The organism is Methanomassiliicoccales archaeon, from assembly GCA_013415865.1.
Taxonomy (GTDB): Archaea; Thermoplasmatota; Thermoplasmata; order Methanomassiliicoccales; family UBA472; genus MVRC01.
Map to the genome: position 1 here is coordinate 1,315,456 of CP058896.1, position 228,757 is coordinate 1,544,212.

The 228,757-nt window shown below is 53.0% G+C and carries 240 protein-coding genes, 10 tRNA genes, 2 pseudogenes and 1 CRISPR repeat array (2 of these 253 running past the window's edge); of the genes and pseudogenes, 110 read left to right on the forward strand and 142 right to left on the reverse strand.

What is annotated here, in order from left to right; genetic code table 11:
* Positions 1–209: the 5' end (the start) of a biosynthetic-type acetolactate synthase large subunit gene (ilvB, locus tag HPY73_06615; GenBank protein ID QLH75141.1), read on the reverse strand. Its footprint begins 1,519 nt before the window's first position; only the first 209 of its 1,728 coding nucleotides appear in the window; its start codon is at positions 207–209; the stop codon falls past the left edge of the window.
* A 60-nt stretch (positions 210–269) separates the two neighbouring features.
* Positions 270–1,991: a biosynthetic-type acetolactate synthase large subunit gene (ilvB, locus tag HPY73_06620; GenBank protein QLH75142.1), complete on the reverse strand. Its 1,722-nt coding sequence runs from the start codon at positions 1,989–1,991 to the stop codon at positions 270–272.
* A 635-nt stretch (positions 1,992–2,626) separates the two neighbouring features.
* On the opposite strand from ilvB (HPY73_06620), the gene HPY73_06625 reads away from it, so the two are divergent.
* Genes HPY73_06625 through HPY73_06640 form a run of 4 tightly spaced genes read left to right on the forward strand, consistent with a single transcriptional unit; the run spans position 2,627 to position 7,390 of the window.
* Positions 2,627–3,901: a hypothetical protein gene (locus tag HPY73_06625; protein QLH75143.1), complete on the forward strand. Its 1,275-nt coding sequence runs from the start codon at positions 2,627–2,629 to the stop codon at positions 3,899–3,901.
* Positions 3,835–5,358 carry a hypothetical protein gene (locus tag HPY73_06630; protein ID QLH75144.1) on the forward strand — a complete coding sequence of 508 codons (1,524 nt, stop codon included), beginning with the start codon at positions 3,835–3,837 and terminating at the stop codon, positions 5,356–5,358. Before HPY73_06625 ends, HPY73_06630 begins: the two co-directional genes overlap by 67 nt.
* On the forward strand, positions 5,355–6,344 hold the full coding sequence (locus tag HPY73_06635; protein QLH75145.1) for an NAD-dependent epimerase/dehydratase family protein: 990 nt from the start codon (positions 5,355–5,357) through the stop codon (positions 6,342–6,344). The genes HPY73_06630 and HPY73_06635 overlap by 4 nt, the downstream gene beginning before the upstream one ends.
* 53 nt (positions 6,345–6,397) lie before the next feature.
* Entirely contained in the window at positions 6,398–7,390 is a 993-nt protein-coding gene (locus HPY73_06640) for a prenyltransferase (GenBank protein QLH75146.1), read from the forward strand.
* Positions 7,391–7,392: 2 nt separating this feature from the next.
* Here the strand turns inward: HPY73_06640 and HPY73_06645 are convergent, their stop codons facing one another.
* Positions 7,393–8,322, reverse strand: a complete 930-nt coding sequence (locus HPY73_06645) for a radical SAM protein (protein ID QLH75147.1) — start codon at positions 8,320–8,322, stop codon at positions 7,393–7,395.
* Between the two features lie 193 nt (positions 8,323–8,515).
* On the opposite strand from HPY73_06645, the gene HPY73_06650 reads away from it, so the two are divergent.
* The 3 genes from HPY73_06650 to HPY73_06660 all read left to right on the forward strand — a co-directional run bounded on the left by HPY73_06650 (position 8,516) and on the right by HPY73_06660 (position 10,230).
* Positions 8,516–8,749 carry a hypothetical protein gene (locus HPY73_06650; protein QLH75148.1) on the forward strand — a complete coding sequence of 78 codons (234 nt, stop codon included), beginning with the start codon at positions 8,516–8,518 and terminating at the stop codon, positions 8,747–8,749.
* A 73-nt stretch (positions 8,750–8,822) separates the two neighbouring features.
* On the forward strand, positions 8,823–9,134 hold the full coding sequence (locus tag HPY73_06655) for a hypothetical protein (GenBank protein QLH75149.1): 312 nt from the start codon (positions 8,823–8,825) through the stop codon (positions 9,132–9,134).
* An 82-nt stretch (positions 9,135–9,216) separates the two neighbouring features.
* Positions 9,217–10,230 (forward strand): type II glyceraldehyde-3-phosphate dehydrogenase, encoded by a 1,014-nt coding sequence (locus HPY73_06660; protein QLH75150.1) that lies wholly within the window; start codon positions 9,217–9,219, stop codon positions 10,228–10,230.
* A gap of 16 nt (positions 10,231–10,246) precedes the next feature.
* Here HPY73_06660 and HPY73_06665 read toward each other — a convergent pair whose 3' ends face one another.
* Positions 10,247–11,281 carry a PAS domain-containing sensor histidine kinase gene (locus tag HPY73_06665; protein ID QLH75151.1) on the reverse strand — a complete coding sequence of 345 codons (1,035 nt, stop codon included), beginning with the start codon at positions 11,279–11,281 and terminating at the stop codon, positions 10,247–10,249.
* Positions 11,282–11,427: 146 nt separating this feature from the next.
* Here HPY73_06665 and HPY73_06670 point away from each other — a divergent pair, with 146 nt between their 5' ends.
* Positions 11,428–12,657: a phosphoglycerate kinase gene (locus HPY73_06670; protein QLH75152.1), complete on the forward strand. Its 1,230-nt coding sequence runs from the start codon at positions 11,428–11,430 to the stop codon at positions 12,655–12,657.
* A 40-nt stretch (positions 12,658–12,697) separates the two neighbouring features.
* On the opposite strand, the gene HPY73_06675 is transcribed toward HPY73_06670, so the two are convergent.
* From HPY73_06675 to HPY73_06735, 13 genes are all read right to left on the reverse strand, one after another.
* Positions 12,698–13,855, reverse strand: coding sequence for an aminotransferase class I/II-fold pyridoxal phosphate-dependent enzyme (locus tag HPY73_06675; protein QLH75153.1), 1,158 nt, complete (start codon positions 13,853–13,855; stop codon positions 12,698–12,700).
* A gap of 13 nt (positions 13,856–13,868) precedes the next feature.
* Positions 13,869–14,696, reverse strand: coding sequence for a diaminopimelate epimerase (locus HPY73_06680; protein ID QLH75154.1), 828 nt, complete (start codon positions 14,694–14,696; stop codon positions 13,869–13,871).
* Entirely contained in the window at positions 14,693–15,952 is a 1,260-nt protein-coding gene (gene lysA, locus HPY73_06685; GenBank protein ID QLH75155.1) for a diaminopimelate decarboxylase, read from the reverse strand. The genes HPY73_06680 and lysA overlap by 4 nt, the downstream gene beginning before the upstream one ends.
* Position 15,953: 1 nt before the next feature.
* Positions 15,954–17,309 (reverse strand): aspartate kinase, encoded by a 1,356-nt coding sequence (locus tag HPY73_06690; protein QLH75156.1) that lies wholly within the window; start codon positions 17,307–17,309, stop codon positions 15,954–15,956.
* The gene (locus tag HPY73_06695; GenBank protein QLH75157.1) at positions 17,306–18,085 is read right to left on the reverse strand and encodes a 4-hydroxy-tetrahydrodipicolinate reductase; all 780 of its coding nucleotides are present in this window, start codon (positions 18,083–18,085) and stop codon (positions 17,306–17,308) included. Before HPY73_06695 ends, HPY73_06690 begins: the two co-directional genes overlap by 4 nt.
* An 11-nt stretch (positions 18,086–18,096) precedes the next feature.
* Positions 18,097–18,969: a 4-hydroxy-tetrahydrodipicolinate synthase gene (locus tag HPY73_06700; protein QLH75158.1), complete on the reverse strand. Its 873-nt coding sequence runs from the start codon at positions 18,967–18,969 to the stop codon at positions 18,097–18,099.
* Positions 18,970–19,392 carry an Lrp/AsnC family transcriptional regulator gene (locus HPY73_06705; protein ID QLH75159.1) on the reverse strand — a complete coding sequence of 141 codons (423 nt, stop codon included), beginning with the start codon at positions 19,390–19,392 and terminating at the stop codon, positions 18,970–18,972. It lies immediately after the preceding gene.
* 138 nt (positions 19,393–19,530) lie between these two features.
* Positions 19,531–20,007, reverse strand: coding sequence for a hypothetical protein (locus HPY73_06710; GenBank protein QLH75160.1), 477 nt, complete (start codon positions 20,005–20,007; stop codon positions 19,531–19,533).
* Positions 20,008–20,011: 4 nt separating this feature from the next.
* Positions 20,012–20,908, reverse strand: coding sequence for a 2-dehydropantoate 2-reductase (locus HPY73_06715; protein QLH75161.1), 897 nt, complete (start codon positions 20,906–20,908; stop codon positions 20,012–20,014).
* The gene (locus HPY73_06720; protein ID QLH75162.1) at positions 20,905–21,855 is read right to left on the reverse strand and encodes an endonuclease V; all 951 of its coding nucleotides are present in this window, start codon (positions 21,853–21,855) and stop codon (positions 20,905–20,907) included. The genes HPY73_06715 and HPY73_06720 overlap by 4 nt, the downstream gene beginning before the upstream one ends.
* 37 nt (positions 21,856–21,892) lie before the next feature.
* Entirely contained in the window at positions 21,893–23,299 is a 1,407-nt protein-coding gene (locus tag HPY73_06725) for an MFS transporter (protein ID QLH75163.1), read from the reverse strand.
* 105 nt (positions 23,300–23,404) lie between these two features.
* Entirely contained in the window at positions 23,405–23,902 is a 498-nt protein-coding gene (locus HPY73_06730; protein ID QLH75164.1) for a nitroreductase family protein, read from the reverse strand.
* A gap of 84 nt (positions 23,903–23,986) precedes the next feature.
* On the reverse strand, positions 23,987–25,522 hold the full coding sequence (locus HPY73_06735) for a mechanosensitive ion channel family protein (GenBank protein QLH75165.1): 1,536 nt from the start codon (positions 25,520–25,522) through the stop codon (positions 23,987–23,989).
* 139 nt (positions 25,523–25,661) lie between these two features.
* Here HPY73_06735 and HPY73_06740 point away from each other — a divergent pair, with 139 nt between their 5' ends.
* Entirely contained in the window at positions 25,662–26,534 is an 873-nt protein-coding gene (locus HPY73_06740; protein ID QLH75166.1) for a prepilin peptidase, read from the forward strand.
* Here the strand turns inward: HPY73_06740 and HPY73_06745 are convergent.
* Genes HPY73_06745 through thiL form a run of 3 tightly spaced genes read right to left on the reverse strand, consistent with a single transcriptional unit; the run spans position 26,527 to position 29,137 of the window.
* On the reverse strand, positions 26,527–27,168 hold the full coding sequence (locus HPY73_06745) for an endonuclease (GenBank protein ID QLH75167.1): 642 nt from the start codon (positions 27,166–27,168) through the stop codon (positions 26,527–26,529). The two genes, HPY73_06740 and HPY73_06745, sit on opposite strands and share 8 nt — an antisense overlap.
* Positions 27,169–27,177: 9 nt before the next feature.
* Positions 27,178–28,173, reverse strand: coding sequence for an AmmeMemoRadiSam system radical SAM enzyme (gene amrS / locus HPY73_06750; protein ID QLH75710.1), 996 nt, complete (start codon positions 28,171–28,173; stop codon positions 27,178–27,180).
* A 4-nt stretch (positions 28,174–28,177) separates the two neighbouring features.
* Complete coding sequence (gene thiL, locus HPY73_06755; protein QLH75168.1) at positions 28,178–29,137, reverse strand: thiamine-phosphate kinase; 960 nt, start codon at positions 29,135–29,137, stop codon at positions 28,178–28,180.
* A gap of 98 nt (positions 29,138–29,235) precedes the next feature.
* Here thiL and larA point away from each other — a divergent pair, with 98 nt between their 5' ends.
* From larA to folP, 3 genes are all read left to right on the forward strand, one after another.
* Entirely contained in the window at positions 29,236–30,480 is a 1,245-nt protein-coding gene (larA, locus tag HPY73_06760) for a nickel-dependent lactate racemase (GenBank protein ID QLH75169.1), read from the forward strand.
* A gap of 36 nt (positions 30,481–30,516) precedes the next feature.
* Positions 30,517–31,584 (forward strand): (Fe-S)-binding protein, encoded by a 1,068-nt coding sequence (locus tag HPY73_06765; GenBank protein ID QLH75711.1) that lies wholly within the window; start codon positions 30,517–30,519, stop codon positions 31,582–31,584.
* A 261-nt stretch (positions 31,585–31,845) separates the two neighbouring features.
* A complete protein-coding gene (gene folP, locus HPY73_06770) occupies positions 31,846–32,763 on the forward strand; it encodes a dihydropteroate synthase (protein ID QLH75712.1) in 918 nt (305 codons plus the stop codon).
* Here folP and HPY73_06775 read toward each other — a convergent pair.
* Together HPY73_06775 and HPY73_06780 are read right to left on the reverse strand one after the other, a co-directional pair.
* The gene (locus tag HPY73_06775; GenBank protein QLH75170.1) at positions 32,757–32,960 is read right to left on the reverse strand and encodes a DUF2116 family Zn-ribbon domain-containing protein; all 204 of its coding nucleotides are present in this window, start codon (positions 32,958–32,960) and stop codon (positions 32,757–32,759) included. The two genes, folP and HPY73_06775, sit on opposite strands and share 7 nt — an antisense overlap.
* Positions 32,961–32,964: 4 nt before the next feature.
* Positions 32,965–33,555, reverse strand: coding sequence for a biotin transporter BioY (locus tag HPY73_06780; GenBank protein ID QLH75171.1), 591 nt, complete (start codon positions 33,553–33,555; stop codon positions 32,965–32,967).
* A 102-nt stretch (positions 33,556–33,657) separates the two neighbouring features.
* On the opposite strand from HPY73_06780, the gene HPY73_06785 reads away from it, so the two are divergent.
* Positions 33,658–34,029, forward strand: a complete 372-nt coding sequence (locus HPY73_06785) for a hypothetical protein (protein QLH75172.1) — start codon at positions 33,658–33,660, stop codon at positions 34,027–34,029.
* A gap of 21 nt (positions 34,030–34,050) precedes the next feature.
* On the opposite strand, the gene trpD is transcribed toward HPY73_06785, so the two are convergent.
* The 4 genes from trpD to HPY73_06805 all read right to left on the reverse strand — a co-directional run bounded on the left by trpD (position 34,051) and on the right by HPY73_06805 (position 37,543).
* Complete coding sequence (trpD, locus tag HPY73_06790; GenBank protein QLH75173.1) at positions 34,051–35,166, reverse strand: anthranilate phosphoribosyltransferase; 1,116 nt, start codon at positions 35,164–35,166, stop codon at positions 34,051–34,053.
* A 9-nt stretch (positions 35,167–35,175) separates the two neighbouring features.
* Positions 35,176–36,210, reverse strand: coding sequence for an alcohol dehydrogenase catalytic domain-containing protein (locus HPY73_06795; GenBank protein QLH75174.1), 1,035 nt, complete (start codon positions 36,208–36,210; stop codon positions 35,176–35,178).
* Between the two features lie 95 nt (positions 36,211–36,305).
* Positions 36,306–36,971: a hypothetical protein gene (locus HPY73_06800; protein ID QLH75175.1), complete on the reverse strand. Its 666-nt coding sequence runs from the start codon at positions 36,969–36,971 to the stop codon at positions 36,306–36,308.
* The gene (locus HPY73_06805) at positions 36,968–37,543 is read right to left on the reverse strand and encodes a flavodoxin family protein (GenBank protein QLH75176.1); all 576 of its coding nucleotides are present in this window, start codon (positions 37,541–37,543) and stop codon (positions 36,968–36,970) included. The genes HPY73_06800 and HPY73_06805 overlap by 4 nt, the downstream gene beginning before the upstream one ends.
* A 149-nt stretch (positions 37,544–37,692) precedes the next feature.
* On the opposite strand from HPY73_06805, the gene HPY73_06810 reads away from it, so the two are divergent.
* A complete protein-coding gene (locus HPY73_06810) occupies positions 37,693–39,516 on the forward strand; it encodes a hypothetical protein (GenBank protein ID QLH75177.1) in 1,824 nt (607 codons plus the stop codon).
* Positions 39,517–39,570: 54 nt separating this feature from the next.
* Positions 39,571–40,023 carry a pyridoxamine 5'-phosphate oxidase family protein gene (locus HPY73_06815; GenBank protein ID QLH75178.1) on the forward strand — a complete coding sequence of 151 codons (453 nt, stop codon included), beginning with the start codon at positions 39,571–39,573 and terminating at the stop codon, positions 40,021–40,023.
* Here the strand turns inward: HPY73_06815 and HPY73_06820 are convergent, their stop codons facing one another.
* A complete protein-coding gene (locus tag HPY73_06820; GenBank protein ID QLH75179.1) occupies positions 40,024–40,734 on the reverse strand; it encodes a 4Fe-4S binding protein in 711 nt (236 codons plus the stop codon).
* 95 nt (positions 40,735–40,829) lie between these two features.
* On the opposite strand from HPY73_06820, the gene HPY73_06825 reads away from it, so the two are divergent.
* The 9 genes from HPY73_06825 (at position 40,830) to cas2e (ending at position 50,699) form a co-directional block, all read left to right on the forward strand.
* A complete protein-coding gene (locus HPY73_06825) occupies positions 40,830–41,921 on the forward strand; it encodes a glycosyltransferase family 4 protein (GenBank protein ID QLH75180.1) in 1,092 nt (363 codons plus the stop codon).
* A 384-nt stretch (positions 41,922–42,305) separates the two neighbouring features.
* Entirely contained in the window at positions 42,306–44,972 is a 2,667-nt protein-coding gene (gene cas3, locus HPY73_06830) for a CRISPR-associated helicase Cas3' (GenBank protein ID QLH75181.1), read from the forward strand.
* An 11-nt stretch (positions 44,973–44,983) separates the two neighbouring features.
* Positions 44,984–46,540, forward strand: a complete 1,557-nt coding sequence (gene casA / locus HPY73_06835) for a type I-E CRISPR-associated protein Cse1/CasA (GenBank protein QLH75182.1) — start codon at positions 44,984–44,986, stop codon at positions 46,538–46,540.
* An 11-nt stretch (positions 46,541–46,551) separates the two neighbouring features.
* Entirely contained in the window at positions 46,552–47,055 is a 504-nt protein-coding gene (gene casB, locus HPY73_06840; protein ID QLH75183.1) for a type I-E CRISPR-associated protein Cse2/CasB, read from the forward strand.
* Positions 47,056–47,094: 39 nt separating this feature from the next.
* Positions 47,095–48,240: a type I-E CRISPR-associated protein Cas7/Cse4/CasC gene (cas7e, locus tag HPY73_06845; GenBank protein QLH75184.1), complete on the forward strand. Its 1,146-nt coding sequence runs from the start codon at positions 47,095–47,097 to the stop codon at positions 48,238–48,240.
* Positions 48,231–48,881, forward strand: coding sequence for a type I-E CRISPR-associated protein Cas5/CasD (cas5e, locus tag HPY73_06850; protein ID QLH75185.1), 651 nt, complete (start codon positions 48,231–48,233; stop codon positions 48,879–48,881). The genes cas7e and cas5e overlap by 10 nt, the downstream gene beginning before the upstream one ends.
* Positions 48,878–49,507, forward strand: coding sequence for a type I-E CRISPR-associated protein Cas6/Cse3/CasE (gene cas6e / locus HPY73_06855; protein QLH75186.1), 630 nt, complete (start codon positions 48,878–48,880; stop codon positions 49,505–49,507). Before cas5e ends, cas6e begins: the two co-directional genes overlap by 4 nt.
* On the forward strand, positions 49,504–50,427 hold the full coding sequence (gene cas1e / locus HPY73_06860) for a type I-E CRISPR-associated endonuclease Cas1 (protein QLH75187.1): 924 nt from the start codon (positions 49,504–49,506) through the stop codon (positions 50,425–50,427). The genes cas6e and cas1e overlap by 4 nt, the downstream gene beginning before the upstream one ends.
* Positions 50,421–50,699 carry a type I-E CRISPR-associated endoribonuclease Cas2 gene (gene cas2e / locus HPY73_06865; protein ID QLH75188.1) on the forward strand — a complete coding sequence of 93 codons (279 nt, stop codon included), beginning with the start codon at positions 50,421–50,423 and terminating at the stop codon, positions 50,697–50,699. Before cas1e ends, cas2e begins: the two co-directional genes overlap by 7 nt.
* Before the next feature lie 31 nt (positions 50,700–50,730).
* A CRISPR array of direct repeats spans positions 50,731–53,148; the repeat unit is 29 nt; unit sequence GTATTCCCCACATGCGTGGGGGTGAACCG.
* A gap of 95 nt (positions 53,149–53,243) precedes the next feature.
* Here the strand turns inward: cas2e and HPY73_06870 are convergent.
* The 6 genes from HPY73_06870 to HPY73_06895 all read right to left on the reverse strand — a co-directional run bounded on the left by HPY73_06870 (position 53,244) and on the right by HPY73_06895 (position 58,875).
* Positions 53,244–53,316, reverse strand: a tRNA-Pro gene (locus tag HPY73_06870).
* A 27-nt stretch (positions 53,317–53,343) separates the two neighbouring features.
* Complete coding sequence (locus HPY73_06875) at positions 53,344–53,535, reverse strand: DNA-directed RNA polymerase subunit N (GenBank protein QLH75189.1); 192 nt, start codon at positions 53,533–53,535, stop codon at positions 53,344–53,346.
* A 6-nt stretch (positions 53,536–53,541) separates the two neighbouring features.
* Positions 53,542–53,943, reverse strand: a complete 402-nt coding sequence (locus tag HPY73_06880; protein QLH75190.1) for a 30S ribosomal protein S9 — start codon at positions 53,941–53,943, stop codon at positions 53,542–53,544.
* A gap of 4 nt (positions 53,944–53,947) precedes the next feature.
* On the reverse strand, positions 53,948–54,364 hold the full coding sequence (locus tag HPY73_06885) for a 50S ribosomal protein L13 (GenBank protein QLH75191.1): 417 nt from the start codon (positions 54,362–54,364) through the stop codon (positions 53,948–53,950).
* A gap of 5 nt (positions 54,365–54,369) precedes the next feature.
* Entirely contained in the window at positions 54,370–54,729 is a 360-nt protein-coding gene (locus HPY73_06890) for a 50S ribosomal protein L18e (GenBank protein QLH75192.1), read from the reverse strand.
* A 99-nt stretch (positions 54,730–54,828) separates the two neighbouring features.
* Positions 54,829–58,875 (reverse strand): DUF4011 domain-containing protein, encoded by a 4,047-nt coding sequence (locus HPY73_06895; protein ID QLH75193.1) that lies wholly within the window; start codon positions 58,873–58,875, stop codon positions 54,829–54,831.
* A gap of 220 nt (positions 58,876–59,095) precedes the next feature.
* Here HPY73_06895 and HPY73_06900 point away from each other — a divergent pair, with 220 nt between their 5' ends.
* Positions 59,096–60,187, forward strand: a complete 1,092-nt coding sequence (locus HPY73_06900) for a TIM barrel protein (protein QLH75194.1) — start codon at positions 59,096–59,098, stop codon at positions 60,185–60,187.
* Positions 60,184–60,723 carry an SIS domain-containing protein gene (locus HPY73_06905; GenBank protein ID QLH75195.1) on the forward strand — a complete coding sequence of 180 codons (540 nt, stop codon included), beginning with the start codon at positions 60,184–60,186 and terminating at the stop codon, positions 60,721–60,723. Before HPY73_06900 ends, HPY73_06905 begins: the two co-directional genes overlap by 4 nt.
* Here HPY73_06905 and HPY73_06910 read toward each other — a convergent pair whose 3' ends face one another.
* The 5 genes from HPY73_06910 to HPY73_06930 form a co-directional block, all read right to left on the reverse strand.
* Positions 60,724–61,365: a hypothetical protein gene (locus HPY73_06910; protein QLH75196.1), complete on the reverse strand. Its 642-nt coding sequence runs from the start codon at positions 61,363–61,365 to the stop codon at positions 60,724–60,726.
* Positions 61,362–61,868, reverse strand: coding sequence for a hypothetical protein (locus HPY73_06915; protein ID QLH75197.1), 507 nt, complete (start codon positions 61,866–61,868; stop codon positions 61,362–61,364). Before HPY73_06915 ends, HPY73_06910 begins: the two co-directional genes overlap by 4 nt.
* The gene (locus HPY73_06920; GenBank protein ID QLH75198.1) at positions 61,865–62,101 is read right to left on the reverse strand and encodes a hypothetical protein; all 237 of its coding nucleotides are present in this window, start codon (positions 62,099–62,101) and stop codon (positions 61,865–61,867) included. Before HPY73_06920 ends, HPY73_06915 begins: the two co-directional genes overlap by 4 nt.
* A gap of 72 nt (positions 62,102–62,173) precedes the next feature.
* On the reverse strand, positions 62,174–62,956 hold the full coding sequence (locus HPY73_06925) for a ThiF family adenylyltransferase (protein ID QLH75199.1): 783 nt from the start codon (positions 62,954–62,956) through the stop codon (positions 62,174–62,176).
* A gap of 97 nt (positions 62,957–63,053) precedes the next feature.
* The gene (locus HPY73_06930) at positions 63,054–63,605 is read right to left on the reverse strand and encodes a manganese efflux pump (protein QLH75200.1); all 552 of its coding nucleotides are present in this window, start codon (positions 63,603–63,605) and stop codon (positions 63,054–63,056) included.
* 196 nt (positions 63,606–63,801) lie between these two features.
* On the opposite strand from HPY73_06930, the gene HPY73_06935 reads away from it, so the two are divergent.
* The 3 genes from HPY73_06935 to HPY73_06945 are packed head-to-tail and all read left to right on the forward strand — an operon-like array spanning position 63,802 to position 66,852.
* Positions 63,802–64,920, forward strand: coding sequence for a tryptophan--tRNA ligase (locus HPY73_06935; protein ID QLH75201.1), 1,119 nt, complete (start codon positions 63,802–63,804; stop codon positions 64,918–64,920).
* Positions 64,914–65,303 (forward strand): tRNA (N6-threonylcarbamoyladenosine(37)-N6)-methyltransferase TrmO, encoded by a 390-nt coding sequence (gene tsaA, locus HPY73_06940; GenBank protein QLH75202.1) that lies wholly within the window; start codon positions 64,914–64,916, stop codon positions 65,301–65,303. The genes HPY73_06935 and tsaA overlap by 7 nt, the downstream gene beginning before the upstream one ends.
* Positions 65,304–65,331: 28 nt before the next feature.
* Entirely contained in the window at positions 65,332–66,852 is a 1,521-nt protein-coding gene (locus HPY73_06945; GenBank protein ID QLH75203.1) for a phenylalanine--tRNA ligase subunit alpha, read from the forward strand.
* Here HPY73_06945 and HPY73_06950 read toward each other — a convergent pair.
* On the reverse strand, positions 66,830–68,113 hold the full coding sequence (locus HPY73_06950) for a hypothetical protein (GenBank protein QLH75204.1): 1,284 nt from the start codon (positions 68,111–68,113) through the stop codon (positions 66,830–66,832). The two genes, HPY73_06945 and HPY73_06950, sit on opposite strands and share 23 nt — an antisense overlap.
* Positions 68,114–68,235: 122 nt before the next feature.
* Between HPY73_06950 and HPY73_06955 the strand changes: the two genes are divergently transcribed.
* A complete protein-coding gene (locus tag HPY73_06955; GenBank protein QLH75205.1) occupies positions 68,236–69,072 on the forward strand; it encodes a hypothetical protein in 837 nt (278 codons plus the stop codon).
* Here HPY73_06955 and HPY73_06960 read toward each other — a convergent pair.
* Together HPY73_06960 and pyrH are read right to left on the reverse strand one after the other, a co-directional pair.
* The gene (locus HPY73_06960) at positions 69,065–69,760 is read right to left on the reverse strand and encodes a zinc ribbon domain-containing protein (GenBank protein QLH75206.1); all 696 of its coding nucleotides are present in this window, start codon (positions 69,758–69,760) and stop codon (positions 69,065–69,067) included. The two genes, HPY73_06955 and HPY73_06960, sit on opposite strands and share 8 nt — an antisense overlap.
* A gap of 41 nt (positions 69,761–69,801) precedes the next feature.
* A complete protein-coding gene (gene pyrH, locus HPY73_06965) occupies positions 69,802–70,485 on the reverse strand; it encodes a UMP kinase (GenBank protein ID QLH75207.1) in 684 nt (227 codons plus the stop codon).
* A gap of 65 nt (positions 70,486–70,550) precedes the next feature.
* On the opposite strand from pyrH, the gene prf1 reads away from it, so the two are divergent.
* From prf1 to HPY73_06980, 3 genes are read left to right on the forward strand one after another with little or no spacing between them, the layout of a single operon-like run.
* The gene (gene prf1, locus HPY73_06970) at positions 70,551–71,795 is read left to right on the forward strand and encodes a peptide chain release factor 1 (protein QLH75208.1); all 1,245 of its coding nucleotides are present in this window, start codon (positions 70,551–70,553) and stop codon (positions 71,793–71,795) included.
* A complete protein-coding gene (locus tag HPY73_06975) occupies positions 71,795–73,516 on the forward strand; it encodes an arginine--tRNA ligase (protein QLH75713.1) in 1,722 nt (573 codons plus the stop codon). The genes prf1 and HPY73_06975 overlap by 1 nt, the downstream gene beginning before the upstream one ends.
* Complete coding sequence (locus HPY73_06980; GenBank protein QLH75209.1) at positions 73,516–74,007, forward strand: GNAT family N-acetyltransferase; 492 nt, start codon at positions 73,516–73,518, stop codon at positions 74,005–74,007. Before HPY73_06975 ends, HPY73_06980 begins: the two co-directional genes overlap by 1 nt.
* Before the next feature lie 4 nt (positions 74,008–74,011).
* Here the strand turns inward: HPY73_06980 and HPY73_06985 are convergent, their stop codons facing one another.
* From HPY73_06985 to HPY73_06995, 3 genes are read right to left on the reverse strand one after another with little or no spacing between them, the layout of a single operon-like run.
* Positions 74,012–74,737, reverse strand: a complete 726-nt coding sequence (locus HPY73_06985; GenBank protein QLH75210.1) for a lipoate--protein ligase family protein — start codon at positions 74,735–74,737, stop codon at positions 74,012–74,014.
* 28 nt (positions 74,738–74,765) lie between these two features.
* Positions 74,766–75,923: a formate--phosphoribosylaminoimidazolecarboxamide ligase family protein gene (locus HPY73_06990; GenBank protein QLH75714.1), complete on the reverse strand. Its 1,158-nt coding sequence runs from the start codon at positions 75,921–75,923 to the stop codon at positions 74,766–74,768.
* Between the two features lie 56 nt (positions 75,924–75,979).
* Entirely contained in the window at positions 75,980–77,212 is a 1,233-nt protein-coding gene (locus HPY73_06995; GenBank protein ID QLH75211.1) for a magnesium transporter, read from the reverse strand.
* A 162-nt stretch (positions 77,213–77,374) separates the two neighbouring features.
* Here HPY73_06995 and HPY73_07000 point away from each other — a divergent pair, with 162 nt between their 5' ends.
* Together HPY73_07000 and HPY73_07005 are read left to right on the forward strand one after the other, a co-directional pair.
* Entirely contained in the window at positions 77,375–77,980 is a 606-nt protein-coding gene (locus HPY73_07000) for a potassium transporter TrkA (protein ID QLH75212.1), read from the forward strand.
* Positions 77,981–77,997: 17 nt separating this feature from the next.
* Entirely contained in the window at positions 77,998–78,549 is a 552-nt protein-coding gene (locus tag HPY73_07005; GenBank protein QLH75715.1) for a PhoU family transcriptional regulator, read from the forward strand.
* A 40-nt stretch (positions 78,550–78,589) separates the two neighbouring features.
* On the opposite strand, the gene HPY73_07010 is transcribed toward HPY73_07005, so the two are convergent.
* Together HPY73_07010 and HPY73_07015 are read right to left on the reverse strand one after the other, a co-directional pair.
* A tRNA-Gln gene (locus HPY73_07010) sits at positions 78,590–78,665 on the reverse strand.
* Positions 78,666–78,749: 84 nt separating this feature from the next.
* On the reverse strand, positions 78,750–79,382 hold the full coding sequence (locus HPY73_07015; protein ID QLH75213.1) for an adenylate kinase: 633 nt from the start codon (positions 79,380–79,382) through the stop codon (positions 78,750–78,752).
* Between the two features lie 89 nt (positions 79,383–79,471).
* Here HPY73_07015 and HPY73_07020 point away from each other — a divergent pair, with 89 nt between their 5' ends.
* Positions 79,472–80,932 (forward strand): FAD-binding protein, encoded by a 1,461-nt coding sequence (locus HPY73_07020; GenBank protein ID QLH75716.1) that lies wholly within the window; start codon positions 79,472–79,474, stop codon positions 80,930–80,932.
* On the opposite strand, the gene HPY73_07025 is transcribed toward HPY73_07020, so the two are convergent.
* Entirely contained in the window at positions 80,933–81,595 is a 663-nt protein-coding gene (locus HPY73_07025; GenBank protein ID QLH75214.1) for a site-2 protease family protein, read from the reverse strand.
* A gap of 169 nt (positions 81,596–81,764) precedes the next feature.
* Between HPY73_07025 and HPY73_07030 the strand changes: the two genes are divergently transcribed.
* A complete protein-coding gene (locus HPY73_07030; protein ID QLH75215.1) occupies positions 81,765–83,675 on the forward strand; it encodes a phosphoadenosine phosphosulfate reductase family protein in 1,911 nt (636 codons plus the stop codon).
* Between the two features lie 29 nt (positions 83,676–83,704).
* Positions 83,705–84,427 carry a hypothetical protein gene (locus HPY73_07035; GenBank protein ID QLH75216.1) on the forward strand — a complete coding sequence of 241 codons (723 nt, stop codon included), beginning with the start codon at positions 83,705–83,707 and terminating at the stop codon, positions 84,425–84,427.
* Between the two features lie 40 nt (positions 84,428–84,467).
* Here the strand turns inward: HPY73_07035 and HPY73_07040 are convergent, their stop codons facing one another.
* From HPY73_07040 to HPY73_07055, 4 genes are all read right to left on the reverse strand, one after another.
* Complete coding sequence (locus HPY73_07040; GenBank protein ID QLH75217.1) at positions 84,468–84,938, reverse strand: pyruvoyl-dependent arginine decarboxylase; 471 nt, start codon at positions 84,936–84,938, stop codon at positions 84,468–84,470.
* A gap of 56 nt (positions 84,939–84,994) precedes the next feature.
* Positions 84,995–85,930 (reverse strand): DUF835 domain-containing protein, encoded by a 936-nt coding sequence (locus HPY73_07045; protein QLH75218.1) that lies wholly within the window; start codon positions 85,928–85,930, stop codon positions 84,995–84,997.
* A complete protein-coding gene (locus HPY73_07050) occupies positions 85,930–86,439 on the reverse strand; it encodes a GTP-binding protein (protein QLH75219.1) in 510 nt (169 codons plus the stop codon). The genes HPY73_07045 and HPY73_07050 overlap by 1 nt, the downstream gene beginning before the upstream one ends.
* A gap of 88 nt (positions 86,440–86,527) precedes the next feature.
* Positions 86,528–87,304 (reverse strand): proteasome assembly chaperone family protein, encoded by a 777-nt coding sequence (locus HPY73_07055; GenBank protein ID QLH75220.1) that lies wholly within the window; start codon positions 87,302–87,304, stop codon positions 86,528–86,530.
* A 114-nt stretch (positions 87,305–87,418) separates the two neighbouring features.
* Between HPY73_07055 and HPY73_07060 the strand changes: the two genes are divergently transcribed.
* Entirely contained in the window at positions 87,419–88,690 is a 1,272-nt protein-coding gene (locus HPY73_07060; GenBank protein ID QLH75221.1) for an insulinase family protein, read from the forward strand.
* 3 nt (positions 88,691–88,693) lie between these two features.
* Here HPY73_07060 and HPY73_07065 read toward each other — a convergent pair whose 3' ends face one another.
* Positions 88,694–89,164, reverse strand: coding sequence for a hydrogenase maturation protease (locus tag HPY73_07065; GenBank protein QLH75222.1), 471 nt, complete (start codon positions 89,162–89,164; stop codon positions 88,694–88,696).
* Between the two features lie 118 nt (positions 89,165–89,282).
* Here HPY73_07065 and HPY73_07070 point away from each other — a divergent pair, with 118 nt between their 5' ends.
* The 8 genes from HPY73_07070 to HPY73_07105 all read left to right on the forward strand — a co-directional run bounded on the left by HPY73_07070 (position 89,283) and on the right by HPY73_07105 (position 94,552).
* The gene (locus HPY73_07070; GenBank protein ID QLH75223.1) at positions 89,283–90,092 is read left to right on the forward strand and encodes a LysR family transcriptional regulator; all 810 of its coding nucleotides are present in this window, start codon (positions 89,283–89,285) and stop codon (positions 90,090–90,092) included.
* Positions 90,093–90,265: 173 nt separating this feature from the next.
* Positions 90,266–90,775, forward strand: coding sequence for a CoB--CoM heterodisulfide reductase subunit C (hdrC, locus tag HPY73_07075; protein ID QLH75224.1), 510 nt, complete (start codon positions 90,266–90,268; stop codon positions 90,773–90,775).
* Position 90,776: 1 nt separating this feature from the next.
* Positions 90,777–91,628 carry a CoB--CoM heterodisulfide reductase subunit B gene (hdrB, locus tag HPY73_07080; GenBank protein ID QLH75225.1) on the forward strand — a complete coding sequence of 284 codons (852 nt, stop codon included), beginning with the start codon at positions 90,777–90,779 and terminating at the stop codon, positions 91,626–91,628.
* Between the two features lie 11 nt (positions 91,629–91,639).
* Complete coding sequence (locus HPY73_07085; protein QLH75226.1) at positions 91,640–91,921, forward strand: DUF749 family protein; 282 nt, start codon at positions 91,640–91,642, stop codon at positions 91,919–91,921.
* Between the two features lie 156 nt (positions 91,922–92,077).
* Positions 92,078–92,821, forward strand: a complete 744-nt coding sequence (locus HPY73_07090; protein QLH75227.1) for a 30S ribosomal protein S3ae — start codon at positions 92,078–92,080, stop codon at positions 92,819–92,821.
* A gap of 12 nt (positions 92,822–92,833) precedes the next feature.
* Positions 92,834–92,943, forward strand: a tRNA-Met gene (locus HPY73_07095).
* A 105-nt stretch (positions 92,944–93,048) separates the two neighbouring features.
* On the forward strand, positions 93,049–94,245 hold the full coding sequence (locus HPY73_07100) for an ArsA family ATPase (GenBank protein ID QLH75228.1): 1,197 nt from the start codon (positions 93,049–93,051) through the stop codon (positions 94,243–94,245).
* Complete coding sequence (locus HPY73_07105) at positions 94,220–94,552, forward strand: hypothetical protein (GenBank protein QLH75229.1); 333 nt, start codon at positions 94,220–94,222, stop codon at positions 94,550–94,552. Before HPY73_07100 ends, HPY73_07105 begins: the two co-directional genes overlap by 26 nt.
* Before the next feature lie 25 nt (positions 94,553–94,577).
* Here HPY73_07105 and HPY73_07110 read toward each other — a convergent pair whose 3' ends face one another.
* Complete coding sequence (locus HPY73_07110) at positions 94,578–95,141, reverse strand: CBS domain-containing protein (GenBank protein ID QLH75230.1); 564 nt, start codon at positions 95,139–95,141, stop codon at positions 94,578–94,580.
* Between the two features lie 124 nt (positions 95,142–95,265).
* Between HPY73_07110 and HPY73_07115 the strand changes: the two genes are divergently transcribed.
* The 6 genes from HPY73_07115 (at position 95,266) to purF (ending at position 100,134) form a co-directional block, all read left to right on the forward strand.
* Positions 95,266–95,859 (forward strand): TIGR00296 family protein, encoded by a 594-nt coding sequence (locus HPY73_07115; protein QLH75231.1) that lies wholly within the window; start codon positions 95,266–95,268, stop codon positions 95,857–95,859.
* A complete protein-coding gene (pyrC, locus tag HPY73_07120; GenBank protein ID QLH75232.1) occupies positions 95,859–97,139 on the forward strand; it encodes a dihydroorotase in 1,281 nt (426 codons plus the stop codon). Before HPY73_07115 ends, pyrC begins: the two co-directional genes overlap by 1 nt.
* On the forward strand, positions 97,066–98,232 hold the full coding sequence (locus HPY73_07125) for a YkgJ family cysteine cluster protein (protein QLH75233.1): 1,167 nt from the start codon (positions 97,066–97,068) through the stop codon (positions 98,230–98,232). The genes pyrC and HPY73_07125 overlap by 74 nt, the downstream gene beginning before the upstream one ends.
* 76 nt (positions 98,233–98,308) lie before the next feature.
* Positions 98,309–98,530, forward strand: coding sequence for a small nuclear ribonucleoprotein (locus tag HPY73_07130; GenBank protein QLH75234.1), 222 nt, complete (start codon positions 98,309–98,311; stop codon positions 98,528–98,530).
* Positions 98,531–98,543: 13 nt separating this feature from the next.
* Entirely contained in the window at positions 98,544–98,711 is a 168-nt protein-coding gene (locus HPY73_07135) for a 50S ribosomal protein L37e (GenBank protein ID QLH75235.1), read from the forward strand.
* Positions 98,712–98,727: 16 nt separating this feature from the next.
* Positions 98,728–100,134, forward strand: coding sequence for an amidophosphoribosyltransferase (purF, locus tag HPY73_07140; GenBank protein ID QLH75236.1), 1,407 nt, complete (start codon positions 98,728–98,730; stop codon positions 100,132–100,134).
* Positions 100,135–100,140: 6 nt separating this feature from the next.
* Here the strand turns inward: purF and HPY73_07145 are convergent, their stop codons facing one another.
* On the reverse strand, positions 100,141–100,848 hold the full coding sequence (locus tag HPY73_07145) for an epoxyqueuosine reductase (protein QLH75237.1): 708 nt from the start codon (positions 100,846–100,848) through the stop codon (positions 100,141–100,143).
* A gap of 119 nt (positions 100,849–100,967) precedes the next feature.
* Between HPY73_07145 and HPY73_07150 the strand changes: the two genes are divergently transcribed.
* Positions 100,968–101,040, forward strand: a tRNA-Ala gene (locus tag HPY73_07150).
* Between the two features lie 17 nt (positions 101,041–101,057).
* On the opposite strand, the gene cysK is transcribed toward HPY73_07150, so the two are convergent.
* Complete coding sequence (cysK, locus tag HPY73_07155; protein QLH75238.1) at positions 101,058–101,972, reverse strand: cysteine synthase A; 915 nt, start codon at positions 101,970–101,972, stop codon at positions 101,058–101,060.
* A 183-nt stretch (positions 101,973–102,155) separates the two neighbouring features.
* Entirely contained in the window at positions 102,156–102,623 is a 468-nt protein-coding gene (locus HPY73_07160; protein ID QLH75239.1) for a hypothetical protein, read from the reverse strand.
* 111 nt (positions 102,624–102,734) lie between these two features.
* Here HPY73_07160 and arcC point away from each other — a divergent pair, with 111 nt between their 5' ends.
* The gene (gene arcC / locus HPY73_07165) at positions 102,735–103,718 is read left to right on the forward strand and encodes a carbamate kinase (GenBank protein QLH75717.1); all 984 of its coding nucleotides are present in this window, start codon (positions 102,735–102,737) and stop codon (positions 103,716–103,718) included.
* Here arcC and HPY73_07170 read toward each other — a convergent pair.
* Entirely contained in the window at positions 103,711–104,745 is a 1,035-nt protein-coding gene (locus HPY73_07170; GenBank protein ID QLH75240.1) for a radical SAM protein, read from the reverse strand. The two genes, arcC and HPY73_07170, sit on opposite strands and share 8 nt — an antisense overlap.
* A 684-nt stretch (positions 104,746–105,429) precedes the next feature.
* Between HPY73_07170 and HPY73_07175 the strand changes: the two genes are divergently transcribed.
* Positions 105,430–105,600, forward strand: coding sequence for a hypothetical protein (locus tag HPY73_07175; GenBank protein QLH75241.1), 171 nt, complete (start codon positions 105,430–105,432; stop codon positions 105,598–105,600).
* Between the two features lie 66 nt (positions 105,601–105,666).
* Here the strand turns inward: HPY73_07175 and HPY73_07180 are convergent, their stop codons facing one another.
* Positions 105,667–106,389, reverse strand: a complete 723-nt coding sequence (locus HPY73_07180; protein QLH75242.1) for a VIT1/CCC1 transporter family protein — start codon at positions 106,387–106,389, stop codon at positions 105,667–105,669.
* A 58-nt stretch (positions 106,390–106,447) separates the two neighbouring features.
* On the opposite strand from HPY73_07180, the gene HPY73_07185 reads away from it, so the two are divergent.
* Positions 106,448–107,023, forward strand: a complete 576-nt coding sequence (locus tag HPY73_07185; GenBank protein QLH75243.1) for a DUF998 domain-containing protein — start codon at positions 106,448–106,450, stop codon at positions 107,021–107,023.
* A 27-nt stretch (positions 107,024–107,050) separates the two neighbouring features.
* On the opposite strand, the gene HPY73_07190 is transcribed toward HPY73_07185, so the two are convergent.
* Positions 107,051–108,073, reverse strand: coding sequence for a deoxyhypusine synthase (locus HPY73_07190; GenBank protein ID QLH75244.1), 1,023 nt, complete (start codon positions 108,071–108,073; stop codon positions 107,051–107,053).
* A 193-nt stretch (positions 108,074–108,266) separates the two neighbouring features.
* Here HPY73_07190 and HPY73_07195 point away from each other — a divergent pair, with 193 nt between their 5' ends.
* The gene (locus HPY73_07195; protein QLH75245.1) at positions 108,267–109,169 is read left to right on the forward strand and encodes an amidohydrolase; all 903 of its coding nucleotides are present in this window, start codon (positions 108,267–108,269) and stop codon (positions 109,167–109,169) included.
* Here HPY73_07195 and HPY73_07200 read toward each other — a convergent pair whose 3' ends face one another.
* Positions 109,170–109,736 carry a nitroreductase family protein gene (locus HPY73_07200; GenBank protein QLH75246.1) on the reverse strand — a complete coding sequence of 189 codons (567 nt, stop codon included), beginning with the start codon at positions 109,734–109,736 and terminating at the stop codon, positions 109,170–109,172.
* Between the two features lie 153 nt (positions 109,737–109,889).
* Here HPY73_07200 and HPY73_07205 point away from each other — a divergent pair.
* The 3 genes from HPY73_07205 (at position 109,890) to HPY73_07215 (ending at position 114,435) form a co-directional block, all read left to right on the forward strand.
* A tRNA-Arg gene (locus HPY73_07205) sits at positions 109,890–110,017 on the forward strand.
* 174 nt (positions 110,018–110,191) lie between these two features.
* Positions 110,192–110,363: transfer RNA gene (locus HPY73_07210), tRNA-Trp, on the forward strand.
* A 484-nt stretch (positions 110,364–110,847) separates the two neighbouring features.
* The gene (locus tag HPY73_07215) at positions 110,848–114,435 is read left to right on the forward strand and encodes a hypothetical protein (protein QLH75247.1); all 3,588 of its coding nucleotides are present in this window, start codon (positions 110,848–110,850) and stop codon (positions 114,433–114,435) included.
* A 632-nt stretch (positions 114,436–115,067) separates the two neighbouring features.
* Here the strand turns inward: HPY73_07215 and HPY73_07220 are convergent.
* The 8 genes from HPY73_07220 to HPY73_07255 form a co-directional block, all read right to left on the reverse strand.
* Entirely contained in the window at positions 115,068–116,015 is a 948-nt protein-coding gene (locus HPY73_07220) for a hypothetical protein (protein ID QLH75248.1), read from the reverse strand.
* A 27-nt stretch (positions 116,016–116,042) separates the two neighbouring features.
* Positions 116,043–117,611, reverse strand: coding sequence for a citramalate synthase (locus HPY73_07225; protein QLH75249.1), 1,569 nt, complete (start codon positions 117,609–117,611; stop codon positions 116,043–116,045).
* A gap of 88 nt (positions 117,612–117,699) precedes the next feature.
* Positions 117,700–118,716: a homoserine dehydrogenase gene (locus HPY73_07230; protein ID QLH75718.1), complete on the reverse strand. Its 1,017-nt coding sequence runs from the start codon at positions 118,714–118,716 to the stop codon at positions 117,700–117,702.
* Between the two features lies 1 nt (position 118,717).
* Positions 118,718–119,212, reverse strand: a complete 495-nt coding sequence (locus HPY73_07235) for a hypothetical protein (protein QLH75250.1) — start codon at positions 119,210–119,212, stop codon at positions 118,718–118,720.
* A 64-nt stretch (positions 119,213–119,276) separates the two neighbouring features.
* Positions 119,277–119,378, reverse strand: a tRNA-Ser gene (locus HPY73_07240).
* Positions 119,379–119,638: 260 nt separating this feature from the next.
* Entirely contained in the window at positions 119,639–120,427 is a 789-nt protein-coding gene (locus HPY73_07245) for a carbon-nitrogen hydrolase family protein (GenBank protein ID QLH75251.1), read from the reverse strand.
* Between the two features lie 65 nt (positions 120,428–120,492).
* On the reverse strand, positions 120,493–120,762 hold the full coding sequence (locus tag HPY73_07250) for a hypothetical protein (protein ID QLH75252.1): 270 nt from the start codon (positions 120,760–120,762) through the stop codon (positions 120,493–120,495).
* 1 nt (position 120,763) lies between these two features.
* Positions 120,764–121,471 carry a TIGR00266 family protein gene (locus HPY73_07255; protein ID QLH75253.1) on the reverse strand — a complete coding sequence of 236 codons (708 nt, stop codon included), beginning with the start codon at positions 121,469–121,471 and terminating at the stop codon, positions 120,764–120,766.
* 174 nt (positions 121,472–121,645) lie between these two features.
* Here HPY73_07255 and HPY73_07260 point away from each other — a divergent pair, with 174 nt between their 5' ends.
* A complete protein-coding gene (locus HPY73_07260) occupies positions 121,646–126,280 on the forward strand; it encodes an AAA family ATPase (protein ID QLH75254.1) in 4,635 nt (1,544 codons plus the stop codon).
* A gap of 46 nt (positions 126,281–126,326) precedes the next feature.
* Entirely contained in the window at positions 126,327–127,127 is an 801-nt protein-coding gene (locus HPY73_07265) for an NAD+ synthase (GenBank protein QLH75255.1), read from the forward strand.
* On the opposite strand, the gene HPY73_07270 is transcribed toward HPY73_07265, so the two are convergent.
* A complete protein-coding gene (locus HPY73_07270; GenBank protein QLH75256.1) occupies positions 127,078–127,608 on the reverse strand; it encodes a hypothetical protein in 531 nt (176 codons plus the stop codon). The genes HPY73_07265 and HPY73_07270 overlap by 50 nt on opposite strands.
* A gap of 108 nt (positions 127,609–127,716) precedes the next feature.
* Between HPY73_07270 and HPY73_07275 the strand changes: the two genes are divergently transcribed.
* Both HPY73_07275 and HPY73_07280 read left to right on the forward strand, forming a co-directional pair.
* A tRNA-Glu gene (locus tag HPY73_07275) sits at positions 127,717–127,792 on the forward strand.
* Between the two features lie 171 nt (positions 127,793–127,963).
* Positions 127,964–128,494 carry a hypothetical protein gene (locus HPY73_07280; protein ID QLH75257.1) on the forward strand — a complete coding sequence of 177 codons (531 nt, stop codon included), beginning with the start codon at positions 127,964–127,966 and terminating at the stop codon, positions 128,492–128,494.
* A gap of 4 nt (positions 128,495–128,498) precedes the next feature.
* On the opposite strand, the gene HPY73_07285 is transcribed toward HPY73_07280, so the two are convergent.
* The 5 genes from HPY73_07285 to HPY73_07305 are packed head-to-tail and all read right to left on the reverse strand — an operon-like array spanning position 128,499 to position 133,951.
* Positions 128,499–129,197: an ECF transporter S component gene (locus tag HPY73_07285; protein ID QLH75258.1), complete on the reverse strand. Its 699-nt coding sequence runs from the start codon at positions 129,195–129,197 to the stop codon at positions 128,499–128,501.
* A gap of 29 nt (positions 129,198–129,226) precedes the next feature.
* On the reverse strand, positions 129,227–130,687 hold the full coding sequence (locus HPY73_07290; GenBank protein QLH75259.1) for an ABC transporter ATP-binding protein: 1,461 nt from the start codon (positions 130,685–130,687) through the stop codon (positions 129,227–129,229).
* Positions 130,684–131,553 carry an energy-coupling factor transporter transmembrane protein EcfT gene (locus HPY73_07295; GenBank protein QLH75260.1) on the reverse strand — a complete coding sequence of 290 codons (870 nt, stop codon included), beginning with the start codon at positions 131,551–131,553 and terminating at the stop codon, positions 130,684–130,686. The genes HPY73_07290 and HPY73_07295 overlap by 4 nt, the downstream gene beginning before the upstream one ends.
* Before the next feature lie 4 nt (positions 131,554–131,557).
* Positions 131,558–132,055 (reverse strand): DUF4430 domain-containing protein, encoded by a 498-nt coding sequence (locus HPY73_07300; GenBank protein ID QLH75261.1) that lies wholly within the window; start codon positions 132,053–132,055, stop codon positions 131,558–131,560.
* A gap of 6 nt (positions 132,056–132,061) precedes the next feature.
* Positions 132,062–133,951 carry a PQQ-binding-like beta-propeller repeat protein gene (locus HPY73_07305; GenBank protein ID QLH75262.1) on the reverse strand — a complete coding sequence of 630 codons (1,890 nt, stop codon included), beginning with the start codon at positions 133,949–133,951 and terminating at the stop codon, positions 132,062–132,064.
* A 116-nt stretch (positions 133,952–134,067) separates the two neighbouring features.
* On the opposite strand from HPY73_07305, the gene HPY73_07310 reads away from it, so the two are divergent.
* The 4 genes from HPY73_07310 to HPY73_07325 all read left to right on the forward strand — a co-directional run bounded on the left by HPY73_07310 (position 134,068) and on the right by HPY73_07325 (position 136,949).
* Positions 134,068–134,985 carry an Lrp/AsnC family transcriptional regulator gene (locus tag HPY73_07310; GenBank protein ID QLH75263.1) on the forward strand — a complete coding sequence of 306 codons (918 nt, stop codon included), beginning with the start codon at positions 134,068–134,070 and terminating at the stop codon, positions 134,983–134,985.
* Positions 134,986–135,130: 145 nt separating this feature from the next.
* On the forward strand, positions 135,131–135,553 hold the full coding sequence (locus tag HPY73_07315; protein ID QLH75264.1) for a hypothetical protein: 423 nt from the start codon (positions 135,131–135,133) through the stop codon (positions 135,551–135,553).
* Complete coding sequence (locus HPY73_07320; GenBank protein ID QLH75265.1) at positions 135,525–136,067, forward strand: flavodoxin domain-containing protein; 543 nt, start codon at positions 135,525–135,527, stop codon at positions 136,065–136,067. Before HPY73_07315 ends, HPY73_07320 begins: the two co-directional genes overlap by 29 nt.
* Positions 136,068–136,949 (forward strand): hypothetical protein, encoded by an 882-nt coding sequence (locus HPY73_07325; GenBank protein ID QLH75266.1) that lies wholly within the window; start codon positions 136,068–136,070, stop codon positions 136,947–136,949.
* An 87-nt stretch (positions 136,950–137,036) separates the two neighbouring features.
* Here HPY73_07325 and ftsZ read toward each other — a convergent pair whose 3' ends face one another.
* Entirely contained in the window at positions 137,037–138,077 is a 1,041-nt protein-coding gene (gene ftsZ, locus HPY73_07330) for a cell division protein FtsZ (protein QLH75719.1), read from the reverse strand.
* A gap of 513 nt (positions 138,078–138,590) precedes the next feature.
* Here ftsZ and HPY73_07335 point away from each other — a divergent pair.
* The 3 genes from HPY73_07335 to proB all read left to right on the forward strand — a co-directional run bounded on the left by HPY73_07335 (position 138,591) and on the right by proB (position 141,530).
* The gene (locus tag HPY73_07335) at positions 138,591–139,052 is read left to right on the forward strand and encodes a GyrI-like domain-containing protein (GenBank protein ID QLH75267.1); all 462 of its coding nucleotides are present in this window, start codon (positions 138,591–138,593) and stop codon (positions 139,050–139,052) included.
* 97 nt (positions 139,053–139,149) lie between these two features.
* Positions 139,150–140,439 (forward strand): glutamate-5-semialdehyde dehydrogenase, encoded by a 1,290-nt coding sequence (locus HPY73_07340; GenBank protein QLH75268.1) that lies wholly within the window; start codon positions 139,150–139,152, stop codon positions 140,437–140,439.
* Complete coding sequence (gene proB / locus HPY73_07345; GenBank protein ID QLH75269.1) at positions 140,436–141,530, forward strand: glutamate 5-kinase; 1,095 nt, start codon at positions 140,436–140,438, stop codon at positions 141,528–141,530. Before HPY73_07340 ends, proB begins: the two co-directional genes overlap by 4 nt.
* Before the next feature lie 26 nt (positions 141,531–141,556).
* On the opposite strand, the gene HPY73_07350 is transcribed toward proB, so the two are convergent.
* Positions 141,557–142,084, reverse strand: a complete 528-nt coding sequence (locus HPY73_07350) for a flavodoxin domain-containing protein (protein QLH75270.1) — start codon at positions 142,082–142,084, stop codon at positions 141,557–141,559.
* Positions 142,085–142,181: 97 nt separating this feature from the next.
* Here HPY73_07350 and HPY73_07355 point away from each other — a divergent pair, with 97 nt between their 5' ends.
* From HPY73_07355 to HPY73_07370, 4 genes are all read left to right on the forward strand, one after another.
* A complete protein-coding gene (locus HPY73_07355; GenBank protein ID QLH75271.1) occupies positions 142,182–142,853 on the forward strand; it encodes a hypothetical protein in 672 nt (223 codons plus the stop codon).
* A gap of 67 nt (positions 142,854–142,920) precedes the next feature.
* A complete protein-coding gene (locus tag HPY73_07360; protein QLH75272.1) occupies positions 142,921–143,904 on the forward strand; it encodes an ATP-binding cassette domain-containing protein in 984 nt (327 codons plus the stop codon).
* Positions 143,897–144,685 carry an ABC transporter permease gene (locus HPY73_07365; GenBank protein ID QLH75273.1) on the forward strand — a complete coding sequence of 263 codons (789 nt, stop codon included), beginning with the start codon at positions 143,897–143,899 and terminating at the stop codon, positions 144,683–144,685. The genes HPY73_07360 and HPY73_07365 overlap by 8 nt, the downstream gene beginning before the upstream one ends.
* 1 nt (position 144,686) lies before the next feature.
* A complete protein-coding gene (locus tag HPY73_07370; protein QLH75274.1) occupies positions 144,687–145,496 on the forward strand; it encodes an ABC transporter permease in 810 nt (269 codons plus the stop codon).
* Positions 145,497–145,533: 37 nt separating this feature from the next.
* Here HPY73_07370 and HPY73_07375 read toward each other — a convergent pair whose 3' ends face one another.
* Positions 145,534–146,070 (reverse strand): inorganic diphosphatase, encoded by a 537-nt coding sequence (locus tag HPY73_07375; protein QLH75275.1) that lies wholly within the window; start codon positions 146,068–146,070, stop codon positions 145,534–145,536.
* Positions 146,071–146,254: 184 nt separating this feature from the next.
* On the opposite strand from HPY73_07375, the gene HPY73_07380 reads away from it, so the two are divergent.
* Positions 146,255–147,517, forward strand: a complete 1,263-nt coding sequence (locus HPY73_07380; protein ID QLH75276.1) for a cation:proton antiporter — start codon at positions 146,255–146,257, stop codon at positions 147,515–147,517.
* Positions 147,518–147,533: 16 nt separating this feature from the next.
* Here the strand turns inward: HPY73_07380 and HPY73_07385 are convergent, their stop codons facing one another.
* Positions 147,534–147,701 (reverse strand): preprotein translocase subunit Sec61beta, encoded by a 168-nt coding sequence (locus tag HPY73_07385; protein QLH75277.1) that lies wholly within the window; start codon positions 147,699–147,701, stop codon positions 147,534–147,536.
* Between the two features lie 122 nt (positions 147,702–147,823).
* Between HPY73_07385 and HPY73_07390 the strand changes: the two genes are divergently transcribed.
* Positions 147,824–149,365, forward strand: a complete 1,542-nt coding sequence (locus tag HPY73_07390; GenBank protein ID QLH75278.1) for a lysine--tRNA ligase — start codon at positions 147,824–147,826, stop codon at positions 149,363–149,365.
* On the opposite strand, the gene HPY73_07395 is transcribed toward HPY73_07390, so the two are convergent.
* The 4 genes from HPY73_07395 to HPY73_07410 form a co-directional block, all read right to left on the reverse strand.
* A complete protein-coding gene (locus HPY73_07395) occupies positions 149,359–149,727 on the reverse strand; it encodes a hypothetical protein (GenBank protein QLH75279.1) in 369 nt (122 codons plus the stop codon). The genes HPY73_07390 and HPY73_07395 overlap by 7 nt on opposite strands.
* A gap of 38 nt (positions 149,728–149,765) precedes the next feature.
* Complete coding sequence (locus HPY73_07400) at positions 149,766–150,866, reverse strand: DNA topoisomerase IV subunit A (GenBank protein ID QLH75280.1); 1,101 nt, start codon at positions 150,864–150,866, stop codon at positions 149,766–149,768.
* Positions 150,859–152,838: a DNA topoisomerase VI subunit B gene (locus HPY73_07405; GenBank protein ID QLH75281.1), complete on the reverse strand. Its 1,980-nt coding sequence runs from the start codon at positions 152,836–152,838 to the stop codon at positions 150,859–150,861. The genes HPY73_07400 and HPY73_07405 overlap by 8 nt, the downstream gene beginning before the upstream one ends.
* Positions 152,839–152,931: 93 nt before the next feature.
* Entirely contained in the window at positions 152,932–153,930 is a 999-nt protein-coding gene (locus HPY73_07410; GenBank protein QLH75282.1) for a zinc ribbon domain-containing protein, read from the reverse strand.
* A 208-nt stretch (positions 153,931–154,138) separates the two neighbouring features.
* Between HPY73_07410 and HPY73_07415 the strand changes: the two genes are divergently transcribed.
* From HPY73_07415 to HPY73_07435, 5 genes are all read left to right on the forward strand, one after another.
* Positions 154,139–155,251, forward strand: coding sequence for a GTP-binding protein (locus tag HPY73_07415; GenBank protein QLH75720.1), 1,113 nt, complete (start codon positions 154,139–154,141; stop codon positions 155,249–155,251).
* Positions 155,252–155,309: 58 nt separating this feature from the next.
* Complete coding sequence (locus tag HPY73_07420; protein QLH75721.1) at positions 155,310–156,473, forward strand: aminotransferase class I/II-fold pyridoxal phosphate-dependent enzyme; 1,164 nt, start codon at positions 155,310–155,312, stop codon at positions 156,471–156,473.
* Between the two features lie 66 nt (positions 156,474–156,539).
* Entirely contained in the window at positions 156,540–157,085 is a 546-nt protein-coding gene (locus tag HPY73_07425) for a MarR family transcriptional regulator (GenBank protein QLH75283.1), read from the forward strand.
* A 130-nt stretch (positions 157,086–157,215) separates the two neighbouring features.
* Positions 157,216–157,635 (forward strand): hypothetical protein, encoded by a 420-nt coding sequence (locus HPY73_07430; protein QLH75284.1) that lies wholly within the window; start codon positions 157,216–157,218, stop codon positions 157,633–157,635.
* A gap of 92 nt (positions 157,636–157,727) precedes the next feature.
* Entirely contained in the window at positions 157,728–158,972 is a 1,245-nt protein-coding gene (locus HPY73_07435) for a histidine--tRNA ligase (protein ID QLH75285.1), read from the forward strand.
* On the opposite strand, the gene HPY73_07440 is transcribed toward HPY73_07435, so the two are convergent.
* From HPY73_07440 to HPY73_07465, 6 genes and pseudogenes are all read right to left on the reverse strand, one after another.
* Positions 158,960–159,730 carry a hypothetical protein gene (locus HPY73_07440; GenBank protein ID QLH75286.1) on the reverse strand — a complete coding sequence of 257 codons (771 nt, stop codon included), beginning with the start codon at positions 159,728–159,730 and terminating at the stop codon, positions 158,960–158,962. The two genes, HPY73_07435 and HPY73_07440, sit on opposite strands and share 13 nt — an antisense overlap.
* Before the next feature lie 226 nt (positions 159,731–159,956).
* Positions 159,957–160,520 carry a ribonuclease HI family protein gene (locus HPY73_07445; protein ID QLH75722.1) on the reverse strand — a complete coding sequence of 188 codons (564 nt, stop codon included), beginning with the start codon at positions 160,518–160,520 and terminating at the stop codon, positions 159,957–159,959.
* Positions 160,431–160,778, reverse strand: a pseudogene (locus HPY73_07450) (aspartate 1-decarboxylase). The gene HPY73_07445 and the pseudogene HPY73_07450 overlap by 90 nt, the downstream one beginning before the upstream one ends.
* A 62-nt stretch (positions 160,779–160,840) precedes the next feature.
* Complete coding sequence (locus HPY73_07455; protein QLH75287.1) at positions 160,841–161,629, reverse strand: ABC transporter ATP-binding protein; 789 nt, start codon at positions 161,627–161,629, stop codon at positions 160,841–160,843.
* Positions 161,629–162,654, reverse strand: coding sequence for an iron chelate uptake ABC transporter family permease subunit (locus HPY73_07460; protein ID QLH75288.1), 1,026 nt, complete (start codon positions 162,652–162,654; stop codon positions 161,629–161,631). Before HPY73_07460 ends, HPY73_07455 begins: the two co-directional genes overlap by 1 nt.
* 54 nt (positions 162,655–162,708) lie before the next feature.
* Positions 162,709–163,779: an ABC transporter substrate-binding protein gene (locus tag HPY73_07465; GenBank protein QLH75289.1), complete on the reverse strand. Its 1,071-nt coding sequence runs from the start codon at positions 163,777–163,779 to the stop codon at positions 162,709–162,711.
* A gap of 132 nt (positions 163,780–163,911) precedes the next feature.
* Here HPY73_07465 and HPY73_07470 point away from each other — a divergent pair, with 132 nt between their 5' ends.
* The 3 genes from HPY73_07470 to HPY73_07480 all read left to right on the forward strand — a co-directional run bounded on the left by HPY73_07470 (position 163,912) and on the right by HPY73_07480 (position 166,001).
* Positions 163,912–164,466, forward strand: coding sequence for an HD domain-containing protein (locus tag HPY73_07470; protein ID QLH75290.1), 555 nt, complete (start codon positions 163,912–163,914; stop codon positions 164,464–164,466).
* A gap of 52 nt (positions 164,467–164,518) precedes the next feature.
* Complete coding sequence (locus HPY73_07475) at positions 164,519–164,845, forward strand: hypothetical protein (protein QLH75291.1); 327 nt, start codon at positions 164,519–164,521, stop codon at positions 164,843–164,845.
* Positions 164,846–164,921: 76 nt separating this feature from the next.
* Positions 164,922–166,001, forward strand: coding sequence for an acetoin utilization protein AcuC (locus HPY73_07480; GenBank protein ID QLH75292.1), 1,080 nt, complete (start codon positions 164,922–164,924; stop codon positions 165,999–166,001).
* Here HPY73_07480 and HPY73_07485 read toward each other — a convergent pair whose 3' ends face one another.
* The 3 genes from HPY73_07485 to HPY73_07495 form a co-directional block, all read right to left on the reverse strand.
* Positions 166,002–166,622, reverse strand: a complete 621-nt coding sequence (locus tag HPY73_07485) for a hypothetical protein (GenBank protein ID QLH75293.1) — start codon at positions 166,620–166,622, stop codon at positions 166,002–166,004.
* A gap of 1 nt (position 166,623) precedes the next feature.
* Positions 166,624–167,265 carry a MarR family transcriptional regulator gene (locus HPY73_07490; protein ID QLH75294.1) on the reverse strand — a complete coding sequence of 214 codons (642 nt, stop codon included), beginning with the start codon at positions 167,263–167,265 and terminating at the stop codon, positions 166,624–166,626.
* A 118-nt stretch (positions 167,266–167,383) separates the two neighbouring features.
* Positions 167,384–167,459, reverse strand: a tRNA-Asp gene (locus HPY73_07495).
* Positions 167,460–167,619: 160 nt separating this feature from the next.
* Here HPY73_07495 and HPY73_07500 point away from each other — a divergent pair.
* Entirely contained in the window at positions 167,620–168,450 is an 831-nt protein-coding gene (locus HPY73_07500; GenBank protein QLH75723.1) for a CBS domain-containing protein, read from the forward strand.
* Between the two features lie 76 nt (positions 168,451–168,526).
* Here the strand turns inward: HPY73_07500 and ppsA are convergent, their stop codons facing one another.
* Positions 168,527–170,839, reverse strand: a complete 2,313-nt coding sequence (gene ppsA / locus HPY73_07505) for a phosphoenolpyruvate synthase (protein QLH75295.1) — start codon at positions 170,837–170,839, stop codon at positions 168,527–168,529.
* A 342-nt stretch (positions 170,840–171,181) separates the two neighbouring features.
* Here ppsA and HPY73_07510 point away from each other — a divergent pair, with 342 nt between their 5' ends.
* From HPY73_07510 to HPY73_07525, 4 genes are read left to right on the forward strand one after another with little or no spacing between them, the layout of a single operon-like run.
* The gene (locus HPY73_07510; GenBank protein QLH75724.1) at positions 171,182–171,778 is read left to right on the forward strand and encodes a 2-oxoacid:acceptor oxidoreductase family protein; all 597 of its coding nucleotides are present in this window, start codon (positions 171,182–171,184) and stop codon (positions 171,776–171,778) included.
* A complete protein-coding gene (locus tag HPY73_07515; GenBank protein ID QLH75296.1) occupies positions 171,778–172,059 on the forward strand; it encodes a 4Fe-4S binding protein in 282 nt (93 codons plus the stop codon). Before HPY73_07510 ends, HPY73_07515 begins: the two co-directional genes overlap by 1 nt.
* Positions 172,059–173,222, forward strand: coding sequence for a pyruvate ferredoxin oxidoreductase (porA, locus tag HPY73_07520; protein QLH75297.1), 1,164 nt, complete (start codon positions 172,059–172,061; stop codon positions 173,220–173,222). The genes HPY73_07515 and porA overlap by 1 nt, the downstream gene beginning before the upstream one ends.
* Positions 173,219–174,163, forward strand: a complete 945-nt coding sequence (locus HPY73_07525) for a pyruvate ferredoxin oxidoreductase (GenBank protein QLH75298.1) — start codon at positions 173,219–173,221, stop codon at positions 174,161–174,163. Before porA ends, HPY73_07525 begins: the two co-directional genes overlap by 4 nt.
* Positions 174,164–174,199: 36 nt before the next feature.
* Here HPY73_07525 and HPY73_07530 read toward each other — a convergent pair whose 3' ends face one another.
* The 5 genes from HPY73_07530 to HPY73_07550 form a co-directional block, all read right to left on the reverse strand.
* Positions 174,200–174,910: a radical SAM protein gene (locus HPY73_07530; protein QLH75299.1), complete on the reverse strand. Its 711-nt coding sequence runs from the start codon at positions 174,908–174,910 to the stop codon at positions 174,200–174,202.
* A 186-nt stretch (positions 174,911–175,096) separates the two neighbouring features.
* Positions 175,097–175,327 carry a HypC/HybG/HupF family hydrogenase formation chaperone gene (locus HPY73_07535; GenBank protein QLH75300.1) on the reverse strand — a complete coding sequence of 77 codons (231 nt, stop codon included), beginning with the start codon at positions 175,325–175,327 and terminating at the stop codon, positions 175,097–175,099.
* Between the two features lie 11 nt (positions 175,328–175,338).
* Positions 175,339–175,713: a nascent polypeptide-associated complex protein gene (locus tag HPY73_07540; protein ID QLH75725.1), complete on the reverse strand. Its 375-nt coding sequence runs from the start codon at positions 175,711–175,713 to the stop codon at positions 175,339–175,341.
* A gap of 108 nt (positions 175,714–175,821) precedes the next feature.
* Positions 175,822–177,165 carry a type I glutamate--ammonia ligase gene (gene glnA, locus HPY73_07545; GenBank protein QLH75301.1) on the reverse strand — a complete coding sequence of 448 codons (1,344 nt, stop codon included), beginning with the start codon at positions 177,163–177,165 and terminating at the stop codon, positions 175,822–175,824.
* A gap of 144 nt (positions 177,166–177,309) precedes the next feature.
* Positions 177,310–178,503, reverse strand: coding sequence for an alanyl-tRNA editing protein (locus HPY73_07550; GenBank protein QLH75302.1), 1,194 nt, complete (start codon positions 178,501–178,503; stop codon positions 177,310–177,312).
* Between the two features lie 160 nt (positions 178,504–178,663).
* On the opposite strand from HPY73_07550, the gene HPY73_07555 reads away from it, so the two are divergent.
* Positions 178,664–179,137, forward strand: coding sequence for an Lrp/AsnC family transcriptional regulator (locus HPY73_07555; protein QLH75303.1), 474 nt, complete (start codon positions 178,664–178,666; stop codon positions 179,135–179,137).
* Between the two features lie 213 nt (positions 179,138–179,350).
* On the forward strand, positions 179,351–181,177 hold the full coding sequence (gene aspS, locus HPY73_07560) for an aspartate--tRNA ligase (protein ID QLH75304.1): 1,827 nt from the start codon (positions 179,351–179,353) through the stop codon (positions 181,175–181,177).
* Between the two features lie 14 nt (positions 181,178–181,191).
* On the opposite strand, the gene gatB is transcribed toward aspS, so the two are convergent.
* The 3 genes from gatB to HPY73_07575 are packed head-to-tail and all read right to left on the reverse strand — an operon-like array spanning position 181,192 to position 184,126.
* Positions 181,192–182,541 carry an Asp-tRNA(Asn)/Glu-tRNA(Gln) amidotransferase subunit GatB gene (gene gatB, locus HPY73_07565; GenBank protein QLH75305.1) on the reverse strand — a complete coding sequence of 450 codons (1,350 nt, stop codon included), beginning with the start codon at positions 182,539–182,541 and terminating at the stop codon, positions 181,192–181,194.
* On the reverse strand, positions 182,538–183,842 hold the full coding sequence (gene gatA, locus HPY73_07570; GenBank protein QLH75726.1) for an Asp-tRNA(Asn)/Glu-tRNA(Gln) amidotransferase subunit GatA: 1,305 nt from the start codon (positions 183,840–183,842) through the stop codon (positions 182,538–182,540). The genes gatB and gatA overlap by 4 nt, the downstream gene beginning before the upstream one ends.
* Before the next feature lie 11 nt (positions 183,843–183,853).
* Positions 183,854–184,126, reverse strand: coding sequence for an Asp-tRNA(Asn)/Glu-tRNA(Gln) amidotransferase GatCAB subunit C (locus tag HPY73_07575; GenBank protein QLH75306.1), 273 nt, complete (start codon positions 184,124–184,126; stop codon positions 183,854–183,856).
* A gap of 137 nt (positions 184,127–184,263) precedes the next feature.
* Here HPY73_07575 and HPY73_07580 point away from each other — a divergent pair, with 137 nt between their 5' ends.
* Complete coding sequence (locus HPY73_07580; GenBank protein ID QLH75307.1) at positions 184,264–184,758, forward strand: tetratricopeptide repeat protein; 495 nt, start codon at positions 184,264–184,266, stop codon at positions 184,756–184,758.
* A gap of 3 nt (positions 184,759–184,761) precedes the next feature.
* Here the strand turns inward: HPY73_07580 and HPY73_07585 are convergent, their stop codons facing one another.
* The 4 genes from HPY73_07585 to HPY73_07600 all read right to left on the reverse strand — a co-directional run bounded on the left by HPY73_07585 (position 184,762) and on the right by HPY73_07600 (position 187,747).
* Positions 184,762–184,914 carry a hypothetical protein gene (locus tag HPY73_07585; protein ID QLH75308.1) on the reverse strand — a complete coding sequence of 51 codons (153 nt, stop codon included), beginning with the start codon at positions 184,912–184,914 and terminating at the stop codon, positions 184,762–184,764.
* 36 nt (positions 184,915–184,950) lie between these two features.
* Entirely contained in the window at positions 184,951–185,667 is a 717-nt protein-coding gene (locus HPY73_07590) for a phosphoglycolate phosphatase (GenBank protein QLH75309.1), read from the reverse strand.
* A complete protein-coding gene (locus tag HPY73_07595) occupies positions 185,668–186,504 on the reverse strand; it encodes a GTP cyclohydrolase I FolE2 (protein ID QLH75727.1) in 837 nt (278 codons plus the stop codon). It lies immediately after the preceding gene.
* A gap of 130 nt (positions 186,505–186,634) precedes the next feature.
* On the reverse strand, positions 186,635–187,747 hold the full coding sequence (locus HPY73_07600; GenBank protein ID QLH75728.1) for a DUF362 domain-containing protein: 1,113 nt from the start codon (positions 187,745–187,747) through the stop codon (positions 186,635–186,637).
* Positions 187,748–187,833: 86 nt separating this feature from the next.
* On the opposite strand from HPY73_07600, the gene HPY73_07605 reads away from it, so the two are divergent.
* The 7 genes from HPY73_07605 to HPY73_07635 all read left to right on the forward strand — a co-directional run bounded on the left by HPY73_07605 (position 187,834) and on the right by HPY73_07635 (position 193,415).
* Positions 187,834–188,478, forward strand: coding sequence for a ribonuclease HII (locus HPY73_07605; GenBank protein QLH75310.1), 645 nt, complete (start codon positions 187,834–187,836; stop codon positions 188,476–188,478).
* A 7-nt stretch (positions 188,479–188,485) separates the two neighbouring features.
* Complete coding sequence (locus HPY73_07610) at positions 188,486–188,821, forward strand: SCP2 sterol-binding domain-containing protein (protein ID QLH75311.1); 336 nt, start codon at positions 188,486–188,488, stop codon at positions 188,819–188,821.
* A gap of 480 nt (positions 188,822–189,301) precedes the next feature.
* A tRNA-Met gene (locus HPY73_07615) sits at positions 189,302–189,379 on the forward strand.
* A gap of 68 nt (positions 189,380–189,447) precedes the next feature.
* Positions 189,448–191,007: an FAD-dependent oxidoreductase gene (locus tag HPY73_07620; protein QLH75312.1), complete on the forward strand. Its 1,560-nt coding sequence runs from the start codon at positions 189,448–189,450 to the stop codon at positions 191,005–191,007.
* Complete coding sequence (locus HPY73_07625; GenBank protein ID QLH75313.1) at positions 191,004–192,131, forward strand: FAD-binding protein; 1,128 nt, start codon at positions 191,004–191,006, stop codon at positions 192,129–192,131. The genes HPY73_07620 and HPY73_07625 overlap by 4 nt, the downstream gene beginning before the upstream one ends.
* Positions 192,128–193,156: a 4Fe-4S dicluster domain-containing protein gene (locus tag HPY73_07630; GenBank protein QLH75314.1), complete on the forward strand. Its 1,029-nt coding sequence runs from the start codon at positions 192,128–192,130 to the stop codon at positions 193,154–193,156. Before HPY73_07625 ends, HPY73_07630 begins: the two co-directional genes overlap by 4 nt.
* A 46-nt stretch (positions 193,157–193,202) precedes the next feature.
* A complete protein-coding gene (locus HPY73_07635) occupies positions 193,203–193,415 on the forward strand; it encodes a hypothetical protein (GenBank protein ID QLH75315.1) in 213 nt (70 codons plus the stop codon).
* A 1-nt stretch (position 193,416) separates the two neighbouring features.
* Here HPY73_07635 and HPY73_07640 read toward each other — a convergent pair whose 3' ends face one another.
* Positions 193,417–194,103, reverse strand: a complete 687-nt coding sequence (locus tag HPY73_07640; GenBank protein QLH75316.1) for a hypothetical protein — start codon at positions 194,101–194,103, stop codon at positions 193,417–193,419.
* 6 nt (positions 194,104–194,109) lie between these two features.
* Entirely contained in the window at positions 194,110–195,570 is a 1,461-nt protein-coding gene (locus tag HPY73_07645) for a hypothetical protein (GenBank protein QLH75317.1), read from the reverse strand.
* Positions 195,571–195,736: 166 nt separating this feature from the next.
* On the opposite strand from HPY73_07645, the gene HPY73_07650 reads away from it, so the two are divergent.
* Positions 195,737–196,927, forward strand: coding sequence for an NTP transferase domain-containing protein (locus HPY73_07650; GenBank protein QLH75318.1), 1,191 nt, complete (start codon positions 195,737–195,739; stop codon positions 196,925–196,927).
* Position 196,928: 1 nt separating this feature from the next.
* On the forward strand, positions 196,929–198,722 hold the full coding sequence (gene glmS / locus HPY73_07655) for a glutamine--fructose-6-phosphate transaminase (isomerizing) (protein ID QLH75319.1): 1,794 nt from the start codon (positions 196,929–196,931) through the stop codon (positions 198,720–198,722).
* Between the two features lie 5 nt (positions 198,723–198,727).
* On the opposite strand, the gene cas4 is transcribed toward glmS, so the two are convergent.
* Together cas4 and HPY73_07665 are read right to left on the reverse strand one after the other, a co-directional pair.
* On the reverse strand, positions 198,728–199,705 hold the full coding sequence (gene cas4, locus HPY73_07660) for a CRISPR-associated protein Cas4 (GenBank protein QLH75320.1): 978 nt from the start codon (positions 199,703–199,705) through the stop codon (positions 198,728–198,730).
* Positions 199,706–199,755: 50 nt separating this feature from the next.
* Positions 199,756–200,541, reverse strand: coding sequence for a TPD domain-containing protein (locus tag HPY73_07665; protein ID QLH75321.1), 786 nt, complete (start codon positions 200,539–200,541; stop codon positions 199,756–199,758).
* 190 nt (positions 200,542–200,731) lie between these two features.
* Between HPY73_07665 and HPY73_07670 the strand changes: the two genes are divergently transcribed.
* Positions 200,732–201,343 (forward strand): hypothetical protein, encoded by a 612-nt coding sequence (locus HPY73_07670; protein QLH75322.1) that lies wholly within the window; start codon positions 200,732–200,734, stop codon positions 201,341–201,343.
* 18 nt (positions 201,344–201,361) lie between these two features.
* Here HPY73_07670 and HPY73_07675 read toward each other — a convergent pair whose 3' ends face one another.
* Positions 201,362–201,595, reverse strand: a complete 234-nt coding sequence (locus HPY73_07675) for a DUF504 domain-containing protein (GenBank protein QLH75323.1) — start codon at positions 201,593–201,595, stop codon at positions 201,362–201,364.
* Between the two features lie 63 nt (positions 201,596–201,658).
* On the opposite strand from HPY73_07675, the gene ade reads away from it, so the two are divergent.
* From ade to HPY73_07690, 3 genes are all read left to right on the forward strand, one after another.
* Entirely contained in the window at positions 201,659–203,293 is a 1,635-nt protein-coding gene (gene ade / locus HPY73_07680) for an adenine deaminase (protein ID QLH75324.1), read from the forward strand.
* Positions 203,294–203,344: 51 nt separating this feature from the next.
* The gene (locus HPY73_07685) at positions 203,345–204,013 is read left to right on the forward strand and encodes a phosphoribosyltransferase (GenBank protein QLH75729.1); all 669 of its coding nucleotides are present in this window, start codon (positions 203,345–203,347) and stop codon (positions 204,011–204,013) included.
* 66 nt (positions 204,014–204,079) lie between these two features.
* Positions 204,080–204,634, forward strand: coding sequence for a purine phosphoribosyltransferase family protein (locus HPY73_07690; GenBank protein QLH75325.1), 555 nt, complete (start codon positions 204,080–204,082; stop codon positions 204,632–204,634).
* Here HPY73_07690 and HPY73_07695 read toward each other — a convergent pair.
* Both HPY73_07695 and HPY73_07700 read right to left on the reverse strand, forming a co-directional pair.
* Positions 204,627–205,406, reverse strand: coding sequence for an ABC transporter permease (locus HPY73_07695; protein ID QLH75730.1), 780 nt, complete (start codon positions 205,404–205,406; stop codon positions 204,627–204,629). The genes HPY73_07690 and HPY73_07695 overlap by 8 nt on opposite strands.
* Positions 205,407–205,411: 5 nt before the next feature.
* Positions 205,412–206,323, reverse strand: coding sequence for an ATP-binding cassette domain-containing protein (locus HPY73_07700; GenBank protein QLH75326.1), 912 nt, complete (start codon positions 206,321–206,323; stop codon positions 205,412–205,414).
* A 113-nt stretch (positions 206,324–206,436) separates the two neighbouring features.
* On the opposite strand from HPY73_07700, the gene HPY73_07705 reads away from it, so the two are divergent.
* Together HPY73_07705 and HPY73_07710 are read left to right on the forward strand one after the other, a co-directional pair.
* Entirely contained in the window at positions 206,437–207,993 is a 1,557-nt protein-coding gene (locus HPY73_07705) for a tripartite tricarboxylate transporter permease (GenBank protein ID QLH75327.1), read from the forward strand.
* Position 207,994: 1 nt separating this feature from the next.
* A complete protein-coding gene (locus HPY73_07710; protein ID QLH75328.1) occupies positions 207,995–208,414 on the forward strand; it encodes a hypothetical protein in 420 nt (139 codons plus the stop codon).
* Here HPY73_07710 and HPY73_07715 read toward each other — a convergent pair.
* From HPY73_07715 to HPY73_07725, 3 genes are read right to left on the reverse strand one after another with little or no spacing between them, the layout of a single operon-like run.
* A complete protein-coding gene (locus tag HPY73_07715; GenBank protein ID QLH75329.1) occupies positions 208,411–210,564 on the reverse strand; it encodes a hypothetical protein in 2,154 nt (717 codons plus the stop codon). The genes HPY73_07710 and HPY73_07715 overlap by 4 nt on opposite strands.
* The gene (locus tag HPY73_07720; protein QLH75330.1) at positions 210,545–210,805 is read right to left on the reverse strand and encodes a hypothetical protein; all 261 of its coding nucleotides are present in this window, start codon (positions 210,803–210,805) and stop codon (positions 210,545–210,547) included. The genes HPY73_07715 and HPY73_07720 overlap by 20 nt, the downstream gene beginning before the upstream one ends.
* Positions 210,798–211,541, reverse strand: coding sequence for a hypothetical protein (locus tag HPY73_07725; protein ID QLH75331.1), 744 nt, complete (start codon positions 211,539–211,541; stop codon positions 210,798–210,800). The genes HPY73_07720 and HPY73_07725 overlap by 8 nt, the downstream gene beginning before the upstream one ends.
* A 136-nt stretch (positions 211,542–211,677) precedes the next feature.
* Here HPY73_07725 and HPY73_07730 point away from each other — a divergent pair, with 136 nt between their 5' ends.
* Complete coding sequence (locus HPY73_07730; protein ID QLH75332.1) at positions 211,678–212,709, forward strand: hypothetical protein; 1,032 nt, start codon at positions 211,678–211,680, stop codon at positions 212,707–212,709.
* Here the strand turns inward: HPY73_07730 and HPY73_07735 are convergent.
* The 28 genes and pseudogenes from HPY73_07735 to HPY73_07870 all read right to left on the reverse strand — a co-directional run.
* Positions 212,703–214,205 (reverse strand): annotated as a pseudogene (locus HPY73_07735) (RNA-guided pseudouridylation complex pseudouridine synthase subunit Cbf5). The gene HPY73_07730 and the pseudogene HPY73_07735 sit on opposite strands and share 7 nt — an antisense overlap.
* Entirely contained in the window at positions 214,202–214,876 is a 675-nt protein-coding gene (locus HPY73_07740) for a DUF106 domain-containing protein (protein QLH75333.1), read from the reverse strand. Before HPY73_07740 ends, HPY73_07735 begins: the two are co-directional and overlap by 4 nt.
* 3 nt (positions 214,877–214,879) lie before the next feature.
* The gene (gene secY, locus HPY73_07745; GenBank protein QLH75334.1) at positions 214,880–216,460 is read right to left on the reverse strand and encodes a preprotein translocase subunit SecY; all 1,581 of its coding nucleotides are present in this window, start codon (positions 216,458–216,460) and stop codon (positions 214,880–214,882) included.
* 12 nt (positions 216,461–216,472) lie between these two features.
* Positions 216,473–216,901, reverse strand: a complete 429-nt coding sequence (locus HPY73_07750; GenBank protein QLH75335.1) for a 50S ribosomal protein L15 — start codon at positions 216,899–216,901, stop codon at positions 216,473–216,475.
* Positions 216,902–216,923: 22 nt separating this feature from the next.
* Positions 216,924–217,388, reverse strand: a complete 465-nt coding sequence (locus HPY73_07755) for a 50S ribosomal protein L30 (protein ID QLH75336.1) — start codon at positions 217,386–217,388, stop codon at positions 216,924–216,926.
* Between the two features lie 4 nt (positions 217,389–217,392).
* Positions 217,393–218,076: a 30S ribosomal protein S5 gene (locus tag HPY73_07760; GenBank protein ID QLH75337.1), complete on the reverse strand. Its 684-nt coding sequence runs from the start codon at positions 218,074–218,076 to the stop codon at positions 217,393–217,395.
* Position 218,077: 1 nt separating this feature from the next.
* A complete protein-coding gene (locus HPY73_07765) occupies positions 218,078–218,578 on the reverse strand; it encodes a 50S ribosomal protein L18 (GenBank protein ID QLH75338.1) in 501 nt (166 codons plus the stop codon).
* The gene (locus HPY73_07770) at positions 218,578–219,033 is read right to left on the reverse strand and encodes a 50S ribosomal protein L19e (protein ID QLH75339.1); all 456 of its coding nucleotides are present in this window, start codon (positions 219,031–219,033) and stop codon (positions 218,578–218,580) included. Before HPY73_07770 ends, HPY73_07765 begins: the two co-directional genes overlap by 1 nt.
* A gap of 12 nt (positions 219,034–219,045) precedes the next feature.
* The gene (locus tag HPY73_07775; GenBank protein ID QLH75731.1) at positions 219,046–219,579 is read right to left on the reverse strand and encodes a 50S ribosomal protein L32e; all 534 of its coding nucleotides are present in this window, start codon (positions 219,577–219,579) and stop codon (positions 219,046–219,048) included.
* Between the two features lie 128 nt (positions 219,580–219,707).
* Positions 219,708–220,256, reverse strand: coding sequence for a 50S ribosomal protein L6 (locus HPY73_07780; protein QLH75340.1), 549 nt, complete (start codon positions 220,254–220,256; stop codon positions 219,708–219,710).
* Between the two features lie 10 nt (positions 220,257–220,266).
* Positions 220,267–220,656 (reverse strand): 30S ribosomal protein S8, encoded by a 390-nt coding sequence (locus HPY73_07785; GenBank protein QLH75341.1) that lies wholly within the window; start codon positions 220,654–220,656, stop codon positions 220,267–220,269.
* 9 nt (positions 220,657–220,665) lie between these two features.
* Positions 220,666–220,812, reverse strand: coding sequence for a 30S ribosomal protein S14 (locus HPY73_07790; protein ID QLH75342.1), 147 nt, complete (start codon positions 220,810–220,812; stop codon positions 220,666–220,668).
* The gene (locus tag HPY73_07795; protein QLH75732.1) at positions 220,809–221,309 is read right to left on the reverse strand and encodes a 50S ribosomal protein L5; all 501 of its coding nucleotides are present in this window, start codon (positions 221,307–221,309) and stop codon (positions 220,809–220,811) included. The genes HPY73_07790 and HPY73_07795 overlap by 4 nt, the downstream gene beginning before the upstream one ends.
* Positions 221,310–221,317: 8 nt before the next feature.
* Complete coding sequence (locus HPY73_07800) at positions 221,318–222,028, reverse strand: 30S ribosomal protein S4e (protein ID QLH75343.1); 711 nt, start codon at positions 222,026–222,028, stop codon at positions 221,318–221,320.
* Positions 222,025–222,399 (reverse strand): 50S ribosomal protein L24, encoded by a 375-nt coding sequence (locus HPY73_07805; protein ID QLH75344.1) that lies wholly within the window; start codon positions 222,397–222,399, stop codon positions 222,025–222,027. Before HPY73_07805 ends, HPY73_07800 begins: the two co-directional genes overlap by 4 nt.
* A 9-nt stretch (positions 222,400–222,408) precedes the next feature.
* Complete coding sequence (locus tag HPY73_07810; GenBank protein ID QLH75345.1) at positions 222,409–222,807, reverse strand: 50S ribosomal protein L14; 399 nt, start codon at positions 222,805–222,807, stop codon at positions 222,409–222,411.
* A gap of 5 nt (positions 222,808–222,812) precedes the next feature.
* Positions 222,813–223,142, reverse strand: coding sequence for a 30S ribosomal protein S17 (locus tag HPY73_07815; GenBank protein QLH75346.1), 330 nt, complete (start codon positions 223,140–223,142; stop codon positions 222,813–222,815).
* Between the two features lie 4 nt (positions 223,143–223,146).
* On the reverse strand, positions 223,147–223,407 hold the full coding sequence (locus HPY73_07820; protein ID QLH75347.1) for a ribonuclease P protein subunit: 261 nt from the start codon (positions 223,405–223,407) through the stop codon (positions 223,147–223,149).
* Positions 223,408–223,413: 6 nt separating this feature from the next.
* A complete protein-coding gene (yciH, locus tag HPY73_07825) occupies positions 223,414–223,713 on the reverse strand; it encodes a stress response translation initiation inhibitor YciH (protein QLH75348.1) in 300 nt (99 codons plus the stop codon).
* The gene (gene rpmC / locus HPY73_07830; protein QLH75349.1) at positions 223,713–223,913 is read right to left on the reverse strand and encodes a 50S ribosomal protein L29; all 201 of its coding nucleotides are present in this window, start codon (positions 223,911–223,913) and stop codon (positions 223,713–223,715) included. Before rpmC ends, yciH begins: the two co-directional genes overlap by 1 nt.
* The gene (locus HPY73_07835) at positions 223,913–224,644 is read right to left on the reverse strand and encodes a 30S ribosomal protein S3 (protein ID QLH75350.1); all 732 of its coding nucleotides are present in this window, start codon (positions 224,642–224,644) and stop codon (positions 223,913–223,915) included. The genes rpmC and HPY73_07835 overlap by 1 nt, the downstream gene beginning before the upstream one ends.
* Position 224,645: 1 nt before the next feature.
* The gene (locus tag HPY73_07840) at positions 224,646–225,092 is read right to left on the reverse strand and encodes a 50S ribosomal protein L22 (GenBank protein ID QLH75351.1); all 447 of its coding nucleotides are present in this window, start codon (positions 225,090–225,092) and stop codon (positions 224,646–224,648) included.
* A gap of 14 nt (positions 225,093–225,106) precedes the next feature.
* Positions 225,107–225,568 carry a 30S ribosomal protein S19 gene (locus HPY73_07845; protein ID QLH75352.1) on the reverse strand — a complete coding sequence of 154 codons (462 nt, stop codon included), beginning with the start codon at positions 225,566–225,568 and terminating at the stop codon, positions 225,107–225,109.
* Between the two features lie 6 nt (positions 225,569–225,574).
* Entirely contained in the window at positions 225,575–226,279 is a 705-nt protein-coding gene (locus tag HPY73_07850) for a 50S ribosomal protein L2 (protein ID QLH75353.1), read from the reverse strand.
* A gap of 10 nt (positions 226,280–226,289) precedes the next feature.
* Positions 226,290–226,568 (reverse strand): 50S ribosomal protein L23, encoded by a 279-nt coding sequence (locus tag HPY73_07855; GenBank protein ID QLH75354.1) that lies wholly within the window; start codon positions 226,566–226,568, stop codon positions 226,290–226,292.
* A gap of 2 nt (positions 226,569–226,570) precedes the next feature.
* Positions 226,571–227,347 (reverse strand): 50S ribosomal protein L4, encoded by a 777-nt coding sequence (locus HPY73_07860; protein QLH75355.1) that lies wholly within the window; start codon positions 227,345–227,347, stop codon positions 226,571–226,573.
* Between the two features lie 3 nt (positions 227,348–227,350).
* Entirely contained in the window at positions 227,351–228,352 is a 1,002-nt protein-coding gene (locus tag HPY73_07865) for a 50S ribosomal protein L3 (protein ID QLH75356.1), read from the reverse strand.
* A gap of 291 nt (positions 228,353–228,643) precedes the next feature.
* On the reverse strand, positions 228,644–228,757 hold the end of the coding sequence (locus tag HPY73_07870; GenBank protein ID QLH75357.1) for a DUF5611 family protein. 207 nt of this gene lie beyond the right edge of the window; 114 of the gene's 321 nt are visible here — the last part of the coding sequence; its start codon lies off the right edge, out of view; it ends in the stop codon at positions 228,644–228,646.

Sequence of the window (228,757 nt, forward strand, 5' to 3'; positions counted from 1 at the left end):
GTTGACATGCATATCCCAGGCCTGCCAGTGGAACGAGCGTACCCATCGGCCATGTGGGCGGCCCCCTGCTCATGGCGGACAAGGACATGGTGGATCGAAGAGTCCAAAAGGTCATCATATATCGGTAGCGTGTTTGCGCCTGGGTAACCGAATATCACATCTGCTCCCTGACCTTCCAGCAATTTTAGGACTGCCTTCGATCCTCTCATATCATTACCATCCTGGTATCTCCTTCAGTACTCATTTCCATAGTAGTTGACAAGCTATGTTCACGCGCCTGATATGTTGGGGGTCCAATCGAACTTATCGATATCGCCGTTCTGCGCCCATCTGCACCTTCCACGGATGACGGCCTTTGAGGACTGCCCTCCTGGCTGCATCGGAAGTATGTCCTCTTCCGGGTCTGTATGGATATCGATCAAGAACGGGACGTCCGACGAGAACGCCCTCTTGAATGCCTCAGCCAGCTCCGATGGCCTCTCGACCTTCACCGCCGCCGCGCCATAGGCCTCGGCCAGTTTGACGAAGTCCGGGTTCCTCTGGAGGTTCGTTCCAGAGTATCTCTTGTCGGCGAACAGTTTCTGCCATTGCTTCACCATGCCTAGCCAGTTATTGTTAAGGAGGCACACCACCACCGGGAGGTCTTCATTGACCGCGGTCGCGAACTCCTGCACGACCATCTGCAGAGAGCCATCCCCTGCTATATCGACCACCTGTTTGTCCCTGTGCGCGTACTTGACCCCTATCGATGCTGGGAACCCGAAGCCCATCGTCCCGAGCCCACCCGATGTTATGAAATGGCGGGGCGTCCTCATGCGGAGGAGATGTGCCGCCCACATCTGGTTCTGCCCCACCTCCGTGCAGACATACGCGTCGTCCGCAAGGGCCTTTCGCAGCTCGCATATGACCTTCTGCGGTTTGATGGGAGGCTCGCTGATGTCCATGTCGCAGTCGCACATCTCCCGAAGGCGTTTCATGCGCATGGACCACTCGCTGTCACCCTTAGATTTTCCAAGACCTTTGATGATCTGCTGGAGCGCCCGCTTCGCATCGCCCACGATCCTGACCCTTGTCCTGCTGTTCTTGCCTGCCTCCATGGGGTCTATGTCTATGTGTATGATCTTGATTGATTCGGGAAGCTCGGACGGCAGCCCTGAAGACCTGTCGCTGAACCTGGCTCCCACCGCGACCATGACGTCGCACTCGAGGAAGGCCTTTCTAGCGATCTCCCTTCCATGCATGCCGAGCATGCCCATGGCCAATGGGTGGTCCTCTGGAATGATGCCTTTTCCCATAAGGGTCGTAGACACTGGTGCCATGAGCATCTCCGCCAACTTGAGCACCTCAGGGGCTGCATTCGCCCACATGGCCCCCCCTCCGACCAGCATCATAGGCCTCTCGGCCTCCTTTAGTATCTTAACGGCCTCGAGCACACCTGAGAGGTCCTCATACGGTGCGGGCACAGGGAACTCCTCATCGAGAAGATCGTCGTCCAGGTCTGATTTTAAAATATCAACAGGCAGGTCCACATGTACCGGCCCCATCCTGCCGTTCAGAGCGATGTTCCATCCTCGCTTTATGGCCTCTGGAAGGTGCTTGGGGTCCAGCACCCTGAAGTTATGTTTTGTGATGGGCATCATCAGGGAGAAGATGTCAGCCTCCTGGAAGGCGTTGTTGCCGATCATCGAGGATGATACCTGTCCTGTCAGCACCATCATCGGCGAGGAGTCGGCGTATGCGGTCGCCACACCTGTGACAAGATTCGTAGCCCCTGGCCCAGATGTCGCGATACAGACCCCAGGGCGACCTGTGGCCCGGGCATATCCATCTGCCATATGCGCTGCGCATTGCTCATGCCTTACCAGCACATGGTGGATATCAGAGCTGAGGAGGTCATCATAGATCGGAAGGGTGACCCCTCCTGGATAACCAAACATCACATCGACGCCTTGTCTTTCGAGCAGATCCAGAACAGCCTTGGAGCCTTTCATCTCTAATTCCCCATTTTCAACGATGCTCGAGGCACCCCCACTCAGAAGAGTGCCTCATCTCAAATAACGACGACCACGCCCAAACGAAGAACCACGATAGCGTTCGTGCTGTTATTTGACACGGTTATGTGGGATGACCGGCATTATATAAATAAATTCCTTGATGTCAAACATGAGCGGGGCTATCGACAAAGGGACTTTTTATGCCGATATGGAGCGATTAACGATCTTCTGGTATCGCCCTGTCATCAAGCCTCACGGTCAATAAATGAGCATATGATCCACTGGGCTTGCCATCTCATGCAATAGGACAGATTTTGACCTGCGTTGTAATAGGTGTCCGGCCTGGGTGTGATTATGGAGGCATATTCATGTTTGGACCACCGAGAGGTCCACACAACCGGACCTTCTGAACAGGGACCTTCAACATCCATCTATTAAAACGATCTCGAGGTATGACCGATTTGAATCAGAGATTATAAAAACGGTGGATCGTCACGTGCCTTATTGGGCCGCCCGGGAGAAATGCGCAGTAGGCCATGGCATAGAGGACGGGACCCCAGTCTCAAAAAGCCGAACCCAAAATGATTTATCGCAAATACCCGCTTCTAATCAAAGACCCGTGAGGCTGGGAAATGGACACCAAGACCATCTTGGAAATGGGAGCGAACAGTGCCCTGATGGACGACCCTCATGTCAAGAAGGTGTGGAGGCTCGTCAATGAGGGACCGAACCTCTTTAAGAAAGGACCGGATGAACTGGCTTCGATAAGATTGGATATCATCAGAAGCTCGTTGAGCTTTTTTTCTGAGAGGAGCAGGTTCTACTCCGAACTATATGAAAGATTGGAGATAGACCCGTCCAGAGCCAGGGTTGCCGACATCGCAAAACTTGCCATACCTTCCGACCTTCTTCGCGGTGAGGGACAGCGGCCGATGCTCATAGATGGTGTGGAACAAGGAGGCGAGACATTCCAGTCGTCCGGGACGACCGGTAAGGACCCCGTGAGGATATACAGAAGCCCGCTGGACCTGGCCTTGATGTTAAAGGCGAACACCGACCTCTTCGAATATGTGTATGGCAGCACGCTAAAGGATGGTGAGGGGATCGCACTGTTCATGGCCGCACCTGAGCTGAGGTACAAATTGAGCTTCGTTGCCTTCGTCCATATGACATTAGAGAATAAGGGCATCGAGCTCCTCTATGGAATGGACCTGGAGAACAAGGACCAGGCCGGAACCCCCTGGCAGAAGCTCACCCCTAACAAGGACAACCTGCTCAAGTTCTTGAAGAGCAAAAAAGAACCGAAGCTCTTCTTCACCGCCCCCGCGGGCGTACATCTGCTTGGCAACAGGTTCGATGAAATGGGAATATTGAAGAGGATGATGTTCAAAATGGTCTCTGGGGCCCCTCCCATAAGGCTTGGAAAAGGCGGTGTCATCGTCACGGGGGGAGGATCCAAGGGCTTCGTGGACCTGCCTCCGTATGAAAGGATAGTATCGAGATCGAGGGAACATTTCAAGGCCCGAGGCTTTGACGACATGGCGGTCGATGTGCCATTCATGGATGTGTTGGGCATGACAGAGACGTTGACGGCCCTCATCGATCGGTATGGCGTGATCGATAAGGTGCCCCACCCCCTGTCCGAGGCATTCTTGCTGGACCCGGTCACTTTCGACCCTATAAACGAGGAGGGAAAAGATGGGATACTCGCGATCTTCAATCCGTTCGTCACCTCGTGGATGGAGTGCTTCTATCCTGGGGATCTGATGTCCTTCAAAAAGTCCGGCTGTTATTATGGTAAAGAGTTCGTCTACAAAAGACGGCTCACCGTTGAGGAGGGATGGGAGATGCAGAGGGCGTGCGGGGGGACACTCGAGGAGATGATGGCCAAGGGGGGAAAGGGCTGATAAGGCCATATCATTCAGGACAAAGGTTGCCGACCGTGGTCAGAACGTCCGGGGAGACCGAGGTCGAGGAGCTCACTGCTGAGGCGATCGACCATCTGTGTGAGAATGCAGGGACCGTACAGAACCGTGTTTCCTCGATCCCTTTATCAAAACGGCTGGAGGTCATTGGGTCGATAGGCATGGTCTGGAAACGGAAGCTCGAGGAGGGAAAGGTCGTCAACATCCGCGACAAGATGGTGTCAAGGACAGGGTACTCAAAGGCCCTGGTCGACCTAGAGATGCAGTTCGTCCTGTCCGTTCTCGACCCCGAGAGCATAAGGAGGAACCTGGAAGCATCCCTCCCTGGGGGTTCCGCCTCCCTCGACGGTTTTAAATTGATGGCCGACGAGGAAGGATATATGAGCGTGCCGGCGGGACCCGTGTTAATAATATCTTCTGGCAATTCTATCGTCCCTACCCTCATCCCGACTGTGCTATCCCTGGTCACAGGGAACCTGACCTTCCTAAAGCCGTCGATATCGAACTACGAGGGGGTGCTCGAGGTCCTAAGATGCATCGAGGAGGTCCCCCCCTCCGAGGCGAGGGACGCCATCAGGGACGCCCTTGTCATATCCTATTTTTCGCACGATAGCAGAGCGCTCGATCACGCTCTTTCAGAGGCCAAGATGGGCGTCATCAATTTTTGGGGAGGAGAGCCGGCAAGAACAACGGTCGCCTCAAAGGTCGTTCTGAACCCCAATCGTCCGAGGTTCTTTGCGAACGGACCGATGACCGGCGTGGCCATAATATCAGCGTCCATGGCCGGTCCAGATACGGCCGATGGTCTGGCAAAGAACATCGTCCTGTACGACCAGCAGCTCTGTTCCTCGCCTACCTCTGCGGTTTTCATAGGCGATCACGGTTCGGCAGTGGCGTTCTCGAAACTATTGAGCTCGAGACTGGACGAGATCGGCAGCAGGCATCCGATGACGCTCCGTGAAGGAAGCATGTTCGTCCTGCAGAACGCCAGGAGGATGCTCCAGCTAAAAGGGGCGATTGTGAGCGGAGGAAGGTCAGAACAGAACCAGTGGACCGTCGTCGTGTCAAAAGGCAGGAGCATGCTCGAGGATATGGTCTCTCAATTCCCGGGCATGAACATTTATGGCCGGAGAAGGTTCATCGAGATCGTGTCGATGCCATCCTATGACGAGGCCATCGAGTGGATCATAGGTTTGCCATCCACAAAGGCATACTCAGGCATAGACAAGGTACAAACAGTAGGACTGGCCGTCCCAAGGGAGGATGTGATAAAGGTGTCGACGATGGCCGCGAGGGCGGGTGTCTACAGGATCATACCGATCTCGGACATGTTCATGAGATCGGCCCTGGAACCGTATGATGGGATATCCCTCGCATCTCTTTTCCTGCAGACCAGCTATCGTCGTGGTAAAGACCTATGGAAGGGGTCGATCGATTGAAGGTCTTGGTCACAGGAGCTTCCGGATTCCTTGGAAGGTATGTGGTGGACGAGCTATTGAGGGAAGGCCATGACGTATTTGGAGGGGTCAGGGCGACCAGCAATATATCGCACCTCAAGGAGAAAGGGGTAGGGCTGGTACCCTTCGACCTGGTGGACAAAGACATCATGTCCTCGGCGGTCAAAGGTATGGATGCCGTCATCCATCTGGCGGCATATTACACCTTCAGCGGGAAGAAGGAGCTTTACCAGCGGCTGAACGTCGACGCGACAAAAGAGCTCGCGCGACTATGCCTTGAGAACGGCATCTCGAGGCTCGTCTATTGCAGCTCGACCGAGGCCATGGGACCTGTTGACGGGATCGCGGACGAGACCGCGCCTTTGAGGCCAGTATATGAATATGGAAGATCGAAGGCCATGGCGGAGGCAGCCCTGTCCGAGCTCGCATCCAAAGGTCTGGACCATGTGGTCCTCAGACCCTCTGGAATATATGGGCCTCACAATGTCGACGACGTCTCATATTGGTTCATAACCTCATACGGTCGAAGACTTGCGACCAAATTCATCATTGGGACAGGGAAGAACAGGATACAGTTCGTACATGTCGCTGACGTTGCCAGGGCCTTCTCCCAGGCGCTATCGAGCAAGGCCGCCAAAGGGAGAACTTACATAATCAGCGAGGGAAGGTCATATACATATGAGGAGGTCTATGCCATACTTGGAGAGATAACTGGCATTCCTCCCCCGAGGCTGCATCTGCCGCCGTTGTTGGCCAAGGTCATGATAGCTCCCATTCAATCTTTCAATTCAATTATCGGCAGGAAGGATTTTATGTACAGGATATCCACGGTCGACTCCGTGACCTGTGACCGGGCCTATTCTATAGACAGGGCCAGAAAGGAGCTTGGATATGAGCCAAGGTATGATCTGAGAAAAGGGCTTCGGGAAACCTATGAATGGTATGTGGAGAACGGTCTTATCCAATGATCTGATAGGCCGCTCTAAAAAAAGTTAAATCGACCTCGGTGCTTGCGGGCTCCATGGAGAACAGCTCACTTCAATACGGTCAGGCAAAGGGCGTATGGGAGAAGGCGAGGAACATCTTCCGCATCAGTTATACATTGGTGTTCGTCTTTGCGGCATTGGCCGGGGTGGCCTTTGCATGGACCGAGGTCCAAGAATGGACGATCGGCGTTCTGATAATCGTTGATGTATTCTTCCTAGCACTGTTCGTCAACATTTCCAATGATTATTTCGATCATAAGAGCGGGGCCGATAAGAACCGATGGACGAAATATGATGCAAAGCTCGAGAAAGAGCTCAAGGAGATGTTCAATGAGAAGTTCTACTGGTCTGGTAACGCCTTCGACAGAGGGATCGTCACGGACCGGACAGGGCAGATAATAATCGCCACATTGGGCGTCATAGCGGTACTTATTGCAATACCCATCGTCATATATGGTGGTTGGATAGTCGTCCTCATGGGCGGGATAGCGTTCTTCCTGAGCTACTACTACACCGCACCGCCTCTCAACCTGGGAGCCCGCGGCTTTGGTGAGCTGGATGTCTTCCTTTCGTTCACTTTCTTGGCCTTGTTCCCCTACATTGTATTGGTTGGGGATGTATCCCTAGAGGCCGTGGTCCTTGCTGTAACGGTCGGCATCGTCGTGATGCTCTTACGGGTCGTGGACCAGATGTTCGGGTATGAGGCACATAAGGAAGCAGGTGAAAAGGATTTCAGCGTCAGGTTCGGCCTGGAAGGGGCCTCAAAGGTCGTTCTATATTGCCTCACGGTCATGTATGCACTGGACCTTGCGCTGGTGCTCTTCTTCGGGGTCGGATATGCGATATTGTTCTTGACGATACCATTGGCCATAGGGATGTCAAAGATCTTCGCTAACAGAGAGGACAGGTTCAGGTGGCTGAGGCCTATCCCCTTGATGTTGAAGACCGCGATGGGACAGATGCTGCTCCTGACATTCTCTCAGCTATTGATGTCGTGGATCAACGAACTGTCTTGGCACCCTCTATGAGGTCACTCCTTTGAGAACGCGAAGCGCTTGGACATCTGCAATATCGCGCTCACGTTCCCTCTGGTGATGAGGGAATACTCCCTTACGGCGTTGAAACCGCATTCCTTGCAGGAAGCCGTACCTCTCATGGGGCAGCCGTAATGGTGCGAGCGGTCAGGAAGGACGAACATCGATACCCAGTCCCTGCATTTCCTCTCATAGTCCTCAATAAGCAGCTCCTTCAGGGCCCTGTCCGAGTTCAGGATAGGGAGACCTTCCCTCTTCAAAGCGATGGCCTCGGCCACCAATCGCCTCTTTTCTTCAAGGGTGAGCTTTTGTCCATTGGGAGGAGGGGTGAGGAAGTTCAACATGATACCATTTATCTTCTTGCTCTTGGCCACGACCTCCACCGTCTCTCTGAGATGGTCCTTGTTCTCCCTCATCAAGACCATGTTGGCGAATATGTTTGGATGGTCGACCTTTTCCAAATTCGCCATCAGCTTGTCGAAGACACCTTCACATCTTATCCTGTCATGGACCTCTTTCGGCCCGTCCAGGGAGACCGAGATCACATCGCTGTTGGTGTAGATCGCATTGGTGCCATTGGTCGTGTAGCCCGTCACGAAATATCCTATGGACCTCCCAGCCTCGATCAGGTCCTCCAGGGTCTTCCCACCGTCCTTCCACATGGTCGGCTCTCCGCCTTCGAAGAAAAGGATGCGGGCCCCTTTCTCGAATCCTGACCTCATCTCTTCGACCGCTTCTTCATAGTTGAGCCTCATACCCCCAGGAAGGGCATCCTGGTTCCCTCGAATGCTGCAATGTTTGCATCTGAGGTTGCACTCGAAATTGATGATCATGGTATTTACCAGAGGTCTTTTCCTCCCAAAAAGGCTTGAGACGAACCATCTGGCATAATACATGTACTGGCTGAGCGAGATCAGGTTGGCCATCGGAAAAGAGGATGGAGATCGTCATATTAATAACTGAGATTGCACAATGTTGACAGATCGGCATCGGGTGAATCCACGGTCAATCATTCATACGCCCAATCTTCGCCCAGGAAAAGCCTCGAAATGCAAGGATTAAATATCTACCATCTCGTATTATTGACAAAGGGGGGATCATATAGCAAGTCTAAGGACAATGATAATCGAACAGATAGCTACGTTGATGACCGCAGCATTCGCGTTCGTGGCAGCCCTGTCATGGAACACTGCTATAAAAGCGATCATTGACGAGTACGTTCCATCAGGCGAAGGTTGGATATGGCTTGTCATCGTTGCGGTAATTGTGACGATAATTGCCGTATTGGCTACTTTGGCGATAGCAAAGGCTGCGGCCAAGGCCAAGGAAGCGGATGCAAAGCTCGGCAAGTGATAGCTATCGGAGGGACCGGAATGAGCCGGCGCAAAACCCTTTTATCATCATTTATTTCAGGTGATGAGCGGGCATGTTGATACTTTCCTACCTTTTGGTCCTGATCGCGGTGGCCCTGATGGGATATGGTCTATTCGTAAGGGGGGCGGGGATCAAGGCAGTCCCTGGGTATAAGCCCGATCCAAATGTAGAGGTCAGGGAAGATGAGCTTGTGCGGTTCGCGAGCAAGAACCTCGTCCTCATCGGGTTCGTGGACCTCATCATCGCCATAGCCATGATAATGATAGGGGAGGACAACGTTCTGGTCTTCATCGCGACCATCCTGTTCACATTGTTCATCTTCTATGCGATAAGATACGCGCCAAAGGTCCTACGCGTTCAATAATGGGACCTATCCAACGGCACGACCAGTCGAACCGCAAGTCAAATATTGAAAGAGATTATAATGGTCAGATCGAGGAAGGGAAATGAAGATCAAGGTAGGGATCAATGGTTTTGGCACCATTGGAAAGAGGGCAGCATGGGCCGTCACCAAGCAGGATGATATGGAGCTCATCGGGGTGACGAAGACCAAGCCAAGCTTCGAGGCCAGGATCGCCATTGAGAACGGTTATCCATTATACGCCGCCTGCGAGGAGGACCTCGCGGAGTTCGATAAGGCCGGGATCAGGACAGCTGGGACCTTGGATGAACTATTGAAGAAGGTGGATATCATCATCGATACCACGCCCGGTGGGGTCGGCGAGAGCTACAAGCCGAAATATGAGGCGGCAGGGGTCAAGGCCATTTTTCAAGGGGGCGAGGACCACGGTGTCGCGGGTATATCCTTCAATGCGATGGCCAATTACCATGAGTCCTGGGGGGCTAGGTTCGTCAGGGTGGTCTCATGCAACACGACCGGCCTATGCAGGACGCTCTATCCGCTTGACAAGGAGATCGGCATTGAAAGGGTCATAGCCTCGTTGATAAGGAGGGGCGCTGACCCGGGGGACAGGAAAGGCTCGATGTTGAACGCCATTGAACCATCCTTGAAGCTTCCCACCCATCATGGCCCAGATGTGCAGACGATCATGCCATGGCTCAAGATCCAGACGATGGCCGTGGTGACCCCCACCACGCTTATGCATGTCCATTGCATCGCCGTCGACCTCAAGAGGAGGTCGAAGGAGGAAGAGATATTGGAGATTTGGAGGAAGACCCCACGTGTCCGTTTCGTAAGTGGGAAGGAGGGGATCAAGTCCACAGGTCAGGTCATGGAACTTGCAAGGGACATGGGGCGACCGAGGGGGGATATGATGGACATAGCGGTCTGGAAGGACGGCATCAAGGTCGTCGACGACCATCTGTATTACTATCAGGCCATCCACCAGGAGAGCGATGTCGTGCCAGAGATAGTGGACTGCATCAGGTCTATGACCAAGCTCGAGAAGGACCCGATGGCCTCTATCGCTAAGACAGACAAGGCACTTGGATTGACATAATGAGGTGAAACCCCGGTCACTTTACCTCATATTTTCCCTTTGGAACGGTGATCACGAACCTGGCCCCTTTTCCAGGCTCACCATTTTCTTTTATTGAGATCCCCGTGATGTCGAGCACCTCTCGGACCAGATAAAGCCCAAGGCCGCTGTTCCTACCATAACCTCTTGTGAATATCAGGTCCTTCTCTTCGGCGGGTATCCCTTTCCCATCGTCCTCAAAGAGCAGGACGCCTTCTTGTCCTTTGTCCTCGAACCTCACCTTGATGATATTGGCCCCAGAATGTCTATGTACGTTGTCGATGAGGTTGAAGAATACCTTTTCGATCATCGGGTCCGCGAAGACCCTAAGCCCAGAAACATCAGCGTCGATCTTGATCCTCGGCTCACTGATGGACGCATAGGCGGACCTTATGCTCTCGCCAACATCTATCCAAGATGGTCTTTTAGAACCAAGCTCCTGGTAATCCCTCGTGAACTCGAACTGTTTTTTTATGGTCTCTGCAGAAATTTTTGCCTTCTGGATATATTTCTTGATCTGGTCTTCCTTTGATTTGCATTCTGCCAGCTCAAGATACCCGAAAAGGCCCGTCAAAGAGTTGAGCACATCATGCCTGGTCGCCGTGCCGAGGATCGACAGCTTCTTGTTCATCAGCTCTACGGACCGGTGCAGGTCCACGTAGCGGGTGATGTCCTGCCCCCTCAAGCCAAAATGCACCTCACCGCCAGGACCGAAAAGGGTGAACACCAACGTCTGGAAGATCTTTGTTTGTCCGTCCTTGATGATAATACCGAGGTCCATATAATGTGCAGACTTCAAGTCAGACTCGGCCTTATGTATTTTCTCAATGAGCTCCTCAAGGTTTTCACTGGCCACATATCGATCGAATATCTCCCCCTCTATCTCTTCAGCAGAATACCCCAAGGAGGCACTGGTACCTGGTCCGAACACCAGGACCTTTCTTTCCCGGTCGAGAATGACGAGTAAACCGGCTGCCCGGTTGCATAACTGGATCGCGTAATCGTCAATCTTTGGAGCGTCCGAGGTGCTCATGAAAGAACAGATGGAAATCCCATCACAGATTAAAAAAGGATTGGCATGATTATCATTTGCATCATCGGGCCACCGAAACAGTAATTTAACCCAATGGCTTAGGGATTGCAGTCACCATCGACCTTTCATGGGCCTAAGGTGGAACAATGAAGGAGTTCAACACGCTGGATGATTTCGACCTGAACGGAAAGACCGTCATTCTAAGAGTGGACATCAATTGCCCTCTGAAGCAAGGTTCCCTCGAGATCGAGGACGATAACAGGATCAAACAGATCATGCCCACGCTCCGCGAGCTCGCGGAAAAAGGTTCAAAGGTCGTGATCATCGCTCATCAAGGACGTCCAGGTGAATGGGACTTCTGTCCGCTGGACAGGCATGCGGAGCTGCTCGGCAAACACCTTGGCAGAAAGGTAGGCTATATCGATGACCTTTATGGGGAGAGGGCCATCTCTGCCATAAGGTCTATGAGGCCTGGTGACGTGATCGTCCTGAAGAATGTCAGGGAGCTTTCTTGTGAGCAGGAAAAGCGCTCAATGGAAGAACACGCGAGAGAGGAGATGGTGCAGAAGCTCGCCGCAGAGGCAGACCTGTATGTTTCCGACGCGTTCGGTGCAGCCCACCGCGCGCAGTGCTCCCTCATCGGTTTCCAGGCAGTGCTACCATCGGCCGCAGGGCGTCTGATGGAAAAAGAACTGACAGCCCTAGGCAATGTTTTCAATGATCCGCGAAGGCCCTGCCTCTTCGTACTTGGGGGGTCGAAATTCTCAGACTCGATCAAGGTCATCGACCGCGTGCTGACCAAGCGCATCGCCGACCAGGTCATCCTTGTCGGCCTGAGCGCCAACGCGTTCCTGAAGGCCAGGGGGGTCGACCTGGGGAAGGTCAGCGAAGAGGTCCTGATGAGGGAGTTCACGGCCGAGAACCTTGAGGCGGCCAAAAGACTTCTAAGGGAGAAGGGGGAAAGAATCCTCTTACCATTGGACGTAGGCGTGGATGATGACGGAAAAAGGAGGGACCTGATGGTGGGGGACCTTCCAAGTGACCGACAGATACTCGACATAGGGCCGCTTTCGGTGGAGAAGTTCAAAAAGGTGATATCCAACGCAGGAACAGTGTTCATGTCAGGGCCTGCAGGGGTCTTCGAGAGGGAGGAATTCTCACTTGGAACAAGAGAGCTTATGATGGCGGCGGTCACCTCATCGGCGTTCACCGTCATAGGAGGAGGGCATACGGTCGCCGCCTCTGAGAAGTTCGGCCTTTATGACAGGTTCTCCTATGTGAGCACTGGCGGAGGGGCTTTGGAGACGTATCTTCTTGGTAAGGCCCTTCCTGTCGTCGAGGCCTTGAAGTACGCGTACAACAGGAATAAAAAATGATGGAGCGGCATGGAATGTCCTCTGCCATCGCATCTCGTCCTCAAAGGACTTTTCGCATCCTCTCTATGGCCTCGACGATCCTTTCGGTGGGCTGGGTGGTCGCGAACCTTACATAGCCCTCCCCGAATCCACCGAAACCTATCCCAGGAGTACAGACCACCCCTACATTCAGCAATTTATCTGCAAACTTCATCGACGGCCCATCGACCTTGAGCCACAGGTAAAAGGTCCCTTTCGGAGGGTCGACCTTGAACCCCAGGCTCCTCAGACCTTTGACCAGCACATTGCGCCGGTCCTCATATACCCTTATGTTCTCTTTGACGATATCCGGCTTCTCCGCACCCTTATACATCTCCAGTGCCCTGACCATTGCCTTCTGTATGAACATCGGCGCCCCGGAATCGATCTGGGATTTCACCTTTCGAAGTCCAGAGATGAGGTTGGCGTCGCCCACCGCATAACCTATGCGGAATCCCGTCATGTTGAAGGTCTTCGACAAAGAGCCAAACTCGATCGCTCCATTCCCCTGGCAGCACTCAAGGATGCTAGGGGCAACATAATCATCGAAGGTCATCTCCGAATAGGCGTTGTCATATGCCAATATGGTATCGGTCTCGATACACCAGGTGGACGCCTTCCAAAGGAAGTCCTTGGGGGCGACCGCGCCGGTGGGGTTGTTAGGATAGTTGAGGTAGAGCATCCTCGCGTCCGAGGGAAGGGCATCCAGATCGGGAAGGAAACCCTTGTCCGGTATAAGGGGCACCTTGACCGGCACGGCGTCGCAGAGAAGAGTGCCTCCCTGGGAATAGACCGGATAGCCAGGGTCCGGGCACAGCACCTTCTCTCCTGGGTTCACGAAGGCCCTGCAGATGTTGGCAATGCCCTCCTTGCTGCCGATCAATATCGCCACCTCGCCGTCCGGGTCCACATCCACATTGAAGCGCCTTTTGTACCAGGCCGAGACAGCTCTCCGCACCTCAGGTTCGCCGCTGCTCGAGGGATATCTATGGTTCGTAGGGTCGTCGAGCTGTCTCTTGACCTCTTCGACTATAGGAGAAGGCGTCGGGATGTCCGGGTCCCCTATACCAAAATCGATGATGTCAAGCCCCTCCTGGCGCTTTCTCTTCACCTTCTCCTCGATCTCGACGAACAGGTATGGCGGTATCTTTTTCAGACGAGTCGCATAGTCGAACGGCATTGATGTTCACCTCTCAGATGGTCTCACCATGATAGACGAGCGTGGCAGGCCCTCTCATCAGCACACCCCCGAGGTCCGACCTCACGGTTATCCATAGGCTGCCTCCAGGAAGTGCGACCTCCACCTCTTTGTCGAACGGCGCCTTCCCTAGGACCGCCGCGGCGGTCACGACCGCGCACGCCCCCGTGCCGCATGCCATGGTCCAAGCCGCCCCCCGCTCATAGACCTTGACCTTCAGTATCCCATTCTCTGATTTAACGAATTCTACGTTCGTCCTTCGGGGGAACATCGGATGCTTTTCGATCTTGGGGCCCAAAGTAGCGACGACCTCATCGGACAGGTCTTGAAATATGACGAAGTGCGGGTTGCCCATCGATACCGCGGTCCCTCGGACGTTGAGACCTTCGACGTCGATCGCGCAATCGATATACCGGCCATCGCACGCCATCGGGATGTCCTTGCATTCAAACCTCGGCGCCCCCATATCCACTTTGACGGTGCTGACCCTCCCGTCCTTCAGGTCGCATTCGACCTTTTTGAGGCCTGCCAGCGTTGCTATCACCATCTTTTTGCTCTTCACGGTCCCACTATCGTAAAGATGCTTGGCAACACATCTTATCCCATTGCCGCACATCTCCGCCTCGCTGCCATCCGAGTTCATCACCACCATGCGGGCGTCCGCCCTCGGGTCCTTCTCGATGTATAGAACGCCATCGGCCCCTATGCCGAATCTGCGGTCACAGGTGGCCCTGACGAAAGCAGGGTCCTTTGAGACCTTGCCGTCAAAGTTCTCCACCAGAACGAAGTCATTGCCCAGGCCATGGTACTTCCAGAACCTCAAATCATCAACCTCGACGGTATCCTCTGATGGGCGACAAGGTCATCGACGGTCTCAGCCTCTCGGATGAGATGCATCTGGCCATCATGGACCAGCACTTCAGCGGGCTTGCCCCTCGCATTATAGTTCGAGCACATCGAGAAGCCATATGCGCCGGTGTCGTAAACGACGATGATGTCTCCCTCGGAGACCTTGGGGAGCCGCCTGTCCTTTGCGATGAAATCCCCTGTCTCACAGATCGGCCCTACGACATCGTAGACCAGCTCTGCAGGGGAATCGAATTTGTTTGCGACGGCGACGTGATGATAGGAACCGTAGAACGCGGGCCTGATCAAAGTGTTGAAACCCGCATCTACGCTGGCGAACCTTTTCTCAGGGGTCTCTTTCACATCGTTGACGGTGGTGAGTAGCACGGTAGAATCGCACACGATGTATCTCCCAGGCTCTAGTGCCAGGGTCTTGATCTCTGTGGCATCCTTTACCCGCGATACGATGGCATCTGCAAGCGCCTCGACATCCATCTCATGTTCCTCGGGCCTATAAGGGATCCCGATCCCGCCACCGAGGTCGAGCATCTCGAGCTGTAGACCTAGCACGTCCTTTATCTCATTGACGAGCTCGACCATGACCTCGGTGACCTGAACGAAAGGATCTACATCCATCACGCCTGCCCCTATATGACAATGGATCCCGAAAGGTCTCAGGCCCAGCGCAAGCGCCTCCGCATAGGCGTTCACGATAGCGCTCTTCGGCACACCGAACTTTGTTGTCTTGGCCCCGGTGACCACGTGGGCATGATGGCCGGCCCCTACCCCAGGGTTGACCCTGAAGGATACAGGGTAGTCAGGCGCTATCGCCGCCAGCCTTCTCATCTCTGAAAGGGAATCGATGTTTATGGGGACCTTCCTTTTGACCAGTCCCTTCAGCTCTGCTGTGCTGACCCCGGTACCGGTGTATAGTATCCTGTCAGGGGTGAAACCTGCCTTGATGCAAAGGTCCACCTCACCGATGGAGACAGCATCTATGCAGCTCCCTTCTTGCTCCAATATCCTCAAGATCGTCAGATTATTGTTCGCCTTAAGGGCATAGTGGATCCTTGTAGGCATCCTGTCGTTGAACGCCTTGTCTATCTTCCTGAAGTTCTCTCTGAGGCGCTCTTCGTCCGTCACATAGACGGGCGTCCCGAACCGCTTGGCTATCTCCGATGCCCTGACACCTCCGATGATCATTGTTCCATCAATGCTCTGGAAATCTCTCATGTCAACCACCGATGTATTTATCATGCAACGTTCTGACGACCTTCACCGCCAGGTCATTGCTGACGACGAAGTTCAAGGCCACGTCCGAGGCCCCTTCGGATATCATCTCGACGTTCGCCCCGGCCTCTGTGACCGCTGCGAACACTTTGGCCGATACCCCGCAAGTCTCTAGCATGCCATCCCCTACCGCACATATCAACGATACGCCATCCTTTACATGGACCTTTTCTATGTCGTCCTTGAGGGCCTTCACCCTTTCACAGATCTCAGGCACCTGTTCTGAAGGGACCAGGACCGCCAATGTGGACAAGGATGTTGATATCGCATATGAGGTGACACCGTGGTCGCAGACCGCCTCCAGTATCTTGTTCACGAGACCGGGCTGGTACACTATCTCTCCTGAGTAGATCTTGACGATCGAGAGGTCCTTCTTCATCGCGACGCTCCTCAGCATCGTGTTCCCTGGCTGCCTCATCTTGAATATCCTTGTTCCCTTCCCGTCAGGATTGAAAGAGTTCTTGACCCATACCTCCAGGTCCTTTTTCCTTGCCGGTTCTATTGTCCTTGGGTGGAGGACCTTTGCCCCGAAGTATGCGAGCTCGGCCGCCTCGTTATAGTCCATCATCTCGAGGGTCTTCGCGCCCGGGACTATCCTTGGGTCTGCGGTCATGAAACCGTCCACATCGGTCCAGATCTCCACCACATCAGCGTCCAGACCGTTCCCGACAACAGATCCAGAATAATCGGACCCACCTCTCCCGAACGTAAGAGGACGACCTTCCGGGTCTATACCATAATACCCCGTGATGACCGGCGTCCTGCCCTTCTCGATGAGAGGGAGCACATTCTTTTTTAAATTGACGCTCGTGGTGAAGAGGTCCGCTGAGCCGTTCCCTGGTGAGCCCTCGGCCGCGATCCCGGCCTCTTCGCTCGTCATCGCCACCGCATCGTAGCCCTTCGACCTAAGGACATATGCTACAGTCAGAGAAGATAGGCGCTCTCCCCAGCTGGATATTGTATCATGTATGACAGACCTCTCGCGTCTGTTCTTCGATGAATGATATGCTCTGAGCGCCCTCCGCAGCCCGTCCAACCTTTCCTCTAATAAAGGGCGGTACTCCTCGAGAAGCTCGGGCCTGATATGGTCCACCGCCACGGTGATATGCCTCTCCCTGATCTTCTCGATGGCCCTCGTCTCAGGCTCCTTCATCAATGAGATCAAAGCGTTGGTGACACCAGACATCGCCGACACCACGACCGCCTTTGGGGCAGGGTCGCGGATGATGATCCCAGCAGTACGTCCGATGGCCTCGCTGGAGCCAACGCTCGTACCGCCGAACTTCATCACTTTGATCAAAGACCAAGCACCTCCGCCATGGTGTGGACCTTTCCGTCCTTCTTTCCATGGACCCATCGCACCGCAGTGATGCAGCCCTCGGCGAACGCCTCCCTTGAGTGAGCTTTATGGGTAAGTTCCAATCTCTCTTTGTTCCCACCGAATATCACAGTATGCTCCCCCACTACATCTCCGATCCTCACGGCATGTATGCCTATCTCTCTCCCCCGCGCTCCGACAACCCCTTCCCGTCCGCAGAGCAACTTCTCCACGCCCGTCGATTCTGAGATGATCCTCGCTGCCTTCAAGGCAGTGCCTGACGGCGCATCCTTCTTCTTGTCATGATGGACCTCGATGATCTCGACCTCATAGTCGGGCAACATCCTCGCCATCTGCTCGCACAATTTCCAGAAGACATTGACGCCTATGCTGAAGTTCGCCGTGAGAACGGCAGAGGAACCCTTTCCCGCTATCAGCCTCTCGACCTCCTTTATGGCCCCCTCATTGATGCCAGTGCTTCCTATGACACAATTTATCCCTGAAGGTAGGGCCCTCATCAGATTGACCTCGGCCGCCGATGCTGGAGTGACATCCACGAAGACATCCGCTTCCTTGACCAGGGCCCCGATATCATCCGGTCCAACGGCATGGACCCCCGGGGCTATCTCCTTGCCGACATGACCTCCGTTGGCAGATACCACCGCCCCTGCCAAGCACATGTCATCCTGAGCCTCGATGAGACGACATACCAGGGACCCTAGTTTGCCTGTGGCGCCTGCCACCACGACCCTTATCATCGAAAATCACCTCAGATCAATCTGAGCTCGGACAGCGCAGTTCGAACGATCTCCGCGTTGGAAGGCTCCATGTCGCACAGCGGCAGACGGAAGACACCGGATGGGCGTTTCATCATCCTCATCGCCGTCTTTACCGGTATAGGGTTCGTCTCTACGAACAGGCTCTTGAACAACGGGAGCAGTCTGAAGTGCAGGTCCCTCGCCTTTTCGAGCTCTCCATTTTGCATGTAATGCACCATGTCCGATACCATTCTTGGGGCAACGTTCGATGCCACTGATATGACCCCCTTGGCCCCGGCCGCCATCAATGGGAAAGTAAGATTATCATCGCCAGAAAGGACATCGAAGCTCGGGGGAAGGTCCCTGAGTATCTGCATGATCTGGTCCAGGTTCCCTGAGGCTTCCTTGATGCCGACGATGTTAGGTATCTCCGACATCTTCTTGATGGTGCCTGGAAGTATGTTGCTGCCCGTCCTTCCAGGAACATTGTATACGATTATCGGTATGTCAACGGCCTTGGCTATGGCCTCATAGTGCTTGAATATCCCCTTCTGCGTGGGTTTGTTATAATAAGGAGATATAGATAGAACGGCATCGACACCCAGGTCCTTCGCACCCTTCGTCAGATGTATGGCCTCGTGCGTGGCGTTGCTTCCGGCCCCGGCTATCACCTTGACCTTTTTCTTTGTCTCCATGACGATCTGGATCACCCTAAGGTGTTCTTTGTGGGACAGCGTCGCCGACTCACCTGTCGTTCCACAGGGGACTACCGCATCGACCCCCTCCCTCTCTTGTATCCTCACTAGCTCGCGTATCCCCTCCTCATCGAGCTCTCCATTGTCCTTGAACGGTGTTATCAATGCCGTCGCGCATCCTGCGAACATTCATTTCCCTCCAAAGTGCTCTTTAAGAATCAACCGGGTCCTGGTGGACTGTACATTATCGAATCTTCTGATCCTCTCGATGATCTCATTCAGCTGAGGCGATGAGGTGACATCGATGATAGCGACTATGTCCTCTTCACCGGTGACCTCATAGACCTCGGCGACCCCCTCGAACTTGGATATGTTGGCCGCGACCTCAGAGGTGTTGACGTTGACATCGATCTTGACCTCGATTATCGCCTTGACGTTCTTGCTGCTGGTCTTGATGGTGAAGCTCTGGATCACCCCGTCCTCAAAGAGCTTCTTAACCCTGCTCCTTATTGTGCCTTCAGAAACGTTGAGCTCGTTCGCTATCTCCACAAAGGGCTTCCTTGAGTCCTTCTTAAGGATGTCGATGATCCTGTCATCAAGATGGTCTATCATCTTAGATCACTCTCCGTTAAAAAACGGCAAGTTTTCATTTTTCGTATATTTTTTTACTTAAATCGAATGATGTTATTTAATATTTCCGAAAAATCCGGTTAATACTGTTCAAACGCATAATTTTTCAACGAAAACCGCTCATCGGTTGAACTGTTGGACGAAGCGTAGCCAACGCTTCTCATCATCGACCTTCTCCATCAACGCCCTCTTTTTAAGGTCCCCTCTTTCCTTGTCCAGCCCCCTGAGCTCGTCCACTGCCCGCAACAGTCCCAGCACCTCGTCGAGGACCACATGAGCGTCCCTCCTCGAGAGCGAATCATCATTCTTGAGCTCCTTCTCGAGTCTCCTGGCCTCGCGTTCAAGCATCTCCGCCAGCTCTCGTGCATTCCTGACATCCTCCTCGCTCACATCCTCATCGGAAATGAACCTGAATATCGTATCGCGGAGAGGAACATCCTTTCCATCGATGACATAGCGGTCGGGTATGAGCTCCCCCACCCAAAAGAGCGCGCTGTGTATCCTCGCCATTATTCTCTCTCTATCCTTTGAGGTCAGACAATGCCTCCCCTCCTCGATGGAGGAATCATCACATGGAATCCTCTTTTCGCCTTCCATATTTTTATTCCCAGGTCTCGAGCGCCTTCACTATCTTGACCATGCGAGAGTTGATCCTGACCATCTCTGGGCGAGGTGCAAGGTCGCAGATCGCCCCATTGATAGCATCTATCTCGGTCCTCCGCTTATTTTCAAGGTCCTGGAGCATGCTCGACCTGTTCCTTGCCGTCGATCTTATCACGTCGATAACATCCTCGAATGAAACCATTTTCTTTGTCAGCACATTCAAGCACACGGCGACGTCAAGCCCCTCATTGAACAACGCCTTTGAAAGTGCAAGATGGTCAGGGTTCTCGAGGATAGAGCCGTTGGGCTCCATCAATAGCGCGGTCACGGGGTTTATGGCCGCATTGATGAGGGCCTTTCGCCAGACCGAGGCCACAATATCATCGGTCACCTTCACCTCGAACCCCGCAGACCTGAGCAGCTGGGCGGCCAACGTCGCCCTCGATAGCCTTCCCTCTAACGACCCGACCTCGAACCATCCTTTTCCTGTCAGACGTACCCGTCCAGGGCCGAGCAGAGTGGCCCCCAGGGAGGCCACGGCGATGACCGGCCTGGCAAAGCTGGCCCTCAAAGGTCCTTTGAGGACCCATAGACCGTTCTGTACGATCACAACGGTGGTGCTTGGGCCTATGAGCCTCAGCGAGTCCTTGACCGCCTGCTCCAGGTCATAGGCTTTCACGGTGATGATGACGGCATCCTGAACAGGTAGCTTCTTGGTCGAAGTGGTGGCAACTGGCCAATAAGTACCAGCATTCTCCCCTTCGATGATCAGCCCGTTCTTCGTCACCTCATGGACATGCTCCTTTCTCCCGACCAAAGTGACCAGGTAGTCCCCTGAAAGGAGACCGCCGATGACGCTTCCGACCGCTCCCGCCCCGATTATCGCGACCTTCATTCCCCTGATGCCCTCCTTGCCTGTGTCGCCGCCCTGTGCGCCATAGCCAGCACATCGGTCGACGGGTCGGACAGAAATCTTTGGACCTGTTCCGATGCGAAGCCAAGGGAGACATTGTTCCCGACCGAGACATAGTATCTTCTCCCCCTTGCCAGCACAACACGGCCCACGACCTCCCCCTCCAATGATATGTCGCCTTCATTCGAGACTTGTCCAGATAGAAGTGACTTCGCCACCCCCACCGTCCGAAGACCTGTCCTCACCCCCAGATGGGAAGCGATCCCGAACCTCCGAGGGTGAAGCCTTCCCTGTCCGTCCACAAGGACCAAGGCGCGCTCCACCCCATCCAAGAGCCTGAGATAGGCGGGCATCTCCCTGAAGCTGAGATATCCAGGGATGTAAGGGAACCGGACCTTCGTCTTGACGGTCCTTATCGTCGTCCTACCGCTTTCCACATCCAATATCACGCACGACGCATAGGCATCGTTGCCATCATATGAGATGTCCAGCCCTACCAACTTATCTAACGTCTCGTCCGGACCATCTGTGACGACAAGAGAGGCGCATCTTGTCTGCATCTCCCTCAATCTTCTCAATATCGGGTCGATGTCAAAGTCCTTGAATCGCACTTTTTCAAGGTCTTTGACCATACCATCCGTCACATTCACGCCCTCGTCGGTTAGCAATCCTGCCTTAATATCCGTCCCCTTACCGTGGCCATTGTACCAACCGACCCTTCCATCGCCATATACGACCCTATGGCATGGCACGGTCATCGGCATCGGGTTATGTGATAGAGTGGCCCCTACCGCCCTTGAGGCTGAGACATCGCCCAACGCCCTGGCGATGTCGCCATATGTGGTGACCATGCCTTTAGGGACCTGGGACGTCGCCTTGAATATCAGATGCTCAAGGTCGACCTCATCAAGGTCTTCACGATGGATCATGTCCCTTGGATTGACCGATAGGGATAATTAATTGTTGTCATCTCGGTCCGCCCTCGTCCACAAGAAAGACGATCGCCGCGCTGACCACCAGCAATATTGATACGACGATCGTGGGTACGAACCAGCTCCCGGTCCAATCCCGCAAAGCTCCAGAGAGCACGGGGGATAACAGGGCCCCGAACTCGGCCACGAGGTTCCACATCCCAAAGGTCTGCGCCATCATGCCCTTCGGGGCAAGGTCAGAGGTCATGGTCATGTGCGCCGTCTGCAGGGCAGAGAAAAGCACTCCGATGATGAAAAGGAGGGATGCGATGCCCTTCAGGCCCACAGACCCTTCTGAGACCCCTATGGCCAATACAAACACCAGCGCCCCCACGGCCAGACATATGCTCACATACACCCGACCCCTCCCTTTACCACGTGCCATAGAAATGTCGCAGATCTTTCCACCCAGAGGATATCCTATAATGCTGGCGACCCCGAAGAGACCGGCGTACATCGCTGAACCCGCTATCCCTATGCTGGAGGACTCTGAGACGACAAGGATGGACCAGAAGCCAAAGAACCATAACGTATAGAGTATCGGTATGGCCGAGATGTACATCATCAACAATCTCCTGTCCTTTAGCACTGGCGCACTGACCCTTCCTAACCTAAGATAGATCAGATAGACCAAAGTGGATGCAAGGAGGACGATAGCAATGGTCTGTTCGACGCCTCCCCATCCGAGCAACAATGTCGTCTGGAACACCACCATGATCGCACCAAGCAAGACCGAGGAGATCAATATCAGGGAGGCCAAAGGTCGCCATAACTTGGTACCCCTCTCCTTCTCTGGAGATAGGACCTTCTTTAGCCCCAATGAGACAACCATGGTGATCGGGGCGAAGACAAGGAAAGGGGCGGTCCAGGCGACATCTTTGCCCCAGATCTCTGAAAAAATATCGATCATCCATGGCGTGAGCACGGTCGCCGCTGTCAGACCTAAGGCAAGGCCTACAAAGACCACTCCCATGGCAAGACCCTTTTTCTCCTTAGGCGTGACCTCATCGATGACCGCCCTATCGTTGGAGTAGTAAGCGCCCTCTCCCAGGCCTGTAAGCACCCTCATAGCGACAAAACCCGTCAAGGACCTTGTGAACGCACTGGCCAAGGTCGTGACCCCTGCCCAAGCGGTGCTGATGACCAGCATCCATCTCCTTCCATACCGGTCGCCGAGAAAGCCGGCAGGGTATTGTGTGAGCATGTAGCCGGCAAAGAACATGGAACCTATCATCCCGCCGATCGCATGTTCCATCGGTACCTCGGCCAAGAACCCCACATCGTTGATCATCATCCAGGAGACCACTGGTCCTGTGATGCTCCTGTCGATATAGCAGACCATCCACGCCAGGAACAACCAGGCCCAGACACCATGATATGGTTCAAATTTGAACGGCCTCATGAGCCAACCTCCTCGGCCGTTTCCTGGTTGGCTGAGGCTGGAAACGGAAAAACAATGCCTAGGTCTCGCGAGCATCTAGGCAATACTTAAAAATTAAGGGTCAGCTCACGCTCCTCTATATTTCTGATAGAAGAACAGGTCATCATGTTCTTTCCTGCTCCTCGGCTCCGGGTTCTCGGCCGGGTATCCGATCGCCATACATACAGTGATGACCTTAGTCTTTGGGACATTGAGGAATTCTGCCAGCCTCTCCTGGTCGAAGGCACCTATCCAGCAGGTCCCTAGTCCCATGTCCGTGGCAGCAAGAGATACATGGTCCAGAGCTATGGTCACGTCCACCTTGGCCCACTTCTGTTGCGGGTCATCGATCCCCACAAGAAATGCGCTGCAGTCCTCGATGAACTTCTGGTTCTTGCACAAGGGCACGAGCTCAGTTATCCTCTTCCTGTCGGTGACCACCACCATCTCCCAAGGCTGTCGATTCGCCCCAGAGGGGGCCAGGCGCGCCATCTCGAGCAGCTCCTCGAGATCGTCTGTAGGGATATCTTTCCTGATGAACTTCCTGATGCTCCTTCTCGCCCTGATGGCCTGCCTTACATCCATATGATCTCACCTGTTAACATTATGTATTGTAGATGATATTTAAATTATGAAAAGGAAAAGGTTTAGGGCAACGATTGGGCCTCATCACTTGCCTTCGGTCTTGAGATAGACAACGCGCTGTGGGAAGGGGATCTCGACCTTGTTCTCTTTGAACTTACGGTACAATATCTCCCTGAACTCAGATGCCGCCCTCCACTTGTTCGGGGCCGCGTCGATCGGTATGAAGATCTTCATGTTGATCGATGAGTCAGCGAAGTCGCTCAGCCTTATAGCTGGGACCTTCTCCTTGTTCGAGTTGGCCATCTCAGAGAACGCTTCCAGCATTAGCTTCTTAACAAGCTCGATGTCAGACCCATAGGCGACGCCGATCGAGACTGCTATGGTAAGCCCCCTGTCGGGCATGACCGCGTTGACGATCTTGTTGTTCGCCATCTGGTCGTTCGGAATGACGATGAGCTGGTTGTTCGTGGTGTCCAACAGTTCAGTTGCCCTGAGGCCGATGTGCTTGACCTCTGCAAAATCACCGCTCTCCAGCATAAGGAGGTCTCCGATCTTGAAGGGGCGGTCGATCAAGAGCTGTATGCCAGCGAAGAAGTTGGCCAAGGTGGACTGTGCCGCCAGACCAACGACCAGACCTAGGAACCCCGCCCCGGCCAGGAGCACGGTCAGGTCATATCCAAGTATCTGGAATATCAGCATTAGCGCCAAGAACGGGAATACGATCATCCCTATCTTCTCCAATACCGGTATCAGTACGTCATCAAGCTCCGTCTCCGTCTTCTTCGCGAATTTTTTTGCGTAGTACAGGACGATCTCATCGTAAATCTTATAGGCGAGCCAAGCGCCGATCAGGACAAGGGCTATCGCGTAGAGCATCTCGATGTCCGCCACCATTTTCTGCGATATGTCCAAGATCTCGATGGAGCTCACAGACCCGATAAGGACTATCAACAGGAACAAAGGCATCCTGAGGATGTGAAGGATGATGTCGTCCAGTTCAGTCTCGGTCTTTCTTGTTAGAAGATGCACGGTAGGATCTACGATGAAGTAGAAGGCGAACCCTATGCCCAACCATATCAATACACTGACCAGGAATGCCCCTGTGTTGGTGTTCAAAGGTTCTGGCAGGTTATTGTCCCAGATATGGAGGATCTTGTTCGCACCTGCATCGACGCCGAATATGGATACCACATCAAGTTCGACCTCGACCGTATTGACCGTGACATTCGAGGGCGAGCTCATGTCGGTCGCGGTGAAGTTCACGAGGAAGGTCTTTTTAAAATCTGAGACCTCCCTTCCCGCGGTGAACGTCACGACCATGGATGCTGATTCCATCGGGCCGAGCGTGATGAAATCGTCCTCGAACTCCGCCGTCACCCCGTTGTAAGAGACGGGATCGACCGTGCCCTTGACAACGACGGGCTCGCTGCCATTATTATAAATGACCCATTCAAAGACCTGACTGGTATCTGCATCAAGCTCTCTATATGGACCGGACTGTGGAAGGATATTGATCTCTCCTGCAGATGACGCTGGGGAGATTACCATCAGCACCAGCAGCACCAGCATCAACGACGCTATCAACATGGGCGCCCTGCGTACCTTGAAATCGGAGTTCATTTGCTCCTAACCTCCATTTTTCCGAGGGCGCATAACTTATCCCATATTTTAATAGAATTGCCGATGCAAAGTTACCTTTTTTGATATCCGCCGAGAAATGTATATATCGTGTCCATGGGTTATTGGCCGTATGGACTGGATGCCCATTTTGCGCCTCGCTGTCGCGCTCTCCGCCCTGGCATATGGTTCTTACACGGATTGGAGGACCAGGACGGCACCGGACTCCTGTTGGCTTGCAATGGGCGCTGCAGGATTGATCATATTGGCCACAGAGATGGTCGAAGAGGATTGGGACCCCGCCCTTCTGCTCATGCTCATCCCGATCGGTTGGTTCTTTTTCGACCTATTGATCGAGAGAAGGGGGATCTTCGAGGGAGGTGTGAACGTACCCCCTCTTGCATTATATGTCGTCAGTATGGCGATCATCGCATGGTTTTTCCTCGACCATTACCATGAGGAGAGGTTCTGGGCGCTGCTGTCGGTCCCGCTCATGTTCCTGTTGTATTTTGTCCTCTACATAATCGATGTGATAAAGGGAGGCGCGGACGCAAAGGCGTTGATAGCCCTCTCCCTTTTGATACCGTGGTACCCTGTAATGGACGGACTTCCGTTGTTGCCGCTGCCAAGTGATGTTGCCCAATACATCATGCCTTTCTCTTTGCTCACGTTGTTCTATGGAGCGATATTGACGATGGTGGTCCCGGTCTATTATTTCATATTGAACATGGTCAGGGGGGACCGTCGATTCCCTTCCATGTTCTTCGGTGTTCGAATGGACATATCTGAGGCAAAAAAGAGGTTCGTATGGCCGATGGATTATATCGACGGCGATGAGGTGAGGACATCATCTTTGCCGAAAGGGCCTGAATCATTGGAAGAGCATTTCGCATCCCTCGAGAGCAAGGGGCTCACAAGGATATGGGTCACACCAAAGATCCCCATGTTGATCCCCCTCACCCTTGGGCTGGTCATCGCCGCGGTCGTGGGCAACGTAATATTCTTCTTCATTTAGAGCTGGAAGGACACCCTCCAGAAAGAGCACAGGCCTCGCATCTAGGCCTGGACAAGCACACCGTCTTGCAATGCTGTACGCAGAGCGCATAGAACTCCCGATAATCCTGTACGGTACATGGGAGCCTGCTCTCGACGAACCTTTTAACCTCTCCGTAGCTAGTCTGTTCGAGCGCCCCTGTCCTGGTAAGAACCCTTGCCACGTAGGATGCGGCGACAAAGGAAGGCTTTCCCGCCGCGAACAGGATTATGGTGTCCGCCGTCTCCTCACCGATGCCCTTGATGGAGAGCAGGTCTTTTCGCAGTATGGCCAAATCCCGATCGAGGAAACTTCGCACATCCCCATCGTGGTTCTCTATCAAGTATCTCGCTATGGACCTGAGACGGTTCGCCTTCTGATTGTAAAAACCTGTTGGTCGCACCGTGCTCTCGAGCTCCCCATCTGAGGTCGCCAATGTCCTGAGGTCCAAAAGTCCCTTCCTCCTCATGCTGTCAAGGACCTTTGTCACCGTTTCCCACGTCGTCTGCTGGGTCAATATCGCCCCCACTATGACCTCGAACGGGGACTCAGAGGGCCACCAATCCTTCACATCGTATAATGCGGACATCTTTTTTCTCATCTCATCGATGTCCATATGCACACCTCAAAGGACGAGGCCTAAAGAGGCCCCGCATTTGGAACATTTACCGTCTCTCACCCCTACCATGCGTATGGAAAATCCAGACCGCTTTATCGCCAAAGAACCACAGTCAGGGCAATAGGTGCTCTCGTGGTCCGAAGGCATGTTCCCCACGTAAACGAACTTGAGCCCCCTCCCTTTGGCGATATCATACGCCCTCTCCATGGTCGCCGATGGCGTCGGTGGTACGTCCATCATCCTGTAATCGGGGTGGAACCTGGAGAAATGTATGGGCATGCCCGGGTCGATCGACATCGCCCATTCGCAGAACCGTCCAACCTCGTCCGCACCGTCGTTCTTATTAGTAATGACCAGATAGGTCAGCTCCACATGCATTCCCAGCTCCTTTGCCGTTCTGACCGTGTCCAATACTGGCTGTAGCTTTGCCTTGCATATTTTCTTATAAAACTCCTCGTTGAAGCCCTTGACATCGATGTTGATGGCATCAACGATGCCTTTGAGCTCCCTGAGCGGGCCCTCATTGATGTACCCGTTCGTCACGAAGCCCGTAAAGAACCCATGGTCTTTACAGAGCCTGCCCGAATCGATGACGAACTCTGTCCACATCGTCGGTTCATTATACGTCCAGGCAACTCCTTGGCCGTCATAGTTCCTCACAAGTTCTGGGACCTTCTCTGGTGGAACATCCCTTAGAAAAAATGATGAGGGGCCGGCCTGAGAGATGGCATAGTTCTGGCAATGAAGACATCCAAGGTTGCATCCGACGCTCCCGAACGATAACATGGTCTTTCCTGGCTTGAAGTGGAAGAAAGGCTTCTTTTCGACCGGGTCCAGTCCTATGGAGGAAACTTTGCCGTATGTCAGGGCGATCAGCCTACCTCCGACATTCGTCCTGACCTTACAGGTCCCAGCCCTTCCTTCAGCGATCAGGCAAAGGTGGGGACAGAGTCTACAACGGACCTTGTCCCCCTCTTTCTCCCAGAACAACGCCTCGTGCATATGATCATCCTTTGAAGTGCTCATACCCCTTCCTTGGTAAATGATCATAAGGGCCATCCACCAACACTATGGCCTCCGGTTCCACGGCCCTACCTATCACTTTGAACCCATCCCCAAGCATAGACCTCAACTTCCCCAGCTCCGACGGGTCAACCGTGAACAAAAGCTGATAATCCCCACCGCTGAACAAGGCCACCTCCTCTGTCGGTACGCCCATCCTCCTGCAGACCCTCGCCGCCGAGGGGTCGATAGGAATATCTTTCATAAAGACCTCGAACCCGACACGGCTCGCCCCAGCAAGCTCGTGTACCGACATGGCCAGACCATCGGACGTGTCCATGCATGATGTGACAGCACCGGACGATGACATTATCGTCCCCTCCTTGATGCGGGGCCGAGGCTCTAGAGCAGCGGACCTGGCCTTTTCATCGAACTCATCAAGGTCCATCTCTAGGAACCCAGCTCCCGCCAGCCCGACCGTCCCTGTGACAGCAAGGAGGTCCCCTGGTCTTGCGCCGGACCTTCTCAACAGCCCATCGGACCTTACGATCCCAAATGAGGTGCCCGCGATCGTTATCTCTGGCGTCTCCTTCGTGTCCCCTCCAAGATAGCTGGCGCTCGCCCATCCGCAGCACTCCATGATGCCATCGACGATCTCCATCATCGACGTGTTGTCGAGCTCGCGGGGAAGGCCCATGGCCATGACGACCCCGATCGGAGTGGCCCCCATGGCCGCAAGATCGCTCAGGTTCACCGCCGTCGCCATCCAACCGATCTGCCTGAAGGTCATGCGGTCAGGGATATGCGTCCTCTTTGAGATGAGGTCGGTGCTGACAACCAGGTATCTGGAGCCAAGCCTGATGCATGCCGCGTCGTCGCCCACCCCCATCACACCTTGTGATGCCAGCCTGGATATGACCTCCCCTACCACCGCTTTTTCTCCCAGGTCGCTAAGCCTAGACATCGTTTTAACATATGTCCGCTCCCCGATTAAACCTTTATCTGGCACCATGCTCGTTGTTAAAAACGGTTTAATAGACGGGCCTCGATTGTCTCGCTCAGATGGAAGAGATAGTCGTCCCGTATGGAAAGGAAGGAAGGCTATTCGCCGACGTTCCAGAGAGGAACTTCATTGGGACCCTTGCTCCGAAGGATGTCGTGACCGGTGATGTGAGAAGCACGATCGAACGGTCGCTGGCCGAACCCATAGGCTCATGCCATATCGATGAATTCCTTGCTGGCGGTGAGGACGTGGTCTTCATCGTCAATGATGGGACAAGGCCTACCCCCACGGCCGCTGTCCTTCAGGTCCTCTCTCATAGGACCGACCTTTCAAAGTATAGGTATCTTATCGCCACGGGCGCGCACCGACCTCCAGATGAAGAGGAGCTCCGTCTCATATTCGGTGAAATGCTGGAGGTGGTCAGGGATAAGATCCATCCTCACGATGCCAGGAATGACCACTGCATCTATCTTGGCCGCTCGAAGAACGGCACCGAGATGGAGGTCAACGAGATCGCCGTCAACGCCGACCGTCTGGTCATAATAACGAGCGTCGAACCCCATTATTTCGCTGGCTATACAGGCGGAAGGAAGTCGTTCCTTCCTGGGGTCGCATCCTTCAAATGCATCGAGCAGAACCACCGTCTGGCGATGAGGAAGGAGGCCAGCGTCCTAAGGCTTGATGGGAACCCTGTCCATGAGGACATGATCGATGCGCTTTCCGTCGTGAAGGACAAAAAGATCTTCTCGGTGCAGGTCGTGATGGACCGGCATCAGGGCGTCTATAAGGTCGCCAGCGGGGACCTGTTCAGGGCGTTTGACAAGGCCGTTGCCTGGGCGAACGAGGTCTTTTCGGTCGAAGTAAAAGAGAAGGCGGACATGGTGATCACAGTGGCGCCATATCCGATGGATGTGGACCTGTATCAGTCCCAGAAGGCCATTGATAATGCCAAGCATGCGCTGAAGGAGGGAGGGGTGGTCCTGTTGGTGTCTAAGTGCAGGCAGGGGATGGGCGACGACACTTTCTGCAGACAGCTCTCCTCATCGAAGGACCCATCGGAGATACTGCGGAACCTTGAATGCGAGTACAGGCTCGGATTCCATAAGGCGGCAAAGCTTGCGGAGATCATGCTGACCTCCAGGATATGGGCGGTGACCGACCTTGAGGATGAGAAACTGAGGTCTATCAACATCACCCCGTTCCATGACCTGCAGATGGCGGTCGATTCGTTCCTTCATGAAAGGCCCGAAGGAAAGATATTAGTTCTCATGGACGGTAGCGTCACCGTCCCGAGGGTAGTTTAAATGCCTGAATATATAGATGCCAAGAACCTCCGTGAGATGCGCAAGGAGCTCATGACCTGCACTTACTGCGGGTTCTGCAAGAGCGTCTGTCCGGCATTCGAAGGGATAGGTTGGGACCCGAGCGTGGCGAGGGGCAGGATGGTGCTCTCATACGGCCTGCTCCAAAAAGACATCCCAGCAGACCAGTCCGTCGTAGATGCCCTTTACCAGTGTACGACATGCAAGGATTGTGAAAGGCGCTGCCCATCAAAGGTAAAGGTGGTCGAGGTGGTCGAGAGGGCCAGGAAGGACCTTGTCACTTCGGGTCACATGCTCCCAAAGCACAGGGCGGTCGTAGAGAGCGTCCTCAGGTACGGCAATCCATATGGAGAGAGAAGGAGCGTTAGGGAGGCCCTGAGCAACGAGGCCAAGAAGGCCGAGGTCGGCTACTTCGCAGGTTGCACGGCCGCCTATCGTAACCCAGGGATCGGAAGGGCGACCACATCCATCCTTACAAAGCTCGGCATCGAACACTCAGTGGTGGACGAGGTCTGTTGCGGTTCGGTGCTGCAGCGCATCGGTTGGAACGAGGAGGACGTGACCTCGGTCATGAGAAGGAACATAGGCTCCATTAAAAAGCATGGCGTGAAGGAGGTGCTTTTCTCCTGCGCAGGGTGCTACAGGATGTTCAAGGAGGAATACCCAAGGTATGTTGATGTCCCATTCGAAGTGAGGCACATATCCGAGTTCTTGGCGGAGAAGGAACTTGACCTTAAGGGCCTGAGCAAGGTCATAACCTATCATGACCCCTGCCATCTTGGCAGGCATTCTCGGGTATATGATGCGCCGAGGAAATTGATCTCAAGGATACCAGGTGCATCTTTTAAGGAGATGCCGAGGTCCAAGGAAACATCGAGATGCTGTGGTGGAGGGGGAGGGGTGAGGTCCGCCTATCCGGAGCTCTCCTCGAAGATAGCGGCCAAAAGGGTTGACGAGGCGGCCTTCGCGGACCTGCTCGTGACGACATGTCCTTTCTGCGTGAACAACCTGAACGTTGGCAAGGAGACCTCCAACTCCAAGGCAAGGGTGGTCGACCTTGTCGAGCTGATCGACGAGCTTATGTGAGGGGACCATATGGCCAGGATGAGGCGGTACTTCACATGGGACGAGGCCCTGGCGGAATGGCGCCGATTCGGTCTGCCTGAGACATTCATTGACAGGAAGAGGATGTCTGGAACGATCACGGTCATTGAGGACGACATCAGCAAGGAGGAGGCGGAGTCGCTTGTCTCGTTGGTGAGATCGATGGGCGGCGAGGCGCACATATGCAGAAAGGCCCGCTCCCCCAAGGTGCTGATCAACGCACAACCATCGTTCTTCGAGAGGATGTCGCTGTCGGCGGAACAGTCCCGCCACGTCTCGGAGATCACCGATGCGATCAGGAATACCAACGCCGAGCACACTCCACCTGTCCCATATGGGAGAAGGGAGCTAAGGTTCGAGAGGCCCTTGGTGATGGGCATACTCAACGTCACCCCTGACTCGTTCTCGGACGGCGGAGAATGCTTGACCAAGGAAGCCGCGGTGAGAAAATTCCAGGAGATGGTCTCGGAAGGGGCCGACATCATCGACATCGGTGCTGAATCGACAAGGCCCGGAGCGGTGCCGATATCGGAGGACGAAGAGCTCTCAAGGCTATTGCCAGTACTTAGAGAGGTGGTCAGTTCCAAGGTGCCGGTCTCAGTTGACACAAGGCACGCATCGGTGGCGGAGGAGGCGGTGCGGGCGGGGGCGAGCATCGTCAACGACATCTCCGGGCTGAGGGACCCTGAGATGACCGAGGTCGTGGCAAGGAGCGGCTGTCCGGTTGTGGCCATGCATATGAGAGGGGACCCCCAGAACATGCAGTCCCTGACCGTCTATGAGGACCTGTTGGGGGACATCCATACTGAGCTCGCGAGGATCTTGCAGAGGGCAGAGGCCGGCGGCATCCAAAGAGAGAAGGTGATCCTGGACCCCGGTATCGGGTTTGCCAAGACCACCGAGCAGAACCTGGAGATAATCAGAAGACTGGGAGAGCTGAGGTCGTTGGGCAGACCTCTTCTCATCGGTGCATCTAGGAAGCGCTTCATCGGAGAGATATCCGGTGGAGGGCCGAAGGAAAGATTGGCAGGTTCCATCGCCGCCGCGGTGATGGCCGTGACGAACGGTGCAAACATCGTCAGGGTCCATGATGTCGCTCCCACCGTGCAGGCCTTGAAGGTGGCGCACGCGGTGATATCGCCAACGGCCAGACCTTATTGACCGAAGAAGACGAAGATGAGCGCCAGGGCGATCATGAGACCGACGACCCCTATGAGGAAATAGATGTTCCTGTCCCGCTCCTTCCTAAGCATGGCCTCATGTTCTGATCTGCATCTGTCGGAGCAGAACCTTTCCCCGACCTCGATAGGGTCGTCGCACATGACGCAATGGTCATGAGGAGGTAGGTTCTCAGCCAACCCCTCACCCCTTGGGAGGGACCAATAGCGAGCTTATCGCGACCGCCATCGATACCTTAAGCCCATCGACGGCCAGGAAAGGAAGCACGCCGACCAATAACGCCTCGCTCAGGCCCATTCCCAGCATGGTCATCATATGGAACACGCCGCATGCGTAGATGATGCCCACCGCCCCGGTCATGGCCATGGTCAGCCTCATAATGTCCAAATTTGTGCTTCTCTCTATGATGGTCCCTAGGAACCATGAGGCAAGGACGAACCCTATCAGATAGCCCCCGGTCACGCCCATAAGCGCGGACAGACCGACCATCCCGCTGAACCATCCCAACGATGCACCTAGCCCAAGGTACATGCCCTGGGCCACTGCCCCATATCGTCCTAGGCATACCGCGCCGACCAGGACCACCAGGACCTGACCGGTGAAGGGAACCGGTGTGAAAGGAACATTGAAACGGATCTGTGCTGCCAGAGCGGTCAGGAAAGCAAAGAACAGCGCCCCCATTAGCTTCTCCATCAGGCCCGCCTCGCTCCTCCAATGGAACAGACCCTCTGACGCCCTGCATCTCAATCGTTCATAGCCGTATGCGATGTTCATCGTGTCTGTGAACCCAAAGGCGCTTGATATAGTTTATCACGGCCGCTTGAATGATGAGGGTCCGGCGCAACCCTTATTTTTGTCATATGCGATGCGAGGGGCATGTTGGACTGGAAAGTGCTTGGTAAGAAGACGCTGCCCGTTGGTATACAGGATACCTGGGAATCGAGGATAAAGGAGCTGGCAGCAAAGAAGGAGGACGGAGAAAAGTTCCTTGCGCTGTTCCATAAGGCCGACATCACCTATAAGTTCGATACGATACGGGAGCTCCACATATTCCATCTTCAAATGCCACCGACGACGAGCATGGACGAGCTCAACTACATGAAAGATTATATCCAGGCGTTAAGGAGGGCGGCCAGGTCGCCGATGGTCTCCCTCGAGGGAAAGGAACAGAAGAGCACGGTGGTTATCTCAGGGGATGAGATCGTCAACGAGTATGCCCTGCGTCATCCTGAGTATATGAAAAAATAAGGCATGGGCGCGACCGCGGTCTCACGCCGATACCTCAGAAATGATCTTTTGGAGCCTTTCGATCTTCTCGCTGGCATCACCGCTCTGCTGGTGCGAGACCCAGCTCATAAGCTTCTTCAACGCCCTTCCGGAATCGATGAGGTCACAGGCCTTGTGATACCCTTCGACCAGGTCCGCCGCATGTCCGGTTATGTAGAGGACAGGTGCAGCGTTCAGGCACACTATGTCCCTCCTGGACCCCTTGGCCTCTCCTGACAGGACACGGACCTGTTCGACCGCCTCGGCCTCCCTATTGAGCTTGCATAGAATGACGTTCTCTTCTGCCTGCTTTATCCCAAGGTCCTTGTATGAGACGGTAAAGGTATTCACCTCGCCATCGGAGCTCAGTTCCGCCACATATGTGGGCCCCAACGTCGAAAGCTCGTCCAGCCCCCGCCTCCCTTCAGCATCCGTTCCATGTACCACATAGGCGCGCTTGTATCCTATCTCCTTCATGGTCCTGACGACCGGCAGTAGCATATCTTTTGAGTAGACGCCCCTGACGCCATAGGTAGGCATGGCGGGGTTGGCCAATGAACCGGCCATGTTCAGGACCGTACCGAACCTTATCTGCGACAGGATCCTTCCGAGCGCCTGGGGATGCACTTTGCTGCTCATCCCATTGAACATGCCTATACCTGCGGACTCTATGCTCCTCTTAACCACCTGCACATCACACTCGACATCGACCCCAAGGGCCTCGACGACATCGACGGTCCCGCACCTCGAGGTGATCGCCCTAGCCCCATGCTTCGCCATGTAGATCCCGTCCGCGGCCGCTATGATGGATGCGGCGGTGGAGATGTTGAACGTCTTTATCGTGTCCATTCCGGTCCCGCAATTGTCCACAAGCGGTCCTGAGACCTCGGGCCTCACCTTCATGGTATCTATCTCATATATCGCCTCCCAGCTACCAGCCAGCTCCTCTGGTGTGGCGCCTTTTGCGGTCATCGCGGCCAAGAAGGCCCCTTGTTGGAGGTCTGGCTGAGAGTTGAGCAATACCTCTCTGAAGAGGTCCCTGGCCTCGGCCCTAGTAAGGTTCTTTCCTCTGATCAGCGCATCGACCTTGCTTCCAAAATACTTCAAGCTCTCTTCCATCTGAACACCTTAAAATCTTGTCACCACTGTCTTCATCCCGATCCTTGCCTCTGACCTTACGAATGCCCTCGGCAGCTCCTCCAGAGAGATCTTCTCTGTGATGAGCCAATCCAGGTCCACCTCACCATCCATCACCATCCGCACGGCCTCCCGGTCCTGCCTTGATGAGCAGCCATAGGCCCCCACCAGGGCGATTTCTTTGTAATGCAGACCTCTCACATCGAACGGGACCTCGTAGTTCCCTTTTTTCGGCCCAGAGAAGACCGATATCCTTCCCTGAGGGGCCATGAGCCTGAGCAACCAATTATCGACACGGACCTCGGGGGTCGCCATGAGGGCCACGTCCACCCCATCGCCTCCGGTCTCATCGATGACCGCCTCTACTATGTCCTCCTTGCCGGGGTCGATCATCCGGTCCACCAACATCCTAGGGATGATGCTTCTCCTGCTCTCAAGGTGCTCGGTCATGATCACCTTTCCAACCCCTTTCGCCCTTGCCAATATTGCATGAAGGCACCCGATCGGCCCCCCTCCGAATATCAGCACCGTGTCACCGTTGCCAACTCTGGCAAGCTCTTGTCCGTTGATACAGCAGGCCAAAGGCTCCGCAAGGGAGACGGCAGCGGCATCGCTCCCTTCTGGCAAAGGGACGACCCCCCTTGCCATTATGGACTCTTTAGGGAGGGAGACCTTCTGTGCGAATCCCCCGTCCCTGTTGAACCCTAAGATCCCGATGTGGAGGCATTGATTGTCTATCCCCCTTCTACAAGGCCTGCATTCCGAGCAAACTATCCCGGGCCATACCTGGACGAGCTGACCCTCCTTTAACTTTTCAGAATCAGAGATGGAGACCCTTCCGACGATCTCATGGCCGAGGATCCTGGGATAGATAAGGTCCTTATGACCGTTCGCGAGCATCTTGACATCGGTACCACAGATCGCGCTGGCAACCACATCGATGACGATCCCGCCCTCAGGGAGGACAGGGTCGTCCATCTCCTCGACCCGGAGATCGTTCGGCCCATGCATGACCGCAGCCCGCATCTGAGTTGGATATAACATCCAATTATATAAATTGGATGAATCATCCAATCCATGAGACCATACTGCCTGACTTCTTGTGAGGGTCCTGGGCCATCTCACCTTGATAAAGGCCTATCATAGATATTCAGTTTCTTGCCATTCGCCATGGCCTTTCTCTTCCATTTCCTATTGTGGGACATAAGGTAGATCAGCTCGGACATAGGTCTACTTGCCATGAGGTCCGCCGCCTCGTCAGGTACGTCCTGACCATCGGCCAAGGCGTCAGTGGCGAGCTCGAGGGCCTGGGCGGCCGACCTCCCTTTGCTTCCCACCTCAGCCAAGGTCTTCCCATCAAGCGACATCCCCATCGGGAATCTAAGGCCGCCAAGATATCGGATTCCCACCGATGAACAAAAATTTTTGATGATGGCCAGAGACACGTCCAGGTCCCGTGGGTCAGGAGAGTCGCAGTTCCCGATGGCAATGAGCGATGGTCTTTGCCATCCCACCGGTCGTTCGTCCCTTAAGAGCTCCATCCACCTGATGACGTCCGATGGGAGGGAGTCCATCAAAAGCGGATAACTGAGCACCAAAATATCAGATGTGGCCACATCTTCCATCATCCCATCATAGCTCTCTTTGGACCAGATGTCATCCACCAGGTAATGGATGCTGACCGAAAATCCCTTATTCTTCAGGAGGTCCAGCATGTACGCTCCCAATGTCGATGATACAGACCCCTCAGTCCTCGGACATCCGACCAGCAAAGTGGCCTTGGTCATCTGGCCACCTTCATGTTCATGATAGTGGATTCGACAAGCTCGCGCACGTTCTTTTCAGGTTCCCCTTTCCAGAGGACAAGGCTTTTTGAATGTCCGCTCCTAAGGGTCCTTCCATTCTGCCTGATGAGCATCCTGTACGTCTCCGTCTCCTCACGGTCGATCTCATCGCATACGGCTATCCCAAGCATACTTGGATAGCGATGATATCTGGCCATCCGTTCGACGCCATCCGCCTCCGCGATGAGATACGGCATCAATATACCGGCCAGACGGTCCAAAGCCCTTTTGATGAGCGATGAATGACCACCGAACGTCATTCTAGATATCAATACCACGATATCCGAGGACATCCAGGCCCGCATGATCTCCATGCCATCATCGTTGATACCACAGATGCCAGGTGACAAGGTCCAACAATCTCTGCAGCCGGTACAGGGCATCAACTTTCTATCGCCCAATCTGATCATCTCATGGTGGACCTTCCTTTCTGTGAGGATCTCCTCAAGTACTGAAGCAACCCGCTTGGATGCATCATCAGGTCCTATGGAACCATCAAGGATCAAAACCTTCATCCTGACCGGTCGGAAATAGAACGCTCAAGGACATAACCGTTGGCATCATGGCACGATGGGTAAAGCATCTCGGTGCCACGAAAGATTGATAATGCCAAGGCACGGTGGGCATGGCATTGAGACGCTGTCGTATGATGTCAGGGGCGTTGTTGACCGTAGCGGTGGTCTTTCTGATAATGGTCGCCCCAATCACGGTCCATATGCCCTTCTCAGGACATTCGTTCAAGGGGGGACAGGCGACCGACGACGATGGATTGTCTTTTATCGCTGACGACACCGAGGACGGACCAAGCTCATCGGACACTGTGGACGTAAATATTCCACCTCCCCGGTCAAACAGTCTCACGGGTCTGACCATGACGATAGATTTCAGCTATATCGATCGAAACGGCCTTTGCACGATCCCATGCGCCGGTGCCCTTGTTATGCTGACCATGATCGGCATAGAAGGGAAGGAGGATGTGGCCATCTCCTATACAGACTATGAGGGAAGGGCGGTCTTCCACGGCCTTACAAATGGGACATATGTGGCCAACATCTTTACAAAGGACGAAGGGTACGTCCAGGTGGTGGGCCCCGAGGGCCAATTATATTCCTGGTCGACCGAGCCCGTCCGTGCAAGCTCTGATGTCATCGTCACATTATCAATAGATGACGATTCCAGAGCGGCCTGGTCGTCTTTTACCTCGGTCCGATCAGGTGCGGCCTGGCTTAAGGACAATGTAGACTGGGAGAGAAAGATGGTGACAATTGTATGGCCTACGGAGGGATTGGCCCATTGTCATGGCGATGAGATCCACTTGCCAGGACCGATGGACTTCTCATCAGATGCCTGGGTCCCAAAGGTCGTGCTCCATGAGTATGGTCATGCGGTACATTATGCTCTAAGGGGTGACAGCTTCCCCGATTATGAAGGTCCAGAAAAACATTACATCGACAGCGAGACCAATGCAAGGTTCGCCTTTCTCGAGGGATGGGCCGAGTTCTTCTCGGCCGCGGCGATGGGAGACCCGACATTCGGTGGGTCCTGCATCGAAATGACCATGTTCGCCGACAGCCTTAGCTCAAATGGTGATTATGGCGATTGGGATGGGAACGAGGTCGAGGGGGCGGTAGCGAACGTCCTATGGGATATTTTTGACGGCATCTCGGAGGACGACCACCCTCTCTATCTTCCGTCGGCAAAGGGAGATCAAGTGGACCGTCGATTGCAGGACCTATGGGAAATAATGGTCTCTGAAAGACCAGAGGAGATGATGGATATCTGGAGGGCATGGGATAATAAGACATCCTCTTTGGTGGATATCTTCAGGTATGCCAGGTTCGACGTGGACCTTGTAAGGCCGTCGAACCCGACCGGTTTCGTCTCAAGCCATAAGGTAATGGCCTCATCAAAGGACTCAACGATCAGCATCGCGCTGATTGGTGCAGAGGACGACAGCTCGATGCCCATATGGTATTCCATCATCTGGGATGACCGCCCTGATACTGAGCCTGACGACATCGTCGACATATGTTCGGACAGTTTGACCAGCCCGTCCTTGCCTCCAGGTATCTGGTACCTCCATGTCAGGTCGATAGACTATTCTGGGAACGTGGCCAATGGCACCTTGCACCTTGGACCTTTTCTTATCGAAGAAGGGGCCACTGATATATCGGACAGCGATGGCCATAGCGGTCTCAACGGCACGCTTCTGATGGACATCCTTATTTTGATCGGGACCATCATGATGGCGGTCATCCTAATCATCATCGTGATGAAGATGGTAAGAAGACCCCAGGAGGGCGATGTAGGCATGACCGATTGCCAAAGATCCAGCATCAATATCCATCCCTATACGCATCGTTACGGACCTCGTGATATCTATTCCATTGACCATCAGATCGGATGCGATGAGAACTTCTGTCCCTATTGTGGGAAAAAGGACCTTCATGGTCTGTTCTGCGCGTACTGTGGAAAAAGGCTGCGATGATCTGTCCTGGCTCGACCTGACAACTTATTATTGATAAAAAGTGTTCCTGGGCACATGCGCAGAAAGGATAGGGAAGTGACCGACAGGGCGGTCATCGACGATGTGATATCCAGTGCAAGGGTCTGCAGGATCGGGCTTGTGGATGGAGAAGAGGCATACATCGTCCCTATGAACTTTGGTTATGGGGAGGGGTGCCTTTGGTTCCATTCCGCCTTGGAGGGAAGGAAGGTCGAACTCATCAAGAGAAATGGGAAGGCCACCTTCGAGATCGACATCGACCATGGGCTGGTCATGGACAAGGTCGCGGACAAATGTACCAATCATTATGTCTGCGTCATGGGAAAAGGCCCCATCACCATAGTCGAAGGAGAAGAAAAGATGAAGGGCATACGCTACCTGATGGCCCATTACACATCAGACAACTACAAGATGACGGACAGGTGCGCGCCCAAGGCCCACATCTTTAAGCTCATCATTGAGTCTATGACGTGCAAGAGGAATCCTTGATCAATGATCCATGTTGACCGTCTTTCCTCCCTCGGTCATGACCATGTATGTACGAAGTGGTATCTCCTTTGCTGCGAGCTCCATTGCCTTTTTAACCAATTTCTTCGAGACACGGCAGCACGGCACCTCCATGTGGAGCAGCGTGACGTCCTTTATGTCATTGGCCTTGAGGATGGCCGCCAGTTTGTCGACGAACTCGTCATTGTCATCAAGCTTCGGGCATCCGATAAGGACTACTCGGTCCCTGATGAAGTCGCGTTGGATATTCCCACATGCGAAGGCGGTGCAGTCGGCCGCGATCAGCAACCTCGCCCCCTTAAGGTAGGGAGCGTTTATCGGAACAAGGCGCATCTGGATGGGCCAAGTGCTCAGCTGCGAGGCATTTTCTCCTGGTGAGGAAGGAGGGATGGACCTGAACTTTCTCGGCCCAGACCCTGGACATGCCTGTATCGGGATGTCGTCGCAGCTCTTCTTCGCCAAGTGTTCCTTCACGGCCTCCTCATCGAACCCGTCGGCATCCCTTTCGACTATCTCAAGGGCGTTTGTCGGACATTCACCAATGCATGCGCCTAGACCATCGCAGAACCTGTCGTTGATGACCTTCGCCTTACCGTCGACGATCTCTATCGCCCCCTCAGCGCATGCCGTCACGCAGTTGCCGCAGCCATTGCAGAGCGACTCATCGATCTGAACTATCTTCCTCTTCACCATGGTCCTTTCCACGAATCTGCCGATATTAAATACTTTTAACATTTTCGACAGATAGATATGTCAATATCTTCATCAGCGCCTGACCAGGTGTCCCCATGGGAGAGAGCCTCAGGATCGTCCAGGTGAACCCTTTCTATTATCCGTTCCGAGGTGGGATAGAGCATCGGATACATAACATCAGTAAAAGGCTTGCAACGAAGCACGAGGTTCACGTGCTCACGGCACAGCTCCCAGATACGACACCGAGGGAGATCATTGATGGTTATGAGGTCGTCAGGCTCCCTTCGAGATTCTATGGGAATTACAATCCTCCTTATGTGTCCACGCCTGGCCTGATGGAGGCATTGGAGGAGCTCAGACCAGATATCGTTGATCTTCATTACAGGTGGGCGCCCAGCTATACCAGGCTGGCGAGGAAGTATCAAGGGAGGAAGGTGTTCACATTCCATAACACCTTCGGCGAGGGGGCCGGGCTGACCAGGCTCCCTTCCCTGGTCAACGATCATTTATGGCTAAAGCATCTGGGCAAATTCGAGAAGGTGGTCTGCATCAGCGAATTCATCAGGAACGACCTTATCAGAAGGGGGCTCTGCCAGGAAAGATTGATCACAATACCAAATGGCGTGGACCTGCCAGACGGTGATATTAAAATTGAAGAGAAGGACTTCATCTTATTCGTCGGCAGGCTTGTTGGGACCAAGGGCCTTCCATACCTGGTCAGGGCGATGAAGCACATTGATTCGAGATTGGTCATCGTCGGGGGAGGGCCAGAGGAGAAAAGATTAAAAGCGCTGATCTCAAGGACCGGGCTGGGATCGAAGATCGAGATGACAGGAAAGGTCTCAGAAGATCGTAAGAAAGAGCTGCTGGCTTCCTGTAAGCTTTTTGTCATGCCCTCCCTTTTTGAATCTTACGGGATAGCCGTGGCAGAGGCAATGTCCTATGGTAAGGCGATAGTCGCCACGGACGTTGGCGGCCTACCGGAAGTGGTAGGCCAGGGAGGGCTCTTGTGCCGACCGAGAGATGCAACGGACCTGGCAGATAAGGTAAATCAGCTTTTGTCGGACGAAAGGGAGAGGATGATTAAAGGAATGGATGCGCGAGAGCATGTTAATAAATTTTCTTGGGACTTTATTGCCAATAAATATGAAGGATTGATAAATCAAATGGAACACTTGATATATTGATGCCGAACCTAATTAAAGTAGATTCAAATGGGCAAAATTTTTTATAAAGATTTAATGGATTTTGATATAATGGATAAAATAGAAATAATAAAATATAGTATTCATGTTTAAGGTCAAACATGATATTTTATATTTAAATTTATTAATAAAACAAACAATTAGTTAAATCTCATATAAATTTAATTCATATTAGCATCAAAATCTGCAATATATATAAAAAATATATAATATTATATTATTAATATATATAAAATATGTAAAATTGAACATAAAATAGTAAAATATTTTAAATGTTACAATCAAATGATATTTTGCTATAAATATGGTTTTACTGTATTAGGAAATTATTAAATCAATCGCATTTTATTCTAATATCAATTTTCCATGAGAAATGAATATTTATTATGGGCAAAGGCGGAGAAAAATAATCCTAACAATTACCATCCTCTTCTTTATCATTTAATAGATTCCTCATCTGTAGCCTTTGAAATGTGGGAGAGGTGTATATGCAGGTCCACTCGAACTAAAATTTCAAAATTTTTAAATCTAAATGAAAATGAAGCGAGGGCATGGGTAGCTTTTCTAACAGGTTGCCATGATATAGGTAAAGCAACGCCAGCATTTCAAAAAAAAATTGAAACACTAAAAAGGGAATTAGAAGACAATGGTTTAATTTTTTTTAATGGAAATCGTCATCATAGCTTACTATCACAGCATATTGTTCAATCACATTTTTCAGGAATAATCGAAAATAATCTTTTAGATATATTTTCAGCTGCGATAGGAGCTCACCACGGCATTTATCTTTCGATCGGAGACCTTCAATATATTGATTATAATGATTTAGGAGACAATTCCTGGAGAGAGATAAGATCTTCATTTTTGCAAAATCTCTCTGATTTATATTTAGGTGATTGCATCTCGAAACCACATATTCTTGAGCAAGATTTCACAAACCCCTTTTTGATTATTATCAGCGGTATAATTTCGGTAGCTGATTGGATAGCATCATCTGAAGAATTCTTTCCATACAAACAAGAAATACTATCTCCGAAAGATTATGCTGAAAAATCCAAAATCCAAGCCAAGAATGCCTTGACTGCACTAAATTGGCCTGAAATCCAAGAATTTCATGTACCAAATACTTTTCGTGAGTTGTTCCCTAAAATTGAGACGCCTTTCCCTTTGCAGGTCGAGGTGGAAAACATATCAAATATGCTGAGTAGACCAGGCATGGTTATTATCGAAGCCCCGATGGGGGAGGGAAAGACTGAAGCAGCATTATATTTAATGGAGAACTGGAATTACAGAACAGGAAATTCTGGTCTATATCTTGCTTTACCAACGATGGCCACTGCAAATCAAATGTTCCAAAGACTCCAAGATTATTTTTTAAGTATACCGATCACCATAAAACGAAATATTGCATTGGTCCACGGTCACGCCGTCATATCAAATCGCCACCTAACCCTATCAGTGACAAATATTCTCGATGAAATTGAAGATTCTCTTTCCATATCAGAGTGGTTTACATATCGGAAGCGGGGTTTATTATCTCCATTTGGAGCAGGTACTATTGATCAGACATTTTTAGGTGTGATGCCAACCAAGCACTTTTTTGTTCGATTATTTGGGATGGCTGGAAAGACCGTAATTTTTGATGAGGTCCACGCCTACGATGTTTACATGTCTCAAATTTTGGAAAGGGAGTTGGAATGGTTATCCGCTTTAGGATCAAATGTAATAATTTTATCCGCGACTCTCCCTAAGGAACGTTTAAGCAATCTTATAGCTGCGTATGGGGGTGAAACACACGACTTTTTATATGAAAAATATCCCAGATTAACTATAGTATTGGAAAGTCACACGCAGATGCATCATTTCCCTTCTGCTTCTGAGTTAGGAATTAGAAATACATTAAACATCAGTCTTCAATGGTTACCAGATGATATAGAGAAAATAGTTGAAAAAGCTCTACAGCAAATATCATCCGGTGGATTCATAGCGGTATTATGCAACACTGTGAAGTATGCCCAATCAGTTTATCAGGCCTTTAAATTAGTGATTGAGAAAGATATTGAAATTTACTTGTTGCATTCGCGTTTTCCTTATGAAGATCGTGCCAACCGTGAAAAAATCTGTTTATCTTTGTATGGTAAAAATGAGAGAGATGCTAATCGAAAATGTATATTAGTCACTACTCAAATCGTTGAACAAAGCCTTGACTTAGATTTCGATGTGATAATTACACAGCTGGCACCAATTGATTTATTATTACAAAGATTTGGGAGATTGCATCGCCATGAAAGAAAAAACCGTCCTAAAATCCTTAGAGAGCCGAGAGCATTCATCATCAAACCGCTCGTTAATTACAAAGGGAAAATTGATTTTGGGGACACTTCGAAAATATATTCTAATTATGTACTCATGCGTACCATGGCCGTGCTCAATAGCCTATCTAAAATAATTATTCCAAACGATATTGACAATCTTGTAGAGGCTGTGTACGGTAAAATAGCACCAAAAATGCCTTTGGAATGGTGTGAAGATTTTGAAGTTGCCGAGAAGGAATATTTAAAGGTAAGGGAAGAGTATAAAGCATTGGCCGAGAAAAATATTATTTTTCCTCCAGACTATCGCGATTTAATATCATTCCCATTGGAATATTTAGAGGAGGACAACCAAAATATACATCAATCCCTACAGGCTTTGACAAGAATTAGTTCACCATCAATCAACTTAATTTGTCTGTTTAAAATCGGAACTAATGTGTACGTAGATCGTTTCGGTGAAATTTTAGCAGATATTAATGACACCAGCGACAACAATGTCGCTCGATTGCTGTTGCGAGCCGTTTCAATAAATAATCCATATGTGATATGCCATTTTAACAAGAATGTAGAAACTCCTGATTCATGGAAAAAAAATGTAATTTTAAAAAATCATAAGCCCCTCATTTTTTCTGAAAACGAAATGAAAGGCAGATTTACTTATAGGTGCGAAGGCGCGTTCATTATACTCGATGAGGATTTAGGAATACTAATAGAATAGAAGGAGGACCATTGTTGCAGGCCAGTTATAATCTCGTTCATGAAAGTTGGATACCTTGTGAGTTATTAGACGGTAAAATAAAATGTGTTAGTTTAGAAGAAATTTTTAACTTTCATGAACAGATATTCGATATAAGGCACCATTCCCCATTGGTCAGAATGGCCGTTTATCGTCTGTTGATTACAATCGTAGAAAGATGTGAGGAACCTAGAGATACATTAATGTTGTCTAAAATCTGGAAAAACGGTCTTGATATTAAAAAGATTATTGACTATCTTAACACTTGGAAACATCGCTTCGACATCTTCGATGAAGAGCGTCCATTTTATCAAGTTCCTCAATTCAGAGTAGGTTCACCTACTACAATACGGAAGTTAATGCATGAGAAGGCAAGCCATAATAACGCAACTTTATTCGATCACAGTTTTGATGAAGATATTTTTTCAATAAGTCCCGCCGAGTCTGCCTTATTACTATTAGCAAACCAATCTTATGCGGTAGGAGGGGGAAAAAGCTCTACAGCCGATAATTTCAGGGACGCACCTTTGGTTGGAAAGGTACCCTTGGTATTAAAAGGGAAAAATCTTGGAGAAACTATCAGACTGAATTTAATCAATTACGACTCTAAGCAACCAAAGGTATTATTGACAGGGGCCTCGGGGTTTAGTGATTTTGATCTTCCCGCATGGGAGGCAGATCAACCCTCGGCAGCCAGTACGAAGAGAGAAGTTAGAGGGTTGCTGGATTATTATACCTGGCAGTCGAGAGCTATACGATTACTGCCGGAATTAGGTAATGGTAATATCTCAGTAAGTAGAATGTATTTTTCCCAGGGGGTTGAACTAGGTGACTTGTCAAAACAAATTATTAGAGACCCTATGGTACCATATGTTTACAACAAGAAGTCAGGCATAAGGCCGGAAAAATTAGATATCTCAAAATCCCAATGGCGTTCTCTGCCAGCTTTATTGCACTCTGTGCCCGGTCAAATTATAATGCCGAAGACAATCGATACTGTTAGTCTATTAATAAATAGAGGGATATTAAAAAAAGATGCTAGATTAGGTCTTGAAATTCTAGGTCTTTATAACAATGAGGCAAAAATTAATCAATGGTCCCAATCGATTATACCTTTACCTTCGAAATTTATTGTGGATAATTCGCTCTTATCTGAAATGGACCTTGCAATAAAAAATTGTGAGGCTGCAGGCAATATATTGAGGAAAGCAATAGACAATTTAACTATTAATAATGGTTCGGATGCTAATCATAAACAAATTAAATCATCGAGGGATAGCTTGAATGTGGAAAGGGTTTATTGGTCTAGATTGGAGAGTCAATTCTATGAATTGATGGATCAATTAGCCAGTGAAGAATTGCCAAAGGGAGCCCATCAACGGAATGAGATGCTAAAAAAATGGTTTGTTGAAACAGTCCATAAAAATGCAAAAGAATGTTTTGAAGAATATTCAAGGAGTTTGGAAGTCAATCCAAAGAATCTCAAGGCTTTGGTGACAACAAGATTGAAGTTTTATAAAAATTTAAAATTGGAAATAAAAAATATTTGAGGTGAGTCGCTTTGGAAAAAAAATTCAAAGATGAAAGGTTGTTGTTTGTAGATTTTTTAATATCATTGAAGGAACAAGAAAAACGTAGCCATTTAGCAACTTTACGGAAAGGTACAAAAGGGAATCCAGAAAATATGCCTCAACTTTATCCAATAATATTACCTCAATTGCCACCTGGGATGTCTAAATGGAGAGAGAAAGTATATTTTGAGATAGCAGCGTTATTCAGCATGCATCCAGAAATCTCAGACCACGGAAATTTGGGAAATACGTTTCGCGAATTACAACAAAAGAAAGAAAGCATGAATATAGAAAAAAGATTTGTAGCAATTTTGCGTGCTCACAAGGATGATTTATATGGCCGTCTTAGGCAGGCCATATCTTTGGCCAAATCTGAAGATATCGGAATAAATTGGTTACAATTATTGGAGGATCTAGAAAATTGGAATGATCGGGACAGTTATGTGCAAAAAAATTGGGCAAAATCATTTTGGGGGAATGCCAGTTCTTATTGATGATTTGAAATTGAGGAGAATGATGCGATGTTTATAGAAATGCACATTGTACAGAATTTTGGGCCAAGCTGTCTGAACAGAGATGATACCAACTCCCCTAAAGATTGTGAGTTTGGTGGATATCGTAGGGCTCGTATATCAAGTCAATGTTTTAAGAGAGCAATTCGTATGAATGATGTATTTAAGAACACCTTGAAAAACAATCTTGCAGTCAGAACTAAATTGTTACCAAAAAAATTGACGGAGAAGTTAATTGAAAATGGAAGAGACCCAAGTTCCGCTTCAAAATTGGCGCAAGAAATAGTCAAAAACATATTTGGTGAACTTGATAAGGGAAAGAGTAAAACACTTCTGTTTATAAGTAATGAAGAGATAGATTTATTATTAAATATGATAAATGAAAATTGGGACGAACTCGTAAAATTGATGAATGAAAATTCATTAAAAGAAAATAAGAATGAGAAGAATAATGAAAAAAATTCTTTTGATAAGAAATGCTCCGATCTGATTAAAAAAAGTGAAATCGTCAAAGTATCTCCTGATATTGCGTTGTTTGGTAGAATGGTCGCAGAAGGAGCGTCTTGGAATGTTGATGCCGCCTGCCAGATTGCTCATGCCATATCTACAAACATCATGAATATGGAAATGGATTTCTATGCAGCGGTGGACGATTTACAATCAAAAGAAGATAATGGCGCAGGCATGATGGGAACAATCGATTTCACCAGCGCCTGTTATTATCGTTACAGTGCCATCAACATCCCTCAACTAAAAGAGAATTTAAGAGGAGATATTGAACTTTGTAAAGCAACATTGGAGGCCTTTATTAAAGCATCTGTGATAGCTGTCCCATCTGGGAAACAAACATCCATGGCCGCTCATGACCCACCCAGTCTCGTTTTGATAATTGTTAGAGAGGAAGGGCAACCCACGTCCCTAACAAACGCATTTGTGAACCCTGTCCATCCAAGTGAAGAAAAATCATTGATCGATCTCAGTATTGATCAATTAGATAAATATGCTGGAAATATTTATGATGTTTATGGCAAAGATGGGATTAGATTTATTGGTGCATTGGCACTGGGAGACCCCCTACTATACAATCTAATAAGGCACGGAGCAATTAAAGAACCAAATATTGACAGTTTGTTGAGAAAAGTGGTTGGGGCAATCAAATGGGCGTAATTATCTTAAGGCTTGAAGGTCCGATGCAATCTTGGGGGACCTATAGCCACTTTACCGAGAGAGATACTGGCATCGAACCTTCAAAAAGCGGGGTCATTGGCATATTATGTGCTGCCCTTGGACGTCCTAGAAATGCCAATCTTGAAGATTTATGTTCTTTACGAATGACTGTATTGACGGTTAGGGAAGGGAAGATTGCCAGGGATTTTCATACAACATTAAATGTACCTAAGGCAAATAATCCAAATAGAAAAGATACTGTCATTTCCAATCGTTATTATCTAGCCGATGCCTGTTTCTTAGTTTTCTTAGAAGGGGATGATGCCTTAGTAAATGAATTGCTTAGAGCGTTAAAGAATCCCAAATGGGGGATTTATTTGGGAAGAAAATCATTCATACCAAGTGCCCCCGTTCTTTTTGAAGATAAAATTTGGTCAGGCGGAGTTGAACCCGTCGTAGAATTCGCGTTAGAGAAATTAAATTTAAAAGATAAAAAAAAGGTAAGAATAATAATTGAATCATCATCTGGAGATGGAGAGCCGCGTTGGGATGTCCCGCTATCTTTTGCTAAACGCCAATTTAAAGTCAGATATGTGCGTAATGAATGGAGATATCTCTGTGAAGGCAAGGTGAATAAATGAAGTTATTTTTCTCTCAGCTTTGTTTAAATCCTCGCTGTATGCAGGTGCTTAAGGAAATGGATAATCGATATGAATTACATCGGACCCTAATGAAAGCATTCCCCGAGGCAGAAAAAGGCGGGCCGGGCAGAGTACTCTTCAGGGTGGAAGGCACTGGAAAATTTGGTGAATGTTCAATTTTGATTCAATCTGAAAAGTGCCCGAACTGGAACAAGATTACAGTTCCAGATGATTATTTTTCAATCCCACCTAGGTTTAAAGAAGTAGAATTGTACTTCAACAAGGGAGAGAAATATCGTTATAGAATTTTAGCAAATCCAACCATAAAAAGAAATGGAACTCGTCTCGGAATCATTGACGATTCTGAGCAGAGCAATTGGTTAAAACGCAAAGCTGAAAATGGCGGTTTTGAGGTAATTAGTGAATTGCATACACCCATGGGCTTTATACGAGGCCAAAAAGGGGAAAAACCGATTACTTTAAGCTTCTACGGTGTTCAATTTGATGGTATATTGAGGGTCCGAGAACCCCAAACATTTATGGCAACTTTAAAATCTGGTGTGGGAACTGCGAAAGGGTTAGGGTTTGGTTTATTGTCTTTAGCCAGGGTGAATGGTAAAGTATGAGGATTCGAGATCTGCACGAGTTGCCCAAATTTCGTGATGGTCTTAGTTATTTATATCTGGAACATTGCCGTATAGACCAATCAGAGAATGCCATAGCTTGCAGAGATTTGGAAGGTTTGGTTAAGATTCCCTGCGCATCATTAAGCCTAATAATGCTTGGGCCAGGAACAAGCATAACCCATGAGGCGATTAAGACAATTGCAGATAATGGTTGTTTGGTCATTTGGTGTGGGGAAGAGGGGGTTCGATTCTATGCTCATGGTTCAGGAGAGACACGCTCCTCAAGAAGGTTACTATTCCAAGCGGAGATGTGTATCGATCCAATAAAAAGGCTTGAGGTCGTCAAACGCATGTATCAGATAAGATTCAAAGGGGAGGAAATCGATGGTCTGACAGTGGATGAATTAAGGGGAAAAGAGGGCATCAGGGTAAGAGGTGCATATTATAGAGCAAGTAAAAAATATGGTGTTGAATGGTATGGTAGAAATTATGAAAGGAAGAACTGGAGCAATGCAGATCCAGTAAATAGGGCTCTTTCAGCAGCTAATTCATGCCTGTACGGTCTATGTCATGCAGCTATAGTTTCCTTGGGATACTCACCGGGATTAGGATTCATCCACACAGGGAAACAATTATCGTTTGTATATGATGTGGCAGATTTATACAAGACTGATTTGTGCATCCCAATTGCATTTGAAAAAGCTGTAAATCCAGGTCCAACCTTGGAGAGGGATGTAAGAATACGTATGAGAGATTTAATTCGTGAGAATCATTTATTATCCAGAATAGTAGATGATATTGAAACCATTCTTGATATCGGAGACGATGAAGAATTATCAGAAAACGATTATGATTCAGATGCAGCTCTCCCTGGGCCTCTATGGAATTATGAATCAGTAAAGACGGGCAAACCATGTTGATAATGATTTTAGAATCTGTACCTCAGTCTTTGAGAGGAGAATTATCTAGATGGATGATTGAGCCACGTACAGGGGTTTTTATTGGTAAAGTATCTGGAGAGGTCAGAGACAAACTATGGGACAAATGTTTGGAATCAAAAAAATTTGGGAGCGTCATTCAGATATGGAATTCTAATAACGAACAGGGATTCTCAGCGAGAGCTTATGGTTTAAAATCAAAAAAATTTGTCGATTTGGATGGATTAATATTAGTTAAAGACATCGAATCATAAATATTCTAATTTACATAATGTTTATAAATGAGTATTCCCCACATGCGTGGGGGTGAACCGACCGGCCATTCCTATAAATACGTAGGATACGGGTATTCCCCACATGCGTGGGGGTGAACCGGAGATGGTGTGGGACCAGATACATAAGATCAACGTATTCCCCACATGCGTGGGGGTGAACCGGATAGATGAGATCGACGCTGAAGCAAAACGCAGTATTCCCCACATGCGTGGGGGTGAACCGATAGGTGTTATAATTGTCTAGGTCGCCGAGATGTATTCCCCACATGCGTGGGGGTGAACCGGTTCGAGATTGTACGATTGGTTTGACGACATAGTATTCCCCACATGCGTGGGGGTGAACCGATGACAGTCAAGTGACACAGCTCAGTTGTCACGTATTCCCCACATGCGTGGGGGTGAACCGTAACAGTCAGCACACATAACACTAGTCAATATCGTATTCCCCACATGCGTGGGGGTGAACCGGCACAATTATGGAGAGCGTCCCATCCAGACTAGTATTCCCCACATGCGTGGGGGTGAACCGCATTGTCCGATGTTAGAAAAAGATATCCAACAGTATTCCCCACATGCGTGGGGGTGAACCGAGGACCGCATTGCTTCAACGATACGGCATAATGTATTCCCCACATGCGTGGGGGTGAACCGTGGTCATCTCCTGAGAAGGCGTGGAATATGTCGTATTCCCCACATGCGTGGGGGTGAACCCGAAGTAGTCCTTCAGACACTGGATAGGATTAACGTATTCCCCACATGCGTGGGGGTGAACCGCGGACCATTCACATCCCCCTTGCTCAGACAGTCGTATTCCCCACATGCGTGGGGGTGAACCGGTCTACACGACACCTTGGGCGACAAATGGATTTGTATTCCCCACATGCGTGGGGGTGAACCGAGGATCGGTCATCATCCAGCATATCATCATCCGTATTCCCCACATGCGTGGGGGTGAACCCGCATCGATAACCGTCAATTATACCTGGGAGTTGTATTCCCCACATGCGTGGGGGTGAACCGACCCGCAAGGCGGTGAAGCGATGAGCGAGGAGGTATTCCCCACATGCGTGGGGGTGAACCGGATGCATATGAGGATAAAACTCATTCGACATTGTATTCCCCACATGCGTGGGGGTGAACCAAGTCCTAGTGGTATCTGGGTATGGAACGGAAAGTATTCCCCACATGCGTGGGGGTGAACCGAATTGTTCGGATGTCAAGCTGGGCATCAAGCCGTATTCCCCACATGCGTGGGGGTGAACCGATATCTATCATACTTATATCATCTACATTACCGTATTCCCCACATGCGTGGGGGTGAACCGTGGATGGAACGAGCCACCGAGCAAGGCATCAAGTATTCCCCACATGCGTGGGGGTGAACCGAGTTTATACGCTCCACTTTGAGCTTTCATAAAAGTATTCCCCACATGCGTGGGGGTGAACCGAGGAATGATAGGGGACTCCATCCGAGAAGGGAGTATTCCCCACATGCGTGGGGGTGAACCATGAAGTTCGGAGGCGCCACCAGCGAGGACTTCCGTATTCCCCACATGCGTGGGGGTGAACCGGGTACTTTCCATCTCAAAGACGTCCGACTCCAGTATTCCCCACATGCGTGGGGGTGAACCGGAAAATCTCGTCCTTTGTATAGTATTTGACCATGTATTCCCCACATGCGTGGGGGTGAACCGTGTATATCATCGAGTCCGAGCGTTGGAACGCGTGTATTCCCCACATGCGTGGGGGTGAACCGGAGCTGCGGCGGGACCTGCATGGCTCCAACGTGTATTCCCCACATGCGTGGGGGTGAACCGAAATGAACGTATGGATATCGATTACCACGGTAGTATTCCCCACATGCGTGGGGGTGAACCGACAGAACTCCAAATCGAAGGAACCGGCCCACGGTATTCCCCACATGCGTGGGGGTGAACCGAATATCAGCTGCCTGAACAGCGAGGAGTAGAAGTATTCCCCACATGCGTGGGGGTGAACCGGCAATAGAACGGGAGCTCGAGCTGCATAAGAAGTATTCCCCACATGCGTGGGGGTGAACCGAAATCGACCCCCCCTTTTTGGCGCGGCGCTGCGTATTCCCCACATGCGTGGGGGTGAACCGGTGCAGCCACTCGTTGTCCGGCCTGACCAAGGCGTATTCCCCACATGCGTGGGGGTGAACCGAACCATTATCCCTCGGGGAGCGAGGCGCAGTTGTATTCCCCACATGCGTGGGGGTGAACCGATGCCGAGAGAATGTTCGGGACTTTCATGATAGTATTCCCCACATGCGTGGGGGTGAACCGAGTAGTATCAATGGTATCGATATGAGGAATATGTATTCCCCACATGCGTGGGGGTGAACCGCCAGCCTGTCCTCGTACACCTTGAGGAACAATGTATTCCCCACATGCGTGGGGGTGAACCACTTAAAGGTGGGGGGTGTAAGATGATATTTAATGTGCGAATAGGATAGTGACCTGCCGCTGAAAATTTACGACACCAAATTAATCGATGTTCAAGTGGGTCTGTCCGGATTTGAACCGGAGTCACCAGCACCCCAAGCTGGAAGGATACCAAGCTACCCCACAGACCCTTGAAAAAATCGGGGTTGATAAAGCGTTTAGCCCAGAGGGATAAGCTCCTCGAGCAGGTCCGAGTGCGAGATGATCATGCGCCTGCAGCAATAGCGCTTCAGGCCCAGGTCGTCCAGCACTTCCTTCGGGTCCTCCCCCATCTGCACCCTCTTGACGAAGGTCTGGTATGAGCTTCCGATGACCTTGCCGCACGTGAAACATCTCACCGGTATTATCATGCCTGCTCACCTGTAGGACTTCTGCCTCTTCTTTCTGGCACCACGGCCCAGTGGCTTCTTCGGCAGCTTTCTCCTGATATCGGAGATGAGCATGGACCTGTCGAACTGCTTGACCGCCTTCTCCAGCTCCTCATCGCCGTAGTACTCCACTATCGCCTTTGCGATCGCGGTCCTTGAGGCCTCTGCCTGGCCCATCACGCCGCCACCGGAAACGTTGACGTCGATGTCCAACTTCGCCGCCTTCTCGCCCAGAAGGACCATAGGCTCCATTATCTTAAGCCGGGCGAGCTCAGGCTGCCATGCCTCGATCGGGACCGAGTTGATGCGCAGCTTGCCTGTGCCCTCGACGCACACGGCGCGAGCAACGGCCGTCTTCCTCTTTCCGCTCGTGTTGATGACCTTTGCCATGTTCTCACCTCACCTTGGAGCCCAGGAACTCCGCTACCTCGCCGACGAAGATGTATTTCTCTGTGTTGATCTTGGTAGCGCTCGGGACCTTCTCGAACTTCATATCCGCGAACTCGGGCGGTACACCGACATAGATCTTGAGCCTCTTATAGGCGGCCCTTCCATTCGGGCGGTCATAGGGGAGCATCCCTCTGACCATGCGCTTCAGGATGAGGTCAGCACGCCTCGGGTAGAAGGGACCGGAGTGGTCATAACCCCTGTCCCGCTTCTGCTTATACTTCTCAAAGATCTTATCACGGTCCCCCGTGATGATGGCCTTCTCGGCGTTCACTATGACGACCGACTCACCCTTTACAAGCTGATGCGCCACGGTGGTCGCAAGCCTTCCTGCCACATGTCTCTCTGCGTCTATATAGATCATCCAGGTCACCTCAGCATCTTGACGCCTGCGCCGTTCGGCCTCATCTTCACAAGGTCCATCAGGCTGATGCCCTTGCCGCCGGCGGCCGCGATCTTCTTCCTCGCGGACTCAGAGAAATCATATGCAGCCACAGTCACCTTCTTGTTGATGCTGCCAGCCCCCAACACCTTTCCGGCCACGACGATGACATCGCCGTCGGTGGTGTATCGCTCCAACTTGCTCAGGTTGACCTCTGCCCAATTCGCCTTGGGCTTCTCGAGTCTCAGAGCAATGTCTCGCCAGATCTCCGCCCCGTTCTCCCTCGAGGACCTCTTCAGATCATCGATAAGGGCAACCAGGTTCGGATCAGTCTTCTTTGGTGTCATTTGTCTGACTCTCCCGACATTGGTAAGCGGCACTAATAGAGAGGGGGTTAAAATACCTTTCCTAGTCAGCAGCTTGTCAGGGGACGTAGAGCCAGCGCGTCATAGCAGATCGCTTCTCGTTTCGTGCTGAGCCGCCCTTATCGCCTCCTCCAATCGCTCCAAGGTCCGCTCCCTCTCCAGCGCCCAGTCCCTTGACCAGACCCGTACCGTCCGCCAACCAAGGTTATTGAGGACCGCCTCCCTTACTATCTCTCGGTCGCGCACGCTGCGCCCGGCCTTGTATGATGCCCCATCGCATAATATCCCTAGCAGGAACCTCCCTTCCTTTGAAGGGTCCTTTACCCCCAGGTCCACCTTCATCGATGATGTCCCAATGCTCCTTACAACGTGATATCCTCTGGCCTCCAGCGCCTCCGCGATGGACTCCTCGAGCTTGGACTGTGGCAACGCGGACCCCTTCGGTGGCATCGTCTTCGCTCCTCTTGACTCCGCATGGTCGAGGTACTCTTTCAGGAGCACCACACCAGCTGGACCATCCCTTCCGACCTGGATGTCCGACGAGCGGATCGAGGACACGACCTTGACGCTCCTCCTCGCCCTCGTGATGGCCACGTTCAACCTCCGAGCCCCGCCTTCCTGGTTCAAAGGCCCGAAGTTCATGGTCATCACGCCCTTATCGTCCTTTCCATATCCTACAGAGAAGATCATCACGTCCCGCTCGTCCCCCTGTACGTTCTCAAGGTTCTTCACGAAGAAAGGTTCTGGGACGTCCTCGTCGAACAGTCGTCCAAGATCTGGGTTCTCCTTGATCATCGTCTTGACCTTGTACTCCAATCTGTCCTCAATGGCCTCCTGCTGTGCCTGGCTGAACGCCACGACCCCTAGCGACAGGTCAGGATGCGAAAGGAATTGCTCTATGACCATGTCCGCCACCACTCCAGCCTCTATCCCATTATCCCTCCTTCCGCCTCTGTCGTACACACCATCCTTCACATAGATCAGCTCGATCCCCTCTCCATGTTTGCCAGGGTCTGCCGACGGCATGGTGAACAGCTTACCATCATAAAGGGTCCTGTTCGAGAACGAGATGAGCGGCTCCTGTCTCGACCGGTAATGCCAAAGCAACATCTTCTGCCTCAGGCCGATGGTCCCACAAGCATCGAGGATGCTCTCCAAATCCTCTAGCTCCCCTTCCCCGTTCATCTCCACAAGCCTGTCAAAGAACCTTGTCGGGGGTAACTGCCTGTTGTCACCCACAATGACGATCTGCCTCCCTCTCGCTATGCAGCAGACAGCATCCTCTGGGACCACCTGCGAGGCCTCATCGAATATCACGACATCGAACTGAGGTCCATTCACCGGCGGGGCCAAGAACTGGCTGACCGTTATGGGGCTCATCATCAGACAAGGCTTGGCGACCCTTATCACGGTGGGGCATCTTGCCAGCATCTCTCTCACCGTAGGTCGTCTCTTCATGCCTCTGAGCCCGTTGAGGTAACCTTCCTCAGAGCGCCATTTATCATCCGAGCTCATCCTCATCTCCCTCAGCCTGGAGTAAAGGATGGAGCGGACCCTCGCCCTGGCGACCGAGATCGACTCCTTGTCCAACTGCTTGTACCTGGATACCTTCTCCATATGCTCTGATGAGCTGAACCTGCCCAGCACCGCGTCCTTCGAATGCAGTTCCTGCAGCCAAAGCTGGAACAACCTCCTCCTGAACATCGCCTTCAGGTCGGACATCTCTGGCCGTCTTTTAACGACCTCGTCGAAGAGTGCACCGAGACCCTCGTTCCTCAACGTCCTCTCGGCTCTCCTTAGCTCCACCCATTCGCTGAGCTTCGAACTTGCTGCCACATGCTCCGTCGCGAACCTCATGACCTTATCGATGTCCGTCGACCCATCGAGCCCCCTCAGCCCGTCCGCGAACATGTTACGAGCAGAGCCCAGAGCAAGGTCCAGCTCTCTCATCGCCTTCAATGCCGCAGGCCCATCTCGGACCACGTCCTCCCTCAGTTCCGCCCCCTCTGCCACCGATGAGGTCCACCGGTCATCGTACCCGGGCATCTCTATGAAAGCCTTCGTCCACCGGAGCGCCGAGATCATCGGCCCGCTGTCCATCCATAGGTCCTTGTTATATCTGCCGAACCATTCTTCCCCATGTACATCCACATCGTCCAAGAGGGCCTTGGCACGCTGATATTTCCTGAGCGTTAGGACATCGTTCTTGGCCTCACGGTACCCGATCTTTCCTACAATGGACAGAGACCTGAGGGCCTGCATGTCCTTGCGATAAGAGCGGTTGAACATCCTCAGGAAGCTCCTATATCGGCCCTCGAACCTTTCCGCATAGGCCGCCCCATCGAAGTCAAGGAATTCCCTCTTGTAACGTGAGAGGAGCTGCGACTCGGTCGATGAGACCTCATCTTTGGCGGTCAGCAATCTCATCGCGATGTCCAGAAGGCGTGAGGCCTCTCCTTTCAAGAACCAGTTCTTTGGTGGTAAAGGCGATGCGCCGGCGGCGGACATCAATGACGCGAACTTGCGATATGCGTCAAGAGATGTCGGGACAGGCAGTCCAGCTTTAGGGCAGAAGCTCTCAGCGATACCGCGGAGCCTCGCGATCTCTTCTGCGACGTCCTGGAGACGTACGAGCAGGTCGCTCTGCTCGGCGGGGCCGAGGTCCTTAAGATCGCAGTCCCTCCAGGGATGCGAATCCTGCTGGGTGACGACCGTCTTCAAAGATATCAATCTGGTTATCGCGCCTTCGGCACGGTCCAGGCGCTCCTGCGTCATATCTAGAGGCTCACGGACATCAAAGAGGAGCTGTGGATGGCCATAGAGCGAGGCAAGCTCGCTGTAAACCGAGAACGGCGTCATGGCCAACCCCCCTTGAGGGGTATGCAGCGCATTGAAATATGACCTCAGATCCTCCATCACATTCCTAAGCTGGTTGAGCTTGAACTCGTCCTGCCCGTCGACGACAGGAGGCTGCATCTCGAGCGGTCTCATCATGCTCTCCAGGACATCCTGCTTTCCTGGATTCCCTGAGTGAAGCTCAAGGCAGAAATCGCCGAGACCACACGCGTCCAATCGTCTTTTTACAACCTCCAGTGCTGCCATCTTCTCTGCCACGAACAGAACGGTCTTACCTGACGCCAAGGAGTTCGATATGATATTGGCTATGGTCTGGCTCTTTCCTGTTCCTGGGGGTCCGATGAGCACCATGCTCTCTCCCCTCATTACCGCATCAACCGCTTCCTGCTGGCTTGAATCTGCTTCGAGCACATTGAAAGATCTAAGGGGGTCTGGATCGAGGTTGGTCTGCCCATCATCCAACCGAGGGACCTTGGAAAGGTCACCCGCCAAGGCCCTCAACAAAGGATGCTCTTTTATCTGCTGGTTGCAGACCTTCATATCATTGTAGATAACGATCTTGGCGAACATGAAGAGGCCGATCATCGGGGCCCCTATCTGCACGTTCCACCCGGTCCTCCTCATCAGGGCCGACGCCAAGGAATCAAGGTATTTCAAGAGGTCAAAACCTGTCAGATCCTCAGGGGCGGGCGGAAGTTCTACCCCCATCTCCCTCCTGACCTTCAACACCAGCGCCGGATTGAGGACAAGATCTCCATCAGACATTTGTATGGAATAAGGCGCGACGAGACCCTTCTTCGATATTTTTATTGGTGCCAACAGAAGGGGGGCCAGATGAACATCGTCCTTATCATCCTTCCATATCAGCGACCCGAATGTGATATATAGGGCATTAATGCCCCGTTCCCTTTGAAATAGGGCAGACCTCGACCGGAGGTTCTTAAGCACCCTTTCTGTGTTCGGGTTCAAGGTCGAGGGGAGCAACCTATCATCGGTGAGACCAAGATCGTTATGCAGATCGCACTCCCTTCCACCAGACTGGTCCTCCAAGAAATCGTCCCGCATCTTTTCACATTGAAGGTACATGACCTTTTTCTCGAGGACGATATCCTCGAATATACGTCTCATCTCTGGATGCTTCAGGACGATCGTCCCGGATTTGGTCAACTTATAGTTGAGAAGCCTGTTCTTCAGGCTCATGTCGATTAGCTTTGACTCCCAGTCAGCGATCTTCCGATCAATGGTCGCTCCTTGTTCCGCCATTTCTCCCATTCCTCTCTGAGGATTCATCGAAGGGGTAATAATTGATTTGTTCCCGAACATCGGATCAAGAATAGGACATCCATGATATCGGATCCTCATCTTATTTCAGAATAAAAACTGGAGAAGCCCGTTTGAATTTTATATAAAAAAAAGATTAATAAAATATATAAGCATGGATGTGTTAAATAATACATTCGTCATAGGGTAAAGCCCACCCCGGGGTAGTCTGATGATACGTTTTGGTCCAGCAGGGATACCTCTTTCTTGTAAAGGAAGGACGTTGAAGGATGGAATCGAGGACGTTCACAACCTAGGCCTCAATGCCATGGAGGTCCAGATGGTCCGCGTCAATGTCATCGAGAGGATGCCTGATGATGAGGAGGTCGGGATGACCCCTTTGGAGGTCGAGAGCGACCTCATAATCGAGATCATGCGGACCGTCAAGAAGAAGGAAACGGTCATCACGAACATCAATGAGAAGATCAAGGCCGACGACAGCCTGATCACTCTTGCGTCAGGCCTGGTACAGAACTTCAAGGAGCTGAAGATCCTCGGAAAAATGGGCAAGGAGCTGGACGTCGAGCTCACGATGCATACCCCATATTATATGGACCTGACCTCAGGCAACGAGCTCACGCAGAAGAGCATCGACTCGATCAGGTGGGCGGGCCTATTGACCAACCAGATGGAAGGGACGATGGTCGTATCCCATATCGGTCTTTATGGCGACCCTGAAAAAATGAGCAAGCGGCAGGCCTACAAGGTCATCAAAGAGAACATAGAGGACATAATGGACTTTTGGAGCAGGAACAAGCTGAAACCTAAGCTTGGCTTTGAGACCTCAGGAAGACAGGAGGTATTTGGCAGCCTTGAGGAGCTCTTGGAGCTGGCCGATGATGTAGAAGGCATTGTCCCGGTGCTCAACTTCGCCCATCTCCATGCCAGACAGAACGGTACCCTGAGAGAGCCGCAGGATTTCGGTGAGCTTTTTGATAAGGTCGAGTCCTACGTTGGAGGTCACTTCTACACCCACTTCGCTGGGGTGGAGCATGAGGGTGGAAATGAAAAAAGGGTCACACCTATCAAAAAAGGTGACCTGAGATTCGAGCCATTGGCCGAGTATCTAGCAGAGGAGAATCCGGACTGTACCATAATATCGAGCTCCCCTCTTTTGGAGCATGATGCGATGTACATGAAGGTGATCTATGAACGAATCCTGACCAAGAAGGTCTCAAAAGATTCCAAGGTCGGGAAGAAGGAAAAGCCGAAGGCCAAGGACAACGATTATGATTATGAAGAAAAGGAAGATGATGAGGATTGAAGGAGACTTCTGCGTTCATCCTTAAAGAGGTCCAATCGGCGATAGAGAAGGTAGATGATTCCAAGATCGATGAGATCGTAGATGCTATCGTTTCCGTGAAGAAGATCTTCATCTACGGGGTCGGAAGGTCTGGCCTGGTAGGGAAATCGTTCGCGGTCAGGCTTGTGCAGATGGGTTTGGACGTTCACTTCGTCGGTGACATGACCACGCCAATAGTCGAAAAGGAGGACCTCGTCATCATTATCTCCAACACAGGGGAGACAATGTCCGCCGTCCAGACCGCCAACATCGTCAGGAGGATAGGCGCCACAGTCGTGAGCGTCACATCTTCATATCATTCAAAGCTCGCCATCGCATCGAGCATCGTCCTAGAGATCCCGCCCTGCAGGGATGAGAGGAGGAAACAGCTGGCCCCTTTAGGGACGCTGTTCGAGGTGGCCACGGCGATCCTGCTGGACTCTCTTGTACCGGTACTTATGCAGAGATTGAACCTCACAGAGGCGTCCTTGCGAAAAAGGCATGCCATATGGGTGTGATCAGGAGTTCTTCCTCCTCCTTTCCCTTACGGTCTCACCAAAATAAGGGTTCTGGAACTCCTCCCAATATATCGCAAAGGGCCTTTCTTCCACCGCTCCATCACGGAGATGGAATGCCGCTATCTCAGAGTTGACAGGGTCTATGACCAGGGCAGAATGGTATGGACAATTGAACATCTTTGCCTGGGTTTCCACATCGGTCGGCGAAAGGAAGCAACCATGACCTGGATGGGAGTGGTACCATCCTACTATGACATAATTGAAGCATGAGTCGTCCATCGACTCGAAGAGCTTCTCAAGACCGTCGCGCTCGAACCGTACGCTGACCGAGGTCGCATCGAGGCTTGTAGTTGCGACATCTCTAACGAGGGTGTATGTTCCTGACAGGTCCTTGTACACCGACCCCAGCATGAATCCCATGACCTCCACCCTCTCCTCCCGCCTCGACAGTGCATGGTTCCGGATCTTTTCCTCGGCCAACCTGGAAATGTAGAGCTCAAGTCCGTCCTTCAAGGCATCTTTGAAGATCTGCGTGGACCCTTCATTCAGCCATTTATGCGGTCTGCACCTCTCTGGTGGTGGCCTTGGCCTCGATTCGACCTCTAACATAGTGGATGAAGTGATCGATGGTTTCATCCTCATTTCCTTATCACCCTTGGTTGAACGGTCTTTGCCAATGGCATCGTTTTGAGGTCGGACCTATTGAAGAATTCTGCCGCCAATGTACAGGATTCTGTCCCAAAAGGGCTTGACCCGTTGGGTGCAAGGAGGAGCGACTCGATCCCTTTTAGGAAAGTCAAAAGGGTAGAGTTGAAGTTCCAATCATTAAGCAACCTGGTGCAGACATGGCCCCCATCCTCAGGTTGCATTATGTTCGGATGAAATATGGGCGTTTTCCAGATGACCAGGGGCTTCTCAAAGGGATATTCCCTTCCGATAATAATCCTGAAACTATGGGAGTAACGATAGGATATCCTACCACCTTCAAGCACAGGTCCAGGAAGCTGATTGATCGTCACATCGATCTTCAAGGGGAAATCCGTCAGTTCGGGGTCGGATACATCGATCACTGCCTTGGTGGCTAATTTGCATGAGGAGATCTCGTTCTTCAACCTGGACCTGAGGATCTCCTCTGGGAGGGTCATGCACCGCCCTCGGGGTCTGGTATGAGCTCAAGCTCGTCTTTGTCAACTATGCCCGCCTCTGCAACGGTCTGTTGCCCTCTAAGGAGCTTCTTGCCTTTTCGTATGACGTAGGCCCCCTCTTCCTTGTTCCAAAATGAAGCCGCACCCTCTATGATCTCTTGTACGGTGTTATCCATCTCTAGCTCCATGTCCACCGTGCCGCCGGTCTCGGCGTTCCTTATCTTCAATTTCATAAAAATTCACCGTCGGCAAAGGAAAGGTAGGGATTTTTAAGGCACTTTCGATTAGATTCAACATAATGATAATCATGGATGGTTCGGGCAATTTGGATCGATGCTGGTCTCGTATTCATCCATCGTGCCTAAAAGACCGTTGTAATACATCACGTTCCTGATGCAGCTGTCCTCCCTTCCAGAGAGGATCTTCAAACCCTCTCTCACCTGTATCGCCGCTATGACGCTGGTGGTCGTGATCTCTGCGGCCACCCTCCTTTCATGGAAGACAATGTCGGTCCCTGTACAGCTGTAACGTCTTTCCAGCACCTTGAAATGGCTTCGGTTCATCGCACACTGCAGGCAAGGGGTCTTTGGGGGGATGACCACCTGGACCTTTCCTGAGGAACCGTCGGTGCCTCCATCGATATAGGGCGACCCAGCATAGTACGAGTGTGAATTCACATGAAGTCTTGCGGCGACATTGTCCAGGCATCCAAAGATCAGGTCATAGTCCTTGAAAATCTTCCAATCCAGCTCCTCCACACGCCCTTTATGGACCTTGAATCGGACCTCAGGGTTCATCTCGGTAGCCCTCTTCGCCACAACATCAACCTTCATGGCCTTGGTCTCGGCATCAATGTCACGGAACATGACACATCGATTGAGATTCGACCTCACCACATGGTCCATATCTATGAGCAAAATATCTTTGATGCCAGAGAGGACAAGGTCCTTCACCACCTCATTTCCGAGGGCTCCCGCACCGACGACCGCGCATTTCGACCTTTCGATCTTGTCAACATCGAGCCAATCGATCCTTCTTGACCTATCGAGACGGTCCTTATCTTGGTCCCCTGGTCTTATGCTTCCCATCTTAGCTCAATTTCATGTGAGGACCGTCGGAGGGATGAAACTTTCGAGCAGAATATCAAAGGGCGATTCCTAGCAGATCATACACCCAGGATGGATATCACCATATGTGCTCTATCAGGATCCTGATGCCGATCAAGATCAGGATAAGCCCGCCTATCATCTTGACCCCTCTACCGACCATCACCCCTAGCTTACCTCCAAAAACGAACCCCGCCGCACAAAAACCGAAGGTCACCGTCCCAATTATGATCGCAGGCAATAAGATCGAGGTCTCAAGAAATGCGAAGCTGAGGCCCACCATGAGCGAGTCTATGCTCGTGGCAATGGCCAAAAGGATGGCCATGGTCAAAGTGACATCCCCATCCCCATCCTCATCCCCGTCCCATGAGTCATAGATCATCTTTATCCCTATGAAACCAAGGAGAAGGAACGCCACCCAATGGTCGATGCCCATTATGAACTCCTTGAATCCTTGACCGGCGGTCCATCCTAGTATAGGCATCATGGCCTGGAAACCACCGAAAAGCGAGGCCAGCACCATGCCGGTCCTCATTCTTCTGTTCCTCACTGTCATTCCTTTGACTATGGACACAGCGAACGCATCCATGGCCAGGCCAGTTGCGATGAGGAGAACGGTCAAAATGTCCATCTGTACACCGGTATGTTCAACCAGACCGATGATGATTGTATTTGGATATTTTCATCATCAGGCTCACCGGCCGAGGAGAGCGATAAGCCCACAGGTATATTATCATCGGAGACCGGTTCTTGGTTGTTGTGAGGTCTTGACCCCTGTAAAAAGCTTTTATTAAAGCCATTGCGTTCCAGAACCCACCGGTAAGAGCATGAACGATTTCAAGGTCACTCCTTGGGAGGTCACGGGCGACATCGATTATGACGAGCTGATCGTAAGGTTTGGAACGAAGCGAGTGGACGATGAGCTCCTGGCCCGTTTTGAGAAGTATGGACCTTTACATCCACTTCTAAGGCGCGGGATAGTATACTCCCAGAGGGATATGGAATGGATATTGGACCAGTACGACAGGGGGAACAAGTTCTTCCTATATACAGGCAGAGGGCCTTCGGGCCATATCCATCTGGGCCATCTCATGCCCTGGATATTCACTAAGTACCTGCAGGACACCTTTGGCGCCAATCTCTATTTCCAGATGACCGATGATGAGAAGTTCTTGTTCAACGACAGGCTCACATTGAAGGAGACCAAGGCCATGGCGTATGAGAACGCCCTCGACGTCATAGCGTTGGGCTTCGATCCAAAAAAGACCAAAATAATCGTCGATACAGAATGCATCAAGACCCTCTACCCCATGGCCCTGGAGGTCGCGAAGAGGGTGACATTCTCCACCGCCCGTGCGGTGTTCGGGTTCGAGAACGACAACAATCTTGGGGAAATATTCTATACCAGTGTCCAAGCGGCCCCTTGCTTCATGGAGAAGATATTATATGACAGGGACACACCGTGCGTCATCCCATGCGGGATAGACCAGGATGCGCACTTCCGCGTGACGAGGGACGTCGCCCCGCTGCTCGGCCTTCCAAAGCCAGCACTGCTCCATACAAAGATGTTCCCTGGACTTACCGGAGGGGACAAGATGTCATCATCAGTGCCCGGTAGCACGATCTACACCCTTGACACACCTAAGGAAATAAAGAAAAAGATAGGGAACGCATTCACCGGTGGGGCCGTGACCGTCGAAGAACAGAGAAGGAACGGTGGAAGGCCAGAGGTCTGCTCGGTCTTCAAGTACAATTTCTATCTCTTTGAGGAGGATGACAGGGCGGTAGACGACCTAGCGGACAGGTGCCGGAAGGGGGAGATACTGTGCGGGGAGTGCAAGAAGACCCTGACCGAGCGGATCATCAAGTTCTTGGATGCGCATCAGGAACGCAGGGAGGCCGCGAAGGACCGTCTAGATGACTTCATGCTGAGGGAGCGATGCTGACCATCAGACCGATCGGTCATGTGAAAAACGGAATCAATGGTCCGGCAGACTTCAAGGACCAGGTCTCAGAGATAGTGATAGATGAAGCGTTGCAGGACGGTCTGTTCCGCTTGGAACGCTCGGACCGGATCATCGTGATATTTGTCTTTGACAGGAACATAGGGAATGATTTCAAGCTCAGGCTCCATCCAAGGGGTGACCGTTCCATCCCCGAGGTCGGGGTCTTCGCATCGAGGTCGCCCTTCAGACCGAACCCTATTGGTGTCACTGAGGTGGAACTTTTATCAGTGAAGGGCAACGTGCTTACCGTGAAAGGTCTTGACGCATTCGATGGGACCCCGGTCCTGGACATAAAGCCAGCCGAAGCTTGGGACGGCAGATAGAAATATCGAGGAGCTTTTTCCCCCACATATGAACGCCTCGCAGCTCTTGGAAGGCCTTAGTTTCACCGAGCGGAAGGTCCTGTTGACGCTGAACCAGCTGAACGGCTCCGCCACGCCGGAGAGGATCTACGAGGTGGGGGCGTTCCAGCACACAGCAGAGGTCATGAACGCCTCCTCTTGGCTCCAGTCCAAAGGATTGATCGAGGTAATGGAAAGCGCGAAAAAGTGGTACTCCCTCAGATCGAAGGAGGTGCTAGAGAAGGGCCTCCCTGAGAGAAGGGCACTGCAATTGATAGCTAAGAACGGTGGAAGGGCGACTGTCCCGCAGCTGGAGGAGGGCCTAGGGAAGCCCGACGCATCGCTGGCGATCGGTTGGTTGAAGAGAAAGAACCTTGTCACATTCGAGAAAGGAAGCGGACCGGCCACGATTTTGCTAAATGAGCTGGGCATGAAAGCCCTGACATCGGATATGCCAGACGAGGCGGTGCTCAAAATGCTCGCTGAGAAGGACGTATGCGAGACCGAGCTCGATATGAACATAATCGCTCAGCTGAAGACGCGCCAGGACCTGATCGTCGAAAAGCTGGTCATCTCCCGCTCCTTTTCCATAAGCGACCTCGGCAAACAGATAATATCAATGGGCATCGAGCTGAAGGAAGAGGTCGCACAGCTCACCCCAGAGCTCATCCAGACAGGCAAATGGAAAGATGTAGCGTTGAGAAAATACGACATCAGGACCTTTGCTCCCGCGCTTTACGCCGCAAAGAAGCATCCGATCACGCGCATCGGTGATGAGATCAGGAGGATATTCATCCAGATGGGGTTCACGGAGATAGAAGACGAATTCGTCCAAGCAGCGTTCTGGAACATGGACGCGCTCTTCACACCTCAGGACCATCCGGCAAGGGATATGCAGGACACTTTCTATGTGAAGGACCCTGCGAAGTTGGACCTTGAGGACGAGGCTGTCGTCGAGAAGGTCAAGGCCGCGCACGAGAACGGCGGGGACACAGGGTCCCTCGGTTGGCGCTACAGATGGTCCAGGGAAGAGGCAGAAAAGGCTCTTTTAAGGACCCACACGACGGTCAACACAATAAGATATCTTGCGAAGAACCCAGACCCCCCGATCAAGGTCTTCAGCATCGGGAGGATATTCAGGAACGAGGCGATAGATGCCACGCATCTCCCTGAGTTCATGCAGATCGAAGGGATCATAATGGAGGAGGGCGCGAGCTTTGACATGCTCGTCAAGGTGCTGAGAGAGTTCTATAGTCGAATGGGGTTCGACATCATCAGGTTCAGACCAGGCCCGTTCCCATACACTGAACCGTCCCTTGAGATAGAGGTCTACTACAACGGCAAATGGATGGAGCTGGGCGGCGCAGGGGTCTTCAGGCCTGAGGTCATAGCCCCCCTTGGCATAAGGCATCCTGTGTTGGCTTGGGGCCTGGGCTTCGAGCGTTTGGCGATGTTGCGTTGGAACTTGAAGGACATCAGAGAGCTTTATATCAGCGATGTCGACACTCTCAGGTCGAGCCCGATATTCTGATCCCTGCCTTTGAGGCATGCTCTTTCGCCTTGTCTTTCATCCCTAGTGCCTCATAGGCCTTGAACATGGTCTCATGGATGAGCCTCTTGTCCCCTGGTCTGGCCATGCCCAAGGCCTTGCTCAGATATTTGACCGCCTCGCTCGGAGAGCCCTGCCTCAGTAACAGATTCCCGGTCATGTAATATATCATCTCGATGGCGTCCGGGTCCTGTCTCACGGCCTCATGGTGCATCAGGCCATCCAACCTCGCACGGGCCTCCTTCTGCCTGCCAACAATGCTCTCCGCCTCGGCCATCAAGCACTCAAGTTGGACGTCCACCCTCCCTCCGAAAAGCTGAAGAGCATCGGTCATGACAGGTATTGCCAGCGCAGCCTCTCCCGAGTCCATCAGTACTTTTGCCCTGAGCCTTAGGCCTTCGACCTTCAGGTCGATGTCGTCCGATGATGTCATTTGCTCTGAGATAGCCATCGCCGCTTTCCGGTCGCCCACTGCCCTTGCCGTCTCACCTCTTGCCCGTAAAACCTTCGGACCGTATCTTTCTGAACTTGTTGGTACCTCCATGAGGAGGGATAGCAGGTCGGGGTCCTTGTTCTCCAACAATATCGTCGAACGACTGGCGACCAACATCTCGGCCTCTTTTATCCTTCCTGAGCGGAGCAGATGATAGAGCCTCTCCCGGTAATCCCCTTCCTCGAGCCAATGGTCAGCGGCGGCCGAGTGATACTCTCTAAGGGCATCAGCATCCAACATCGCCTGTATCGCTTTTCTTAGCTGTTCCGGCAGCTCAACCCGTCCTATCTTGTCCTCTGGGAAAAGAGAGATGGTCGTCTCGGGCAACCAGCAGCGCCGGAACTTCTTCCTATAGACCGATGCCATCCCGAGCACCGGCCTGAACTCCTCGGCGGTCGATTCCCACAGTTCCGGCCCCTTGCACTTCTTGAGGTCTAAAAGCGGGGCGATCTCGATGCCTTGGCCCTGTATGTAATCCTTAAGGTTCTTGGCCCTCTTCTCACCGGCCTCGGTCAGATAATAGACCTTCCTCTTTGTCGGACCCTTTTTGATGTGGGACATCTTCTCAAAGACATCGCCGTGCTCTTTGAGCTTCTTCAGCTCTATCGCCGCATGCGCCCTAGAGATACGTATCGCCTCTGCTATGCCGTCCTGGCTTACCTCTGGAGGGGCATCAAAACTGTCAATGTACTTCGAATATTGAGCTAGGTGCAGGATTATCCGCTCGCCTACGGTGACCGCGCTTACCATGATGACCGCTCCCTCAGAGATATCGGGTACCAATAGGGACATCATTACAGTTACGTTACCAATGGTGGACCTTGATAATAACTGGCAAAAGGATTATCGGTCACGATGGGATTCGTTGTTCCATGATCCTAATGATCGCCAGTCACGGCGACATCGCCGGGATGAACATCCTTCAAAGATTGCAAGAGGCAACCTCTTGGACGAAGGAGGCCGAGTTCCGAGGAAATCCGGTCCTGAGGAACGGCGACCTTCTGTTGACCATGAGCGAAACCCCGCATCTTCATGCCGATAACATCGACAGGGAATTTGCCCTTGATACAGGGTCCGACATCTCTGAGGTTGTCTTTCTCTCAAAGCACAAGGCGGCCTCTGGGATCAGGACATTGACCGTTCACCCTATAGGTAACTACCACAAGGCGGAGTTCGGAGGAAGGGATGGCGAGCTTGTTCCAACCAGCCCCTCGACCATGAGCGGATTGCTAAGGGCCCTGACAAGGCACGCCATCGGTCTCCCCTTTAAGGTATCTTACGAGGTCACGCATCATGGACCTTGGCTCGAGACCCCCTCTCTCTTCATAGAGATAGGGAGCGCCGAAGAGGATTGGGGGCACAAAGAGGCCGCCATGGCCATCGCCTCGAGCCTGCTCTCATTCGAGCGAAGGGACGACAAAGTGGTCATCGGGGTCGGTGGAGGGCATTATGCCCCTAGGTTCACTGAACTGACACTATCGAAGAAGGTATCCTTTGGGCATATGGTCCCTGGCCACGCCCTCGACCGTGCGGACGACAAAGAGATAGCCGCCATCCTTAAAAGGGCCGCCATGGCGAGCGGTACGGAGAACGTCTACATCCACAGAAAGTCATTCTCTGGGACTATGGCCAGGAAGGTCAAGGAGGTCGCGACCAACATGGGCATGCATGTCATAGAGAGCAGCGATCTGCCGGACCTTCTCACCTGACGCGCTCGATATCCTCCTCATCAAGACCGTCCTCTGCGGACGCTGCATCATCTGATAATACCGCATTGCAATAAGGGCATATGGGTGAATCATCAGGTACCTCTTCTCCGCATAAAGGGCATTGAAGATGTCCGAACCCCATGGCGCTCTCTGATGGGGGAGCATGTGTCATTCTGATAGAGCTGCGTGACGTGGGCCGGAGCGATGTTCTTTCACGCGCATCGAGCACGAACATGAGCGCCCCCACCCAGGAGAACATCATACCGAATATGCCCAGATAAGGGCCCGCACCATAAATGAAGCCATCCTTTCCTAAAAAATCAGACTCCATCATGATCAAGGTGACCGCCAGGAACACGATCATAAGGACGTTCAGCACAACAAGGGGTATGGCCCACGGAAGCTTCCTCTCCCTTGGCCAGTCCGAGCTCCTCAGCAGGATCGCCGACATCATCGCACATATGAGTGCAAGGAGCTGCATCACCAATGTGACCAGATAGGCCCTGCTCTCATCGATCATCTCAAAGACCGATAGGTCATTGCCCCCGCCGGCGACCCAAGGAACGAGGGCCGAGGCCCCCATGAAGATGCCACCAACCGCCCCGAGCAGAGCTCCGGCCTCGGTGAGGTCATCGACCTTCCCTTTTCGGTCCATCCTAGGGGCCCTTTTCCAGCTTTTCCCATCCATCGGGCGGAACATGCAGGTCGGATAAAATAATGCTATCGTGCTCAATCTCCGATGTAGGTCCCTTTCACCTCTTGACCTAGCACGGCCTTTCTAAGCTCGTCAATGTCCCTGCCATTTATTATGTAGATGGGTATCTTGTTCCTCATCGCGATCTCCGCACCTAACCTGTCAAAGACGTCCGATGGGCCCGCGCCATGGGCCCCTTTGTTGACCAATTCATAGAGTGCCTTGAAGGTCATCCTTGAGATGCGCCTGGCATCAGGGTGTTTCTTGGGATCTGCGGTATAGGCCGCGTCCACAGAGGTGCCGTTGACTATCCTGTCGGCCCCTGCGGCCTCTGCCACCATCGCCGAGACCGCATCGGTGGTATGCCCTGGGCAGGTCCCGCCCATGACCACGACCTTCCCCTCAACGGATGCGCTCACAGCCTCTTCTGGCGTGGTGGGCATGCAATTGACGGCGACATCCCCCAGGGCCATCTGGAGAAGTCGGGCATTGAGCCTGGTGACACCTATCCCCAGCTCATCCAGCTCATCGACCGGACGGCCCAGCTCTCTTGCAGTGGAGATATAATACCTGGCGATCTTCCCCCCTCCACACACGATGAAGATCCTCCTCTCTTCACACAGGTCCCTGATCAGGTCCGCGACCTTTCGAAGAAAAATATGATCATCATCGCCTGGAATGAGGATCGAACCGCCCAACGAGATGACGACAGTGTCCATGTGCCACACCAATAGCTTTAATAGGGTAATCCTTTCTCCCTAAAAAACCATAAGGTCGTCATATAATGCCAGAGAATGTACAGGGCGAGCCGCTAACGGACCGCCAGAAATATGATTTCAAAAGAGATCTGGAAGAGATCCGCTCTCTAAAGGGGTGGGGGACCGAGCTCATATCGGTCTATGTGCCGCCCACCAAGCAGATCTCCGACGTCGCAGCTTATCTCCGCGAGGAGTTCTCACAGGCCTCAAACATCAAATCACAGGGCACCCGAAAGAACGTGCAGGGGGCCATACAGTCTATTCTCGCTCGGTTGAAATACTTCAAGGCCCCCCCGACCAACGGTGTGATCTTCTTCGTCGGGGAGGTCGTCACAGGCAACAATCAGACACGTATGGTCCAGTACACTCTGATACCGCCCGAGCCGATCACAACGTTCATTTACAGGTGTGATTCGGACTTTTACCTCGAGCCTCTTCAGGACATGCTCTTGGACAAAAAGGTCTATGGCCTGATAGTCATCGACCGGTCGGAGGCCACCCTGGGTATACTCAGAGGCAAGAGGATCACGGTCGTCAGGAACTTCGACTCTCTTGTTCCGAGCAAGCATAGGATGGGCGGTCAATCTGCCCAACGTTTCGAAAGGCTCATCGAGATAGCTGCCAATGAGTTCTTCAAAAAGGTTGCGGACATGGCCACAGAGGCGTTCCTTAACCTTCCGGGGCTCCAAGGGATCTTGATAGGAGGCCCTGGTCCTACCAAGGATTACTTTAATGAGTCTGGCTATCTCCATCACGAACTTCAGAAGAAGGTCATCGATACCTATGACATCGGTTACACTGATGAATATGGCCTAAAGGAGCTGGTGGAGAAGGCGAAAGAGTCATTGGCCGACCTGGACCTGATGAGGGAGAAGCGCCTGGTCCAAAGGCTCTTGGAGGAAGTGAGGAAGAACGAAGGAAGCCTGGCAACCTATGGGGAGGACGAGGTGAGACATGCGACCATGATAGGTCAGGTGGACACCCTTCTGATCTCGGAAGCTCTCAGGAAGCGGAGGATCGAGATCAAATGCCCTTCATGCGGATTTGAAGGAAAGTTGACCGTGCCAAAGACACCAGAAATCCCACAGTGCCCAAAGTGCCAGCAGCCTTCAGAACTTGTCTCGGACGTTGACCTTGTCGATGAACTATTTGAACTCGCAGATAGCATGGGCACGAAGGTCGAGCTGATCTCATCCGAGTCAGAGGAGGGAGAGATGCTCTTAAAGGCCTTTGGTGGACTGGCCGCTATATTGAGGTTCTCAACGAGCTGATACAAATGGACCCGATGCAATCGTTCGCAGATGAGGCGCGCAGGTTGACCGAAGAGGCCTTGATGAGGGCAGGGACAGAGGTTATGCTGGAGATCGAGAGACCGCCCGCTGGGGTGGCCGACTTTGCCGTCCCGTGCTTCCCCCTGGCGAAGAGATTGAAGAGAACACCTGTTGTCATCGCGGAGGAGATGGTCCATGCGATGCCCAGATCTGAAAAGTTCTCTAAGATATGGGCTGAGAAAGGGTATGTCAATTTCAGGGTCAACGAGCCGATGCTGGCCAAGATCACAATCAGAGCGGTCCTTAACGAGAAGGAGGGATATGGCACCTGTGAGAGAAAGATGCCGAAAGTGCTGCTAGAGCATACCTCGGTGAACCCTACTGGCCCGATACATGTGGGAAGGGCGAGAAATCCTCTCATTGGTGATACTCTTGCACGTTGTCTTAGACGGGCGGGCTATGACGTCACGACCGAGTACTATGTCAACGACGTTGGGAAACAGGTCGTCCTGCTCTCATGGGGCCTCAACAATGTGCCTGAATCAGAAGTGCCACCATCGGAAAGGGAAAAGGTTGACCATAGGCTCGTAGGTTATTACCAGAAGGCGAACCAGATGATGGAGTCCGATCCTGAAGTGAGCAAGCAGATATCGGACATGTTGGTCAGGTTCGAAGCAGGGGATGCAAGTATAATAGAGCAGGTCGGCGAGACGGCAGAATTGATGCTCCAGGGGATAAGGGTGAGCCTTGAAAAGGTCGGCGTCAGGATCGACCAGTACACCTGGGAATCCAAGTTCATTCTGGACGGTTCTGCAAAGCAGGTGGTCTCTAAGCTCAAGGCATCCCCTCGGTGTCATGAGGAGAACGGTGCATCCTATCTAGAGCTTGAAGAGCTGGGAAACCAAGGGAAGAGCACGAAGTTCTTCTTCACAAGGAGCGACGGGACGACACTTTACACAACAAGGGACCTCGCCTATCATCTTGACAAGTTCAAAAGGGCGGATATCTGTATAAACGTCCTTGGGGAGGACCAGAAGCTCGGCATGACGCACCTTGTCTCCGCGCTCAAGATACTTGGGGAGGAACGGGCCCCTGAATGCGTCTTCTACTCCTTTGTCTCATTGCCAGAGGGCAGGATGTCGACGAGGAAGGGCGTCGTGGTGTATCTCGACGACCTGATCGACGAGGCCGAGGACAGAGCATTGGAGGAGGTCAGGAAGCGCAGGTTCGACATCTCCGAGGAAAAGATGTTCGAGATAGCCAAGATGATCGGGCGAGGGGCGATAAGATATAACATCATACGCGTCCAGGCTGAGAAACAACTGGTGTTCCAGTGGGAGGACGCGCTCAATTTCGAGGGCAACAGCGCCCCATTCCTCCAATACGCGCACGCACGTTGTTGCAGCATCCTGCGTAAGGCAGGAACGTTCGATAGGGGTGCCGACACTGCTCTCCTCACGCATGATTCGGAGAAAAAGTTAATCCGTGTCATATCTCTATTCCCCAGCATCATCAAGGAGGCGGGGGAGAAGAGGAAGATCCATATTCTCCCGGCGTTCGGCCACGAGCTGGCGTCGGCCTTCAACCAGTTCTATGGCTCCGTGCCCGTGCTCAGGTCAGGAGAGCTAGAGGCCGCGAGGCTTTGTCTGGTCGAGGCGACGAGATGGACGCTCCGCAACGTCCTTGACACGATGGGCATCGCAGCCCCGGAGGAGATGTGATGGTTGAGATAAGGGCATTGAAGGAAGGCGACCGTGGACACCTGAGGGCCTTGGAACTGTTCTGCATTAGGGAATACCTCGAGGCCTCGTTGAACAAGGATTGGGACAACATACCGCAGGACCTGATGGACCAGCTAGGTGCCTCTTCAAAGGGCTCGTTCGACCATTATCTCAAGAACGGGTTATGCTATGTGGCGGTCGAGGAAGGTCAGATAATCGGTTTTGTCTTCTCTCAGATGCTCGATTATGTCAACAACGTTCAGAAGGTCCTTTGGATAGAGAGCATAGCTGTCCATCCAGACCACAGGAGGAAGGGGGTAGGATACAAGCTCCTGAAGAAGGTCTCTATGGAGGCGAAGAAGAAAGGAGCGAAGGCGGTACAGAGCATAATCATGCCCGACCTCGTCTCTTCGGTCATGCTGCACAAGAAGCTCGGGTTCTTCATGGACGGACGCAAGGTCGCCTTCCTTGACCTGGAGTCCGTGCAGTGATCGATCAGGGGATGCAATAAGCCCCCCCGATGGACCTTTTCACCTCTTCTTTCTCGAACGGGGTCAGACACCCTCTTATCGGTCTTTTCCCTAGCCCAGAGGCAAACCCTTCGACCAATGCCTGCTTGACGGCGTCGACAGGCACATCCCTTCTAAGCTCTTGCACGACCGTGGTCATTTCGTCGGCGCTTCTAACTGGACGTCCTTCCCTTGGCCTTAACACCCTCATCATCAGATCAAGGTCGGTATCGACCAACAAGGTACCGTGATGGAGCACCGCCCCATGCTTGCGCGCCTGCGCGCTCCCTGAGATCTTTCTACCTTTGACGACAATATCATTCAGGCTCTTCCACTCCGCACCTATGCCCAGGGCCTGAAGGGCCTGGACGACGCAGCGACAGAACAACTGATAGGAACCAAGAGGGTTCTCAGGTACCTCATTGGTGGGAAGTATGACCGAGAAGATCACCTGCCCTGGGTCGGTATAGATGGAACTCCCACCACTGGCTCTTCTGATGATGGATATGCCCATCTCCGACGCGATCTTTACATCTACTGTCGATGAGACATCCTGAAAGTAGCCGACGGATATCGTCGGCCTTGACCTTCGGTAAAGATGCAAGGTGTCAGGCACTTCGCCGACGCCCCTTGCCAACAGCATCGCGCTGTCCAAGGCGACGGTGTACGCCGGGTCGGCCAGGTCCGTGTCTATGACCCGCAGGATGGACATATCCTCACGACATATTCAGAACGTGGTCTCAGGTGACTATCTCGTCGACCCTCTCCTCAAGTATCGCCCGACGTACCTCCATGGCAAGCCTCCGGCCGGTGCTCATGCTGCGCCTCCAGAGCGAATTTCCATAGGCATGACCCAAGTTCATATGCACGTTCGTCCCACCGCCGATCCGGGGTGCCACATCGTATATGAAGAAGTTAAGGTCCTTGTCCACACAGGTCTGCAGACAGAAAGGACCGATTATACCTGGCTTGAAATGTCTTTCCGCCGCCCTAACATACTTCTCAGCGAGCTCGAACGCGTTCTCCAGCAACGACTCCCTCATCGTCGCAGAGTTGTGACCACAGACCGTGTACTCCGGGATGCGCTGGCTCTCGTTGAGCTCCAGCTGTTGTGCCGCCGGGAGCCTCACGAAACCGTCGAGAGAGGTCTCAAAACGCCAATCTATCCCCAGCAGCTCGATCCTCGAGCCCCTCTCTTCAAGAGGGGAGTAGAAGAAATCCAGGTTGAAGACCGGCCCTATGACATACTCCTCCATCCTGGCATGCTGCAATGAACTCTCCTCTATGACACCATCGGCAATGAGCTTGGATGATTTCCTCACATATTCTTCGAACGAGGATGCCGTGAAGAAGCCCCTCTCCAGTTTCTTTTTCGCATGGTGCAGTTTGATGATCGTGAGCTTGTCGATGTCCTCAGGCCTCTCGACCTTCTTAGGGGCAGGGAGCCCTGCCTGCTCAAGGAGCCAATAATAATCCTTCTCACCACCACGGTCCTCGCTCCTGAGCAGGTTCCTGCTCCCTACGATAGGAACGTCGAAATCATTCTCGACGGCATCTATCCCACAATATGATGTGAATGACCTGTTCGGTACGAAAAGCACATTATTCGCGAGCAACATCTTCCTTATCTCAGGGGACGTCGCCTCCTTGAACTTCTTCATCATGATCGGCTCATCGACCAACCCCCTCCTGACACGTCCGTCCGGGTCCCTCATCGCCCTGAAGTAATGTGAATAGGTCCTGTCGCGCCCCTCCTGGCATAGGGCGACCGTCATGAACCCCTCCTCGATGGCACCATCACATACATCTAGTGCAGAATGCGATGCCAGCACTCCTATCTTTGCTTTCTGCAGGTCGTATTTCTTCAGATGTTCGAGGATGACGTCGCGGTCGATCATCATTATTCGCCCCTTTCATCTAGGACATACAGCTGCAAGTAATAAATCCTACCCGCTCAGGCGATCCCCAGGAGCAGTATGCATCCCATCAGGGCCGCCGCACCTATGAAGTCGATCGATGACGAGGTAAAGGGGATGCTGTGGTCATCAGGGTCCAGCGAGAACCTGAACGCAACCGTGGCCACATAATAAGATATCAGGTTCAGGATTGAAACTGTGATCAGGCCTGCCAACAGGCTGAGCGCGACAAGCTCTGTCAAGGGAGGTGGCGAGAGCCCGATCAACCATGCGACCACATATGTGCTTACACCGACCAAGGTGAAAACATAGAGCGCAAATATGTAGATGATGGCAAAGTTCTCTAAGGCCTCGGTGCCTGGGAATCTCCTAGGCTCCAGCGTACCCATATGCAGCATGGAGCTCAGCCTAGAGGTCAGTATGCCCCCAAGGGAATTTGCATCCTCCAGGAACGGCGGTATCATGACAAATATTGCTGGCACAAGGACTATCGATTCGAGTTGATGCTCTATGGTCAGTCCGGCCCCGATGTCCATGATTGTGCATATTATGAGAGCGGGCATAGAGTGCACGAAGATACGCCTGGCCTCGCCAGCCTTCCTCCTGTAATTTGCGATCGCAACGACCGATGCCACCAGCAGTGATATGACCGCGAAGATCTCAACCGTCCAATATGAGATATCGCTCCCCCAAAGGACAAAGAGGGCCGCAACGAACAGCATGGGTAGGGTAAGCACGTCCCCGGCCGCGGTGATGATCGGGGCCGATACGTTATCTATGTCCCAACCTCGGTAATAACCTAATCTGGCAATGAAGATGGTTATTGCCAGTAGCATCAGGCCGGCCAGGACCCCCCCGAATACCGATATGAAAATGAACTGTTCCAATGGGATGCTTGAGAACCCGAAGAGCTCTGAGACCAACTTGGCCATGACCCCCATCAGGACCGACATGACGAGCGTCAGTGCAAGCGAAGATTCCATGTTGTTCCTTATGGTCCCCCCTTTCCTGAACGACATCTCGAATGTACCAACATGCATGGAGGTCCCTAACCTGCTCCCCAATGCACCGAAGATATTCCCACGCATGCCGATCGCTGGCGGGATCAAGACCATAAGCCCTGGCAGCAGCTCAAGGGTGTCCGTCATAAATCCCAAGGTGGCACCAGCGAACAGGTCCCCTATTGACGATATCATCAGGGCGAAGAACCCAAGGTAGAACGTTCCCCTATTTCGGGAAATGAATGTTCTGAACCTCCCGTCCTTTATCATGTCTGGAGACCTTTTAATACTGAGAAGATAGGTTGTATAAGATAATTGACGACGGCCCTTGGCAGTGGAAATTGCAATATATCTAAATGTCCATGAAAAGGTCGTCCCACCGGAGAGATGAGACATTTGCCAAGCACAGACCGAGACCATGGTCATTCCGAGATGGCCAGGAAGTCCGTGAGAGAGATACTTACTGACATGAAGGACATCTCTGAGCTCATGGTCGACCTATCCTATGCGGCGATCATGTTCGACAGTCGAGAGATATCAGAGGAGGTACGGAACCTTCAACGGCAGATGGAGCGCCTCAACCATGAGATAAGGACGAAGGCCATGCTCTCGGCCAGGACCTATGCTGATGCAGAAAAGCTATCTGGTCTTCTTCAGGTCGCGTCAGCCGCAGAGAACATGTCCTATGCGGCGGTCAACATCGTGAACCTGGCACAGTGCCAGACAGACAAGAAACCATTCCTCAGGTTCGTCCTCAAGGAGGCAGAGGAGAAGATCGGCAGGCTTGTGGTGTCTGAAAGCTCAGACATGGTCAACAGGACGTTGGCCGACATGAGCGTGGAGTCGGAGACCGGAATGCGCATCATCGCCATAAAGCGAGGAAGACGATGGATCTACGACCCAGAAGGGAACGTCTCCTTGAAGGCAGGGGACACCTTGATAGTCAGGGGGACCGAGGATGGCTATGAGATGCTCCGCAAGCATGTCATGGGCGAGCAGAAGTGGCCAGAGCAGGCGCCTAAGGAGAGGGAGAGCTGATGGACGAGCTTGAAGAAATGTTGTTGGAGCTCAAGGACACGTCGGAGCTCATGATAGACCTTGCCTATTCATCGCTCTTGTACAACAACAGGGAGATCGCCGAAGAGGTCCAGATAATGGAGGAATGGCTTGATGAGCTGGCGAACAAGATCCAGATGCAGGCCATATCCGGGGTCATGAAGGACGGGGATGTGGACAAGGCGTTCATTATGGTCAAGATGGCCGCGTCCGTGGAGGAGATATCTGACGCGGCGATGCAGATCGCGGATGTCGTCCTCAAAGGGGTAGAACCTCATCCAGTGATATCCCTTAGCATCAGGGAGGCAGAGACCATAGTCACAACGGCCCAGGTCTCGGAAAATTCAGACCTGGCCAATAAGACGCTCGGGCAGGTCAAGCTTGCCAGCATCTCGGGGATGTGGGTCGTTGCGATCAAAAGGGACCGCAGATATATTTACGGGCCTGATGAGAACACGGAGATACTGCCGGGGGACCTGTTGTTCGCGCGAGGCCCTTATGACTCGGAGGAATGGTTCAGGGACCTGGCGTCAGGAAAAGAGAGATTGTAGTAAGGACACCTCTCTGATGTGATGATGTTTGAATAAGATATGGTAGCCCCGACCAGATTCGAACTGGTGTCGCAGGATCCAGAGTCCCGCATGATTGACCGCTACACTACGGGGCTGTGTGCATCCCCCTAAAAATGCTCCCTCTTTTTAATCCTTTCCTTCGAGGGCCCAGGAAAGAAATGGTGTTTGGATAAGTGGTTTCATTTTGTCCTGAGGACCTTGACGATCCTTTCAAAGACCTCGGGTATCTCCCCCTCACCATTGACCGTCCTCAGGACCCCTTTGTCCTTATAATATTTCGTCAATGGCAACGTCTTCTCCTTATAGGTCTTCAACCTTTCTCTTACAGTCTGTTCCGTGTCATCGCTCCTTTGGTAGAGCTCGCCTCCGCACTTGTCGCACTTGCCTGCCTGCTTCGGCGGATTGAACTCCAGATGATAGACGGCCCCGCATCCCTTGCAGGAGCGTCTTAAGGTGATCCTCTTCACAAGGTTCTCCTCATTGACCTCGATGTCGATCGCCAGGTCGACCTTTGTGAGGGCATCCAGCTGCCTGGCCTGCTCCAGCGAGCGAGGGAACCCATCAAGGAGCACCGGTCCTTTCGTCGAAGCGAGCTTTTCTTTCATGAGCCCTATCACGAGGGCATCAGGTACAAGCTTTCCGGCGTCCATGTATCCCTTCGCCTCCAGCCCAAGAGGGGTCCCAAGGCGGACGGCCTCCCTGAGGAGGTCACCCGTTGAGATCTTGACGAATCCCATCTCCGCGACTAGCCTCTCGGCCTGGGTCCCCTTGCCACAGCCTGGAGGTCCAAGAAGAACGATCTTAAGGTCCATGTCGGTAAAATCCTGTTATCGTTTATATCGTTTTCATTAATACCTATTTGACTTTCGAAATTTTGCCCCGCTCCGAGGGTTTTTTAATGATGACCTCTCATGCACAGGAAGGTGAGCATCTGCGCCCTGAGATTCTGAGAGAGCTTCGGGACATCGTCGGCGAGGATAACGTGTCAACGAGAGTGGCCGACCTTTACACCTATGGATTTGACGCGTCGATACATCACAGGAGCCCTGATGTGGTCATCAGGCCACGGACCACGGAGGAGGTAAGCAGGGTGGTGAAGATCGCGAAGAACGAAAGACTCCCGATAGTGGCAAGGGGCGGGGGAACAGGGCTTTGCGGGAGCGCGGTCCCGCTAAGGGGCGGCATAGTGCTCGACATGACAAGGATGAACACGATAAAGGAGGTGCGGGTGGAGGACCTGTATTGCGTGGTCGAGGCAGGCGTGGTCTACGACCGCTTGAACGAAACGCTCTCCCCTCACAAATTCTTCTTTCCAACCTCTCCAGGGAGCGGTGAGGCCTGCACCATCGGAGGCATGGTCGCGACCAACGCCTCAGGGATGAGGGCCGTCAAGTATGGAGCGACAAGGGATTACGTCCTTGGGCTCGAGGTCGTGCTGGCGGATGGAAGCGTGATAAGGACCGGTACAAGGACGATAAAGAACTCATCAGGATATCAGCTGGAGAGGTTATTCGTTGGGAGCGAAGGGACCCTCGGGATCATCACCGAGGTCACATTGAGGATCGCACCAAAGCCCAGGTCGGTCGCCATGGTCATGGCTGGATTCAGGACATTGGAGGATGCTGGACGCTGCGTCTCCAAGATTATCGCCACACCGCTGCTCCCCTCGGCCACGGAACTCATGGACAGGACATGCATAGAGGCGGTGAACAAGACGATGAACGCCGGTCTTCCGGACTGCGATGCCTTGTGCATGATAGAGGTCGACGGGGAACCGGAGATAGTTGAGAAAGAGGCAGAAAGGGTGCTCAGCGTTGTGAATGAGATCGGGGCGGTCAGCGTGGAGCTCACACACGACCCAAAGGTGATGGCCAGATGGACCAATGCCCGAAAGTCCGTGATGGCGTCCCTGAGCAGGTTCGGCGATAAACTGGTCTCCGTCTCCCTAGCAGATGACATGGCCGTCCCCATATCTAAGATACCTGATGCGGTGGTGGCCTTCCAGGGGATAGCTGAGAGGAACAAAGTCGTCATCGGGACCTATGGTCATGCGGCCGATGGGAACCTTCATACCAAGATGTTGCTCGACCCCGAGTCCGAACTGTCCTGGAGGAACGGAGAGAATGCCGTCAGAGAGATCTTCACAAAGGTGATCGAGCTCGGTGGGACGGTCACGGGGGAGCATGGGATAGGGATATCAAAGGCGCCGTTCCTCAAACAGGAAAGACCGACCGCCCTTGCCACTATGAAAGCCCTGAAGAAGGCCTTAGACCCCGACGGCATACTCAACCCTGGGAAAATGTTCGAATGGGAAGGGGGCATCATCAGGATGCTGCGATACCCATGCAATGACATCAGCTGATCAGAGCGTTATGATCTCCCAGGCCACCATCAGCAATATGGCCGTAACGATGACGACCACGATGTAGACCGGTATGTTCCATTTCACGACCTTCGAACCGTCCAAAGGAGGTATCGGTAGCAGGTTGAATATCGCCAAGAACAGGCTGAGGACGGCCAGCATGTTAAGGGCAAGCCCGAGCGTGCTATCAGAACCTATCACCAGCCAGATGGCAAGGAAAACTGTCCCGATGATGATGTTGGTCATCGGCCCCATGAGGCTTATCTGACCGTACTGTTTCTTGGTGATCTGGCCTTGGATATATACAGCTCCCGGGGCCACAAAGAGGAAACCGAGGAACGCGGTGATGAAACCTAGCAGAAAGCCCATGGGATACATCCTGAACTCCGCCCAGGCGCCATATCTTTGCGCGACGGCCTTGTGGCCGAGCTCGTGGATGAGGAACCCTAAAATCACCGCCGTCGCCGAGATCGCAACGGTTATCATGAGACCATCGTATGTCCCGACGTCGGGCCACGATACGACCGTACCATAGAACAAGATGGTGAAGATCGCGGTCATCGCAATCACAGAAATTATTATCTGCCTCACCTCATCCCGGCCGAAGCTGACCCTCCCATAACCATCTGGTATCTGAATGACGTCTACTCCGTTCAATCTCATCTTCTCGCTTCAAAGCACATTTCCAGAGGTCGTAGATAAACCTTCTTCGCCCGACCGACGTCTGTGTATCCTGACCTGCGCATATAATTTTCAAAAACATCGATATCGGCCCCCGACGTTCCTATGGCATATCTTTTTGTACGGACACATTGGATAGGCGGTCCGTAACATGAACCAAAGGCTGCACGGCAAAGCGATGTTCCATTGGTGCGACGTCTGTAACACCTTGCTGCTGGAGGACACATGCTCGAAGTGCAGGACCAAGGGAAGGGAGTTCCTGGTCTCTCTTCCAGGGGACATAAGGCCTGCCCTGAGGCGGGGCCATGAGGTCGTTTCCTCTTTGTTCATGCACCACTTCGGGACCGACCATTTCCTGAGGGGAAAGCTGATCTTTCTGAACAAGATAGCCGGGGAGGACCGTTCTGACGAGATAGTGGTGGACGGTCATGTGGTCGCTGCCATGCGGTTCGACCTCAAGGAGAACGATTTCTTCCTGGAGCTCAGGGCACCAGGCTCGGCCTTTGTGAGGCCTACGGCCACGAAAGGTTTGGTGAGGGCTTCAAGGACCGAGGGCCATCTGAAGGGCAAGAAGCTCGACGCTAAGGACCTCATTGAGGTCAAAGGTGATTTCGAAGCAGGGGACCCGTTGGTGGTCGTCGTTGGAAATATGATATGCTCGGGCGTGGCGAAGGTATCGAGCGACAGGCTGGCATCATCTGAGAAGGGAGTCCTGGTGAGGGATATCGCCCCACAAGGCCTGTCCCCATCCGGAAAGAGAACCGGAAGGGACGATTTCGTTGCTTCGAACAAGGACCATCTTGAGAAGATGGAATCAAAGGCAGTGAGCGACATCAGATCGTTCATCGGCAACAAGAGGAAGCCCGTCTCCGTCTCGTTCAGCGGAGGGAAGGACTCCCTCGCGGCCTATGGCCTTCTGAAGAGGGCCCATGAGGATTTTGATATGATATTCATAGACACTGGTATAGAGTTCCCTGAGACAGTGCGTTACGTCAACAGGTTCGCGGAGGCGGAACATGGACGGCTCAACGTGGCGAAGGCAGGCAATGCGTTCTGGGAACAGGTCGGGCAGTTCGGGCCCCCGGCCAAGGATTTCCGTTGGTGCTGCAAGGTGTGCAAGCTGGGCCCGGTGACGGACCTCATCCAGGCAAAGTACCCACAGGGTACTATCACCGTCGAGGGGAACCGCGCCCTGGAATCGTTCAGCAGGTCAAAGATAGGTTTTGTCGAGAGCAACCCGTTCGTTCCGAACCAGACGATATTGAATCCCATCAAGGATTGGAATGCGGCCGAGGTCTGGGCGTTCATCTGGTGGAAAGGCCTCGAGTTCAATCCGCTCTATGAGGAGGACTTCGAGCGCATAGGATGTTATCTGTGCGCCTCCTGCCTGGGCTCTGAATGGAAAGAGACTGCGAGGATAGATCCAGAGCTCTATGTCAAATGGGATGAACACCTCAGGAAATGGGCGAAGACCATAGGGACGAGCGAGGATTACGCGAAGTACGGTCTCTGGAGGTGGAAGGTGTTGCCACCTAAGATGCAGAGATTGGCCGAGGAGGTCGGTCTGAAGGTACCTCAGATGCGCACGGACCGCTTGGACCTTAAGACCACAAGGGGCCTTTCTCTCTGCCTCACTGGAGGTTATTCGATGGAGGGCGTCCTTACTCTCCCAAGGAAGAGGGACTTCACAAGGGTCGCAGAGTCTCTTAAGACAGTAGGCAAGGTCAAGCACTCCCCAGAGTTCGAGATCGCGATGGTGAAGGACAAAGAATGCACTCTCAAGGTGTTCGGAGGAGGGCAGATCGTCGCCACAGGGCCGACATCTGAGAAGACCCAGAGGTTCTTCGAGAGGGGGGTGAAGGCGCTCCTCAAGGCCCAGCTCTGCACGCGCTGCGGCATCTGTGTGAAGCAGTGCAGGCAGAGGGCGATAAGGATCGAGGACAGCCCCGTCATCGATCAGGAGAGATGCGTCCAGTGCGGCAGATGCGACGAGGCGTGCGTCGTCGCTCACTACTACGATAAACTGGTGACGAAGAGCGGGGCACAGGGTCACACATCTTAAATAGATATGCGCGCCTCAGAGGAATTCAGATGGATTTTGTCATGTTGTTGGCAGGGGTGCTTGGCATAGGTCCAGCGCTCGGACTGATGTTCTTCACATTCTCTAGTTATACATATCCCAAAGTAGACAGGCCTTTCTTTGACGATAGGAAGGTCTTTGGCATGCTCACGCTCGGTCTGGTCCTGGGGGTCATTCTGGCAACGGTCAGACTTTTCTTCAACATGGGCGACCCGGTCATAGCGGTCCTTTACGCTCTTCTGGTACAGGCCGTGATGCTCGTTATACTGATGCTCAAGCGATTCGCGCTGCGCCTGGACACGGCATTCTATGGGATGGCGTTGGGCCTCGGCATTGGGGCAACGATGGCGTTCTCATTGAGCTATCGTTCTCTGACCGATTTCCTTGACGATACCTCGATCGAGGGTTTCGCGCTCATTGCGGCCTGGTCGTTCCAGATAGTGTTCATCAACGCCTCGACCGGAGCGATCATCGGCATAGGGAGCGCGAGGGGCGAGCCATGGTATCATTTTCTAAGGGCATTGGTCATCCAGGCAGCCTACTACCTCCTCCTCCTTCCTCTTTACAACAACCTCGAGCCGGCCATCATAGTTGTCACATTCGTCCTTGCAACGGTCTTCTCGGTGTATGTCTATTGGTACGTCCATAGGAAGGCCATACCTGACATCGTGAATGAGGCCCTGAGGAGGATGAAGAAGGAAAAGAAGAAGGTGAAATGGCAGAAAGAGGTATGAGCCCCACTGCGGGGCCTATCGACAAAATTGGCAACGGGTTTCAGAACTCTACGAAGACCAAAGCGCCCAGGCATGTGCCATAATGGTCCATCGGGATCGATAGCTCCTCCATGGCATAATTGATCCTGTTAAGCTCGACATCGCGTAGGTTAGCCATCTCGTTCATCTTCCACTCCAGGACCTCCTTCAATGCCTTTTTGGTACCGTGCATGTGGCCCTCGGCGACGTACCCTCCTTGTCCGTCCTTCCTTGTGGCATAGGCTATGCCTGCAGAGATCATCTCGCCCTCTCCCCCTCGCATCTGGGCGAGGACGCAATGAGTGATGGCGCCCATCGGCAGCTCTCGCGGGGCCACCTTCCTTGCACCGATCGGAAGGATAGAAGAGACAGAGACGAGATTGAGCTCACCTATTTTGGCCTTCATCAAGGCCTGGTCGAACGCGTTGAGGTCAGAGACCTTGCTCACGGCGGATCCTGACGTGACGAAGAACTTCTTTGGGACTAGGTTCATCGTGCGAAGTAAATTGATGTTGCGATTTAAGGATTTGCCCAGGATCCATTTTCAGCTCAGACGCTCTTCAGCTCTCTCTCCAGAAGGGCGACCTCCTTCTGGTTCATCGTATTGGGGCTTATAGGCAGGAGAAGGATCCCATCCGTTGTCGAGACGTTCTCGTTAAGCAGCTGAACGAACTTCAGCACCTTGACAAAGTTGTTCTGGCTTATGAGGTACTCGATCCCGCTCAATAGGACGATGGCCTTAGGCGTGGTATCAAGGAAGTTCTTGACCTCGCTGTAGATGAGCGGTATGTTGGTGGGCTCCCTTGTATATTTCTTCTCTCTCTCGAAGGACAGCCAAAGGAACGGTATGTGGTCGATGCCATACTTCTTCTTGATCTTCTCCGGGTACTCTCTGGCTATGATCATCCCTCTCCGTCCCAATGACACCTGCTCAAGGAATATCTCGTAGGCCTGTGCGGTGTCGTCCATCTGCATAAGGTACGAATTACCGTCGACGAGGATATGCTTCTTTTCTGGACGGAAGGTCATCTTCGGCTCATCGTCCGGGAAAGCCACCGAGGGTGTCAGGATGTGCACGCAACGTAACGCTCCATCGGACATGCAAGAGACCTCCTTGGAATCGTAGCGCCTCTTGACCAGCGTTGAAATGATACCAGTGAGGTACCCTCTTGTGAAGTCGCAGGTGTGGCCGTTGTTCGCCTCGACAGATTCCCCGAAGGTAATGACCATCTCGCTCTCGGTGATGAGGTCGATCTCTATCCTGCTGAGCCCGGTCTCGGACCATATCTGCTTCAGGACGTCCTTTAAGCCGTCGATGCCATCACAATCGATTCCCAAGGTCCTTACCAGACCCACACCGCACCTGTAACCGAACCGTTCGAGCGTCTCAGGCGACGTGGCACCCTCAATGAGGTCCAGCTCTTCCCTGAGGTCCCTCAGGGCAGAACCGGGCATGACAAAGAACGGACGGGCCTTCCTCTCCATCAACAGCCACCTACCATCTTCTTTGCCATCATGGCGAAGGCCTCGTTGACCCCCTCACCTGTCTTGGCGCTCGTAAATATGAACGGGTTCCCGACGAGCGATTCGATCTCTTTCATTTTCTGCTCTGAGACGGTGATCGGAAGGTCTTTCTTGTTCGCCAAGGGAATTATCGGTATGTCCCCGACCACGTCATTAAGGTCCTTTATCCAATCTGCGAGCCTATCTAGGGTCTCGGGCCTGGTCACATCGCAGACGACGAAGGCCCCATTGCTCCCAGAATAATAAGTTGAATGCAACGAGACCTGCGATTTTTGACCTAGGATATCCCAGATCATCATCGTCAGCTCGATGTCGTCCACCACGGTCACCTTCTTAGTGACCTTGGCACCGAAGGTCTGCAGATAATCATCTGAGAATACATCTAATACATATCTCCTGACAAGGCTTGTCTTGCCGACAGCGCCCTCGCCAAGGAGGCTGACCTTCTTGATGAACTTGCGCTTCTGCATCCCAGTGGTTACAACGGTTACGGTAAATATAAGGATTTACGTATCAAATCCAGCAGATGATAAATCCTTGAACCTCCCGTGGTTCATCTCACCCATATAGGAAGGACGTGTCCGCAGGCTTCTTCGGCTGCTTCATGCTCTCGATCGCGGCCTTCATCCCCTCCTCTATGGACTCAGCCTCCTTCAGCAGCGGAACTGGGTCGATCTTCAGCTCGGGCAGCATCTTGCCGATTATCTCCAGGAGCTTCGCCGCCCCCCTTGCGTCAGGTATCTCGGCCTTGGCAGGCCCCAGGAGACAGATCACATCGGTGTTGAGCCTCTCGCCCTCGGCCAATAACATACCAGATATCCCAGTGACCATGCCCTCTTGCATCGCTCTTATCTGGTAACTATCCATTATCTCCCTGGTCCTTTGTGAGGTGCCGATACCAAGCGGCTGTACCTCATCCCCAGGAGCGTTGATACCTTCCAACGTTACGATATAATCGACGCCCTTGTGTTTCCCCCATTCGATTATAACATCAGCGAGCCTCCTGATGAGCTCAGGTTTTGGCATGAACTCAGCAAGTATTACGACTATCTGATCGCATCTTTCACCCCCCAGCCCATCGCAGGACCTCTTCCCTGCATAGATCCTTACTGGATGCGTCGGTATGCCGTCCTGCAAGATCGCATAGGGCGGGAAATCATCTGAAACTATGGTCGCAATCCTTTCAAGTTTCATGGTCCGGACCATGTAATTCGCGGCGATGGAGCTGACAAGTCCGATGCTTGGAAATGCCACGACCAAGATGCAATTCGACAGATGAGCGTCCTTGAACTCATGCAGGAACATCCCGCCATAATCCACAATGTGCGCGCCCATATTCCTCACTAATTGATGGTTACCGGCATCCCTTGATATAAAATAAGATGTCAATTATCTTATTCTTGGCTCAAAGCTAAGAAATATCTTACCGCGTGATACACTGTCGTGGTCATGGAAAAGATAACTATCCATCAAACTGACGGTGGTATCCCTGTAATATCTGAGAGGACGCCATATTTCAGATCGGCAGCGATCTCCGTCAACGTCCTTGTGGGATCGAGGGACGAGGATAAGGAAAAATGCGGGATAGCGCACCTTTTGGAGCACATAATGTTCAAGGGGACCAAGGACCAAAGCGCCAAGCAGATAGCTGATATGATCGAGGGCGCGGGCGGCGAGCTGAACGGCTTTACCACGAAGGAGCTCACATCATATCATGTATTCTCATTGGACGAGACTATAGATGTCGCGGAGGGCCTGCTCACCGACATGATGCTCCACGCCTTGATCGATGATGAGCATGTCGATCTTGAGAAAAGTGTGGTCACGCAGGAGATCAGCATGTTGGAGGACGAACCAGAGGAGTTCGCAGGCGTCCTCCTTGACCGAACGGCATGGCGCGGGCATCCTATGTCATATCCTGAGGCAGGGAACATAGAAGGGGTCAGGTCCATCACTCCAGACGATCTTCGCGCCTTTTATGAAAGGCATTATCGAAGGCCAAACGTCTTCATCGTCGCATGCGGGAACATTGATGTTGGTCAGGTGAACAGATGGGCATCAATGAGCTTTGACGGCATCCCCCGGTCAAAGGACGTCAGGAAAAGGACCCCTCCGAGGTTCCATTCCTCAATAAACGTTTTCCCTAAGGAAGGGGAGCAGGTATATGTTGATATGGGGTTCCCATCTTACGCCGCAAGCCATGAGAACAGGCATGCCGCCTCGCTCGCAGCCATCATATTAGGGGCCGGCACGAGCTCAAGATTATATCAGCGTATAAGAGAGGAAGAGGGGCTGGTCTATCAGATCCATATGTTCCCGCAGACATACAGTGATTGTGGTCTTATAGAGACCTACTTCTCATCATCTGTCGAGAATGCGGAGAAGGTTGTGAACCTTTTCGCAGAGGAGATCAGGGAGTTCAAGACCGAAGGTCTGAACCGTGGCGAGCTTGAAAGGGCCAAGCGATGGGTCAAAGGCATGTTCGTAAGGAAGCTGGAGAGCTCAGAGAACAGGATGTATTGGCTTGCAGAGAGCTACACCCTCACCGGTAAGGTGAAGACAATAACCGAGATGATAGAGGAGTTCAACAAGGTGACAGAAGAAGCGGTGCTCCAGGCCGCCGATGACCTGATGAAGGTCAGCAAATTCTGCGTGGCGCTACATGGGCCAGAGAAAGAATGTAAACAGCTGGCAATGAAGATGAAAGGGATGGACTTCTAAACCTCAGACCTCCTTTCCCTCTACAAGGTCCAGGACGGTCTGTACCGCCTCCGGGATGGCAGACTCCACCTCGGGCGTCATCCTGTCGCTCACGGTCCAAACGTCATTGACCTCGACGGCGACGAAAACGACCTCCTTAGGGAAACGTTGCGGTTCCAATTGTCTTCCTAAGGCTATGGTGGTACCGATGTTCACCTCGTGAGGGTTCACACCGTGCACCGTCGCCTCAAGACTGTCCTCGCCAAGGACCATGACCTTACCAGGCGGAAAGGCCCCGGTAAGGATCGCATCTACAACGATGACCCTTTCATGGTCCAACATGACCTCGATCAGGTCCAGCCCGCTGACGCTCGCTTCTTCGAGGTCGACGCCGCGGACATCCATCTTCCTGAGCTCATTCACCACTCGGAACCCGAGGGCGTCATCGGTCACGAACGGGCTGCCTATTCCAAGGACTAGGACCGGGGCCTTCATCGGATGACCTCGAACGTGCCTGCAGTAAAAAGGGTTTCTATCAATGCATCGCTTAAAAATTGCTGCGGCCGTAGAGTTCTGAAATCTGATATATAACCGGTCGAAGTTATTCATTCCCGTGAAGCTGGAACCGGCCGTCGCGCTCGTAGTCAACGACAGGTCCCTGACCACCCATCAGCTCGAGGTCATCGAGGCCATATACGAGACCGGCAGCCAGAAGGCCGCGGCAAAGAGATTGGGCATCTCGACGCCAGTGCTGCACAGATATCTACATCAGGTCGAGGCGAAGGTGGGGATGGAGCTTGTCAGGGCAGGGCCCAAAGGGACGGTGCTGAATTCTACCGGGGAGGAGATCGCTAAAGAGTTCATCGCGCTCAAGGCAAAGCTGAGGCAAACTGGCAAGGTCGTTGTCGGCTGCACCGTCATCACAGAGGAGCTGGTCCTGTCCGCCCTTTCCTCGGTCATCGGGCCAGAGGACTATGACCTCATCATATCGACCGATGAAAGGAACATGAGGGACTTCAAGGCCAGGATGATGGACCTGGTGGTGCTCGACGACCCTCTTTATGCTTATGACATGGACGATATTCTTTGGGAAGAGGTCGCCGAGGACCGCATGCTACATGTGGAAAGGGGCCTGGCCTATGGGGTATATCAGTTCGGCGCACAGCGCATCGGTTTCAGGTACCTGGACACAAAAGGTGTGCAATATCGCTTGGAGAGGAAGGAGCACTCCCTATCATCATTGATCAGGTCCAACATGAGCTTTTTCGTCAATGAGAGCCTTGCCATGAGGAAAGGCCTGGACCTCAAGAGTTCGACAGACCCCGACCTTCTGAAGCATAAGATCTTGGCCGTCTATTGGTCAGAATCCCCCAAGATTAATATGCTGTTGAGGGAGATGTCAAAACGGACACTTCGAAATTGAATTACCTATTAAGGTAATATACGAAGGTTCGTTGTAATCTATTAATATAACCTGATCCACGGTGCCGAGGCAGGTGGAAAGAAATGGCATTTACCTTTTTAGGTAAAATAAGGAGCTTTTTCAAGCAGGATTTAAATACGAACGCACCGGTGACAGGACCCAAGGTGGACTCAATGTCAAATATTAGGGAACCTGACATGGCATTTGCCGAGGCGGTCAAGAAGGCCGGCGGCAAGACGCTAGACCTCTGCTACCAGTGCGGGACCTGCACGGCATCCTGCCCTTCGGGGAGAAGGACGGCGTTCAGGACAAGGCAGCTGATCCGCAAGGCCCAGCTCGGATTGAAAGATGACATTCTCGGAAGCGACGAGCTGTGGATGTGCACGACCTGTTATTCCTGTGTCGAGCGCTGCCCGAGGGACGTCGAGATCGTCGACATCATATTGCTGATGAGGAACATGGCCGTCCAGAAGGGATACATGGCGGAGGCCCATAAGAAGATCGGTGCCTCCTTGATGAAGGTCGGAGCGACCGTGCCCTTCGGCGATGACATGAGGAAGCTACGGGCCGACATGGGCCTTCCAGCCAACCCGCCGACCACTGCTGGTAATGAGAAGGCCATGGAGGACTTCCGCAAGATTATGAGGAGAACCGGATTCGACAAGCTCTTAGGAGGGAACTAAGATGGGACAGAAATACGGATTCTTCCTCGGATGCATCGCACCGCTCAGATACCCTGGTATCGAGAAGGCCACCAGGACGATATTCAAGGAGCTCGGTTACGACCTAGTGGACCTGGAAGGCGCCGGTTGCTGCCCTGCACCCGGTGTGGTCAGATCCTTCGATGAGGCAACCTGGCTGGCATTGGGCGCAAGGAACCTCGCCATCGCCGAGAAGCAGGGCGTCGACATCATGACGATATGCAACGGCTGCTATGGCTCGCTCTACGACGTGGCCCATATGCTGCATGAGGACCATGCAAAGCTGAAGAAGGTCAACGAGATCCTCGCCGAGGTAGGCCTGCACTACTCTGGTAAAACAAAGGTCCGCCACTTCGCAGAGGTGCTCTACAACGAGGTCGGAGCAGAGAAGGTCAAGTCGAAGGTCAAGAACCCGTTGGCATTGAATGTTGCGGCCCACTACGGCTGCCACTTCGTGAGGCCAAGCAAGATAAAGCACATCGATGACCCTGAGAGACCGCACATCCTCGATGAGCTCATCGAGTGGACCGGGGCCAAGAGCCTGAACTACAAGGACAAACAGATGTGCTGCGGCTCTGGTGGCGGTGTGAGGAGCAGGAACGCTGCCCTCGCGGCGGAGTTCACGGCCGAGAAGCTCAAGAACATAAAGGCGGCAGGGGCCAATTACATAATCGACGTCTGCCCGTTCTGCCACCTGCAGTTCGACAGGTCCCAGATGGACATAAAGGGATACGACATACCGGTCGTACATCTGGCGCAGCTGTATGGCCTCGCCTTTGGCATGCCAAAGAACGAGCTTGGTCTTGAGGCGCACCAGGTCAAGGTCAACTTCTGAAGAGGTTGAACTTGCACAAAGCTCATCTGGTCGGGGTCTACAATCACGCTGAGCTTCCTGAGGAGCTGCAAGGCTTCGTCAGGTTCCAAGCCCATCGGGAGAAGTATGATCCTAAGAACGAGGACAAGGTCGCCGTTCTTCAGATAGTCGGCACCACCTCCTATTATCCTATTTTTATAGACAAGATCGAGAGCCTGGCCCCGGTTGAAAAAGGTCTGAAGGAGATAGACGCAGAGCTGGATGAGGTCTCACGGGTCTCGTTGGACCGCGTCCTTCAGGAAAAACATAAATAAAAGTGGTCCTACAAAATTTTACGGATTTCGTAGCCAAGAACCATCTGGCCTATTATTCAGATATATATGATAATAATCCTCCTTCTAAGAAATCTATTAATAGGAACATTCTTTTCCCACCTTGCCTTGAGCACAATTTGATGGAGAGACATTCACATGGCTACCGATAACAAAAAGGCTGCAAAGCCCGCCGCGAGGAAGGTCAAGGACAAGTGGAAGGCGAAGGAGTGGTACAAGCTCTATGCCCCTAAGATGTTCAATCAGGTCCTTCTCGGCGAGACCCCGAGCTCGGACCCCGCGAACCTTTTGAACCGTGGGGTCGATGCAACGGTCCACGACCTCACTGGCGACTTTTCCAAGATGCACGTCCTCCTGAAGTTCAAGGTCAGCGAGGTTCGCGGTTTCGATGCCCACACCGTGTTCGTTGGCCAGGACCTGACGAGCGATTACATCCGCCGCCTGACAAGGAGGAAGAGGACCAAGACCGACCATGTCATAGATGTGCGCACGAAGGACGGATACCTTCTGAGGATAAAGCCGATGAGCATTACCGAGAAGAGAATCCAATCCTCTCAGGAGACGGCTGTACGCACGCTCATGACCGAAGAGCTGAACCGCATGGGCGCTGAGATGGCTCTCTCGGATATGGTAAAGAGCATCATAACAGGAGAGATGGCCAAGAGGCTATCCACTGTCAGCAAGGTCATAGTGCCGATAAAGAGGGTGGAGATCCGCAAGACCGAGGTGCTCGAGATGGGCGTGGGCGGTCAGGACACCCCCATCGTCTCGCAGGTCGAGGAGGTCACCGAGGAGACCGTCGAGGCAACAGAGCCTTCTACCGAGGCGACCGCGACAGAGTCAGAGGTCATCGAGGAACCATCCGAAGAGAAGGAGCAGTGAACGATAAACAGTGCCGGGGTGGCTCAGCCTGGTGGAGCGTCGGACTCATAGGGAGTTAAGAGACACCACACCCTCGCTCCGAGGAAATCCGAAGGTCATGGGTTCAAAGCCCATCCCCGGCACCTACCTTTGATCTCTTTTCTAGGCCTATTTGCCCTAGTACAATGCTCTGTATCTATGGTCAGTTTCAAGTACTGATCGCATCAATGCACTGAAAAGGTGCACAGTTGAGACTTATAATATATACTGGCAAGGGCGGCGTTGGCAAGACCTCGATATCGGCCGCAACCGCCATCAAGTGTGCGAGGATGGGATATAAGACCATAGCGGTCAGCACAGATTCCGCTCACTCCCTCGCAGATTCGCTTGACATCGAGCTCTCGGGCGAGGTGAAGAGGGTCGAGAAGAACCTATACGCGATCGAGATCGACGTCCTGCATGAGATGGAGACAAGATGGAAGGAACTGGGAAAGTACTTCTCGGATTTCATGGAATCCCAAGGGCTGGACCCGATCAACGCCAAGGAGATGGCGGTGTGGCCTGGGATGGAGCTTATGTCCGCTCTTTTCTATGTCGAGGAGTTCTACAAGACCAAAGAGTATGATGTTGTCGTGATGGACACCGCCCCGACGGCCGACACCCTCAGGCTCCTTAGCTTCCCGGAGGTGTCTGACTACTATTTCGAGAAGGTCTATCGGATATTCAAGAACCTCATAAAGCTGGCACGTGCGACCGTCGGGAAGTTCATGAACGCGCCCCTCCCTTCGAACGCCTTCTTGGAGGACATAGAGAGCATAAGGGACAGGATGAAGCTTGTCAGGGACATCCTCCAGGACCCAGAGATAACATCCATCCGCCTGGTTCTGAACCCCGAAAAGATGGTGATAAATGAGACGAAAAGGGCCTTTACCTACCTTTCGCTCTATAACCTGACCGTCGAGGCCATCGTGATCAACAGGCTCCTTCCTGAGGACAGCTATGATCAATATCCAAGGGAAAAGGTCGAGGAGCAAGAGAAGTACATGGAATTGATCCAAGAGTCCTTCGGTCCTGTCAAGCAGCTGAGGTCGTACCTTTTCAAGACGGAGGTCGTCGGAAGGGATGCATTGAAGATACTAGGGGACAACATATTCGGCAAGGAGGACCCTTCGCAGATCTATTCGACGGAGAAATCCATGCTCATATACAGGGAGAATGGTATGGATATAATATCGCTCAAGCTCCCCTACACCGAGAAGCCCGAGGTAGAGTTATATAAATCGAACGATGTGTTGATAGTAAAGGTAGGATGGTACAAACGCTCGGTCGTCCTCCCTTACGCATTGGTAAGGAAGAACACAACAAGAGCGGAGTTCAAGGACGGGCGTCTGCTCGTCTATTTTGAGGAGGAGGAAAAGGATGCCGAGGAGCAGAAAGAAGTCTGAGGGGCCTATGGAAGAGGAGGGGCCGCAGGTCGAAGAGGATGAGGGGACTGTTATGGACAGTTTCATCAACGCAGAATCCTCGCAGCACCTCCTGAAATCGGGATTGGAGTTCGTCCAGGCGGTCGAGAAGGCGATACCAAAGCGATCGGTGCCCAAGGAGGTCAAAGTCCACATTCACAACATCGAGAAGGAGGTCCTTCTCATGGGGCGTGCCCTGATCGATTGGAAGATCAAGGAGATCGAAAGGAGGACCACCTCTAAGGGTAAAACGAAAGAGCCGAAGATGAAGAAGATCGAGCTCCAGTAAGGGCCTTAAAAGGCTGGTGGTCGGGTCACTCCGAGCCCCGGTCCTCAGCGCATTCAGGGCATATCAGGTCGCCCTCCATCAACCTCAACTGTTGCGAGTAACCACCACATATCTCGCAATAGCCGGAGGTCGTACCGCCCTCTACCATGGACCTACCACCTGTCATTATCCTTGACCATTCCCTCGTCACATCGATCAACGCCGGCGACAGCCTCAGTATGTCATTTTCTGTCAGCATGCCTACCAGTCTACCTTCAGTTGTTACAGGTAGCCGCCTCACCTTCCATTTGGACATCAGCTTTGCCGCCTCTGTGACCTTCGTCTCCGGGCCGATCGTTCGCAACGGGGCCGACATAACTTCTCTTACAAGGACCTTTGAAGGGTCTCTCCCCTCCGCCACGATCTTGTTCACGAAGTCACGTTCGGTCAATATTCCTATCGGGGCGTCCTTATCCACAATGACCAGGCTGCCGACACGGGACGCGCTCATCACCTTGGCCGCCTGCTGAACGGTCATATCCGGCGCACCAGTGCGAGGTCTTTTGCTCATGATCTCCTCGACAAGTATCTCCCTGACGTCGTTCTTCATGATTGACTATTGTATCCCATCGACGATAAACATATTCCACGAGGTTCGGTCGTGCCCCATCGGAAAATGCCCATGTTCCTCCATAAGTGATAAATCCCACCAGGAAAATTGGATACAGATAAGAATGAACGACATCGAGGGACAGACCGCGGTAAGGTTGGCTAGGCAGGCCGTCGAGGCCGAGGTCACCGGTGGTGCCGGAGGGGACGTTTTCCTTCCAAGCAGCTTCCAGGAAAAGCGAGGCGTCTTCGTGACCCTTGAGAAATATCCTGAGATGGACCTTCGTGGCTGCATTGGCTATCCAGAACCCATATATCCTTTGGGCGCGGCGATCATGAGGGCGGCCGAGGCCGCATGCCACGACCCAAGGTTCCCATCGTTGAAGAAGCACGAGCTTACGGAGATCGTCGTAGAGGTATCGATATTGACACCGCCCGAGGAGATAAAGGTCAAAGACAGGAAGCAGCTGCCTGAGATCGTAAGGGTGGGCATCGATGGTCTGATAATGGAGAGAGGTCCCTTCAGAGGTCTGTTGCTGCCCCAGGTGCCGGTCGAATGGAAATGGGACGCGACCACTTTTCTTGAGCAGACGTGCATAAAGGCAGGCCTGACCCCCGACAGGTGGCTCGACCCCGGTTGCCGCGTCTATAGATTCCAGGCGGAGATCTTCGCAGAAGAGGCCCCGAAGGGAAGGATCTCCCGTAAGGAGCTGAAGTGATGGACATAGTGTTGGAAGGGCGTGCCTGGTTCAAAGGCCGTCTTGAGCAATGCTGCATAGGCATCGAGGATGGAAAGGTCGCGGCAGTGAAAAGGAGCCTCGATGGTGATAGGAAATATCATTACGGGGACATGGTCATCCTGCCAGGGGCCATAGACGCACACGTTCACTTCAGGGAACCTGGGTTCACTGACAAGGAGGACTTTTCAACCGGCTCGATTTCGGCCGCCTTCGGGGGCGTCACATGCGCCTTCGACATGCCGAACACCAGGCCCGCAACGGTGACCCTTGATGTTCTCAGGGAGAAGAGGTCCATGGCCAGCAGGAGATCGTGGATCGATTTCGGCCTCTTCGCCGGGGTCACGCCCAACAATGATATGGGGTCCATGGCAAAGGAGGCGATAGGCTACAAGATGTTCATGGGCTCTTCCACCCAGAGCATATTGGTGACCAAGGACGAGGACATCAAAAGGGCGCTCGAGGTGGCAAAGGAAAAAGGAAAGGTGCTCAGTGTACATGCGGAAGAGGAGCACATGATCAAGAAGGACCTCGCCACATCATTGGCGGACCACGCGGTCAACAGGCCTTCGAAGGCGGAGGCATCGGCGATCGAGAGGCTAGCCAGGCTCAATGAACAGACAAGGGTCAACATATGCCATGTGTCGAGCGTGGAAGGCATGATGGCATTGAAGGGCAGGGCGTTCATCAAAGAGGTCGCCCCGCATCATGCCCTTCTCGACCTGGACTTTAAACTTGGGGCGAAGGGAAAGGTCAACCCTCCTTTGAGGCAAGGGACGGACCGCGATGCCGTCCTCGCCGCTTTCCAGCAGGGAAGGTTCGATATCTTGGCCTCTGACCATGCCCCTCACTCGCTGGAGGACAAGGCCCAGGAGTTCAATTCCGCACCGTCCGGGGTACCGGGGGTGGAGACGATGGTCCCGATCATGCTATCGTTGGTGAAGAAAGGGAAGTTGGACATGTCCGTTCTGGTGAAATGTGCGGCCCATAACCCGGGGGACATATTCGGTCTGAAAAAAGGAAGGATCGAACCTGGGTATGACGCGGACCTGATGGTGATCGACCCTGGAAGGACCACCAGGATCAGAGGAGAGGACCTGCACAGCAAATGCGGTTGGACCCCTTTTGAGAAATGGGATGCGATCTTCCCGGTCTCGGTGTTCCTGAGGGGCGAGGAGTTAATAAGGGATGGGAACATCGTGGGCGAAAGGAAAGGAAGGGACGTCATTGCCTCTCAACAGCTATCAGGTCGATCTCAGTGAGCTCGATGGTAAAAAGTTCTCATGCCTTGACGGATGCGGGCTCTGCTGCCTATGCCAGCCCGAGCTGTTAGAACAAGAGGTGACCTATTTCCGAAAACATCACTCAGACAGGCTGGTGGCGAAAAAACACCCTCATAAGCACTTCGCGCTGTCGTTGAAGAAGAAGGTCGGCTCCTGCTCCTTTCTCAACAACAGGCGCTGTGATATATACAACATGAGGCCGCACTATTGCAGACAGTTCCCCTTCCACATCTATGTGGGCAACAGGGTCCAGGTCGAGCTTGACCTTTCCTGCAGAGGAGTTTGGGCCGATAAGGGGGAGGATTGCACCTCCATAGGTGCCAGGTTGATAGCTGATAATGATCGCGCATTACGCTCGACCTTCGAACAGGCCGATGAGGTCCACAGGCAGTTCTTCAAGAACTGCCTGGACATGGAGTGTGACTGCAGGCCCACTGAGCTAAGGTCCGCCTTTGCCAAGATAGTGAGCAACATGTCGGACCTATCGTTCATATCCTCGCTGCTCGAGGCGTCGGCCGAAGAGGAAAAGGTAGAGATCGGTGCTCTGAGGTACATGCCCCTCGATGGAACAAGGATGAGAGAGCTGAACGAGGCGGCCACCGAGGCCGCGAGGGACTCCTTGGGCTCTGCAGACCCGTTCGACGCTCCGATATACCTTGCGGAGGACCTCAGCTGGAACCTTTTCCGTTTCGAGGACGAGATGATAGAGAGATACATTCTCACCGATGAGGGCGACCTGGACCACATCAGCAGCATAGACCCTTCCTCGATCGTCCTCAAAGGTGCGCTGCCCGATGGAAAAAAGGTACTTGAGGGATACATCGCTATGCTGAACAGAAGGGACAGCATTTTGGGCAATGCGTACTATCTCATGGACGAATACGCCTATGAGGATTATATGTCGAACATTTATACCGGTGTACTTGCCACCTCTGCCCTCGAGGTGCTCTGGAGGGCGTCCCTTATCTCCAACGTGTTCGGAACGGAGCTCGACGCAAGGGGAATAAGAGAGGGAATAATATACTACGACATGGACCGACTGGACGCGCCGACCATAGGCGCCTTCATCTGATGCTTGGACAGAGTTTGAATGGCCATCATTTACAATAACCTTCAAATAGTGAAGGGTTCATCGGGAAAAACGGTGCATGAGCTTGCAGAAACCTCTGAACGTCCTCAACCAGGCGATCAATAAGCAGGTCATGGTGGAGCTGAAGGGAAACCGCGAGTACCGCGGCGTTCTGGATGGCTACGACCCGCACATGAACCTCGTACTTAAGAACGCCGAGGAGCTCATCAAAGGGGAGGTCGTCAGGAAGCTCAACATCACGATCGTCCGCGGGGACAATGTCATCTTCATTTCACCATAAGGAGTTGTAATCAATGACGAAGGGAACGGCAGCGCACGGAAAGATGGGCGACAGGAAGACTCACATCCCTTGCCGCAGGTGCGGCAGGCGTGCCTACAACGTCAGGTCCTCCGTTTGCGCTTCATGCGGATACGGGAAGACCACCAAGATCAGGCACTATAACTGGGCAAAGACGCACTGAGCCCGAGGTTCACATAATGCAGGACGCGCCGAAACACTTCTGCGGGGTTGTCGGGTTCGCATTGTCCTGTGACGCCGTCCCCCACTTGAAAAAAGGACTTAGGGTCATTCAGCACAGAGGTCAGGAGGCCGCAGGCATAGCGGTCTCCAACGGCAGGTCGATCCGATATCTGAGAGGGATGGGCCTTGTCCATGAGGTGCTATCGGGCCACAATTTCAACGCCCTGAGCGGGAACAAGGGCATAGGGCACGTCCGCTACAGCACGACCGGTTCAAGCTGTTCCGAGAACTGTCAGCCTATAACCGTGACCACGATGGCCGGTGACATCGCGCTTGCTCACAACGGCGACATAGTAAATGCAGACAAATTGAGACAGAGGCTCCAATCAGAGGGCTGGGCCTTCCTCACCACCACCGATTCTGAGATCATAGTGAGGATGATGGCCACAGAGCTCTCCATGAACCCAGACCCTGTCCGGGCCATCAAGAATGTCATGAAGGTCATCGAGGGGGCCTATTCATTGACCATACTCGTCGGCGACAGGGTGTTCGGTGTAAGGGACCCTCTGGGCTTCAGACCGTTATGCATAGGAAGGTTCCCGGAGGGATATGCGTTAGCGTCCGAGTCGGCGGTCTTCGATGTCATGGGCGGCGAGTTCGTAAGGGACGTCGCGCCGGGCGAGATCGTAGAGCTGACCCATACAGGTTTCACCTCGACCAAGACCCCGAGCCCTTCCCACAGGGCACATTGCATGTTCGAATGGGTGTACTTCGCGCGACCCGACTCCGTTCTTGATGGAAAGGAGGTGTACCGCGTGAGGAAGAACCTCGGCCACATACTCGCCAAGGAGCAGCCGGCCGATGCCGACGTGGTCGTGGCCGTCCCTGACTCAGGTCGCGCGCACGCCCTCGGGTTCTCTGAGACCTCGGGCATACCATATGAGGAAGGGTTCATGAAGAACCGATACATCGAAAGGACATTCATCATGCCGGAACAGACACAGAGGGACGAGGGGGTCCTTCTCAAGCTGAATCCGATCATCTCCACGATGAAGGGGAGGAGGGTAGTCATCGTGGACGACTCCATCGTGCGCGGAACGACGATGAGGAAGATAGTCCAGATGACAAGACGTGCCGGAGCGAAAGAGGTCCATGTCCGTATAGGATGTCCTCCGATAATAGCCCCATGCTACTATGGCATCGACATGAAGACGAGGGAGCAGTTCGCTGCGATCAATCGCACTTTCGAGGACATAGCGAGGTTGATCACGGCGGACAGCGTTGGATACACGTCCTTGAAAGGCCTCGTCCAGGCGTTAGAGGTAGATGAGAACGACCTTTGCCTTGCCTGTATAACCGGCGAGTATCCTACGAGCATCGCTGGTGAGAAGATGAGGTTCCAAAAGAAGCTCGAGCTGTCCTAGGACCGCTCATTCTTCCTTTCTGCGGCCGTACGGGCAGATGTACAGGCACATCCCGCACACCTTCAACATGCCCTGGTTCTCCCTCTGTTTCAGATATCTGTCGCATTTGTAGGCATCGAACCTTGCCTCTCTTGGCTCACCATCGATGTACTCGCGTCCCGTGAAAGCACCGACCGGGCAGGCGTTGACACAGGCCGTGCACTCGCCGCATCTTGAGGCCATGGGTCTTCCGGAGGCCTTCAGGGGCGCATCTGTGAGGACCGTCGCCCATCGGACCCTCGGCCCTCTCTCTGGAGTAACAAGAAGACAACTCTTCCCTATCCATCCCAGCCCGGCAAGGTGTGCGGCCATCTTGTGTGACACTACGCCCCTGAGCTCTTTATCGTCCGCAACGGCCGAGGCGGCGACCGGCATGGCCCTATGTCCTGCCCTTTGGATCACCGTGGCGATCCTCGAGGCCAGAGCATCCAATCGGTCATTTATGATATCATAGGCATGGGTCTGATAGGACACCGCCGCCCATTTATCATCCCTGGATGGGACAAGGTCGACGACATCGTCCATAAGAGATATGCCTATCGATATCGCAAAATCATATGGCGCAATGTCCAGACCGTAGCTTATCCTCTTTTCCTTGTGAGGCCTCAGGTCGGCTATACCGAAGAGGTCATATTCCCCTGATATTGACCTCTTTATCGCGCCCTCTAATGACATAAACATGAAATCTGTAAAGTTGATGATAATGTTTGCCGATGTGGCCCCCAGTCCTAATTTAATATGCCAGGCTGAAGTAGGAAACATTTAATTATGACAATCATGTTGCCAATCCCACCGGGCAGGTAGATCAGTTGGAAGATCGCTACCTTGGCATGGTAGAGGCCGGGGGTTCAAATCCCCCCCTGTCCACTTCTCCCTTACATTTCTCACACTGAGAACAGGTTCGTGCTCAGATACTTCTCTCCTCTGTCGGGGAATATGGTCACTATGACTCCTTTGTCGATCTTTTTAGCTATCTCGACGGCGGCGTACATCGCGGCACCGCTGCTCATTCCAACAAATATTCCCTCCTTCTTGACGATCTGACGGGCCATCTCATAGGCGGCCTCTGTCTCGACCATGATCGTGACATCTATCTGGTCGGGATCATAAATGGCCGGGACGATGGCCTCCTCCATGTTCTTCAGCCCTTGGATATAGTGCCCTTTAACTGGGTGGGCGCTCACTATCTTGATGTTGGGGTCATGCTCCTTCAGGGCCTTCCCTACCCCCATTATGGTCCCAGACGTTCCGAGCGCAGAGACGAAGTAATCGATCCGTCCGCCGGTCTGCCTCCATATCTCATCCCCAGTGGTCTTGTAATGGGCCATCTTGTTGTATTCATTTGAGAACTGGTCGGGCATGAAATATTTGTCAGGGTTCTTCCTGACCAGCTCCCTGGCGAGCCTTATCGCCCCGTCGGTGCCATATCTGCCCTCGCTCAATGTGACCTTCCCACCAAAGGCCTTGATCATCTGGCGTCTCTCCACCGACACGCTGTCGCTCATGACGATCTCCACGTCGTAGCCTTTGATGGCCCCGATCATCGCGAGGGCCACTCCAGTGTTCCCAGAGGTCGGCTCGATTATGGTCTTACCTTTCTTCAGTTTACCCTCTTCCTCGGCCTGCTGGATCATGCTCAGGGCTATCCGGTCCTTTATGCTCCCAGTGGGATTGAACCCTTCGACCTTGGCATAAATGGTCGCCTCTTTGTTAGGATTGAGCTTGTTGATCTTGACCATGGGCGTGTTGCCGATGGCATCCAATATTGTCTCCTTGACATCTAGTGATGACCTTTTCATGTCCTTCTCTCGCGGTGTAATCGGGGAGCTTGGATAATAATTTGGTCCCTGGTCCTGCAATAGCAGGGACGAAGGCAAGGGCCCATCTGTTGGCGATCATGCCGATGACCAGGGGTAGCACCGATGAACATGCTCTATGGAAATACCCTGACCTCCTGATCTGCGAACTTGAAGGGCCAGATCTCACCGGGCCCCTTTGTAATATCTTACGTTGGCAGGAAGCATAAGAGCGATAAAAATGGCGACACCAAATGCCACTGTGAAGTAGGTGGCGGCGAAATCCAGTCCGATCAGGTAACCTTCCACGAGCAGCCAGGCCACGAGGATCACCATCAGCGATAGTCCTCCGGTCCATGACCAATGCCTCCCTGTCATCTCGCTGGCCCATTCGAAGGCCATCTCTTTCCTGGTAATGGCGCCATAGGCCAAAAGTAATGGGCCTATTCCATAAATGCAGAAAAGAAATAATCCTACCGGCAGGAAGCTGTTGAACGGGACCTTTTCACGATATTCCTCTGTGAAACCAAGAAGGCCCCCCGAGGGGTCAACGATGAGCATAACGCCCGAGACTATTCCCATGATACCATAGATGACGAGGAGAGCCGTCAGCAATAGGACCGTCCAGGGCCTTTTATTCTCTGTATATTTCACACACCATCAACGCTTGGACCGTTATTATAGCTACGCTTGACAACTTGGCACCGGTCATGAAACATTCATACACCTTGCGCTTGAATGTATGATAGAAGAGGAAACCAAATGATGAAGGCATGCAGGGAGGGAGGCCGCGTTGTAAAGAGCATGATGGTGGCGCTCGGCGGCAATGCCATCCTCCGTTACAAGGATAGGGGTACCGCCGAGGAGCAGCTAAGGAATGTGAGACGGACGGCAGCGACGCTCGTGGATATGGTCAAGGAAGGTCGGATGATCGCGGTGACCCATGGAAATGGCCCTCAGGTAGGCGACATAATACTGAAGAACGAACTTGCCAAGGGGCGACTTCCGATGATGCCTGTTGACATCTGCGGTGCCGAAAGCCAAGGCATGATCGGGTATATGCTGCAGCAGTCGTTGAGGAACGAGCTCGAGGATAAAGACATGGACATACCGGTGGCCACCGTGATAACACAGACCGTCGTCAATCCCAATGACCCCTCGTTCGAAAGACCAGAGAAGCCGATAGGTCCTTACTACACGAAGGAAGAGGCGGAACAGATCATTGCAGAGAAGGGCTGGTCAATGATGGAAGAACCGGGTCGCGGTCATCGGAGGGTCCTTCCATCACCCAGGCCATTGGACATAATAGAGTCGGACATTATCCGGAAGATGTTCGATAGCGGGACGATCGTGATCGCCGGCGGAGGGGGAGGGGTCCCCGTGGTAAGGGATATCGACGGTCGGTTGAAGGGAATAGAGGCCGTCGTCGACAAGGACCATACAGCGGAACTGCTGGCCACCTGCCTCGGTGTGGACACCCTCCTCATCCTTACCGATGTGGACAACGCCTACGTTGACCATGAACGACCAGGACGAAGGCCGATCGGGAAGATCGGAACGAGGGAAGCAAGAAAATTGTTGTCAGAGGGGCATTTTGGCAAGGGCAGCATGCGGCCGAAGGTCGAGGCCGCCATCGATTTCGTCGAGGCAGGAGGAAGACTCTGCATAATCACCTCTCCAGAGAGGGCAAGGGATGCATTAAGGGGCGAGGCTGGCACCATCGTTCTAAATGATGTTGATGTCAGATGAGATCAAGGTCGAGCCCCCTGGCATGTTGGACCGCTCTATCGAACTCATCTGAGGTTATGTACCTGTCCATCCCAGGGAACGAGGAGGCCAAGTACATAGGTCGATATTGGGCCATGATGTTGACCAAGGCCCCAGGGATATTGTCCTTTATCCATTCCAGGGCAGGCAGGGTACAACAGTCGACATGGCCTGGCAATACAAGATGTCTCACTATCACCTCGGCCTGAGAATATGCTATCAGATGGTTCCTCGTAACCACCTCCATGTACCTGTCCACCATCGATAACCGTTTTCCGCATTCATCGTTCCCATATTTCAGGTCGGTCAGATACACATCCACGACACCGTCCAACAATCTCATGGCCTCTTCCGTCAGGTACATGTTCGAATTCCATACCTGGGGGATGTTAGTTGAACAATGGCAGAGGGTCTCTAGGATGAAATGGAGGTCTGGTGTGGGCTCCCCCCCGACCCAGTTCACGTTCTTGGCCTTCATGCTGAAGCGGCGTCTCTGCCCATCTCCAGATGCCATCTGTTCGATGATATCGGCCATTTTACGTGGTTCAATCTCACTCCCAGAATACGGGTCTGTACTGATATCATGGTTCTGACAGTAGATGCATCGGAGATTGCATCCTGAGAAGAAGACAGTAAGAGATGGTACCAGGACATCCTCCTCGCCCATGTGCAGGAATGCGCTCGATATCCTAGGTCCGAGCACTCCGCACCTGCCCTTTTTTCCCGACGCCCTGTCGACACCGCACCTATGCTCACAGAAACGGCAGCTCCTTATCATGTCCTTCGCTATGGATAACTTGAGGTCAAGGAGGTTGGGCCTCTTGATCTGGACGTCTCCATCGGTCTCGATCCTTTTTTGAAGGTCGGACATCATGTCGTAATGCAATCTCACCTTCTCATCAAGTGAGAGCTGGATATGATCATCGACCTGGACAGACCTGCAATGAAGATATCTCGCCGAGCTTTTTCCATTGAGTATCTGTCGGTATCGAGCTAGGCCGGGGGGCATCGATATGAACGTGGTGCAACATCATATTGAACCTTTTCCCTTCCCTCAGTCGCTCATATGGGGCACGTTCGGGCCGTCTCCGGTCCGGTCCTTTTGATATCCCTTAATCTCATGATGCGCAGGTTTCTCAAACATCACAGAGCGGACAAATTTCATTCAGGACGCTGGCGGTCCAGAACTCCGACTTTTCTAACAACAATATAGATCATGCTGTTCGTCCTTGGGCCAATAAGAAATGGTCAGGTCTCCACCTTATGAAAGCATGTGATATCACCCTTCTTGGAATGCGCATCGTTCTTATCGACCCTATTCACACCGACATCTTAGATTCCGAGTGTCATCGTTTGTTTATGACTAATTTTTTACAATTGTTCCATAGAGAATATTTTTATATTTAAATCGTTAAATTTTACACATTTTAATTAATAACGATCCAAATCGAACGATATATCAGAATGTATTTAACCATCGTAGTGTGAAATTAATAGTGACCACGAGACCGTGGTACCGAGGTGAAGGAGAGATGTCGGCCTTCATGGTCGTTTATCCGGGCCTTAAAAGGCGCTGCCACCTTTGGTGTTGATTTTTTTTTATCCATGGGCATCAGCGCACCTTAGGGCCAGAGGCTATGAAAGACGTTGTCATCCAGAACCTGGGGAAAAAACAAAATGGAGGACGAGGGCGATGCTCTACGACAGGGTGCTCCAATGCGGAGAATGTGGTTATATATGGGAGGTCATGATCGGGATGAAGATGCTCCACATATGCCCCAAATGCGGCTCACGGGACGTTTTCATGCCGATGTATGACGGTACCGTTGACCACGACATCCTTGACCCGCATCTCTTCTCATGAGAAGCGAGGTAGGTGAAGGGTGGGCTGCATCGATGTAGTGGCAACGCCATAATCCCGATATGCATGTCAACCTCCCACGAGGGTGATTATCGTTATCATTACTACCCCGCTCATTGCCATTATCACCCCTGCTTTGAACCTTGGCCCCCTCACCCTTCCTGCCCAGACGTATCCGATGAAGAACATTATTACGATCCCGATGATGTTGCTCAGTATTATAGGGGTCAATAGTCCGATCAGGAAGATATGCGGGATGAGGACAGGGAGCGCGGCAAGAACGTAAAGAAGGAACGAGGCCACGGCTCCGATGACGTCCCACCTGTCCAGGCCTGACCTGACAGGTCTGGTCTTCTTTGAATGCATGTAAATATCATCAACGATCTTGCGCCTGTCCTCAGGATGAAGGGCAGAGACAACAGTACCTTCCAGACTCGCATCTATCATCTCCTTCGCCTCTTCCTCGGTGAGTTCCCTCAAGGAATGGAGGTCGCTATAGGCAGCGTTCTTGTCCACAGCCGCCCTCAGAAGGTATATGATAGAGTCGGAGATGCCCCATGCAGCGTTCACCAGGAGGGTCGCGGTGATCACAAAAGCGTCGGACTCCCTGCCATCCAACGTGAACCAGAGGGCATTGGTCACCGCAAGGGCGGTTATCACCCCGTAAACTATCTCCGAGAGCGTATCGCTAGGCGTGAGCACGGTAAGGAGAGAGCGCCCCCTGCCCTCCATTTTCTTGCCTAAATGCCCCTTCCTCATTGAAAGGATGTGGGGTCTTTCCGTTCCGGTCATGTCATCTAGACGACCACATGACAGCAATGATTATCACCCTACCGGTCAAATGTCGGGCATGAACCTCAGGTCTAAATCGGGCCTGCTGATCTTCATCGGCGCGGTCCAGTTCTTGATACTCATGATCATAGCCGAGACGCAATATCCTGGATACAGCGCTTCTGAGAACTATATCTCTGACCTTGGCCTCTGGGAGTATGATTCCGCGTACATATTCAACCCATCGGTCTCGCTGTTCGGCGCATTGGGCATCTGCGGTTCTTACCTTCTCTTTAAAAGCACCGATCGGAAGACCTTTCCTGTGCTGCTGATGTTGTCGGGCGCAGGGGCGGTCGGTGTCGGTATATTCAATGAGGATGTGGAAGGCGTGCATTTCATCGTCTCGGCCATCGCGTTCGGGTTCGCTGGGCTCGCTGCAATATCATCGATACAGGTCTTTCCGCGCACGATCGGGGCTGCAGGTCTGGTCCTCGGGACCCTAAGCCTGGTGGCCATGGCCCTGTACGTTTCAGACACCTATCTGGGGCTCGGGCCCGGAGGCATGGAGCGCATGATATTCTATCCGGTGATGGGATGGGTCCTGGCGATGAGCGGCCATCTGATGTCGGCCGAGATCAGCACGAAAGAAAAATGATGGTCCTGGCCCAGCTGTAAGGAGTACTCATTGTCCGTCCAGGAACTTCGCCCAGGCATGCCTTTTCCGGCCCTTCCAGTCGGCATTGTGATAGACATAGCTGAAGATAAGGGGGACAACGGTCGTGGCCTCAGCGTAGACCATCTGCTCATAGGTGGTCTGGACCTTCCCCCAGGAGCTCGCCTCTTTCAACGTTGAGCTGGAGCAGGCACCATCCCTCACATCCGCCACGGTTATCTGGACCGCGTACTGGTGCATCGGGACCTCGACGCCGAGGCATTCTGCGCAGACGACGGTGTCCTGTGCGAAGTTCTTTGGGACCCCGCCGCCTATCATGAACAGCCCCGTGGTCTTGGCGGCCATCTTGATCTTCGTCAGCTCGTAGAAATCCTTCACCGAGTCGATGGAAACGTGCTCCTTGGGATGCTTATGCTGATGCATCACCAGTCCAAAACCCGCGCTCGAGTCCGAGAACGCCGGGCAGAAGATCGGGACATCATGTTTGTACGCGAGCTCGACCAACGACCCCTTCTTCTTGGCATTCCTCGTCAGATAACGCCCCATCTCCCTGATGAACTCCCTGGAGGAGTATGGCCTTGGCTCCAGCCTGTCCGCTATCCTTTGTACCGTGGCATCGCATTTCTGCAGCTCCTCCTCATCGATGAAGGTGTCATAGATGCGGTCTATGTAATTATCCCTCAACATATGGTCGTCGATAAAGGGCGTCCCATGATAGTGCTTGAAACCTAGCGCCTCGAAGAAGTCCATGTCCACTATCGATGCACCGGTGGCGACCACCACATCGATCATGTTATAACGGACCATGTCGGCATAGACCTGCATGCAGCCTCCGGCCGAGGTGCTTCCGGCCAAGGTCAATATCGTCGTGCAGTCCTTGTCCTCGAGCATCAGCTTCAGGATGTCGGCGGCCCTTGCTGTGTCTCTTGAGGAGAAAGACATCTCGCGCATGCTATCGATGATCGGCGTGGAGTCATACTTCGTCGCGTCAACATGCTTGACCTCCTTCCTCAACAGATCCTTTTTCTTCATGGTCTCACCTCGGGCCTTTCACTTCTTGCCTCGATGTCCTAAGTACTAAGTGAAAGCTCGCATTGATGAAATATTGGTACATCTCTTAAAATTATCATCTCCTTCGACCGTCCAGACAGCCTACGGTCCAATCTTATAGTCTACCTCTTTTTTAATGGCAAGATATAAGTCGTCCCTCCATCGATGTGGCCTGTTGAAGCGGATGATGATCGATTCACATGTCCACCTTTGGCTCAGGTCCATGCTTCCGGACGAGATCATAATGGCATATCTTGAGCCCTGGCTTGCGCTTTCGGACTTCCTTGACCTGAAGAAGGACAAGGAGGACATGTTCCCTCAGTCCCAGGTGAGGCCGGAGAGCCTTTTGGAATCTTTGGACTCCGCCGGGGTCGACAAGGCCATCATACTTCCATTGGATTTCGGGGTCGTGGCCAAGCCCAAACAGGATGTGGAGGAGTACAATGATTGGGTGTTCGAGAGCTGCGCGCGATATCCCGACAGGCTCATCGGGCTCATGGGGATCGACCCCTCCAGGGGAGAGCAGGCGATATCGCTCATGAGGAAATACCATTCCAAGTTCGAACCAAAGGGCATCAAGATCTATCCCCCGACCGGCTGGTACCCTTCCGAGGAAAGGATAGCGGCCTTTTGGAAGGAAGCCAACGATATGGACCTAACTGTCGTGACGCATGCCGGGGCCAGCTGGGGGCCTCTCCAGGAGGAGAGGAGCAGACCGTTGCACATGAGGCCCATCCTCGAAAGATATCCGGACCTGAGGGTGGTCATCGCACATCTGGGGGGGAAGTACCGGAACGACACCTATGAGATGGCCCCTGAATTTCCGAACATGTATACCGATTGTTCAGCCCTGCAAGGTTGGCTGCCGTCGGAGCCGTCGGTGGTCATCGACAGGCTGAAGGAGGCGGTCACGAAGGTAGGGCCTGACCGGGTCATGTTCGGCTCTGATTGGCCGCTTTTTGACCTGAACTATCCGTATCAGAGATGGTGCATGTTCATGCGGGAGGAGATGTATTGCGATGAAGGGACGAGGGAGAAGATACTCGGCCTCAACGCAAGGCGCATCTTCAGGCTCTGATCAGGTAAGAGGCACGCCCCACTCATCCTTGAAAAAGTTCTCACCGATGGGCTTGCGCACCGGTCGCTCCGCCTCCGCCGCTATCTGCTTCTCCGACATCAAGGACATGTCGGTGTCAGGGTAGCCACATATGACAAGGGTAATCACTACATACTCGTGAGGGACCTTGAGCACCTCCTTGACCTTCAGCGGGTCATAGCCTGCTATGGGATGGGCTATGATCCCAAGCTCGGTCGCCTGCAGGAGCATCTGGCCCACCGCAAGGCCACATCCGAACAGGAAATAATTCCTATTGTCGCTCAGCTGGCAGTCGTCGTCCTGTTTGGCGCACACCGCGAGGACCATAGGCGACCTTGTGGCCCATCTGTTCCCCTTCGTCAAGGCCTCCTTGAGAGCGGCAAGTCTTTCTTGGCCTCGTACCGCAACCACCCTCCAGGGCTGTTGATTGTTGCATGACGGGGCCAACCGCATGGCCTCCACCATCTTGCCAAGGAACTCTATCGGAATATCATTGGTGGATATCGCCCTCTTTGCCCTCCTTTTCTGCACCGCCTCATCGACATTCATAGTTCCACCTTCGATAGTATCCTACCAGACCGGACATAATGATTACGGGTCATGACGAAGCCATGGTCCATCAGGGATCGTCCGTCCTCGAAAAGAGGAGCGCCTAGAAGGACCATAAAGATTTAAATGCGAGCAGGCCATCGAGGGGGATGCGGGCCCGTGGCTTAGCCTGGATATAGCACTGGCCTTCTAAATCGGTCCTACGGGCCCGATGAGGTGAGCCAGTGGTCTCGGGTTCGAAACCCTGGAACAACAGGGCGAAACTCCCGACGGGCCCGCCATAGGCATAAGTTAATAAACGCCGATTCAATCAGGGCAAAAATATTGGTGACTGAATGAAGAGAAGTTCACGCGCCTGGAAGAAGAGAGGCAAGCAGCGCTGGAAGTGGCGCAAGAAGAAGATGAGACGCCGCAAGCGTGCACAGAAGATGCGTAAGCGTTGACGCTGAACAACTGGGGGTATGGGGTAGTCAGGTATCCTCGCGGGCTCCAGTTAATTGGGTGTGATTGCTAACGGGTTTTCTGATCCGGTGATGAGTAACTGGAGCGATGACCCATTAGTTCGCGCAGGGTAGCTCCCTGCGTGGAAGAAACCCGCTGATCTGGGTTCAAATCCCAGTGCCCCCACATTACAATCAAGGTCCAAGATTTCTAAACCTTGGACGTTTTAATCGATTTCTTTGATGTAATCTTTATAGACTATAGCTTAATAGCTTAAGATAATTGAATTATGTCCCGCTCATCTCATTGATGTTCCCCCCCCTTATTTATCATACCGTCCGGTCATTAATCACACTTGCTATGCGACAACATTAATCCTTTACAATATGGCCAGTTTATTAAAAGAGACCGTACTAGACGGTCCCGAACCAAGATAGCTTTACCATCTTATCTCCCGGCCTTAATCAAAATTTTTATTATCTCTCAAAACAAGGACATTTAAGGCAGATAAAAAACCTCATCAAATGCCAAGAGACGCTCCGAGAGGACTGTCATGTTGGAAGATGACCATGGTCCATACAATGTATGGCGATCCATGTCAGTGAGAACGTTTCGAAAATCTTCTTGTCCATTGCGAAAATTGTCAGTCCTCCTCATTGTCCTGGTTTTCTTGATCTTAGCGATACCTCTGCCAGGGAACAGTGCGCCGGCGCGCATCATAACCCTCACCTCCCCTAACGGCGGTGAGATATGGAACGGTGGCGTCTCCCATAATATCGCGTTCACGACCACCACCGACGAAGGTGTGGTCATGTTATATTACTCGTCAGATGGAGGCACAACCTATCCGAACCTCATCGGTCATGCGGACTGCACAGGAGGGTCGCAGACCTATGCATGGTCTGTACCGAACAACCTCAATAGCACTACTGTTAGGGTCAAGGTGGAATGGAGGTCGAAGTATGACCCTCCATTTCTAGTGTTCGGGTCCGATACAAGCGATGAAAATTTCACCGTTAGACCGAGCACCGTGCTCAGGTTCACCCAGGTAGAGGCATTGATGAACTATGGGCGGTACTCTCTAGTGAAATGGGACCTCTTCGACGGCCTTCAGAACGTGGGCGTCCTCGATCTGTTGGTAAGGTATCGGACGGACGGGACCTGGGGGTCTTACGTCGAGCTGGGAGGGCCTTATTCTTACATAAGCCCTACACAAGGTGGGATATGGTTCATGCCCGATTATTATGAGAGCGCGTATGGGCAGCTCAAGATAAGGGCCTGGACCGAGAAACCGGGCGGGGTCCTGCTCACCGAGGCCGTCAGCGATGAATTCGAGATCAGCTCCGCATATATCATTCTGAAGAGCCCGAACGGCGGGGAGAACTATCACGCCGGCGAGACCTGCAGGATACAATGGGCGACCGCCAACGATGCCGTCGGGATAACAGGGATAGCGCTCTATTACTCGCTCAACTCAGGAACGACCTGGAACGTCATCAGGTATTCTGTCGAGAACACGTTCAATTTTGATTGGACGATACCTTCCGGGATCAGTACCGCAAAGGCCCGTGTGAAGGCGGTCATCCTATATCTGGAATGGACCGAGATGGCGAACGACTCAAGCGATGGGGATTTCACCATATATTCGAGCCCTCAGGAGCCGATCGTGACCTTGCTATATCCTAACCCCATAATTGACGGGTATATTGTCCTCAGAGGAGGGGAGATATGTAACATACGATGGACCTCCTCAGGCGATTTCGACCTGTTCTATCAGTTCCGTATCTTCCTGTCGACGGACAATGGGACCTCCTGGTCGTTCCTGATGAACGCCCCCAAGTATGAGGACAGCGTCAACTGGGTCGTACCATCGATCGATACCCAAGGAGCAAGGATAAGGGTCGAGCTGGAGACCATTGACACGAACTTCGTCAGGTCATCGTCCGTCCATTCCTTCTTCATATTCACGACCGTCATATGGAACAGGCCGCCCGTTGCCGTGGTAGGGGGACCGCAAAGGGTCGCCGAGCATACAAGCGTTACATTGAACGGCGCCTCCAGCTACGATCCCGATGGGGACCATCTCAGCTATGAGTGGACATTGATAGGGCCGTCCGGCCGCTCTGTGACGCTCAATAACCCGTACAGTGCGACGCCATCCTTCACGCCAGATATCGAGGATCATGAGGTGACGTTCATATTCGAGCTGAAGGTCAGTGACGGCCGGCCCGTTCCGGACCGATACCTGGATGACGTGGCAAGGACCACGGTCACGGTCACTCCTCTCGCACCAAAGATCCTAAGCTTCACTCCCAGTGGAGGTTGGGCTGGGACGAACGTCACAGTGACGGGGACCGACCTTAAGGGTTCTCAGATCTTCATAGGGGGAGTCCTCACCGCTACCGTGCCCATATACCCCACGCCCGACCAGCCCGACCCCGACACTTCCTGGAAGTTCCGTATCGTTGAAGGCGTGCCGACGGGCATCCATAGCATCGAAGTGAGGAACAGTGCAGGGTCTGGCACATCGTCATCGCAGATCGAGATATTCCCAGTTCCATGGTATCCCCTTGAATATGGGTTCTCATGGGGCAACCAGGCGAAGGATTACCTGACCTATCCATGGGCGTTCTGGGAGGATGGGAATTATAAGGACACCTTCGGAAATGACGTCTACATCAGCATCTGGGTGTGCCTAGGGATACCATATTGGACATATGAGGACGGATGGCAGTGCTGGGGCTATGAGATAGAACAACCGATATGCCCTGATCCATTGGCCGCGTTATGGTACGGCATAGCCTATTGTCACCTTGCCCAGAATGGCGAATGCTTCGGTTTCAGCGCGGTCTCCCTGGAGTTCTATCATGGGGTCATACGTCCTGAGGAGCTGCAGTGGGGGAGATATGATGTCAACAATCTCACCTTCTCCGGCGAACTTCAAAGAAGGGTCGAATATTTGCACGGCTCCCAGGTCTCGGCAGAGTGCGTGCATTATTGGGTCGAGGAGCATCTGGCCAATCTGGCGCCCTCCATATACGGGATGTCAGGGATGGGCAGGGTGCTGTATATGGTGGAATCGGCCGTGGCCAGTGGGGAGCTTGGGGTCATATCGATAGTAGACGGTATACATGGTCATGTCGTGGTACCGTATGAGGTGCAGGACATCGACAGCACTCATACCCGGATATATGTGTATGATATCAACAAGCCCGAATGGTCCAATTGGTCAAGGGCGGAGGGGAAGCTCTATGATCCAGATGACAGGGTCAACAATCCGCCCTACATAGAGATAGACAAGAGCGGATACTATTGGGAATGGTCTTACTACATGGGGGGCGATATCGGATGGTGGGGAGGTCCGATGGGACTTACCTTTGTACCTGCATCCACCGTCCTCGGTGATAGGACGCTGCCGACGACGCTCGACGGCCTCTACGACCTCGTGTTCGGTTGTGCCACCGGCTCGATAGAGAGCGAGGAAGGAGGGACCATCGGATTGCTAGAGAACGGCACATGGGTGTCTGAGATACCAGGGGGCTCGCCGATATGGTTCTACCAAGGGTCTGACCAGCCTTACTCGGCCTTCTACCTTCCGCCGGGCAACTATACGATGCATATCGATGGGAGAGAGGAAGGAAGCTACGATTGGGGCTGTTTCATAGGGGACAGGGCGGCATATTCCCTGATCGGCGTCGAAGGGGATGAGGAGACCGAGGATACCGTGGAGATTCAGGTGAAGGATGACAACCCGTATGCGGGGATCATAACCTTCAGCACGTCGGACGAGAGGAAGTCCTATTCCTCGACGCAGATCAAGAAGTTCGGGGAAAGGGAGAGGGTATACAAGATCATCAACGCCAGCATATTCAGCGACAGCATCGCTGTCATAAACACCACCGATGACTTCAACGGTATAATGATTTACAACAACGGGCCGCACAAGTTCACCTTCGACGTCGAGTTCCAGGGGAACGTCCTGGACCAGGCCATCTGGGAAGAGGTCAACGGGACGCTGACGGACCTCCCGAAGGCGCTCAAGAGAGGGATAACGATCAAGCCATATCAGACGTTGATCATCAGACCGAGCACCTGGCTGGACCTGATGCATGCGGAGGTCGAGGTCATAGAGGTGACTCCGGGAGAGGACGTCGATGACGATCACGATTACGTTCTGTGGGCCATCCTGGGCATAACGGTGATATTAGTGGTGGCGGCGGTAGCGTGGACGGTCATCAGGAAGCGTCGTAAGGCCTGAAGGCCGTTCATCACCAACAAGGGCACGGCCTTCTTACAAGCAAAGTATAACGTCAAGGAACTTTAGACGACCTCGTCCTCTCTTGGAGAATGGTCTCATCGGTCGACGGTCTTGATCCTAGTACGGGTCTGAAGAGGACCAAATATGATGACCAGTGTTCATGGGGACGGTCTAGGCCATGAGGTTTATTGTCCGAGCGATGAGCGTCGGGCCTATTTTCATATGAGCTACGGGCTCTTGGGACCATCCGAGGCCATCAGGACCATCGTGATGGTCTGCCATAGGTCTTTAATTCACCGACATGTCGGCCTATTGTTTTATGTTGGCCAAGGGCCGACCCCAATCCAATATACTATCAAAAAAAGAATGGCGACCGACCTGTCCAGGCATCACCTTTTTTAATTTTAAAGGTCTGGAGAGATCGATATTTCTAGTCCAACTCAGATTTTAAACTAGTTCGATTGATAAAACGACAACCTTTTAGTATTCGGTGGAAATAAGGAAATAGGAGCCCCCGTGGACCTTCTCCAACTTCCCCACCATTTTGATTTACGGGGGCTCTCACTTTTTCATAACTTTTCTAGATATGGTCTTTTCAAAATGACATAGTTGATATCGTCCACGTCAATCGTTCATCTTCTCTGGTCTTCCTTTATCAATGACCTTATCATTGCCTGCGTCCTCTCTGGGGATGCTACCGTGTTTACCAGATGGACACGGGTCTTCGAAAGCAGGCGCTCATAGAACTCGGTCCTTATCTTCATCTTCCTCATGTCCCTGACGAGCTGATGGGGGTTGCAGAAATCCCTGGATGTCAGATAATTTAGGGCCTCTAAAGGAGATAGCTCATGAACAATATCATCATCATCCGCATCCCTTTTAAGGAGGATGATTTCCTTGAGCGGTGTCATCGGCACGACTGAATTGATCCCAGCGGCCCATCTCACGTTGACGATGGCCCTGCCCTTGTTATCGGGCACCGAGCCCTCTAGCAAACGCGAATATTCTGGCCAGATCTTAGCAATGTCGGCGTCCACATAGCAGTTCTTCTCGCTCCCGTAGGCGTCCGGCCTCGCACCTGGCCTCACGAAGAACCAGTCGTCCGTGATCAACCTCGCACCCTCCATCCTCAACAGGCCCCATGCATGGGTGGTCTTGCCGGTCTTCGAGGGCGCTATCATCGCCACTCCCTTACCATCGATATCGAGCGCCGCCCCGTGGACGGAGTTTATATGATGCTCATCCTCCAGGAGGTCCCCTGCCACAGCGAGCGCCAGGCTCTTCACCCATCCATAATAGTCGAAGTTGAAAAGGAAAGCGGTCTTCGCTATCGGCTCATATAGCACCTTTGTCCTGCCAGAATCGTCGTCGAGCAGTATCAGCCTCCCATGGGACCTCACGTTGTCCGACATCGCGTAGAAGTTGTCCTCCCAGCGCTCTTTCATATCCCTGTTCAAGGTGTATAGCTTGATGGCGCATCCATGGATGTCGGCCTTGCATGTGTAGAAAGGCTTTGAGCTGTGCTCGAGATAAAGCTCGTCCTTTCTCTCAGGCGTTATCAGCTCCACTGAGTAGCTCATGTGACCTTCAACCCTCTACAGGCCGAACTATTTTTCCCCGCCCGCATTACCGTTGATGCCCTCTTTCATCAATTTGTACTCAATTGCGTCCATGAGGGCCATCAATGAGGCCTCGATGATGTTTCCAGATACACCAACGGTCGTCCAGGAGCTCTTCCCGTCGGTGGACCTTATCAGCACACGCACATTGGCCGCCGTGGCGTCCTTTCCGTCGATTACCCTGACCTTGTAATCGATAAGCCTGACCTCGGACAATACTGGATACAACCTTGTGAGGGCCTTTCTCAACGCCCTGTCCAAAGCATTCACAGGACCGTTCCCATCGGCGGCCGTGTGCTCCACATTGCCATTATGGTCGACCACGCGTATGCTCGCCTCTGATATCGTGGAAGGCCCTCCCACGTCCATGAAGAGCCTGAACCCTTCGAGCTTGAAGGGCTGGGTGTTCTCCCCTTTCATCTTCCTTACCAAAAGCTCTAGGCTCGCCTCGGCCGCCTCGAAGGAGAACCCTTGCGACTCGAGCTGCTTGACCCGTTCAAGGACCTCCTTCCCATCGGCCTTTGAACCGATCCCAAGCTGTTCTGATTTCGCAAGTAGGCTGGAGGTCCCGGCGAGCTCGGATATCAATATCCTTCTCTCGTTCCCGACAAGCTTTGGGTCCATATGCTCGTAGGTACGGCTGTCCTTGAGCACGGCCGAGACGTGCACACCCCCTTTATGTGCAAATGCTGACCTGCCGACGAACGGGAGCTTCGGGTCCGGCTCGATGTTCGCGACCTCCCCCACCAGGTGTGAGAGCTTGGTCAACTTTGAGACATCTGGTATGTTCGAGACCATGCCGAGCTTTATCAGGAGGTTTGGGATTATCGAGCAGAGGTTGGCGTTGCCGCATCTCTCCCCCAGTCCGTTCACGGTCCCTTGCACCATGACCGCCCCGGCCTTGACGGCCGCGAGCGAATTGGCGACCGCCAGCTCAGAGTCGTTGTGGGCGTGGATCCCGACCTTGACGTCGAACATCGATACGACCTGCCCGACGGCCTTCGCGACCTCGTCCGGGAAGCTCCCTCCGTTCGTATCACATAGACATACATATTCAGCTCCAGCTCTGACCGCCCTCTCTATGATCTTGAGCGCATATGCCTGATTGCCCTTCCATCCATCGAAGAAGTGCTCTGCGTCAAATATCACCCGCCTCCCGTTCTCTCTGAGATAAGAGATGCTCTCAGATACCATGTCCAGGCCCTCCTCCAGCGAGCATTGGAGCGCCTTTTCCAGCTGCATGTCCCAGGACTTGCCGAAGATACAGACCCATTCGGTCTGTGCCTCGATCAGGCTCTGCAACCCCTTATCGTCGGCCGGAGTCGTCCCGACCTTCCTGGTCGACCCAAAGGCCACGAGCTTTGACCTTTTGAGATCGGCGTCCGCCGCGGCCCGGAAGAATGCCCTGTCCTTCGGATTGGAACCAGGATATCCGCCCTCTATGAAATCCATCCCGAACCGGTCGAGATGTCTCATTATCTCGAGCTTGTCCTCGGTGGAGAATGATACTCCTTCGGACTGGGCCCCATCCCTCAAAGTAGTATCGTAGAAGACCACTCTGCGGTCAAATAAATAAATCCCTTCTTTGTGAGGCGACCATGATACTCCCTGCCATGTTAGTCGCTGTCTATGTCGGCTTCACTATTTAATGCCTATGCGTGCTGCCGTTCCTGTCCCGCATGATAGCCCACAGGTCGCTCATGACGGCACTTGCCGTCTCGTGCCTTCCCGCGCCTCTTCCTGCGACGGTTATCTCACCGGCCAGGTCGGTCTGTATGTGGAATGTGTTAAGGGTCCCGCTGATGCTTAGCGGATGTCCCCTGGGGATCAGCCTGGGCGAGACCTCGACCCCCCTGTCGGTGATCTCCCCGATGAGGCGGATGACCTTCTTTTCGGAAGCGGCCAGGTTAACAGCGTCCAGGCTCACACCTCTTATGCCGGTCCTCTCGACGTCATGTACCGTGACATCCATCCCCATGATGGCATTCGCCAGTATGGCCACCTTGCACGCGGAGTCTATCCCGTCTATGTCATAGGAGGGGTCGGTCTCAGCGTATCCCAGCTGTTGCGCCTCCCTGAGCGCCGGTTCCCATGGTAGACCTTCGGATTCCATCCTGCTGAGGATGAAATTGCAAGTCCCGTTCATTATGCCCCTTATCGAAGAGATCCTCTCGCATTTCAGCAGCTCATTCGCCAGATTTATCACGGGCGTCGCTCCGCCGACCGAGGCCTCGAACCTTAGAATGCAACCTTTCTTCTCCGCAAGCCTGGCCAGTTCTCGGAACTTCAATGCCAGGGGGCCCTTGTTGGACGTGACAACGTCCCTTCCGGCAGACAAAGCTGCCCTGATATGGTCTATGCCGGGCCTTGCGTCGGTGATGTTCGTGGGCGTCATTTCCACCAATACATCATATTTGATATCGGCCAGCATCTCCTTGATGGTCTTGCTGCGCTTCTGCCCGAGAGAGCCCCTCCCGACCTTGGTCTTGACAAGGTCCGATGGGTCGAGCCCCTTCTCTGAAACGGCGTATGTACTCGAATCGAACGCCCCGACGACCCTGACCCCTTCGCCGTACCTGTCGACGAAGAGCTTGTTCTTCAGATGGATGGCCTCTGCCACTCCCTGACCGACCGTGCCGAAGCCCACTAGTACGACGTCCATCCTAATCACCGAACCCCCTGATCATAAGGAACCCGGACCTTTTCGCTCTGTCCCGCATGAACCGGTTCGCCTTCTTTATTGTCTCCTTGTTCCTTACCTTCCCAGATATCAGCGCCGCTTTCTCCTTCGAGGTCGAGATGGAGTACCTGACATCGATCGACTCTACGTCGCCAAGGGCCTGGATGCCATCTGTTATCCTCTTCATCTCGTTAGGGGAAACATCACCGACGATGACATACTCCAATGGGAAGGTCTCGAAAAGGTGGTCTATCTTCAGGATGTCAACTCCCCTTTCCTTCCACTCGCCAACGATCTTATCGAGGACCTTCTCACCAGTGACCTCGAAGGTCAGGTTGACCCCTATTCTCCCGGCAGACACCTTGTCATGGCTATGGACCACGCCAACGATGTTCCCGTCGTTCTTCGCTATCGGCTCCAGCGCACCGATCAGCTGTCCTGGCACGTCCTTGAGTCGAAGGTCCACGTTCACTCTCAAATCCAAACCCCTGCGAACGGGAGGGTAAACGAGCTGCTATATTATCAAATTGAGCAGAACCTCATGGCGCCGAGGGGGAGATTTGAACTCCCGAGTCCTTGCGGACACAAGCTTGCTGGCGGTATCGGTTCCAGGCTTGCGCCTTACCGGTCTGGGCCACCTCGGCTGATGGAGAGCGCTATCGGTTCTTCGCATTTAAAATTTGTGAGGTCCACATTATCACGAGATGACGGTCTTGTCATATTTACTGAGACATTTCATGTAAGTCGCCTGCTTAGGGAAATGGTCGATCCATCCCAAGTCCTAGGCCGGCGACCATAGACATGATAGACCCATCATTCGATGATGTTGTATGTCCAGAGCAGAGGACATCGTACACGACCGCCAATCGTGGACCGGTCGCATGAAGTAAAATAGGAATGCCGCTCAAACCCCCCTGAGCATGGCATCACCGTCCCTGATGGTAGGACGACCTCTTCTGGCAAGCTCAAGGTCGTGACGGTCTATCTCGATGACCTTCACATCCTCATCAAAGTATCTGCACTTGGCGAGGCGGTCCCCCCTTGGACCATACGCCTCGCTCCCTCCGAAGAAGACCATTCCAAGCTGTGCCCCCACCTGGTTCACGTAGATACTGTAGACGGTGTTCTCGATGGCCCTTGCCGGCACGATCCTCTCAAAGAAGTCCCTTGATGTGTACGGAGAGGCTGATATCGTGATCAGCGCCTCGGCGCCCGAAAGCGCATGCGTCCTCGCGATCTCCGAATGGAAAATGTCATAGCAGATCTCGATCCCCAACCTGAAGCCCTTATGGGTCATCATGACCGGGCCGTCCCCTGCCCCAAAGTAGAGCCCCTCCTCGAACGGACCGAAGGTGGCAGGGTACTGCTTGTCATAAACTTGAACACCCTCCTTCTCTGAGACCATGACCGCGCTGTTGCGGAGGATGTTAGGGAGGTCATCATCGAGACGGGCCATTCCAAAGAGTATTGCACAATCATGTTCCTCGGCGAGACGTTCTATCTTTCGGACGCTCGGGCCATGCAAAGGCTCCGCCAATGAGTTGATCCTGTCCCTCACCATGTAACCGGTGAGGTACAGCTCGCAGAACACGAACAGGTCAGCATCCTGTTCACCGATCAGTTTGCCCATCTTGGCCACATTGACCTCTTTGTCCGCAAGCGCGCACCGGAGCTGGGCAAGAGCTATCTTCATCGGTCACCATGACCTACGGGAATTATATTCTACCTTTGCCTGAAATGAACGAGATCACCGCAACTTCATCTTTTTTCGTCCTCTTTCACCGACCTGACATCATCAAGACGGTAGTTTCCCGGCTCAGCACCGCCCCCCCTCTTCAACATGTACAGAGGGATGGCCGCGATAACACCGACGATGGCCAACAAGGCCACCATTATGATGATCACGCCTATGGCCAACAGGGCGAGCAGCACCAGGAGGTCGAGGTTCATGAGGGCGACCATTATCAGCAGTACCGCTCCGATGCCGAGCAACGTCAGCACTAGTGCATCTCCCCATTTGGTCGCCATCTCAGATCCCTATCCTTATCCCGCCAGAATCCCCCTGCCTCGGGAGATAGGGCACCATGGCGTTCGCGAGCTTGCTCATCGTCATCGACTGCAGCACGACCTTTCCCGGTCCGCGCAGGAGGGTGACGAAAAGACCTTCTCCGCCGAACAGGGCGGTCTTGACCCCGCCCACGCTCTGGATGTCGTATGTGACGCTGTTCTCCCAAGCCACGACATGTGCTGTCGATACCTTCATCGTCTGCCCCGGCATCAGATTGTATTCGATGAAATCGCCACATCCTGAGATGAAGGCCGTCCCTTCCCCTCTCACGCTCTGAAGTATCAGACCCTCCCCGCCGAACAATGTTGCCCCGAACTTTCTCTGGAAGGCGATGTCGAGGTCCACGGCCTGCTCAGCACAGAGGAAGGACGACTTTTGGAGGATCCAATGCTTGCCACCGCGCAGGTCCAAGGCCATTATCTTGCCCGGCACCTCGCCCGCGAATCCGATGAGACCGGTACCTCCCTCGGCATGGAAATTCGTCACGAAGAAAGATTCTCCGCTGACCGCGCGTTTAAGGCCCTTCAATATGCCCCCAGACGCTTTGGCCTCCATGCGCACGTTCCCGCTCATGTAGACCATGCTCCCGGCCTCTGAGTATATTACCTCGCCTGGATTGAACTCTATGTTCACGAACTGAAGGTTGTCCCCGCTGATGTTATATTTCATCTTTCGACCCCTAAGGCCCCTAAAGGCAAGGTCACGTATTTCAGCTTGTGGAGCCTCCTATAGGATAAGGGCATCCATACTTCTGAGACCACATCATATCGGAGCCCTCGGTCTTTTAAGGTCTTGATGTCCAAGGGTGACCTGATTTATATTTGCGATGAAGTTACTGGCACGATGTCCTCCGAGCTGTTTCGCATAGAGGTCAACCAGATCGGCGAGTACGTGCAGATGGGCTCCTGCCCACGCAGGTTCAAGCTCGACCTAAATGGAAGGGAGCTCGCGAAAAAGGTGCCCTTCTTCACCAGGGCGCTCAACCCGTTGGACCCTGTCCTACAGGAGATGGGGAGGGAAAGGGAGGAGAGATGGGAGCTGTCCCTTATCAGGGCTGGCCATACCAAGATATCATCGAAGGATGAGGATGGCGAGAGGCAAAGCATCTCTTGGGAGGAGTTTGTAGAGAGACTAGGGAAGGAAGCGAGACCTGGGGCACCCTTCTATGCAAGAGAGGTCGAGCTGTCTGGAACTATCGGCCGGTTCTCCATACACGGTCGCTGTGATTTCATCGTCCTGCATTGGAAAGACGGCAAGCCCAAGTTAAGGGTCGTCGAATGCAAGGCAAGCAGGAAGGACAAGACATATCACCGGGTCCAACTGGCAGCCTACGTGTTATTGATCAGGGCCTATCTGGCCGACGGGACCTTCAACATTGCTGGCCACCTTCTTGAGGCATCATCGCTGGAGGGGGTTGTGGCACGGATAGACGAGAAAGGAGATAACCAGGAGATAATGTCGCTGCCTTCCTTCGACCTGACGACAGAGATGGAAGATGTCCTGAGGCTCCTCTCAGAAGGAGGGGAGCTGGATAGGATCACTTCGACCGACATCGACGAGCTGAGCTACAGGATCGACAGAAGATGCGACCCCTGCGTCTTCAGCGTGATATGCCTTCCGGAATCGGCCAGGTGCAGAAGGCTTGAGCTCCTGGACATGGACCCATCCTCCCTCAGGGTGCTGAGGGAGAACGGCATAGGGGACATCGATGACCTTGCCGAGCTGGACGCACGTTCTGAGACCGCCCTGAGGATAAGGAGGTCACCAGGGTTCGTCGGCAACCTCACATCGCTCATATCGAAGGCCAAGGCCAGGAGGGCGACCTTACCTGGGTCGGCCAAAGATGGCTATGAGGTGGAGAAGCTACCTGGCCTTCAGATCGGGTCGCTCCCCGCCCATGAGGGAGGGGATGGCCGTCTGGTCAGGGTATATATGTCCGTCGACTACGACTATGTCGAGGACCGCATCGGAGGTCTTTCGGCCCATGTGACGACCAGCCCTTACAGGGTCCATACTCCATATGTGATGGAGAACGGTCGGTTCCGCCCCTTCCCTGGGATTGTGGAAAGGTCTTCAGATGATGGGGGCACCTTCGCACGAGAAAAGCAGGTATCAGGGTCAGACGTCATCATGTTCAGGGACAGACCATGGACAAGGGACCGGGCAAAGGACGATGCCGGTGAGGCTGAGCTGATATCCTCTTTCTTCAACTCTCTAGTGGAGGCCATGGTCAAGGAGGCAGGAAAGGACAGCGCCCCCGTGCATTTCTACATCTGGAAGCGGGACGAGATGTCAACCCTCATCGAAGGATGCTCGAGGTGCGGAGGGGGACTTCTGGAACATCTCTCCGAGCTCATGGGTTGCAGGCAGCCCTTGGAACAGCTCATATTCACCTCATTGGACGAAGAGGTCCGCTCCAGATATGCCTTAGGATGGTCGGGGAGCGGGCTCGCTGTCGTCTCATCCCTGAGATGGTTCGGTGAAAGGTATCATTGGCACAGGACGGTGGAGGGCAGGGAGGTGGACCTCTCTGATGTCTTCCGACAGGGCATATTCGATTTCTCATCGCCCTTGGCGCTCCGAGAGGATGGCAGCTGGGCCAGGCCAGGTGAGGAAGGGACACCATATGTGTTCGAGGTAAGGAGCAGGAATCATGACTCCCTTCCAGTACCATACTGGCATGCGGTATGGGGAACCTTGCCCTCACCTGACGGTCCGATGAAGTACACCACGAGGGAGACCATTAAAAGGTTCATGTCAGGGGGCGACCCCGCGCTCCTGAGGGAATATCTGAGGGCGAGGGTCATGGCGCTCAGATGGGTCGAGGAAAGGATATTCCCTAAGAACAAGGACATCAGGAAGCCCGCCTTGGACCTGACCTCTTTGAAGAGGTTCAGACTGCCTGGGTCCTCACCTGCGAGGGCCGCGGTCGACTTCCTGAGGATGGACCATCATGTCAAGTTCAACGATTGGATGGCCATGATGTCCCTTCCCCCTCTCGACCGGGTCTCCCAGGGCCTGAGCGTTCCCGTGAAGGATGTCCAGACCATCGCTGATGAGAGCTGCGGTGAATATCGGTTTTATGCCAAGCTCGACCTTGAGAGATTTGGGGAGACCACGGCGAGCTTCAGGGACAAGATGACGGTCGATCTGGGTTCTTGGGTGAGGCTGGTCCCTTATGACGGGGACATCTTGGCCCAACAGGGCCTCAAAGATATGCTCTTCGGTGGCCGGACCTGCATGGTGGAGCAACTGGACCTTGAAAAAGGGACCGTCGTCCTGAAGGTCATGCTCCTGGACGGGGACCGGTATCGTTTGCCGAGCCTGACGCCGAAGGAGGGCCTTTTCTGTCAATACGCGACATTGGACGACAGCCCTTCCGACATGGTCGCTGGGAGGGTCGAGCATAGGCTGCTGTCCGCTGAACGCTCTGCGGTGATGTCCTGGTTCGACATGACCTCCCCCATGGTGCCGGCCTTTCCCGAGCTGGGGCCAGGCGCATGTTCAAGATATGAGGCCCTGCTGAAGGACCTGGAGTTCGACGGGGTTCGGCTCGGTGATGACCAGGTGAAGGCCATCTTGGACGGGCTGTCGGCAAGGGTGCAGCTCATGCAAGGTCCCCCCGGGACAGGAAAGACAACCACGACAGCCGTCGCCACACTGCTAAGGACGGTCCGTCAGGGACCTGGGGAGATCACATTGGTGGCCGCGAACACGCACATGGCCATCGACCGTCTCATTGATGACATCAGGAAGAGGTCCGGGCCGTTCTTGGACGGGCTCAGGCGCATCGGGGCATCGCCCGTTCCAATAGGTGTCTACAACATGAAGGAGCTTGAGAAGGAAAGGTCTTATTGGCACAAGCTCAACCAGCTCAGAGGTACGGAGAGGCTGATAGTCGGAGGTACGACCAATGAGGTCCTCAAGCTGGCGCAGAAGATGGACTCGGTCGAGCCTTATAGGAGCGGCCATGGGTTCAAAGTGAGCTGCCTGGTCGTCGACGAGGCCAGCATGATGGTGATGTCCCATTTCCTGGCATTGGCCTCTCTGGTCGATGCACAGGGCACGATCATGCTCTCAGGGGACGGAAGGCAGCTCTCACCGATAACCGCGCACGATTGGGACAACGAGGACCGGCCCTCCTTCGTGCGATATCAGCCGTTCACAAGTGCGTTCGACGCCGTCGACTCCTTGATCAGATCTCCTGGGAACTCAAAGCAGATGATATGCAGGTCAGCACTCGACCGGACCTATCGGCTGCCGAGCGAGGTCGTCGAGCTGATCTCTGGCCTATACCAGAGGGATGGGATTGAGCTTAAGGGGAGCAAAGGCACCGTCAGGCGCACGGTCGAAAAGGGCAAGGACCCCTTCTCTGTCGTATGGAAGGAGGGTGGGATATTCTTGATCGTCCACGACGAAGGGCGTTCAAAACGGACGAACAGGTTCGAGGCGTCGCTCATAGAGGAGGTGGTGAGGGCGTCGAATGGCCTCGACCCGTCCTCCGTGGCGGTGATGACTCCTCATAGGGCACAGAGGGCGCTGCTGCAGGAGGTGCTCAGGCCATATTCGGTCGAGGTGGACATAATCGACACCGTGGAGCGGCTCCAGGGAGGAGAAAGGGCGACGGTCATAGTCTCCGGCACACAGAGCGACCCCTCATCGATCTCCAGCACCGCGGATTTCATCCTAGACCTTAACCGTTCCAACGTCATATTCTCTAGGACAAAGGAGAGGCTGGTCGTGGTCTGCTCCCAGGCGCTCCTCGACAGCGTCCCATCTGATACAGAGCAGTACATGTCCGCGTATCTCTGGAAAAGGTTAAGGGGCATATGTAAAAGGGAGCTCACGTCCTTCGAATGGGACGGACATAAGGCCAAGTTGATGGTGCCGGACCTTGAGAACGTGACGATCATAGGTGCTGATGGACAGAGTAACTTTGAACGCCCTTGCATCGTCCCAAGGAAGGAGGCCAGGTCAGATCTAAAGGTCACAAGCGCAGGGCCGAAAGGACGAAGGTCGTTGCTCGGCCCCCCTCCCAGGACAGGAATAGTCGTCGATGGCAGCAACGTCGCCCTGCACGGCACCGATGGAAAGAAGGCATCACCAGAGCAGTTGAAGAGGTGCTATGAGGACCTCGTGCGGACCTACGGTTTCACGGACGTCTATATAATCATCGGGCCGGGGCTGAGGCATAAGATGACGCCAGAGGAGTTCGAGGAGCTGGAGAGGCACTTCGAGGCGAAGGCAGCAGGTCTGGACCATAAGATATTGTTGCAGGCCCCGGCCGGGGCCTATGACGACCTTTTCACCATCCGCTTCGCGATCTACGACGACCTCCTGATATTGACCAATGACAGATATCGGGACATCATCGAGAGGAGCCCTGAGTATGAGTATGACATCCGTACGAGGTCTGTCAGGTATATGTTCCCCGGAGGCTCTTTGATAGTGGAGAAGTGGCCCGACTATGTCATGTGACAACAGGTGAAAGGGAAAAATAGGCCCGCGACGCTAAAGGTCATCCATGCCTCAAGGTCCAAAGCACGATGTCGAGATGGTGCTCGTCGAGTTCATCAGGCAGAAGGTCGAAGAGAGCGGGGCGGAGGGCGTGGTCGTCGGCCTGAGCGGCGGCGTGGACTCGGCGCTCGTGGCGAAGCTCTGCGTCATGGCCATAGGACCAGAGAAGGTGAAGAACCTCTTCCTGCCATCAACGACGACGCCCGAGCAGGACCGGAGGGATGTACGGGAGCTTTCAACGCTACTTGGGACCGAGCTGGTCGAGATCGAGATATCGCCGATGGTCGAGGCCTTCAGGTCCGCACTTCCGGAGATGGGACGGCGCGAGCTCTTAGGGAACGTCATGGCCCGGGTCAGGATGATCGTGTTATATCACTATGCGAGAATGGAGAACAGGCTGGTGATGGGCACCGGGAACAAGTCAGAGCTGCTGATGGGGTACTTCACCAAGTTCGGAGACGGTGGCTGTGACCACCTCCCCATAGGAGACCTCTACAAGACCGAGGTCTGGGAGCTTGCCAGGAAGCTGGGCCTACCATCATCCATCATCGAAAAGGAGCCTTCGGCGGGCCTTTGGCCAGGTCAGACCGATGAAGGGGAGATGGGAGTGAGGTATGAGCACCTTGATAGGATATTGGCCGGGATAGAGAGGGGCCTTCCGTTGGAGGAGATATCCAGGCGGACCGGGATAGACATGACGGTCGTTGAGATGGTCTGGAAGAAGCATCTTGCCTCGGTACACAAGAGGAAGATGCCGATCATACCAAAGGTCGGTCTGCGGACCATAGGGATCGATTGGCGGGAGTGACCGTCTCGGAAAGTGCCCTCAACGCCCTTTCAATGTCAACGCAGTCAAAGATTATCGTGTCGACGCCTTTACCGAAGACAGAGCCGAACCGCTGCCTATATGTCAGCTTCAGCATGATGAGGTCATTCCTCCTTGTGGTGACATAGAGCCTTGCACCCCTGAGATTGAAGAGGACACCGGTCCTCCAGGGCCCGCGCTCGACCCTCTCGACCTCTCTTATGTTCGAAAGAGGGACCCTCCCTCTGAAGAAGAGCCCCTGTCTCAGGACGAGCGTGCCGTCCTCGATGTAGTGATATGTGAACATCGGGACCACGCCATAGATGACCACGGCGGCGAGCGCGATCAATGCGGCAGGTACGATCATAGCGCTCCCGGCCGAGAACGAGCTCAACAAAATGATCAGCATCAAGGTCATCAGGAGAAGCAGGGCCGTGACAACAAGAAAGCTCCCTCGGCCGTATCTCAGTTCCACCTTTGCCATGAGGTCCATAAGGGAAGTGGCGTTTAATCAACATTATCAATGTGGTAATGACCGGTGTGGGAGACCCCAAAACCTTTAATTAGAACCACTTTATTTGGGGCAATACCGGCTCCCGTAGTGTAGTGGCCAATCATGAAGCCCTCTCGAGGCTTCGACTCGGGTTCAAATCCCGACGGGAGCACCAATTTACTATCCGCGATGTCTCCGAAGGTCTTTTTTTCATTTTGAGCCTAAGACTGTTGGGCATATTGGTTACGATAGTCTCCTTGGCCATGTTCATTTAGGTCGACCAGCCCCCCTTTTTTCAAGATAGTTAATAATACCACACCGAGGTCTTTCATGCCCATGGTGGTATATGACAAATGAAAAAAGCCCCTCAGTCCCCTCGTGGTGGGACAGGCACGTTTCAAAGGAAGCAAACAAGGACGTACTGAAAGCATCAGACAGGGCGGGCAACGTCATCGGAGCCGTGTTCTCCGTCATCGTAATTCTGTATTTCATTGAACTCTACAGCTCCAGTTCTGGGTTCTTCAAGGAAGATATCACAGATATCGAGCTAGGTCTGTTCTTCTGGGCAGCAATATTCGGAATATCCCCAAGCATTGTAAGGGCGACCGTTGGGTCAAGGAACATCTCGAGGCCTTTGGACATACTGTCCACGATCTTTGTCCTTATCGCCGTCCTGGTGTTGCTCTCATCGTTCCCATTCGACTTCGAGCATCTCGACGACCTGCTACCTGGACCTCTGAGGTTCATGCTAAACTGGATCAATGACGGTGTCGCAAGGGCGTTCATGTGGTTCATAGCCATAGTGAGCTTGTTCATGGTCCCTTATACGACGGCGTTGTATCTGAGCGTGAGAAAGAAGCTCTCTGGCGCCGCCTGAGATGTCAATCAGACCGAACGACCTGAGGTTCTCGGTGCCCATACGTCACCCTTATCCTTTGCCTGAACCTCTGGAATATCTTGATGGTCGGCCCTCCCAGCACGAGGGCGAAGATCACGTTCCCGAATATGTGGAGCGCACCGAAGGGAAGGCCTGCGACGAACGTAGGGATGAAAAGGTCCGGGTCGGCCTTGTAGAAGGTTATCCAGCTGCTGAAGTCCATGAGGGTGTTGTATGCCATGCCAAGGATTATTCCCAAAAGGACGACGTCCTTCACTGTTATCTCCTTCATCCTCTGACCAAGATGGCCAGCGATCATCCCGACCATCGCCCAGGCCACCATCTCCCATGCTGTCCACGGCCCTTGTCCGAAGAACATGTTCGACACGAAGGCGGTCATCGATCCGACCATCGCCCCGGCGAGGACGCCGAACACCAGCCCCGTCACGATGATCAGGAACGTGCAGGGCTTGATGTTCGGAAGGGCGGCGAACGGTATCCTCGAGGCCGCGGTTATCGCCGCGAGTATCCCGATCAGTGCGACCTCCTTCGAGCTTATCTCAGACTCCTCGAACTTCGCAAATATCACACCAAGGATGAGGAGGAGCAGGATGAACGACAGGAACGCCGCATACTCCGATACCAAAGAGCTCATGAACACCGCCATGTAGAGCAGAAGGAATGCCATGCCGATGGACGCCATGACAAGCGCATCACTTATCCTGACCCCTCTCAGACCACCACCCCCTGTCGTGACCTTGCAAGGTCTATGACCCCATCGAGGTCCATCGGTTCCAATCTACCCTCTTTAAGGTTCATCACCCTGGTCGCATGTTCGGCAACGAACCTATAGTCGTGGGTAACGAGCACGATGGTCATGCCCTCGTCCCTGAGCTCGTTCAAGATAGCGGCCAATTTCGTTTTCATGCTGTAGTCCAGCCCTCTTGTCGGCTCGTCTAGTATCAGCAGCTTAGGGCGACCGACGATGACCGAGGCCAGCGCCGCTCTCTCCCTCTCGCCGCAGCTAAGGTCCCTGGGGAACTTGTCCTTGTATTTCTCAAGGTCGAGCACCCTCAATGTCCATTCGATCCGTCCGCTCCATTCTTTCTTATCGACCTTCAGATTCCCCAGGGTGAACTCCAGCTCTTTCTCGAGCGTGTCTTCGAACAGGTAGTTGTTCGGGTTCTGGCCAAGAAAGCCGACATCCTTCGCTAAACTGGCCGTCGTATGCTCGGAGATGTCCCTCCCCAGGACCTCCACCTTCCCTTCCCACGGCCTGAGCAGGCCGTTCAGATGTTTTAGCAAGGTAGACTTCCCACAACCGTTCAGACCGACGATGGCCACGACCTCTCCTTTCCTGACCTCGAGGTCCAGACCGCACAGGACCGGGACATCGGTGTACCTGAAGCTCAATCCTCTGGTGCGCAGTACAATATCCCCGGTCTTATGTCCGTTCGATGACCTGATGAGATCCGCAAGGAGCCCCTGGGCCTTCAGATGGGGGACCACCTTGTCCGTCGTGGAGTCCATCTCGATCGTTCCATTTCGCATGAAAACGACCCGTTTCGCGTATTGGAGGCAGCGTTCTAGCCTATGCTCGACCAGCACGATGCCGACGCCCTGCTCGTCGTTGATCTGTTTCAAGAACCTGAGGAAGAGCGATGCGGTCTCCTCATCGAGCTGAGAGGTAGGCTCATCAAGGACGATCATCTTAGGCCTCATGGCGATGACCGATGCCAGAGCGAGCTTCTGCTTCTCTCCACCGGAGAGCTCCGGGATGAACCTCTTCATCAGTCTGGTAAGATCGAAGTACTCTCCATATCTCGCGACCCTCTCCTTCATCTCTTCCTGAGGGACGCCAAGGTTTTCCATGCCGAAGGCCATCTCGTTCTCCACATTGGTCATGACCAGCTGGTTCTCAGGGTCCTGGAAGACCATCCCTATCTTCGCGGCCAATCGGGCCGGGGGCGTCCTCCTTGTATCCTGGCCTTCGACGAGCACGCGGCCAGATACTTTGCCACCATAAAAATGAGGGATGAGCCCGTTCATCGCCCGGCATAGGGTGGACTTACCGCATCCAGAAGGCCCGACTATAAGGACGAACTCCCCTTCCCTTATCTCAAGGTCTATGTTATTGAGCACGTTCCGGCCGGTCTCCCCATATGCGAAGGAGAAATTCTCCATCCGTATCATCTTCTCCCCCCTGCGAATATCGGCAAGAACAGAGCAATCTCGACCATGATCACTAAGATGTCATCGATACAGATCGACAATGGCGCTCCGTTGATATAGTCAGCGTTCCCGAACCCCAGGATGAACATTGCGATCCCGAACGGAAGAGCAGCCAGGAAGGATGCGATCATGACCTTGTCCTTTTTTGACAACGGCCTATCGTGATACCTTGTACGGACACCAGCGCCAAACCCCCTGGCCTCCATCGCCTCTGCGACCTCGATGGCCCTGTCCATCGAGTTCAGCATCAGTGGCATCATTATCGGCGCCCGCGCCTTCGCCTTCACTAAGATGTTACCGGAATCGAACTCGACGCCCCTCGCCTTCATCGCGTCCTCGATGTTCTTGGAGTCCATCGCTATTGTCGGGTACATCTTTGTGGCTATGGAGAGGCCGGTGATCGTCTTGTATCCGAACTTGGATAGGGTCCGCATCATCTCGTCAGGATGCACTGTAAAGGTCAGGATGGCGAACGATGCGATGGCCAAGAACAGCCTGGCGCACATGCTCGAGGCGAAAAGGACAGATTCTTCCTTGACCTCGATGGGCCCGATCTCGAACAGGACCGTGCTCCCTTGCGAGAAGAGGATGCTGAAAAGGAACAGGAACGCCGCCACATACACGGTGTACTTGAGGAGCCCCAAGGTAGGTCTGAGCACCTTTCCCGCCGCGGCCACCGTCATGACAAGCCCGAACAGCGCGAGAAGATAGACGGTATCAGATATCAGGATAGACAGGAGGAACATCGAAAGGACGAAGACCATTTTCGGTCTAGCGTCCATCCTATGGATCCTTGAATCTTTGTCCTGGTAAGGGAATAGGAACATTCTCTCAGTCCATCTGGTTCTTTTGGAACTTCCATACGACCTCGTCGCCATCCTTTATATCGACGAAGTTGCAGGCCCTGTTGGCATAAACACCATTCACATAGTATTGCCATCCTGCTCCAGGTATCTCGTTCTCCACGCCGGCTATTGAGGTGATCAAGGTCCCGAGCGGCTGCGACTCCTCTCCTACGATGAAGCCCCCCACCTCCGCTGCCGCCATGAGCTGCAAATAGCAGTTCGGCCCGCTTGAGATCCCCTTGAACACCCAGACCGTGTGCCCTCCATTGTCGACACTGGTCACATTCCATTCTCCATCAATGAACGTCCATGTCGTAAGGTTCCCGGGGTTCAATGAAGGAGCCCCATCGATAAAATCGATGGTGATGTCCGTTGTGACCTCCCCCTCATTGTCACCGTTGGCGGGGAAGCCGAACAGGACTATCACTGATATTATCACGGCCGCCAAGGCCACCAGCACGACATCCTTTGAGCTCAACTTCATTGGCCACTACTTCCTCCTTCGTAGCATGACAAAGGCAATGACCACAAGGATGATGGTGATCGCAACTATGATGAACAATATGACAAAGGCGTCCCCCTTATCATTTGATCCTTTGACCTCTATCAGCATCTCGTAAGTTTGGGAATCGCCATTTGGCGCCTTGACGGTCAACTTCGCGGTGTACGATCCTTCCTCATCATACTCATGGTCCACAGAGGGTCCTGTGCTCAGATCTCCATCTCCGAAGTCCCAGATGTAGTCGAAATACGTGCCTTCGGTCACGCCTTCAACTGAGAATGATACCTTCATTCCATCGACCTCGAAGGTCGAAGTGACCGTCGACGGAGGAATCTCGTTCAGATTGTAAACATAGACGTAACCGCCATCGGTTGTCGCATAGAGCTTCCCATCAGCGATTGTCGGGACACAGAGGGCATAGCTGTCGGGAGCGAGGACGATGTTGATGTACATCACCCCGCTCTCGCTGACACCGACCAACCTGCTGCTCGCCTCGTTCGTCACGAGGAAAATTGTCCCATTAACGCTGGTCGGGGCTCCTCCGGAGAGCAGCATGGTCCCAAGTGGCATTTCCCAATCTATCTCGCCATCCAGACCTATCATATAAAGTTTAGAGGAGTCGACCATGGCAATACCGCTACGGGTAAGCGTCGCTGAGGCCGGCGACACCCCTGTCACTGTTTTCCAGAGAAGGTTGCCATCATGATCGACCGCCGCAAGACCACCTCTCGTTCCACCGCTCGTTCCATTGATGAAGGTCACATAGATGTTGCCATCGTAGTATATCGGGGTGCCCCGGACCTTCTCGCCCAGATCTATGGACCATAGGACCGTAGGTGTTGAGATGTCTACTGCGAACAGCCTTCCATCCTCTGTCCCTATGTAGAGCCTTCCTTGTTCAACGGAAGGGGATGATGAATAGATGCCGACACCCAGGTCCAGGTCCCAATCCTCCGTCCCATCCAATCTGAGACAGGTTATCTCCCCTTCTGCCGAGGCGACATAGATCCTGTTCGTTACGCCTATCGGCGAAGGAGGTCCATAGACCTCACCGGTCCCAAGGTCATAGGTCCAGACCTCCGTACCTGACAAGAGGTCAAATGCATACACGGTACCATCGGCCGAGGAGACCACGAGCAGCCCATTGAATATCAACGGTGAGGAGGTCTGATATCCCTTTCCGATGTTGGCGCTCCATCTCACTTCGCCCTCAGAATCAAGGCAATAGAGGACCGAGTCAGTATCAAGAACATGGGTGGTAGAGTTCACGATCCCGCTTGTGACCACGTAAGAAAGACCGTTCGCTGATACTATGGGAGCATCTATCGCACCATTGCTCAGGTTCTTGGAGTATGCCAGGCTGATGTTGTTCGGCGCATAGCATGATTGTGACCCACCGCCCGCGGCGTCCTGTCTGAAACTTGTCCATGGGCGTTGGAAATATGGCGTGGCGGTCGGGGTCGCCGCATAGGACCAAGCGATCGCCGTCACGCTAGTGGCCGGCACATCGGCCGCCCCTACCCATGACATTACCCATGTAGACGTCGTTACATCCCAGGTATAGAGACCCCAATATATCCAATTCAAATAGTCAGGGAAATAGCCTTGGACGGCCACAATGAATGGGGACCCACCATAGTACTCGACGGTCAACTGATATCCCAATTGCTCCGCCGCCCTCTCTGTCACATTGAAGGCGTTCATCGAAGGGTCCACATCTACCGATGCCCATCCGACCTCGCCATTTCCAAAGTCGAACAGAACCCAGCATTTGGTATCACTGGAGGTCGAATTCGCAGGCATGGCGATCAATGCAAGGAGCATTGCGCAGGCAAGAATTGTGACGATGCGTTTCATGACTATCCCTTGTTTCTGCATAATTGGATATATTATCCAACTTATTGTTAATCAACAAATTCGATATTTAACGGTTAGCTACCTAGGTGCTTGGCATTGTGATAAATGTTATATGGTGTACAAAGTCTGCACGAACCGTGGACGAGATCGATTTCAGTATCTGCCGTGCGCTGTTCATGGATTCGCGTCAGACCTTTGCTGAGATAGGGAAGGCCATAGGCCTGACCCCCCAGGCCGTGCATCGGAGAGTACAGGACCTTATCGAGGCAGGCGTGATCAAGGGAACGGTGGCACGTCCAACGACCTATGCGATGGGCAGGATGTGGGTCATCGTCCATGGGTGGTCCAAAGGTCGGTCAATGAAGGAGGTGGGTGACCGCCTATCCAAAAGCCCAGACATCATGGTGATGATGATGGCCAGTGGTAACTACCTGTATGTGCATGGGGCAGTATCTACTGCCAACGACCTTGCCAATTTCGTATCCTTCGTGCAAAAAGAGGCATCGATCAGCGACCCGACCGTCGCCATCGTGAACCTTCCCGCCCTCGACCCGGATAAGGCGATGACCCCTCTCGACCTTCAGATAATGAGGTCATTGAGCAAAGATTCCAGGAGGCCGGTCAGCGAGGTGGCCGAGGAGGTGGGCATCTCGGTCAAGACCGCAAGGAAAAGGATCGAGCGCCTTCAAAAAGAAGGACTGGTGAATTTTTCGATACATTGGAACCCTGATACATTGGGCGACACATTGTCCAACATCCATATAACGGTGAAGGACGGCATAGAGCGGGAAAAGGTGGCCATGGCGCTGATCAAAAGGTGCGCTCAGTATACCTTGAGGACATATTCATTCAGTAATCTTCCGAATCAATACATCATAACGATGTGGACCAAGAACGTCCGTGACCTCCAGCAGGTGTGCGACGATCTCGAGGGCGAAGGGATATTCGATTCGGTCGTAATGCATATAATGCATGGTATAAGGTATTATGAGGAGATCAATGCTAAAAGATGGGCGGAGATGATGCCGATAAGAAAGCCAAAGGTAAGCAGATGATCTGGCATAAGGTCTTGTTTCCCCTTTTTAATGCAATCGGTTGACGTCCGGGCAAAGTTACCCACCTCTTTTCCCCATATTTATCCCGTGTTCTTGACAAGGACCTAAGAACGATAACGCGACATCACCTCCTCAAGTGATTTAAATGTCACAGAACGAAAAGATGATCACAGGTCTCAAAGTGATATGTGTGCTTGGGCTGCTCCAGGCGGTCATGAGGCTGGCATTCTTCAATATGATGCTGACCGGCGACCAACCGGAGCTGCAGAACGACATAACCTCCGCGGAGTTCGACTTCATGACCGTCATGTTCGGGGTCCTCGGGGTCGCAGGTATGATCACGTCGGCAGGCATCTGGTTCAGGACAGGATGGGGATACTATGGAACGATCGGGTTCAGCGCGGTCACGATACTTTTCGACATCTGGGGATTCTTAGAGGTCCAGGTCACAGCGGCCATGGGGTTCGTCTTCCCTGTGCTGTTCATCGCGTACCTCTTGTTGAAGAAAGATGCCTATTTCTCCCAGGCGGTGAAGGTCAATGAGGGTCCTGTTGGCGTTCGGAACTAAGTACGGCTCGACCGAGAAAGTGGCCATCAGGATGGCCGAAGTAATGAGGTCAAAGGGGAGCGAAGTCGTGGTAATGGACCTCCGTCAACGAAGGAAGGTCGACCTCTCTGAGTACGACATGGTGGTCTTGGGAAGCGGCATCATCGTCGGGTCATGGACCAAGGAGGCGAAGAAGTTCATCGAGGATCACAAGAAGGACCTCGTCAGGAAGAAGGTGGCCCTCTTCGTGTGCTGTGGGAACATGCTCGTGGACCCGTCAAAAGAGAGCGAGTACAGGAAATTGTACCTTGAGGACATCGCTTCGAAGGCGGGCATCGACGGCCCGGTCCCAATGGGCCTGTTCGGTGGAGAGATCGACTTCAGCAAGTACTCTTTCCTCACAAAGGCGGTCCTGAGCGGGGTGGGAGCGAAGAAGGTGTGGGAAGAGAAGGGCATCAGCCTTGACAGGCCTTATGATTTCCGGGACTGGCCAGCGATCGAGAGATGGGCATCCTCTCTTGTGGAAGGTGACTGAATGGACGATGAGCTTGGCCTCTTTCCCCGAAGTGCGGTGGGCATTGCCGCATTGATATGCGGCATCTTGCTGGTTGTCATGGCTGTGCTGGGGCCCTTGGGCCTCGACCTTATAGAGCACCGGGTCTCACAATCAGCGAAATGGCAACTGGAGGGCCAGGATATCGCCGACCTCCTTTTCCTTGCCCCATTGTTGTTCATAGGAGGTCTCATGGCAATTCTCAACAGACCCAACGCCAAGTACCTTCTCATCCTCGCCCCCCTTACATTGATGTACACAGGCTTGTCGATAGGGGTCGGGGCCGAATGGAGCGACCCCACGATGACAGGAAACGTCGAGGATTTCACATGGATATTCCTCGGTCTGGTGGTCGGAGGGCTATTCCTCCTTATCAGCACTCTATCCATGTTCGGGCCAGATGATATTCCAGACCTCGAAATGAAAGGCCTCCGGAAGTTCTCGATAGGGATGTCATTGTTCCTTTTCCTTTTTGCATGGATGTGGATATTCCAGGTCATTACAGTTGTGCATAAAGGGGACCTGCCAGACGGTTCCTACGCTGACGGCCCGACACTGTTCTGGACCATAAGATATCTCGACCTTGGCATAGTGGTGCCCTTGGGGTTCATGGCCCTATACCTTCTTCAGAAACATCCGAAAAGGGCCTACAGCCTGGTCCTTCTGTTCTTCGGGTTCTTCGCCACGATGGCCATCAGCGTGGATTCCATGCTGGCGGTCCAGGTCATCAAAGGGGACCAGAACTTGGGGTCGATAGGGCCTGGTGCAGGGATATTTCTGGTCCTAACTGCCCTGACCTTCTATGCGCTGTACTATCTGTTGAGGCACAGACTTAGACCGTCCCCAACATATGGGAGGACCTGACCTCCCTATTTTATCAATAAATGAGGAGGACCGACCGATAGGGCCGATCCCCTTTTACTCCCTGCACCCTCTGGGTGCGTGGTCGCCTTACCGCTCCCTTTTTATAAGATCAGCAGCGCTCAGGGTCGGCTGGCCGCCCCTCCCGATAAGGAACGGGGACCTGGCCCCTGTGAATATGAGGAGCACCTTTATCGTCCTCTCGAGGTCTGGCTCTACCGAGCACCCCCATATGATCCTCGCTCCTGGGCTGACCCTTTTTCCGACTATCTCCGCCGCCTTTTGCGCCTCTTCGACCGTCATGTCAGGGCCACCAGTGACCCGGACCATCACTCCCTTGGAATTCTTCATATCGATATCCCCGAGCAATGGCGAGCTCAGGGCCTCGTTCACTGCGGCCGTGACACGGTCATCCTCGGAATCGGACTCGCCTATCCCCACGAAGGCCATCCCTCCCTCTTCCATGATTGTCTGGATATCTGCATAGTCAAGGTTCACAAGACCTGGTTTGGTGACTATCTCCGTTATCCCCTTGATGGTCTGCATCAGCACCTCATCGGCGACCTTGAACGCGGCCTCCACCGGGAGCTTCGGGACAAGCTCTATCAGCTTATCGTTGAGGACCACTATCGTGGTGTCGCACACAGAGCTAAGTCTGCGGAGCCCAGCTATCGCATTCTCCATCCTTACGGCCCCCTCCGCCTTGAAAGGCAATGTTACCACGCCGATGGTCAACGCCCCGATCTGGTTCTTCGCGATATCGGCGACATAATGCGCTGAGCCGGTCCCAGTGCCTCCTCCCATACCGGCGGTGACAAATACGATGTTTGCCCCGTTCATGAAGTTCCTGATCTCGTATTGGCTCTCCATGGCCGCGTTCTCGCCCACGCGAGGTATCGCCCCTGCCCCAAGCCCTCTGGTGGTGTTCTTCCCTATCAATATCTTGGTGGGGACGTTGATCGAAAGAAGGTGTTTGGCGTCCGTGTTCAGGGCACACATCTGCGCTCCTGTGATACCAGCGTTCACGCATCGGTGCAAAGTGTTGCATCCGCCCCCTCCACATCCCATGATCTTGATGCTTATCGCAAGCTGCTCAGCATATTTTCGTATCTCCTCCTCGCCCTGCGACATCTGTACCCTCCCTTGACCATCTGGGGGTTGCTGGGGGACCCCCTTATCAACCCCCTTCCCAACATCTGCTGTTCCATCTCTTGACGTGTTCGTCATAGTGCATCCCGTAAAATCAGTTGGTGGACGAGTTTAAATAATTTACGCTACATAAATATAAAATTATATAATATAATAAAACTCGAAGGTCCGAACATCGGGTGAAATATCAAATTATCAAGTTATCAAGTCGCCACAGAGGACCGAGAACCTTTCTCATTTCGAGACCCTCTAGATGCATGTTCGGTTCAATATCAGGGAATCAGCTCTCAAGATGCAGGCCCATTTGCTTGGACAGAAAGTGGGCATACTGGGGAACGTGGTCTGGCGAACATTAGACCATTTCACCACCTAAGGTCTTTGTTCGAAGGAACCTAGCGCCAGATCATTCAATGGTATCGTTAAATCTAGGACATCGGGGTCAGCAGGGGCGCCCCCCCATAAACGATATCTACCCCAGAGCCGAATCAAATCCATATGATAAAGGACATCAGGATTACCGAGGTACCCCCTCAAAAGGCCATGGCGGTCCGAGAGGCGGTAGCGAACGACCAGATCCAATCCAAGATGGGGGAGTTCTTTGGAGAGGTCATGAGCTATATGGTGAGAAATGGCATTCAGCCCACAGGGCCGCCTTTTGCTTTCTATCATTCCTATGATCAGAACATTACAGATATGGAGGTCGGCTTTCCATGCGATGAGACGAAGGTGGGGGAGGGAAGGGTCATGGCCACTACGGTCCCTGGAGGGAAGATCGTCACAGCTACACATATAGGGCCCTACGACAAGCTCATCGACTCTTACAACGAGATGCTGAGGTGGATGAGCGAGAGGAGCTTGAGGCCTAAGAAGGAGATGTGGGAGAGATATCTGACAGACCCCGCCTCCATGGAGGACCCAGAAAAATACGTTACAGAGATGTTCTGGCCTTATGAATGAAAAGTGCCTGTCTTTACATTTAGGTCCATGAAGGTCTAACAGGGCGCTCCCCACCCATCGAAAACCTTATGCCACAACTAACCATCCTGAGCGCTGAATGGACGATGTAAGAAGAGCGGCCATCGCGAGCAAAGAGGCCTCCTACAGTCTACAGAGCATCCCAGAGGACGTTAGGAACAGGGCCTTGGGGGCGATCGCGGAAGAGATCTCTTTCAGGCGCGCCTCTATTGTTGCTGCGAACAAGAAAGACCTGGAGGAGTCAGAAAAGGCGGGCCTCTCGAAGGTCCTGCTCAAGCGGCTCAAGTATGATGACGCGAAGGTGGACGAGACCCTGGAGTCCTTGCGCTCATTGATGAGGCAGGAGGATGTCCTTGGCAAGGTACTTTCCAGGACGGAGCTTGACACAGGCCTCATCCTTGAAAAGGTCACATGCCCCATCGGCGTGATAGGCGTAGTATTCGAGGCTAGGCCCGAGGCCCTCGTCCAGATATCATCATTATGCATCAAGTCAGGCAACGCCGTGCTCCTTAAAGGGGGGGCGGAGGCTAAGCATACGAACGAGGCCTTGGCTCAGGCGATAAACGATGCGATCGTCAGGGTCGACCCCAGGTTCAGGTCGGCGGTCCAGCTCCTTTCCACCAGGGAAGAGTTCAGGAAGCTGTTGGACCAGGACGACCTGGTCGACCTGATAATCCCTAGGGGCAGCAATGAGCTCGTACGCTCGATAAAGGACCAGACAAGGATCCCTGTGTTGGGACATGCAGCCGGGGTCTGTCATGTCTATGTGGATGATGATGCCGACCTGGACATGGCCGTCAAGGTATGTTATGATGCGAAGGTGCAGTATCCTGCCGTGTGCAATGCCATGGAGACCCTCCTCGTCAATGAGAAGATCGCTCCTCGATTCTTGCCGATGATGGCGAGGGAATATGAGAAGGCGAACGTAGAGCTGAGGGGGGACGAGGCGACCAGGCGGATAATAGATGCGAGAGAGGCGACGGAGGCCGACTGGTCCACCGAATATAACGACCTGGTGCTGTCCATCAAGGTGGTGCCGAGCATCGATGACGCCATCGACCATATCAACACCTACGGCTCACACCATTCCGATGCGATCATCACGAACGACCCTGGCAAAGCAAGGAAGTTCCAGGAGCTGGTGGACTCTTCGTCGGTGATGTGGAACTGCTCTACAAGGTTCGCGGACGGCTATCGTTATGGGCTCGGTGCAGAGGTTGGGATCAGTACCAACAAGACCCATGCGAGGGGCCCTGTGGGCCTGGAGGGGCTGGTGATCTACAAATATCGCCTGAATGGGACCGGTCAGGTCGTCGCGGATTATGTCGGCGATGGTGCCAGGAAATTCACTCACAGGAAGTTAACATGAGGGACCTCAAGGCAAAGAGAGTGGTCGTCAAGGTGGGCACGAACACGCTGTGCAAGGGCGACGGCACGGTAGACGTCGAATATATAGAGGGACTGGCAGACCAGGTCATTGAGATGGAGAAGCTCGGCATCCAGACGATCATCGTCACGTCCGGCGCCATAGGGTCAGGGTCCGCAGAGCTGGGGCTGGACGGCATCAACAAGGACGTGGCGATGAAACAGGCCTGCGCGGCAGTTGGCCAGGGAATACTGATGATGGCCTATAGGGACATCTTCAAGATGTATGGCAAGTCGGTAGGTCAGGTGCTGTTGACATATGGTGCTTTCAGCGACAGGGTCAGGTATCTTAATCTGAAGAAGGCGATCGAACAGATGTTCGATCTTGGCGTGGTCCCCATCGTCAACGAGAACGATGTCATCGCAACAGATGAGATCGAGGACATCTTCGGCGACAACGATAAACTATCAGCTCTGGTAGCCAGCAAGATCGATGCGGACCTGCTCATCATCCTCACGGACGTTGATGGCCTTTATGACAGGAACCCTTTGACCGATGAGAACGCGAAACTGTTGCACGTGGTCGACGAGATAACCCCTGAGATCGAGCGGATGGCCGGTGGGCGCAAGAACGAGCGGTCCACTGGAGGGATGAGGACGAAGATCAACGCTGCGAAAATAGCAATGGCGTCGGGCTGTAATATGGTGATCGCGAACGGTGCCATTGACAACGTCATCATCAGGATCGTGAAGGGAGAGGAGATAGGTACGCTCTTCACCGCGAAGAAGGTCTATACGAACAAACAGCGTTGGATACTCTTCGCGTCGCCCAAGGGGAGGATCGACCTGGACGAAGGGGCCCAGAAAGCGGTCCGCGAAGGGAGATCTCTCTTGGCATGTGGTGTGACATCTATCGATGGCAAGTTCAAGGCCGGCGAGGTTGTCAGGATAGGATCATTCGCGAAAGGGATCTCGAAGTATTCGGCCGAGGAGATGGCCGAGCTTGTTGAGAGATGTCGCTCGGAACGAGGGGCCCTTTCGAAGAGCAACGGGAATGTGGTCGTCGAGAACGTCGACATCATGTTCACTGATTGACCGCCTGTTATCATTGGGGCCGAGGGTCACTTCACAAGAGACCCTGCCCACGTCTCCACCGCGTTCCAATCCCTTAGGTCATAGACCGTAGAAACGTCCGCACCGGACAGCCCTCTCTTCACCACCTCGCTCTTCATTATCGTTCTCACGAGCAGCCCGTATTTTGGAAAATTGATCACCCCTGCGAAGAGTCCGGTGGATACGGGTCTTATCGAAGGATATCTTGCGAGGAACTCGTCGAGGTACTCCTTCTGTGCCTTTGATATCAGGTCAGGATTGCCAGCATCTCCGCAGCAGACGAACACCGCGACCTTTTTCGAACCGAGCTCTTTCTCGTTCGTGGCGACGAACCTCTCGGCAGGTTTTGTCCATCTGCCCATCATTATGGCGCTGCCTATCACGACCATGTCATATCTTGTTAGATCCGGCTTGTTGCCGTCCTTGACATCGTATAGGTCCGCTTCATTTCCCGTCGATCTCAACACCTTGGCGACCTTTTCTGCTATCTCTTTGGTGGAGCCGTACTTCGTTCCATATGCTACAAGCGTGCGCATCTCATCCCCAATGGTCCGAGCATTTGTCAGGAGGCATAAAATGCTATGCTTCCCTGTGCTGACCGTAAGATATTCACGTCCGTTGTCCAATTGAAACATGATGAGCGACCGACGTATCCTTTTTCTGACGGACCCCATCGGGACCCAGAGGAATGACCATGTCACGATCCCAGACCTGACGACCATCGCCGATGAGATCGGCAAGTTCGATCTATGCGGAAGGTCTTGGGCCGAACATCCAAGATCATGGGCCGAGCTCGTGTTCAACACTTTCAAGCCTGTATTCTGCAGAGGAAGGGTAACAACAGATCAGATGGAAGAGCTCCTTGAGGAGATCGATTGGATGGGCATCGATGGTCAGAAGTTCTGGAAGACCGGGGTGAGGGGGCAGGAGGAAAGGAGCTTTGACGAGGTGGGACTGGATAAGTCTCGGCTTGTGGTCATATGTTCCGACAAAGCCGTCCAGGACCTTATCGGACGCAGCATTTCATATGTGTATTCTTATCATGCAAAGAGAGATGACATCAAGGGAGAAAAAGGACCTATTTTTCTCTCTGAGATCAGGCCAAGGTCGCCGTCCATATTATCTCAGATCTCAAAAGACCTTGCTGACAAGATCGAGATCGCCGTGCTTCCGGAGCCGTCAATCGGCGGCAGGAGAGATATTAAGGGGCTCAAGATATCGGTGGAGAGGTTCGAAGAGCTGAGACAGGACTACATCCGCAGCATCCATGCAACTCTGGGCTGTGACCGGCATGCCCTATGGTGAAAAATGCCTTCAGCATCCTCCAACGAACATAAATGATTAAGATGATTTACAGGGGCAGGGGAAGTAAATGCATTCCACAGACATTGTGATCGATGTCAGGGACCTTGTGAGGATCTACAGGTCCAACGAGGGTTTCCTCAAGAGGAGGAAGAGGGAGACGCTCGCTGTGGATCATATCTCTTTCGAGGTCATGCGAGGTGAGCTGTTCGGTGTCCTGGGCCCCAATGGGGCAGGCAAGACCACGACGATCAAGATGTTGACCACATTGCTGACGCCCACCTCTGGTGAGGTGAAGGTCCTTGGTCACGACGTAGTTTCGGAAGCTACCGAGGTCCGGAAAAGAATAGGTCTTGTCTTAGGAGGAGAGAGAGGTCTTTATTATCGCGTGACCGCGAGACAGAACCTGAGATACTTTGCTGACCTTTATGGGGTCCCCTTGAACGTGAGGGAGAAGAGAATAGACGAGCTTCTGAGGAAGGTAGACCTTTCGGACAGGGCCGACGAGAGGGTCGAGGATTATTCGAGGGGCATGAAGCAACGGCTTCATCTGGCAAAGGGCCTCATCAACGACCCAGAGGTCATATTCCTTGACGAGCCTACGATCGGTCTTGACCCGCAGGCCGCCAGAGATGCCAGGAAAATGATAAAGGACCTTGTGGCCGAGGGAAAGACCCTCCTGCTCACGACCCATTACATGTTCGAGGCGGACGAGCTGTGCGACAGGATAGCGGTCATCAATAAAGGAAAGATAGTGGCGATGGACACCCCGAAAGGGCTTAAATCTCTCATTAAGGACATGAGCATCATCGAGGTCGAGGGTTTTGGAATAACAGATAAGGATATCGAGGCCATCAAAAAGTTGGAAGGGGTCCGTACGGTGACCGCGTCCATGCAGGAGGACAAACAGGTCCTGAGGGTCCAGGTCTGCGACTCATCAGAGATGCTAACGCCTGTAGCGAACAAGCTTGAGAACAGCAAGGTCATCGGAGTCAGGGTCAAGGAGCCGACGTTGGAGGACGCGTATCTGTGGTTGGTGGAAGGAAATGCCTAAGCTAAGAGCGATATCCGCCTCGTTCAAGCATCAGTTCCTACATTTCATTGCCGATCCCCAATGGCTGATACCGAATGTGATCCTCCCCTTCATGATAACCATGGTCGCCCTCATCATGTTCCAGGGGCAACAGGGAGGGAACTTTGTGCTATACGCCGTCCTGGGCGGTGGAATGATGAGCATGTGGGGCAACACTCTTTATTCATCAGGTTGGTCCATCAATTTCGACAGGTGGAACGGGACCTTTGAAGAGATAATAGCCACACCGTCGCCCCTGGTCTGGATCATCGCAGGGCGCTCGGTATGGAATGCTCTTGTTGGCATTGTGAACGGCCTTTTCATATTGGTCATAGCGGTATTGTTCTTTGACGCGGACCTTTCGTTGAAGGACCCCCTCCTATTCTTCATCGCCTTCTTTGCGACATTGCTCTCCCTGTCCATGCTGGGCATGCTCTTCTGCTCGTCCTTCGTGCTGACAAGGCAGGCCGGCGTCCTGACGAACGGTCTGGAGTATCCGATATATGTCGGGACGGGAACGATGTTCCCAATAGCAGTTCTGCCATGGTGGACGAACCCTCTGTCGTTATCTATGGGGCCCACTTGGGGGATAGATGCGATAAGGTATGCCGCCTTGGAAGATTACGAAGGGTTCGACGTCGGGTACTGGGGCGACATAGGGATCATGCTGGCGATATCGTTCATCTACTTGGCCATAGCGTTCTACCTCTTCGGCGTGGTGGAAAGGAAGGTCAGGCGGGATGGGAGCATGGTGAGGTATTGAGATGTCCAGCTACATCTTTCAGAGCGCAAGGGTTTTCTGGTCCTCGGCAGTGCTTGCGAAGAGGGCGTTGTTCGCATGGCTCAATCCCGGCCTATGGATAATGCAGATGTTCTTCATGTCCATATTCCAGATAGCGTTCTTTGTTTACATAGTGAAGTATGCTGGAGGGAGCTCGGATATAAATGTCTCATACGTCGCCGTCGGGAACGCGATATCGTCGGTCAGCTATGTGGCGATATTCTCGGTCTGCAACATCACAGGCGAGGAGAAACAACAAGGGACGCTGGCACCAGTGCTCGCGACCCCTGCCAACAGGATGGCCCTATTTATCGGCAGGGCCATGTTCCAGGTCCTGAACGGGATGGCGACGGTGTTCATAGCCCTCTTCTACGCCTGGGCCATCTTCGACGTCGATTTCTCGGCGACAAACTGGCCTGCCTTGGTGGCGGTGGTCGTGGTCACCTCTCTCACGATGACATGCCTCGGACTGTTGCTGAGCTCCATCGGTCTTTACCTGAGGACGTCGTTGATAATAGCGAACATCTTCCTTTTTATCGGGCTCCTTTTCAGCGGGGTGAACTTTCCGGTCAGCTATCTTCCAGATATGATCGAACCCCTCGCCTATCTCTTCCCGCTCACATACAGTACAGATGCGGCAAGAGCGGCGGTGGCCGGATCATCTCTTTTGGAGATAGGGGACCTCATGTCTTACATGCTCATATCAGGAGCGGCCGCACTGTTGCTCGGTTATGTGATATTCAGGTTCTTCGAGAGACTGTCGAGAACAAAAGGAACAATGGACAGATTCTGAATACGAGGAAATGAAAGAGGTTTGTCACAAGGGCTTCTCACTTGTAACCGAACTTGTCCCTGAACAGGCTCAGGCTGTAGGATATGGCATCGATCGCCACCGCCCGCCCCTCCCAACCTAGGACCTCGGTATGTTTCCCTTCTTCAAGCCTCTTGTAGGTCTTGAAAAACTCAGCTATCTCGTTGAGATAATGACTTGGTATATCCTCAAGCTCATGATATTCATTGTTCCTCGGGTCGCCCGTCGCCACACAGAGGATCTTGTCATCCTTCCCCTTTTCATCTGTCATGTGAAGTATACCTATCGGTCGGGCCTCCACCACACATCCAGGGAAGGTATGCTCGCTCATGATCACCATTGCATCCACCGGGTCCCCATCATCGTAATAGGTCCTTGGGACCAGGCCATAAGCGAGAGGAAAAACAACGCTGGAATGCAGCACCCTATCGAGGAGGATGTAATCATACTCCTTCGAGACCTCATATTTGTTCTTGCTGCCCATGGGCGTCTCGATGATGACATTGATTATCTCCGGCGGGTTCCTTCCGGACGGCACCTTCTTCCAAAGCGACATCTCAGGTCTCCTTTGCGCGGTACGATTGGGATTGTCTACTTATGTCTTTTGCCATTACCCATCGGTTAGAATGTCAGTCAGGAATATGTGATTCCTCAAGGAACTCTTGAAGGTCTTTCTAATCAAAACCATGGTTGGAGCATTTTTTTAATATGCTTGTTCATATCCTGGTCCGGGATGGGAATTGTCTGGTGAAGAAGAGATCGGCACGATATTGTTCGGCCTCCTCGTGCTCATTGTGATGGCCAAGGTCGCCGGACTGCTTTGTGAATGGGCCACCCAGGCAAGCAGGGGCAGGGTCGTCATACCAGGTGTCATCGGTGAGATCGTCGCAGGCATATTCGTCGGGAACACGGTCCTCAAGGAGTTCCTCGACCTGAACGAGAACGGGGATTTCTTCTATGCCCTGAGCCAGCTGGGCGTCATATTCCTTCTCTTTGCGGTAGGTCTCGAGACCCCCTACAGCGAGCTCAGAAAGGTGGGCAGGACAGCATTCTTCGTCGCGCTCCTCGGAGTGATAATACCATTCTTCGGCGGCCTAGCGCTCTTCATGGCCCTGAACTATGGTACCAATGAGGCGCTGTTCGTCGGGGCCGCGATGGTGGCCACATCAGTCGGGATCACGGCAAGGGTCATAAAGGACATGGATCTGATGAGCTCCAAAGAGGCAAGGGTCATCATCGGGGCGGCGGTGATAGACGATGTCCTAGGCCTGATAGTCCTTTCAATCGTGGTGGGCATATCGCAGGGGAGCGAGGGGAGCCTCTTTGAGACCGCGGTCGTGGCGTCTGAGGCAGTGTTGTTCGTCCTGGCGATCATGTTCATTGGAAGCTATATCTCAAAGGTAAGGGCGAAGAAAAGGGCAGTGGGGACAGGGGAGGTATGTGCCCCGACCACCCCCGAGGGAAGGACGCTCGAGCTGAGCGCCCTGTCCATAGCGATCATCCTCTGCCTCGGCCTATCATACGCCGCCATCTATCTGAACTTGGCCGGCATCGTCGGGGCGTTCTTGGCCGGCATGCTTTTCGCTGAATATAGGGACAGGTTCTTCTGTCAGAACCAGATCGAAGCGATCAACGAGTTCTTGGTCCCGTTCTTCTTCCTTTACGTCGGTATGCAGGTCGACCTGGGGAAGTTCGGTCCGGTCATTGTGATAGCGGTGGTGCTGACGATCATCGCGATCTTTACAAAGTTCGCGGGATGCGGCCTAGGTGCGGTCAAGATGGGGGGCACCTCGGCGGCCATTGTCGGTTCAGGCATGTTCCCGAGGGGAGAGGTGGCGATGATAGTCGCCGCCATAGGTTTCACGGCAGGGGTGGTCGAGGGGGAGGTATATTCCATGGTCGTGTTCATGGCGATCGCGACTACGCTGGCCTCGCCTCCTATGTTGAGCTACTTCTTCACTAAGAAATATGGTAAAAGGAGAGAAATGAAAGGGACGGAATGAATAAGACCTAAGAGGTTCAGGTAGGCCAAAGATACTCGGCGATGGTCACGACCGCTATGGTGAATATCGCGAGGCCCAGGACGATATACGGGTTGATCTTTAGGGACTTCTCATCTTCGCTATCAAAGTAACGGATAAGGCCCGCTGAAGACTGGAAACCGGACTTCTCCTTGTTGCCTGCCATCTTTATCGACCTCGCTACCTGCGCGAGAATATTTAACATTTATCTTACATCGAAGCAGAAAATGCCTTCTCCACATCAACGCAATGGTTTATATCCCGATGGGCATTCGGTCGTTGATTTGTATGCATTGGGCAGACGTCATCGCCAATGAGGTGATCAAGAAAGGTGGAAAGCACCTGATCTCAACGGGCATTAGCCCCTCCGGCTTCATTCATGTCGGCAGCCTGAGGGAGGCCATCACGGCCAATGCCATATACAAGGCCATGCTCGACAAGGGGGCCGATGTGAAACTGATCTACCTCGTCGATGACTATGACCCGCTCAGGAAGAGGTACCCATTCCTTCCAGAGCATTATGAGAGGGAGGTCGGCAAGCCCCTTTGTCAGATACCTTGCCCAGGTGATGGGTGCCACGAGTCCTACGGTCACCACTTTATCCACCCGTTCTTGGACGCGATCGCAGAGATGGGAATAAGGCCAGAGGTCTACTACACGCACGAGCTATACGAGCAGGGCAGGTTCGCCGAGCTGACTGACCTGGTCATCAGGGAGAGGGACAAGGTCGCCACGATACTCCGCGAGGTCACGGGAAGGGAGGTCCCACAGAACTTCTGGCCGGTCTCCCCTCAATGTCCACAATGCCAACATTTCACGGACAGGATCATCGGATACGAATATCCATATGTTCATTTCAAGTGCGGTTGCGGTCACGAGGGCAAGGCCGACATAAGGAACGGCCAGGCGAAATTGCCATGGAGGTTGGAGTGGGCCGCTAAATGGAAGATACTCGGGGTCACCTGCGAACCGTTCGGGAAGGACCACGCCGCAGCGGGAGGAAGCTACGACTCTGGCGTAAGGTTTGCCAGGGAGCTCTTTGATATCGAGCCCCCGTTCCCGGTCCCCTATGAGTTCATACAGTTCAAGGGCAAGGGCCAGATGCATAAATCCACGGGGACGGTGGTGACAGGGACGGATGCGCTTAAGATCACCCCAGCACCCGTACTGAGCTACAGCGTCCTAAGATACAATCCCGAAAGGCACATCGACTATGACCCTGGCCTCGGCATCCTCGACGTGGTCGATGAATATGACAGGGTCGAGGCGATGTATTTCAAGGGCGGAGCGGATGAGAAGGACAAGGACCTTCTGCGGGCGTATGAGATCGCCCAGCCCAGGTGCGTCAGGGAGAAATTGCCGATCCAGGTGCCATATAGGCATCTGGTCTCTTTGGTCCAGATAACGGACGATTTTGAAGGTGTCGTGCAGATCCTCAAGAGGGCAGAGAATATAGCCGAACTGCCGTCCGAGGACAGGGAGGTCCTGAGACAGAGGGTCGAATGTGTGCGTCATTGGCTGGCCAACTTCGCCCCCGAGGAGGTCAAGTTCTCTGTCGCGGACCGGCCTCCCGAGGTCTCCCTTACCGATCAAGAGAAGGGGATGTTGAGGTCCATGCATAAGATACTGTCAACTGTAGAATGGCACGGTGACAACATCCATAATGCCGTATACGAATGCGCCAAGGCATCAGGCATACCGACGAAGAGCGCATTCCAGGTGCTGTATCAGATATTCATCAATAAAAAGCAAGGTCCCCGCCTGGGCTATTTCCTTTCCACCCTGGATAAGGATTTCGTGCTCGAGAGGATATCGAATTTTGCTCAATAGGACGCCTTCGGCCTGATGCCAAGCAGGAGGATCGATATCCCGAGCCATACTATGAGACCGATGAACAGATAGAGAAGGTTGCCAGGGTACCAATGGTTCAACAGGACCAGCACCCCGAGCGTCAATATCAGGTCCCCCCAAAAGATCTTGAATTTACCATCATCACTGGCGACCCGGTCCGTCGATCTGACCTTCTTCCACAGACCTATAATAAGTATGTATGCCCCCAAACCAATAAGCAATGATGGTAGGAAGAGCCCCCAGTCATTCATCTGGTCGGACATCACTATCGCGGAGGCGATAATGAACAGCACCACTGCCGCCGTCAACGTCGAAAGGCTCATCCTTGAAGGACCGCTCATATCGTTCCAATTCACCGTTCAAGTAATAAAACCGTGCATCATCTACGCAATATGCCCAGCTCAGCGAGCTTCTCGGGAAGATACTTGTCCGTGACATAGTCCAGACCGTATTTTGCCAGAGCCTGCTGCTCTGCCTTCTTGTTAAGATGGAGCATCGTCTCTATCTCACCCCGCCAGAAATCATCTGCGAACCTGGGGTCCTTGAGCTCGGCGTTCAAAGCCCGGATGTCCATCTCGGTCAGCTTGTCGGTCGGAAGGTCGTAGTTCGTGATGTCCGATGCGGTGATCCCAATGAACTCAGCGGTCGGCGTCGCAAGATATTCAGATATATGCGCGGTCTTTATGGCGCCATATGCCACCGAGGCGAAGATCCTGAATGACCAAGGGTCACCATCAGTGAAGACCACCACTGGAAGCCCCATCTCCTCGTTGAGCCGCTTGATGAACCTCCTCGTGCTCCTCGCAGGCTGTCCTTTCAGGTGCACGAGGATCGAGTTGAAATCCTCTGCGAACCCGTTCTCCACCAGGCGGTCGAACATACCACCGGTCTCGATGGCGATGATGAAATCCGCCCCTGTCTCTATCAACTTCACCTTGTCCTTCTCTACATTATAGGGGATGCCATACCCAGAGTCCCCGACGTCCTCGAGACAATTGATCCTCTTCGTCCTGCCTTTCCTGTCCTGTTCCTCGATCGTCAGGTCGCCTATCACGCTCGCGCCGTTCTCCTCCGGCCTGAGCTTGAAATCCTCCCTCATGCACCCGGTCACTATCTCCAGGTCCTCCGCGAGGAAGTTGCTCTCATCCTGGGAATTGAACTTCGCCTTGTCCCATCCCTCAGATATGTAATACATCTCTCTCAGCGTCGAGGACTTCTTCTGAGCGATCATGTCCTCGATGAGCTCCAGCGTATACATGGTCCTGAGTAGCATCAAGGCGCCGTTCGTCTTCTTTGCGGTGCGCGCCCCAGTGGCCTTCCCGTATTTCCAGACGCCGTGCTTTTGGTCGAACTTTATGTTGCTCTTCGTCCTCAGCGGAAGGACCATCTTTGGTATCTTTCCAGAGTCGATCTGGTCATAGATGTCCGAAGCGATCTTGTGGAGCTCCTTCACAGCGTCCCGTTCTGTCTGCTCAGTCATCGGTCAGCGCCTCCTTCTGTTCATCATAATCGACCTCCTCTTCTTCCTCGACGGGAAGCGGCTCTATCTCGGTCACCTCAAGCCTCTTTACGTCCCAATCACCAGGAAGAGGTTCTGCGCCTATGACCATGGCAGGGTCGATACCGCTCACATACACCTCGTTCTCGTCGTACGCCTCCTTGTCCAGCCCTTTCAACATGAAGTTGATGTCTATCTTGCCCGTGGAAGGTATGGACCTAAGCTCCCATGTCATCTTCCCGTCATCCTTCACCTCCGCCGGGAAGATCTGCAGGCCAGTATAATCGAAGCTGTCCTTGGGGACTACCATATGCAGGTTGAGCTTCTGGGACTTCGGAGTATAATTGTATATGGTCACCCTGACCTTGTGCTTCCCATTCTCATAGGTCACAGAGTCGTCGACCCAGACCACGTTCATGATCTTGGTTATCGTGCCCGACAGGGCCGGCACGGGCCTGTTCACGATCTTGGCGCTCTTCTGCGCGATCAAAGGGAGGATGATCTGGACGATATCGAATTTGGCCTTGGTCTTCGACTTGGTCTCTTTTTTATTCAGATGGGTCTTGAGGCTCCTTCCGCATATCTTCAACGCGAGCTCTATCTCCGACTGGATCTCGGGGATGTTGGCGATCGCCTCCTTCGCCTCCGATGTGAAGGGCACCTTGGTCGAGGCGACATGGACCAGGATGATGGCAGGCCCATATGGGATGCCGCTGCCACCCCTCTGCTCCAGGCCATATCTGCGCCAGTCTGTCGACTCTATCGCCTTCGTGATCGCACATGCGCCCTGTTGATATAGAAGCGGGACCCTGTTCGCGAACCTCAGTATCTGGACGGGCTGGTCCTTTGGTAGGTCCCCTCCATACACGATCCCTACCTCCACCAGGAAAGGGTTCCCCGCATAGACCTTAGGGTCCCTTGTGACCGGGTGGGCATAGAATTCAGGCCTCTGCTCGGCAAGAACATTCTTCAGGCCCTTTTTTATGAGAGCACCACCGATCGGTGAGAGACAGTCGGTCTGTGGGGCCATTATTTTCACCTGCCCGATGGCATCGATGAGCCTTTTGGACTCCTCTAATGTCAGCGAGTTCGTCGGCTTCTCGGTCGACATCATGGCCTTGTCGCATATCTCCTTGGCCAGGCGGTCACTTATCCTTGAGAAATCGTTCTGTAGGAATTTCGAGAGGGTCTTCATCTTCGACTCCTTCGCCATGTTCATCAGGGTGCCAAGCTCAAGACCTTCGGGATGTGGCTTGATCTCCTTCGTTGGAGGGGGAAGTTGGTCGTGGGCCCTTTCGAAGACGATCTTCCTATTGTCGGGGTCAATGAACGTGAACCTGGCATGGGGATTGACGATTGCCGTCTGTCTCAGATATTCCATGACGGACTGTTTCCCTGTCAGATATCGCCCGTTCATGAAGAACTCCACGCTGACGCCATGCTCCTTACCCTCCCATATGATGGGGTCTTCCTTCAGGACCTCTGGCATATTCTTCTTTGTGTTTATGATCAGGTCCAATTGCCATGCTGTCTCCTCGTTGGCCACCTTTGACCGGACCCTTGTCGGTTTTCCAGTGGTTATCTGGCCGAACATGACCGTTGCCGAGATGCCTATCCCCTGCTGTCCTCTGGACTGTCTGACAGCATGGAACCTGGAGCCATAGAGCAGACGACCGAAAACGTTCGGGATCGCCTTTTTTACGATCCCAGGACCATTATCCTCCACGGTCACCTTGTACTCGTCCTTGCCCACCCGCTCTATCTTCACAAGGATGTCAGGGAGTATCTGTGCCTCCTCGCAGGCATCAAGGGAGTTGTCAACAGCCTCCTTCACCCCCATGATAAGCGACTTCACCTGCGAGTCAAAGCCCAGTATCTGGCGGTTCCTCTCGAAGAACTCCGAGACCGAGATCTCCTTCTGTTTCTTGGCAAGTTCCTCAGCAATAGAGCTCATAGCATCCTCTCTGGACAATGCGAACAAGGAATGAATGCATCCCCGGGCTCAATATCCCAAGGGAGATAGATAAAATTTGGCGGCCGGTCACCTTTAGCTCTTCGGGTCGAGCTCCTTGCCGCAGTTCCAGCACTTCTTGTCAGTAGCGAAGATGACAGCATTGCACTTGGGACATTTCATGTCCTCATCGGCCTTCTTTTTAGGCTCCGGCTCATCATCAAAGGTCTCCCCGCACTGGGGACACTTTGAAGCATCACCTGGGACCTCGGCCCCACATTCGGAGCAGACGAACTTCTCCTCGGCACGGCCTTCCTTCGCGTCCGCTTCCGCCCTCCTCTTCTTCGCCTCCTCGACCTGCTTCTGCATGCGGACCTTGCTCTTGTCCATCCACCAGGTCAGGAAGAGCAACATGAAGAACAAAAGCCCGATCTGGAAGAAAGAGTAGAACATCCCTGACATTATCGCCTGGTTCATGATCTCGTCCGAGGGGGCGTTAATAGGCCCATAGCCGGCACCGGTGGCCTGCATCTCTTCTCCGTCCCATATCTCGAACTCATAGGCATATATCCCCTCTTTCTCCAGGGTGAGCTGTCTCTCATAGAGCATTCCTCCGGTGACGTTCTCGACGAATACCATATCGTATTGAACTGCCTCATCAGCGTCCCAACTGTTATCGACCCACAACGTGACGTTCTTGTACACGCTTGTGTTCAGGACTACTACCTGGAAGGTGTAAAGTTTAGTATCGAGGTCCTTGGTCGGTATCACGGTGCCTCCTGAGAGCAATCCCTCCTTCTCGACCATATCGGACCCGAAATTGTTGATGTTGTTCGCCATGTTAAGGCCCCAGGCCAGGCCCAGCACTATCAGAAGCACGAGCCCGAAGACAGCCAGCTTCTTTCTGTCCTTGAACCCGAAATAGTAGGGTACACCATACATCACAATGGCCACGGCCATTGCTGCAAAGCAGATGTACCAGGCGAACAATACAAGCAGGAGCGATAAGGTTGCGGTCAATGAAAGCCCGACCACGAGCCCGGTCTTCGAGCCGCGGAGCTTTGTCATGACGTCTCCAAAGCCACCGTTAGACATCGTTCTCCTCATGCGAATCAGGGGTTTAAAGGTATTGTAGGCCCAAAGTGGCACAGACCGATAAGAAAAAAATGGACGGGTGAGAGATGAACATCCGATACGCTAATAATGCAGACCCGTATTAGCGCCTTGTCATATAGGGATGCGCCCTGAGCCGATGGGCGGGCCGCACATCGATGGAAGGGCCGGGTGCAATGGTGAAGTAAAGATGGCCACGATCGAAGACCAGATCAAAGAGATCCAGGCGGAGATCGACAAGACGCAGGTCAACAAGAAGACCGAATATCATCTGGGCAAGCTGAAGGCAAAGATAGCTAGGCTCAAGATCGAGGCTGAAAAGAGAAGGTCCCAAGGCGGCGGCACGGGAAGGTCCTACGGTGTGAAAAAGAGCGGCAACGCGACCGTGGCCTTGGTAGGGTTCCCCAGTGTCGGCAAGTCGACAATGCTCAACAGGTTGACCGACGCAAAGAGCGAGGTAGGCTCCTACGACTTCACAACGCTCGATGTCATCCCTGGGATCATGGAATATAAAGGTGCAAAGATCCAGGTGCTGGACCTTCCGGGTCTGATAAGGGACGCCTCGAAGGGGAAGGGCAGGGGGAGGGAGGTGCTTTCGGTGGTGCGGTCCGCCGATCTCATCCTGTTCGTCATGGACCCTTACGACACTAACATCCATGTCCTGGTGAGCGAGCTTGAGACGGCAGGCATACGGTTGAACACCCGCCCCCCCGATGTGGTCATAACTAGGAGGGACCAGGGGGGCATCGACGTCAAGACGACGGTGGAGCTCACCAAGATGACAGAGGAATATGCCAAGGAGATCGTCATGGAATATGGCCATGTCAGCGCCGACGTCGTTATCAGGGAGGATATAAACGTCGACCAGCTCATCGACGTGCTCGCTGGCAACAGGATATACATGAAGGCGATAATGGCGGTGAACAAGGTCGATACGGCGGACCCGGAATATCTGGAACAGCTCAAGGTCAAGCTTCAGGAATGGCACCCCGTCTTCATCTCTGCGCAGGCAGGCATAGGGCTCGAGGAGCTGAAAGAGGCCATCTTCAAGCACATTGACCTCATACGCGTCTACCTGAAGAAACAAGGTCAGGAAGCGGACCTGAAAGAGCCGTTGATCGTGAGGAGGGACAGCACGGTAGGTGACGTCTGCGATTCTCTGCACAGGGTCTTCAGGCAGAATTTCCGTTATGCGACCGTCTGGGGGAAAAGCGCCAAATTCCCAGGACAGATGGTGGGATTGGATCACGTGCTACAGGACGGGGACATATTATCGATAATCATCAGACGCACGGGTGAATGATGGTCGTTCCGAATGGCATAAATGGATGTATGTTTTTCATCGGAGCATGAAGCGGAAGATGGGCCTCTCCACCCGATCGGTGGATGCTGGCGAGATCAAGGGCATAAAGGGATCTGTCAACACCCCTATCTTTCAAACATCCACATTCTTCTATCCAACTGATGATGAGGAGACGTGGAAGGGCGGTCTCCCACCAGGCACATATATATACAGCAGGCATGGCAACCCCACTGTCCAGGCGGCGGAGGACAAGATAGCTGCTTTGGAAGGGGCGGAGAGGGCATTGGTCTTCTCTTCGGGGATGGCCGCGACCTCAGCGACCGTGTTCTCGCTTTTGAGCAAAGGGGACCGCCTCGTCTCCATGGAGGACATCTATGGTGGCACATACAATCTGTTCAAGAACGACCTATCAAGGTTGGGCGTGACGACCGATTTTGTGCCTTCTGTCCATACTGACGACATCATCGCCGCCCTGAAGCCCGGCACAAAGCTGCTCTGGCTCGAATGCCCGACCAACCCGTTGCTCAAGATCATCGACATCCCTGAGATATGCAGGGCGGCGAAAGAGCAGGACGTGATGGTGGCGGTCGACAGCACATTCGCCTCGCCGTACAATATGAACCCCCTTGAGATGGGGGCGGACATAGTCATGCATTCTTGCACTAAATATCTCAACGGCCATTCCGACCTGATAGCCGGGGCAGTTGCAGGGAGGCAGGAGATCATAAATGAGGTCTGGAAGAGAAGGATAACGATGGGCGGCACATTGGACCCGATGGGCGCATTCCTGCTGTTAAGAGGGATGAAGACATTGGCGATACGCATGAGGCAGCATAACGAGAATGCGATGACGTTGGCCACCTATCTGCTGGGGCACGAGAAGGTACAGAAGGTGCATTATCCTGGTCTTCCATGCCATCCGCAACATGAATTGGCCAAGAAGATGATGAGAGGCTTTGGAGGGATGGTATCGTTCGAGGTAAGAGGTGGGGTGAAAGCTGCGGAAAAGGTCATGAGGTCCTTCGAGCTTATCAACGTCGCGAGCAGCCTTGGGGGCGTGGAATCATTGGCAAGCATGCCGTTGAACACATCGCATACGGCATTCTCCGCGGAAGAAAGGAGGAAGCTCGGGATCGCGGACTCGATGATAAGGCTCTCTGTCGGTATCGAGGATGTCGAGGACCTAATCGACGACCTTGAACGTTCATTGGGACACATTTAAGACCAGCGATCGGATTGAATAAGCAAAATAACCTATCATCAGCGGGCAAGGTAGAAAGGTGAGGACATGAGGACCAGGCATTTAGCGCTCTTGGTGGCCGCGGCAGGGGTCGCTATATTGTTGTTCGGCTTTATGACACCGACAACATCCGACGGAGGTGGCGGAATGAACAGTGGCGCCTCGGGGGAGAGGACCTCGTACTCCGTCAGCAATGGCCTTCTAATAATGGTAGGCTCGTTCATCGCAGCGACAGGGATCTCTTATTGGGCCTTCAAAGAGGATTATGTGCCTGTCCCCCGACCCCCCGTCGTAATGGTCCGAGAAGAAAAGGTAGAAGAAAAGGCGGATGAGGGACCGGTCGTCGAGGGGGCACATTCACCTATTGCGGGCGAGCATCTTCTCGTACTTCGTCTTCTTAACGGGGATGAAAGGTTCATGTTCCGGACCATCATCGACATGGGGGGCGAGGCGTTGCAGAAGGACCTCATCGCAAGGACGAAGATGTCCGATGCGAAGGTATCTAGGGTAATCGACCGTCTGATCGAGAAGGGCCTGGTGACCAAGGAAAGATATGGGGTCACGAACAAGGTGAAGATCTCCGTAGAAAAATGAACATAGACCATCCAGTTTTCACTTTTCAGCAAACTTTTCACCACTTTTCACATAGGGTTTTAATTATCTTTTCACCCCTCGAGATCTATTCAGGCGCATCGGTCCGGTGCGCCTAGGAGGTGCGCATAGAATGAACAAGAAAGTGATGATAGGGGCCGTTCTAGGAGCGGTCGTCCTGTTCGCTGTGGTAGCGTCCCTTGCTACAGCATTGCCCGGAAATGGCGATGCGGTCATTGCAGAGAAGGTTGGGGAAGACCCCAAAGGGCAAGGAGATTGTGACAGGACTCAGCAACAGCTCCGGGACAGGGACATGCTGAGAGACGGCTCGTGCTGCGATCAGGACGGCGACCGAGCCCTGAATCAAGAAAGGGAGAAGAAGAGGGATGGTACCTGTGGGGATGCTGCCGGCCCTGTGAGAGCGGGCGAGGCTGTCATGTATCAGGCGATGGAGCAGGTCCAGGAGCAGGTACAGACCTGTGCTGCGAACGGCAACTGCCCTGAAGGTTACGCCTATCAATATCAGCATGCGAACCAGAACGGAAAAGCATGATGAACCCCCTTCGACAAACTTTTTATTTTTTTTATTAGACGACCTGGCCTGGAGAGGAAAATGTTAAGATTGACAAGGTCATTGCTCGCCGCATGATACAACGGCCGCGTGGAACCAGGGACTTCACCCCTGAGGAGATGGAGACGAGACGATCGTACGAATCAATGATGAGGTCGGTCTCAATGTCCCACGGGTTCCGTGAGGTTCAGACACCGATATTCGAGCACACGGAGCTTTTTACCACGAAATCGGGACCTGGCATCGTGGAGGAGATGTATGCCTTCAAGGACAAGGGCGACAGGGAGATATGTCTCAGGCCCGAGCTCACGGCCTCGGTCATAAGGTTCTTCGTCAACGACCTTACCAACTATCCAAGGCCTTTGAAGCTCTTCTATTTCGGGCCTTGTTTCAGGTATGAGAGGCCTCAGGCCGGTCGCTATAGAGAGTTCTATCAGTTCGGTGCAGAGATCATTGGTTCACCGACACCTGAGATGGACGCCGAGGTCATCGGTCTCGCCGCCTCGATATTGGAAAGGACCGGTCTCATTGATTATAAGATAAGAGTGGGGCACATAGGCCTTCTGAAAGGAATGCTCAAAGATGCTGGCGTGGAAGATGACAGGGCGTTGCCCATCCTTCAGAAGCTCGACAAAAAGAATTACGACGAGGCCCGGCCCTTGATGGAATCTGTTGGGATGGGAAGGGAGGACATAGAAAAGGTCATCGCCACGACGAAGGTCACGGGGCCAATATCGGTGCTGAAGGATTATGAGGGCGAGGCGAGGGGATACCTTGAGGAAGTGTTCGAGATACTTGGTCACTATGGCCTCAAGAACCTCGAGGTGGACATGGGGGTCGTGAGAGGTCTGGCATATTATACCGGGATAGTCTTCGAGGTCGATGCCCCGAAACTAGGCGCGGAAAAGCAGATCTGTGGTGGCGGCTCATACTCCCTCAGCGAGCTGTTCGGAGGGGAGAAGGTATTCTCATCGGGGTTTGCGATCGGTTTCGACAGGACCTTGATAGCGCTGGAGAAGGAAGGGGTCAAACCGAAAAGGTTCAGGATGAAGGCCTATGTCGTCCCTGTCAGCGATAACGTCAGGTCCAAGGCATATGAGATAACCGCGCTGCTCAGAAGGGCGGGCATCAGCGCCGACATGGACCTCATGAGGAGGAACCTAGCAAAGAACTTCAAGTATGCCGATGCGATCGGCGTCGAGAACGTTGTGATAGTCGGTGAGAAAGAGATGACCTCTGGGGCTGTAAATGTGAGGAACATGGCGAGCGGGGAGCAGAAGCTCGTCAAGATCGATGATCTTGTCTCTTATCTTGCTTGAACAGATCGATCATCGGCCAATGCCGCTTCAATCTCCTTTGCGAGGCAGGGCGGCCTCTCGAGCTCCTTTCCTTCTCGGTCATAGACCTTTCCGCCCTTTATGACCAGGTCCCCGTTTACCATATGTTTGATGACGCTCATCAGGAGATGCCCCTCCCTCCGGACGCCCTCCGCCCGGACCATCCTCCGAAGCTCATCATCGTCCCTTGCCAAGCTTCTCAGCCTCTCAACATCGAACGAATCATATGCTATCGCGTCTCCACGGTCCAGATCGGGCGTGCAGACATGGACCGTCGCACCATAGGAGCGGTCCTTGTTCTCGACTACCTTCTCGATGACCTCCTCCCATGTCCCTTGATAAGTGCCAGGTAGGGCGGGATGCAGATTGATCATCACATATTCCATGCAGGTCTTTGGGTCCAATATGAGCATATAGCCCGCAAGGACCCCGAAGTCCATCCGGTGAGGGGAGATGAGCTTCCTCATCTCTTTACCATATTCCTCCCTCCAGGCCTCGATGTCATTGGCCTTGAGCTCAGGCATGAAGCCGTCCGATGGTAGTATGATCACCGGGATACCCCGGTCCTTGGCCATTTGGACCATCTGCCGCCTGTTCTCATTACCCTTTATGTCGCGATTGATGAACATGAACGCCAGCTCTACCTCTATCTCCTTGTCTTCGATCTTTTTCAAGATCGACCTGAACAGGTTCATCGAACCCTGGCCTCTAGCTGTTGTGAACCAACCTATCCTTTTCATGCCATCACATCTCGATAATGTATCCAGACCGCCACTCATAATGTGCTGGCATGATAAAAAGGCTTGTCGAAGGATAATAAAGGGATGGGTGCGGGGCCGATGAAGATGGGGGGAATAAAAGCAACTCTTTTAGGAGGAGAGTTGAGCCACCGGCCCACCGCACCTATTATACTGTTCTATGATTGTCTATTTATATTTATTTCAGCCCCGCTCGCTATTGGACGAATTATAGCTTGGTCCTTTGTGACATCAGGTCCAGTTCGATATTTACCAGTTCGTCGGCCTTGGAGATCATCGGATGCTCCCTCGGTGCATGCAAGATATCATATCTGCGGAAGCTTGAAAGCAGCCCTTGGACCGTGGCGAATAACGGTTTTAGGTTCTCCGCTTTGATCTTGTACTCCCCTCTGACCTGCCTTACCACGAGCTCACTGTCCATTGTTATGGCGATCTCAAAGGCACCAAGCTCTTTCGCCTCTGTCAATGCGTCTATGAGACCATGGTACTCCGCCTCGTTGTTTGACATTATACCAAGGTACCTCGACCCTTTCTTCAGGATATCTCCGTCCTCGGAGCATATAATATAGGCGCATGCCGCTGGTCCGGGGTTATTCCTCGACCCTCCGTCGGAATAGACGATCAACCTTTGACCATCGGCGCGGAGATCTTTTTCTATAGGTGCCGTTGCGATCTTTGGCGAAGTATAAGAGATGTCCCTTAGGTACCTGTTCTTGTCATCGACCAATATGACCTTGGGAGCGATGGGCCGGTCAGTAAGCTCAAATGACATGATGATCACCTTGTCACCTTCCTTCACAAGGTGGGCGGCACCTCCATTGACCGAGACCGTCCCCGAGCCTGGAACCCCTTCGAAAATATACGTCTCGAATCTGGCACCATTGTCGGCATCAGAGACCAGGACCTTCTCTCCCGGCCATATGTCCGTATGTTTCAACAAAAGAGGGTCCACCACGATGCTCCCGACATAGTCTGGATGCCTTTCTGTCACCGTAGCTCGGTGGATCTTGCCTCTGAGCACGAAACGCATGGTCGTCAATCAATGCGACAGGTATCTTCAATCTTTCCTATCGACAATCATAGGTCGTCTTATCATTTCCTATTGGAATACGAGCCGAATATCTTGACGATGTTGGCCTTCAAGGTTTGGTCATACTCCATCACCGCGTCGATGTTGAATACCTTCTGCATGTTCTCTCTTGTCAGGACCTGTTCCGGAGCACCGACCGCAAAGACCTTATGATCATGGATCAGAACGATCCTGTCGCAGTATTTGACCACCATAGGGAGGTCATGAGAGACGATCACGACCGTGAGCCCCTCATTCCTCGACAGGTCTCTCATAAGGTCGAGGGTATCGAACATGTGACAAACGTCCAGATGTAGGGTCGGCTCATCCAGAAGGACTATCTCAGGTCTTTGTGCGAGAGCCCTGGCGATGATGACCCTCTGCCTTTCACCGCCGCTCATAGTGTTGACATATCTTTCCGAGAGGTCTGAGATGTTGGTCTTCCTCATCGCATCCTCTACGATCCTCTCGTCCTCAATGGATTCGACCTGGAATCTTTCAAGAAAAGGCATCCTTCCCATCATTACTATATCCTTGACGGTGAAGGCGAAACGGATATCGTTGCTCTGCGGAACGACCGCTATCTTCCGGGCTATCTGTTTTTTTGTGAGTTTTTCAAGATCAGAGCCTTCGAGCATCACCTTCCCCTTATCTGGGTGCAGGTCCTTGTTCAGGAGCTTCAATAAAGTGGTCTTTCCACATCCATTGGGACCAAGGATACCTATTATCTCACCTTTTTTTATCTCGAGGTCAACCCCATCCAGCACGGGCCTCTCTCGATATTTGAAATGAAGGTTCTCCACGCTCAGCATCAGTCCCACCCCACCTCATGCCTGCGTCTTCGCAACAGATATATGAAGTATGGCGCACCGATGAGAGCGGTCACTATCCCGACAGGGAGTATCCCTATTCCTGGGGCGATGACCCTGGAGATGTAATCGCACATCATCAGGAACGATGCCCCCCCGATGAGCGAGGCCGGAAGCAGTGCTCGGTTGTCTGGCCCCATCAATATCCTTAGTATGTGGGGCACTACAAGGCCCACGAAACCTATGACGCCCACGAAAGCAACGGCCGCCGCGGTGACCAGGGCAGATGCGACCAATAATTGAAGCCTGACCTTCGGCACCTCGACCCCTAGGTCGAGAGCGTGGTTCCCACCCAGCATCATAGCGTTAAGGTCCCTGGAACTGGCGATCATCAGGATGCAGCCAGCAGCTATCAGAGGCGCAACTATCAGAATATTGTCCCAGGTTGCATTGGTCAGATTGCCCATGGTCCAATACACTATACCCTGCAACTGCTCGCCTGCGAGGTAGGTGAGAAGTGAGACCAATGCCGAAAGGAACGATCCAACCGCTATCCCGGCAAGAAGCAGGGTCTCGGTAGGCACCTTTCCACCCACCCTTGATATCGAGTAGACAAGGAACAGCGTTCCCATACAGGTAATGAACGCCAGCATCGGGATCATAAGCAATGATGGCAGCCAAGAGACCGTGAATGTGAGACCGATCGCGGCCCCCAAGGACGCACCTGATGACAATCCTAGTATGTATGGAGAGGCCATCGGGTTCCTGAACAGCGCCTGCATCACAGCGCCCGCGATCCCTAGGGCGGCCCCGACCAGACATGTCATGACGACCCTTGGAAGGTTCATCTTCTGGACTATGATGATATTTGTATCGGAGCCCACCCCGAACAACGCCCAGAAGGCCTCGGAGAACGACAAGGGTATAAATGCCTGGGTAAGGTCCAGGACCATGAATACGAACAGCAATGCGAATAAGGCGATATAAACAGTTAGAACCCTCACCCGCCTTTTCCTGGATCCTTTCATGTGCTCGACCTCGTATCGAATTTTAAAATGGTTTACTGGCGAAGGGCATTGCCTTCACCTCTTTCTTAATACGAACAAAGTTGCGACGGCCACTATGGCCACTCCTATACCGACCCCTACATACAGGACCATATCGTCACTCTCCGTGTTATCCGCCTGCACAGGTATCTCACCTGTGAAATATTCTGGATAGAACAGATTGGCAATGGCCCACAGACCGGTCATCGCATCTGGGCAATATGAGTTCCAGGTCTTGTTCAGCTTATAGACGACGATATCATCATCGCCTATAAGGCTCTTGAACTCATCAGCCGTGCCTGTATAATATCCATCTAGGAGGACAAACTCAGGCTCGAGCTGCAGGATCGCCGTGAAATCGGCCGAATAGGTAGGGACGGCCTTGGAGGTGTCATTGGCAACGTTGAATCCCCCGGCGGCGTTGATGAAATCGACAGTTATCGACCCACCATTACCAAGCTTTAGAATGTTCGAGCTATAGCTGGCATACAGTGCCCTCACTTTCTCCGATGTTTCGTTTATACCATTCTCCTCAAGGGTCTCGGCAATGTAGGTCTTGACATAGGCCATTTGGTCCGATACATCATGCTCAGCACCGACCACGGTCTCTATGTCCTTCACGACCTGGACGACCCCGTCATAGGACGTCGGATAGAAGGTCATCACTTTAAAGCCATACCCTTCAAGTTCTGTCCAGAGCTGGCTAAGATAACCGTAACCATATCCGAATATCACATCCGTCGTCTTGTTCCATTCCCCATCGTCCACAAGTTTGAGCATATTTTGGATGACAGCGTCCTTGTTGCTGTTACTGACCGTGATGAACTTTTCAGATGATACGTTCTTGACCTCCATTATCCCGCTCTTCTCATAGGCAGAGGTCGCATCGAAGATGACAGCCTTATCGAGCTTCCCGATATCGACCAGGGTTTTGGTCGCAAAGGCCCCGAAAGCGGCCACATGGGTAGCTGGACCTGGTAGCACGATGGTCACGCCGCGCGAGTCTTTTATGACGATGTCGTGGCTCTCTTCCGCCGCAGTTATCGGTATCGTCCCTGTCAAAAGGGCCAATATTGCACAAATCGCTAGTATCTTCTTAGGTGTCATGGTCATACCTGTAAGAAGAAACAATCAGTTATGCCATTGCATTATTTAACGATATTGAGATTTTCCTTTTGTGCCTCTTCCCTTTGATTCATCGACGACATTTTATCAGACACCGCCCCCTTACTTCTGCCGATGAGGATGAACAGGAGCGAATCATTATCGTTGGTCAGGGAACACGTGAAAAAGGAGGGCAACGTCAAGCACATGGTAGGTGTGGGGGCGGTCATGCACCATCTCGCTGAGAGATTGGGCGAAGACCCCGAGCTATGGGAGGTCGTTGGGATATTGCACGATATAGACTTTGAGATCTGTAAGGGAGCAGACGATCATACCCTGAAGGCCAAGGAGATTTTGGAGGGCAGGGTCGATGACGGCATCATCGAGACCATTATGGCGCACAACCATGAACATACAAATATCATGGTCGATACCAAGATAAAGAAGGCGCTGATCGCCAGCGACGCCGTCTCTGGACTTATCGTAGCATGCGCCCTGGTCATGCCCAGTAAAAAATTGGCGGACGTGAGGCCCGAGTCCCTGATCAAGAAATTTAATTCAAAGGATTTTGCCAAAGGGGTCTCGAGGGAGAGGATCATGATGTGCAACGAACTAGAGGTCCCATTGGAGGATTTCTTAAAGATCGCTTTGGAGGGGATGAGGTCCCGGTCTGAGGAGCTTGGTCTCTAAGAGGGCCTTCGTTCATTATTTCTACCAACAACGCCTCTTCATCGTGATATAAATGGTGACCAAGGTCAGGCTGAATACACCGATCTGCGATCATGGGACCGAGATAATCGCAAGGGCCATCGGAAGCGATACTTTGGTCGAGATCAGGTCAGATTGCAGATCCGTCCAGACGTATGCAGATAGGCTTGGAAGGGTCAGCATGGATGATATAATGGACCTAAAAGGCTCGAAGATCATAGAACTTGCCAGCGATGTTGGCCTTACATCCACCTGTCTGGTGCCCGTCGCAGTTTATAATGCCTGTTGGGTCGAACATGGGATGATCTCGAGGAATCTAGCTCTTGCAAAGGAGAGATTATGCATCGAGTTCATCGAGTGAACGGTCCATTCTGCTTCCATCTCTTAGGTAACCGTTATCTAATCCCGCTCTCATCTGGATAAGGAGAATGAACTGAATGTCTGGTAGGACCGCGTTCTTCTACTCGGATACGATGCTCAAGTATTACTTCGGACCCGAACATCCGTTCCAGCCGATAAGATACCGGCGCATCTTCGATACCCTGACCGAGATCGGGGCCTTTGGTCCTAACCTGGTCCATCTAGACCCACCGATGGGCACCAGGGAATCGTTGAGGCTCGTTCATACTGACGAATACATCAATAGGATCGAAGAGGTCTGTCAAAGAGGGACTGGTTACCTAGATGGAGGAGATACGCCAATAACCGAGACACTTTTTGAGGGGGCCCTTGCTGTTACAGGCGCGACCGTTGCCTGCGTAGAGGCGGTCGAGAGCGGGGAGTTCCAACACGCCATGAATCCAGCCGGGGGCATGCACCATGCAATGCCCGAAAGGGCCTCGGGCTTCTGCGTGTTCAATGATACGGCGATAGCTGCCAGGACAGCTCAAAAGAAATATGGGACCAAACGGATCGCGATCATCGACATCGATGCCCATCACGGTGACGGTACCCAGGAGATATTTTACAATGAGGCCGTGCTCAAGATATCTTTCCACAGGTTTGGACAATATTTCTATCCCAGGACCGGTGGGAGGGAGGACATCGGAAAGGGGAAAGGGAGGGGATATAACATAAACGTCCCTTTGCCCGGAGGAACACAGGACGACGTCTATCTTCGTGCATATGACAAGGTCGTCAAGGCCGCGCTGGACGCCTATAGACCTGAACTGATAATACACCAGTTCGGCACGGACGCCCATTTCGGTGACTGCTTGGTCGACCTGGGCCTTACCACAAAGGCCTATGAGAGGATCGCGGAGATGACCCACGACCTCGCCCACAAGCATAGTGATGGCAACTATGTCGTGACGGGAGGAGGGGGCTACAACATCGAGGCGGTGAGGAGGACCTGGGCCATCGTGGCTTGCACGGTATCGGGCGCCTATCCGTATGACCCAGAGGCCCTACATCATCTACAGGACTCTCAGATAAACCAGAGGTCCAATTATCATAGGGAAGAGGTAGAAGAGGTCGTCGATTATATCCTGAGGGAGGTCATCCCCCTTATCAAATGATCATCGTGCCTTTTCAGTTCTGTCGATCCAGTCTCTTACCGTCTCACCCTCTTTCGTCAAGACCATCTTACCGACCCCCTCCTCGAACTTGATGAGGCCCAAGGTCTTAAGAGCTAGGAGCGCAGACTTAAGCTCGGTATCCTTCTTTGAGGAGGGGTCGATCCTTGAAGGCTCTATTCCGCTCCCTACGATCTTCAGTGCCTCCTTTTGCCTTGATGTCAGCCGTTCGCCGATCGTGACGTTCTTTAGCACAGGGAGTTTCATCACCTTTTCATCGACATAATATGATACAACTCCTTCATTGAACGCTGCCAGCAGGGCCGCATCGCTCAGCAATGGAAGCCCTCCGCTTATGTTCATTTGGACTTCGTTGCCTTTGCTTCTCAGTTCACGGATCAGAGCGATCATCGTCTCGAAGCTCTTCGCAAAATTGAAGACATCGATGGTTATGGTGCGCACAGGGGTCCTGAGAGCGTTACAAATCTCGACAAGCCTCAGATAAGCGTCCAGCTGGGTATTGTCAACGCCGGTGACGATTATCATCTCATCATGATTTATGGATCGCATGGCGTCGATGATCTTCCGGTCATCGAAGCCGAAGGTACAAATCAGCGAGCGCATCTCATCGCCTCAACAGGAGCTCCATCGATTCATCAGCTCTGATCACTTTTTCCCTACTGTCATCTTTTTTTGTTTCCAGGCGCACAGCTCCCTTTTCCAATAAATTCTTAATGTGATGGTTTATCGTCGCCTTGTGCATCCTGAGCTCCTTTGACAGATCCGCTTGTGTCAATTCCCGGTCCTTGTTCGCCAGCAAATGATCGAGAAGCTTCTTCTGCACATCGGTCAGCATGTCAGAGTATCTTATCTGGAGCATCGGAAGAGGAATTTCTTCCATAGTATTATCATGGACATAGACGGCATTCAGACCTTCCAGCGTACAGACGAGCAATGCAGAGGCGCTCATTATCCTCGTCCCGCCAGCGATATTGAAGACCCATATGTTGTCCCCGGCCCCTCTGATCTCTAAGATCTCATCTTGAATGGCCCTTGCGACCATAATGAAATCATATGCGTTCGGGATCTCCCTGTCCACGAACTTCACGCTCATGGCCTCACATAACGCACAGACCTCGGTCGCAGCACCCCTTGACCTCTCATGATCACTATGGAAAACCACCACTTTATCCAGGCTTTTCGTGGACCTTATCGTCGGTATTAGCGTCTCTGGTCGGAATCCTAGCGTTCCCAAAACGACTACCATTTTTCCCCCTACGGGATAATCATGAGCTCAGTTAATTGATTTTGTTCAGACGGTATCAAAAAATATAATATCGTAGAAATTCGAGACACATACAACAAAAACATACAAATGGACATTGTGGCGCCCTGGTCGGGATTTGAACCCGAGTCGAAGCCTCGACAGGGCTTCATGATAGGCCGCTACACTACCAGGGCAGTTGCTTTTCACCCCAACATGATTCTGATATATATGACTTAAGGTTTTGAAAGAAAAAAACAGTCCCCCTATCATTGACCGTAGGTCATCCAGAAAGGTATTTATCTACACCCTGCTTCAACATAATGCCCCTAGCGCCCGGGGCGAGCGATGGTAAGGATGGTCGAGAGGAAACCAAAGGTCGAGGACTATATGGTGAGGGACGTTCAGTATATCCCCTGCAACTACACAGTGAAACAGGCGATCGAGCGGTTGATCTCGACCGAGTTCCATGGGATGCCAGTATGTGATGATGGGATCCTTGTTGGCTTCATCACGTCCAAAGAGCTCCTCAGGGCAGCAAACAGACCTGATGACCTGGTGTTCGACATCATGAGGAAGGGAACGTACACGGTAACTCCGGAGATGGACCTTGATGATGCGGCCAGGATATTGTTCAGATACGGACTGAGGAATGTACCAGTCATTGATCCGGAAGGGCGCCTGATCGGTATAATTTCAAATCTGGATATCGTAAGGTCGCATATCGAAAGAGCGACACCGAACAAAGTGGCGATGATCAAGAACTTCCTAGAGGCAAAGCATGGCATAACCATTACGGTCAGACGGAGGGTGATACCAGTCGAGGCCTTGAGGCCCACCCAGCATGAAGTATATGCCGACGAGCTCCTGGGTAGGAAGGAGGAGATCAAACGGGGACTGGTGGAGCCTTTGATAGTCATAGATAAAGGCAAATATTTTGTTCTTGTAGACGGTCATCATCGAGCATTGGCATCGAAGCAGATGGGCGTGCGTCAATTTTCCGCCTTCGTACTTGAATTGAGCAAGGACATCGACCTTGGGATGGAGAAGGTCGCGGATGAGCTTGGACTGAGGACCTTGGACGATGTCAGGATCATCGAGGGTTCTCATCACCCTCTGGTTGAAATAACTACAAGGCTGTTGAAGGATGAAAAGAAAAAGATAGAGGACAGGGTCAACGGTCATTGAGGTCATCAAAGGAAATACATTATGAATAATTATATATCATTATTATAAAAATTATAAAAATATTATAAAAAGGATTTTAAAGGTTCTTCCTGGCACCCTCGAGCAATATACGCTGTTCTGCTGATGCGATGATGGAGATCGTATCGATCACCGAGTCGGGGTTGAGGCTTATCGTGTCGATCCCTGCCTTAACTAGGAACTCGGAGAACTCAGGGTATACAGAAGGTGCCTGGCCGCATATTCCGACCGTCCTCCCCTTCTTATGCGCGGCGTCTATCAGGATCTTGATGGCCCTTTTGATCGCCTCGTTCCTCTCATCGAAGTAGCCCATCTTGCCGAGCACCTCGGAGTCCCGGTCCGCCCCCATCGTCAACTGCGTCAGATCGTTACTTCCGATGCTGAAACCGTCGCACCAATCAGAGAACTCCTCGGCCATGAATATATTGCATGGGATCTCCGCCATCAGATATAATTTGAAATCGCGGTTGCGCTCCAGTCCGACATCCGACATAATGGCCGTTATCTTCTTCAGCTCTTCGATCGTCCTAACGAATGGAAGCATGATGTGGACGTTCTTGAGACCCATCTCCTCCCGGACCTTCTTTATCGCTTTCAGCTCCTGTTTGAAAGCCTCTTTGTAGGAATCAGACACATACCTCGAGCAACCTCTCCAGCCGATCATTGGGTTCTGCTCTTTCGGCTCATACTTCTCGCCGCCCTTCATGTCCCTGTATTCATTTGTTTTGAAATCCGAGGTCCGAAGGATCACGGGCCTTGGATAGAACTCCTTTGCCACCATCGCGATCCCGTCGGCGAGCTTATCGACAAGCTCTTGCTGCCTCCCTTTTTCAATAAGGGCACATGGATGCTCTTGGATATATGATGTGAACAAGAACTCTATGCGCATGAGGCCGACCCCAGACACAGGGAGCTTGGCATACTCTGCCGCCTTGTGTGGTACTCCTATATTGACATAGATCTTCGTTCCGGTCACTGGCACGGCCCTTCCCACCGGGACCACGACCTTTTCCTTTTTCTCCTCCACAGGTTTTTCCTCAGCGCCCTCAAAGACGACCCCTGTGCTTCCATCGACGGTGACGATAGTGCCATCCTTCACCTTGTGCGTAATATCGCCCGTACCGACGATGCAAGGGATGCCCAGCTCCCTCGCGACAATTGCTGCATGGCATGTCATCCCACCCTCGTCCGTGATGATGGCCGAAGCCCTTGTCATCGCTGGGACCATGTCCGGTGATGTCATGACGGTGACCATGACATCACCGTTCTTGACAACCTCAAGGTTCATCTCGTCCGAGACTATCTTCACAGCTCCACTGGCCTTGCCTGGACTTGCTGCAAGACCCTTGGCAATTATCTTGAGCCCTTTTTTCAGCTCGGCCTCATCTTTTTGTTTGGGGGCTTTCCCCCCGTTCCCCTTCAATGTCGTGACAGGCCTGGCCTGGACGATGAAAAACTCCCCATCCTCATAACACCATTCTATGTCCATTGGCTTATCGTAATGAACCTCGATCTCATTCCCGATCCTGGCAAGGTCCAGGATTTGCTCGTCGTTGAGCTTTTGCTCGTTCCAAAGCTTCTCTGGAATGTTCTCTTTGACAGTATCCCCGACCTTCCCCCTCACATATTTCCAGGTCTGCTTGGACACCTTCTTACTGATCAGCTTATTATGGAACTTATCGACCACGTAGGTGTCTGGTGTTACCTTTCCCCCGACAATGGCCTCCCCAAGTCCATATCCCGCTTCTATGATGATGTGTGGCATCTCTGAGTTAGGGTCGACCGTGAACATTATGCCAGAGACCTCAGAGTTAACCATCTTTTGGACCACTACGGCCAACTTTACCTTCGAATGCTCGAAACCCTTGCTCACGCGATATGATATCGCGCGAGGGGTGAAGAGCGAGGACCAGCATTTCTTGACCTTGTCGATCAGCTCATCTTCAGAGTGCACATTGAGATACGTGTCCTGTTGACCAGCGAAGCTGGCCGTGGGCAAATCTTCAGCTGTCGCACTGGACCTGACCGCCACAAGTCCGGGCTTCTTCCCCTTCCACATCTTTTGATAACTTGTCCTTATCTCCGAGACCAGGTCATCCGGTATCGGCACTTCCTCGAAGAGCCTCCGTATTGCTTGCGATGCATTCTGTAAGGAGCTCTCAGAGCTAACATCCACCTGGTCCATTATCTCATGGACCTTCTTCTCGATCCCGCTTGTCTGCAGAAAATAATCATATGATTCTGTTGTCAGAACAAATCCTGGAGGCACATTGAACCCGGCAGTAACAAGCTCGCCCAGGTTGGCCCCCTTGCCACCAGCGATCGGGATATCGTCCTTGCTCAGTTCAGAGATCTCAACTATCCTGTTCATCCATCCATCTCCCCATCTGAATCGGTCCCCAAGACAATTGCGACATCCATTGGGGGGCCCTGTTTCCCAATTTGCACGATAGTAAATAAGCTTTCTTGATTTGTAGTTACATATTTTTGTTGTTGCTCAATCAGTATGATTATCTATCTGGTGATAGTGACCAATATTATATTGATAGGACAGTTCATGGTTCAATGCTAGCCTTTGTCAGGCAAGGTCGCAGAAATAATCCGAATTCACAGGCGCTCATCATAAAATGTTATCTTATCCCCATTATTTCTATTGTTATTCGTAAAATATGTTAAAAAATTCGTAAAGAAATTAATGGAAATATTATATATGATGACCTTTTTCTGGTTGGATATACGGTGGATTCCTTTGACCACGATAGAAATACGTTGGCATGGAAGAGGCGGCCAGGGCGTTGTTACTGCGAACGAGCTCTTGGCTGGTGCCGCGCTCAAGGAAGGTAAATACATCAAGGCCTTCCCTGAGTTCGGTCCTGAGCGCATGGGCGCCCCCATCAGGGCGTTCACAAGATTATCGGACACCCCGATCCAGGTCCATAGTCAGGTCTATTATCCCGATATGGTCGTCGTGATCGATCCCACGCTCTTGAAGCAAACAAGCATAATGGAGGGGTTGAAGGAAGAAGGGATGCTTGTGGCGAATTTCGCAGATGGGAAGGATAAACTGTCGAAGATTGTTGGAAAAGAAAAGAACGTTCATGCCGTCAATGCAACGGCGATCGCAATGGAAGAGATCGGAAGGCCGACCACAAACACGGCCATGCTAGGGGCCGTCGTAAAGGTCCTAAACTATGTGCGCCTTGAATCTGTCCTAGAGGAGCTGGAGGCCAAGTTCTCGGGCAAGTTCTCAAAAGAGGTGGTGGCGAAGAACATCAAGGCGGTTCGGCGAGCCTATGAGGAGGTGGACTGATGTCTGAGAAGAGGTCCAAGGAGCTCCCACCAGGGGCGATGATCATCGAGGCAGGTAACGCCAGGAATTATGAGACAGGCAGCTGGAGGTCTTCAAGGCCGATCGTTGACAAGGAGAAGTGTACGGATTGTCTGATCTGTTGGATCTATTGCCCTGACAACAGTATCATCGTCGAGGGTGAGAAGATGAAGGGGTTCAAGCTGACGCATTGCAAAGGATGCGGGATATGTGCTAACCAGTGCCCAGCTAAAGCAATAACGATGAAAGAGGAGGGAGCGTAATGGCAGAGCAACTTGTATGCAACGGCGACCAGGCGATAGCGTATTCATGGAAACAGGTCAACCCTGACGTCGTGGCGGCCTATCCAATAACGCCCCAGACGATAATCGTCGAAAATTTTTCGGAGTTCGTCGCGAATGGCGAGGTCAGTACAGAATATGTCTGTGCTGAATCAGAACATAGTGCGATGTCGATATGCATCGGCTCTTCGGCAGCGGGGGCCAGGGTCGCCACTGCGACCGCCTCAGCAGGGCTTGCTTTCATGTGGGAGGTACTTTGGATAGCATCTGCTATGAGGTTGCCGATAGTGATGTCTGTTGCGAACAGGGCCCTCAGCGGTCCGATTAACATCCATTGCGACCATTCTGATGCCATGGGCGCTAGAGATGCAGGGTGGGTCCAGTTGTTCGGAGAAAATGTCCAAGAGGCCTATGATGACTCTTTGATGTCTTTCAAGATAGCAGAGAACATGAAGGTCAGGCTCCCCGTCATGAACTGCATCGATGGGTTCATTATAACACATGCGCTCGAGAAGTTCCTTCCGATGGAGGATGATGAGGTCAAGAGATATGTTGGAGAGTTCAAACCGATCAGGCCATTACTGGATTGGAAGAACCCGACCACATACGGACCGTTCACTGGTACGGACTATTACTTCGAGCACAAATATCAGATCGTCGAGGCCATGAGAGAGGCGAAAAACGTCGTAAAGGACACCTTACAGGAGTTCGGGCGCCTCACTGGTAGGAAGTATGACATGATAGAGGGTTATCATCTAGAGGATGCTGATTATGTGGTAATGGCGATAGGCTCCACAGCTGGGACCTTGAGGTATGTTGTCGACCAATTGCGGGCAGAAGGGAAAAAGGTCGGGTCTCTAAAATTACGTCTGTTCCGCCCGTTCCCATCGGCCGAGGTCGCCAAGGCTCTTGAGGGCAAGAAGGCGGTGGCTATCATGGACAGGGCGATCAGCATGGGCTCTACTGGACCGATGTTCCCGGAGGTCTGCGCGTCGCTCTACAACTCTAAGGACAGGCCTAGGCTTTGCAACTACATCTACGGCCTGGGAGGAAGGGATGTGAGGCCACAGGAGCTTGCTGGCGTCTTCGATCAGTTGATAAATGGCACGTGTAAGGAAATGAACTTCATGGGGGTGCGGATATGAGCGTCTCATTGAAAGAGCTCTCGAAATTGGAACCCAGGTATACCGAGGGTCACAGACTTTGCGCCGGATGCGCAGAGCCGATCATCGCACGACAGGTGCTTATGGCGACCAACAAGCCCATCGTCGTGTCGAATGCGACCGGATGCTTCGAGGTATCGTCAACGGTCTATCCATTCACGTCTTGGACAGTTCCTTGGATACATAGCGCCTTCGAGAACGCAGCCCCCACAATAACAGGCGTGGAGTCCGCATACGTAGCATTGAAGAGGAAAGGAAAGATAACCGATGACATACGCTTCGTGTCGTTCGGTGGGGACGGTGCTACCTACGATATCGGTTTTCAGGCGCTGTCAGGGGCGATAGAGAGAGGGCACAGGTTCATGTACGTTTGCCTGAACAACGAAGCATATATGAACACCGGCATCCAGAGATCAGGTGCTACTGGAAGGGGGGCCCAGACGACAACCTGCCCTGCGGGCTCCTGCATTCCAGGGAAGAGGGAGTACCCGAAAGACCTGACAAGGATCGTCATAGCTCATGACATCCCGTACGCGGCCCAAGCATCCCCCCATAATTATAGGGACCTTATGGAGAAGGCGAGAAAAGGTTTCGATGCAAATGGACCAGCGTTCCTCAACGTCATCGCCCCTTGCCCGAGAGGCTGGAGACACGATTCATCCAAGACCGTGGAGATGGCAAAGCTCGCTGTCGAGACGTGCGTCTGGCCATTATATGAATATGAGAATGGGAAATATTCATTGACGGGTGAGAGCAAGAGGATAGCGGAGGGAGCGAAGGAGAAGAGGCCCGTCTCAGACTGGCTCAAGGCGCAGGGAAGATTTGGGCACCTCATGAAACCTCAATGGTCGTCCATCGCGGAAGAGATACAACACAACATCGACAAGAGATGGAACGAATTGTTGAAGCTATGCCAGATCTAAACCATTTATCAAACATTCTTTTATTATTCTTGAATATCAATCGATATCATCATCGAAGATCGTCCTTACTTTGAAGGACCTGAAATATCTGGAAAGATCTATGATATCCCTTTTGGTCAGGTCCTGACCTTCGATCTTGATCGGAGTGGACAGATACACCATCTCCACACCGATATCCTCACATGTCCTTGCGATCTCCTCTGCCTGATACATGTTCGCCTGTACAAAAGTGACCTGGACCCGTATATCGCACCTGTTCTCTGCCTTGACCTTTATTGCCCCTTTGACGATATCATCGAACCTGATGGAGCTGTGGGGCCTGTTCATCAAATAGAAACCTTTTTCATCGGACGCATCTAGCTTGACGATAACGACATCAAAGTCCTCGAGCTCGTCCATGACATCTTTTCTTTGCAACATCGAGCCGTTCGTGATGACGCATATCGGGACATCGGTCAATGCCCGCAATGATCTGGCCATCATACCTAGGTTCCTTGCTAAAAAAGGCTCACCAGTCCCACGGATCTCGACCGCGTCGACATCTTCTTCATTCAAGATCTCTCTGGCCTCTTCGACGACCTGTTTCTCGTCTACGAACCTGCAACGGTCCGTGATCATCATCCCACCATGTCCCAACCTACAATAGACGCACTTAAGGTTACAGACCTTGGGCTGCCTACATATCGGGTCCACACCTAAGGCAGCACCTACACGCCAAGACCTGATCGGACCATAAACTGACTTCATCCCCTCACCATCTCAATGATATTTTCTGAGGGCACCAGTCCACAAGTGATCCCTATCACCGGTCGCTCAAACGGCATCACATGATCGTCGGGAATAGGGCAACGCCTCAAGCATATACCTTTCGCAGCTCGACCAATAAGAAATGTGATAAAAGGTCGCTGGTCGAGCGTGTATGGTCGCATTTCATCATGCTGGTTCTTGCGACGATTGTCCTAGCATCTCTTCCCAGAGCTTTATCGTTTCTTTCGCTTCCTCCTCATCGACGACCTGGATGGCGAAGCCGGCATGGATTATAACATAGCTTCCCACCTTGGCATCCACCATCGATATGTTCGTCTCACGGATGACGCCCCCAAAATCTACCTGGGCGTTCTTCCCTTCAATTGAAACGATCTTTCCAGGAACCGCTAAGCACATGTTCTCAGACCTCAAGATGACATCAATTTTAATATGGCCTCGGCAGGCTGACCTTCAGCAGCTTTGAGCGCCTCGATGGCCCTCTCCCGCGAGCAACCGGTCTGTCCCATCACAAGCTCCACATCCTCCTCAGGGATCTCGGCCCTTTCGGGTTTTGCATCGACTATAGAACTCTTGGCCCTCTCATTAACCTCTCCGACGATCTGGAACGTCTTTTGTCCTTGCATGGTCATTATAGAGACCTGGGGATTCGAGATGACCATCTCAGAGCCTTTTCTTTTTATGACCACTTCTTCGACATCATTCAGCTCTTCGGCCGAAATCCCTAGGCGCTTCATCGCCTGCTTCATCTGCCTGGGGTTAACCCTTCCCATTCCTGGCATCATGACGGTCATGGAGTGATTATTCCCAATATATATAGCATTTTCAAAGCACCACGTTGTACCGGAATAATAAAAATGAAACCGTTAAATGGTTTGAACCAAGGTAATCCCTTAAAGGGCCTGAAGATAACGGTCGATCTCCCAATCGGATACCCACTTCCTATAATCGTCCCATTCCTGCCCCTTGATGTATAGGTAGTTGTTCATGATGTGGTCTCCAAGGCATTCTCTCATGACCTTGCTCTTGGCCAGGCACTCCAATGCCTCTCCAAGGTTCATAGGCAGGCTCTCGATGCCATACTTCTTTCTCTCATCCTTGCTCATATGGTAGATATCCTTCTCCACCGGTTCAGGAGGTTTAATATTGGACCTTATACCATCAAGGCCTGCAGCGAGCATGACGGCGAACTGCAGGTAGGGATTTCCTGCCGGGTCCGGGTTCCTGAGCTCGACCCTCGTCCTGCCGCCTCTACCGGCAGGTACGCGGACCAGAGCACTCCTATTCATATTGGCCCAGGATATATAGCAGGGAGCTTCGTATCCTGGGACCAGGCGCTTGTATGAATTGACATAGGAGGCCAGGATCGCACAGTTGTCCCTTGCGTGCGCCAGCAGTCCGCCGATGTATTTCATCGCTATGTTGCTAAGCCCGAACTCACCGTTCGGGTCATCGAAGGCGTTCTTTTCCTTTGACGCCAATGATTGATGTACGTGCATCCCCGACCCAGATATACCATATATCGGCTTGGGCATGAAGGTGGCATGCATTCCATACTGCATCGCTATCGTCTTAATACCATATTTCAGGGTCAGGACACGGTCTGCCATCGTCAGCGCATCCTGATACCTCATGTCGACCTCAACCTGTCCAGGTGCCACCTCGTGATGTGATGCCTCCATCTCATACTGAAGTTCATCGAACATCAGCATGATGTGCTTCCTCGCCATCTCGCCCGCGTCCATAGGCATCAGATCGAAATAACCGCCAGTATCCGCCGGTTTCCTTATGGCCTTTCCATTTTCATCCACGGGGAAAAGGAAGAACTCGAACTCTGGACCGACATTGAAATTATAGCCCATCTCTTTGACCTTTGCCACCATCTTCTCGAGGACCCATCTAGGGTCGCCTTTGAACCTGTTACCGCTGTGGTCAAAAATTGTGCACATGAACCTTGCGGTCTTCATGTTGTCATCCATTGTCCATGGATATATCTGGAAAGAATCCAGTATCGGCTTTGCCCTCATATCCGATTCTTCTATCGTGGCATATCCAAGGATAGATGAGCCATCGATGAAAACACCGTCATCGATGACGCTCTCGATCCTGCTGGTAGGGATCGTTACGCTTTTCACAGTTCCCAAAATATCGGAGAACTGCATCTCGATGAACTTTACGTTCTCTTTTTTTACCCTCGAGAGGATGTTCTCTTTCAATTCATACTCGTTTAGCGCCATGAATGCATAGAAAAACAGATTACTAAAAATACCTTTGCATTCAATACATTCATCTAATAATATTTTTAATAATGTACAATCATCTAATAAAATTTCATTATTATGTACGAATAAAGCACCACCCCTTACAAAACGTCGGTGAGATTAGACGTTTGTCTCGCTGAGCGCTCTCTTAACGTTCTCAAGGACATCCTCGACCTTTGCTCCGGATTCGATAGCGCCCGTCGCAAATGTGCTATTCCCCCCACCTTTACCTCCGAGAGGTTCCAAACATTTTTTAAGTATAATGTTTGCATCCTTGCCCGACCGTTTTCCAGACGCGATCACAATTGTCGTCCTCTCGCCCCTATCAAGAAGTATGCAGACCGACCTTCCGTCCTGCACCTTTTTCGTAGCTTCCTCGGATAATGTTCTTCTGTCGGCACCCCTTGATATCATATGATATACTGGCACACCACCGATAATCTCTGGTTCAAGGTCCTCGACCGCTTGTTTAACATAGGACCTCAAAGCATCCTTTGCCATGGTCGCTTCAGTTCTAAGGTTCTCAAGGGCGCTCACCACGTCCTCTGGGCCAGATCCAAGGATGGCTGCAGACTTCAGTGCTATCGTCTTAAAGCTCAAGGCCTTTTGTACCGCTATGGGACCTACATCGAACTCTATCTCGAAGTCACCTTGAGGTTTTGCCGAAACCAGCCTTTCAACGAGGAGCATCCCTATCTCAGAAGTGTTTTTAACATGTATCCCAGAGCAAGCGGCGAGATCGACATCACCGATCCTTATCAGTCTGATCTTATCACCATATATCCTTTCCAACTTTACCCTGGCATCCAAGACCTTCGGGTCGTCCCTGTTTACAATCTCCTCTTTGATGTTAAGACCTGACGCTATTGCACTGTTGACAAATTTTTCCGCTTCCGACACTATGTCCAGATTCAATTCTCCTCTCACTATGAGGCTCTTCTTCGCAGGAGTTATTGATATTTTGACGAGCTCAAGGTCAGGGACCAACCTGTTCAATGCCGAGAAAAGGAGATGTTCACCGGTGTGCGCTCTCATCAGGTCCAATCGACGCTCCATGTCCACAGTGCCCTGCACCTCCTGACCGATTGTAAAAGCGTTGCCAGGCACCTTATGCAAAACGACCCCGTCCTTCTGCCGCACCTCGACGACAGGGCATCCCTGGAGCATTCCGGAATCTGGGTCTTGACCGCCGCCACCAGGATAAAAGGCAGTCCTATCGAGTATGACAAGGTCGCCATCAACATCAATGACCTTTGCGAAGAATTGCGACGTGTAGGCCTCCTTCTCATAGACCTTCTCGGTGTGAGAGCTCATCGGACATTTGTATCCCGGAACATAATGAAAAATGATTCCATATCGTGGTGAGTTTATTAACTCAAACAAATAGATAAATGTATGACTAATCGATACCTCACAAGACATATATCTATCAATCTATTGCCTGTAAGGTGGGCCATAAGTTGGAGGGATACCAATGATCGATGAACTGGACAAAAAGATAGTACAAGAGATCTGTAAATCTAGCCAAGGTTCTTACAGGCAGATCGCGAAGCGCCTGGGAATACATCCGACAACATTGATCCAGAGGATCAAGCATTTAGAGGAACAGGGCGTCATAAAAGGATACAGGGCGAACGTTGACTATATGAAGCTGGGCTATGAGTTCATGGCCATTGTTCACATATATGTCGAGGGAGACCTGATGGAGGTCGAAAAGAAGGTCATGCAGCTATCGAACGTAGTTGCTGTGTTTGATGTGACCGGTGAATGCGACTCGATCGCATGGGTGGCTTGCAGGAGCAGAGAGGAGTTCAGCTCAGTTGTCAAGGGAATGTTGACCATCCCTGGTGTAAAGAAGACCAATACCTATGTCATCCTTAATATGATAAAGGACCCCTTCAAGTTCTTGCCAGATTTCTCAGAGACCGTCCATGACGGGTCTGATTGATATCGAGCAGTGGCGTTCCTCGGCACATTTACCGCTTTCCTGATGTCGAGTTGACAATAAGGTGTATTATAATGAAATATCTGACATATTGTCAAATAATATGCCGTACATTGAATTATATGCGCTCAATGTCGGGGCCAAGCTGGAAAAGGGTTTAATATCCTCTCTCCATTAGCTCGGCCCTACGAAACACAAAGCCCAGAGGCAATCGATATGATGAAGACACACGACTGCGGAGCCCTCAGGTCGAAGGACATAGGCCAGAGGGTAAGGCTTGCGGGCTGGGTACGCTTCTATCGGGACCATGGCGGGGTGCGTTTCTATGACCTTGCCGACACCTTCGGCTCCACCCAGGTGGTCTATGACCCTGAAGCATACCAGTCAAATGTCAACGTGGTTGGAATCGGTCAGCTTCTGAATAATATCGGGCGTGAGTATGTCCTAGCAGTAAAGGGCGTTGTCAGAGAAAGGGTCCCGGGGACAGAGGACGAGAGGAACCCGACAGGCAAGGTCGAGGTGCTCATCGACGAGGTCGAGATCCTCAACACTTCAAAAATAATCCCTTTCGAGATAGCGGAGCAGAAGAACTCACTTTTGCCAAGTGAGGACCTCCGACTGAAATATAGATATCTGGACCTAAGAAGGACAGAAATGGCCAACAACCTGAGGTTCAGGCATAGGCTATTGTCCTCTGCAAGACGCTTTCTGGACAGCAAAGGTTTCATCGAGGTGGAGACCCCGACCCTTACCCGAAGTTCTCAGGAAGGGGCGCGAGATTTCCTGGTCCCATCAAGGACCATGCCTGGAACATTTTATGCTCTTCCTCAATCTCCACAGCTCTATAAACAAATGCTGATGGTCGGAGGGGTCGAGAGGTATTACCAGATCGCAAGATGCTATAGGGATGAGGATTCTCGTGCTGATAGACAACCGGAGTTCACGCAGCTGGACATGGAGATGTCCTTTGTCGACATGGAAGATATTTTCCATACAATAGAGTCCCTTTACGCGTTCATTTGGAAGGAGATCTTTGATACCGATCTTAAGACACCGTTCCCAAGGATATCATTGGAAGAGGCCTTGAGCAAATATGGGACCGACGCACCGGACATCAGGTTCGGTCTGCACCTCGTTGATGTGACCGAAATAGCGAAATGTTCAAGCTATGACATATTCCAGAAGGTCCTTTCTAAATCAGGGTCCGCGGTAATCGGTATCAATCTGAAATCCTCTTTGGTGAAAGAGAAAACCTTGGATGCCAACGTGGGTCGAAAAGAGGTCGACAGGCTCATAGAATGGGCAAAGCAGCAGGGTATGGGCGGCCTGACCTGGATGAGGATGACGGATGAGGGCCTGAGCTCTAACATTGTCAAATATTTCTCGAAAGAGGTGTTGATGAGCCTCGAGGAGAAGATGGATGCTGAAAAGGGAGACCTTTTACTCTTCCTCGCCGGCCCTAGGCATCTAGCTCTGAAGGCAGGAGGCCAGCTCAGATTGAAGCTTGCACGCGACAATGGTCTTCTTGAAGGAAAAGGCCATCAGTTCGTATGGTTGGTGGACTGTCCCCTGTTCCAGTCAGACCCGGTCACAGGTAAGCTGACATCGTTCCACCACCCATTCGTGAGGCCGGTCTCCGGCGATATCGACATGGAGGGAGACCTTCTAAGTCAAAAGGGATGCTCATATGACCTGGTGCTCGATGGGAATGAGATCGGTTCGGGCTCTCTTCGTAACCATCGTCCTGAGGTCCAGAGAAGGATGTTCAGCGTCCTCGGGATGTCAGAGAAGAGGATGCAGGAGGAGTTCGATTTCTTCTTGGAGGCCTTGGAATATGGCGCGCCGCCTCATGGCGGTATCGGCATGGGCATCGACAGGCTCTGCGCGATATTGCTGGGCTGCGAGAGCATCCGCGACGTCATCGCGTTCCCGAAGAATAAAAAGTTCCAATCATTGGTAGACAGCTCGCCCACGAAGGTCGACCAGGCCAAGCTCGACGAGCTGCAGCTGATGTCATTGGTGGACGATGATGAGCAGAAATGATGATAGGTCAAGGATCAAACCCTTTTCGCCATCTCCTTATTGACGCATTCCACGATATCTTTGGACGAATACCTGCCTTTCGTCCCTTTCATGACGAACCCGATGACGGAGTTCACCGCCCTCGGGTTGCTCCGGTAGTCCTTTACCACCTCGGGATGCGCATCAAGGAACTCTTTGACCATCAATGCCATATCAGTTTCGCCAGAACACGTTTCCTCTTTTCCTGCGTTGGCTCCCGTCAGGGTCTGGATCCTCATCCTGGCCTCACTGTCGGTGATCCTTCCCTCTGCCTCGGCCCTTATGATCTCGATCAGACCTCTGCCATTATCAGCCTCCACCAATGGTGCAAGGGCAGACCAGTTCGAGCTGATCGGCCCAAGGGTCCAACTTATCGCCTTCTCCTTCGGGACGATGGTGCAGAGCAGTTCCAAGAGGTCGGCGAGCTCCCTCGAGGTGACCACGACCTGTCTGGCGGTCTGCATTGGTATGTCAAGAGCATTTGACAACCTCTCCGCCCTCATATTGGTGGTCTCTTTCAATCTCAACTCCCTGGCAATAGGTCCGATCACATATTCCCCCAGGTCCGGTTCGCCGATGTAGCCATAATCTTCCTCGAACTCCTTCTCTCTCGCAGGAAGGGTTATCTTCCGTTCTTCGTCATAACGTCTGGTCTCTCGGACCACGTGTTTTCCGGCCTCCAGGACCTTCGTCTGCCTCGTGGCCTCGTACCTCAACGCCCTCTCCAGGTTCTTGAGGCCTTGGACGTTCTTGACCTCCACCCTTTCTTCTCCCACCGATATGTTTGCATCGACCCTTACCGAGGTCTCATCTTGGACAGTGATGTCGATAAGATCTTTGAGCTCGGCCACAAGCCTGTCGATGAACTCCCGGGCCTGGGCGGGCCCATCGATGTCAGGTGCGGTCACGATCTCCACCAGCGGTATCCCGCTCCTGTTATAGTCGATGAGGCTGACCTCCTCTCCGGGACGTCCGACCCGCTTGATCCGGCCTGGGTCCTCTTCGATGTGAACACGCCAGATCCCTATCCGCCGGTCATCCAGCATATAATGACCGTCGGTGCCGACCGGGGATTCATATTGCGTTATCTGGAAATGTTTTGGTAGATCTGGATAGAAATAGGTCTTCCTTGAGAACCATATCTTCTCGTTGATCTTACAGTTAAGGAACTTGGCGATCATTATCCCAAGTTCCAGCGCTCTTCGATTGAGCACAGGCCGTGAACCAGGGAGCCCTAGGCATGTCGGGCACACGGAGGTGTTCGGCCCTTCTCCATTGGTAGGGCAGGAACAGAACAGCTTGGACCGTGTGGGCAGCTGCAGATGTATCTCCAGACCTATTTTCATGCCTTCACCTCTGGGGCCGCATAATCGAACCACGATTCCCACCTTTTGCCGAAGTGGATGAGCGCCCCCTCTTCCCAATGGGGCGCGACTGCCTGCATACCAATAGGTAGGCCCGATGCATAGCCACAAGGTATCGATAGATGGGGCAGTCCCGTCAGGTTCGGAGGTATCGTGAGAAAGTCAGCACTGTACATCTCCACAGGCCTCATCTTGGCTATCATGTCGAAACGAGGGGCGATGAAAGGCATCGTAGGGGACAGGACCAATGAATGCCCCTCGAAGATCATTTCATATTCTTTCATGACCGCCTGCCTGACGCTGAGCGCCTTCAGGTAGTACTTGTCCCTGAAACCGACCATCCTGCAGAAGGTACCAAGCAATATCCTTCTCTTCGCTTCATCCCCAAAGCTCTTTGACCGCGTTGTCGCAAAGTAATCGTTGAAATGCTGATGGTACTCCTTTTCTGAGACACCGAACCTCATTCCACAGTACCTTGCAAGGTTGGTAGAGGCTTCGGCCGTTGCCAAAACATAATATGCTGGCATCGAGAATCGTAGACTGGGCATGTCCACTTCCTCTACCTCATATCCCATATCCCTTAGGCCCAGGACCGACCGGTCGAAGGCCTCTTTGACCGTCCTGTCAAGACCGATGAGGCACTCCTTTGGGACGGCCAATGGACCCTTCCTGACCTTCGAGAGATCGAGCGATGGGGCACAGCAAGATGTAGGGTCTTTGGGATCACGGCCCGAGATGACAGGCAGCAGCCTCTCGATATCTATTATTGTCCTTGAGATGAGCCCCACCTTGTCCAGTGAGTTCCCGTAATCGATCAGCCCATATCGTGACACCCTTCCATAGGTGGGTGTCAGTCCTACAACCCCGCAGAAAGAAGCTGGACAAGATATCGATCCCCCGGTAGATACCCCAAGGGCAACATGCCCGGGGATTAGCGCGGCCGCACAGGCAGCCCCACCACTGGAACCGCCGCACGCACGTTCGATGTCAAACGGGTTCTTCGGAACCCCGAAACCGCTGTGGGTGCTAAAAGTGCCAAAACCGAACTCGTCCATGTTGGTCTTGCCTATCAGAACTCCTCCAGCCTCCCTCAATCTACGGACCGGCGTGGCGTCGAAGGGGGGCCTATATCCATCAAGAATCTTTGAACCGGCCCTTGCCTGGAAACCTTTGGCGCACAGGTTGTCCTTGGCGGAGAAGGTGAAGGGAGCATCTTGAGGAAGAACATCTGTAATTTCACTGAAAGCCTCATATCGCTGATTCAGCCGCTTGATCGCTCCAATATCAAGCGCGCTCACGAGAGCTTAGGCCCCCTTACGTAACCTTCATAGGTGTCCATCGGTCCCATGAGCTCTTCAGGGTCAATATCTATTGAAGCTTCATCCTCCCTGAGAACGTCCATGATGGGGACCGGGTTGAAGTCATAGCTTTCCGACGACGGGGCAGAGCTGAGGACCTCAAAGCTTGAAAGGATGTCCTCCAGGTCTTGTCCATATCTCAAGATCTCTTCCTCGCTGAGGCGGAGCCGGGCGAGCTTTGCCACCCTGACCACGGTTTCTCTGTCCATATGAATCTCCCTTGCTTCGGCACGTCACCAAATGCAGGAAGACTAACTGAATCTTTCGTTTGTGCGACACTTACCCTCGACCCCTTGAGTTCAAAATGTTTATGAACATCAAGCTGTTACTCAGCACAAGTGATCTGATGTCTGAGGAATTCGATAAGCTGATGAAGCAAGGGTTCCAGCTCATGAGCGAGGGAGAGTACCAATCGGCCCTTTCCAAGTTCGACAAGGCAATAAAGGTCGACCCAAAGAACGCTGAGGCTTACCTTGCCAAGGCAGACGCCGCGGTCCTTGTCCCGAAGGTCTCTCAAGAGGAGATAGAAGCGCTCTACAAGAAGGCCATCGAGCTACAGCCCGATAATCCCTTCATGTACCAGTCGTATGCAGCGTTCTGCATGGATGTGGGTAAGTTCAATGAGGCAGAAAGTGCTTATCTTAAAGCTGCGGAGGTCGACCCTGAGAACGCACCATATTATTACTCTGAGTTCGGGGTGGAGTATTATAAAAAGGCCCCGGTCGTGTACGAGCAGCACCTGGATGAAAAGACCAAGGAGATCATTGCAAGGAAGTCTTTGAAATATCTTCTTAAGTCCATAGGGCTCGATGAGGCCGCAGCCAAAAAGCTATTGCAATGATCTTCAGATCACATCGACGAAGGTCCCTTGGATGGTGGTCTGTCCTGGGACCTTCTGGGTCCGCACCGTGAGCATGCCCCCGACCGGGGGTCCATATGCTCCTTGCACGTAGGCTGGCCGCAGATCGAGCACATGGCAACGGCCATTTCTCCGCATATGCTGCAGGGGTCGGGCCTGAGCACTTTCATGTCATCAGCATTGGCGGCCCGGACATTTACATGTTATGATTCCTAGATAGCACAGCCCTTCAGCGACCCCTTGGGCATGCTTTGCCAGTGCCACATAGTCCGCGGCGGCCTTCGCTGCCGGAGAAGCGTTTCCCACAGCGATCCCGAACCCGCATTCCTTCAGCATCCTCACATCGTTGTCCGCATCACCGATGGCGACCACCTCCTCTAGGTCGATCCCTAACAATTCGCAGGCTTTTCTGATGCCGGACATCTTACTATGCCCCTTTTCCATGATGTGGATTGCAAATCCCGTTGCTTCTATTTCCACATCCCACCCTTCCAAGGCCCTTCGGACCGATTCAAGGTCGTTGGACCTTTTCAGACCTACCTCCGTCTCCCTCCAATTGTCAGTGAAGAGCCGCTCGGGAGCGGGGATAATTTTTTTCAGATGATCATATGCCCGTTCCGGAAGCTCTGACGAATGGATCTTGTAGATCTTCTCGTTATACGAAACAATGCCACCGTTCTCTGCGATGACAGGGCCGTTCAGCCCGATAAATGCAGACAATCCATAGGCCACAGGAAGGACGTTCCCCGAGGCCAACATGACACACAGACCTGATTCTTGCACCTCTCGCAACGTCTCGATGCCCAAGGTCTGGATCCTCTTCTGGGGGTCGGTTATCGTCCCATCGACGTCGCAGACCACCGCCTTATATCTTCTTGTCATCCAGATCATTCATTCCTGTTCTCTGAGCTCGCCCAGGGTGGTCACCCTCTCAGCAAAGGCGTTGTGTTTGTGGATAGACTCCTGGCTCTCGCTTCTCACGGTGACGATCGTAGAGTCAGGAAGGTCTTTGTATCTTTCAACGATCTTAGTAAGGTTTGACCTCACGACGTCCTCAACGAACTTTGGGTTCTCATGGGCCACGATTACAACCTGGGCCTCCTCAGCTCTTTTAAGTATCTCGAAGGTTGGTGAACTGAAAGACCTCTCAACTATGTCAATAAGGTCGTTCGCCTCCACAGAATAATCTCCGGGGACCTCCATGAGAATAGTGGTCACATTCCTCTGGTTATGCGTGATATTGGGGTGGAACTCCTCCCTGTCCCTCAGGTTGCCCTTCTGAAGGTCTCTGACCGTCTCCATGGCGCATGGACATGCGGTCATGCCGATCACCTCGACCCCTATCATCTTCTTGAGGCCGTTGCCCCGCTTGTCAACGGCCCTCGCAAGAAGCTTGTAGGACTCCATTGTCTTCCTTCCCGATGGAACTGTCCTTTCTAAAAAGTACTCGGCCATGACGTTCGCCTCAGAATACGTGGCGTACTCATGACGTTTCAGGAGGTCCATCGCGATGTTCGCTGCCAGGTCCTCCAGGCCATTGACAGGTTCTGACAGGCTCTGGTCGACAGCCTCTGATATGACCTCAAGGTTCCTTGACAGATGGGAGCCCTTTTGGCTTGAAGGAAGGTCGACGAACACATCGATCGTGCAGATCAAAGTAACTGTTTTTCCCCCCCGGCATACCTGTACAGGCTTCTTTACCCCCGTGACCCCCACCCGGGACAACATGAACCCGTTGGTCAGTCTCCTCCCCTGCACATCGCTCAAAGTAATATTATCACCGCTCCTTCATTCCAGGACCCTTTTTAAACAATGACCTTTCAACAAAAAAAATAGTTAAAGATCACGTTATTGGTAACTACTTGACCGTCACCAACCTATATTCTCTCTTCCCTAGGCCTAGCTCCTCTGCATATTCCAACTGGTGCTCCCAATTTATGTTCGTCAAGGCCTTCACCTTGTCCTCACCTCGTCCTCGCCCTTTTTCCAGGGCCGTGCCCTCTGGCCCTTGCTGAGCGTTCACGAGGTCGCATGCTGCCTGGTCTATCGCCACAATATCTTTTGACATCAATATGCCTATATCGGGCACAACGCTAACATCGTTCCAGGGCGCACAATCACAATAAGGGACCACATCCATAACGAAGGTGACGAACCCGAACTTCTCATGGCGCCCCCTCATTATCCCGTAGCAGTACTCGACAATCTTTTCCTGTAGGGCCATATTGTCGGAGGACCAATCCTTTGCTTCCATGGCCTGATGAAGACATATGACCACGCACTCACCGCAGCCAATGCAGGCACCCTTGTCGATATGCGCCTTCCCATCAATGATCTCGATGGCCTTACCTGGACACCGAGGGACACAATAGCCGCATCCCCTACATCGTCCCTTGTTCACCTCTGGCCCCATCCCACAATGCATCTCCAATTTCCCCGCCCTTGACCCGAACCCCATGCCAAGGTTCTTCATGGCCCCACCGAACCCCGTCGCGATGTGCCCTTTATAATGGCTGACACAGATCACCGAGTCGGCGTGCATGGCGGCCGCTCCAACCTTCACCGTCCTACACCTTTTGAGCCCGACCTCGACCTCGACCTCCTCCTTACCTTTAAGCCCATCCGCTATTATCACAGGTGCATTGACAGAAGGATAGACGAACCCATGCCTCGCGGCCGTCCATAGATGGTCGACCGCGTTGGACCTGGATCCTACATATAATGTATTGCTGTCCGTGAGGAATGGCCTTCCCCCAACAGCAACTACCAGGTCCACTATCTTTGATATGAACTGAGGTCTGAGGAATGCTGTGTTCCCCATCTCTCCAAAGTGGGTCTTTATGGCCACAAGGTCCCCTTTTGTGACGATCTCCCCGAACTTTGCCCTCTTGAACATTCGGGCCAACTTGTTCTGGACATTATCCCGCTCCATAAAGGCCCTTAGGTCTGTGAAGAATACATCAGACATCAATATCAGTACCATTATATGACCTATCAATTATCTTTCTTCCTCCCATGCGTCATCGATTTATAGGCACCATGGCCTTCTGACATCACGTGAGATGTGGATTGGACGAGGCGGGACGAGGGCCTGTCATCGGGCCGTTGGTCATCGCTGCGGTCATGGTCGATAATGAATCAGAACTAAGGAAAATGGGCGTCAAGGACTCAAAGAGGTTGATGCCATCTAAAAGGTCTGAGCTTGCAAAGAAGATCAAGGAGATCGCCGAGGTCAACGTCTGTATCATCGATGTCGCCGAGATAGATTCTCGCGGGGATGAGAGGTCGCTGAACGAGCTCGAGATAGAGAAGTTCGCCGAGCTGATTGTAAAGATGCGGCCCAAGGAGGTCTTCATAGATGCCTGCGACCCGGTTGAGGAGAACTTCCGACGGTCAATAATGGAAAGGCTTGACTATTCGCCTGACATGGTCTGTGAACATAAGGCGGACCAGACCTACCCGGTCGTTTCCGCGGCATCGATCGTTGCTAAAGTGACCAGGGATGAGCTTGTTAAAGAGATCGGGGCATCTTTAGGTTGCCAGGTAGGAAGTGGATATCCTGGAGATGATGTGACCATAGAATTCATAAAAAGTTGGATAAAGGAGAAGGGGGATTTACCGCCACATACCCGTAGGTCTTGGGAGACGTCTCGAAGGCTTCTGAGCGAGTCCAAGATCCGGAAGTTAACATATTGGGAGTAAGATCTGGATGTCATCATGTAAGCCGATATTCGAGGAGCTTGTCGCTCAGTTCGACAACAAGGTCGCCAAGGATGCGAACCTACAGAAGGAGCTCGAGTGCCTCACAAAGAAGGTGAACATCGATCTGGGCACAGAGAAATATTCTTTTATCCTTGATAATAAAAAGGTGACGAACTTCAGCGAATGCCTCCTTCCCTGCGCAGATATCGTCGTCATTTCAGACCCTCAGACGATCAAAGACCTATATAGTGGTAAAATGAAGATGATGAAGGCCTGGGCCTTGAAGAAGATATGTGTCAAGGGGTCTCTGGAGGATGTTCTGAGGCTCAGAAAATTCTTTTAGGTCTTCGATTTGGCCAGACCATCGACATCTGGCCGACCTCATGATCATCGATCTGACCCCTGCTGTTCAGAGTTCTCTAATACTCATCTAAACGAGCATAAGGGTCTTGCAGTCCCAGGTCATCAACAGATCGATGGCCGGGCCGACCTTGCTGACCGATAAGGTGCATGAAACCTTCAAGGTCATCAGCAGATCGACCAAGGACCGTATCGATCAGAAGGCCTACGAACGAACTTGGAAGTATGAGGGACGGACGATATGGTGTCGGATAAGAGCAAATGACGGTTCCAAGCCGGGACATATTTTTTTTAAACCAACGTGGTGTCCTGCCCCCTGATATGCGCTTCAACACTACTCAGAGGACCGAAATATACAATGTCAACCCTCGCTGGTATGGAAGGAGGTAGGTCTGAATGACCCTCCAATTCCTGACTGTCCAAGAATATAAATAACAAATCCCCATTAGCATATTTTCATCATAGCGGGGTAGGGTAGCCAGGACATCCCGTCGGGCTCATAACCCGGAGACCGGTCGTTCAAATCGACCCCCCGCTACCATCATATATTTTATCATCGCCTCCCATATCGAGGACCAGGGCCAGCTGTTCCATCTAAAAGGTGTTGCATTGCGCGTAGATGTTCTGATCATAGGCGGGGGGGCCACGGGCGTAGGGATTGCCAGGGACCTGTCCATGAGGGGGGTCGATGTCCTCCTTCTCGAGAAAAGCGATTTCGGTTCTGGTAGTTCAGGGGGGAACCATGGCCTTCTCCATAGCGGGGCAAGATATGTCATCAACGACCCCATTTCCGCAAAGGAATGTGCGGCGGAATCCAAGATATTGAAAAAGGTGGCATGGAACTGCATCGATGACACCGGCGGGCTCTTTGTCGGCCTGAAGGGGGACGATCCTGAGCACGGGTCAAGGTTTGAGGGCTCATGTAGGTCTTTAAGGATCAATGTTCATCACGTCGGCAAGGATGAGATATGGGAGCTCGAGCCCAACATCTCAAAAGATGCTGAGGAGGGCTATCTGGTCGAGGATGCGGCGATAGACCCTTTTCGATTGGTCCTCACGAATGTCGATGATGCTCGTAGAAACGGCGCGACGCTCAGGAACCATTGCGAGGTCATTGACGTCGAGACGACAGGGGAAGAGGTGAGGGCGGTCAGATTCCGCGATATGAGGAATGGGGATGTTGATGAGGTCTATCCTGAGATAGTGGTCAACGCGGCGGGCCCTCAGGCGGCGGCCGTCGCTAAAATGGCAGGCATCAACCTAGGTCTTACAAGGGATTTCGGGACATTGCTGGTGTATAACGGGAGGACCGTGCGCAGGGTGATAAACCGATTAAGACCCCCCTCGGACGGGGACATCATCGTCCCGAGCCATACCTCCATGGTGGCAGGTACCACATCGAGGAGGCTCAGGCCTTCTGAGAACGGTTGTCCGACCAGGGCCGATGTCGAGAAGATATCGAAGGAAGCATCAGCTCTGGTACCATCACTCGAAACCATGAGGGTCATCAGGGCATATGGGTCGTCCAGGCCTCTGATATCCTCTGAGGGGGGCAGAACGGCATCAAGGGGGTATAAGGTCATAGACCATGCCACGGATGGTGTGGAAGGCATGATCAGCATTATAGGGGGAAAGCTGACCACTTACAGGCTCATGGCCGAATCGGTCTCTGACCTGGTATGCCGAAAGCTTGGCGTCAGGGCGGATTGTAGGACGGCGACAGAGGTCATGGTGGAGAAAAGGGTCGGCTTGAACTTTCCTTCCACGAAGGCGGTCAAAGATAGCATCTCAAGGAGATATGGTAATGCACAGAACGCTCACCTCTGGATAGAAAGCAATGGCACAGGTATGGACCTGGCGTGCAGCTGTGAGGGTGTCCTGCAGACCGAGCTTGAACGTTTTTCGGCCTCAGGCGACATCTTGAACCTGACAGACCTGATGAGAAGGACAAGGGCGGGGATGGGCTATTGCCAAGGCACAGGATGCATGTGGCGGATGGTGGCGGCCTTATCCAAAGGAGACGATGTCCAAGAACTGGTCGAGGATTTCATAAGGGAAAGGAGAGCTGCCATGGAAAGCGTGCTTGAAGGTGACCAGTTGCGTCAAGAGATCTTCAGGTCGCACATTCTATGGAACTATCTCAGCGAGAAGGATGAGAGGGAGACATGATGAGAACGTCTCTCCCCCTCAATGTGGAAGTGGCGGTCATTGGCAACGGTGCCGCTGGACAGGCATGTGCGTGGAACCTTGCGAAGAAAGGGATGGATGTAGCGGTCATAGGTAGAGGGACCTCGGCCACGGAGATGTCAACCGGATGTGCGCTCTTCGGCGGAAATCTTAAGATGGGCAGCTTCCCTGAGTGGAGCCAGGCCTGTGATAGGGTCGAAGAGCTGGTGCTGGGGGAACTGCCATCGGTAGGGCTCGAGATGGAAGGTAGGGCCAGGAAGGAAAGCCTACTTATTACCGCTGAAGGTACCTTGATAAGAGAACACCTGGTCCAAAAGATCATATTCAATGGGAGAGCTGAAGCGATAGGTCGCCTCAAGGTCGGTGTTATCGGGCCCTCCACAGGGGGTCCCTTTGACATACGGTTGCTCACCAAGGCCCTATCGTCAAAAGGGATCTGCATACAGAAAATGGAGGTCTCCCCAAAAAAGCTGACACAGGACCCTTTGACGGCCCTCTCCGAGGCGGCCTCAGGTCTGAGCGCTGATGTGGTCTTCATCCCTCCGTTCCTCAAGTTGCACGAGATTGCTGAAGGGACCGTCAAGATGGAAAAGAGCACTGGTAGAAAATTCGCTGAGCCGGTCATCCCGCTCGGGGAGGCGGGAAAAAGGTTTTCAGACGCTCTTGGTCGTGTAGCGTCCAATAATGGCGTTAGGCAGCTATCGCATACATATGTGGACCGGATCGATCCAAACGGAAAGGACATCTGCCTCCGTTTATCATCGGGGCATACCGTGAGGAATTTGTATTGCAAGGCCGCGGTCATCTGCGGTGGTGGCATAGTTGGAGGCGGGCTTGGGGTGACCGGAAGGGACGTCATCGACCCTTTGGGCCTCATGGACATATATACCCCTGAAGGGGCAACGGGCGTGATCGAGAGGGCACTTGCCTCTGGCATCAGGACAGGTCAAGACCTTGCCGTCCATGTCAAGGGCGTCAAGATGAAGAACATGTTCGCCGCAGGCGCCTGCCTCCCTGGATGCAACGTAGTCATGGGAGCAGGGATCGGTACGGCGATGGCCTTAGGGGTCATCGCCTCCGAAAAGGCCGTGGAGGCGATAAGATGAGGGAGCTTGACCATTGTATCAAATGTAATAGCTGCATGAGAGCATGTCCAGTGGTCAGGAACGTAGGAGAAGGCGTTTTTCCAGGCCCAAGGTCTTTGGCAGTAGATGAAGCGAGACATGCCGCGACATCCTCATCAGAGGAGCTCTTGAAATGTTCGATGTGCCTCAGCTGCCGTGATGCATGCCCATCAATGATAGACCTTCCAAGGGCCATCTTAACATTGAGAGGATCCAACAAGGGCGAGCCCCTTCCTGGACATGCAAGGATGCTGGCCAACATAGATGCTTATGGATACTCAGTACGGCCAGATGCTAAAAATATTGTTTCATACCACAAGGGCAGTGAAAATGGCACATGCCTTTTCCCGGGCTGCATCGCCACTTGGCGGTTACCGGATATGGCCACATCGGCGATAGGGCTTCTCGGATGGTTCGGCAATGACATCTCCGTCCCAGAAGGGCTTTGCTGTTGTGGTTCCCCACTTGAAAAGATCGGTGACCGCGAGAGGCTCAAGAAGCTCCTTGAGAGGAACAAGGCAGTTCTCGAAGTCTATGAGAGCATAGTGACGATCTGTCCCGGCTGCACGGGACAGCTGAATGAGAAGTATGGCATCGAATCGCTACATATCGTGGAGTATATCTATGAAGTGGTGGGTCTGGACAAATTAAAGGGATCGATGGATGGAAAAGGGATGACAGTGGTGGTGCACATGCCATGTCATCTTGCGAGAGGTGTCGGGCGTCATGCGGAGGAATATCTTTATCAGATATTGTCCTCTGTTCCAAACCTCAGGATGACCGAGGACCCTTATGGCGACGAATGCTGTGGCGCCGGGGGCGGACTTCTCTCTGGGTTCCCTGAGATAGCTTCTACCTTGGCACTGAGAAGATCGGAGAAACTTGCAAGGAGCAAGGCCGATCTGGCCGTGACCGCATGTCCATTCTGTGTTCTTACCTTAGATGGAGCAGGCCGTATGAGGACCTTGGACCTGACTATTTTATTGAATAGCCTTATACATCGTTGAAAGTTTACGACAGGATAAAATACCATGAGCATGTCTTTCGGGACGAATGACCTCGAAGCCCCTATGTTTTTCATGTCTCCACAGGGAGAACCGTCCTGAGCTAGGAGTGAATGACCAGCTGATATATTGCAGGAAGAAGGACCTTGTTGTCAGACCGAAAATCGAATGCAATCTTTATTCTAGGGCAACTCAACAATCGATAAAGGAGCTCCATAAGGCCATTTATGGCGTGATCGAGGACGAGGGAGAAGAGATCTGAGCTAATGCTCCCACCTTAATTGGCTGCACTCCATCCCTGCGGCCCAATGTATCTCGAATGGTACCCATTGGTTCATTGAAGGCATGCCCCGCATATGTCTTATCCTCATCATCCTGTTCAGGTCATAATCGAACTTCAGCTCTATGACACCATCAACGAGCGCCATCAGGTGGTTGGTCGTTCTTTCATCATGTACGCCGTCATGAAGGGAGTAGATCACGGTCCCGAACTCGTCCCTTATCCGAGATGAGGATATCTGGAAGAACTTGAGGACAACATTTGCCTGATTATAGAGGAACAAGGTCGAGATGGCATAGATGAAGACCCTTACGGGCCGGCCATGCTCTTTGGCTATCGCCGCGATATTGAACATTATTCCCTCGATATCGCTGACCTGTTTAACCTTCCTTTTATCAAAATCAGTTGTGGCATCGGCGGTACCTAAAAGGCAGGAGTGATAGTCGATGATGAATAGATTCTTACCTAACGCCACATCTGTATCGATCCCAAAGACCTTCATCACTCCTAGAACATCGGACGGCAGAGCATCCAAAGAGACGAATATCACCCTTTCATCGTCCTCCAGATATTCCTTGACCAAACCTATGTTGAACTCGAGGAGGCCGATCCCTGGAGCCCCCATCAAAAGGACCGACGCCTTATCTGGAATGAAGTTACGGACCATCATGTCTCTTCACACCACCTGGGTCAGGACAACCTTGGTCTTATGGCCATCAGATTGGAATGTGACCGCATTGCATTCAGTGAACGGCCTAATGCCATACATGATGGTGGTCCCACCGATCTTATCTAGTTTCACATGAACATAGGCCATGTCCGCCAAACGATCCTTCGAAACGGTTGAAGATGATGCCACGCATAGACAGACCCCGTTGTTCTTCTTCATAGCACCCAGATGGTCCATGATCTGGTCTACGACCTTCTCACCGTATATGGACTCCAGCGTATCGAACCCCAGCACCGACAAGTACGGTTGCTCCCCATTGCTGAGCATATAGGACACACTCCTCCATTTAAGATCGGTCCCGGCGTTCGTACCCTCGACAGGCATGATATATGGGGCTGAGATCTCCACCTGAGAGGCGACCTCGGGAATTCTGACCTGTCTGTCGAAGATCTCTTTGGGGACAAGTTCCAACATCTGTGACCTGATCGACTCGGCACTGGACCTTCTCGAAGGGAACCAAAGGACACCTCTCCCAAGGGAGACAAAGTTGGCAACGAAGGACCTCTCCAATTGCTCGGCCACTCGGAGAGGTACATTGTGCCCGATCTCGATCAATATGATCGACCCCCTCTCGATGCCACCTCCGACCATCCGGTCTACATCGGCCATCCCAGTTGACATTTTCCCATCGGAGTCCTTGATCGGGGACCAGGGGCCGATAATGTTCGCCCTCTCCGTCATCTTTTCATCAAAGGTCAACATCTGGCCCCCCTTCAAGGTAAAGAGGTAACGAGGTCTCAGTATCTCACAGCCCCTGAGCTTCACGAGCTCGATCTCTCTGACCCTTCTTTTATCAAGTTCGGAAGCGCTTATGACGACCACACCATCTCCAAGATAGTCCAATAGTTGCTCAGGGCTCTCGAGGACGTAAAGGACGTTCTGACCATATCCTTCCACCAGATCCTTTTGCAGAGAGGCGATGAGCATTGCCTGGTCGAGCCCATATTTTTCAGCCATAGCGTCCACGCTGTCGATCACAAAGAGCATCCTTTTGATGCGGTCCGCCTCGACCAGCTGATATATGCATTCCAGGTCCGTCAATTGCCTGCCTATCGAGATGGACATCTCTTTGGTCTGGCCGGTCTGATAGTCAATATTGATGCCCTTTAGTTTGGCCAACCCAGACCTTTTCTTACCGCTCATCACATGTTCATCCCTTCTCACTGGGTCATAGATCAACCGTTCCTTTAACCAAGGGAACTGGGTCAACAAGGATCGGTCAGAGACCCTGGTGGACAGATAATAACCGACCGTCTCCCTGGAGAGGTCCTCTATGACCTGGAGCGCAAAGGTCGTCTTGCCAGTGCCAGCACCTCCCCTTACTATCAGAGAATGACCGCCAGGTGCATTGAAGAACCTGAATATCTCTGAGGGGATCCTCAAGCCAAGCGACGGTTCAACGGTCAAAACGGCACACCCTTAAATCACATACTTATGCAGACTATTAACAATCTTTTCATTTGCTTATCATTTTTTATAGCAGCTTAAGGACGTTGCTATGGAATCAAGGATGAGGGCCATGATGAAACCTTTAAATCAGCATTATTGAATCAAGCAAAGAGAGGTCGATCTAGTGCAGGCGGTCGTTCTGGCAGCAGGGGAAGGAACAAGGTTGAGACCGTTCACTCTAGCACGGCCAAAGGTGATGATACCGATCGGGAACAAGCCCATACTTGAATTTGTCGTCGAGGCATTGGTGGCGAACGGCATCAAGGACATCGTGATGGTTGTCGGATACAAGAAGGAAAGGATCATGTCGTTCTTCGGTGACGGCTCCAGGTTCGGTGCGCAGATCACCTATATAATTCAGGACAAGCAGCTGGGAACGGCCCACGCGATGACATATCTGAAAGATAAGATCAAAGGAAGGTTCCTGGTGCTGCCGGGGGACAACATCATAGACAAGGAGATGGTGGCGTCGCTCCTGGCACTGAAGGAAGGCAATAGCATCCTGGTCACCGAGAGCGACGAGCCCTCTAAGTATGGTGTTGTCAGCATCCAGGACGAAAGGATAAGGTCTTTGGAGGAGAAGCCTATAGATGGGGCAGGGAACATAATCAGCACCGGGCTCTATAATTTCGAACCATCAATGTTGGGGCTGATCGAGCAGGGCGTAAGGAATGGAAAGTATGGTATATCGGATGTGCTAAAGTCGTTATTGGGCCAAGTGGAGATAAAGGCCATCTTTGGAAACGGTCAGTGGGATGATGCCGTCTACCCTTGGGACCTTATCAGGCTCAATGAGATCGCGCTCGGCGGGAAAGGTCAGGCCGTTCAAGGGATAATCGAGCAAGGTGTAATCCTAAAGGGATCGGTGTCCATCGGTCGTGGAACGAGGATAAGGTCAGGCACCTACATCGAAGGGCCGGTGGTGATCGGTGAAGGATGTGATATCGGTCCTATGACGGCAATTTTCCCATCGACAAGCATCGGCGAGGGCGTCAACATCGGTCCGTTCACGTCATTGGCCAATAGCATAATTATGTCGAATGTGACCATCGGCTCACATGTGCACATTTCACAGAGCATCATCGATGATAATGTCAAGATCGGACCGAGCTTCTCGATATCGAGCGGACAGGCCACTGTCAAGGTCGAGGGAAAGTATCACACGGTAAAGAAGATCGGGATAATGGTGGGCGAGGAGACCGTGATCGGGTCCAGGGTGGTGGCCAGCTCCGGAACGGTCATAGGTTCCTTTTGCTCCATTGGAGACGGGACAACGGTCTCAGGGAACATTGAGAACAGGAGCATAGTGATCTGAGATGTGCGGTATAATCGGTTACACTGGTTATCGCCAGGCCACAGAAGTGCTCATGGAGTCGTTGAAAAGGCTCGAGTATAGGGGATATGATTCTGCTGGTATAGCCATCATGGCGCCCAATCTGACGATACACAAACAGAAGGGGGAGCTCGACAGGTTGAGGTCGAGCCTCCCAAAGCTGGAAGGGAATGTTGGGATAGGACATACCAGATGGGCGACCTGCGGAAGACCCTCGGACGAGAACGCCCATCCCTTTATCGATTGCACGGGCCGCATCTCCATAGTCCATAATGGGATCATTGAGAACTATATGCATCTGAAGGAGGGTCTGTTGAAGGAGGGCCATAGGTTCACCTCTCAAACGGATACGGAGGTGCTCGTCCATCTCGTAGAAAAATATTACAAGGATGACCTGATGGACGCGGTAAGGTCGGCATTGAACGAGATAAAAGGGACATATGCGATGGCGGCCGTGGTACAGGGGAGTGACCAGATAGTGGCCGCAAGGAAGGAGAACCCCCTTGTGGTCGGCGTCGGGGTCAACGAGAACTTCATCTCTTCCGACGTAACAGCCCTTCTCAATTACACAAACAAAGTAAAGTATGTGATGGAAGGTGAGATAGTCTCCCTGACCCCCAGGTCCATCGTCATCTGGGACGGGAATGGGGACGTGGTCGAGAGAGAGGTCCAGACGGTGAATTGGAACGCCGAGGATGCTCAAAAGGGAGGATTCCCACACTTCATGTTGAAGGAGATATTCGAGGAGCCTCAGGCCATACATAACTCACTGTTGGGCGCGTTGGACCTGATAGAGAATGGAGATATCCTTCCTAATGTCCAGTTCAATTCGGTCAAGATCATCGCATGCGGTTCATCATTCCATGCGGCCATGGTCGGCAAGTATGTGATGGAGGAGCTGGCAAAGATACCTGTCACCCTTGAGCTGGCCTCAGAATATCGATATTCCCCTGGTGCGAAAGAGTTCCCGCTTGTGATATTGATATCGCAGAGCGGTGAGACCGCCGACACGCTTGCCGCTGCCAGGGAGGCAAAGAGGAGAGGGTGCAGGACTTTGGGCATCACCAATGTTATCGGGTCGACCTTGACCAGAGAGGTCGATGAGGTCGTCTACACCCGTGCAGGGCCCGAGATAGGGATTGCAGCGACCAAGACCTTCATGACACAGCTCATAGCGCTCTATATCGTGGCCATCAGGATAGGATATGCAAAGAGGTCCCTGAGCCATGACGGCATGTGGAGCAATCTTAAAGAACTGAGGAAGATGCCTGGAGTGGTGCAGGCGGTCCTGGACAAGGACCCTGAGATCGAAAAGGCAAGCGAGATGATCGCTACAGCAAGAGACGTCTTCTTCATTGGAAGGAACATCAACTACCCAACCATGCTCGAGGGGGCACTGAAGCTCAAGGAAATATCATACATCCATGCCGAAGGATTTGCGGCCGGAGAGCTTAAGCATGGTCCCCTGGCATTATTGGACTCGAAGACACCAGTGATCGCGGTCGCGATGCAAAAGGACCACACATATGAAAAAATGCTGGCCAACATCTCAGAGGTAGCTGCAAGGGAGAGCCCAATATTGGCCATAGGATGCGAAGGGGACCGCGAGCTTGCGCAGATCTCTGACATATGCATCAACGTCCCCTGCGTCCATCCATTGTTCTCCCCGATACCCGTGACCGTCGTCCTTCAGTTGATAGCGTATCATGCAGCGAACAAGCGGGGCTGCTCGATCGACAAGCCGAAGAACCTAGCGAAGAGCGTCACAGTGGAGTGATCACTTTACAATCTCTCAGGGCAATCTTCACGTCTCGAGCACGAATTGCATTTTCCTGGACGATTATGGTTCCTGTGCGCCTCACCGGATGATGCGACCATCCTCATCTCATCAAGCTTTGAGACGACGATTTCTTTGAGCCCATCATCGAAATCTATCTCGACCTCGTGCTCCCCATATTTTAAAATCCCTCTGCTGACCTTTTTTCCTTGGTCTGTTAGAATGAGACAATATGCTGCCAATTGCACGATATGGGAGAACAACGGTCCTTTCGGCCTTCTACCGCTCTTCATCTCCACTGGGACCAGCTCTCCGTTCTCCTCGAGGATATAGTCGGGGCGACCGGTGAGCCCATATTTATCAGACCTAAGTAGCTCTGAACTGTCAGTCCCGATGTAACATACCGTAGCTGACAAATGGTTCTGCCCTTTCCTGATCTCAGATTCCCTTTTGGAGGAAAGGGACATATGAAGGGCCATACTGGTCCCGATAAGCCAAAGGAGGGACAGCACCATGCAGATCTGTGCTATCTCTGGGGGCACATTGAATATGATTATGAGATTGAGCACAATAAAAACGGACACGATGCTGACCAGTGCCAATGCCCTTTCCGTTCCGAACTTCTTTTCGACGTCCTCCCTCCCTGACCGATAAACGAGATAAAGGATCAGGCCGATCCAGAGCACAGAAGGAATGGAGCTCAGCCAGATCGTTTCTCTGGACATCTGCATGTTGAATATGAACAGACCGATCAATGCGAGTATCGTCGCGATCAATGAAAACCAAAGCACCATCCTTTCCCAGATCAACGCCTTTTTTTCGCTCTCTATGATCATCATGAGCTCGGTACTGAGGTCACTGTGCTTTTTATCCCCCTGGTGAAGCGTCTCAGAGCTCACCTCGCGGCCTCGGCTCAACCACCAGCTCAGCGGGCAATAGCAGAACCGCTCTAGCTCGCTCGCTGAGATGATCGGCGCGACCATGCGTATAAGAAAGACATTCCCCGATAATATGATTGGCGGTTGATGGCCCTTCAACATTGGTCAGCATAATTGCATGCATGGTCGGTCAAAGTACCATCGACAATGTTGACCCCATCAGGAAGCTGGACATCATCGATGTAACCAAACCAATAGACGACGAGCCCTCTCCCGAACATATCCAGATAAGGGGCCAACTGCTTCTTTAAATTCTTATTCACCTCGGTCCTGTCCCCGAATGTGGCCTTCGACTCGATCCAGTTGATCTTCCATCCATTAACGGTAATAGGCCTATCAAAGAGACAGTCAGGCGTCTTCGTGAACTCCCCTCTGAGGTCCTTTTCGGTCCTGAAGCTGATGTTATGCTCCTTTAACCAGGTCTGCAGCTTGTTCTCTCCCCAGGCGCCCCTTTTATATTGCTGCTCGGTCGCCCATGGTGAATAAACATAATCCGCTGCCGTGATCTCTATTATCTCCTTCTTTAGGCGGGCGTTCGGGATCATGTCTGGATCCCTTACATAGCTCCAGAACTCCTTGCGTCCCTTGCCCATCTCTTTGAACATCAAAAGGCCGGTCAGGATGGGCGAGAACTCGGCCTTTTCGGAGATCTGAAGGATCGACATTCCTCGATGCCAGTCCCTGAGCATGTCCTTGGCGTACCTCTCGACCCTATAATAGGCACGAGTTGTCTCTCTTACCGTCCGTTGTGTGTAGATGACATTCAGGAGCTCTCTGTCGAGGCCTGTACTCTCCGCAAGGATATCGATATCACACGGTCTCTTAAGTTGGTTGTAAAGATTTTTAAAATCCTCATATTTCATTATTTTCTCACTTTTCACATTGTTTGGCTATAGAGAGGGGGCATAATATTTCAACATATCGTACCCTGTATCATTCATCATGATGACTGGCCTTTCCCATGCACTTGGCCTTGACCGGGCCGAACATGGACATCTTTTTTATAGGGCGCGCCTATATCCCTTTTAAATCCCCAGTCAAGGGCTGGGGAGGATGGAGATGGGATAGGTTATGAAGTTCGATGATATTCCTTTCATGCCAAAGGAGGCCGGGGCACCATGGCTTCCGGCGAGCGTGGCTGATGCGAGAAAGTTCGCTTATTACGGGGTCGTCGCTGCATTGATCATACTTGTTGTTGAGATAGTGTTCCTGCTGTTCTCGCTTTTCGGGGGGCCAGGGCTTTTCCTCTATTCAGGGGCCTCAGGCTTCATCATCGGGATATTGATCGTCGTACTGTCCAAGCCCACCTTGTTCGACCCGCTCGACCAAGGCAAGTTCAAGGATGCCAACATCATGTTCCTGATATGGGGCATACTCGGACTTATTGTAATGATAGTGCCTGGAATACTCATCTTGATCGGTTTTGTAAGGCTGCAGGATGTCTTTTCGCCTCAATACCAGCAGTACAAACCCCAACAAGGCCAGGTTGCCAAGGAGCAACAAAATCAACCCGCACAGGAGCAGCAGCCTCCAGCCCCTCCTCAGCAAGAAATGCCCGCGGCCTCTGAGGAACAAACGGCCAAACAAGGGTCTCCGAAGGTAGAGATGGTGAAATGCAAGAAATGTGGGGTACAATATCCCGCTTTCATGCATCACTGTCCAAACTGTAACGAGCCTCGGTGAAAGGACCTGTGAAACATCTTACCCATCTTTTCCAAATAACAAATGACCCCTGAACCTGATCTTCACGATCCTATGATATGGGATGCTCGAGTCAAGTGTTTCAAAGAATGAGCGCCCCAGGGATATGATCTCCCCTCCGCTGACCGTTCTAACATCTCCAGGCGCTCCCCTATGGATATATGTGATCTCTGCTTCATTCAAGGCCCCGTATCTCCATTTGATCTCATTGAGGACCTCTCTCGGATAGACCATACATATTGATTGCGACCTTCACTTTCAAAAGCCTTTTTACTTGGTCGTGCGCTAGTTTCATTCATGGAACGATCGATTGAAGGGAATCTGGTGGACGTGGTCAACGGCAAGATATTCCCTGCCCGGGTCAGGTTCTCAGATGGAAAGGTCACTAAGATCGACACGTTGGATGAGGCACCAGGCGTCTATATCCTTCCCGGTTTCATAGATGCCCACATCCATATCGAATCATCACAGCTCTGCCCATCTAGGTTTGCGGAGGAGGCCGTCGCGCATGGCACCACGAGCGTGGTCTGCGACCCCCACGAGATCGCGAACGTCCTTGGCATGGAAGGGGTGATGTATATGGTCGAGGATGCGAAGGGCGTCCCCCTCAGGATATATTTCACCGCCCCTTCCTGCGTTCCTGCGACCAAGTTCGAGACGTCAGGGTCCAGGTTGGGCGTTGACGAGGTCGAGAAGCTATTGGCGATGAAGGAGTTCGTCGGTCTCGGGGAGGTCATGGACTATAAGGGCGTGTTGGCGAAGGAGCCTGAGCTCCTAGGGAAGATCAAGGCCGCAAAGTTTTTTTGGAAACAGGTCGACGGGCACTGTCCCGGCCTGACCGGAAGAGAACTGGTCGACTATATAGGTGCAGGCATAACCAGCGACCATGAATGTATCACATCGGACGAGGCCGAGGAGAAGTTCCATATGGGCATGTGGATAATGGCCAGGGAGGGAAGCGGCCATAAGAATCTCCGGGCCTTGCTTCCCTTCGTAAAATCCAACGAATGTTTCCTTGTGTCCGACGACCTTCAGGCGGTCGACCTGGCCGAGGGCCATTTGGATATGTTGTTGAGGAAAGCGGTCCTGATGGGGGTGGACCCCATGCATGCGATAAGGGCTGTGACGGCCTGGCCATCTTGGCATTATTTTCTCCCTTCTGGCGTTATCGGTCCAGGAAAGAACGCTGATATCGTTGTCGTCCAAGACCTTCGCCTCTTCAAGGTCTTGGAGGTCTATATCGGAGGCGAGCTCGTAGCGAGGGATGGAAAAGCCCTGTTCGAGGCGAGGCCAAGGAAGATGGACCGAAGGACCAGAGAGCTCAGCATCAGGCCAGAGGACCTTGCGATCAGATGCGAAGGAAGATGGGCGGAGGTCAGGGTCATCAAGGCCGAGAAGAACGAGATCGAATCCTCGGGGACCATAAGAAAGGTCCCGGTCATCGATGGGAGGATCAATGCCGACCTTGACCAGGACGTCCTTCATCTCGCCGTTGTCAATAGGTACATGGATGCACCACCAGCGTTGGGCTTCGTCACCGGATTTCGATTAAGGAGAGGAGCCGCCGCTTCGACCGTTTCGCACGATTCTCACAACATCATAGCGGTCGGAGCAGAACTGGGGAGCATGGCAAAGGCCATCAATATGGCATCAAGTTATGGGGGCTATCATGTCGTGGACGGAGACAAAGCAACCTCTCTCGTTCTGGACATCGCAGGCCTGATGTCGACAGCGCCCTGCTCCAAGGTCATCGAGGACGAACGAAGGACGATCGAGGCATTGAGAGAGATGGGATGCGACCTCCCTTCTCCCTTCGCCACCCTTTCGTTCCTGAGCCTGTTGGTGGTCCCGGAGCTCAAATTGAGCGACAAAGGACTGTTCGACACCCGGTCCCAAAGATTTGTCGATGTGGTCGTTAAGGTTGAAAAGTGAAAAGAAATATCATCGATCAAAGCATCTCCGTTGCATCAAAATCTTTGGATGATGACCGATATGACCGAGATCGAGAGCTTTAGGTGCAAGATAGTTACGTTCGAGGAGATATCAAAGTGGACGCTCGATGTTTCCAGGCAGGTCGGGGACAGCGGGTATAGCCCTACGGTCATCATTGGCCTCACCCGAGGGGGATGGGTCCCGGCAAGATTGCTCTGCGACCACCTCCAGGTAAAGAAGCTCTACGCAGTGAAGACCGAGCATTGGGGCGTCACAGCGAACCAGAATGGAAAAGCTCTATTGACACAGGAGCTCAATGCGAGCATAGAGAACGAGAACGTCCTGATAGTGGATGACATCACTGACACTGGGGAGAGCTTGGAACTGGCCACATCCCACGTCAGGGCGATGGGGCCTAAGGAGATCAAGACCTGCACCTTGTTGCACATCACGCATTCAAGGACCGAGCCAGATTTTTATTCCGTAAAGGTACCTAAGGAGGTATGGACATGGTTCATCTTCCCATGGAACCTCCATGAGGACATGAGGACCCTCCTCCCGAAGACATTGTATCAGGGAAGGACCGAACAAGAGATAGTGACGGCCTTCAAAGACCAATTCCAAATAGACATATCGGAGGATCTGGCGAGGACGACATTGAAGGACCTAGAGGCCATCGGCAAGGTCAAAAGGACCGGAAGATATTGGGTGAAGACCTGAAAACCCCGTATCAAGGCAAGTATGCGAGGGACAATGATTATCGTCCCTGTCGTCATTTATATCCCGATGATGAAGCTATTGGCTAGCCTCGAGTCATCACCTGTCATCAAGAGAGGCGACTATGATTACTTTGTACATCCCGTGACCGATGGTATCCCAAGGATGCCATCAGAGATCCTGGAAGAGATAGTCGAAGGATTCATGAGGATAGGCGACCTGAACTGTGACGTCATCGTCGGACCTGAGGCGATGGGCATACCTCTGGCCGCTGCACTCTCGTTAAGAACGAAGATACCGTATAATGTTGTGCGGAAAAGGAGGTATGGTCTACCAGGTGAGACGGTCGTCCAGCAGTCCACAGGTTATTCGAAGGGAGAGATGTACGTCAATGGCCTTTCAAGAGGTGAAAGGGTCGTCCTGGTCGACGATGTGGTTTCGACCGGCGGCACGATTGCTGGCATAATCAGGACCTTCAGGTCGATGGGCGTAGAGGTCGTAGATGTGCTGGTCGCCATTGAGAAAGGTGCTGGAAGGGCGACGGTCGAGCGTGAGCTGGGGATCAAAATAAAGACGCTCGTCAAGATCGAGGTCAAGGATGGGAGGGTCCGCATCATTACTTGATGAGCCTCCTCTTCATCAGATGGATCGAAGAGAAGAACGTCAGTGTCGTAAGTACTGAGATATAAAGCAACGCCGCTCCATCCATGATGTCAATATGATTGAAGCACAGGTCCCTGACAAGTATAGATACATGTGTAAGTGGCAATGTCAGGGCAACAGCCTCGGCCCATCCGGGGAGCACATACAATGGGAAGAAGGTCCCGCTGAACAGGAACATAGGGGTGATCAATAGGAAGAAAGGCCAGTTGAACGAGTCCATGTTCGGCGTAACAGAAGTGAACAGCATGGCGATAGATGCGAACATCAGCCCACCCAGGAATGCAACCAAAGGGACAAGGAGAAGCCCAGGAAGGCTTGCGAGGCCGAACAGGGATATGACAAGAAGGACTATGCTCGCGTTCAGGAAGCTCTTGGTCGCACCCCAAAGCATCTCGCCAACGATGACATCCTCTATCGAAAGGGGGGTCGCTATCATAGCATCGAACGTCTTCTGATAATGCATCCTCACGAAAGATCCATATGTGCACTCGAAAAAGGCCCCGTACATGATCGAGATGGCAATGAGGCCTGGAGCTAGGAACTCAATATACCCCACCTCCATATCGTGGAACCTTAGGTCGGAGCTGATAAGGACGCCAAAGCCCATGCCCATGGCGAGGAGATAGAGCACAGGTTCGAGGAAGGATGGCAGGAAGTTCGTCTTCCAGGTCCTGAGGAATACATCCCTGTTCCTTCTCCAGACCGCGAGCGACCTCCAGCTGATGTTGTCCATTATGTTCAATCAACCAGCCCCCTTCCTGTAAGCCTGAGGAACACATCCTCAAGCGTCGCTCTCCTGATGGTGATGGTGACGGGCCCAAACCTCTCCTTTACCTGGGATGCGATGTCCTCGCAACAATTGGCATAGATCAAAAGACGGTCTGCCGTCCTCTCATGGTCCCATCCCCTTTCTATGACGAATCTCTCCATATCATCGTTCGGCTCATCGATCTCAACGACCTCGCTGCCGACCTCGTCTGCGATAAGCTTCGATGGCGCGCCCTCTGCAACGATCCTTCCCTTATCCATGATCACCAGTCGGTCGCAAAGCTTCTCCGCCTCGTCCATGTAATGCGTGGTAAGAAGCACAGTGACCCCTTTTTTCTTTAATTCCCTTATCCTTTCCCAGATCAGGTGCCTTGCCTGAGGGTCCAGGCCTGTGGTGGGCTCGTCCAGTATGAGGACCTTTGGGTCGTTCATCAAGGCCCTTGCTATGATGAGCCTCCTTTTCATCCCTCCAGATAAATGCTGGACGTTGACATCGCGCTTTTCAATGAGCTGCATGAACTCAAGCAGCTCATCTGCCTTGTACGACGCCGAACGCTTGTCAATATTGAAGTATCTGGCATAGACGGTCAGGTTCTTATGTACTGTGAAGTCGGGGTCGAGATTGTTGTCCTGAGGCGCGACGCCTATCGCCGCCTTGATCTCGCGGGGCATCTTTTTAACATCCATGCCAAGCACCCTGAGCTCACCTGATGTGATTGGCGAGGCGCAATGGATCATCTTCATCGTCGTGCTCTTGCCTGCACCATTGGGGCCTAGGAATCCGAAACACTCCCCACTTATTACATCGAGATCAATATTGTCGACCGCCAGGAAATCATCAAATCGTTTGACAAGACCCCTAGCCTTTATTACGTCGCTCATCTTCCATTGTAACGGTACGGTGTTATTTCTCTATATGCCGTATGCTTCAATTAATGGAAATCCCGTGAATTAGCCACATCATCCATGACCCCATGCAGATCGAGGTCGTTCTGATGATCATCAATCTCGCCCTCGTTGGTGCGGCACTGGGGGCTTTCACAGGGGTGGCTCCAGGCATACATGTCAATACATTGGCCCAGTTGGTGTTACTGTTATCACCTGTCCTCTTAGGCTGCATCTCCGTCGCGCTCGCTGCGGTCGGTCTGGACGCCAGCATCGCCCCTATGCTTTTGGCCTGCATGCTCGTCTCGGCGGCGATCGTCCATAGTTTCCTTGATTTCATCCCGTCCGCGCTATTCGGGGCGCCTGAGGAACAAGAGTCCCTATCCGCGCTTCCAGCTCACAAACTCCTCCTTTCAGGTAGGTCGATGGAGGCGATCACCTGTGCAGCCTCTGGCTCCTTGACAGGAGCATTGGTGGCCATCTTGATCAGCGTACCCCTTGTTCTAACATTTAGCACATTCCCTTATTTGGCGGGGCGCATCGACCCATTCATCCCTGGCCTTCTCCTTTGCACAGCGGTCCTGCTCATCGTCACCCAACCGAAAGGCGATGGCGCTGAATGGTCCATCCTTGTACATAGGTGTGATGATGCCACGATTGACATCAGGAGGCCCATACCGGTCGACGGCCAGCAGGTGACGGTCACCGGACATGTCGTGCGGGACGGGCCTTTTTCAAAGAGGATCTTGGTCAAGGGCAACTCATGGAGGCTTCAGGGGAGGACCAAGGTCGAAGGGATGGTCACCGTCCACGGTGTATGGAAGGTCCGAAGAAGGAGATGGGTACCGATGGCCCACGCCTTTTTTTGCTTCATGCTCTCTGGTGCTATAGGGGTGGTGGCGATGGACGGAAGACCTCCAGGGTCCGATCTCTTTGCCGGACTCGATGGCAATCTTCTGTTTCCTATGTTGACAGGCCTCTTCGCCATGCCTGCACTGATCGTTTCCTCTTCGGCCTCCAAAGTCCCCCTACAGGACCTCGATTCCTTCCAGATGGCGGACCGCAGATCCTCTTTTAAAGGCGTATGGGCAGGTCTATTTTCGGCCTGGGTGCCAGGGGTGACCGCTACCGCAGGTACGGTCCTCGGGGAGCTGCTGGGCAACGGAAGAATGGTCCAGGAAGATGCTGACATCAGGTTCATCTCGATGACGGCATCCATCGGGACGGCGGCCACCGTGTTCGGCATAGTGGCCATGACAGCGACAGGAAGCGGCGGCACTGGGGTGCTTATCGCTGTCGGGGAGATCGCCCCGATGGGACGGCCCAGCTCGCTGGACATGCCCACGGCGCTCCTTCTGGCAGCCCTGGTCGCTTCATTGGTCGGATATGAACTGACCATCTTCAGCGGCAGGAGGCTGGCCGCCAGGATATCAGGTACGGACGCCTCAAGGTCTTCCAAGGCCATCATTCTCTTCGAGCTCATCTTGATCGGGGCCTTCACAGGGCTCCCTGGCCTCATTATGCTGGCGGCGTCAACGTTGGTAGGTATGGTCCCACCAGCTGTAGGAGTCAGCAGGGTCAGCATGACGGGATGCCTTATCCTCCCCTTGCTGCTCTCCTATTTTCATCTCTCCCATCAGGTGCTCTATCTTCTAGGGGGCTTATGAGATGAGCAACCCTCTGGCCCATGCATCCTTCGCATTCATGGTAGCTGCTCCTTACGCGGCCCTCTCTGGCGTCGGGAAAGAGATGGCCTTCATAGCGGCCATAGCATCGATGCTTCTTGACCTGGACGCCGTCATCTCACCGTCCAATAGGTATGAACATGCACTTCATTCGCCGACCGTGCTGGCCATCTCCTTGGTCGCTCCCTTGGTGGCCATGCTCATCAGTATCGGTCCCTTCATCCCATGTTTGCTATCTTTGGCGGTCACCTCACATCTTGTACAGGACGTCCTCCAAGGAGAGATCGGGCTCGAAAATGGCATTTTCCTCGGCCGGGGGAACACCCTGTTCCATCCAAAGATCGCCAACGTCATCGATCTGGCGAGCATCCCTGTCTCACTTGTCTTCATGATGCTGTTCTAGGGAATCTCATCTCCCATTCTAATGATGTCATGATCAAAGGGTGACAGGAGCTCGCTCGCTGCCCTCCGTACAAGGTCGACATATCGCTCAGCGTCATACGCCTCGTCCCCGTCCAGGAGCTGTGAGGGCTTCGCCTTCCCTTCCCCGGAAAGGATGACGTATCCCAACATCTCCCCCGGCGGGACCCGGAATCCAGATGCCTTCAGGGCCCTGAGGGCCTCTAAGGTCTCACTGCGCCTCGGGGCGTATTCCTCCAGCTCCCTGGAGACCCTCTTGGTGATGACGAGCTTCTGCAATGGGACGGTCCCCGCCCTGAGCTCTTCCACGAAATGTCTGGCGACAGCGATGACATCAGGCAACCGCTCCCTGAGCTCCATGGACCCGCCGCAGGAGGCCATCACACTGAGCATACCTTCTTGCATCTCACGGACAACGATGGGCGTGTCGCCCTTCCTCAGGGCTATTCCCCTAAGCTTCATCTCTCCATTCTCGAACAGTCCATAGTATCTGTTCAGCGCCCCGATACCTGTCGTCACGCTCGGAAGGAACACTATCCATCTGTATCTCCCTTCTAGCTGGAGCGGTATACCGACCCTCCTCGACACATCAGCGCAGAACGCGGCGGCATCACCCTCGCCCTTCAGCCAAAGAGAGTCGACTATGCCGTGCAGTATCCTGAACCCCCTTTCCTCGGCCATCTCCGACGTGCGCAGCATGATCTCTCTCCCATAGGCGTTTATGGCCTCGTGGCACTCGATGCGGCCGAACCGGGCGTTCCGGTAACCGGTGTAGCCAAAGCACGTCACGAGAACCCATTTGAGGGCCTTGGCCATCTGGGAGTAGGCGCCCTTCCTACGTCCCCCCTCCTTTGCCAGACGCTTCAAGGCGAGACGCCTCTTTATGATGGGCCTGAGCACCGTCGGGAGAAGCCCCTCCCTCCTCTCACATATATGGTATCCTATGCCGGGGACCATTTTCCTAGAGTCAGGGCAACATGTGCATTTGAGCGTCTCAGGAGAGATGTTGTGAACGACCATGATGCTAGGATAAAGAGAGGCGAAGTCGACCTCAAAGACACCGTCATGGATACCGACCTTGGGCTCGTATATGAAACCGCCCCGGTCGGAGAGGAGCAGGTCCCCTGCGGTCTTGAAATCTTCAGGAAGGTTCTTCTTCCAGAGCACAAGCGTGCCCTGTCTCAGGGCCTCGTTGACCTGCATGGAGCTTATCGCCGTTCCAGGGGAATTCCGGGACATCTCCTGCAAAGGCATCTTCGAAAGCCTGCTGAGGTCTATTATGCCGTTCAGACCCGCCTCGTCATACATGAAAGAGCCTGCGGCATCGATATGCACCCTTCCGCGCATTTTATGGGCCGGGGCCTTGTAGACCATGCGTCCATAGGTGAAATAGCTCTTTCCCTTTGAACGCCTCATGCCCGTGTCCCGACCGAGCTCCAACCCAATTCCATGCAACGAGGCCCGACAGGAGAGATAGTCCAGGTAGAAGCCATCCCCGCCGTCGCTCACGATGATGTCAGGGTCTTGCGAACGGATGGAGATAGAAAGACGGTCGAGGATGCTGGCCTCATCCCCTTCCATGACATCATCGCCGAGAACGACACGCTCCAGAGGATCAGCGGGCGTGGGTATGCGGTTCTTCGCCCGGACATCGACCTTAAGCTCGGCGACCTTCAGCTCAGGCAGGGGGTAGTCGAGGCGCCAAGGCGTGTCCAGGTGGTGGAAGTGGCCATTGTACTCCAGCAGCCCCATCGGGAACAGTCCGTGCGACATGAAATAGCGAAGGTCCATGCGCAGGTCGACGTTGAATAGCATATAATCGCGATAGAGCCCCCATCGGTCGATGCTGCGCGCCATCGGAATGAGATCGTGGTAGGACGGAGGGACGATGCGCAGCACCCTTCTCTCCTTGTCACCGAGCCAGATCCTTCTCCTCTCCTCGGTCACACCGTCGAAACCGGACATCCGGAGCGCAGAACGAAGCTCCTCTTCCCGCTCCTTCGGGGCCCAGACGTAGAATGCGGGCCTGAAGCTATTGTCAACGATCTTCTCAGTGCCGTTCCTTGTCCTCAGCCAGATGACCATCGAGTCGTTGGTGTTGTCCGGGTAGCAGTCAATGATCCATCCTCTCATATGGACCTGCCCTCCTGAGCTTGGCCAGCTCCTTTTCCTGCTCAAGGAGCATCGATAGGACCGCGCCCTCGAAGGGATCGTTGAAGGCCGCATAGGTCGAGGCGGAGGCGTGCATGCGGACCTTGTTCATCATCTGGTCGAAGATCTCCCGGTCCTCCTTTGGGAGGGCCCTCCTGAACTCATTCCAGCTCTGGATCATCGTCTCGGCGGTGTTGCGGTATGTGGGGACGGTCCTACCCATCGACCTCGCCCCCGTACTCGTCCAACGTGGTCTGGTTCCTCGGCACCGGGCGATATAGGGTCCCCACCCCTTCCTTGGGGAGCACGAGCTTCACCCAGGTCCCCCTCCCTTCGACGCGGACGACGCGGTCTGCACTGTCATAGAGGAGCGGCCTGAGCCCTTTCTTGGTGAGCATCTTCGACAGTCCGTAGTTCGTCACGACCGTGACCAGTTCGTTCTCATCGGTCAACTGTCGGAGCTTCCCCATCGCCCTCCTCATCAGCTGTAGGGACTCTGCCCAGTTCATGTCAGCGTCCTGAAAAAGGTCTGGGAAGCAGGAGATGACCACCAGACCTGTGCCGATCCGCCTAACCTCAGGGTCCAGCATGTCCTCGATGAGCGTGGACATCTGATAGGCGGTGAACGCTCTCGAGACGGTGATGTTATGCAGAACCTCCTCAGGGTCCACGCGATACCTCTTACATATGGCGCTCAGCTCATATGGGTTGACGGAGTTCCCACCATCGATCCAGATCACCTGTTCATGCATCTCGGTGACGGCGTTGAAGCAGTAAAGGTTGACGAGATCGAAGACCATGCGGTCGGAACTGTCGATGAAGGTGATGGTGCCTGGTTCCAGGCCACCGAGCAACGCATCCACGGGCGGGAGGGAGGTGCAAAGTGTCCGACATCGGTATGTCCTGTCCACCACCCCTATGCGGGGCCGGCCCTCGGTCTCCATATAAGCGAATTCCATAGTGCTCACCATACACTCCTTGGCCTATCGATATAAAGCGGTGAAGGTGAGGGGTCCCCGAAAGTATGCCAGTCATAGGCCAGCAACAGTGTTGTTAGACAACTTTTGTATATCCGCCGAGCAATAGGCGGTCCTCATGGAAGGGGATGCGCTCACCGTAAAGGTCGGTAACGGTGTAGAGGTGTCAGCGGCAGGGTTCGCATGTCATCTCGATCCAAGGAGCCTGTCCTCGAAGGACGCCCTTCCAGGAAGCGTTTTCTGCACGTCCCATGCGCATTCTGACCACATACCCACGAAGTATGAGAGGAAGGGAGAGAACAGGATCGTCAGCACGGACTTCACAAGGAGGTTCATATCAGAGGTCAAGGGAAAGGACCTTCTCCCACAGGAACACCCGAAAGTGACGATGTACAACGCGGGACATGTGACAGGATCGGTGATGTTCGAGATCGAGATCGATGAGCAGAAGGTGCTCTATACAGGTGATTTCTGCACAAGGGACCGCTTCAGGATAGAGGGAGCGAGGCCGAGGAAGGTCGACTATCTGATCATGGAGGCGACATATGGCCGACCTGAATATGTGTTCCCGCCCACCGACCGTATGTTCGGGATCATGAAGGATTGGATAGAGGACAGCTTGGCCCAGAACTACTCCGTGGTCCTCTTCACCTCTTCGAACCTGGGCAAGACGCACGAGCTGATACATGCGTTGAGGGACTTTGGCCCTCACGTCCACGGGACGATCTCTAGCACGAGCAGGGTCCTTAAGAAATGTGGATTAGAGCTTGATTACGTTGAAGAGGGGGACAGCTGTGGGGATGGCCCCTTTGTCCTTATAGGTGCGAACAATCAACGCGCCTTCGCGGAGATAATGCAGAGGCACAGAGGGGTAAGGAAAATGAGGAGGGCCACGGTCACGGGCTGGGCCGCTGGAAGGCGCGGCGGCCTCGATCGGGGCCGCAACTACGGCATCGACGAGGCATTCGCGATATCGGACCATTGTGACTACAATGAGCTGATGGCCTTCGTCAAGGCATGCTCCCCAAAGAAGGTGTTCCTGGAGCATGGGTATTCCCTGGAACTGGCAGAGAGCATCAGAAGAGAGACAGGCATCGAGGCATGTCCCGTCCCCAACCCCAAGGGCCAACAATCGTTGATGAGCTATTGAGCCGTCCCCTTTCCCCAGACCGATGGATACACCCCTGTAGGCATCAGCACCCTGTCGGTCCTGACCACGACCCCCTCATCCATCTTGACCATGTCCTGTGCTGATACCAGTGCCACGCCAAGTGCAACGCACTCACCCTTCTGGGTCATCAATGCGGTCAATCCTCCTTTGGACAGGGACTCGTCCACGCTGATGACGCCCGGCGCGGCGAGGCTCGCCCCGTGGCAAAGCGCGTCCACGGCCCCGTCCTTCACCACGGTCTTAGGCAGAGGCTCGACAAGCACCTCCAAGGGGCGTATCATGGTCCTGAGCCATTCTTTGTCCGAGCCATCCCTGTACATGACCACGGCATCCTTGAGGTCGTGCAATTTGACGGAGGAATCCTCGGTCATGCTACCAGACCTGGTCCGGCGCAATGATTCCATGTTCGCCCCTACGCCCAAAGCCTCACCGATGTCCACGCACAAAGTCCTGATGTATGTCCCGGCATCGCAATCGACCCTGAAAAGAGCGTCCCTGCCATCGATCTCCAGGATGTCTATGGAATGTACCCGCCTTATGCGCATCTGCCGTTTCACGGCCGCCCTCACTGGGGGGGTTTGATAGATATCGCCGACAAAGGTCCTGATGACCTCTTCCACCTTATCTGCTGGGCGGTCCCGGTGCAGCTTCAGATGACAGACGTATTGTTTGTCAGAACGTAGGACAAGGTCCGTCAATCTTGTCGCTCTGCCCAATGCGACCGGAAGGACCCCGCTGACCTGCGGGTCCAGGGTCCCACCATGGCCTATCCTCTTGACCTTGAGGATGTCCTTCACCCACGCCGTGACCTGGTGCGAAGTAGGTCCCTGTACTTTGTCCAGATTGATGACCCCTGCCTGAAGGAGCTCGTCGACCGTCCGCTCCTCTGGCATTTTGCCATGCCCAAGGTCCTTGGGCGACCTGTCCTTGACCAACCGGGCCATGCGACACTACCTCATTGCCTCTATGATGCGGTCGACCACCTGCTCGGGCGTCAATTCTCCGGTGTCGACTATGAGGTCATAAATGCTCTTGTCCCTAATATCGATGCCGTAGTACTGACGGTAGCGGACCGCCTCGCACTCCTCCCTTTCCAAAAGGTCGGCCTTGGCCTTTTCAAGATCGCCACCATCCCTTTCCATCACGCGCATGACCCTTGTCAAAAGAGGTGCATCAAGATATACCTTCAATGCAGGGATCCCGTTCCTGCTCAACATGTGCGCGACCAACCGCCCCTCCAGGATCACATCCTCGTTGGCCTTTGCGGTCTCCACCATCTGCTCATCGAGCATCCTGTCGAACCTTGGGTCGGACTCAGCAAGACGGCCGAACTCAGCAAGGGAGAGCCCTTGCTCCTCGGCCATCTGCCTGAATATCCTGCCTGAGATGACACATCTGATGCCCAACCTGTTGGACAGGAGGGTGCAGACCGTTGTCTTCCCAGAGCCGATGGGCCCGCTGATCGTGATCCTCATTTTCCCTGCGCCGCCAGCTCCTTCAAGCGCTTCTTGAACGAGTAATATCTCATCGATCTTGCCAGGACCTGTCCGAAAGGTATCGTCACGCAGGAGTAGACCAGTATCCATGCCGGTAGGACATAGGTCTGATGGAAGTCCGCGCTGTCGGACCATGGGACCGCGAACTTGGAGGACTCCAGGTCCCCCACGAACACGGCAAGCCAAGCGAAGATCGGTATGATGATCAACATGCTGATGGGCATCAGCTTGAACTGGCTCTTCGTCTGCTCCAAGGACTTCTCCATGATCTTGGGCTGAAGCTCCAGCAGCTTCTTTATCTTGTACATGTTGTTCTCTTTCCGGGCCTGGCGCAGCTCCTTGTTATAAGCCCCCACGATCTTTTGGCTCTCAGCCTGCTTCACATAGTCCGTGAACAGAGGCCGCAATGCCGTGGTAAGGGAGGTCATGATAAGGCCTGCAAGGACCAGGGTCAGGATAGGATAATCATATCCGAACCCGATGATCGGCTGGAACACGAACCCTACCGCCCCTCCAAGCGCGGACCTCAGATCATTATCAAGAAGCACGATCAATGCCAGCCCCAACATGAAGATGGTCATGAAGGTGGAGCTGTTGGGCTTGGGCGGGTTGACCGGTGGGACCTGTGACGCGGGCACCTTATCTGCCATCTATCACTCGCCTCCGAAGAAACCGCGCAGAACAGGATGCATCTCCATCATCTGTTCTCGTCCAATGGCCTCGTAAAGTTGTATCATGATGCCTACCGCTAGAAGCACACCAGTGCCTGAAGCGTTCCCTACGGTCCCTATGAGGTCCGCGCCCGCTGAAAGGGCGCCGACGGTGAACCCGCTTATCACGGTTACGATCGGGATATATCTCTCGAGCACCCTCTTGAGCACCCTCGGGTCCCGTCTGAAGCCAGGTATCTGCAGTCCGGACGACTCGATCTGTCTTGCGACCTGTTCAGGGCCCATGTTGGTGGTCATGATCCAGAACTTTGCGAAGAGTATGGAACCTATCACCATCACGCTGAAGAACACTATTACCCTCACGATGATCTGGATGGAACCATGGTCCGCAGCGAGATACCCATAGGAATCTGGATTTATGATCGGCAATAACCAGCTGTACAATCCCTGGGGGGAGGAGACATACCATGCCAGTCCCGCCTCCGGGGTGTTTGTGCCAGGCGGGTAATATCCTAGCATCCAATTGCCCCCTATCAGAGGTATGTTCTTCAGGGAGTCGTTCGTATAGAGCAAAAGTGTTATCATCTGGACATTGGCCAGTAGGGCCGCCATCAAGATGACCGGGATGTTGGATGCGTAGATGAGCTTGATCGGGTATCTGCCCCTGGCACCTCTGGCGGTCCCATGGGCCAGCGGCAGCTCGATCCTGACGGACTCGATCCAAGCAACGAACATGAATATGGCTATCGTCCCCACCAAGGCCACGATCGGGTTCGGAGGCTGGAACAAGATCTGCTCATAGCCCCCGTTGACCAGGCCTGCCGAGGACGTGTTCTGGATGATGTAAAGGGTTTTAGGTATCGCTCCGGCGGGAAGGTTGGAAGTGCTCACATCTTTGGTGGGGTCGGTCGGTTCCCAATTGATGGTACCTGTGACCAATGCCTGTGCGACCCCCGCTGCAATGAAGAGCGATATCCCGCTCCCGATGCCCCATTTGGACACGACCTCGTCCATCAGGAACACTATGTAGGAGCCAGCGAAGAGCTGTGCGATGATTATGATCCTCGCCAGGGCAAGGCCGTCGAACCACCCGTCACTTCCGACGAGGCCGTTCATCCCATTGACGAAAGTATCGGAAGGCACAAGGTAACCGAACACCTGTGGTACAGCTTCGACCAATATCATCACGATGACAAGGAACTTCTGTGTGGACTGGTATACCGCCTTGTCCTCCTTGTTCGTCAGGTCCAGCTTGATTATCTGGGCCCCCACGAACAGCTGCATGATGATGGACGCGGTGACGATCGGGCCGATGCCAAGCTGCATCAGCGAACCTGACGCCCCTGCCAATATCGCACGGTATTGTGCGAACAGGTCGATCGTCTCTCCTTGGTCGAGCCCGTAAAGATACACATTGGTCATCACGAAGTACAGGACGAGTATGGCGATGACCCACAGCATCTTGGTCCTGAAGTGGACGTGGCCCTCCGGCTTTTTGACGGCCGGGAGCCTGTCGGTGAACGGTTTAAGCTTATAGAGCCTGCTCTTCCTCTCTTCCGCCATCTCCATCCCTTATTACTGTGGCTGGAGGATATGCCCGCCTGATTCTTCAACCTTCTGTTTGGCCGTCTCTGTGAACTCTGCGACCGTCACGTCGACCGCGACAGTGATCTGCCCCGAGCCGAGGAGCTTGTCGACGCCCATCTTGACCAGGTCGACCTTTATGGTCCCCCCCTCTTTGACGGCGAAACCATCCCTCATCATCGACTCAAGGTTCTCCTGCAGGTCGCTGACGTTCATCGTTATCTTCGCGGAGACGACCTTCTGCGGGCGCTTGAACCCATGGCGGCCAAAGTGGTCTGGCATGTACTTCAGCATGTGCATGGACTTGTGCTTGTGCAGACCGGCGTTGCCGGTACCCCCATGCTTGCCTGCGCCACGCCCGCTCTTCTTGCCGCGCCCGTGGGTCCTGGTGCCCCTGAACTTGTTGGTCCTGCTAACCATTATCTTCACCTGTCGTTCAGTCTCACATCATCCTCTGGATGAGGTCGTTTATCTTCTCGCCTCGGTATCCAAGGGCCCCGCCGTTCTGGAAGGACCTCTTGTTCCCCTCATATCCTTTGCGGGGCGGAGTGAGCCTGAAGATAGGCTTCACGTCCTTCAGCTCCGAATACCTCACCTCTCCTCTGTTCACCGCTTTGGCGAAAGAGATGATCGAGGTGTACTTGCTCCCTGCCTTCACGACCTCATCATCGATCGGCCTGTCGCCGATGAGCCTGCCCCTGAACTTGATCATCTTGGCGAGGGTCTCGTCCGAGATCTCCCCCCAGGTGACATAGTCCTTGGTCTTCTGGAGCATTCCCTTTATCGAGTCGGTCTCAGGGAGGACGACACAATGGTTGATGCGGTTTAGCTTCAGCAGCTGCATCGTGTCCTCGATATCCTGGTTGACACCGGAGTGCCCCCTTACCCTAATTATCGCGTATGCCATGGGATCACTCCTCCTTCTTAACGTCCGCAGGTACCTGTTCCGCGATGTGGACCATCACCGGTCCTGACACGATCTTGAGCCTGCGCTCCTGCTCTTCGGTGACCCGGAACTCTGACGTCGCCTTCAGGGCATTGAACGTGGCGTAGGCGTAGTTGACCGTGGTCTTCGTGTGGCCTCCGACGTATCCCCAGCTGTCCTTTATGCCTGCAAGGGTCAGGATGCTCTTTGCGACATCCCCTACCGCAAGGGACACACCGCGCGGGGCCGGTTTCAATGTGACCTCGACGCTGCCTGCCTTGCCAGTGACCTCGAAGGGCACTGAGTGCGGTGTGCCGCACCCACATTCCCAGGAGCCGCAGCCACGCTTGATCTCGATCATATGCAGCTTCGCATTATCGATCGCCTTCCTTATGGAGGGACCGACCTCCTTGCCTTTCGCCCTTCCGATCCCTACGAACCCGTCGCCGTTGCCGACGACCACGGTGATACGGAACTTGACCCTCCTTCCAGAATCGGTCATGCGCTGGACGATGTTGACGTCTATGACCTCGTCCTTGAGGTCCGGCAGGAGGATGTCCACGATCTCAGGCTCCCTGAGGGGGAGCTTTGTTGCCAGGGCCTGGCTCATCGAGGTGACCTCTCCATTGAGGACCATCCTGCCCAATCTCGTCTTCGGGACCCAATCCATCTTAGTCAGCCTCCATGCGGTTCTTAACGTCATTAACGAGTTTCTCCACATCGTCTCCGATGTGTTTTCCCATGAGCCTGTCCTTTGAGGGGATCACTTCTTCCCCATGCGGTATCTCGACGCCCGCATCGAGCAACCCCTTCAGGGCCGCGAAGACGCCCGACCCGTTCGCGGGCACCTTGAGCCCTATATCAAGGACGGCCTCGTCTATGCCCTTCTCCTTGGCCCTCTTCCCGGCCAGGTATCCGGTGAGGTATGCTGCTGGCAGGTTCCCACAGGCCTTGTCCCATCCCTTCTCGACGAGCTCGCGAGAGTGGGCGGTGGCCAGGACCCTGTCCCCCTTCGGGTCATAATCGACTATCTGAACGCTGACGTTCCTCAGGCTGATGCGCACCACCGCCCTTGGCACACGTGCACGGAGCAGCCTTGCCCTCTGCCTGTAGTCCGTCCTGCCTTCCCTGCGGCGCCTGAACGGAACTTTATATCTCGGTCCGGTTGCCATCAGTTACCCTCCTTAAGGTGACCTTCTGTCCTAAGGTGCAGCAACAGTTGACGCTTGCTCCTGAACATGCCGCCCTTGGCCTTCCTATAGAACTCGCGGTAGGTCGACCGGGAGATCTTCCCCTCTTCCTTCAGCCCACGCAACGTCGTGCGGATCGGTCTGATGGTCTGGATCCATTTCTTCTTGGTCGGGGTACGCGCTCCTGCGGGACCCTTTCTGCTGCCCTGTCCACGCCTGCGGCCCTTGGACCTCTGCGCCAATTTATATCTGGCGCGGCCACGGGATACGCCCTTCTTGGGCTTTGCGCGGATGGACCCGGAATCAATGGCCTTCTTTATATCAGCCCGGGTAATGGCGTCCGCGACGTCCTCGATGCGGTTGGGGTCGATCCAGACCCTGCTCTCACCGCAGCCGAGTATGTCAGCCGCCATGCGCTTCTGGTTCTTAAGATCCATATGTTCACGTCCTTATCTGTTGAGTACGCGGATCCCTATCTCGTCCGCCTTTGAGATGATGTCCTTCCTTTTCTTGCTGCCGACCGTCCCGCCGATCCTCGCCGCCTGGACCTTCGGGTCCAAAGCATCAAGCTGTGATGGGTTGAAGACCATCACCTCCTCGAATCCGCTGGGGTGAAGTCCACGGACCTCTGCAGGGCCACGGAACCCGATCGATACGATCGTCGGGCGATATCCGTAGTGCCGGCGCTGCTTGCTGTGGATCCCGCGCGGCTTCCTCCACTTGCCCTCTAGCTTCTGGTAGCGGAACCATTCCTGCCTCAGGAACGGGGGTCTCCGGTCGTCGATCTCCTTACGCAGCTCCAGCAGCGCCTTCTTCTCCTTACTGAGCTCCGGCTTCTTCTTTGCGACGTATTCGCCCTCTTCCACGACCTCGGCCTCTTTCTTCTCTGAGGCCTTCAGTCCGGTCTCCTCGATGACCTCGATCCAATGGTCGGCGATCTTGTCGCCCACCCCGTCAAGGTCGTCGACGATCTTCTTTTTCATCTTCTCGTCCTTCAGCGCATCGAGGAGCTGTTGGAGGTCTTCGATATCCATCGCCTTCAGCTGTTCAGTGTACTCCTTCCTGTAGTAAGGCAGGTCGGAGAGCTGTTTGATCTCCTTCTTCTTTGCCATCAGTTCGCCCTCCTTGCCTTCTCGACGATGTAAATTCCATCCTGGAACACCCTCGGGTCGAACCCTTTGATCTTTGTCGCCCTTTCGATGTTCGCTGCCGACTGTGAGACCGACTCAAGGTCCACTCCGCTCAGGATGACATCATTCCCTTTTATCTGGACCTTGGTATCTCCGATAATATTGGCGGACCTTGGTGCCTTCTCTCCAAGGAAGTTGTCGATGATGAACTTGTCACCTTTCGTCGAGGCCTTTATCGGGAAGTGGGAGTAGACTATCTTCATCTCGTACTCATACCCGTGGGTGACACCCTCGATCATGTTGCGGATATGCGCTGCGAAGGTGCCCACGACGGCCTTCTCCCTCACCCGCGGCATGTCACAACTGACCTCGATGTGCTGACCCTCCACCTTGACCTTGACGGTCATATGGTCGAAGTCACGTGTCAGGCTGCCCTTCTTGCCCTTCACGGTCAATCTGGTGCCTGTCATGGTGACCTGGACGTCCTTTGGGACCTCTATCTTTTCCACTAAGTGCCCTGTAACAACCATCCCGATCACCTCAATAGACATAGGCCAGCAGCTTCCCGCCGACCCCTAGCTCCTTCGCCTTGACGTGCGATATCACGCCCTCGGTGGTAGATACGATGATGACACCGAAGTCCTGCGCAGGCAGGTACCTGGCCTCGAACATCTCAAGGTCCACCTTCTTGACGGAGTACCGCGGCTTTATGACACCGCAGTTGTTTATCTTGCCTTCCATCTTCACTTTGAAGACCCCGGCCTTTCCATCCTCTACGAACTCGAACTGGTTTATGTAACCGTTCTCCTGCATGACCTTCAATACGCGTCCTATCAGCTTCGAGGAGGGCTTGATGATGCACTCGCTCTTACCGACCATGGCCGCGTTCTTGATCGTTGACATGGCATCGTTCAATGGGTCGCTCTGCATCTGCTCACCTCATGAATATTTCTTGAATCCGATCTGCGGAGCGATCTCGCGGAAGCACTGCCTGCACAGATGCATGCCATACCTCCTGACTATGCCCCTCTTCCGACCGCAGCGCGTGCAGCCCTTTGACCGCCCGAACTGTTTCTTTGGCTTCACTCGACCACCTCCACCTTGAACTTCTCTTTCATGAAGTTCGCGGCCTCTGTCCGGGTCATCCTATGGACATGGGGAAGTTTCCTCCTCATGATGCGCCTGCGGGCGACCCTTCGGCCAGGCCTCTGTATGCTCACGCACACGTCCATACCAAATATGCCTATCTCAGGGTCGTACTTCATGCCTTCGAAGTCAGTATAATCGCTTATCCCAAAGCAGAGGTTCCCCTCCGGGTCAAAGGAGTACATATATACTTTGTTCTCCCGGATCCAAAGGGCCTTTTTCAGGAATTCCTCTGCCTTCTCGCCGCGCAGGGTGACCATGCATCCGATGGGCATCCCCTCACGGACGCCCAGGTCCCTGTTGGTGACCTTCGCGGTCGTGATCTTCGGCTTCTGCTTGGTGACCATCTCGAGGACCTTCTGGGCCTTGACCAACCTGTCACCTGCCTCGCCAACGCCTATATTGACCACGACCTTCTCGATCCTAGGCTGCCTCATTACATCGCTCATAGCGCGCTCGCCTCCGGCAATATTACCTCTGGGACCTTGTTCCCTACCACGAAGACGTTCTCTTTGATGGTCAAGATACCATCCTTCATCTTGACCAGGTTCGGGGCCGAGGACCTTTCGATGATATACTCGTCTATGACGCCCAGCTCACCGACATGGGAGCCGCTGATGATGAACGCGACGTTGCCTTTGGCAAGTCTGTAGGTATCGAGGATCTTCTGCGAAGGCAGCTCGATCTTGACGACGTCACCGCATTTCCAGACATCCTTCTCGACGATGATGCATCGGCCATCGTTCATGTTCAGTTGGACCTTGCCTCCGGACAGGGTGGTCTTGCCATCAATGCGGCATAATTTCCATTTCTCCTTTCCCTCCGATATGGGCACAAGGCGGAACTTGCCCTTCCTGTCTAGCATCATCCTATAGTTCTGGTTCAACTTCGGGATGGACACGACGTCCATCAGTCCGACCGGGAACCGCTCCTCTGTGACGACCCTGCCATCCACGAGGACCTCGCGGTTCGACAGGATCTTCTTCCCCTCAGCATAGGTGTCGCAGAGGCCCAGCATGTCACGGATGACGACCATGAGGGACATGCTCGTCTGCTTGCTATGCGCTCCCGGGTTGGTCCCAGTGATCCATACGCTCTTCTTCCTCGGGACCGCCCAAGACCTAGGGGCCATCAATCTCTTCATGTCGCTGCTCATGCAGAAACCTCCTTCTTCTGGAGCCTGCTCTTCCTCCACGGGTCCTTGGTCTCTAGTTTCGTGATGACCAGGTTGGACGCGTGCACTGAGCGCGCCTCCATCGTGCCGTCCGCCTTGGCGATCGTCACTCCTTCTATGTAGACGCGTCCGGAGCTAAGGTCGAGGTCTGTGACCTTCCCCTCGAGGCCGATTATATCTGCATCCCCGCGCATCACTTTGACGGTGTCTCCCCTGACGACCCTGGCCGAGCGGCGTTTGTACTCCTTCTTCAATTCGTCGCTGAGGTGCGATGCGACCATCCTGCTCTTCACATGGACCGGTGCATTATGCTGCGCCTTGCGTTGCTTCCTTGCCTTTGCGCTCTTTGTCATTTTCTCACCTCAGATGATGGTAGACGCGGTCGCTGCTATGCGCGGCCACCTCTCAGCGGCCTCGCGCGCCACCGCTCCCTTTATGTCGCTCCCCTTTGTCTCTCCCTCTTCCGTCGTGATGACGGCGGCATTGTCCTCGAAAACGACCATTGTACCATCCGGGCGGCGGAAGGGCCTCTTCTGCCTGACGATGACCGCATAGACGACCTGCCTTCTCATCTCAGGCGTCCCTTTCTTGACCGATGCCACAACTATGTCACCGACCGCCGCGCTGGGGTACCGGCGGGTGACACCATGATATCCGGGGACAGCGATGACACTGATCGTCTTTGCACCAGTGTTGTCGATGACGTCCAACACGCTTCCGGTGCAGATCCCTTTAGTCTGTTTGCCAGCCAATCCCTTCACGGTGTTCACCTCTTCTCAATGATGACGAACGACACGGTCTTGCTGATCGGTCTGCACTCCATGATCCTGACCTCGTCCCCTGCCTTCACACCAAGGCAGGGCGGGGCGTGCACGGAGTAGCGGCTCGAGCGCTTCTCGTACCTCTCGTACTTGTGGTCGTATTTCAGATAGTTCTTCTCGACGACAGCGGTCTTCTCCATCTTCATGGAAACGACCACTCCATCGATCACCTGGCCCCTTACGGAAAGCTCCCCATGGAAGGGGCAATGCTTGTCCTCGCAGACACCCTGCGGGGCCTTTACATCAATGCCAATGTCCTTGACCTCACCATTCATAAGATCACCTTATCTTCTTGATCCGGTCCTCAGGTCTGTACTGGATCTCCGATCCCTTGACCTGGACCTTTCTGCCCTCATATGTGAACTCGAACTCGTTGCCGGACTTAGGGACCACACGTTCCTTTCCACCAGAACGGAGGGTGAAGGTGTTCTTCGTCTCATCCACGACCGTGCCCCTTATGAGATAGCCACGGTGCCTGGAGGAAACGACCTCGACCTCTGTCCCAATGAACTCTCGCCTCATGAAATCCCTCTTGTCCATGCCCGATCATCTTACCTCGGTCTTGAAGCCCATCTCTTCCAGGAACTCCTTGACCTTCTTCTTGTGGTCGCCCTGGAGCTCGATCTTGTTGTCCTTTGCCGTGCCCCCGGCCGCGCATTTGCTCTTCAGCTTCTTGGCCAGGTCATCCAGGTCGATATCGTTGGAGTCGATGCCTTCGACCACTGTGACTATCTTACCATAACGTCGGCTGTCGGTGTAGATCTTCACGGACTGTTGCTCGCGTGCGATCTCCTCGCACATGCACAGTTCCTTCGGCAGTCCACACACGGAGCAGATCTCAGCCATTACTTCCCTTCCTCCTTCTGGATGGTGAGGATCCGGGCTATGTTCGTCCGGATCGCCCTGATCTTTCCAGGGCTCGCTGGTGCGCCTCCCATGGCCGCTGCCCCGCGCTCATGCATAAGCTCGTCCTTCAGCTCGCGCAGCTTTTTTGCACGGTCCTCGGGGCTCATCTGCCGGATCTCGGCGGTCCTCATCAGCGCCATTAGCTCGACACCTCCTTGTTCTCCTGCACCACGTCTGTCTCGACAGGCTCAGGGTCATGGACGGCTATCGCATCTGGAACATCATTCCTTGGAAGGAGCTGCTCTATCATGTCAGGTAGCGCCTCCTTGGCTTTGTCCAGACCGAGCACATCGATCTCTGCAGGAAGTCTTGCGTTCGGGTCCATTATCTCGACCTTAACGCCGATGACGCCTGGTTTGAGCTTAGCAACCGCGAAGCCCGTCTTGATGAACTTAAGGCGGGAGTCACCGCAGTACTTGATGTAGCCCTCTTTGAACTTCTCGGTCCTGTGGCGCTCCCCAGATAGCTTCCCTGAAAGGACGATGAGACATCCTCTGGCACCATTGTCCATTATCCTTCGGACAGTGGAGTGGCCCGCACGACGGAAGTGCCATCCGCGCTCAAGTGCGAAGGCAAGCTTCTCGGCCATGATCTGGGCGTTGAGGTTAGGGTTATCCACCTCTTGCACCTCGATCTGCGGGTTGTCGTACTTGAAGTTGTCCTCTATGGCCTTGGTCAGGGTCTTTATCGCTGAACCACGGCGCCCTATCACTATTCCAGGTCTTTCAGTGATCAGGGTGACCCTTGTGCCCATGGGCGTCCTCTGGACATCCACTCCACCAAAGCCGGCCCTGTCGACCGTTTTCATAAGGTACTCCTTAAGGAGCGTCCTTCTGATGTTCTCAGCAACGAATTTGCGCTCGCTAGCCATTTTACTTCATCTCCTCAAGGATGACCTCGATGTTGACCGTCTGTTGGTTCCAGGGTGTGCTCCGGCCATGCGCGCGTGGCATGTAGCCAGGTATCGTCCTTCCCAGGTGGGCGGCGATGACCTTGATGCGCATGTTCTCGGTGTCCAGCCCCTTGTATTCAGCGTTCTGCTTTGCGCTCTCGATGACCTTGGTGATCGCCTTGGCGGCCTTGACCGGGAACCTTCCCGGCCCGACCCCCCTCTTGTGGGCGACGCCCATGTTATAGCGTCGGATGGGGACCGGCCTCTTCAGCTCGGCGACCTCCTCAAGCATCTGAAGTGCAACGGAGACCTTCTTTCCCTTGACCATCTGGCAGATCTCACGTGAGAATTTTGGGGAGATCGGGATCTCCTTGCCGATGGCGCGGGAGGTCGTGTCCGGGTCAGCCTCTTGTGTATATCCAACCATTTCCAGATCACCTCTCACTTCAGCGGCAGGAACTTCGAGGACCTTGTCGCACCGACACCTGGTCCGGAGTGTTTCACGGACTTGCGCGTCTGGCTGAACTCGCCCAGATAGTGGCCGATCATCTCTGGCCTTATCTCTATCTCCTTGAATTCCTTGCCATTATATACTGCCACCTTGCGGCCGACGAACTCGGGGACGATCGGGATGTCCCGGCGGTGGGTACGGACAATCTCGTACTTGCCGGACTTTATCTTCTCGAACGCGGTCCTCTGCTCATCGTTGAATCCGCGGATGAAGGTCCTCCTGATCCTGGAGGGCATGAGCTCCAGGACCTCCTCGAACGGCATCTCCTGGAGCTGCTCCATGGTGAAGCCTCGGTAGGTGAACTCCTTCTTCCTCCTGGCCGTGATGGCGGTCTTCTTCTTCCTCATCTTCCTGCGTGAGGACTTCGTACCGGTCAATTTCTCATCAGCCATCTACTTTCACCTCTTGCCCTTCTTTTTCTTCTGCGGCGAGAGACGTCCTACCTTACGTCCAGGCGGTGCGTTCCTCGAAACAGTGCTTGGTTTTCCCACGTGCGGGTGACCCCCACCTCCATGCGGGTGGTCGACAGGGTTCATCGCTATGCCCTTGACCTTGAAATAGGCCTTGCTCCGGCTGCGGTACGCATGGAACTTGTTGCCAGCCTTTCCGAATGGCTTTTCTCCATGACCTCCGCCCGCAACGATCCCGACGACCGCACGGCAGCGGGGATCGAACGACTTGAATGCGCCAGAAGGCATCATCATGACGACCTTCTCCCCCTTTGTCACTACCGTGGCCGAGCTGCCTGCTGCCTTCACATACTTGCCCCCGTCTCCCGGGCGACCCTCTATGTTGAACACAAGGGTACCTTCAGGGATCGCGGAAAGCGGCATCACATTGCCGGCCTTCACTGCGCCAGACCCATCAACGGAGACTTCTTGGCCGACCATGACCCCTTCCGCCGCCAGCATGACAACGGTCTCACCAGAAAAGTCGACCTTCGCCACTGGGCAGAGCCTGCCCGGAGCATGAAGTATGTCCACAACCTTTCCCCCCTTCAGGGTTTCGAGGGGGAGCTTCACATCACCAACATGTCTATGGCTCGGTGAACGGTACTGCATGCCGCCACGGCCGCGCCTCTGCTGTCTTAGATTTTTGCCCATGTCACTCCCCTCAGAACACTCCTATCCTCATGCCGATGTCCTCGGCCGAGTAGCCTTCAGCCAATTTGACGATGGCATGCTTACCGTCCTTGGAGGTCTTGGTCCACACCTTTGATACTTTGACCTGGAACCTCTCCTCGAAGGCCTTCTTGATATCCGCCTTCGTGGCCTTCCTGTCGACTATGAACTCCAGCTTGTTGCCGTCCTTGTAATCCTGAGAGGCCGTGCCGGTCATGTAGTTCATGGTCTTCTCGGTCACGAACGGATGCAAGAGAACGTCTTTCGCCATTCTCACCACTCTCCAATCTTCTTGATGGCCGATTCTGAGAACACGGTCAACCTACCAGGGTTGCCACCTGGTGCTAGCATTCCAGCGTTCAATTTATCGGCATAGGCCACCTCGACGCCCGGTAGGTTGTTCGCACCGGTGAATAGGTCGGCCTTCTCGTTCGATACGACTATCAGAAGCGCTCGGGGCGAACGGAACCTGCGGGACCTCATCTTCCCACGGCCCGCGCGGACCTTCTTGCCTTCCTTGGCCCTTTCGACGTCCGCATCGATGCCAATGCTTCTCAATACGTCGTAGACCTCCGAGGTCGTCTTGAGGGATTCGATCTTGTCCTCTACCACGACGGGCAGCGTGACCTCGTCTTCGAAGTGGTGACCTCTGGCCTTGACAACCGCATTGTTCGCGACCGCGGCCAATGCAGACAGCTTCGCGAGCGCCCTCTCCTTCTTGTTGACCTTTTTCGAGTAGTCCTTCTCAGGCTTTGGTGGCAGCGCCCTGCGCCCTCCCACATTGTTCGGGGACTCAGCAGCCTTTGCTCCCTGCGCCAGCCTCTGGACCCTGGCCACACCTCGTCCCTTTCCCCAGGTCGAGACGCTGTGACGGGTGCCCGCCCCTTCGCTCGGTCCATAAGGTTGCCTGCGGTTCGCCTCCTCTGCAACAACAGCACGATGGATCACATCGGGGCGGAACTCAGTGCTGAAGACGGACGGTAGCTCCATCGTCCTCACGACGTCCCCTTCTAATGAGTAGACGTTGACCTTACCATTATTCTCTGTCATTTATTACGCCCCCTGCTTGGATTCGATGGAAACGTACACCAGGTTCGGCGCTTCCTTTAGATCGGCGCCGTACTTCCTGATCGGGTCCCTGAGGCGCACGAGGCGCTTGTTCGGTCCCGGCACGGAGCCATGGATAAGTACGTATGAGTTCCTGACATCGCCGTAATGCAGGAATCCGCCCTTCGGGTTCACCTCTTCTCCCTTTTCCCCGACCTTGATGATGCGTTTGTTGACCTCGGTCCTCTGGTGGTACCCCATCTGACCGGATTGCGGGGCGGTGCTCCTGACATACCCTGGCCTCTTCGGGCCCAAGGTACCGACCATACGGCGGTGCTTGCTGTTCTTATGGGACAGGAGCTTCAGTCCCCAGCGCTTGACCGCTCCTTGGAACCCCTTCCCCTTGGTGACGGCGGACACATCGATAAGAGAGCCCTCTTTGGCAAAGTCGTTGAAGGTGATCTCCTTGCCCAGGATGCCCTTTGCATACTCCATCCTCTTGTCCATCGTGCCGCCACCGATCCTGAGCTCCATAAGCTCAGGTACCTTTTTCGGCACTCCGTTGACCATCTTCGGCTGGGTATACGCAAGTATGCGGATGTCCTCGATGTCCAATCCTTTGATCTTTTCCCAGGCCTTGTCCTGTTCATAGTTCTTCGGGATCGGAAGCCTACGGGACAGCATCTCATCCAGCCCGGTCGCCCAGACCTCTCCTGCCGTCTTAAGGCCATAACGGGTGGCCTCGTAGAGCCTGATGGCAGCGACCTTCATCGGCGGAACCTCCACCACGGTCACCGGTATACGGATCTCCTGTCCGGCCGTCGTGCTCTGCTTTCTATAGTCTACCATCAATGCATGGGTCATCCCGGCCTTGTAACCGGCAAACCCTTGGACCTTAGGGCCTTCGCTGATCTCGGGCCAATGGTCCACCTTCGGTGTCTGTCTTGAAGCTCTCTTTCTTGGCGAATAGGCCATAGAGCCTTGCTTTGGACGTCTCTTGTTTGGCATATATCCCCCTCTCGCTTCGTGTGAGAGAGTACACTCTCTGGTTGCTAACGCTATGTCTCAAGAGTGTTGAGATCTGCACCTTCGACCGTGACTCTGTTGTCGCCATCCAGAATGTTGTTGGATAGCGGTTGAGGGATGTTTGCACATTGCCCAAGGAGTCTGGTCGAACGTCCTCAATGCGTTGAGCGCACTCCCATAAAAGTAGTTATATAAATACTATCCGTTATTCCAAGGGTATTTGGCATTGACAGAAGTGTGCTTTGAATAACGCAAGCTGGCAGATACAACAATTCAAAGCTTACCTTCTTTGGCCTTTTTCTGGGCCCTCTTCGCCCTTTCCTTTGCAGTGTAACCCGTGGCCTTTTCAAGAAAGATGTTATACCTCTTGATCGTCTCTGCCCCGAC

Bases quoted from the DNA above. Each gene is read 5' to 3' on its own strand.
- ilvB (QLH75142.1), bottom strand. From the start codon at position 1,991: ATGAAAGGCTCCAAGGCTGTTCTGGATCTGCTCGAAAGACAAGGCGTC.
- HPY73_06625 (QLH75143.1), top strand. From the start codon at position 2,627: ATGGACACCAAGACCATCTTGGAAATGGGAGCGAACAGTGCCCTGATG.
- HPY73_06630 (QLH75144.1), top strand. From the start codon at position 3,835: ATGGGAGATGCAGAGGGCGTGCGGGGGGACACTCGAGGAGATGATGGC.
- HPY73_06640 (QLH75146.1), top strand. From the start codon at position 6,398: ATGGAGAACAGCTCACTTCAATACGGTCAGGCAAAGGGCGTATGGGAG.
- HPY73_06645 (QLH75147.1), bottom strand. From the start codon at position 8,322: ATGGCCAACCTGATCTCGCTCAGCCAGTACATGTATTATGCCAGATGG.
- HPY73_06650 (QLH75148.1), top strand. From the start codon at position 8,516: ATGATAATCGAACAGATAGCTACGTTGATGACCGCAGCATTCGCGTTC.
- HPY73_06655 (QLH75149.1), top strand. From the start codon at position 8,823: ATGTTGATACTTTCCTACCTTTTGGTCCTGATCGCGGTGGCCCTGATG.
- HPY73_06660 (QLH75150.1), top strand. From the start codon at position 9,217: ATGAAGATCAAGGTAGGGATCAATGGTTTTGGCACCATTGGAAAGAGG.
- HPY73_06665 (QLH75151.1), bottom strand. From the start codon at position 11,281: ATGAGCACCTCGGACGCTCCAAAGATTGACGATTACGCGATCCAGTTA.
- HPY73_06670 (QLH75152.1), top strand. From the start codon at position 11,428: ATGAAGGAGTTCAACACGCTGGATGATTTCGACCTGAACGGAAAGACC.
- HPY73_06675 (QLH75153.1), bottom strand. From the start codon at position 13,855: ATGCCGTTCGACTATGCGACTCGTCTGAAAAAGATACCGCCATACCTG.
- lysA (QLH75155.1), bottom strand. From the start codon at position 15,952: ATGAGAGATTTCCAGAGCATTGATGGAACAATGATCATCGGAGGTGTC.
- HPY73_06695 (QLH75157.1), bottom strand. From the start codon at position 18,085: ATGATAAGGGTCGTGGTGGCAGGCGCCACAGGCAAACTAGGGTCCCTG.
- HPY73_06700 (QLH75158.1), bottom strand. From the start codon at position 18,969: ATGTTCGCAGGATGCGCGACGGCATTGATAACACCGTTCAAGGACAAT.
- HPY73_06705 (QLH75159.1), bottom strand. From the start codon at position 19,392: ATGATAGACCATCTTGATGACAGGATCATCGACATCCTTAAGAAGGAC.
- HPY73_06710 (QLH75160.1), bottom strand. From the start codon at position 20,007: ATGGAAGGCGAAAAGAGGATTCCATGTGATGATTCCTCCATCGAGGAG.
- HPY73_06715 (QLH75161.1), bottom strand. From the start codon at position 20,908: ATGAAGGTCGCGATAATCGGGGCGGGAGCGGTCGGAAGCGTCATCGGC.
- HPY73_06720 (QLH75162.1), bottom strand. From the start codon at position 21,855: ATGATCCATCGTGAAGACCTTGATGAGGTCGACCTTGAGCATCTGATA.
- HPY73_06725 (QLH75163.1), bottom strand. From the start codon at position 23,299: ATGAGGCCGTTCAAATTTGAACCATATCATGGTGTCTGGGCCTGGTTG.
- HPY73_06730 (QLH75164.1), bottom strand. From the start codon at position 23,902: ATGGATGTAAGGCAGGCCATCAGGGCGAGAAGGAGCATCAGGAAGTTC.
- HPY73_06735 (QLH75165.1), bottom strand. From the start codon at position 25,522: ATGAACTCCGATTTCAAGGTACGCAGGGCGCCCATGTTGATAGCGTCG.
- HPY73_06740 (QLH75166.1), top strand. From the start codon at position 25,662: ATGCCCATTTTGCGCCTCGCTGTCGCGCTCTCCGCCCTGGCATATGGT.
- HPY73_06745 (QLH75167.1), bottom strand. From the start codon at position 27,168: ATGGACATCGATGAGATGAGAAAAAAGATGTCCGCATTATACGATGTG.
- amrS (QLH75710.1), bottom strand. From the start codon at position 28,173: ATGCACGAGGCGTTGTTCTGGGAGAAAGAGGGGGACAAGGTCCGTTGT.
- thiL (QLH75168.1), bottom strand. From the start codon at position 29,137: ATGTCTAGGCTTAGCGACCTGGGAGAAAAAGCGGTGGTAGGGGAGGTC.
- larA (QLH75169.1), top strand. From the start codon at position 29,236: ATGGAAGAGATAGTCGTCCCGTATGGAAAGGAAGGAAGGCTATTCGCC.
- HPY73_06765 (QLH75711.1), top strand. From the start codon at position 30,517: ATGCGCAAGGAGCTCATGACCTGCACTTACTGCGGGTTCTGCAAGAGC.
- folP (QLH75712.1), top strand. From the start codon at position 31,846: ATGTCGCTGTCGGCGGAACAGTCCCGCCACGTCTCGGAGATCACCGAT.
- HPY73_06780 (QLH75171.1), bottom strand. From the start codon at position 33,555: ATGAACATCGCATACGGCTATGAACGATTGAGATGCAGGGCGTCAGAG.
- HPY73_06785 (QLH75172.1), top strand. From the start codon at position 33,658: ATGTTGGACTGGAAAGTGCTTGGTAAGAAGACGCTGCCCGTTGGTATA.
- trpD (QLH75173.1), bottom strand. From the start codon at position 35,166: ATGGAAGAGAGCTTGAAGTATTTTGGAAGCAAGGTCGATGCGCTGATC.
- HPY73_06795 (QLH75174.1), bottom strand. From the start codon at position 36,210: ATGCGGGCTGCGGTCATGCATGGGCCGAACGATCTCCGGGTCGAGGAG.
- HPY73_06800 (QLH75175.1), bottom strand. From the start codon at position 36,971: ATGACCAAGGCCACTTTGCTGGTCGGATGTCCGAGGACTGAGGGGTCT.
- HPY73_06805 (QLH75176.1), bottom strand. From the start codon at position 37,543: ATGAAGGTTTTGATCCTTGATGGTTCCATAGGACCTGATGATGCATCC.
- HPY73_06815 (QLH75178.1), top strand. From the start codon at position 39,571: ATGCGCAGAAAGGATAGGGAAGTGACCGACAGGGCGGTCATCGACGAT.
- HPY73_06820 (QLH75179.1), bottom strand. From the start codon at position 40,734: ATGGTGAAGAGGAAGATAGTTCAGATCGATGAGTCGCTCTGCAATGGC.
- HPY73_06825 (QLH75180.1), top strand. From the start codon at position 40,830: ATGGGAGAGAGCCTCAGGATCGTCCAGGTGAACCCTTTCTATTATCCG.
- cas3 (QLH75181.1), top strand. From the start codon at position 42,306: ATGAGAAATGAATATTTATTATGGGCAAAGGCGGAGAAAAATAATCCT.
- cas7e (QLH75184.1), top strand. From the start codon at position 47,095: ATGCACATTGTACAGAATTTTGGGCCAAGCTGTCTGAACAGAGATGAT.
- cas5e (QLH75185.1), top strand. From the start codon at position 48,231: ATGGGCGTAATTATCTTAAGGCTTGAAGGTCCGATGCAATCTTGGGGG.
- cas6e (QLH75186.1), top strand. From the start codon at position 48,878: ATGAAGTTATTTTTCTCTCAGCTTTGTTTAAATCCTCGCTGTATGCAG.
- cas1e (QLH75187.1), top strand. From the start codon at position 49,504: ATGAGGATTCGAGATCTGCACGAGTTGCCCAAATTTCGTGATGGTCTT.
- cas2e (QLH75188.1), top strand. From the start codon at position 50,421: ATGTTGATAATGATTTTAGAATCTGTACCTCAGTCTTTGAGAGGAGAA.
- HPY73_06875 (QLH75189.1), bottom strand. From the start codon at position 53,535: ATGATAATACCGGTGAGATGTTTCACGTGCGGCAAGGTCATCGGAAGC.
- HPY73_06880 (QLH75190.1), bottom strand. From the start codon at position 53,943: ATGGCAAAGGTCATCAACACGAGCGGAAAGAGGAAGACGGCCGTTGCT.
- HPY73_06885 (QLH75191.1), bottom strand. From the start codon at position 54,364: ATGATCTATATAGACGCAGAGAGACATGTGGCAGGAAGGCTTGCGACC.
- HPY73_06890 (QLH75192.1), bottom strand. From the start codon at position 54,729: ATGACACCAAAGAAGACTGATCCGAACCTGGTTGCCCTTATCGATGAT.
- HPY73_06895 (QLH75193.1), bottom strand. From the start codon at position 58,875: ATGGGAGAAATGGCGGAACAAGGAGCGACCATTGATCGGAAGATCGCT.
- HPY73_06900 (QLH75194.1), top strand. From the start codon at position 59,096: ATGATACGTTTTGGTCCAGCAGGGATACCTCTTTCTTGTAAAGGAAGG.
- HPY73_06910 (QLH75196.1), bottom strand. From the start codon at position 61,365: ATGAGGATGAAACCATCGATCACTTCATCCACTATGTTAGAGGTCGAA.
- HPY73_06915 (QLH75197.1), bottom strand. From the start codon at position 61,868: ATGACCCTCCCAGAGGAGATCCTCAGGTCCAGGTTGAAGAACGAGATC.
- HPY73_06920 (QLH75198.1), bottom strand. From the start codon at position 62,101: ATGAAATTGAAGATAAGGAACGCCGAGACCGGCGGCACGGTGGACATG.
- HPY73_06925 (QLH75199.1), bottom strand. From the start codon at position 62,956: ATGGGAAGCATAAGACCAGGGGACCAAGATAAGGACCGTCTCGATAGG.
- HPY73_06930 (QLH75200.1), bottom strand. From the start codon at position 63,605: ATGGACATTTTGACCGTTCTCCTCATCGCAACTGGCCTGGCCATGGAT.
- HPY73_06935 (QLH75201.1), top strand. From the start codon at position 63,802: ATGAACGATTTCAAGGTCACTCCTTGGGAGGTCACGGGCGACATCGAT.
- tsaA (QLH75202.1), top strand. From the start codon at position 64,914: ATGCTGACCATCAGACCGATCGGTCATGTGAAAAACGGAATCAATGGT.
- HPY73_06945 (QLH75203.1), top strand. From the start codon at position 65,332: ATGAACGCCTCGCAGCTCTTGGAAGGCCTTAGTTTCACCGAGCGGAAG.
- HPY73_06950 (QLH75204.1), bottom strand. From the start codon at position 68,113: ATGGTAAGCGCGGTCACCGTAGGCGAGCGGATAATCCTGCACCTAGCT.
- HPY73_06955 (QLH75205.1), top strand. From the start codon at position 68,236: ATGATCCTAATGATCGCCAGTCACGGCGACATCGCCGGGATGAACATC.
- HPY73_06960 (QLH75206.1), bottom strand. From the start codon at position 69,760: ATGGATGGGAAAAGCTGGAAAAGGGCCCCTAGGATGGACCGAAAAGGG.
- pyrH (QLH75207.1), bottom strand. From the start codon at position 70,485: ATGGACACTGTCGTCATCTCGTTGGGCGGTTCGATCCTCATTCCAGGC.
- prf1 (QLH75208.1), top strand. From the start codon at position 70,551: ATGCCAGAGAATGTACAGGGCGAGCCGCTAACGGACCGCCAGAAATAT.
- HPY73_06980 (QLH75209.1), top strand. From the start codon at position 73,516: ATGGTTGAGATAAGGGCATTGAAGGAAGGCGACCGTGGACACCTGAGG.
- HPY73_06985 (QLH75210.1), bottom strand. From the start codon at position 74,737: ATGTCCATCCTGCGGGTCATAGACACGGACCTGGCCGACCCGGCGTAC.
- HPY73_06990 (QLH75714.1), bottom strand. From the start codon at position 75,923: ATGATCGACCGCGACGTCATCCTCGAACATCTGAAGAAATACGACCTG.
- HPY73_06995 (QLH75211.1), bottom strand. From the start codon at position 77,212: ATGATAAAGGACGGGAGGTTCAGAACATTCATTTCCCGAAATAGGGGA.
- HPY73_07000 (QLH75212.1), top strand. From the start codon at position 77,375: ATGGCCAGGAAGTCCGTGAGAGAGATACTTACTGACATGAAGGACATC.
- HPY73_07005 (QLH75715.1), top strand. From the start codon at position 77,998: ATGTTGTTGGAGCTCAAGGACACGTCGGAGCTCATGATAGACCTTGCC.
- HPY73_07015 (QLH75213.1), bottom strand. From the start codon at position 79,382: ATGGACCTTAAGATCGTTCTTCTTGGACCTCCAGGCTGTGGCAAGGGG.
- HPY73_07020 (QLH75716.1), top strand. From the start codon at position 79,472: ATGACCTCTCATGCACAGGAAGGTGAGCATCTGCGCCCTGAGATTCTG.
- HPY73_07025 (QLH75214.1), bottom strand. From the start codon at position 81,595: ATGAGATTGAACGGAGTAGACGTCATTCAGATACCAGATGGTTATGGG.
- HPY73_07030 (QLH75215.1), top strand. From the start codon at position 81,765: ATGAACCAAAGGCTGCACGGCAAAGCGATGTTCCATTGGTGCGACGTC.
- HPY73_07035 (QLH75216.1), top strand. From the start codon at position 83,705: ATGGATTTTGTCATGTTGTTGGCAGGGGTGCTTGGCATAGGTCCAGCG.
- HPY73_07040 (QLH75217.1), bottom strand. From the start codon at position 84,938: ATGAACCTAGTCCCAAAGAAGTTCTTCGTCACGTCAGGATCCGCCGTG.
- HPY73_07045 (QLH75218.1), bottom strand. From the start codon at position 85,930: ATGGAGAGGAAGGCCCGTCCGTTCTTTGTCATGCCCGGTTCTGCCCTG.
- HPY73_07050 (QLH75219.1), bottom strand. From the start codon at position 86,439: ATGCAGAAGCGCAAGTTCATCAAGAAGGTCAGCCTCCTTGGCGAGGGC.
- HPY73_07055 (QLH75220.1), bottom strand. From the start codon at position 87,304: ATGGGCGCGCACATTGTGGATTATGGCGGGATGTTCCTGCATGAGTTC.
- HPY73_07060 (QLH75221.1), top strand. From the start codon at position 87,419: ATGGAAAAGATAACTATCCATCAAACTGACGGTGGTATCCCTGTAATA.
- HPY73_07065 (QLH75222.1), bottom strand. From the start codon at position 89,164: ATGAAGGCCCCGGTCCTAGTCCTTGGAATAGGCAGCCCGTTCGTGACC.
- hdrC (QLH75224.1), top strand. From the start codon at position 90,266: ATGTCAAATATTAGGGAACCTGACATGGCATTTGCCGAGGCGGTCAAG.
- hdrB (QLH75225.1), top strand. From the start codon at position 90,777: ATGGGACAGAAATACGGATTCTTCCTCGGATGCATCGCACCGCTCAGA.
- HPY73_07090 (QLH75227.1), top strand. From the start codon at position 92,078: ATGGCTACCGATAACAAAAAGGCTGCAAAGCCCGCCGCGAGGAAGGTC.
- HPY73_07105 (QLH75229.1), top strand. From the start codon at position 94,220: ATGCCGAGGAGCAGAAAGAAGTCTGAGGGGCCTATGGAAGAGGAGGGG.
- HPY73_07110 (QLH75230.1), bottom strand. From the start codon at position 95,141: ATGAAGAACGACGTCAGGGAGATACTTGTCGAGGAGATCATGAGCAAA.
- HPY73_07115 (QLH75231.1), top strand. From the start codon at position 95,266: ATGAACGACATCGAGGGACAGACCGCGGTAAGGTTGGCTAGGCAGGCC.
- pyrC (QLH75232.1), top strand. From the start codon at position 95,859: ATGGACATAGTGTTGGAAGGGCGTGCCTGGTTCAAAGGCCGTCTTGAG.
- HPY73_07125 (QLH75233.1), top strand. From the start codon at position 97,066: ATGGGAACATCGTGGGCGAAAGGAAAGGAAGGGACGTCATTGCCTCTC.
- HPY73_07130 (QLH75234.1), top strand. From the start codon at position 98,309: ATGAGCTTGCAGAAACCTCTGAACGTCCTCAACCAGGCGATCAATAAG.
- HPY73_07135 (QLH75235.1), top strand. From the start codon at position 98,544: ATGACGAAGGGAACGGCAGCGCACGGAAAGATGGGCGACAGGAAGACT.
- purF (QLH75236.1), top strand. From the start codon at position 98,728: ATGCAGGACGCGCCGAAACACTTCTGCGGGGTTGTCGGGTTCGCATTG.
- HPY73_07145 (QLH75237.1), bottom strand. From the start codon at position 100,848: ATGTCATTAGAGGGCGCGATAAAGAGGTCAATATCAGGGGAATATGAC.
- cysK (QLH75238.1), bottom strand. From the start codon at position 101,972: ATGAAAAGGTCATCACTAGATGTCAAGGAGACAATATTGGATGCCATC.
- arcC (QLH75717.1), top strand. From the start codon at position 102,735: ATGAAGGCATGCAGGGAGGGAGGCCGCGTTGTAAAGAGCATGATGGTG.
- HPY73_07170 (QLH75240.1), bottom strand. From the start codon at position 104,745: ATGCCCCCCGGCCTAGCTCGATACCGACAGATACTCAATGGAAAAAGC.
- HPY73_07175 (QLH75241.1), top strand. From the start codon at position 105,430: ATGCTCTACGACAGGGTGCTCCAATGCGGAGAATGTGGTTATATATGG.
- HPY73_07180 (QLH75242.1), bottom strand. From the start codon at position 106,389: ATGACCGGAACGGAAAGACCCCACATCCTTTCAATGAGGAAGGGGCAT.
- HPY73_07185 (QLH75243.1), top strand. From the start codon at position 106,448: ATGAACCTCAGGTCTAAATCGGGCCTGCTGATCTTCATCGGCGCGGTC.
- HPY73_07190 (QLH75244.1), bottom strand. From the start codon at position 108,073: ATGAAGAAAAAGGATCTGTTGAGGAAGGAGGTCAAGCATGTTGACGCG.
- HPY73_07200 (QLH75246.1), bottom strand. From the start codon at position 109,736: ATGAATGTCGATGAGGCGGTGCAGAAAAGGAGGGCAAAGAGGGCGATA.
- HPY73_07220 (QLH75248.1), bottom strand. From the start codon at position 116,015: ATGAGCTACTCAGTGGAGCTGATAACGCCTGAGAGAAAGGACGAGCTT.
- HPY73_07230 (QLH75718.1), bottom strand. From the start codon at position 118,716: ATGGACGTCGTACTAGTGGGCTTCGGCACGGTCGGTCAGGGAGTGGCA.
- HPY73_07245 (QLH75251.1), bottom strand. From the start codon at position 120,427: ATGAAGATAGCTCTTGCCCAGCTCCGGTGCGCGCTTGCGGACAAAGAG.
- HPY73_07250 (QLH75252.1), bottom strand. From the start codon at position 120,762: ATGGCGACCAAATGGGGAGATGCACTAGTGCTGACGTTGCTCGGCATC.
- HPY73_07255 (QLH75253.1), bottom strand. From the start codon at position 121,471: ATGAAATATAACATCAGCGGGGACAACCTTCAGTTCGTGAACATAGAG.
- HPY73_07260 (QLH75254.1), top strand. From the start codon at position 121,646: ATGTCCTCCGAGCTGTTTCGCATAGAGGTCAACCAGATCGGCGAGTAC.
- HPY73_07265 (QLH75255.1), top strand. From the start codon at position 126,327: ATGCCTCAAGGTCCAAAGCACGATGTCGAGATGGTGCTCGTCGAGTTC.
- HPY73_07270 (QLH75256.1), bottom strand. From the start codon at position 127,608: ATGGCAAAGGTGGAACTGAGATACGGCCGAGGGAGCTTTCTTGTTGTC.
- HPY73_07280 (QLH75257.1), top strand. From the start codon at position 127,964: ATGACAAATGAAAAAAGCCCCTCAGTCCCCTCGTGGTGGGACAGGCAC.
- HPY73_07285 (QLH75258.1), bottom strand. From the start codon at position 129,197: ATGGCGTCCATCGGCATGGCATTCCTTCTGCTCTACATGGCGGTGTTC.
- HPY73_07290 (QLH75259.1), bottom strand. From the start codon at position 130,687: ATGATACGGATGGAGAATTTCTCCTTCGCATATGGGGAGACCGGCCGG.
- HPY73_07295 (QLH75260.1), bottom strand. From the start codon at position 131,553: ATGTTCCTATTCCCTTACCAGGACAAAGATTCAAGGATCCATAGGATG.
- HPY73_07300 (QLH75261.1), bottom strand. From the start codon at position 132,055: ATGAAGTTGAGCTCAAAGGATGTCGTGCTGGTGGCCTTGGCGGCCGTG.
- HPY73_07305 (QLH75262.1), bottom strand. From the start codon at position 133,951: ATGCAGAAACAAGGGATAGTCATGAAACGCATCGTCACAATTCTTGCC.
- HPY73_07315 (QLH75264.1), top strand. From the start codon at position 135,131: ATGTCACAGAACGAAAAGATGATCACAGGTCTCAAAGTGATATGTGTG.
- HPY73_07320 (QLH75265.1), top strand. From the start codon at position 135,525: ATGAGGGTCCTGTTGGCGTTCGGAACTAAGTACGGCTCGACCGAGAAA.
- HPY73_07325 (QLH75266.1), top strand. From the start codon at position 136,068: ATGGACGATGAGCTTGGCCTCTTTCCCCGAAGTGCGGTGGGCATTGCC.
- ftsZ (QLH75719.1), bottom strand. From the start codon at position 138,077: ATGTCGCAGGGCGAGGAGGAGATACGAAAATATGCTGAGCAGCTTGCG.
- HPY73_07335 (QLH75267.1), top strand. From the start codon at position 138,591: ATGATAAAGGACATCAGGATTACCGAGGTACCCCCTCAAAAGGCCATG.
- HPY73_07340 (QLH75268.1), top strand. From the start codon at position 139,150: ATGGACGATGTAAGAAGAGCGGCCATCGCGAGCAAAGAGGCCTCCTAC.
- proB (QLH75269.1), top strand. From the start codon at position 140,436: ATGAGGGACCTCAAGGCAAAGAGAGTGGTCGTCAAGGTGGGCACGAAC.
- HPY73_07350 (QLH75270.1), bottom strand. From the start codon at position 142,084: ATGCGCACGCTTGTAGCATATGGAACGAAGTACGGCTCCACCAAAGAG.
- HPY73_07355 (QLH75271.1), top strand. From the start codon at position 142,182: ATGATGAGCGACCGACGTATCCTTTTTCTGACGGACCCCATCGGGACC.
- HPY73_07360 (QLH75272.1), top strand. From the start codon at position 142,921: ATGCATTCCACAGACATTGTGATCGATGTCAGGGACCTTGTGAGGATC.
- HPY73_07365 (QLH75273.1), top strand. From the start codon at position 143,897: ATGCCTAAGCTAAGAGCGATATCCGCCTCGTTCAAGCATCAGTTCCTA.
- HPY73_07370 (QLH75274.1), top strand. From the start codon at position 144,687: ATGTCCAGCTACATCTTTCAGAGCGCAAGGGTTTTCTGGTCCTCGGCA.
- HPY73_07375 (QLH75275.1), bottom strand. From the start codon at position 146,070: ATGTCGCTTTGGAAGAAGGTGCCGTCCGGAAGGAACCCGCCGGAGATA.
- HPY73_07385 (QLH75277.1), bottom strand. From the start codon at position 147,701: ATGGCAGGCAACAAGGAGAAGTCCGGTTTCCAGTCTTCAGCGGGCCTT.
- HPY73_07390 (QLH75278.1), top strand. From the start codon at position 147,824: ATGCATTGGGCAGACGTCATCGCCAATGAGGTGATCAAGAAAGGTGGA.
- HPY73_07395 (QLH75279.1), bottom strand. From the start codon at position 149,727: ATGAGCGGTCCTTCAAGGATGAGCCTTTCGACGTTGACGGCGGCAGTG.
- HPY73_07400 (QLH75280.1), bottom strand. From the start codon at position 150,866: ATGACTGAGCAGACAGAACGGGACGCTGTGAAGGAGCTCCACAAGATC.
- HPY73_07405 (QLH75281.1), bottom strand. From the start codon at position 152,838: ATGAGCTCTATTGCTGAGGAACTTGCCAAGAAACAGAAGGAGATCTCG.
- HPY73_07410 (QLH75282.1), bottom strand. From the start codon at position 153,930: ATGTCTAACGGTGGCTTTGGAGACGTCATGACAAAGCTCCGCGGCTCG.
- HPY73_07415 (QLH75720.1), top strand. From the start codon at position 154,139: ATGGCCACGATCGAAGACCAGATCAAAGAGATCCAGGCGGAGATCGAC.
- HPY73_07420 (QLH75721.1), top strand. From the start codon at position 155,310: ATGGGCCTCTCCACCCGATCGGTGGATGCTGGCGAGATCAAGGGCATA.
- HPY73_07425 (QLH75283.1), top strand. From the start codon at position 156,540: ATGAGGACCAGGCATTTAGCGCTCTTGGTGGCCGCGGCAGGGGTCGCT.
- HPY73_07430 (QLH75284.1), top strand. From the start codon at position 157,216: ATGAACAAGAAAGTGATGATAGGGGCCGTTCTAGGAGCGGTCGTCCTG.
- HPY73_07435 (QLH75285.1), top strand. From the start codon at position 157,728: ATGATACAACGGCCGCGTGGAACCAGGGACTTCACCCCTGAGGAGATG.
- HPY73_07440 (QLH75286.1), bottom strand. From the start codon at position 159,730: ATGAAAAGGATAGGTTGGTTCACAACAGCTAGAGGCCAGGGTTCGATG.
- HPY73_07445 (QLH75722.1), bottom strand. From the start codon at position 160,520: ATGTCATTTGAGCTTACTGACCGGCCCATCGCTCCCAAGGTCATATTG.
- HPY73_07455 (QLH75287.1), bottom strand. From the start codon at position 161,629: ATGCTGAGCGTGGAGAACCTTCATTTCAAATATCGAGAGAGGCCCGTG.
- HPY73_07460 (QLH75288.1), bottom strand. From the start codon at position 162,654: ATGAAAGGATCCAGGAAAAGGCGGGTGAGGGTTCTAACTGTTTATATC.
- HPY73_07465 (QLH75289.1), bottom strand. From the start codon at position 163,779: ATGACACCTAAGAAGATACTAGCGATTTGTGCAATATTGGCCCTTTTG.
- HPY73_07470 (QLH75290.1), top strand. From the start codon at position 163,912: ATGAGGATGAACAGGAGCGAATCATTATCGTTGGTCAGGGAACACGTG.
- HPY73_07475 (QLH75291.1), top strand. From the start codon at position 164,519: ATGGTGACCAAGGTCAGGCTGAATACACCGATCTGCGATCATGGGACC.
- HPY73_07480 (QLH75292.1), top strand. From the start codon at position 164,922: ATGTCTGGTAGGACCGCGTTCTTCTACTCGGATACGATGCTCAAGTAT.
- HPY73_07485 (QLH75293.1), bottom strand. From the start codon at position 166,622: ATGCGCTCGCTGATTTGTACCTTCGGCTTCGATGACCGGAAGATCATC.
- HPY73_07490 (QLH75294.1), bottom strand. From the start codon at position 167,265: ATGGTAGTCGTTTTGGGAACGCTAGGATTCCGACCAGAGACGCTAATA.
- HPY73_07500 (QLH75723.1), top strand. From the start codon at position 167,620: ATGGTCGAGAGGAAACCAAAGGTCGAGGACTATATGGTGAGGGACGTT.
- ppsA (QLH75295.1), bottom strand. From the start codon at position 170,839: ATGAACAGGATAGTTGAGATCTCTGAACTGAGCAAGGACGATATCCCG.
- HPY73_07510 (QLH75724.1), top strand. From the start codon at position 171,182: ATGACCTTTTTCTGGTTGGATATACGGTGGATTCCTTTGACCACGATA.
- HPY73_07515 (QLH75296.1), top strand. From the start codon at position 171,778: ATGTCTGAGAAGAGGTCCAAGGAGCTCCCACCAGGGGCGATGATCATC.
- porA (QLH75297.1), top strand. From the start codon at position 172,059: ATGGCAGAGCAACTTGTATGCAACGGCGACCAGGCGATAGCGTATTCA.
- HPY73_07525 (QLH75298.1), top strand. From the start codon at position 173,219: ATGAGCGTCTCATTGAAAGAGCTCTCGAAATTGGAACCCAGGTATACC.
- HPY73_07530 (QLH75299.1), bottom strand. From the start codon at position 174,910: ATGAAGTCAGTTTATGGTCCGATCAGGTCTTGGCGTGTAGGTGCTGCC.
- HPY73_07535 (QLH75300.1), bottom strand. From the start codon at position 175,327: ATGTGCTTAGCGGTTCCTGGAAAGATCGTTTCAATTGAAGGGAAGAAC.
- HPY73_07540 (QLH75725.1), bottom strand. From the start codon at position 175,713: ATGATGCCAGGAATGGGAAGGGTTAACCCCAGGCAGATGAAGCAGGCG.
- glnA (QLH75301.1), bottom strand. From the start codon at position 177,165: ATGGCGCTAAACGAGTATGAATTGAAAGAGAACATCCTCTCGAGGGTA.
- HPY73_07550 (QLH75302.1), bottom strand. From the start codon at position 178,503: ATGAGCTCTCACACCGAGAAGGTCTATGAGAAGGAGGCCTACACGTCG.
- HPY73_07555 (QLH75303.1), top strand. From the start codon at position 178,664: ATGATCGATGAACTGGACAAAAAGATAGTACAAGAGATCTGTAAATCT.
- aspS (QLH75304.1), top strand. From the start codon at position 179,351: ATGATGAAGACACACGACTGCGGAGCCCTCAGGTCGAAGGACATAGGC.
- gatB (QLH75305.1), bottom strand. From the start codon at position 182,541: ATGAAAATAGGTCTGGAGATACATCTGCAGCTGCCCACACGGTCCAAG.
- HPY73_07575 (QLH75306.1), bottom strand. From the start codon at position 184,126: ATGGACAGAGAAACCGTGGTCAGGGTGGCAAAGCTCGCCCGGCTCCGC.
- HPY73_07580 (QLH75307.1), top strand. From the start codon at position 184,264: ATGTCTGAGGAATTCGATAAGCTGATGAAGCAAGGGTTCCAGCTCATG.
- HPY73_07585 (QLH75308.1), bottom strand. From the start codon at position 184,914: ATGCGGAGAAATGGCCGTTGCCATGTGCTCGATCTGCGGCCAGCCTAC.
- HPY73_07590 (QLH75309.1), bottom strand. From the start codon at position 185,667: ATGATCTGGATGACAAGAAGATATAAGGCGGTGGTCTGCGACGTCGAT.
- HPY73_07595 (QLH75727.1), bottom strand. From the start codon at position 186,504: ATGTTGTCCCGGGTGGGGGTCACGGGGGTAAAGAAGCCTGTACAGGTA.
- HPY73_07610 (QLH75311.1), top strand. From the start codon at position 188,486: ATGTCATCATGTAAGCCGATATTCGAGGAGCTTGTCGCTCAGTTCGAC.
- HPY73_07625 (QLH75313.1), top strand. From the start codon at position 191,004: ATGATGAGAACGTCTCTCCCCCTCAATGTGGAAGTGGCGGTCATTGGC.
- HPY73_07630 (QLH75314.1), top strand. From the start codon at position 192,128: ATGAGGGAGCTTGACCATTGTATCAAATGTAATAGCTGCATGAGAGCA.
- HPY73_07635 (QLH75315.1), top strand. From the start codon at position 193,203: ATGACCTCGAAGCCCCTATGTTTTTCATGTCTCCACAGGGAGAACCGT.
- HPY73_07640 (QLH75316.1), bottom strand. From the start codon at position 194,103: ATGATGGTCCGTAACTTCATTCCAGATAAGGCGTCGGTCCTTTTGATG.
- glmS (QLH75319.1), top strand. From the start codon at position 196,929: ATGTGCGGTATAATCGGTTACACTGGTTATCGCCAGGCCACAGAAGTG.
- cas4 (QLH75320.1), bottom strand. From the start codon at position 199,705: ATGGTCGCGCCGATCATCTCAGCGAGCGAGCTAGAGCGGTTCTGCTAT.
- HPY73_07670 (QLH75322.1), top strand. From the start codon at position 200,732: ATGAAGTTCGATGATATTCCTTTCATGCCAAAGGAGGCCGGGGCACCA.
- HPY73_07675 (QLH75323.1), bottom strand. From the start codon at position 201,595: ATGGTCTATCCGAGAGAGGTCCTCAATGAGATCAAATGGAGATACGGG.
- ade (QLH75324.1), top strand. From the start codon at position 201,659: ATGGAACGATCGATTGAAGGGAATCTGGTGGACGTGGTCAACGGCAAG.
- HPY73_07685 (QLH75729.1), top strand. From the start codon at position 203,345: ATGACCGATATGACCGAGATCGAGAGCTTTAGGTGCAAGATAGTTACG.
- HPY73_07690 (QLH75325.1), top strand. From the start codon at position 204,080: ATGATGAAGCTATTGGCTAGCCTCGAGTCATCACCTGTCATCAAGAGA.
- HPY73_07695 (QLH75730.1), bottom strand. From the start codon at position 205,406: ATGGACAACATCAGCTGGAGGTCGCTCGCGGTCTGGAGAAGGAACAGG.
- HPY73_07700 (QLH75326.1), bottom strand. From the start codon at position 206,323: ATGAGCGACGTAATAAAGGCTAGGGGTCTTGTCAAACGATTTGATGAT.
- HPY73_07705 (QLH75327.1), top strand. From the start codon at position 206,437: ATGATCATCAATCTCGCCCTCGTTGGTGCGGCACTGGGGGCTTTCACA.
- HPY73_07710 (QLH75328.1), top strand. From the start codon at position 207,995: ATGAGCAACCCTCTGGCCCATGCATCCTTCGCATTCATGGTAGCTGCT.
- HPY73_07715 (QLH75329.1), bottom strand. From the start codon at position 210,564: ATGAGAGGATGGATCATTGACTGCTACCCGGACAACACCAACGACTCG.
- HPY73_07720 (QLH75330.1), bottom strand. From the start codon at position 210,805: ATGGGTAGGACCGTCCCCACATACCGCAACACCGCCGAGACGATGATC.
- HPY73_07725 (QLH75331.1), bottom strand. From the start codon at position 211,541: ATGGAATTCGCTTATATGGAGACCGAGGGCCGGCCCCGCATAGGGGTG.
- HPY73_07730 (QLH75332.1), top strand. From the start codon at position 211,678: ATGGAAGGGGATGCGCTCACCGTAAAGGTCGGTAACGGTGTAGAGGTG.
- HPY73_07740 (QLH75333.1), bottom strand. From the start codon at position 214,876: ATGGCAGATAAGGTGCCCGCGTCACAGGTCCCACCGGTCAACCCGCCC.
- secY (QLH75334.1), bottom strand. From the start codon at position 216,460: ATGGCGGAAGAGAGGAAGAGCAGGCTCTATAAGCTTAAACCGTTCACC.
- HPY73_07750 (QLH75335.1), bottom strand. From the start codon at position 216,901: ATGGTTAGCAGGACCAACAAGTTCAGGGGCACCAGGACCCACGGGCGC.
- HPY73_07755 (QLH75336.1), bottom strand. From the start codon at position 217,388: ATGGCATACGCGATAATTAGGGTAAGGGGGCACTCCGGTGTCAACCAG.
- HPY73_07760 (QLH75337.1), bottom strand. From the start codon at position 218,076: ATGGATTGGGTCCCGAAGACGAGATTGGGCAGGATGGTCCTCAATGGA.
- HPY73_07765 (QLH75338.1), bottom strand. From the start codon at position 218,578: ATGGCAACCGGACCGAGATATAAAGTTCCGTTCAGGCGCCGCAGGGAA.
- HPY73_07770 (QLH75339.1), bottom strand. From the start codon at position 219,033: ATGGATCTTAAGAACCAGAAGCGCATGGCGGCTGACATACTCGGCTGC.
- HPY73_07775 (QLH75731.1), bottom strand. From the start codon at position 219,579: ATGAAAAAGAAGATCGTCGACGACCTTGACGGGGTGGGCGACAAGATC.
- HPY73_07780 (QLH75340.1), bottom strand. From the start codon at position 220,256: ATGGTTGTTACAGGGCACTTAGTGGAAAAGATAGAGGTCCCAAAGGAC.
- HPY73_07785 (QLH75341.1), bottom strand. From the start codon at position 220,656: ATGCAGAGCGACCCATTGAACGATGCCATGTCAACGATCAAGAACGCG.
- HPY73_07795 (QLH75732.1), bottom strand. From the start codon at position 221,309: ATGAGGCAGCCTAGGATCGAGAAGGTCGTGGTCAATATAGGCGTTGGC.
- HPY73_07800 (QLH75343.1), bottom strand. From the start codon at position 222,028: ATGAGCAGCGACATGAAGAGATTGATGGCCCCTAGGTCTTGGGCGGTC.
- HPY73_07805 (QLH75344.1), bottom strand. From the start codon at position 222,399: ATGACAAAGAGCGCAAAGGCAAGGAAGCAACGCAAGGCGCAGCATAAT.
- HPY73_07815 (QLH75346.1), bottom strand. From the start codon at position 223,142: ATGAATGGTGAGGTCAAGGACATTGGCATTGATGTAAAGGCCCCGCAG.
- HPY73_07820 (QLH75347.1), bottom strand. From the start codon at position 223,407: ATGGACAAGAGGGATTTCATGAGGCGAGAGTTCATTGGGACAGAGGTC.
- yciH (QLH75348.1), bottom strand. From the start codon at position 223,713: ATGGCTGAGATCTGCTCCGTGTGTGGACTGCCGAAGGAACTGTGCATG.
- rpmC (QLH75349.1), bottom strand. From the start codon at position 223,913: ATGGCGCTGATGAGGACCGCCGAGATCCGGCAGATGAGCCCCGAGGAC.
- HPY73_07835 (QLH75350.1), bottom strand. From the start codon at position 224,644: ATGGCTAGCGAGCGCAAATTCGTTGCTGAGAACATCAGAAGGACGCTC.
- HPY73_07840 (QLH75351.1), bottom strand. From the start codon at position 225,092: ATGGTTGGATATACACAAGAGGCTGACCCGGACACGACCTCCCGCGCC.
- HPY73_07845 (QLH75352.1), bottom strand. From the start codon at position 225,568: ATGGCTGATGAGAAATTGACCGGTACGAAGTCCTCACGCAGGAAGATG.
- HPY73_07850 (QLH75353.1), bottom strand. From the start codon at position 226,279: ATGGGCAAAAATCTAAGACAGCAGAGGCGCGGCCGTGGCGGCATGCAG.
- HPY73_07855 (QLH75354.1), bottom strand. From the start codon at position 226,568: ATGGCGAAAGACGTTCTCTTGCATCCGTTCGTGACCGAGAAGACCATG.
- HPY73_07860 (QLH75355.1), bottom strand. From the start codon at position 227,347: ATGACAGAGAATAATGGTAAGGTCAACGTCTACTCATTAGAAGGGGAC.
- HPY73_07865 (QLH75356.1), bottom strand. From the start codon at position 228,352: ATGCCAAACAAGAGACGTCCAAAGCAAGGCTCTATGGCCTATTCGCCA.